At 66.3% G+C, this 230,686-nt stretch carries 180 protein-coding genes, 3 rRNA genes and 1 pseudogene (2 of these 184 running past the window's edge); 90 read left to right on the top strand and 94 right to left on the bottom strand.

Annotated elements, in window-relative coordinates; genetic code table 11:
- Positions 1-92, top strand: the end of a protein-coding gene (locus tag ACOYYX_RS22795; protein WP_422923996.1) for a YdeI/OmpD-associated family protein. It extends 523 nt beyond the left edge of the window; 92 of the gene's 615 nt are visible here — the last part of the coding sequence; its start codon lies off the left edge, out of view; its stop codon occupies positions 90-92.
- A gap of 156 nt (positions 93-248) precedes the next feature.
- Here the strand turns inward: ACOYYX_RS22795 and ACOYYX_RS22800 are convergent, their stop codons facing one another.
- Entirely contained in the window at positions 249-557 is a 309-nt protein-coding gene (locus ACOYYX_RS22800; RefSeq protein WP_422923998.1) for a hypothetical protein, read from the bottom strand.
- Between the two features lie 503 nt (positions 558-1,060).
- Between ACOYYX_RS22800 and ACOYYX_RS22805 the strand changes: the two genes are divergently transcribed.
- From ACOYYX_RS22805 to ACOYYX_RS22815, 3 genes are all read left to right on the top strand, one after another.
- Positions 1,061-1,468: a cytochrome c gene (locus ACOYYX_RS22805; RefSeq protein ID WP_422924000.1), complete on the top strand. Its 408-nt coding sequence runs from the start codon at positions 1,061-1,063 to the stop codon at positions 1,466-1,468.
- Positions 1,469-1,582: 114 nt separating this feature from the next.
- Complete coding sequence (locus tag ACOYYX_RS22810) at positions 1,583-2,116, top strand: carboxymuconolactone decarboxylase family protein (RefSeq protein ID WP_422924002.1); 534 nt, start codon at positions 1,583-1,585, stop codon at positions 2,114-2,116.
- The gene (locus tag ACOYYX_RS22815) at positions 2,109-2,948 is read left to right on the top strand and encodes a mycofactocin-coupled SDR family oxidoreductase (protein ID WP_422924004.1); all 840 of its coding nucleotides are present in this window, start codon (positions 2,109-2,111) and stop codon (positions 2,946-2,948) included. The genes ACOYYX_RS22810 and ACOYYX_RS22815 overlap by 8 nt, the downstream gene beginning before the upstream one ends.
- A 9-nt stretch (positions 2,949-2,957) precedes the next feature.
- Here ACOYYX_RS22815 and ACOYYX_RS22820 read toward each other — a convergent pair whose 3' ends face one another.
- The 4 genes and pseudogenes from ACOYYX_RS22820 to ACOYYX_RS22835 form a co-directional block, all read right to left on the bottom strand.
- Complete coding sequence (locus tag ACOYYX_RS22820) at positions 2,958-5,816, bottom strand: sigma-70 family RNA polymerase sigma factor (protein ID WP_422924006.1); 2,859 nt, start codon at positions 5,814-5,816, stop codon at positions 2,958-2,960.
- Between the two features lie 307 nt (positions 5,817-6,123).
- Positions 6,124-6,306: a hypothetical protein gene (locus ACOYYX_RS22825; RefSeq protein ID WP_422924008.1), complete on the bottom strand. Its 183-nt coding sequence runs from the start codon at positions 6,304-6,306 to the stop codon at positions 6,124-6,126.
- Between the two features lie 159 nt (positions 6,307-6,465).
- Positions 6,466-7,035 (bottom strand): Gfo/Idh/MocA family oxidoreductase, encoded by a 570-nt coding sequence (locus ACOYYX_RS22830; RefSeq protein WP_422931656.1) that lies wholly within the window; start codon positions 7,033-7,035, stop codon positions 6,466-6,468.
- Positions 7,031-7,729: pseudogene (locus tag ACOYYX_RS22835) on the bottom strand (Gfo/Idh/MocA family protein); the annotation flags it as partial. The pseudogene ACOYYX_RS22835 and the gene ACOYYX_RS22830, both read right to left, overlap by 5 nt.
- Before the next feature lie 185 nt (positions 7,730-7,914).
- Here ACOYYX_RS22835 and ACOYYX_RS22840 point away from each other — a divergent pair.
- The 5 genes from ACOYYX_RS22840 (at position 7,915) to ACOYYX_RS22860 (ending at position 12,869) form a co-directional block, all read left to right on the top strand.
- Positions 7,915-8,154, top strand: a complete 240-nt coding sequence (locus tag ACOYYX_RS22840; RefSeq protein ID WP_422924010.1) for a DUF2945 domain-containing protein — start codon at positions 7,915-7,917, stop codon at positions 8,152-8,154.
- A complete protein-coding gene (locus ACOYYX_RS22845) occupies positions 8,151-8,522 on the top strand; it encodes a DUF3140 domain-containing protein (RefSeq protein WP_422924012.1) in 372 nt (123 codons plus the stop codon). Before ACOYYX_RS22840 ends, ACOYYX_RS22845 begins: the two co-directional genes overlap by 4 nt.
- A gap of 185 nt (positions 8,523-8,707) precedes the next feature.
- Entirely contained in the window at positions 8,708-10,243 is a 1,536-nt protein-coding gene (locus ACOYYX_RS22850; protein ID WP_422924014.1) for a N,N-dimethylformamidase beta subunit family domain-containing protein, read from the top strand.
- 183 nt (positions 10,244-10,426) lie between these two features.
- Positions 10,427-10,783, top strand: a complete 357-nt coding sequence (locus tag ACOYYX_RS22855) for a hypothetical protein (RefSeq protein WP_422924015.1) — start codon at positions 10,427-10,429, stop codon at positions 10,781-10,783.
- A gap of 280 nt (positions 10,784-11,063) precedes the next feature.
- Entirely contained in the window at positions 11,064-12,869 is a 1,806-nt protein-coding gene (locus tag ACOYYX_RS22860) for a hypothetical protein (RefSeq protein WP_422924017.1), read from the top strand.
- Between the two features lie 87 nt (positions 12,870-12,956).
- Here ACOYYX_RS22860 and ACOYYX_RS22865 read toward each other — a convergent pair whose 3' ends face one another.
- Together ACOYYX_RS22865 and ACOYYX_RS22870 are read right to left on the bottom strand one after the other, a co-directional pair.
- The gene (locus tag ACOYYX_RS22865) at positions 12,957-15,548 is read right to left on the bottom strand and encodes a PQQ-dependent sugar dehydrogenase (RefSeq protein WP_422924019.1); all 2,592 of its coding nucleotides are present in this window, start codon (positions 15,546-15,548) and stop codon (positions 12,957-12,959) included.
- Between the two features lie 162 nt (positions 15,549-15,710).
- Positions 15,711-16,676: an aldo/keto reductase gene (locus ACOYYX_RS22870; protein ID WP_422924021.1), complete on the bottom strand. Its 966-nt coding sequence runs from the start codon at positions 16,674-16,676 to the stop codon at positions 15,711-15,713.
- A gap of 333 nt (positions 16,677-17,009) precedes the next feature.
- On the opposite strand from ACOYYX_RS22870, the gene ACOYYX_RS22875 reads away from it, so the two are divergent.
- The 3 genes from ACOYYX_RS22875 (at position 17,010) to ACOYYX_RS22885 (ending at position 20,496) form a co-directional block, all read left to right on the top strand.
- Entirely contained in the window at positions 17,010-17,858 is an 849-nt protein-coding gene (locus tag ACOYYX_RS22875) for a helix-turn-helix transcriptional regulator (protein WP_422924023.1), read from the top strand.
- A gap of 809 nt (positions 17,859-18,667) precedes the next feature.
- Complete coding sequence (locus tag ACOYYX_RS22880) at positions 18,668-19,312, top strand: RNA polymerase sigma factor (RefSeq protein ID WP_422924025.1); 645 nt, start codon at positions 18,668-18,670, stop codon at positions 19,310-19,312.
- Positions 19,313-19,449: 137 nt separating this feature from the next.
- The gene (locus ACOYYX_RS22885; RefSeq protein WP_422924027.1) at positions 19,450-20,496 is read left to right on the top strand and encodes a hypothetical protein; all 1,047 of its coding nucleotides are present in this window, start codon (positions 19,450-19,452) and stop codon (positions 20,494-20,496) included.
- Between the two features lie 37 nt (positions 20,497-20,533).
- On the opposite strand, the gene ACOYYX_RS22890 is transcribed toward ACOYYX_RS22885, so the two are convergent.
- From ACOYYX_RS22890 to ACOYYX_RS22915, 6 genes are all read right to left on the bottom strand, one after another.
- On the bottom strand, positions 20,534-22,027 hold the full coding sequence (locus tag ACOYYX_RS22890; RefSeq protein ID WP_422924029.1) for an FAD/NAD(P)-binding protein: 1,494 nt from the start codon (positions 22,025-22,027) through the stop codon (positions 20,534-20,536).
- Positions 22,024-22,749, bottom strand: coding sequence for a cysteine dioxygenase (locus tag ACOYYX_RS22895; protein ID WP_422924031.1), 726 nt, complete (start codon positions 22,747-22,749; stop codon positions 22,024-22,026). Before ACOYYX_RS22895 ends, ACOYYX_RS22890 begins: the two co-directional genes overlap by 4 nt.
- 364 nt (positions 22,750-23,113) lie before the next feature.
- Positions 23,114-23,284: a hypothetical protein gene (locus ACOYYX_RS22900; protein ID WP_422924033.1), complete on the bottom strand. Its 171-nt coding sequence runs from the start codon at positions 23,282-23,284 to the stop codon at positions 23,114-23,116.
- An 8-nt stretch (positions 23,285-23,292) separates the two neighbouring features.
- Positions 23,293-26,475: a sigma-70 family RNA polymerase sigma factor gene (locus ACOYYX_RS22905; RefSeq protein ID WP_422924035.1), complete on the bottom strand. Its 3,183-nt coding sequence runs from the start codon at positions 26,473-26,475 to the stop codon at positions 23,293-23,295.
- A 286-nt stretch (positions 26,476-26,761) separates the two neighbouring features.
- The gene (galE, locus tag ACOYYX_RS22910; protein WP_422924037.1) at positions 26,762-27,751 is read right to left on the bottom strand and encodes a UDP-glucose 4-epimerase GalE; all 990 of its coding nucleotides are present in this window, start codon (positions 27,749-27,751) and stop codon (positions 26,762-26,764) included.
- Entirely contained in the window at positions 27,748-28,452 is a 705-nt protein-coding gene (locus tag ACOYYX_RS22915) for a D-glycero-alpha-D-manno-heptose-1,7-bisphosphate 7-phosphatase (protein ID WP_422924039.1), read from the bottom strand. The genes galE and ACOYYX_RS22915 overlap by 4 nt, the downstream gene beginning before the upstream one ends.
- A 595-nt stretch (positions 28,453-29,047) precedes the next feature.
- Here ACOYYX_RS22915 and rfaE1 point away from each other — a divergent pair.
- The gene (rfaE1, locus tag ACOYYX_RS22920) at positions 29,048-30,544 is read left to right on the top strand and encodes a D-glycero-beta-D-manno-heptose-7-phosphate kinase (protein WP_422924041.1); all 1,497 of its coding nucleotides are present in this window, start codon (positions 29,048-29,050) and stop codon (positions 30,542-30,544) included.
- Between the two features lie 35 nt (positions 30,545-30,579).
- Entirely contained in the window at positions 30,580-31,455 is an 876-nt protein-coding gene (locus ACOYYX_RS22925) for an alpha/beta fold hydrolase (protein ID WP_422924043.1), read from the top strand.
- Positions 31,456-31,483: 28 nt separating this feature from the next.
- Here ACOYYX_RS22925 and rfaD read toward each other — a convergent pair whose 3' ends face one another.
- From rfaD to ACOYYX_RS22965, 8 genes are all read right to left on the bottom strand, one after another.
- Complete coding sequence (rfaD, locus tag ACOYYX_RS22930) at positions 31,484-32,461, bottom strand: ADP-glyceromanno-heptose 6-epimerase (RefSeq protein WP_422924045.1); 978 nt, start codon at positions 32,459-32,461, stop codon at positions 31,484-31,486.
- Between the two features lie 46 nt (positions 32,462-32,507).
- The gene (locus ACOYYX_RS22935; protein ID WP_422924047.1) at positions 32,508-33,107 is read right to left on the bottom strand and encodes an SIS domain-containing protein; all 600 of its coding nucleotides are present in this window, start codon (positions 33,105-33,107) and stop codon (positions 32,508-32,510) included.
- Positions 33,108-33,263: 156 nt separating this feature from the next.
- Entirely contained in the window at positions 33,264-34,226 is a 963-nt protein-coding gene (locus ACOYYX_RS22940; protein WP_422924048.1) for an NAD-dependent epimerase/dehydratase family protein, read from the bottom strand.
- A 234-nt stretch (positions 34,227-34,460) separates the two neighbouring features.
- Entirely contained in the window at positions 34,461-35,390 is a 930-nt protein-coding gene (locus tag ACOYYX_RS22945; RefSeq protein ID WP_422924050.1) for an NAD-dependent epimerase/dehydratase family protein, read from the bottom strand.
- Between the two features lie 184 nt (positions 35,391-35,574).
- The gene (locus ACOYYX_RS22950) at positions 35,575-35,856 is read right to left on the bottom strand and encodes a hypothetical protein (RefSeq protein ID WP_422924052.1); all 282 of its coding nucleotides are present in this window, start codon (positions 35,854-35,856) and stop codon (positions 35,575-35,577) included.
- 519 nt (positions 35,857-36,375) lie between these two features.
- Positions 36,376-36,978 carry a sugar transferase gene (locus ACOYYX_RS22955; RefSeq protein WP_422924054.1) on the bottom strand — a complete coding sequence of 201 codons (603 nt, stop codon included), beginning with the start codon at positions 36,976-36,978 and terminating at the stop codon, positions 36,376-36,378.
- Between the two features lie 1,617 nt (positions 36,979-38,595).
- Entirely contained in the window at positions 38,596-40,179 is a 1,584-nt protein-coding gene (locus tag ACOYYX_RS22960; protein ID WP_422924056.1) for a glycosyltransferase family 39 protein, read from the bottom strand.
- 156 nt (positions 40,180-40,335) lie between these two features.
- Entirely contained in the window at positions 40,336-40,473 is a 138-nt protein-coding gene (locus ACOYYX_RS22965; protein WP_422924058.1) for a hypothetical protein, read from the bottom strand.
- Positions 40,474-40,510: 37 nt separating this feature from the next.
- Here ACOYYX_RS22965 and ACOYYX_RS22970 point away from each other — a divergent pair, with 37 nt between their 5' ends.
- Positions 40,511-41,320, top strand: a complete 810-nt coding sequence (locus ACOYYX_RS22970; protein WP_422924060.1) for a S1/P1 nuclease — start codon at positions 40,511-40,513, stop codon at positions 41,318-41,320.
- A 71-nt stretch (positions 41,321-41,391) separates the two neighbouring features.
- Here the strand turns inward: ACOYYX_RS22970 and ACOYYX_RS22975 are convergent, their stop codons facing one another.
- Entirely contained in the window at positions 41,392-42,234 is an 843-nt protein-coding gene (locus tag ACOYYX_RS22975; RefSeq protein WP_422924062.1) for a DUF5131 family protein, read from the bottom strand.
- Between the two features lie 182 nt (positions 42,235-42,416).
- Between ACOYYX_RS22975 and ACOYYX_RS22980 the strand changes: the two genes are divergently transcribed.
- A complete protein-coding gene (locus tag ACOYYX_RS22980) occupies positions 42,417-44,129 on the top strand; it encodes a glycerone kinase (protein ID WP_422924064.1) in 1,713 nt (570 codons plus the stop codon).
- 61 nt (positions 44,130-44,190) lie between these two features.
- On the opposite strand, the gene ACOYYX_RS22985 is transcribed toward ACOYYX_RS22980, so the two are convergent.
- From ACOYYX_RS22985 to ACOYYX_RS23000, 4 genes are all read right to left on the bottom strand, one after another.
- Positions 44,191-44,595 carry a response regulator gene (locus ACOYYX_RS22985; RefSeq protein WP_422924066.1) on the bottom strand — a complete coding sequence of 135 codons (405 nt, stop codon included), beginning with the start codon at positions 44,593-44,595 and terminating at the stop codon, positions 44,191-44,193.
- Between the two features lie 82 nt (positions 44,596-44,677).
- Entirely contained in the window at positions 44,678-45,358 is a 681-nt protein-coding gene (locus tag ACOYYX_RS22990; RefSeq protein ID WP_422924068.1) for an HAD family hydrolase, read from the bottom strand.
- Between the two features lie 61 nt (positions 45,359-45,419).
- Entirely contained in the window at positions 45,420-45,767 is a 348-nt protein-coding gene (locus ACOYYX_RS22995) for a P-II family nitrogen regulator (RefSeq protein WP_015247204.1), read from the bottom strand.
- A gap of 327 nt (positions 45,768-46,094) precedes the next feature.
- The gene (locus ACOYYX_RS23000) at positions 46,095-46,454 is read right to left on the bottom strand and encodes a hypothetical protein (protein WP_422924070.1); all 360 of its coding nucleotides are present in this window, start codon (positions 46,452-46,454) and stop codon (positions 46,095-46,097) included.
- Positions 46,455-48,250: 1,796 nt separating this feature from the next.
- On the opposite strand from ACOYYX_RS23000, the gene ACOYYX_RS23005 reads away from it, so the two are divergent.
- Positions 48,251-49,126, top strand: a complete 876-nt coding sequence (locus ACOYYX_RS23005; protein ID WP_422924072.1) for a sigma-70 family RNA polymerase sigma factor — start codon at positions 48,251-48,253, stop codon at positions 49,124-49,126.
- 211 nt (positions 49,127-49,337) lie between these two features.
- On the opposite strand, the gene ACOYYX_RS23010 is transcribed toward ACOYYX_RS23005, so the two are convergent.
- Positions 49,338-50,087 (bottom strand): SDR family oxidoreductase, encoded by a 750-nt coding sequence (locus tag ACOYYX_RS23010; protein ID WP_422924074.1) that lies wholly within the window; start codon positions 50,085-50,087, stop codon positions 49,338-49,340.
- 199 nt (positions 50,088-50,286) lie between these two features.
- Between ACOYYX_RS23010 and ACOYYX_RS23015 the strand changes: the two genes are divergently transcribed.
- The 9 genes from ACOYYX_RS23015 (at position 50,287) to ACOYYX_RS23055 (ending at position 59,763) form a co-directional block, all read left to right on the top strand.
- Complete coding sequence (locus ACOYYX_RS23015; protein ID WP_422924076.1) at positions 50,287-51,195, top strand: AraC family transcriptional regulator N-terminal domain-containing protein; 909 nt, start codon at positions 50,287-50,289, stop codon at positions 51,193-51,195.
- 67 nt (positions 51,196-51,262) lie between these two features.
- On the top strand, positions 51,263-51,772 hold the full coding sequence (gene crcB / locus ACOYYX_RS23020; protein ID WP_422924078.1) for a fluoride efflux transporter CrcB: 510 nt from the start codon (positions 51,263-51,265) through the stop codon (positions 51,770-51,772).
- A gap of 344 nt (positions 51,773-52,116) precedes the next feature.
- Positions 52,117-52,935 carry a hypothetical protein gene (locus ACOYYX_RS23025; protein WP_422924080.1) on the top strand — a complete coding sequence of 273 codons (819 nt, stop codon included), beginning with the start codon at positions 52,117-52,119 and terminating at the stop codon, positions 52,933-52,935.
- Positions 52,936-53,387: 452 nt separating this feature from the next.
- On the top strand, positions 53,388-54,869 hold the full coding sequence (locus ACOYYX_RS23030; protein ID WP_422924082.1) for an FHA domain-containing protein: 1,482 nt from the start codon (positions 53,388-53,390) through the stop codon (positions 54,867-54,869).
- Positions 54,870-55,062: 193 nt separating this feature from the next.
- Complete coding sequence (locus tag ACOYYX_RS23035) at positions 55,063-56,952, top strand: serine/threonine-protein kinase (protein ID WP_422924084.1); 1,890 nt, start codon at positions 55,063-55,065, stop codon at positions 56,950-56,952.
- Between the two features lie 133 nt (positions 56,953-57,085).
- Positions 57,086-57,868, top strand: coding sequence for a hypothetical protein (locus tag ACOYYX_RS23040; protein WP_422924085.1), 783 nt, complete (start codon positions 57,086-57,088; stop codon positions 57,866-57,868).
- Positions 57,869-58,107: 239 nt separating this feature from the next.
- Positions 58,108-58,572: a hypothetical protein gene (locus tag ACOYYX_RS23045; RefSeq protein ID WP_422924087.1), complete on the top strand. Its 465-nt coding sequence runs from the start codon at positions 58,108-58,110 to the stop codon at positions 58,570-58,572.
- Between the two features lie 116 nt (positions 58,573-58,688).
- Positions 58,689-59,318, top strand: coding sequence for an RNA polymerase sigma factor (locus tag ACOYYX_RS23050; RefSeq protein WP_422924089.1), 630 nt, complete (start codon positions 58,689-58,691; stop codon positions 59,316-59,318).
- A 7-nt stretch (positions 59,319-59,325) separates the two neighbouring features.
- Positions 59,326-59,763 carry a hypothetical protein gene (locus ACOYYX_RS23055; protein WP_422924091.1) on the top strand — a complete coding sequence of 146 codons (438 nt, stop codon included), beginning with the start codon at positions 59,326-59,328 and terminating at the stop codon, positions 59,761-59,763.
- Positions 59,764-59,880: 117 nt separating this feature from the next.
- Here the strand turns inward: ACOYYX_RS23055 and ACOYYX_RS23060 are convergent, their stop codons facing one another.
- From ACOYYX_RS23060 to ACOYYX_RS23085, 6 genes are all read right to left on the bottom strand, one after another.
- Positions 59,881-60,144 carry a hypothetical protein gene (locus ACOYYX_RS23060; protein ID WP_422924093.1) on the bottom strand — a complete coding sequence of 88 codons (264 nt, stop codon included), beginning with the start codon at positions 60,142-60,144 and terminating at the stop codon, positions 59,881-59,883.
- A 236-nt stretch (positions 60,145-60,380) separates the two neighbouring features.
- On the bottom strand, positions 60,381-61,670 hold the full coding sequence (locus tag ACOYYX_RS23065) for a tetratricopeptide repeat protein (RefSeq protein ID WP_422924095.1): 1,290 nt from the start codon (positions 61,668-61,670) through the stop codon (positions 60,381-60,383).
- Positions 61,667-62,743 (bottom strand): tetratricopeptide repeat protein, encoded by a 1,077-nt coding sequence (locus tag ACOYYX_RS23070; RefSeq protein WP_422924096.1) that lies wholly within the window; start codon positions 62,741-62,743, stop codon positions 61,667-61,669. The genes ACOYYX_RS23065 and ACOYYX_RS23070 overlap by 4 nt, the downstream gene beginning before the upstream one ends.
- Positions 62,744-62,901: 158 nt before the next feature.
- The gene (locus tag ACOYYX_RS23075; RefSeq protein ID WP_422924098.1) at positions 62,902-64,044 is read right to left on the bottom strand and encodes a DUF1559 domain-containing protein; all 1,143 of its coding nucleotides are present in this window, start codon (positions 64,042-64,044) and stop codon (positions 62,902-62,904) included.
- A gap of 188 nt (positions 64,045-64,232) precedes the next feature.
- Positions 64,233-64,493 (bottom strand): hypothetical protein, encoded by a 261-nt coding sequence (locus ACOYYX_RS23080; RefSeq protein ID WP_422924100.1) that lies wholly within the window; start codon positions 64,491-64,493, stop codon positions 64,233-64,235.
- Between the two features lie 57 nt (positions 64,494-64,550).
- Positions 64,551-65,126 carry a hypothetical protein gene (locus ACOYYX_RS23085; protein WP_422924101.1) on the bottom strand — a complete coding sequence of 192 codons (576 nt, stop codon included), beginning with the start codon at positions 65,124-65,126 and terminating at the stop codon, positions 64,551-64,553.
- A 1,089-nt stretch (positions 65,127-66,215) separates the two neighbouring features.
- On the opposite strand from ACOYYX_RS23085, the gene ACOYYX_RS23090 reads away from it, so the two are divergent.
- From ACOYYX_RS23090 to ACOYYX_RS23110, 5 genes are all read left to right on the top strand, one after another.
- Complete coding sequence (locus ACOYYX_RS23090; protein WP_422924103.1) at positions 66,216-68,033, top strand: tetratricopeptide repeat protein; 1,818 nt, start codon at positions 66,216-66,218, stop codon at positions 68,031-68,033.
- A 163-nt stretch (positions 68,034-68,196) separates the two neighbouring features.
- The gene (locus ACOYYX_RS23095; RefSeq protein ID WP_422924105.1) at positions 68,197-68,595 is read left to right on the top strand and encodes a BlaI/MecI/CopY family transcriptional regulator; all 399 of its coding nucleotides are present in this window, start codon (positions 68,197-68,199) and stop codon (positions 68,593-68,595) included.
- 6 nt (positions 68,596-68,601) lie between these two features.
- The gene (locus ACOYYX_RS23100) at positions 68,602-71,373 is read left to right on the top strand and encodes a M56 family metallopeptidase (RefSeq protein ID WP_422924106.1); all 2,772 of its coding nucleotides are present in this window, start codon (positions 68,602-68,604) and stop codon (positions 71,371-71,373) included.
- Between the two features lie 327 nt (positions 71,374-71,700).
- On the top strand, positions 71,701-74,496 hold the full coding sequence (locus ACOYYX_RS23105; protein ID WP_422924108.1) for a redoxin domain-containing protein: 2,796 nt from the start codon (positions 71,701-71,703) through the stop codon (positions 74,494-74,496).
- Between the two features lie 104 nt (positions 74,497-74,600).
- Positions 74,601-74,852 (top strand): hypothetical protein, encoded by a 252-nt coding sequence (locus ACOYYX_RS23110; RefSeq protein ID WP_422924110.1) that lies wholly within the window; start codon positions 74,601-74,603, stop codon positions 74,850-74,852.
- A gap of 16 nt (positions 74,853-74,868) precedes the next feature.
- Here the strand turns inward: ACOYYX_RS23110 and ACOYYX_RS23115 are convergent, their stop codons facing one another.
- Together ACOYYX_RS23115 and ACOYYX_RS23120 are read right to left on the bottom strand one after the other, a co-directional pair.
- Positions 74,869-76,275 carry a sigma-54-dependent transcriptional regulator gene (locus tag ACOYYX_RS23115; protein ID WP_422924111.1) on the bottom strand — a complete coding sequence of 469 codons (1,407 nt, stop codon included), beginning with the start codon at positions 76,273-76,275 and terminating at the stop codon, positions 74,869-74,871.
- Complete coding sequence (locus ACOYYX_RS23120; RefSeq protein WP_422924113.1) at positions 76,272-77,672, bottom strand: two-component system sensor histidine kinase NtrB; 1,401 nt, start codon at positions 77,670-77,672, stop codon at positions 76,272-76,274. Before ACOYYX_RS23120 ends, ACOYYX_RS23115 begins: the two co-directional genes overlap by 4 nt.
- A 317-nt stretch (positions 77,673-77,989) precedes the next feature.
- Here ACOYYX_RS23120 and ACOYYX_RS23125 point away from each other — a divergent pair, with 317 nt between their 5' ends.
- The 5 genes from ACOYYX_RS23125 (at position 77,990) to ACOYYX_RS23145 (ending at position 85,283) form a co-directional block, all read left to right on the top strand.
- On the top strand, positions 77,990-78,763 hold the full coding sequence (locus tag ACOYYX_RS23125; RefSeq protein WP_422924115.1) for a hypothetical protein: 774 nt from the start codon (positions 77,990-77,992) through the stop codon (positions 78,761-78,763).
- Between the two features lie 137 nt (positions 78,764-78,900).
- Positions 78,901-81,483 (top strand): SLC13 family permease, encoded by a 2,583-nt coding sequence (locus tag ACOYYX_RS23130; protein ID WP_422924117.1) that lies wholly within the window; start codon positions 78,901-78,903, stop codon positions 81,481-81,483.
- Between the two features lie 32 nt (positions 81,484-81,515).
- A complete protein-coding gene (locus ACOYYX_RS23135) occupies positions 81,516-82,814 on the top strand; it encodes an MFS transporter (protein WP_422931657.1) in 1,299 nt (432 codons plus the stop codon).
- A 12-nt stretch (positions 82,815-82,826) separates the two neighbouring features.
- Complete coding sequence (locus ACOYYX_RS23140) at positions 82,827-83,894, top strand: metallophosphoesterase family protein (protein ID WP_422924119.1); 1,068 nt, start codon at positions 82,827-82,829, stop codon at positions 83,892-83,894.
- A gap of 186 nt (positions 83,895-84,080) precedes the next feature.
- Positions 84,081-85,283 (top strand): alpha/beta hydrolase family protein, encoded by a 1,203-nt coding sequence (locus tag ACOYYX_RS23145; protein WP_422924120.1) that lies wholly within the window; start codon positions 84,081-84,083, stop codon positions 85,281-85,283.
- A gap of 5 nt (positions 85,284-85,288) precedes the next feature.
- On the opposite strand, the gene xseB is transcribed toward ACOYYX_RS23145, so the two are convergent.
- Positions 85,289-85,654 carry an exodeoxyribonuclease VII small subunit gene (gene xseB, locus ACOYYX_RS23150; protein WP_422924122.1) on the bottom strand — a complete coding sequence of 122 codons (366 nt, stop codon included), beginning with the start codon at positions 85,652-85,654 and terminating at the stop codon, positions 85,289-85,291.
- Entirely contained in the window at positions 85,647-87,464 is a 1,818-nt protein-coding gene (gene xseA, locus ACOYYX_RS23155; protein ID WP_422924124.1) for an exodeoxyribonuclease VII large subunit, read from the bottom strand. Before xseA ends, xseB begins: the two co-directional genes overlap by 8 nt.
- A gap of 220 nt (positions 87,465-87,684) precedes the next feature.
- Between xseA and ACOYYX_RS23160 the strand changes: the two genes are divergently transcribed.
- The 3 genes from ACOYYX_RS23160 to ACOYYX_RS23170 all read left to right on the top strand — a co-directional run bounded on the left by ACOYYX_RS23160 (position 87,685) and on the right by ACOYYX_RS23170 (position 90,441).
- Complete coding sequence (locus ACOYYX_RS23160; RefSeq protein WP_422924126.1) at positions 87,685-87,918, top strand: hypothetical protein; 234 nt, start codon at positions 87,685-87,687, stop codon at positions 87,916-87,918.
- A 52-nt stretch (positions 87,919-87,970) separates the two neighbouring features.
- Positions 87,971-88,735, top strand: a complete 765-nt coding sequence (locus ACOYYX_RS23165) for a methyltransferase domain-containing protein (RefSeq protein ID WP_422924128.1) — start codon at positions 87,971-87,973, stop codon at positions 88,733-88,735.
- A gap of 527 nt (positions 88,736-89,262) precedes the next feature.
- Positions 89,263-90,441: a hypothetical protein gene (locus ACOYYX_RS23170; protein WP_422924130.1), complete on the top strand. Its 1,179-nt coding sequence runs from the start codon at positions 89,263-89,265 to the stop codon at positions 90,439-90,441.
- A gap of 103 nt (positions 90,442-90,544) precedes the next feature.
- Here ACOYYX_RS23170 and ACOYYX_RS23175 read toward each other — a convergent pair whose 3' ends face one another.
- From ACOYYX_RS23175 to ACOYYX_RS23195, 5 genes are all read right to left on the bottom strand, one after another.
- Positions 90,545-92,194 (bottom strand): sialate O-acetylesterase, encoded by a 1,650-nt coding sequence (locus ACOYYX_RS23175; protein WP_422924132.1) that lies wholly within the window; start codon positions 92,192-92,194, stop codon positions 90,545-90,547.
- Between the two features lie 203 nt (positions 92,195-92,397).
- On the bottom strand, positions 92,398-93,426 hold the full coding sequence (locus ACOYYX_RS23180; RefSeq protein ID WP_422924134.1) for a succinylglutamate desuccinylase: 1,029 nt from the start codon (positions 93,424-93,426) through the stop codon (positions 92,398-92,400).
- A 395-nt stretch (positions 93,427-93,821) separates the two neighbouring features.
- Complete coding sequence (locus ACOYYX_RS23185) at positions 93,822-94,343, bottom strand: carboxypeptidase regulatory-like domain-containing protein (RefSeq protein ID WP_422924135.1); 522 nt, start codon at positions 94,341-94,343, stop codon at positions 93,822-93,824.
- Between the two features lie 94 nt (positions 94,344-94,437).
- On the bottom strand, positions 94,438-95,454 hold the full coding sequence (locus ACOYYX_RS23190; RefSeq protein ID WP_422924137.1) for a DUF1559 domain-containing protein: 1,017 nt from the start codon (positions 95,452-95,454) through the stop codon (positions 94,438-94,440).
- Positions 95,455-96,782: 1,328 nt separating this feature from the next.
- Positions 96,783-100,688 (bottom strand): protein kinase domain-containing protein, encoded by a 3,906-nt coding sequence (locus ACOYYX_RS23195; RefSeq protein WP_422924139.1) that lies wholly within the window; start codon positions 100,686-100,688, stop codon positions 96,783-96,785.
- 406 nt (positions 100,689-101,094) lie between these two features.
- On the opposite strand from ACOYYX_RS23195, the gene ACOYYX_RS23200 reads away from it, so the two are divergent.
- Positions 101,095-101,718, top strand: coding sequence for a hypothetical protein (locus ACOYYX_RS23200; protein WP_422924141.1), 624 nt, complete (start codon positions 101,095-101,097; stop codon positions 101,716-101,718).
- Here ACOYYX_RS23200 and ACOYYX_RS23205 read toward each other — a convergent pair.
- From ACOYYX_RS23205 to ACOYYX_RS23235, 7 genes are all read right to left on the bottom strand, one after another.
- Positions 101,702-103,045: a sensor histidine kinase gene (locus ACOYYX_RS23205; protein WP_422924143.1), complete on the bottom strand. Its 1,344-nt coding sequence runs from the start codon at positions 103,043-103,045 to the stop codon at positions 101,702-101,704. The genes ACOYYX_RS23200 and ACOYYX_RS23205 overlap by 17 nt on opposite strands.
- Position 103,046: 1 nt before the next feature.
- Entirely contained in the window at positions 103,047-103,802 is a 756-nt protein-coding gene (locus tag ACOYYX_RS23210; protein WP_422924145.1) for a response regulator transcription factor, read from the bottom strand.
- A 125-nt stretch (positions 103,803-103,927) separates the two neighbouring features.
- Positions 103,928-105,475 carry an acyltransferase family protein gene (locus ACOYYX_RS23215; RefSeq protein ID WP_422924147.1) on the bottom strand — a complete coding sequence of 516 codons (1,548 nt, stop codon included), beginning with the start codon at positions 105,473-105,475 and terminating at the stop codon, positions 103,928-103,930.
- On the bottom strand, positions 105,453-106,502 hold the full coding sequence (locus ACOYYX_RS23220) for a glycosyltransferase family 2 protein (RefSeq protein WP_422924149.1): 1,050 nt from the start codon (positions 106,500-106,502) through the stop codon (positions 105,453-105,455). Before ACOYYX_RS23220 ends, ACOYYX_RS23215 begins: the two co-directional genes overlap by 23 nt.
- A gap of 56 nt (positions 106,503-106,558) precedes the next feature.
- Complete coding sequence (locus ACOYYX_RS23225) at positions 106,559-108,976, bottom strand: ArnT family glycosyltransferase (RefSeq protein WP_422924151.1); 2,418 nt, start codon at positions 108,974-108,976, stop codon at positions 106,559-106,561.
- 365 nt (positions 108,977-109,341) lie between these two features.
- The gene (locus ACOYYX_RS23230) at positions 109,342-110,079 is read right to left on the bottom strand and encodes a hypothetical protein (protein ID WP_422924153.1); all 738 of its coding nucleotides are present in this window, start codon (positions 110,077-110,079) and stop codon (positions 109,342-109,344) included.
- A gap of 213 nt (positions 110,080-110,292) precedes the next feature.
- Positions 110,293-112,200 carry a hypothetical protein gene (locus ACOYYX_RS23235; protein ID WP_422924155.1) on the bottom strand — a complete coding sequence of 636 codons (1,908 nt, stop codon included), beginning with the start codon at positions 112,198-112,200 and terminating at the stop codon, positions 110,293-110,295.
- Between the two features lie 562 nt (positions 112,201-112,762).
- Here ACOYYX_RS23235 and ACOYYX_RS23240 point away from each other — a divergent pair.
- The 6 genes from ACOYYX_RS23240 (at position 112,763) to ACOYYX_RS23265 (ending at position 120,457) form a co-directional block, all read left to right on the top strand.
- Complete coding sequence (locus tag ACOYYX_RS23240; RefSeq protein WP_422924157.1) at positions 112,763-113,221, top strand: BlaI/MecI/CopY family transcriptional regulator; 459 nt, start codon at positions 112,763-112,765, stop codon at positions 113,219-113,221.
- On the top strand, positions 113,218-115,701 hold the full coding sequence (locus ACOYYX_RS23245; protein WP_422924158.1) for a M56 family metallopeptidase: 2,484 nt from the start codon (positions 113,218-113,220) through the stop codon (positions 115,699-115,701). The genes ACOYYX_RS23240 and ACOYYX_RS23245 overlap by 4 nt, the downstream gene beginning before the upstream one ends.
- 64 nt (positions 115,702-115,765) lie before the next feature.
- A complete protein-coding gene (locus ACOYYX_RS23250) occupies positions 115,766-116,503 on the top strand; it encodes an endonuclease III domain-containing protein (protein WP_422924160.1) in 738 nt (245 codons plus the stop codon).
- Between the two features lie 306 nt (positions 116,504-116,809).
- Positions 116,810-117,475, top strand: coding sequence for a hypothetical protein (locus ACOYYX_RS23255; RefSeq protein WP_422924162.1), 666 nt, complete (start codon positions 116,810-116,812; stop codon positions 117,473-117,475).
- A 458-nt stretch (positions 117,476-117,933) separates the two neighbouring features.
- The gene (locus ACOYYX_RS23260; protein ID WP_422924164.1) at positions 117,934-119,814 is read left to right on the top strand and encodes a sigma-70 family RNA polymerase sigma factor; all 1,881 of its coding nucleotides are present in this window, start codon (positions 117,934-117,936) and stop codon (positions 119,812-119,814) included.
- 205 nt (positions 119,815-120,019) lie between these two features.
- Positions 120,020-120,457 (top strand): hypothetical protein, encoded by a 438-nt coding sequence (locus ACOYYX_RS23265; protein WP_422924166.1) that lies wholly within the window; start codon positions 120,020-120,022, stop codon positions 120,455-120,457.
- Here the strand turns inward: ACOYYX_RS23265 and hemC are convergent.
- The 7 genes from hemC to ACOYYX_RS23300 form a co-directional block, all read right to left on the bottom strand.
- The gene (gene hemC, locus ACOYYX_RS23270; RefSeq protein ID WP_422924168.1) at positions 120,415-121,383 is read right to left on the bottom strand and encodes a hydroxymethylbilane synthase; all 969 of its coding nucleotides are present in this window, start codon (positions 121,381-121,383) and stop codon (positions 120,415-120,417) included. The two genes, ACOYYX_RS23265 and hemC, sit on opposite strands and share 43 nt — an antisense overlap.
- 1 nt (position 121,384) lies before the next feature.
- Positions 121,385-122,140, bottom strand: a complete 756-nt coding sequence (locus ACOYYX_RS23275) for a ComF family protein (protein WP_422924169.1) — start codon at positions 122,138-122,140, stop codon at positions 121,385-121,387.
- Between the two features lie 6 nt (positions 122,141-122,146).
- Positions 122,147-122,758 (bottom strand): sigma-70 family RNA polymerase sigma factor, encoded by a 612-nt coding sequence (locus tag ACOYYX_RS23280; RefSeq protein ID WP_422924171.1) that lies wholly within the window; start codon positions 122,756-122,758, stop codon positions 122,147-122,149.
- An 85-nt stretch (positions 122,759-122,843) separates the two neighbouring features.
- Positions 122,844-123,851: a 23S rRNA (adenine(2503)-C(2))-methyltransferase RlmN gene (gene rlmN / locus ACOYYX_RS23285; RefSeq protein ID WP_422931658.1), complete on the bottom strand. Its 1,008-nt coding sequence runs from the start codon at positions 123,849-123,851 to the stop codon at positions 122,844-122,846.
- Positions 123,852-124,201: 350 nt separating this feature from the next.
- Positions 124,202-124,310 (bottom strand): 5S ribosomal RNA (gene rrf / locus ACOYYX_RS23290).
- Positions 124,311-124,529: 219 nt separating this feature from the next.
- Positions 124,530-127,329 (bottom strand): 23S ribosomal RNA (locus tag ACOYYX_RS23295).
- Between the two features lie 569 nt (positions 127,330-127,898).
- A 16S ribosomal RNA gene (locus tag ACOYYX_RS23300) occupies positions 127,899-129,408 on the bottom strand.
- Together the 16S, 23S and 5S rRNA genes form the textbook arrangement of a ribosomal RNA operon.
- 999 nt (positions 129,409-130,407) lie before the next feature.
- Here ACOYYX_RS23300 and ACOYYX_RS23305 point away from each other — a divergent pair.
- Together ACOYYX_RS23305 and ACOYYX_RS23310 are read left to right on the top strand one after the other, a co-directional pair.
- Complete coding sequence (locus ACOYYX_RS23305) at positions 130,408-130,737, top strand: hypothetical protein (protein WP_422924173.1); 330 nt, start codon at positions 130,408-130,410, stop codon at positions 130,735-130,737.
- A gap of 70 nt (positions 130,738-130,807) precedes the next feature.
- Positions 130,808-131,836, top strand: a complete 1,029-nt coding sequence (locus ACOYYX_RS23310; protein ID WP_422924175.1) for a helix-turn-helix domain-containing protein — start codon at positions 130,808-130,810, stop codon at positions 131,834-131,836.
- Between the two features lie 9 nt (positions 131,837-131,845).
- On the opposite strand, the gene ACOYYX_RS23315 is transcribed toward ACOYYX_RS23310, so the two are convergent.
- The gene (locus ACOYYX_RS23315) at positions 131,846-133,108 is read right to left on the bottom strand and encodes a DNA methyltransferase (protein ID WP_422924177.1); all 1,263 of its coding nucleotides are present in this window, start codon (positions 133,106-133,108) and stop codon (positions 131,846-131,848) included.
- Positions 133,109-133,544: 436 nt separating this feature from the next.
- On the opposite strand from ACOYYX_RS23315, the gene ACOYYX_RS23320 reads away from it, so the two are divergent.
- Positions 133,545-134,369 carry a glycosyltransferase family 2 protein gene (locus tag ACOYYX_RS23320; protein WP_422924179.1) on the top strand — a complete coding sequence of 275 codons (825 nt, stop codon included), beginning with the start codon at positions 133,545-133,547 and terminating at the stop codon, positions 134,367-134,369.
- A gap of 3 nt (positions 134,370-134,372) precedes the next feature.
- On the top strand, positions 134,373-134,789 hold the full coding sequence (locus tag ACOYYX_RS23325; RefSeq protein WP_422924180.1) for a lipid-A-disaccharide synthase N-terminal domain-containing protein: 417 nt from the start codon (positions 134,373-134,375) through the stop codon (positions 134,787-134,789).
- Between the two features lie 69 nt (positions 134,790-134,858).
- On the opposite strand, the gene ACOYYX_RS23330 is transcribed toward ACOYYX_RS23325, so the two are convergent.
- The 3 genes from ACOYYX_RS23330 to ACOYYX_RS23340 are packed head-to-tail and all read right to left on the bottom strand — an operon-like array spanning position 134,859 to position 138,672.
- Positions 134,859-137,090 carry a redoxin domain-containing protein gene (locus ACOYYX_RS23330; RefSeq protein WP_422924182.1) on the bottom strand — a complete coding sequence of 744 codons (2,232 nt, stop codon included), beginning with the start codon at positions 137,088-137,090 and terminating at the stop codon, positions 134,859-134,861.
- Between the two features lies 1 nt (position 137,091).
- On the bottom strand, positions 137,092-138,060 hold the full coding sequence (locus ACOYYX_RS23335; RefSeq protein WP_422924184.1) for a hypothetical protein: 969 nt from the start codon (positions 138,058-138,060) through the stop codon (positions 137,092-137,094).
- A gap of 3 nt (positions 138,061-138,063) precedes the next feature.
- Positions 138,064-138,672, bottom strand: coding sequence for an RNA polymerase sigma factor (locus ACOYYX_RS23340; RefSeq protein ID WP_422924186.1), 609 nt, complete (start codon positions 138,670-138,672; stop codon positions 138,064-138,066).
- A gap of 464 nt (positions 138,673-139,136) precedes the next feature.
- On the opposite strand from ACOYYX_RS23340, the gene ACOYYX_RS23345 reads away from it, so the two are divergent.
- Positions 139,137-139,397, top strand: coding sequence for a hypothetical protein (locus ACOYYX_RS23345; protein ID WP_422924188.1), 261 nt, complete (start codon positions 139,137-139,139; stop codon positions 139,395-139,397).
- A gap of 32 nt (positions 139,398-139,429) precedes the next feature.
- On the opposite strand, the gene ACOYYX_RS23350 is transcribed toward ACOYYX_RS23345, so the two are convergent.
- The gene (locus ACOYYX_RS23350; RefSeq protein ID WP_422924189.1) at positions 139,430-140,134 is read right to left on the bottom strand and encodes a DUF1990 family protein; all 705 of its coding nucleotides are present in this window, start codon (positions 140,132-140,134) and stop codon (positions 139,430-139,432) included.
- Between the two features lies 1 nt (position 140,135).
- Entirely contained in the window at positions 140,136-140,771 is a 636-nt protein-coding gene (locus ACOYYX_RS23355; protein WP_422924191.1) for a DUF1990 family protein, read from the bottom strand.
- Positions 140,772-141,030: 259 nt separating this feature from the next.
- On the opposite strand from ACOYYX_RS23355, the gene ACOYYX_RS23360 reads away from it, so the two are divergent.
- On the top strand, positions 141,031-141,549 hold the full coding sequence (locus tag ACOYYX_RS23360) for a hypothetical protein (protein WP_422924193.1): 519 nt from the start codon (positions 141,031-141,033) through the stop codon (positions 141,547-141,549).
- 62 nt (positions 141,550-141,611) lie between these two features.
- Here the strand turns inward: ACOYYX_RS23360 and ACOYYX_RS23365 are convergent, their stop codons facing one another.
- Positions 141,612-143,345: a DUF885 domain-containing protein gene (locus tag ACOYYX_RS23365; RefSeq protein ID WP_422924195.1), complete on the bottom strand. Its 1,734-nt coding sequence runs from the start codon at positions 143,343-143,345 to the stop codon at positions 141,612-141,614.
- A 439-nt stretch (positions 143,346-143,784) separates the two neighbouring features.
- Here ACOYYX_RS23365 and ACOYYX_RS23370 point away from each other — a divergent pair, with 439 nt between their 5' ends.
- From ACOYYX_RS23370 to ACOYYX_RS23380, 3 genes are all read left to right on the top strand, one after another.
- Positions 143,785-144,165, top strand: coding sequence for a hypothetical protein (locus ACOYYX_RS23370; RefSeq protein ID WP_422924197.1), 381 nt, complete (start codon positions 143,785-143,787; stop codon positions 144,163-144,165).
- A gap of 676 nt (positions 144,166-144,841) precedes the next feature.
- Complete coding sequence (locus tag ACOYYX_RS23375; RefSeq protein ID WP_422924199.1) at positions 144,842-147,163, top strand: beta strand repeat-containing protein; 2,322 nt, start codon at positions 144,842-144,844, stop codon at positions 147,161-147,163.
- Positions 147,164-147,385: 222 nt separating this feature from the next.
- Positions 147,386-148,246 carry a DUF4261 domain-containing protein gene (locus tag ACOYYX_RS23380; RefSeq protein WP_422924201.1) on the top strand — a complete coding sequence of 287 codons (861 nt, stop codon included), beginning with the start codon at positions 147,386-147,388 and terminating at the stop codon, positions 148,244-148,246.
- A 19-nt stretch (positions 148,247-148,265) separates the two neighbouring features.
- Here ACOYYX_RS23380 and ACOYYX_RS23385 read toward each other — a convergent pair whose 3' ends face one another.
- Positions 148,266-149,567 (bottom strand): multidrug effflux MFS transporter, encoded by a 1,302-nt coding sequence (locus ACOYYX_RS23385; RefSeq protein WP_422924203.1) that lies wholly within the window; start codon positions 149,565-149,567, stop codon positions 148,266-148,268.
- A gap of 579 nt (positions 149,568-150,146) precedes the next feature.
- On the opposite strand from ACOYYX_RS23385, the gene ACOYYX_RS23390 reads away from it, so the two are divergent.
- Positions 150,147-151,388, top strand: a complete 1,242-nt coding sequence (locus ACOYYX_RS23390; RefSeq protein ID WP_422924205.1) for an aldo/keto reductase — start codon at positions 150,147-150,149, stop codon at positions 151,386-151,388.
- Between the two features lie 93 nt (positions 151,389-151,481).
- Here the strand turns inward: ACOYYX_RS23390 and ACOYYX_RS23395 are convergent, their stop codons facing one another.
- Both ACOYYX_RS23395 and ACOYYX_RS23400 read right to left on the bottom strand, forming a co-directional pair.
- Positions 151,482-154,253 (bottom strand): molybdopterin-dependent oxidoreductase, encoded by a 2,772-nt coding sequence (locus ACOYYX_RS23395; protein ID WP_422924207.1) that lies wholly within the window; start codon positions 154,251-154,253, stop codon positions 151,482-151,484.
- A gap of 29 nt (positions 154,254-154,282) precedes the next feature.
- On the bottom strand, positions 154,283-155,116 hold the full coding sequence (locus tag ACOYYX_RS23400; protein ID WP_422924209.1) for an FAD binding domain-containing protein: 834 nt from the start codon (positions 155,114-155,116) through the stop codon (positions 154,283-154,285).
- Positions 155,117-155,621: 505 nt separating this feature from the next.
- On the opposite strand from ACOYYX_RS23400, the gene ACOYYX_RS23405 reads away from it, so the two are divergent.
- From ACOYYX_RS23405 to ACOYYX_RS23430, 6 genes are all read left to right on the top strand, one after another.
- A complete protein-coding gene (locus tag ACOYYX_RS23405) occupies positions 155,622-156,158 on the top strand; it encodes a hypothetical protein (protein WP_422924211.1) in 537 nt (178 codons plus the stop codon).
- Between the two features lie 52 nt (positions 156,159-156,210).
- On the top strand, positions 156,211-157,197 hold the full coding sequence (locus tag ACOYYX_RS23410; protein ID WP_422924213.1) for an aldo/keto reductase: 987 nt from the start codon (positions 156,211-156,213) through the stop codon (positions 157,195-157,197).
- A gap of 187 nt (positions 157,198-157,384) precedes the next feature.
- Positions 157,385-158,713 carry a Gfo/Idh/MocA family oxidoreductase gene (locus tag ACOYYX_RS23415; protein ID WP_422924214.1) on the top strand — a complete coding sequence of 443 codons (1,329 nt, stop codon included), beginning with the start codon at positions 157,385-157,387 and terminating at the stop codon, positions 158,711-158,713.
- Positions 158,714-158,918: 205 nt separating this feature from the next.
- Entirely contained in the window at positions 158,919-159,830 is a 912-nt protein-coding gene (locus tag ACOYYX_RS23420; RefSeq protein ID WP_422924216.1) for a PP2C family protein-serine/threonine phosphatase, read from the top strand.
- 71 nt (positions 159,831-159,901) lie between these two features.
- A complete protein-coding gene (locus ACOYYX_RS23425) occupies positions 159,902-160,327 on the top strand; it encodes a hypothetical protein (protein ID WP_422924218.1) in 426 nt (141 codons plus the stop codon).
- Positions 160,328-160,460: 133 nt separating this feature from the next.
- Entirely contained in the window at positions 160,461-161,258 is a 798-nt protein-coding gene (locus ACOYYX_RS23430; protein ID WP_422924220.1) for a methyltransferase domain-containing protein, read from the top strand.
- A 21-nt stretch (positions 161,259-161,279) separates the two neighbouring features.
- Here the strand turns inward: ACOYYX_RS23430 and ACOYYX_RS23435 are convergent, their stop codons facing one another.
- Positions 161,280-162,275, bottom strand: a complete 996-nt coding sequence (locus tag ACOYYX_RS23435; RefSeq protein ID WP_422924222.1) for an aldo/keto reductase — start codon at positions 162,273-162,275, stop codon at positions 161,280-161,282.
- Positions 162,276-162,494: 219 nt separating this feature from the next.
- Here ACOYYX_RS23435 and ACOYYX_RS23440 point away from each other — a divergent pair, with 219 nt between their 5' ends.
- Positions 162,495-163,232: a hypothetical protein gene (locus tag ACOYYX_RS23440; RefSeq protein ID WP_422924223.1), complete on the top strand. Its 738-nt coding sequence runs from the start codon at positions 162,495-162,497 to the stop codon at positions 163,230-163,232.
- 133 nt (positions 163,233-163,365) lie between these two features.
- On the top strand, positions 163,366-163,923 hold the full coding sequence (locus ACOYYX_RS23445; protein WP_422924225.1) for a 2OG-Fe(II) oxygenase: 558 nt from the start codon (positions 163,366-163,368) through the stop codon (positions 163,921-163,923).
- An 8-nt stretch (positions 163,924-163,931) separates the two neighbouring features.
- On the opposite strand, the gene ACOYYX_RS23450 is transcribed toward ACOYYX_RS23445, so the two are convergent.
- The gene (locus ACOYYX_RS23450; protein WP_422924227.1) at positions 163,932-164,921 is read right to left on the bottom strand and encodes a hypothetical protein; all 990 of its coding nucleotides are present in this window, start codon (positions 164,919-164,921) and stop codon (positions 163,932-163,934) included.
- Positions 164,922-165,182: 261 nt separating this feature from the next.
- Here ACOYYX_RS23450 and ACOYYX_RS23455 point away from each other — a divergent pair, with 261 nt between their 5' ends.
- Both ACOYYX_RS23455 and ACOYYX_RS23460 read left to right on the top strand, forming a co-directional pair.
- Positions 165,183-166,991 carry an RNA polymerase sigma factor gene (locus ACOYYX_RS23455; RefSeq protein WP_422924229.1) on the top strand — a complete coding sequence of 603 codons (1,809 nt, stop codon included), beginning with the start codon at positions 165,183-165,185 and terminating at the stop codon, positions 166,989-166,991.
- A 136-nt stretch (positions 166,992-167,127) separates the two neighbouring features.
- The gene (locus tag ACOYYX_RS23460) at positions 167,128-167,661 is read left to right on the top strand and encodes a hypothetical protein (RefSeq protein ID WP_422924230.1); all 534 of its coding nucleotides are present in this window, start codon (positions 167,128-167,130) and stop codon (positions 167,659-167,661) included.
- A 72-nt stretch (positions 167,662-167,733) separates the two neighbouring features.
- Here ACOYYX_RS23460 and trpC read toward each other — a convergent pair whose 3' ends face one another.
- From trpC to ACOYYX_RS23490, 6 genes are all read right to left on the bottom strand, one after another.
- Positions 167,734-168,576 (bottom strand): indole-3-glycerol phosphate synthase TrpC, encoded by an 843-nt coding sequence (trpC, locus tag ACOYYX_RS23465; protein WP_422924232.1) that lies wholly within the window; start codon positions 168,574-168,576, stop codon positions 167,734-167,736.
- Between the two features lie 135 nt (positions 168,577-168,711).
- Positions 168,712-170,181, bottom strand: coding sequence for a glycosyltransferase family 39 protein (locus tag ACOYYX_RS23470; protein WP_422924233.1), 1,470 nt, complete (start codon positions 170,179-170,181; stop codon positions 168,712-168,714).
- A 161-nt stretch (positions 170,182-170,342) separates the two neighbouring features.
- Positions 170,343-170,555: a hypothetical protein gene (locus ACOYYX_RS23475; protein WP_422924235.1), complete on the bottom strand. Its 213-nt coding sequence runs from the start codon at positions 170,553-170,555 to the stop codon at positions 170,343-170,345.
- A 134-nt stretch (positions 170,556-170,689) separates the two neighbouring features.
- Positions 170,690-170,902 (bottom strand): hypothetical protein, encoded by a 213-nt coding sequence (locus ACOYYX_RS23480; RefSeq protein ID WP_422924237.1) that lies wholly within the window; start codon positions 170,900-170,902, stop codon positions 170,690-170,692.
- Between the two features lie 617 nt (positions 170,903-171,519).
- Entirely contained in the window at positions 171,520-172,533 is a 1,014-nt protein-coding gene (locus tag ACOYYX_RS23485) for a zinc-binding alcohol dehydrogenase family protein (RefSeq protein WP_422924239.1), read from the bottom strand.
- A 96-nt stretch (positions 172,534-172,629) separates the two neighbouring features.
- Positions 172,630-173,619, bottom strand: coding sequence for a zinc-dependent alcohol dehydrogenase family protein (locus ACOYYX_RS23490; RefSeq protein WP_422924241.1), 990 nt, complete (start codon positions 173,617-173,619; stop codon positions 172,630-172,632).
- Positions 173,620-173,815: 196 nt separating this feature from the next.
- Between ACOYYX_RS23490 and ACOYYX_RS23495 the strand changes: the two genes are divergently transcribed.
- Positions 173,816-174,205 (top strand): winged helix-turn-helix transcriptional regulator, encoded by a 390-nt coding sequence (locus ACOYYX_RS23495; protein ID WP_422924243.1) that lies wholly within the window; start codon positions 173,816-173,818, stop codon positions 174,203-174,205.
- Between the two features lie 77 nt (positions 174,206-174,282).
- On the opposite strand, the gene ACOYYX_RS23500 is transcribed toward ACOYYX_RS23495, so the two are convergent.
- Together ACOYYX_RS23500 and ACOYYX_RS23505 are read right to left on the bottom strand one after the other, a co-directional pair.
- Positions 174,283-175,335 (bottom strand): alpha/beta fold hydrolase, encoded by a 1,053-nt coding sequence (locus ACOYYX_RS23500; RefSeq protein ID WP_422924245.1) that lies wholly within the window; start codon positions 175,333-175,335, stop codon positions 174,283-174,285.
- Positions 175,336-175,461: 126 nt separating this feature from the next.
- On the bottom strand, positions 175,462-176,679 hold the full coding sequence (locus tag ACOYYX_RS23505; protein WP_422924247.1) for a serpin family protein: 1,218 nt from the start codon (positions 176,677-176,679) through the stop codon (positions 175,462-175,464).
- Between the two features lie 850 nt (positions 176,680-177,529).
- Here ACOYYX_RS23505 and ACOYYX_RS23510 point away from each other — a divergent pair.
- On the top strand, positions 177,530-179,581 hold the full coding sequence (locus ACOYYX_RS23510; RefSeq protein WP_422924249.1) for a PQQ-dependent sugar dehydrogenase: 2,052 nt from the start codon (positions 177,530-177,532) through the stop codon (positions 179,579-179,581).
- Positions 179,582-179,590: 9 nt separating this feature from the next.
- Here the strand turns inward: ACOYYX_RS23510 and ACOYYX_RS23515 are convergent, their stop codons facing one another.
- The 6 genes from ACOYYX_RS23515 to ACOYYX_RS23540 all read right to left on the bottom strand — a co-directional run bounded on the left by ACOYYX_RS23515 (position 179,591) and on the right by ACOYYX_RS23540 (position 185,807).
- Positions 179,591-180,682, bottom strand: coding sequence for a type III polyketide synthase (locus ACOYYX_RS23515; RefSeq protein ID WP_422924250.1), 1,092 nt, complete (start codon positions 180,680-180,682; stop codon positions 179,591-179,593).
- 14 nt (positions 180,683-180,696) lie between these two features.
- Positions 180,697-181,875: an NAD(P)/FAD-dependent oxidoreductase gene (locus ACOYYX_RS23520; protein WP_422924252.1), complete on the bottom strand. Its 1,179-nt coding sequence runs from the start codon at positions 181,873-181,875 to the stop codon at positions 180,697-180,699.
- Positions 181,872-182,552, bottom strand: a complete 681-nt coding sequence (locus ACOYYX_RS23525; RefSeq protein ID WP_422924254.1) for a methyltransferase domain-containing protein — start codon at positions 182,550-182,552, stop codon at positions 181,872-181,874. The genes ACOYYX_RS23520 and ACOYYX_RS23525 overlap by 4 nt, the downstream gene beginning before the upstream one ends.
- Before the next feature lie 294 nt (positions 182,553-182,846).
- Positions 182,847-184,091: an acyltransferase family protein gene (locus ACOYYX_RS23530; RefSeq protein WP_422924256.1), complete on the bottom strand. Its 1,245-nt coding sequence runs from the start codon at positions 184,089-184,091 to the stop codon at positions 182,847-182,849.
- Between the two features lie 155 nt (positions 184,092-184,246).
- Positions 184,247-184,657: a hypothetical protein gene (locus tag ACOYYX_RS23535; protein ID WP_422924258.1), complete on the bottom strand. Its 411-nt coding sequence runs from the start codon at positions 184,655-184,657 to the stop codon at positions 184,247-184,249.
- 52 nt (positions 184,658-184,709) lie between these two features.
- Positions 184,710-185,807 (bottom strand): DUF1559 domain-containing protein, encoded by a 1,098-nt coding sequence (locus tag ACOYYX_RS23540; protein WP_422924260.1) that lies wholly within the window; start codon positions 185,805-185,807, stop codon positions 184,710-184,712.
- A 337-nt stretch (positions 185,808-186,144) separates the two neighbouring features.
- On the opposite strand from ACOYYX_RS23540, the gene ACOYYX_RS23545 reads away from it, so the two are divergent.
- From ACOYYX_RS23545 to ACOYYX_RS23565, 5 genes are all read left to right on the top strand, one after another.
- Positions 186,145-187,473 (top strand): DUF1501 domain-containing protein, encoded by a 1,329-nt coding sequence (locus tag ACOYYX_RS23545; RefSeq protein WP_422924262.1) that lies wholly within the window; start codon positions 186,145-186,147, stop codon positions 187,471-187,473.
- 294 nt (positions 187,474-187,767) lie between these two features.
- Positions 187,768-189,018, top strand: coding sequence for an RNA polymerase sigma factor (locus ACOYYX_RS23550; protein ID WP_422924264.1), 1,251 nt, complete (start codon positions 187,768-187,770; stop codon positions 189,016-189,018).
- Positions 189,019-189,300: 282 nt separating this feature from the next.
- Positions 189,301-189,780 (top strand): DUF1579 domain-containing protein, encoded by a 480-nt coding sequence (locus tag ACOYYX_RS23555; protein ID WP_422924265.1) that lies wholly within the window; start codon positions 189,301-189,303, stop codon positions 189,778-189,780.
- A gap of 39 nt (positions 189,781-189,819) precedes the next feature.
- A complete protein-coding gene (locus ACOYYX_RS23560) occupies positions 189,820-190,173 on the top strand; it encodes a YciI family protein (RefSeq protein ID WP_422924267.1) in 354 nt (117 codons plus the stop codon).
- A 63-nt stretch (positions 190,174-190,236) separates the two neighbouring features.
- Entirely contained in the window at positions 190,237-190,689 is a 453-nt protein-coding gene (locus tag ACOYYX_RS23565) for a DoxX family protein (protein ID WP_422924269.1), read from the top strand.
- A 95-nt stretch (positions 190,690-190,784) separates the two neighbouring features.
- Here ACOYYX_RS23565 and ACOYYX_RS23570 read toward each other — a convergent pair whose 3' ends face one another.
- The 3 genes from ACOYYX_RS23570 to ACOYYX_RS23580 form a co-directional block, all read right to left on the bottom strand.
- Positions 190,785-192,131 (bottom strand): HD domain-containing protein, encoded by a 1,347-nt coding sequence (locus ACOYYX_RS23570; RefSeq protein WP_422924271.1) that lies wholly within the window; start codon positions 192,129-192,131, stop codon positions 190,785-190,787.
- Positions 192,132-192,175: 44 nt separating this feature from the next.
- On the bottom strand, positions 192,176-192,694 hold the full coding sequence (locus ACOYYX_RS23575; protein WP_422924273.1) for a hypothetical protein: 519 nt from the start codon (positions 192,692-192,694) through the stop codon (positions 192,176-192,178).
- A gap of 341 nt (positions 192,695-193,035) precedes the next feature.
- Entirely contained in the window at positions 193,036-194,919 is a 1,884-nt protein-coding gene (locus ACOYYX_RS23580; RefSeq protein ID WP_422924275.1) for a HEAT repeat domain-containing protein, read from the bottom strand.
- Positions 194,920-195,729: 810 nt separating this feature from the next.
- Between ACOYYX_RS23580 and ACOYYX_RS23585 the strand changes: the two genes are divergently transcribed.
- Genes ACOYYX_RS23585 through ACOYYX_RS23595 form a run of 3 tightly spaced genes read left to right on the top strand, consistent with a single transcriptional unit; the run spans position 195,730 to position 204,625 of the window.
- Complete coding sequence (locus ACOYYX_RS23585) at positions 195,730-197,154, top strand: efflux RND transporter periplasmic adaptor subunit (protein WP_422924277.1); 1,425 nt, start codon at positions 195,730-195,732, stop codon at positions 197,152-197,154.
- Positions 197,151-201,107 (top strand): efflux RND transporter permease subunit, encoded by a 3,957-nt coding sequence (locus tag ACOYYX_RS23590; protein WP_422924279.1) that lies wholly within the window; start codon positions 197,151-197,153, stop codon positions 201,105-201,107. The genes ACOYYX_RS23585 and ACOYYX_RS23590 overlap by 4 nt, the downstream gene beginning before the upstream one ends.
- Positions 201,104-204,625: an efflux RND transporter permease subunit gene (locus ACOYYX_RS23595; protein WP_422924281.1), complete on the top strand. Its 3,522-nt coding sequence runs from the start codon at positions 201,104-201,106 to the stop codon at positions 204,623-204,625. Before ACOYYX_RS23590 ends, ACOYYX_RS23595 begins: the two co-directional genes overlap by 4 nt.
- 238 nt (positions 204,626-204,863) lie before the next feature.
- On the opposite strand, the gene ACOYYX_RS23600 is transcribed toward ACOYYX_RS23595, so the two are convergent.
- From ACOYYX_RS23600 to ACOYYX_RS23620, 5 genes are all read right to left on the bottom strand, one after another.
- Positions 204,864-205,577 (bottom strand): PEP-CTERM sorting domain-containing protein, encoded by a 714-nt coding sequence (locus ACOYYX_RS23600; protein ID WP_422924283.1) that lies wholly within the window; start codon positions 205,575-205,577, stop codon positions 204,864-204,866.
- Positions 205,578-206,036: 459 nt separating this feature from the next.
- A complete protein-coding gene (locus tag ACOYYX_RS23605) occupies positions 206,037-206,906 on the bottom strand; it encodes a hypothetical protein (RefSeq protein ID WP_422924285.1) in 870 nt (289 codons plus the stop codon).
- Between the two features lie 346 nt (positions 206,907-207,252).
- Positions 207,253-209,850: a heavy metal translocating P-type ATPase gene (locus ACOYYX_RS23610; RefSeq protein WP_422924287.1), complete on the bottom strand. Its 2,598-nt coding sequence runs from the start codon at positions 209,848-209,850 to the stop codon at positions 207,253-207,255.
- A gap of 29 nt (positions 209,851-209,879) precedes the next feature.
- Positions 209,880-210,173 carry a metal-sensitive transcriptional regulator gene (locus ACOYYX_RS23615; protein ID WP_422924289.1) on the bottom strand — a complete coding sequence of 98 codons (294 nt, stop codon included), beginning with the start codon at positions 210,171-210,173 and terminating at the stop codon, positions 209,880-209,882.
- 93 nt (positions 210,174-210,266) lie between these two features.
- The gene (locus ACOYYX_RS23620; protein ID WP_422924290.1) at positions 210,267-212,003 is read right to left on the bottom strand and encodes an ABC transporter permease; all 1,737 of its coding nucleotides are present in this window, start codon (positions 212,001-212,003) and stop codon (positions 210,267-210,269) included.
- A gap of 357 nt (positions 212,004-212,360) precedes the next feature.
- On the opposite strand from ACOYYX_RS23620, the gene ACOYYX_RS23625 reads away from it, so the two are divergent.
- Positions 212,361-213,710 (top strand): TIGR03067 domain-containing protein, encoded by a 1,350-nt coding sequence (locus tag ACOYYX_RS23625; protein WP_422924292.1) that lies wholly within the window; start codon positions 212,361-212,363, stop codon positions 213,708-213,710.
- A gap of 161 nt (positions 213,711-213,871) precedes the next feature.
- Here the strand turns inward: ACOYYX_RS23625 and ACOYYX_RS23630 are convergent, their stop codons facing one another.
- A complete protein-coding gene (locus tag ACOYYX_RS23630; RefSeq protein WP_422924294.1) occupies positions 213,872-215,257 on the bottom strand; it encodes an MATE family efflux transporter in 1,386 nt (461 codons plus the stop codon).
- Between the two features lie 252 nt (positions 215,258-215,509).
- Here ACOYYX_RS23630 and ACOYYX_RS23635 point away from each other — a divergent pair, with 252 nt between their 5' ends.
- The 13 genes from ACOYYX_RS23635 to lepB all read left to right on the top strand — a co-directional run bounded on the left by ACOYYX_RS23635 (position 215,510) and on the right by lepB (position 228,906).
- Positions 215,510-216,166 carry a cytochrome c3 family protein gene (locus tag ACOYYX_RS23635; protein WP_422924296.1) on the top strand — a complete coding sequence of 219 codons (657 nt, stop codon included), beginning with the start codon at positions 215,510-215,512 and terminating at the stop codon, positions 216,164-216,166.
- A gap of 2 nt (positions 216,167-216,168) precedes the next feature.
- On the top strand, positions 216,169-219,348 hold the full coding sequence (locus tag ACOYYX_RS23640) for a TAT-variant-translocated molybdopterin oxidoreductase (RefSeq protein ID WP_422924298.1): 3,180 nt from the start codon (positions 216,169-216,171) through the stop codon (positions 219,346-219,348).
- Complete coding sequence (gene nrfD / locus ACOYYX_RS23645) at positions 219,338-220,771, top strand: NrfD/PsrC family molybdoenzyme membrane anchor subunit (RefSeq protein WP_422924300.1); 1,434 nt, start codon at positions 219,338-219,340, stop codon at positions 220,769-220,771. Before ACOYYX_RS23640 ends, nrfD begins: the two co-directional genes overlap by 11 nt.
- 18 nt (positions 220,772-220,789) lie before the next feature.
- A complete protein-coding gene (locus ACOYYX_RS23650; protein WP_422924302.1) occupies positions 220,790-221,344 on the top strand; it encodes a DUF3341 domain-containing protein in 555 nt (184 codons plus the stop codon).
- 112 nt (positions 221,345-221,456) lie between these two features.
- Positions 221,457-222,062, top strand: coding sequence for a c-type cytochrome (locus tag ACOYYX_RS23655; RefSeq protein ID WP_422924304.1), 606 nt, complete (start codon positions 221,457-221,459; stop codon positions 222,060-222,062).
- A complete protein-coding gene (locus ACOYYX_RS23660; RefSeq protein WP_422924306.1) occupies positions 222,059-223,303 on the top strand; it encodes a hypothetical protein in 1,245 nt (414 codons plus the stop codon). Before ACOYYX_RS23655 ends, ACOYYX_RS23660 begins: the two co-directional genes overlap by 4 nt.
- Before the next feature lie 3 nt (positions 223,304-223,306).
- Entirely contained in the window at positions 223,307-223,705 is a 399-nt protein-coding gene (locus ACOYYX_RS23665; protein ID WP_422924308.1) for a hypothetical protein, read from the top strand.
- Positions 223,702-224,535 carry an SCO family protein gene (locus ACOYYX_RS23670; RefSeq protein ID WP_422924310.1) on the top strand — a complete coding sequence of 278 codons (834 nt, stop codon included), beginning with the start codon at positions 223,702-223,704 and terminating at the stop codon, positions 224,533-224,535. Before ACOYYX_RS23665 ends, ACOYYX_RS23670 begins: the two co-directional genes overlap by 4 nt.
- 42 nt (positions 224,536-224,577) lie before the next feature.
- Positions 224,578-225,522: a cytochrome c oxidase subunit II gene (gene coxB, locus ACOYYX_RS23675; RefSeq protein ID WP_422924312.1), complete on the top strand. Its 945-nt coding sequence runs from the start codon at positions 224,578-224,580 to the stop codon at positions 225,520-225,522.
- Positions 225,519-227,150 (top strand): cytochrome c oxidase subunit I, encoded by a 1,632-nt coding sequence (gene ctaD / locus ACOYYX_RS23680; RefSeq protein WP_422924314.1) that lies wholly within the window; start codon positions 225,519-225,521, stop codon positions 227,148-227,150. Before coxB ends, ctaD begins: the two co-directional genes overlap by 4 nt.
- A complete protein-coding gene (locus ACOYYX_RS23685) occupies positions 227,137-227,841 on the top strand; it encodes a cytochrome c oxidase subunit 3 family protein (protein WP_422924316.1) in 705 nt (234 codons plus the stop codon). The genes ctaD and ACOYYX_RS23685 overlap by 14 nt, the downstream gene beginning before the upstream one ends.
- Positions 227,838-228,164, top strand: coding sequence for a cytochrome C oxidase subunit IV family protein (locus tag ACOYYX_RS23690; RefSeq protein ID WP_422924317.1), 327 nt, complete (start codon positions 227,838-227,840; stop codon positions 228,162-228,164). The genes ACOYYX_RS23685 and ACOYYX_RS23690 overlap by 4 nt, the downstream gene beginning before the upstream one ends.
- Positions 228,165-228,321: 157 nt before the next feature.
- Complete coding sequence (gene lepB, locus ACOYYX_RS23695) at positions 228,322-228,906, top strand: signal peptidase I (RefSeq protein WP_422924319.1); 585 nt, start codon at positions 228,322-228,324, stop codon at positions 228,904-228,906.
- Between the two features lie 28 nt (positions 228,907-228,934).
- On the opposite strand, the gene ACOYYX_RS23700 is transcribed toward lepB, so the two are convergent.
- From ACOYYX_RS23700 to ACOYYX_RS23710, 3 genes are all read right to left on the bottom strand, one after another.
- The gene (locus tag ACOYYX_RS23700; RefSeq protein WP_422924321.1) at positions 228,935-229,345 is read right to left on the bottom strand and encodes a DUF427 domain-containing protein; all 411 of its coding nucleotides are present in this window, start codon (positions 229,343-229,345) and stop codon (positions 228,935-228,937) included.
- Positions 229,293-230,324, bottom strand: a complete 1,032-nt coding sequence (locus tag ACOYYX_RS23705) for an IS630 family transposase (RefSeq protein WP_422924323.1) — start codon at positions 230,322-230,324, stop codon at positions 229,293-229,295. Before ACOYYX_RS23705 ends, ACOYYX_RS23700 begins: the two co-directional genes overlap by 53 nt.
- Positions 230,325-230,462: 138 nt before the next feature.
- Positions 230,463-230,686, bottom strand: partial view of a DUF3179 domain-containing (seleno)protein gene (locus ACOYYX_RS23710; RefSeq protein ID WP_422924325.1) — the end only. The gene runs 496 nt beyond the window's last position; only the last 224 of its 720 coding nucleotides appear in the window; the start codon falls outside the window, past its right edge; the stop codon is at positions 230,463-230,465.

Below are 230,686 nucleotides of genomic sequence, written 5' to 3' on the forward strand. Positions count from 1 at the left end.
AGACCGAAGGGACCCGCTCGAAACGCCTGAATACGACGCTCGAGTGGCTGGCCGAGGGGAAGTCGAGGAACTGGAAATACTCGAACTGCTGAGAGATGAGACAGGGATGGGAGAGGCAGCGGCTTCGGCTCGATCCTGTCGTCGGATCAGGCCGAGGGGACCTCGGGCGATCGGAACACCGTCTTCGACCACCCGCCTTCGATTCCGTCAGCCATCCGCGATGACGCGAGCTCACGCCCCGGCCTCGATCAATGTTCGAGGTTGCTGTAGAGGGGCTTGTTGAGGCTCACGAGCGACCCGTGCAAGGCCGGCGTGGTGCGCGGGGCCGACGGGGCCAACTGCGTGCGGGCGACCTCGAGGTCGGCGACGAGCCGGCGGCGCTGACGGGTGGCGTAGAACGAGCCGACGATCAGGAAGGTTTCGACCAGGCCGACCGCGGGCAGGACCTTCATCAAGGCTGTCGCGGTGCCCAGGGACGGGGTGGCCAGCGCACTCGCCAAGAGCGGGAATGCGAAGATCAGCCCCAGGAAAACCCGTGCGACCCATCGATTCTGCATGGTGGTGCCTACTCTTTTTCGCTGGATGGACCTCCTGTCCTAACACTATAGAGCAACTCGGCGATTTGGCTCTGAGGAACAAGCCTACGTCACATAGGTAGACAAAGGAAGAAAAAAAGGAAAATCCGACAAATTTTATTTAAAAAGAATCAAGGCGCACAGTTAGGCTAACTTGCCATGAAGTTAGGATGCGTTCCCTTCCTCGATCGTCCCCGGCCGCTCGGGCGGGTCGAGTCTTATAAGAGCCATTCGACGCCTATCCGCCCCATCCACCTCCGAGCTCGTCATCGACAAACGCTTTCATGGGCCGGCCTGGATTGATCCCCGGCCTCGGGCCAGAGGGCCGGCCTGGTCAACGTAAGTCATCGTGAAATCCGGCGGATCGGACGGCCGACCTCCTTTGGAAATCCCGGAATTATGCACTATCATGTGGTCCCCCCCACCTCGGACGTTGGGACGTTCGATATGCGGCGACGCATGCACTCTTTGTTGGAGACGTGTGGATGTTGACGAAGAAGATGGCGCTGTTGGCAGGACCGGTCCTCCTCCTCTCAGCGGCGTTCGCGTCCGGCGCCGGCGATGAGCCCGCGTCGATCAAGGACGTGATGAAGCTCGTCAAAGGGCCCAAGGCGCCGATCGCGCAGGTGAAGACCAAGCTGGCCGAGGCTTCGCCCGACTGGGCGGGACTCGAGAAGCTCTCCAAGGAATTCGTGGACCTCACGGCCGACCTCGGCAAGAACGAGCCCCCCAAGGGGAGCGCCGAGTCCTGGAAGAAGCTGACCGACGCTTACTACGGCTACGCCAAGGACCTCGACAAGGCGGCCAAGGCGAAGGACAAGGCGGCGGCCGAGGCGGCCCACAAGAAGCTCTCCACCTCTTGCAAGTCCTGCCACTCCGTCCACAAGGGTTGATCCCTCCCTCCCGCTGACGATAGCGTGTGAAGTCGATCCGAAGCCGGCGAAGCACCCCGGGCTCATCGCCAAGGAGCCGCTTCGCCGGCCCGCTCGTTCACGGAGGCTCCGCCGATGGCACGCATCAGGCCTTTGGAGAAGGACGACGGACCCGAGCCTCGCGCCGAGATCGAGGCGCTCGAGGCCAGCTACGGCCGGGCGACGAACATGAAGCGGACCCTCGCGAGGTCCCCCGTCGCCTTGCGGGCCCTGATGCAGTGGTATGACCTGAAGGCCGAGGCCCAGCGCTTCCTGGGCGAGCGCCCCACGCTCGTCTTCGTCCACGCCATCTCGGCCGAGACCGACTGCCTGATCTGCTCGACCTTCTTTCGACGGATCCTAATCGACGCCGGGGAGGATCCGGATTCCCTCGCCCTCGACCCTCGCGAGGAGATCCTCGTCGCCTTCGGTCGGCAGCTCGTGAAGGCCCCGAACGAGGTCTCCGACGCCCTCTACGAGTCGCTCGCGAGCTTCCTCGACCCCGAGCAGATCGTCACGCTCACGACCTTCGGCGCCCTGATGATCGCGACGAACGTCTTCAACAACGCCCTCCGCGTCGACCTCGACGACTACCTCTTCACCTACCGCAAGGGGGCCGAGCATGCCTGACCCCGCACAGGGCTCGACGCCCCCCAGCACGACGGGACTCCGGGGTAAGGTCGCTCTGATCACGGGCGCGGCGCACGGCCAGGGGCGGGCCTCGGCGCTGGCCCTGGCTCGCGAAGGCGTGCATGTCGCGGCCATCGACGTCGCCAAGCCGCTCGACTACCCCGGCTACGGCATGGGGACGTCCCGCGACCTGGAGACGCTCGCCGAGGCCGTCCGCGCCCTCGGGGTCGAGTGCCTCACGTTCGCCGCCGACGTCCGCGACGACGCGGCGATCACCGCGGCCGTGGCGACCACGATCGAACGCCTCGGCAAGGTCGACATCCTCTTCAACAACGCCGGCATCTGCGGCTACGGCCTGGCCCACGAGCTGACGGAAGAGGCCTGGGACGCGATGATCGACATCAACCTGAAGGGCCCCTGGATCGTCGGCCGCCGCGTCATCCCGCACATGATCGCGCAGAAATCCGGCGTGATCCTGAACAACTCGTCGATCGCGGGCCTGCGCGGGATGGGACGGCTCGGGCATTATGCGGCGTCGAAGTGGGGGCTGACCGGCCTCTCGAAGTCGTGGGCGATCGAGCTGGCCCCGCACGGCATCCGCGTCGTCTCCTTGCACCCGACGGGGGTCAACACGCCGATGAACGACGGCCTGGCCGAGCTCGAAGGGGCGACCCCTCGCGAGATCGCCGAGCGATCGGCCGGGAACCTCCTGCCCGTCCCCTGGATCGAGCCCGAGGATGTCGCCAACGCCGTCGTCTTCCTCGCCTCCGACCAGGCCCGGTTCATCACCGGGTCGGAGTTCGTCATCGACGCGGGCCTTCTCACCCGTTGATCCGAGGCCTCAAGGCTCCCTGTACTTCGAGACCCGCAGGTCTCCCAGGTCGTGCTCCGGGCCTGATTTCAAGGTGCGGGCGTCGATCGTTACCTCGGTGTCCCTGTCCGCGATCAGGCGGAATTCGCAGCCGGGGAGCAAGGCATCAAGGCGGAAATGGCCGTCTTCGTCCGTCTTCTGATTGCGGACGGGGTAGTATTCCTTCCAGGACATCGACGACTCGCGGCGGTACTCGCCCTCCAGCGAGACGCCGGCCTGCGGCTTGCCTGCGGCATCGACCAGCCTCCCCTTGACCTTGACGACTGCCTGCATATGAACAGTTACGGAGCGGCGAGGTTCCTCCGGCACCGGAACCTCGCCGATCAAGCCTTTCTCCCGATGCTGGACCAGCAGCGCCCGAGGCCGCCTGGGGTTGAAGGCCAGCACGAGGAACTCGCCGTTCTGCAACGGTTCGCCATATCCAGCGCCGGGCGTGGTGTTGATGACTCCGAAGCCTTGCGCACCGAGGAGCGGGTTGCCGTCGGGCCCAACGACCTTGCCCGAGAAGCTCCAGCCCGGGTCGAGAGTCAGGTCCTTCTTGCCCGTTTCGGCATCTTTGGGGATGTCGATCGGGGCGATTGCGTCATGGTTGCCGGGGAACGAGATGACGTAAGGCGCGGTGTTGTAGTAGTTCGGTTCCCTGGCGCCGAACTCGTCGTCCCGCTCCGGGGCTGACAGGTAGCCGTCCTTCCGGGAAATCACGACGAGCCCCGGGCCCGGCAGGCCGACGACGCGATAGGAACCATCTTCGCAGGACTGAGGCCAGCCTCCTAGCATGAACGTGCCCTCATAGCCGGGATGGTCTCGCAAGCTCGGGTTGTTTCTCCTCGAGAAGTATTCGACATAGGCCCGCACCGGCCCGCCCGTCGCCTTATCGGTGATCTTCCCTTCGATCCAGATCCCTCGCTTCAACTCGAGGTCGAACGTGACCGGGTCGAGGCCGACGGTATCCGGCACCTGCCTCCAGACGGACAGATAAGGTTGGTCGCCACTCGCGATGATCACGATCTTGTTGTCGACGCCCTTGGGCAGGCCGGTGAGCCGGTAACGCCCCTGGGCATCGGTCGTCGTCTGGGTAATGTCGAGGCCGTGAATGGGGTCATTCGCGAGCTTGTAGCTCTGGATCGTGAACCCGACCAGGGGGGCCTTCGTGTCCCGGTCGCGGACCACGCCGACGACCGGCTTGGTCGGGCTGGCCGAGTGCCGGAAATCGGCCCCGTAGTAACGCATCGCGGGCCCCTCGCGGGCGGGGAGTTCGAGCGTCTGCCCGGCTCGCGTCATGACATGCAGATACTGGCTGGCGATCGTCGGGCCGTCGAGCAGCACCGTGGCGAGGCGATCGTTGCCGATGCCGTCGAGGCGGAAGCGCCCTTCGGCATTGGTGACGGTCCGCCGCACGGGCGCGATCGTGATCCGCGAGAGGTACTCCTGCTCGAGTCGATATCGGTCTCCCTGCTTCGCCCGGGTCGCCTCGATCCAGGGGCCTAGGTTTTCCTCGGGAGACGCATTGATCTGCATGAGCCGGAGCGACGCGCCGGCGACCGGACGCCCTTCGAGGTCGACGACCTGCCCGGTGATCGGCACGTCATCCTTCACGAGCGGGATCATGAGGTCATCTCGCCGATCTTTGAGGAGCACTCTCACCCAGCCGGCCCCGAAGCCGGGCGCCTCGGCCGCGACGACGAGGCCCCAGCCCTGATACTTCGAATCGTTGAGGTCGAACGCGAACGCCCCGTCCTTCCCCGTCGTCGCCATGACGGACGACGGATACGGCTGTTTGAGGTAGCCCGACGCCGGCGTGACGTAGAGCGACGCCCCCGCCATGGGTTGACGGTCGGGCCCGACGACCTTACCCCGGAAGCTGAGTTTCCAGGGAGTTTCCGCCTTCGCGGCCTTGGGCTCATCCTGAAGAGCAGCCAACGCCAATCGAGGCCGCGGTTGGCTCTCGGGTCGTCGTGATGAGCCGCCACCCTGAACCGCCGCCGATGCCCCCCACGCCAGCAACCCGGCCCCGAGCAAGACAGCTGAGGCCAGCTTGAGCTTCGGGATCAGAAGGCCCCTGAGAACCTCCCGGATCCAGGTTCGAGCCGACGCCGAGACACCTGCGGCCACAAGCGGGTTCCCGGCGACCGCAAGCCGGACGACGGCCTCGCCCCAGGCTGGGAGCACGACCGCCTCCGGGACGCGGAGGAGGGCCGCGGCGAGCATCCCTTCCTCACAGACCAGCCCCCGGCGGGTCAATCGGGCCTTGAGCCGGGTCCGGGCCTCCCTCAGCCGGCGCTGGAGGGTCCGCTCGCTCACGCGCAGTTCCCCGGCGGCCAGGGCCTGCGAGACGTGCTCGAGATCGCAGAGGATCAAGGGGCGCTGGAACTTCTCGGGCAGCCGGGCGATCTCCTCGTGAAGCGCCCGCATCGATTCGTCCGTGGCCGGATCGACCGCAGGCGACGCCACCGGGAGAGAGCCGGCCAGCAGCCCCGCCTTGCGCTCGCAATCGCGCCGACGGGCCGCGCTGGCATTGGCTCGCAAGGCCACGCGGAAGGCCACCTGATGGAGCCAGGGGCCGAGCGCGACCGGGCCTCGCAATGAGCCCGACTTCTTGACGAGGATCAGGAAGGCCGCCTGGAACGCGTCCTCGGCGTCGTTAGGGTCCTTGAGGACCCCTCGGCAGGCGCTCAGGACCATCGGCCCGTGCCGGGCGACCAGGGCCTCGAACGCCGAGGCGTCGTGGCTCGCGACGAAGCGCTCGAGCAGTTGGGCGTCGGAGTAACCCGCGACGGCCCCATCCGACCAGAGGCGGCCGATCTGCCGCAGTGCGATTCCAAGCGTCACGATGGCCCGCCTCCCGTTCGACTCCGATCGTTTCGTTTCGTCGCCACACCCTTTGAAAGACATGGTCGACGCCCCTCCCGCCATATATTTTCGGGAGACCGACCGGATCGCCGGGCGTGATTGTAAGCCCGGACTTCCGCGAGCCCCAGGCGCAAACGAACGGCGGCGCCCCGAGAGCCTGCAGAGCAAGTCTCGACGCGCCGCCGTTCGGGGACACGGACACACGGGATGAGGCCGATTCGATACTGCGGGGCCGGAGCCCCTCTCGGATGGATGAATTGCGTCCCGATGACGAAGACAATCGCGATCAGTCGGAAGAGGCGACCGCTTCACCCTGGAACCACGTATTGAGGAACCTGGCGATGAACCCGACCGACGCCACGGTCATCACCAGGTCATAGCTCAAGTAACCCCAGCTCATGCCGAGCTTGACGAGGATGACGAGGAACGCGAGCCAGGCCACGACGACGACCGCGAGTAAGTCCTTCATGGGATTCGCTCCTGCTTGCTGCTGGATAAGACCGGGCCGTCGTGAATGTCGCGGCCTCTCGTCAGACTTATCCGCAAACGGGAGCGATACGGACTCACAAGCTCCTCAGAATCTTTCGAGGCTCCGTGAAACGGCTCACGTGCCGATCCGAGCCTGGCCTCAGGCGGGCGCGTGGCCTCGCGTCGTGTCCTTCCCCGCGACGGCCGGCAGGTCGATGGTCCGACCTTCCCTCGCGGCGCGATAGATGGCCTCGATGATCCGCAGATCCTGGAGCCCCTCCTGGCCGGGGGTGTGGGGACGCTCTCCCTTGGCGACGCGCTCGGCCATGTGGTCCATCTCGAGCGCGAAGTGATTTTTCTCGGCGAGCCGGATCTCGGCGGTCTGCTCGGTCTCCCCCCTGGCCAGCGAGGTCTTCAGCCTCAGCCCGTGGTAGGCGAAGGCCGGGTCGAGGTCGATCCAGCCCCGCTCGGCCAGCACCCGGCAACGCCTCGACTCGTGGGCCGAATAAAAACTCTGGCAGATGGCCAGCACGCCGGACGGGAACCAGAGCTGGAAGCTGATGCGATCCTCCACCTCCTTGAACCGCGGGTCGTTGGGGTCGGTGAGGATCTGGGCGGAGACCTGGATCGGCTCCTCCCCCGTGATGTAGCGCGAGGCGTTCAGGCAGGTAGATGCCGACGTCGGGCAACGAGCCGCCCCCGGCCAGTGCCTTCTTGTGCCGCCACTGATCGACCCGCCCCTGGTTTTGCCCGTTCGAGGCCTCGATCATGCGGAGCGGCCCGAACTCGCCCGAGCGGGCCAGGCGGATCAACTCGCGGTTGAACGGCTCGTACTGGCAGCGATAGGCGATCATCAGGAGCCGCTCGGCCTTCTCGCAGGCCGAGATCATCTCCTCGCACTCGGCCGACGTGTTCGCCATCGGCTTCTCGCAGAGCACATGCTTGCCGGCCTTCGCCGCCCTGGCTGTGTACTCCATGTGCATGCTATTCGGCAGGATGATGTAGACGACATCCACGGCCGGGTCGTCGGCCAACCGATCGAAGGTCTTGTAGTCGTAGATATGGTCGCGCGAGATCCCGTACTGCGTCGCGACTTTCTCGGCCTTGGCCCTGTCGCCGCTCACGAGAGCCGTCGGGCGGGCGAACTTGCACTGGCCGAACGCCGGCAGGACCTCACCCAGCGCCAATTCTCCCAGGCCGACGATCGCGAAGCCGAGCCGCTTGTCGGGCGGGAGCGGCGCCGGCAGCGGGCCGGCCTGCATCTCGGTCTTCGCCTTCATCGAGGGGATCTCGACCGGCGCCTCCAAGCCCTTCGCAATTCCCTGCGCCGCTACCACCGTGACGGCCCCCGCCGCCAGGAACTCGCGCCGCGTGGCCCCTCGCCTCGGGTCGAGGCCTTCGGGCGATGTCTCCGTCGTTGGCATTCTCAGACCTCCTGAATCCAGCCACCCTCAACATCAGGATATTTCAGAAGATTGATCCATACGCAAACTCAATGCCGCCTCAGCTTGGCATCGGAATCGCAAGTGTCGGCTTTTCCATGAAATCACACAGGCCGGGCGATCCGATCGACTCCCTGGCCCCCGCTCGACCCGAGTAGGACATAGTCATGGCCAAATCTCTCAAGGCCGGGGATCGCGTCGAGTGGACCTCTTCACAGGGGGAGGTCACGGGGCGCGTCAAGAAGAAGCTCGTCAAGCCGACCGACATCAAGGGCCATCACGTCGCCGCCTCGACCGAGAATCCGGAATACATCGTCGAGAGCGAGAAGACAGGAGCGGAGGCAGCTCACAAGCCCGAGGCCCTGAAGCGGGCCACTCGCAGGCGCAAAAAAGGAGGCGACTCGTGAGCGACGACACCAAGAAGGTCATCGCCGACTTCAAGGAGGCGGTCAACATGACCGCCCGGCAGTTGCAGGCCTGGCTCGAGACGGACGAGTCGCGCGAGGTCGGCTATAAGGGGGACAAGGGCGGCGAGTCTGTCGGCCACCACTCTGGCCGTCGCATCATCGATATCCTCGGCAAAAAGACGTCCGAATACAGCGAGGATGATCTCCGTCACATGGCCAAGGTCGTCGGCTACATCCATCGCCACCTGGCCCAGCGGCCCGAGGGGGACATTGAGGAAACCCCTTGGCGATATTCGCTCATGAACTGGGGTCATGACCCCGCCAAGAAGAAGACCGCGACTCGCAAGGCCAAGGCCTCGAGCCGATAGCCCGGTTCCCGCTACATCAGAGCCTGACACCCGCAATTTCCCGCCTGTTGAGAAGGAGGGAAGCGTCCGCGAACCGTTCGAGTTACAATGATCCAACTCGTGCGTTCGGCGGCTCGCAGCCCTCTTGAACGAAGAACGTTCGGCGAGCGCGAACGGCGCGGGGAGAGATGGGAAGGAGTCAGGCGATGCCGCAGGATTCAAACGCGAACGACCGCTCGCTCTCGCGCCGGGAGTTGATCGGCGCCACGGCGGCCGTGGGGCTGGGCTCCCTCCTGAATCCTCGGATGGGGGCATTCGCGGCGACCCCCGCCCGTCGCGACCTGATCCGGGACGAGAACGCCAGGCCGGGGACGTCGGACTGGCGTCTGACCGACGTCTGGATCGACCCCAGGACGAAATACCGGAGCCCCCGGATCGAGGGATACGCCTCGCGCACCAGCCTTCGCGCGGGCGAATCATTGCGGATCATGGTCAGCACGAATCCCGCCTCCTCCTTCGTGATCGACGTCTTCCGGCTCGGCTATTACGGCGGCCTCGGCGGACGATTTCTCCAGCGTTTCGGCCCCTTCCCCGGCAAAACACAGCCCGATCCCGAGGTCGGCGAAGAACGCCTCCGCGAATGCCGCTGGGAGCCGGCCGTCGAGTTCGCGATCCCCTCGGATTGGCCGAGCGGCGTCTACGTGGGCAAGCTCACCGCCGAGCGAGGCGGATTCCAGAGCTACGTCATCTTCATCGTCCGCGACGACCGGGCCTGCGACTTCCTCTTCCAGTGCGCCGACACCACTTGGTCGGCCTACAACCGCTGGCCCGACCAGTGGGCCCTCTACGACGACGGCAAGAATGAGTGGTATCTCGGCCCCAGGGTCCGGGTGAGTTGGGATCGGCCTTACGGCAAATACTGCCAGGTCGCCGACAACCCGCTCGCCACGGGGACCGGCAGCTTCATGCTCTGGGAGTTCCCCCTCTCCTACTGGCTGGAGAAGGAAGGGTATGACGTCTCTTATATTAGCACCGTAGACACACATACAGACGCTCCCGGCTTGATGCGGGCCAGGGGGTTCCTGTCGGTCGGGCACGACGAATACTGGTCGCGGGAGATGTACGAGAACATCAAAGGGGCGATCGCCTCGGGCCTGAGCGTGGCCTTCCTGAGCAGCGACACCTGCTGGGGACTGATCCCCTTCCTCCCGAGCGGCGCGGGGGCTCCTCACCGCGTCATCAGCCGGCTCGGGCAATTCGGCCCGCTCGAGGCCGATGCGGTCAAGGCATACCCGGAGTTGAGCTTGTTCGAGCACCTCGCGCCGACGGAGGCCGACATCATCGGCGCCAGGAATGTTTATCCCTATAGCGGCGGGGCCGATTGGATCTGCTCGGCGGAGAAGCACTGGCTGTTCGCCGGCACCGGGATGAAGGACGGAGACGGCATCCCCGGCCTCGTCGGGTTCGAGTGGATGGGAGCCCCCGCCGACATCCCCGGCCTCGACGTCGTCGCCCGGGGCCGCGTGAGCCTGGGGGGCGTCGAGCGAGAATACACGGCGACCCTCTACCCCGGCCCCAAGGACAACGTCGTCTTCAACGCCTCGACCATCTGGTGGGCCGACGGCCTCAGCGCCCCGCCCGGCTACGTGACCCCCTCCGCCCACGGGGCCACCCCCAAGGGCCCCGACCCTCGCGTCCAGAGGATCACGGCGAATCTCCTCCGACGGATGCGAGGAGTTTAGCCCCTCGCATACGATAAATTCATTTTTGCGAATGACTCATCTTCCTTTCATAACTAGCCTCATCTCCGAATTCGCTCTTATTTACATCTCATCGATCCGTCCGAGTTTTGGTTTGACGAAAGGATGACCTTGCGGTAAATTCTCCTTAGTTGTGGCATGCTCCACACTTCGCGGATCCTCGCCATGCTCGCGGCCCGAAGCCGAATCCACTTCCGAGCCATCCTCGCGCTGATCGTCGTCATCGCGAATGTCGGGGCTCCGTTTCGGACCATGACGAGCGGGCGGGCCCTGCTGCACGACAGGTCGCAGCATCAGTCGCCGCATGAGCCCATCGTCCGGGTCCGGGCGATCTCCACCATCGCCTCCGCGATCGGGCACCGGGCGGTCGTCGGCCTCCAGAAGGGAGGCCCCGAATCCAGCCGCCTCGCCGAGCATCCCTGGGCCTCCCTGGCCCTGCTCGGCCGTTCCAGGCCGAAGTTGGCCTACTCGCAGAAGGTGGAGCCTCGCCCCGTTCGGCCCACCCCTCCCCTCCGCTGTTGAGCCTCCCACGGCCATCGACGCAATCCGGTTCGGCGTGATCTCCCTCGGCGCAGGCTCTCCGCCATCGTCGTCGCGTTGCGCGCCCTCGCCCTGAGGTTTCGACCCCGAAACCTCGGCCCGGGACCGCACGTGCCTGCTCCACAACGCCTCGGGTGATCATCTCGCAGGTCTCCCTGGATCTCCTTGCGAGATCAAGGGCCGACTCGCCACGCCCTCGTTGCGCCTTCAATACGTCATTTTTTCATCATTTCACATCAACCAAAAAAGGTCACTATTTCCCATGAGTCTTTCGAACGTCCACGGGCGGAATTCGACGATCCGCATGCTGCTCCTCGGGCTGAGCGGCCTCTTCGTCGCGACGATGGCGGACACGGTCCTCGCGACACAACCGAGATCCAAGAGCCTCCGGGCTTCCTCGCAACGACGGTCACTGGGGACGGTCGCCTCGAAGGATAAGCAGACGCCCGCCCCATCCGCATCGACATCGACGGCCGCTCCCGTCGACTCCGAGGAGAATCTCAAAGTCATCGACGTCCTGACCGGGATGAAGACCGGCCAACTCTCCGCCACCGCCGAAGGCATCGGCGACGGCCGGATGACCCTCTCGCTCACGAACCGCACCAAGACCAAGCTCCGCGTCGTCCTCCCGCCCGGCCTCATCGCCTCCGGTGTCAGCGGCCAGTTCGGCGGCGGCATGGGCGGCATGGGAGGAATGGGAGGAATGGGCGGCGGCATGGGTGGTGGTATGGGCGGTGGTATGGGGGGCATGGGCGGCGGCATGGGAGGCATGGGCGGTGGTATGGGGGGCCGCGGCGGTATGGGCGGTGGCATGATGGGAGGAGGTGGAACCATGCCCTCGTCGATGGGCATGATGATGCTCGGCCGCTTGATCATGAATCTCGTGGGCGATCGCGACAGTTGGGATCAACGTTCACTCATGCAAGGCATGATGGGGATGGGCGGCGGCATGGGGGGCATGGGGGGCATGGGAGGCGGTATGGGGGGCATGGGAGGCGGTATGGGGGGCATGGGCGGCGGCATGGGAGGCATGGGCGGCGGATTCCGCTCGGTGCCCCCCACCGGCCTCCTGGAAACGACCCTGGAACCCCGGCAGTCCCGTCAGCTCCCGACCCCCGTGGTGAGTCTGAACGGGCCCGATCCCGACACGAAGCCGGTGCTGCCGGCGAAGGGGGAGGCCTTGCAGATCAGCGGCATCGAGCAATGGACCGACGATAGCCGGACGAAGACCGCCATCAAGCGATTAGTTGAGCTCAAGGCTCCCCAGACGGTCTCGCAGATGGTCCTCTGGTACGTCACGGCGGGGGCGACCTGGGACGACATCGGCCGGGTCTCGCAAGGTTGGGGCAATGCCCAGGAACTCGCGCTGGCGCGTCACTTCGTCGAGGGGCTCGAGAAGAAGGATGAGGCCTCGGCGCCCGCCGAAGCCGGGCAGCTCTTCTGGGAGATGAAGGCGGGGAGCGACGCGGCCCGCGATCGGACGGCCAGGCTCCGCCGGCTCTGGGAGAAGTCCTCGGTCCTCGGGCTCTCGGCCCAGGAGGGGATCCCCGAAGCCCCCGGCAAACCCGCGCTCGCCTGCCGGATGGAGGCCACGGACGAGTCGTTGCGCGCGACCGTGTTCACGAGCCATCCGTCGGGGCACGACTGGATCCGCCTAGATGAGTTCCGGATCAAGATGGCGGACCTGACTCCTGCCGCGGATGAATCGCAGCCCGAAGGCCAGGCGACCTCGGACGACCAGAAGAAGGATCTTGTGCCGATCCGCTTGGGGAACCTCGTGGCCGAGGGAATCCTCAGGAACCTCGTCCGCGTGCAACTCGCGCGCGGGCCGAAGGTGAAAGGCAAGGACACGTACCGGATCAAGATCGTCAACGAATCGCCGATGATCCTCAACGGCCTGGCCCTGGGCTCGGCCGAGGATCGAGACAAGTCCGACGTCTCGGTCTTCTCGGGCTTCTGCCTCCCCCCCGCGAAGACGCTGACCGTCCCGGCCTCGTCGGAGATGGTCACTCGCCTTCACATGAATGACGGTGTGCGCATCTTCGCGGCGGATCTCAGCGGGCTCTGAAATGACGAGAGGGGCGATCCCGAAGAGCCATGCTCCGGGATCGCCCCTCGTCTCAAGTCCAACAATCCAACCGTCGTGTACCGCCAATCAGCGGCCCGCGGCGAGTTGATGGATCTTGCCGTCGAAGCCGAGGATATAGAGCTCGCCGGCCTGGTCCTCGCCGAAGGAGGCGATGTGCAGGGGATTTTGCGGGAGGTCGATGATCTCGCCGCTGACCAGGGCCTTGCCGTCCTTCTCGCGGAGGCCCCAGATCCGGCCCGAGGCGTAGTCGCCGTAGACGTAGACGCCGGCCAGTTTGGGTAGGGCCTTGCCTCGATAAACATATCCGCCGGTGATGCTCTTGCCGCTGTCGAGGCGGCCGGAGCCGGCGAGGTTGGGGGCGTGGGGGTACTCGACCAAAGGCGGAGAGATCGGCGAGGCCGGGTCCTTCTTCTGGCGGGGGCGGAACGGGTGGAAGCCTTCCTTCAGGCTCCAGCCGTAGTTGCCGCCGTTCTTGATGATGTGGACCATCTCCCAGAGGTTCTGCCCGACCTCGCCCGCCCAGAGCGTGCCGTTGGCCCGGTCGAAGCTGAACTTCCAGACGTTGCGCAGGCCGATGCAGTAGACCTCGGGCGCCCAGCGGCTAAAGTGGTTCGGGTCGCGGAGGCGGGGGTTGTCCTTGGGGATCCCGTAGGCCTTGCCGTCGGCCGGGTGGTCGACGTCGATGCGGAGGATCGAGCCGAAGAAGTCGGTCGGATCCTGGCCGGTGGTCAGGGGGTCGTCGGCCGCGCCGCTGTCTCCGAGCGTGATGTAGAGGTAGCCGTCGGGGCCGAAGGCGATCATCCCGCCGTTGTGGTTGCCGTAGGGGTCTGGGGGGCCGAGCCAGATCCGCTGCTCGCTCGCGGGATCGGCCTTGCGCGGGTCGTCGCTTGCCGCCTTGAACCGCGAGACCACAGAGCGCCGGCCGGTCGGCCCTTCGTGCGACGAGTAGTAGACGAAGAACTCTCCGTTGCGCTTGAAGTCGGGATGGAAGGCGAACCCGAGCAGGCCCTCCTCGTTGTGCCCGCCGCTGGCCGGGGAGTAGACCTTGCTGCGGATATCCAGGAACTCTTTCTTGTCGGAGGTATTCGGGTCGTTGGGGAACGACACGATCACCCCGCGCTGCTCGTTCACGTAAAGCAGGTTGCCGCCGTTCTCGGGATAGGCCATGCCCACCGGGCGGTCGAACGTGAGGTTCGGGAAGGCGACCCTGGTCACGAGCTTCGGCAGGGCCAGGGCCTTATCCGTCGCCGCCGCAGGCTGTCCCGGGGTCTTGGTGGCCTCCGCGGTTCCTGCGACCGGCTGCCCGGCTCCTGGCGTATTGCCGACGAGGAAGGCGAGGAGGTCGCGCACCTTGGCCTCGCCCAGTGCCCCGGCCAGGCCGACGGGCATGACGGAGGTGGCGCTGGGGTGGATCTCCTCGATCTCGGCCTTGGCGAAGCGGGTCGCCTGGCCGTTGATGTCGAACACCTTGATCGCGTCGGCGCCGTCGGCCCGGACCACGCCCACGGCGACTCGGCCATCCTTCAGCGAGATCGTATAAGGGACATACTGCGGGTTGATCACCGCGCTCGGATCGTTGATGTCGCGATAGACCTCGGCCGGGTCATGCCCCGCCACGATGTCGAGCGAGGGGCCGACGTCCCCCCCCTGCCCCTTCGCCTTGTGGCAGACCGAGCACTTGGCCTCCTCGCTGACGAAGACCGCCTGCCCCCGCGCGGCGTCTCCGCCCGAGAGCGAGAAGGGCGGCTGCGGCACCGGCGCCGAGGTCGGCGTGGCCGATGGGGCCCAGGGGAGGGTCTGCAGCGCCGCCGGGATCGGACGATCGGCCGCATCCCCCTCGGGCTTGAACGTCACCTTGAGGCCCGGGGCCTTGCCGTTCGCGCCCGTCGTGATCGTCGCCGCCAGTTCCACCGCGTCGCCGGTCGATTCCAGGGTCCACTCCGCGCGATGCCGGCCGCCGTCGTCGTTGGTCGACGTGGGGGCCTCGAAGGCGAGCGTCGCCTCGACCGGGGCATCCGACTCGAGCCGGACGACCTGCTTCCCCTTCGGCAGCGCGACGATCGTGCGCAGGGCGAGCTTGCCCGACTGCGAGAGCTGAGCGAAGCCGTGCTCGTGCTCGATCGAGCCGCGGGTGGCCTTGCTGGAGGCGGCAGGATCCAGCTCCGGCCACCAGAGCGACCAGGCCGGCTTGCCGTCGTCAGCCCCGTCCTTCGTCCAGGAGGCCTCGGCGCCGTTGAGGGTGTACGCCCACTGCCGGCGCGTCCTGACCTTGATCTGCCCGGGCTCGCGGAGGTCGGGGAGGGTCAGGAGGTAGGTCGCCTCGCGAGGATGCGGGTCGGTCGCCAGGACGAGCGTCCTGCCGCCGTCCTCGATCCGGACGGCCGCGACCCGGATCACCCCCAGCGTCTTCGCCAGGTGGAGGTCGAGGCCCTTGGGATCGGCCGGGGCGAGCACGCCGAAGGGAATCGGCTCACCCTCGAGCGCCTGGGCGACCTCGGGCACGATCGGGTTGTCGAACGCCACGCGGACTTCCAGGGGCCCGGCCGGCCAGGCAACCACGGCCTTCGAGATGGGGGCCGGCTCCTGGGCGACCGCGGCCACCCCAAGGCCGAGCACCCCGGCGAACAGGCAGGTCGCGACCCGCAAACGATGCAGCATGTTCATGATACCACTTGGTGAATTGCACATAAAAATAAAGAAAACGGGCCCGCCGCGATGAGAATCGTACGGGGCGGGCTTCCGGGGTCAAGATCGTCGACCGGGCCGCCAGGGTCAAGACTCCGCAGCCCGACCGGCCGGGCTGCGGGTCGCAAAGGGGGATTAGACGGCGGCTTTGGCCCGGGCGGAGAAGGACTCGATCTCGACGGCTTCTTCATCGCTGAGGCGGAACTCGCCAGCGGCGATGATCCCTTCCACCTGCTGGGCATCGCGGCCGCCGACGATGGCCGCGGTGACGGCCGGGTGACGCAACGTCCAGGCGATCGCCACCTCGCCCGCCGAGCGCCCGTGCCGCTCGCCGATCCGGCCGAGCAGATCCGCCAGCTCGAGGTTGCGTGTCAGGCGAGGCTCCTGGTATTCCGGGTTCCGCCGCCGCCAGTCGTCCTGGGCGAAGTTGGCGACGCGATCGCGCGTCATGGCGCCGGTCAGCATGCCCGAAGCCATCGGCGAATAAACGATCACGCCGATGTTATTCTCGAGGCAGTACGGCAGGATCTCGGCCTCGATCCCCCGGTTCAGGAGCGAGTACGGCGGCTGGAGCGACGAGATGGGGGCGATCGCCTGCACCCGCCGCATCTGGGCGACGCTGAAGTTCGAGACGCCGATGTGGCGTACCTTGCCTTCCTCGCGGAGCCTGGCGAGGGCCTCCCAGCCCTCCTCGATCTCGGCCTCGGGGTTCGGCCAGTGGATCTGGTAGAGGTCGATGGCGTCGACGCCCAGGCGTTTGAGGCTGTCCTCGCACTCCTTCCGGACCGAGGCCCCCTTGAGGCTCCGATGGATCTGCCGCTTGTCATCCCAGAGCATCGAGCACTTCGTGAAGATGAGGGGCTTCTGCTCGAGCCCTTCGATCGCGCGGCCGACGAGTTCTTCCGAATGGCCCAGGCCGTAGATCGCGGCGGTGTCGACCCAGTTCATGCCAAGTTCGACCGCGCGTCGGATGGCCTCGATGGCCTGGCGGTCGTCCTGCTCGCCCCAGCCGAATTCCCAGTTGCCGCCGCCGATGGCCCAACTGCCGAAGCCGATCGGCGTGATCTTCATGCCGGTGTTGCCGAACTGTCGCGTCTGCATGCTCACTCCTGCGGGATTCCGGTCGAGAGTCGTCAATCATCGTCTTCGCGTACTCGATCGGCCTTTGCCGACGGCCTCGGCCCTCATCCCTTCTGGGCGACGGGACACGTCCCTTGTCATCGGGATCCGTCCGGCACGAGGTCGAGTGGACACCGCGTTAAGCCGACACGTCGGCAAACTCAGGCCGAGGAATTCGCGGGCCTCGGGGCATTCTCGCCGTCTCTTCGGCTTCGCCCCGGGCGTCGTCGTGGGTAGTATTGAGGGGTCGACATCCCGGAGCAAGACGACCGTTTATCCTGGTATAAAGACTCCCAGCCTGTTAGCCTGATGGTGATGAACGAGGATCAACGACTGGCGGAGCTGGCGCAGTTCCTGAGGACGCGTCGCGAGCGGCTGAGCCCCTCCGACGCGGGCCTGGCCGCGGGGCGTCGGAGGCGGACCCCCGGCCTCAGGCGCGAGGAGGTGGCGCACCTGGCCGGCCTCAGCGTGGCCTGGTACACCTGGCTCGAGCAGGGCCGCGCGATCCGGGCGTCGGAGGAGTTGCTCGAGCGCCTCGCCCGCGTGCTCCGGCTCGATGCCTCCGAGTATCGCCACCTGTTCGTCCTGGCCAGGGGGCATCCCCCCGCCGACTTCGACCCGGTCATCCCGCTGGTGATCGTCGGGGCGCCGCTCCGGAGCATGATCGACGCCCTGCCGCACCCCGCCTACGTCGTCACCGGCGAGTGGACGGTCGTGGCCTGGAACCGCGCGGCGCAGCTCGTGGTGGCCGACTTCGAGAACCTCTCGGGCCGCGATCGGAACATCGTCTGGCTGGTCTTCACCCACCCCGCGCAGAGGCGCCTGATGGTGAACTGGGAGGACCAGGCCAGGAGCCTGCTCGCCCTGTTTCGCTCCAGCACCGCCCACAACCTCGGCGAAGAGTGGCACGACCGCTTCGTCGCCGACCTCGCCGACCACAGCCCCGAGTTCCGGGCCTGGTGGCCGCGCCACGACGTCCGGGTCGCCCACGCCGGCCCCAAGATCTACGACCACCCCCTCGCCGGCCGCATGGTCTTCGAACCCCTGACGCTGCGTTACGAGGGCGATTCCCTCTTCCGGATCATGGTCAAGGTCCCCGTCGCCGACGAGTCCGACACCCCGGCCAAACTAGCCAGGCTGATCGCCGAGCATGGCAACGATTAGATTTAACGAGATCTGACACTCTCAAATTTTCTAATCAATAATATTTTCATTATTTAAATAGGAATGCTTGGCTGATTTTCGAAGCCTTGTCCGAATCCAAAAGTTCGCCTCGCGGCCAGTCATCGGCCCAGGCAAGCCCCAATCCTGCCACTGACGCCACACGATCATCCTCGCCTGGATGCCCGTTGGGCCTAACTCGCCGCCCACTGCGCTGTGTCTCTCCCCCGGCGCCTTGTCCCCCGTTCTGCGTAGCCGTGATTGGGACAATCGGGGTCGCAAAGCGACAAGAGGCAAAACGCACGAGGCCTGCGCCGTTACCGGAGGCCGTCTTCGTCTTCCCTGCCACGAAGTGATTTTTGGACCAGGCGAGAGGCCATCCGTAAGACTCGAGATGAGGAAGGTTTTCGGCCGGTCTCCGGTTTCTGGAGACGGCAAGACAACTGCGAAATCGCAAGACGGGCTTTCGCGTCGGCCGGGGCTTCTTGCTGCTTGCCTCTTGTCGCTTCGCGACCCCGATTGTCCCAATCGCGGCTACCCGCAAGACTTTCGAAAACGCGGGACGAGCGGCGGTTAGCAAGCCGTGGCTTTGCGACATCGGCTGCTCCGACGACCGATTGCCATTTGCGTCGCGGGAGATGAATAACCCCAAGTCAGTTGCAGCAGGGACAGGACGCCAAGCCTCACTCTTCCTCCAGCACATCATCCCTGAAATCCCGGCCCACCCCAATGTTACGACGAAGTTGGAAGCCTCGGCCGATTCGACGCATAGTAAGGGGTAGAGATCAACGTCAACGGCAGGAGCCGACCCCTTGGCAATCGCCAGCACGAGACTCGCGGACGGCGGCCTGGCCACGCTCTTCGGCGTGGGGGCCATCGGATCGTTGCCGGATGTCGAGTTGCTGAGCCTCTTTGCGTCGCCACCGGACCGGGCGTCGGCCGAGCTCGCCTTCGCCACGCTCGTGGAGCGCCACGGGCCGATGGTGCTCGGAGTCTGCCGGCGCATGCTGCGGGACTCGCACGCGGCCGACGACGCCTTCCAGGCCACCTTCCTGATCCTCGCGAGAAAAGCCGCGGGCGTCCGGGTCGACGGCTCGCTCGGCCCCTGGCTCTACGGCGTCGCCATCCTCGTCGCGCGACGGACCAGGGCCCTCGCGAAGGCGGAAAGGGAACGGCTCCAGACCCTCGACCCGCCCGCCACCCAAGATGAACCGCGACTGGGGCAGATCGACGAACTCCGCGCGGCGATCGACGGCGAGATCCTCCGCCTGCCCCATCGCTACCGATCCGTGGCCGTCCTCTGCTACCTCGAAGGCCTGAGCCAGGAGCAGGCCGCGCGACGCCTGCGATGCCCGATCGGGACCGTCCAGAGCCGCCTCCATCGGGCCCGAGAGCGCCTGCGGGCCGGCCTCGGGCGTCGGGGCTGGGCCCCGGCGCATGGACCCCGACGCTATTGATGCGAGCGGAAATCCCGCGAGCCTTAGCGGCGACGACGGTCGCCTCATCTTCCGCCGGCACCGCGCCGGGCGTGGCCGTCGATCTGGTCTCGGCGGCCGTCTCCGAGGTCGTACGCCAATCCCTGAGGAGCATGTTCATGGCTAGAGGATTGCGATTCGCGATGATGTTCATCCTCATCGCCCTGCCCGCGGCGGGCGCGATGTCCCTCGCGAGAGGCCAAGGCGGGGCGAACCCGGCCGGAGAGGCCCCGCCTGCCCCGGCTCCGCCCCAGGCGACTGCCCACGACATCGCAAACCAGCCGGCTCCTGCCGACGTGTACGCCAAGATCAAGGCCGAGTACGAGGACAAGGAATCGGCCATGCAGGACGCCATGTCGAAGGCCGTCCGCCAGCGGGAGCGGAACCAGGCCTACGAGAAGACGGCCCCCGACGAGGCCGCCTTCGCCCGCAGGATGATCGACCTGGCGGAGTCGACTCCGGGCAGCAAGGCGGCCCGGGATGCCCTGCTCTGGGTCCTCAACAAGCCCAACCTCTGGGATGATGGGCCCTACGGCGACCAGTTCGCGCGAGCCTCGGCGCTGCTCCTGCGCCACTACGGCGACGATCCCGAGGCCATCCGCATCGGCCTCCAGCTCGACAATATCCCCTCTCCACACCGCGATGCCCTGCTACTGGGCTTCCTCGCCTCGGCGAAGGGTCGCGAAAGCCAGGGGTTGGCGCGGCTGGGCCTCGCCCAGTACCTCGACCTCAAGGCGAGGCTCGTCCGGAACGATCGCCTGACCACCGGGAGGCAGAAGATCATCCTGCAAGGCGTGATCGACGACGACGGCAAGGCCATCGACATGCCGGTCGAGCCATCCGATGAGCGTTATGCGTACACCTTGCAGCAACGCCTCTACGACCCCGACGCCATCGCGGCCGAGTCCGAGAGGCTCCTGCGCGAGGTGATCGACAAGTACGCCGACATCCCGTTCGTCACCGTCTGGCAGCGCGAGATCGAGGCCATCCTCCAGATGCCGGCGCCGACCTGGAAGAATCGCCCCCTCTCCGACGAGCTGCGCAAGCAGTTCGAGAAATACCTGCTCCCCGGCAAGACGCTCGGCCAGGTCGCGAAGGCCCGCCTGGATGAGATCCGGAACCGCCCGGTCGGCGGGGAACGAAAGTCGAAGCGACCGCCCGGTTGACGGCCGCCTCGCTCATGCTTTCAGTTCAGCCCGAAGCTCAGGCGCTCCGGTCCAGCGACTTGAGGCTCAGGACCCCGGCACGTACCTCGTCCTCGCCGCGGACCCTCGATGATTCGATGGGTGCGGACTGCTTCGAGAGGTCGATCAGGTGGGTCGCCAATTCGGCCGCCTGGACGCGGAGCTCCCGGACGGCGGTGGTCTCCCAGAGCTGTCCCTTGAGGATCGGGCCCATCGCGAAGAGGGATTCGGAGGGTTCCCCGTCGGCGGCGATCATCGCTCCCGAGGGGGAGACCTCGAGGCCGATGCTCAGGGGGTCGGGGCGGCAATGGCCCCGGGAGATCAAGGCGTCGACGAGGGTGGACCGCCCCGCTCGGATGTCGCGCGAAGGCCCCGTGCAGTTGATGACCCGGCGCACGTCGAGGGTCTCGACCGCATCGTGGCCTCGACGCGTGTAGCCGAGCCGCACGCCGTCGCCACACTCTTCCATCGAGCGGATCCGGCCGGCGACGACTCGGAGCTGGCCCCCGTCACGGGCCTCGTCCAAGGCCTTGGCCACCTCGGGGGCGACCCGGTGGCGATGCACCTCCCAGAAGGCGCCGAGGTGGCGGATGAACCGACGCTTCTCGGCCGCGGCGAACGAGCGCCAGATCCCCTGGATCGCCGGGCGCAGGGCGTCGACGGCCGAACGCCAATCGCCCCCCTCTTGCTCGCAACGCTCGACCTCCCCGCGGACGTACGCCAGCACCGAGCGGGCCGAGGCCGGGCGGTCGCCATCCATCGGGGCGATCGGCCTGGCCGTCACCGGGCGATGCGGGAAGGGCAAGAGCCCGTGACGCGAGAGGACGGTGATCGGCCCGGCATGCCCGCGAGCCTGGGCCTCCAGCACCAAGTCGACGGCCGAGAGCCCCGTGCCGATCAGGACGATGGGGTCATTCGGATCCAGGCCGGCGAGAGCCCTTCGACTCCAGGAGTTACTCACATAACGACCCGACGCCTTCAACCCTTCGGGGCAGGCGAACGGATCCTGGGGCGTGGGATTCCCCAGCGCGAGGACGGCCCGATCGGCCCTGAGCCTCGAGCCCCCGGCGCCGATCACGACCACCCCCGCCGAGGGCCCCTCGTCGCGGAGGTCGACCACCTCGTCGCGGACGAGCTCGATCGTCATCCCGGCTCGGGCCGCGGACTCGGCGAGCAGGTCGCCGAGATACTCGCCGTAGAAGGCCCGGGGGGCGAACGTGCCGGCGTGGGCGAGCGGGTCGCGGACCTGGAGCCAGTGGAGGAAGTGCCCCGGCTCGTCCGGCAGGGCGCTCATCAGGCCGGCCGGGACGTTGAGCAGGTGCTTCTCGCAGGTCGTCCCGTAGGCGATCCCCCTCGCGAAGCGATCGCCGCGCTCGAAGATGACCACGTGGAGCCGCATCCCATCGGCCTCGGCCTTGCGGGCGAGGTTGACCGCGACGAGCGTGCCGCTGAATCCACTCCCCACGACCGCGACCACATGGGGATTCGACGCCGGAAATGCCTTGAGGCTCATGGCAACACCTGTCTCACCCGCGTCGGGTGGTTTCGGGAAAGGGCATGCGGTCCATCCACCCGGATCTCGGCGTGGATCGTCTGCGGCCGGGTCGCGGCCAGGACGTCGTGACCCCCGAGGGTCGTGTCGTCGATCGAGTACGTCCGCGAGGCCAGCAACGGGGGGGAATAAACATGGAGTGAGACGAGGTCGCGCCCCTCGGGCTGGAGGTTCGCCAGTTGGTGGATATCCGCATCGGCCGCGACGTAGATCGAGCCAGGCCCCGACGACCTCGAGCGCGCCGGCATCAGGCGGCCGCAAGGGCTCGGGACGTAGACGGTCTCCGTGGCCGTCCCCTCGACGACGTACACGGCGCAGGTCGAGCCGCCGTGGTCGTGGATCGGGCTGCGCTGGCCGCTGCGCCAGCAGAGGAAGAGGGCCTCGTACGCCGGCCCCCGATGGATCAGGATGCGCTGGTAGGCGACGTCGCTGAACGTCAGGCAGTCCGCCACGTCGCCGAAGGCCAGCGACAAGGCCCCCAGCCCCGAGCGGAGCTCGGCCAGCGAGAGGGGGGCCTCCGAGCGGTCCCAGCGGGAGAACAGGTCGAGGAGAGCCGATCGGCCGCCATCCATCGCTGTCGCCCCTTTCCCTTTGAGCGGGCCGTCGGCGATTCGCCAGGGCGCGAGGTCGCACCCCAGCGAGGCCAAAGCCGGCGGCGCCGAAAATTGGCGCGGCGATCGCATCGTTCGTTTCGAGCCATGCTCACAAAACGATTTTTAGCTGCGAGGGCCGTCGTCTCGGGGTCGACGAGGCCACTTCCTCACCCGGATCTCTGACGGGCGATGAACCGGAGAACTGGCGACATTCGAGGTGATTGACGGGAGGCTTTTGTCACCATTTCGATCGGGCTCATCAACATTTAGGCCGATCAAAACGACCGATCCTGATGATCTTGGATCGGCCTCCGGAGCGGTCGTAGTGAGGGTTTCTAATGGATTCCGGCGATTTCGTCGAGAGCGGTTCCGGCTCGAATGAGTGGGCGGGGGTGACATATCAGGCTCGACGCCGGGCCGATCCGGTGTGTCGGATCGGCCCGGGGTCCCGAGGTCATTTCGAGTCGGCGGGGAGCGACTCGGGCGGGGCCCCGGCGATCGTGCCGGCCTTGGCTTCCTCGAAGTCGGCGAGGAGCCCGTCCTCAATGCTCGACCGGGGCGGCGGACCGGGCTCGTAGAGGATGAACAGGTCGTCGACATCGCGGTCCAGGCGGCCGGAGATCATGTAAGTATTCAATGGGCTCCGGCATTTGATTTTCCCCGAGAGGTGGTATCCGGGCGGATCCAACGTTGAGCTGTTGGGGAACCAGAGGGTGACCGTGACGACGGTCTCGGGAAGCCCCGCGAACGCGAATCGCCCTTTTTCGTCGACCTTCGATTGCAGCAAGCCGAGCGCCAGATCGACACCGGCGCAGACCGTGGCGCCTCGCGGGATCGCCTTGCCGTCCGAGAAGGCGATCCCGCGAGTTTGCGGCCGGGCTTCACCTCGAGGTCGCCGAGATCGACGGTGCTCCCGTCCCCTTCGACCTTGAAGCGTCGGGGCACGACCGCCCCTTCATCGGCGAGGGCTCCCGTCTTCGGAGCCACGTCGAATTGCTGGTCGGTGAACACATGAGTGAAGAAAAAGCGTCCTTCGGCGTCCGTCTTCGTCTCCGGAAAGCCGAGGAAGGTATCCGAACCACGCTGGGTCTGGAGAAGGCCGACGACGACACCGGCTTGCGGCTTTCCGTCACGCACGACGCGCCCCGTCACCTCGGCCCCCACGCCGAGTCTCAGGGGAGGCCGCGGGTCATTCGAATCCTCGATCTGGAACACTTTGGACGCGAGGCCCTCCGCATAGACCCGCATCGGGAAATGGTCGATCAAGAGGGTCTCGGCCATGAAGTCGAAGGAGCCATCGGCCCCGGTCTTGATCTCCTTTTGCCGGACCACGATTTCCTGGGGGAGCAGCGTCGCTCCCGCGACCGGCCGGCCATCGGGGCCCACGACCTGCCCCCGGATCCGTACGTTGTGCCGACGATCGGGCGGTTCACTCCGCGAGGGCCCGGCCGGCATCTCCGGCTTCGAGCGAGGCAGGCCGAATTGATCTTCCAGGATCCCTTCGAGGGCCTCGACGGCGAACTTGCCCACGAGATGACCCCTCGGGTCGATGACGAACGTGGAAGGCCAGCTCATGATTTCATAAGTCGAGTTCGTCTGACCGGAGCCGATCTCCCCCGGCTTGTAGTCGTAGGAGCGTGCCCCCTTCTCCGCCTGGGGCCGGTCGATCAGAACTTTAAAGGGGAGATCGGCCCCGCCCCAGAACTGGTCCTTGATCGGCGCGATGGCCTTGCGGTACTCGTCGGCGGAACGGATCGAGCCGTCGTGGAGGGCCAGGATCACCAGGGGTTTCCCCTGGAATCGCTTCTGGAGTTCCACGAGCCTGGGCATCGCCCCGACGCAGGGGCCGCACCACTTGCCCCAGAAGTCGAGCACGACCACGTTGCCTCGGAGGTCGGAGAGCTTGACGGGATGCCCTTCCAGATCGTCGGCGTCGATCTCCATCGCGGGGCCGCCGGTCGCCCGGACGCTCGCCAGGCTCTCGAGCCGGAAGTCGACATCCATCGGCTCCGTCCCAGTCGGGACTTCGACGTCGACCACGCGTTGCATGGTCTCGGATCGGAACTCCAACTTATATTTGCCCGCGGGCAGACGCACCTCGAAATGGCGTTTGACGTGCGGCGGGTCGTTGGCGTTGGAGTTCGGCAGTATCCATCTCAGCCATTCCCTCCAGGGTTTGACGTCCTGCTCGACCGTGTAGATCCCAAAGTTCATCGAGGCCCTCGGATCGTCCCTGGGCTCCTCGACCACACGCCCCTTGACGATGCGGGTCGGGCGGAGCCTCACGTCGAGGAGTTTCTTGAGGTCGAAATCCTTCGAGAGGAATAAGGTTGCCTGGAGCGCAAAATCCGACGACGCGAAATGGAACTTGGCCGGGACACCCCCCTGCCGATTGGCAAACGTTAAGGAGAACCGCCCCTCCGCGTCGGTGCGAACGGCCTCGCGGGTGCCAGGCATGTTGGCCATCCGCCAGCCTCCCCTGGCGACGCGAACGATATAGGGGCTATGTGTCTTGGCGACCTCCTCCTTGGAATCCGCGTGCCCGTCCATGTTCAAGACGATCGGCTCATGGGGCCGGATGTCGTCGGGGCTGACCGGCCGCCAGGGTCCGTTCGGCTCGCGGACCTCAAAGTATTTGCCCGCCTCACCCGGGGGGATGACCTGCCCCCCGGCGTCGCGGAAGGGCTCCTTGCGCTCCCGGATGTTCTCGGGCCTGGGGTTATCCCAGGTATCTTGCGAGGGCAGGGGCTCGCTCCCGACCCAGACCTTGGCCAGCGGCTTGCCTTGATCGTCGCGGACGATCCCGGTGACGGTGATGTTGGCGTCAGCCTGGGCGATCGGCGGGGTGGCCTTCGGGTGGGGAGGCGGTTCCTCGCGGGGAGGCATGGCGCCCATCTTCGCGGGGGTGGCCCGCTTCGTCTCCGGGACCGGCTCGACGAATGCCGAGGCGACGGTCGCGGCGGTGGCGATCAGCATGATCGCGAGGGATGTCTTCAGGGGCGTAGTTCCCATGTCGCGCAAGACCTCCTGCGCCAGGCCGGCGGCGGCCGGCTCCGCGCCGGCCTTGACGGCCCAGCTACTCCGATGGGTGAACGCCCTGGCGGCCGCGAGGGTCGCCGAGATCCAGGAGGTCGGGGCGGCCTCGGCCGAGAGCCCCGTCATGTTCGCGATGGTGAGCGCCGCCGTCGGCGCGATGCCCCGGCGGATCAGCAGTGTCTTGAGCTTCGCGCGGCCCCTGGCCAGGCGGCTCTGGACCGTCCCGATCGGCCAGCCGAGCTGCGCGGCGGCCTGCTCCTGCGTGAGCCCTTCGAGGTAGCAGAGGACCAGCGGCGTCCGGAACGACTCGGGCAGCCGCCCGAGCTCCTCGTCGAGCCCCTCCCAGCGCCCAGGGTCCGCGCCCTGGCTCGACGCCCGGCGTTCCTCGGCAAGTGCCCCGCCCTGCCGTTCCCGGCGACGCCGGCGCAACCCGGCGACCTTCTCCTTGGCCGCGACGCGCACGGCAACCCCGTGCAGCCAGCCGCCGATCGACTCGAACCCGACTACCGACCGGGCCCGCCTGGCGAGGACGAGGAAGGTCGCCTGCGCGGCGTCCTGCGCCGCGTGCTCATCCTTCAGCACGCGCCGGCAGGAGCGCAGGACCATCGACCCATGCCGCTCGACGAGCGCCGCGAAGGCCGCCTCCGACGCATGCTCCGCCGACTCCCGCGCCACGAACCGTTCGAGCAACCGACGGTCGCTCATCCCGGCCATCGTCCCCGACCGGAAGAGCACCTCGACCTGCTGCTCGAGCACGGCCCGCGTTACCTCGCCCGCCATGACCTCAATCCTCGTCCCATCGCGTGTCTTTGCGAGTGAATGCCCGCCGAGCCGCGAACTATTCCCACTTTCCTCGAAAATGACTTCCCGATCCATTTCCCGGCGCGCGAGGGCACGCCCGCCGGGCCGGCGATCCAATGGGTTCTGGCGATGTCGATGGGGGTGAAGGCGGCGAAGGGCTCGCCAGGAGGTGGGATGGGAGGGACAACGAACGAGGTTGTCCCGCGGCCGGCTCGCCCGCCGATAGTTGGCGGGCGAGCCAACGCGAGGGCGGTGATCAGTTAGCTCAGTGCTTCGCGCCGTAGCCCTTGGGGTGGGTGCTGTGCCACTTCCAGGCGGTCTCGACGATCGAGTGGATGTCGGTGTATTTCGGGGCCCAGCCGAGTTCCTTGACGATCTTCTCGGGGGTGGCGATCAGGGTGGCGGGGTCGCCGGGGCGGCGGCCGACGATCTCGTGGGCGATCGGCCGGCCGACGACGGCCTCGCAGGCGTGCAGGACTTCCAGGACGCTCACGCCCGAGCCCGAGCCGAGGTTGTAGTAGCGCCCGACGCCCGGCCCGATGTTCTCGATGGCGAGCTGGTGCGCCTGGGCGAGATCCTCGGTGTGGACGTAGTCGCGCACGCAGGAGCCGTCGCGAGTGTCCCAGTCGCTGCCGAAGACCTTGAGCTGCGGGCGACGGCCGATGGCCACCTGGAAGGCCAGCGGGATCAGGTGCCCCTCGTGGTGGCGGTCCTCGCCGAAGTTCCCGTCGGGGTCGGCGCCCGAGGCGTTGAAGTAGCGCAGGATCGCGTAGCCGAGATTGTAGGCCCGGGCGTAATCCTTGATGAGCCACTCGGCCGCGAGCTTCGTCGTGCCGTAAGGGGTCTGCGGGAGCTGCGGCGAGTCCTCGCGCAGGGGCATCTCGGTGTCGAAGGCGTAGGTCGCCGCGGTGCTGCTGAAGACGATCTTGTCGACCCCCGCCTCGCGCATGGCGTCGAGCACGTTCTTGGTGCCGACGACATTGACGCGGTAGTAGCCGTCGGGGTCGGCGATCGACTCGGGGACCGAGGCGAGCGCGGCGAAGTGCATGACCGCCTCGACCTTGTGCTCGCGGAGCGCGGCGGTCAGGGCCGCCTTGTCGGAGAGGTCGCCGACGATCAGGCGTTCGGCGGGGATGGCCTCGCGGTTCCCCTCCGAGAGGTTGTCGAAGGCGATCGGGTCGTGCCCGTTGCGGAGCAACCATCGCAGGCAGGCGCTCCCGATGTAGCCGGCGCCGCCCGTCAGGAGAATCTTCATCGCAGCAGTCCTTCGAGTTCGTTCCCATCGGCGCCGGCGGGGTCCGGGCTCATCCCCGCCCCCGGCTCGGCCCCGAGGATCAAGTCCAGGGCCGCGAGCAAGTCGTCGGCCGTCTCATAGCTCACGTCGAGTCTGGCCAAATCCGCCGCCGAGATCGCCTTGCCCGAGCGGACCAGGACGCTCCCCCGGCAGCCCGCGTTGATCCCGGTGAGGACGTCGATAATCACGTCGCCGACCATCCACGAGGCACCGATGTCCAACCCGAGGTCGGCCGAGGCGCGCAGGAGCATGCCCGGGGCCGGCTTGCGGTCGGGGTGCTCGATGGCCGTCTTGTCGTCGCCCCTCGGCGCCTCGGTGCAGTAGTAGATCGCGTCGACCGATGCCCCGGCCTCGGCGAGCTGGCGGTTCATCTCCTCGTGGACGGCGTGCAGCCGCTCCTCCGGGAAGATCCCTCGCCCGACCCCCGACTGATTCGTGACGACGACCAGGGCATACCCCGCCTCCCGGAGTCGCCGCAGGGCCAGCGCGATCCCGGGTAGGATCCGGACCTGATCCGGGTCGGAGAGGAAGTGGATGTGCTCGATCAGGGTGCCGTCGCGGTCGAGGAAGACGGCCGGGCGGCTCGCCTTCTTATGCGTGCCGCCCCTCATCGAGGCCCCATCCCCCGCCAATCCCGGCTTCCCCGTCGCATCCGCTGTCATCTTTGGAAATCAGTCCTTCCCGGTCCACGGGTCTTCTCGAGTCATCCGCGATCGCCGAGTTTCCCCCTTGGATCTGCCCTACCCCATTTTCGCTCTTCTTACCAAGCAACCTAAACGATCGAGCCGAGCATTGTCGATGGTCGAAGAGGATGGCGTCGCATCCTCATTAATCCCAACGGAGGAGGCTCGGTGGTGGGCGGGTCGCACGATCCGGCGTGCGTGGCGATCGAGGGATAGCGTCGAGGCCGATCGCGGCGAACCCCGGCGCGGAGAGTCCGGCCGGTTTCGCGGTCCATCATAACGTCAACGGGGAGACTAATCATCCGCAAGGATGCGGTCGAGGCCAACGTTAGATGTGGGCATTTCGGGACGGGACGCGGGACGATCGCCGGCCCCCGGCATCCAACCGAAGCTGGCCTATCGCCTTTAGGCCATCGCGACTATAACCTGGCGCGAGGATACCATGAGGGGTGGAGCCGTCGCCGACCGGGACGACGCCGAGGTCGAGGCCGTCGGCCCGGAATCCTTTCTTTGCAGACATCCACCGCCATCTGATTTCATCCGTCAATCGTCTTCGTCCATGAGGGGAATATTGATGTTTCGAGCGCCCGAGGACGTCTCGCACGCGATCGAAAGTCAGTTCGGCGGGAAGCGGGTCCTGGTGGTGGGAGACCTCATGGTCGACGCCTACCTCTGGGGCGACGTCAGTCGAATCTCCCCCGAGGCGCCCGTCCCCGTGGTCCGCCTGAACCGCAAGACCGTAACCCTCGGCGGCGCGGGCAACGTGCTCCTGAACCTCGTGGGCCTGGGCCTGCCGGCGACGGCGGCCGGGTTCGTGGGGGACGACGACGGCGGCCGGCAGCTCGGCCAGATGCTCGAGCAGGCGGGGATCTCCTCGGCAGGCTGCGTCAGGCTCGCGGATCGGCCGACCACGACCAAGACCAGGGTCGTCAGCGGCCACCACCAGATGCTCAGGCTCGACGAGGAAGGGGTCGGCCCGGTCGCCGACGAGGGAGTGAAGCGCCTGATCGACGCGATCCTCGGGCAGCTCGACGACGCGTCGGCCCTGATCCTCTCCGACTATGCCAAGGGGGTCGTCACCGCCGAGGTCTGCCAGGCGATCATCCCCGAGGCCAGGCGGCGGGGGATCCCGGTCATCGTCGACCCCAAGGGCTTCAACTTCCAGAAGTACGCCGGGGCCACCACCATGACCCCGAACCTCCGCGAATTCGAGATCGCCACGGGGCTGGAGGCCGGCTACGACTCCGAGACCTTCCAGCGCGCCGGCAGCGACCTCCGCGAGCGGCTCGGGCTCGAGTACCTCGTCGTCACCTGCGGCGACAAGGGGATCCGGCTCTTCGACAAGGCCGGCTGGTCGCAGTTCCCAGCGCTCGCCCGCGAGGTCTACGACGTCTCGGGCGCCGGCGACACCGTGATCGCGAGCCTGACGGCCTCGATCGTGGCGGGGCTCGACCTCGACGACGCCATGCGCCTGGCAAACGTGGCGGCGGGCGTGGTCGTCGGCAAGATCGGCACCACCCCCATCCAGAGCCGAGACCTCCGCGACGCCGTCCGCGACACCCAGCTCCTGGAACAGCCCAGGAAGGTCTACGAGGCCGCGGAGCTGGCCGACCTGATCCAGAGCTGGAAGAGTCGGGGCGACCGCGTCGTCTTCACCAACGGCTGCTTCGACCTCCTGCACGTCGGCCACGTCACGCTGCTCGCCAAGGCCCGCGCCTGCGGCGATCGCCTCGTCGTCGGCCTGAACACCGATCGCTCGGTTCGCCAGCTCAAGGGGCCGACCCGACCCGTCGTCGTGCAGGGGGACCGCGCCCAGGTGCTCGCCGGCCTGGCCAGCGTCGACGCCGTCGTCCTCTTCGACGAGGAGACCCCGCTCGAGTTGATCGCGGGCCTCAAGCCCGACGTCCTCGTCAAGGGGGGGGACTACGAGGAGTCTCAGGTCGTCGGCGGCGAACTCGTGAAGTCCTGGGGCGGCCGGGTCGCGATCATCCCGCTGGTGGAAGGCCGCAGCACCACGAAGCTCCTCGAGAAGTCCCAGAAGGATCCGAACGGCAACCGGCGGGCCGGCTGAGCCTGTCGGTCCTGTACCCGAGCCGAGCCGCACCGATGGACGAGCACCTCGAACACACAACTCGCCAGGTCAACGGGGTCCGGCTCCATGTGGTCGAGTCGGGCCCGCAAGGCGGACCGCCGGTGGTCCTGCTGCATGGGTTCCCCGAGTTCTGGTACGGCTGGCGGCACCAGATCGGGCCGCTGGCCGAGGCCGGGTTCAGGGTCATCGCACCAGACCAGCGCGGCTATGCCACCAGCGAGAAGCCGGAGGGGATCTCGGCCTACAACCTGGATCTGCTCGCGGACGACGTCGCCGGCCTGATCGAGTCGAGCGGCCACGCGAGGGCGGCGGTCGTGGGCCACGACTGGGGCGGGGTCGTCGCATGGTGGGTGGCGATCCGCCATCCCAAGTTGGTGGAGCGGCTCGCGATCCTCAACGCACCGCATCCCGTCGCGTTCAGGCGCTGCTTGCGGTCGTCGCCGCGGCAACTCCTAAAAAGCTGGTACACGTTCTACTTCCAGATCCCCCGGCTCCCCGAGGCCATGTTTCGCCTGGCGAACTGGAAGCGGCTCGCGCAATCCCTCCGCAGCACGAGCCGCCCCGGGACCTTCACCGAGGCCGACCTCGATCGCTATCGCGCCGCCTGGTCGGAGCCGGGCGCGATGACCTCGATGATCCACTGGTATCGGGCCGCCATGCGGAGCCAGCCCGCCCTGCCGGCGGACGTCCGGATCCACGCCCCGACCCTCCTGATCTGGGGGGCGAAGGACCAGTTCCTCGGGCAGAACCTCATCGCCCCGAGCCTGAGCTACTGCGACCAGGGCCAGCTCGAACGCATCGAGGAGGCGAGCCACTGGGTCCAGCTCGAGGAGCCCGAGCGGGTTAACCGGCGGCTCATCGCGTTCCTGCGAGAGGGCGCCTCACGCTGAATCCACGCATCCCGACCGGATCACGTGTTCATTTCGGCGGATAATGCGTCTTGAGCCACGCGACGTAGTGGCCGACGCCTTCTTCCAGTGAAGTGGGTCGGCCAGGATATCCGGCCTCGCCGAGCTTCTTCATCGTCGCCTGGGTGAAGCTCTGATAGGCCCCGCGGAGATCCTGGGGCATCTCGATGTAGCGGATCTTCGGCTCGCGGCCGAGCGCGTGGAAGGTCGCCTCGGCGAGCTCCCGGAAGCTTCGGGCCTGGCCGGTGCCGCTGTTGAAGATGCCGCAGACGTCGGGGTGTTCCCAGAGCCAGATCATGTGGTCGACGCAGTCCCCCACGTAGACGAAATCCCTGCGCTGGCCGCCGTCGGGCATGTCGGGCTCGGTCGACTTGAAGAGGCCGACTTCCCCCTTCGCGGCGATCTGGTGATAGGAGTGCCAGACCATGCTGGCCATCCGCCCCTTGTGGCTCTCCTGCGGACCGTAGACGTTGAAGAACTTCAGGCCGGCCCACCCTTTGGGGGCGGCCCCCCCTGCCTCGACGTGGCGCAGGGCCCAGATGTCGAAGTCGTTCTTGCTCTTGCCGTAGAGGTTCAAGGGCTCGAGGCTCTCGGGCGGGACCTCGTCATCGAACCCACGCGAGCCGTCTCCATACGTCGCGGCGCTCGAGGCGTAGATGTACGGCACGGCCTGCGAGGCGCACCAGTCCCAGAGCCTCCGCGTGTACTCGACGTTGTTCGACGCGAGGTACGTCCAGTTCCGCTCGGTGGTGTCGGAGCAGGCCCCGAGGTGGAAGATCCCCCGCACGCCCTGGAGCTTCCCCCCTTCGAGCGCCTCGAGGAGCGCGGTGTGCTCGAGGAACCGGAACGACGGCAGCCCGGCGAAGTTGGCCGCGCCCGCGGCGGTCAGCGGGTGGTCGACCAGGAGCAGGTCGCGCTCCCCCCGCTCGGCGAGCTTGCGGGCGAGGTTCGAGGCGATGAATCCGGCCGCGCCTGTGACGATGAGCATGAGCGATCGCGTCCCAACAAGGCCTGAAAATCCAAAGATCGCCCGATCAGCGTGCCGGGGCGGCGTCGGGCCCGGAGATCCGGCGATAGATGTCGTCGATGACCCAGTGGAAGACGACCTGGTGCAGGGATTCGACGATCCCCATGTCGTCGATCCCGACGTGGAGGTTGTGGTGGGCAAGCGTCTTGAGCTTGCCGCCGCCGAACCCGGTGAGGCCCAGCGTCACGAGCCCGTTCTTGTTCGCCCACTCGACGGCCTTGATGATGTTGGGGCTGTTGCCCGAGCCCGAGATCGCCAGAAGCAGGTCCCCCGGCGAGGCCAGGTTCTTGAGCTGCTCGAGGAAGATCCGGTCGTACCCCTCGTCATTCGCCCAGGCCATGATCCCGGCCGTGTTGTCGGTCAGGCTGAGGACCTTGAGCCGCTTCTGATTCTCGAAGTCGCGGAGCGTGCACTTGTTGAGGTCCTCGCAGAGATGCGAGGCGTTCGCCCCCGAGCCGCCGTTGCCGATGATGAAGACGAACTTGCCGGCGTGATAGGCGTCCTCGATCACGTCGCTGAACTTTTCGACCTGCGCGAGGTCGAGCCGCTTGATCTCCTCGCAGACGCGCTCCAGGTACTCCCCGGCCCCCAGCGTGGCTCCCAACATCCTGATCACTCCCTTGGTTTGGGTGGGAAAGTCGTCGCGAGCCCGCCCAGGAAGCCGGGGCCGAGGCGTCAATACATCCGTATTTCAGCGAACGATCGGCCTTGGGTGGCGACGGCTCGATACCCTCGCCACCCAGGCGCTGTCAGCCCAATGGGCTCACCACTTGGTGTCGGCCTCGGCCTTGTTGGCGCGGTACCAGGCGACGGTCTTGGCCAGGCCCGCCTTGAGGTCGGTCGGGGGAACCCAGCCGTCGAGTTCCTTCTTCATGCGGGTCACGTCGAGGACCTTGAGCATGGCTCCGTCGGGCTTGTCCGTGTTCCAGACCATCTTGCCCTGGTAGCCCGAGACCTCGTTGACTGTCTCGGCGAGCTCCCGGATCGTGGTGCCGATGCCGGTGCCGATGTTCAGCGGGACCGCGGAGTCGTTGTACTTCTCGGCCGCGAGGATGATGGCGTCGGCGCAGTCCTCGACGTAGATGAACTCGCGGACGGGCTTGCCGGTGCCCCAGACCTCGACGCTCGGAGTCTTGGCCATCTCGGCCTCGACCCACTTCCGCACGAGCGCGGCGACGACGTGCGAGCGGTCGGGGTTGTACGAGTCGCCGGGGCCATAAAGATTGGTCAGGATCAGGTGGATCGAGTCGAGGCCGTACTGGCGCTTGTACGCCTGGGCCTGGACGGCCATCATCTTCTTGGTGAGGCCATAGTTGACCACGCTGGCGTGGCAGGGGCCGGCCCAGAGGTCTTCTTCCTTGAGATGGCCTTCGAGGTAGCCGGGGTAGCTGCAGGCCGTGCCGATGGCCACGAACTTCTTGAGGTTGACCAGGCGGGCGGCCTCCATCAGGTTCGCGCCCATGACCAGGTTGCTGTAATACAGCTTGGCCGGCTCGGTGACGTTGATGCCGATGCCGCCGTAGTAGGCCGCCGCGTGGAAGAGGATGTCGCAGGGGTGTTCGAGCAGGCACTTCAGGCAGGCGTCGAGCGTCGTCAGGTTGTACTCGCGCTGGCGGGGGACGTAGACCTCGGCCCCGAGCGACTTCAAGCGGTTGACGAGGTGCTGCCCCAGGAACCCGGCGCCGCCGGTGACGGTCACTCGCTTCTCAGCCCAGAATCCCTTCATGCTGTCCTCCTCCTAGTTGCATTCACAACGGTCGATCGATTCTTGTCGGAAACGCGATATTTGGGAAGGGAGGCCGGGCGAAGCGAAGCCCCTCAATGAGCGACGCCTCTCGGCCTGCGGCCCCTCGCCAGGGCCTGATTCGAACCTCCAAAGGGACCCGACGCCCTCACCGAGGCGAAGGCGTCCGTCCCGTCATTTCTTTGGATCCTCGGCGACCCGAGGCCTGGCTTGAACTTAGACGTTGGCGAACGGGTTGTGGAACTCGATCAGCTTGGCGGCGCGGACGAGCTCGGCGATGCCCGTGTCGAGGTCGACCGTCGTCTCGAACCCACGCTCGCGGATCTTCTCGTAAGAGACCTCATAGTTGCGCTGGTCGGCGTCGGTGCCGACCTCGGCGAAGTGGAGGTAGAAGTCGACGTGCTCGAGGATCTTCCTCGCCACGTCCTCCTTGGTGAAGTTCATGCTCTCGTGGCCGACGTTGTAGACGTCGTCCTTGACGTTGTCCCACTTCTCCAGGGCGAAGATGATCGAGCGGGCCATGTCGCGGACATGCACGAACGTCCGCTTGAAGCGGCCTTCGTACACGATCACGTTGCGGTTCTTCACGGCCTGGTAGGTGAAGTCATTCGGCATCAGGTCGAGCCGCATCCGGTTGCTCACGCCGAAGGCCGTGGCATAGCGGTAGGCGACGCTGTTGCCGGCGTCGAGGATCATCTGCTCGGCCGTCGCCTTGGTCTCGCCGTAGAGCGTGATCGGCGAGCGGGGCGTGTCCTCGTTGCAGATGTAGTCGGGGATCGAGCCGTAGATGCTGCCCGTCGAGGCGAAGATGACCTTCTGATCCTTCTTGCGGAGGTTCAAGAGGTTGCGGGTGCCGTCGACGTTCGTCGCGGTGGCGAGCTGCGACTCCTTCTTGCAGGCGGGGTATCCGACGATGGCCGCGAGGTGGACGATGGAGTCGACCCCTTCGAGGGCCTTACCCAGGGCCTTCTCGTCGGTGACGTCCCCCTTGATCAGCTCGAAGTTGGGGCTCTGGCAGCAGGGCAAGAGCCCGTGGCCGCCGAACTTGAGCATGTCGTAGACGCGGACGCGGTGCCCTTGCTCCAGGAGCATCGGGACGAGCGTGGATCCCACATAGCCGGCTCCGCCGGTCACGAGAATATTCATCAGTCAACTCCTTGATGAAATCACAAAGCTAGGGGAAACGAACAAAGATCGGTGGGAAACACTCCGCCAAGTGATGACCTGGCCCTCGCGTAACCGGATCTACGGCAGTCGCTTCTGGCGGAGGATCTGCAGCAAAAAGGGAGGAGGCGGCCAATCGAGGGCTCATCCTCGGGTCATGCGCCAATCAATAGACGAGCGGGCCCCGCAGGACCGCCGGGCAGGCGGATCCGAGGCGTGCCCCGTCGACGCCCGGGGCGTTCGCGGCGCGAGTCGACCCCGGTCCCCGCGCGCGGCCCTCGTCGCGAGCGTGACGCGTGTCGATAGGCGTGGGCCGATGGTCGGCCTCGTCGGGCCGTCGCGACCGATCGGCGAAATGCGCCAAATCCCTCGGCAAGACCCCGGCAATCCCGGCGACCTCCGTCGCCCAGACCCAGGCGCGCTCCCGTGCGCGAGATCCTTCCGTCATCGTCCCCAGTCTCCTCCGTGGTGCTGGCTCGCGTCTCAGTTCCGTCCGGGCGGCCGCGGGGGACTCTCCTCGAGCGTCGACCGGCCTTCGTGTTGAGGCCTCGAAACTCGGCATGCTGCCCGCGGGCTGTCAAGCATAACCATGACGACCCCCAACAGGCAACGCCTTCATGGCCGCGCAATCGTCAGGATCGCCACGATTGTCATTCGCAATGGGACCTCGGTTGGCGTCATCCCCGCTCGAAGTTTGCGCATAGGTTCGTCGCGAGCCGCGAGGATAGGCCCAAATCCACGCCGCTTCCAACCTGGCCAAACGCCAGATCGTTTGGTTCGATCAGGATGACCTGGGCAGTAGAAGAGATGGGATTTGGGGTGGGGAGCGACGACGCCGCCGGAGAGGCGACAAGCGTGCGATCGAGGAATCGTGCCGGGGAAATCGGCTCCGGCCAGCCCGAGGGGCTGGCCGGTAGGCGGGGCTAGCTAGAGGAGGCCCCGTCGGAGGGCTCTCGCATCGGATCGCTCAGGCGTTCTTGCGGCCGCCCATGGCGCCCTTGAACGTCCTGAGGAGGATGTCGAGGTCGAGCTTGAGCGACCAGTTGTCGACGTAGTGGTAGTCCATGTCGATCATCTGGCGGCTGCCGACGCCACCGCGGCTATCGACCTGCCAGAGGCCGGTGAGGCCGGGGGTCATCTCGTGGCGCCGCTCGACGGCGGCGTCGTCCACCTCGCGGAGCATGGAGCAGTCGCGGAGCGGCAGGGCGCGGGGCCCGACGAGGCTCATCTGGCCGAGCAGCACGTTGAAGAGCTGCGGCAGCTCGTCCAGGCCGGTCCGACGCAGGACCCGGCCCCAGCGCGTGATGCGGGGGTCGCGATCCACCGAGGCCGACGCGGGAGCCGTCGCCTCGTCGAGGTTCTGGGCCTCTTCGAGCCGGAGGTCGCCGTCCTGCACCATCGTGCGGAACATCCAGACCTCGAACGGCAGACCATCCCGACCCATCCGGGTCTGGCGGGAGAAGACCGGGCCCTTCGAATCCAGGCGGGTCATGACCGCGATGACCAGCATCAGCGGGCTAATGACGACCAGCCCGATCCCCGCACCGACGAAATCAATCCCGCGCTTCATGAGAATCTCGAATGTATGGACCCGGCGCCTCGCGACCCCTTTCACGGAGGAGTCGGCATGAGCAGAGCGAGCGTTAACGGGAGCGCGGTTCGACGCGATTATTTGTCGGCTGGCCGATGGGGTGGTACTCATCGAGCGAGACCTCCGAGGATTGTCAATGTGGTCATTCCTGAATCCTTACCAGACCACAAGTGCGTCGAATCCGTTCGATGACGATACGTGACCGCACGTGGAAGACGGCCAGGGCCCGACCCGGCGACACCGCCGGTCGAGACGTCGACACGCCCATTCGAGGGCCGACGTGGGATCGCATTCCCGCACCCTGAGACATTCATGAAACCCTGGCCCCCACAACTCTGTATCGCTTCAGACCTCAAAAAATCAAACATACGAACAGACTGTAAAGCTTCAGTGAAACTCGCGTACAAACTTGAAGCCATCGTTTCAACTCGAAGACAACTGGGAGTTCGCCGGGAACCGCCGAAGGTCGTCATCTTTGCCGAGATCCGGCTCCCGAAGGATCGGTCGCCTGATGATGTGCCGCGGATATTGACGCACCGAATTTTCGCGAAACTCGATGCCGATTCCGCCGGAGGCCCCGCCGCCCCGGCAGACAATGGGGAGGCGACGAGCGGAAGGATTTGATGGCCGGACCCTGTCCTCTATGGAGGCCGGGCGATCACCGAAGCGGATTTTCGGTGGACCCGAACATAGTCTCGGCTACGAACACCCAAAGATTTATGCGGGTTCTCTTCGGGGCAGGCGGCCTCGTCCTTAGCGAACAGGTCAGCCCACCTCGAACGATCGCGACAATAAAAACGACTACACCGCTCGAACGCTTTCGGGGAATTTGGCGGGCGGGATCAGGCTCTTTTGAAGGAGCTGGCCAACCCTCGGGCTGAAGGCCTACCGACGATCAAGGTCCGTCGGCAAGATTTGGGTGTGATGAGTGGAGGGCCACATCGAGGTCTCTCCGAAGTTATTAACGTAATGCCCATGCATCCCTACAAGACCAATACGCTTTCGGATCCATCCCAAGCGATTATTCCTCATCCGACCAGCAACCACATCTTCAAATCGGAAATATTCCACTTTCTTTCACAATCTACCGGATTCCTACATCTTCTCCACAACACCTGGACTCAAACTAACAACCGAAGATCACGCTTGCAAGCCTCCAGATTAGAAATCCCGATACTACCCGCCCCTTGTATCATGTCTGGCGATTCAACACAAGAATCCGCTTTATCAAGCAGAAGAGAAAGCCATACAAAACCATCATAGGCCATGAAACCGCTAAATCAAGCCAAACTTTCCGGAATCAGTTCCAATGCTCCGCTTCCGCAAAGCCTTGATGACCACATATCTTTGTCTCAAGGCTACCGTGAAACCTCATGAAGTCCGACCCCGAACGGAAATGGTCGTAAGAGGTCGCTGCGTGTGATTCCACGGTAATCCGAACAAAGGAGAACGGCAGTCGTCCTTCGTACGGGATCATCCCGGGAGCGGGACACTCGTTCCGACCGATTCCGACGATTTCTTCGTTGCAAGCGGAAAAGTGTCGATAAAAAGCGGCATGTCGGGGAGGAGCTGGCATGTTGCGAGGACGGCGGGATTTCAGTTTCCGCGGGGTGTGGTGACGGTATGGTTCCGGGTCAGGGCCATGTCCCCGTGGTGGAAGTCATAGAGGTAGGCGTAATAGCCGGGGGCGTTGACCGAGGCCAGGCGCTCGCCCCACTGGTCGAGGGTCAGCCTCAGGAGCTGGGCCTCGCGGCCGCTGCGGTCGGCGAGATGGGCCGAGATCAGCATCCAGACCCGGGCCTGCCCCTTGAGCCGAGGGAGCGCCGCGACGAGCGTGGCGGGGTCCGCAAGCCCTTCTGGGGTCGGGGTCGGCGTCACCCGGTCGAGGCCGGGGATCCGCCCATAAGTCTGATACCAGCGAAATGGGGGTTCCGAGCCGCCGTCGACCAGCAGCAGGTCCCCCGGCTGCCATTCGCGGGCGACCTCTTCCAGGACTGTCTTCGCCCCATAGGGCTTCGGACGATCGAGCAGGAACTGCCCGGCCTGCGCGGCCGGCAGCAGGAGGCAGCAGAGCGTCAGCACGCGTCCCAGGATTCGGCCCGTCCGGTCGTCCGACCGGATCAGGTACGACAGCCCGGCGATGCCCGCCAGCAGGACCGGCCCCACGGTGAAGAGCGCCAGCCGGAACCGGAGCGGGTACTTGTGCGCCACGGCCGCGAGCGCGGCGACGACCAGCGGCATCACCAGCAGCATGGCCAACCCGCGCTCCTTCCGGCGCAGCAGGATGCCGACGCCGCAGAGCCAGATGGCGGCCGTGATCACCGACATCCGCTCCGAGAGGTTCTCTTCGAGCTGGGTGTTGTGGAAGGGGGCCTCGAAGATCCCGAGCCCGATGACCATGTACTGCCGCAAATCCTTGATCGACCTCGGCGGCAAGGCGAGAAATCCCGCCTCCCAGAAGTCGTTGAGATACGAGTTCGTCTGGAGGTCCTTGAGCGAGAGCAGGTAGTGCCCCGCGAAGCTGACCAGCCAGACGGCCGCGGCCCCCGCCCCGAGCAAGGCCGGGCCGAAGCGGCGATGGAACCCCTCCTTGAGGATGAGGGTCGCCCCCGCGCCCGCCAGGATGAAGACGACCGGATGCGAGATCCAGACGCAGATCGCCCCGACGACCGCCAGCACGGCGGCCCGCCTGGCGTTGATCCCCTCTCGGAGCGAGTCGGCGATCAGGGTCATCACCAGGAGCCCGGCCGCCACGTCGACGGCGTATTGCTTGGCCTCGCCGGCATACGAGATCAGGCTGGGCATGACCGCGATGACGGCCACGCCGATCGCCGCCCCTTCCCGCTCGAAATGAGCCCGACAAAACCGATAGACGAGGGCGATGGTCGCCAGCGACGCCAGGAACGGGAAGAGGCGCAGGGCCAGTTCGTTCGGCCCGAGGGCGAGCACGGAGAGCTTCTCGACCCAGAGAAACCCGATGGGAGCCCCCTGGTCGTAGTCGAGCGGGCGCATGAGCCCGGCGAAGCTTCGCCCGCAGATATTCAGCGAGACCATGGCCTCGTCGAGCCAGAGCGACCGGTTGGCGAAGAGCGCCCGGCCCCTCAGCAAGACGCCGATCACCGCGGCGACAACGGCCACCCAGATCCAGGCGCGCTGCCCCGCGCGAGATTCTTCCGTCATCGTTCCGAGTCTCCTCCGTGGTGCCGGCTCGCGTCTCAGTTCCATCCGGGCGGCCGCGGCGTGTCACGCCTGCGCGTCGGGCGGCCTTCGCGATGAGGCCGCGACGCATGAACACTGCTGTCCGCGGACCGACAAGAATAACCTCGACTCCCCCCGTCAGGCAACGCCATCGCGGCCTCGCGCCCGCGAGGACCGGAACGACCCGGAACCCGTCGAGGCATCATCCCCGGCCGGGCGCCGCTTGCGGGCGAGGCCAAGGTCCGTCACGATCAGCGGGAGTGGAGTGCGATCCATCTCGCCACAAATCCATTTGATCGATAAGGAACCGACGATGAGACACTGGGCGTCGAGGGCGTTGGCGTCGCTGGCCGTGCTGGCGCTGGCCTTGCCACCTTCAACGGCGAGGGCCTGGGGGCCGCAGGGGCACCGCGTGGTCGCCAAGATCGCCACCGAGCGGCTCTCGCCCAAGGCCAGGGCGGCGGTCGCGCAACTGCTCCATAAAGGAGACACGCTGGCCGACATCGCGAACTGGGCCGACCACGAAGGGCACGACGTCGTCCCGGGGAGCAGCCCCTGGCATTATGTTAATGTCCCCATCACCGCCGACAGGTACGACCCGAGAGACTGCGTGAAGGGGGACTGCGTGGTCGAGAAGATCAAGCACTTCCGCCAGGTCCTCAAGGACGCCCGCGCCCCGCAGCAGGAGCGCCAGCGGGCCCTCCTCTTCCTCGTCCACTTCGTCGGGGATATCCACCAGCCCTTGCATGTCGGCGACAACCACGACCGGGGCGGTAACCGCACGCAGGTCCAGTTCCTCGGCAAGGGGACCAACCTGCATCGACTCTGGGATTCGGACCTCATCCACCACATCGGCGGCAACGACAACGCCTGGATCGCGCGTGTCGAGCGGGTCATCACGCCGGAGCTGGCCCAGGCCTGCTCGAAGGGGGACGTGGAAGGCTGGGCGAACGAGACCCTCCGGGCCGCCAAGATCGCCTATCGGGGCCCCAAAGGCGGTGTCCTGACCAGCGGAGCCTCCATCGGGGAGGACTACGCCAGGGCGGCCGAACCCATCCTCGAAGAGCAACTCGCCAGGGCCGGCATCCGCCTGGCCAATGAGCTGAACGCGATCTTCCATTAAGAACCGAAGTGATGGCCGACGGCGAAGAGGGGAGTCGAAGCCGACGCCCCTCGCGCCGAGGCCGCCTCACATCAGCACGTTTCCTCGGCCTCGACCGGCTTCATCGAGCGAACCTGGATGCCCTGAGACCGGGCCTCGACCGCGGCGATCATCCTCTTGCGCTCGGCGAGCGGAGGGATGGGGGCCGCCCCTTCGCGTCGGGGGACGTCGTCATGGGTCCTGCCGTCGAGCTGTCGCCCGGCGACCCCCTTGCGCACCCCTCCCCACTGCTTGAAGAAGAACGGGACCGACGCGCGCTGGCACTGGTCGCGGAGGGAAAGGACCCACTCCCGATGGAGCGGGCGTGCCCCGTGCCCGCTCTCGCCGCCGACGATGACCCAGCCGATCCCCCCGAGGTCGACCGGCCCGAGGTCCTCGAGCAAGGGCTCGACCGAGAGCATCCGCAGGCCGGCCGGGGCCTGGCGGAGGTGCTCGACCCGAGGCAGGCCATACTTGCGATCCTCGACGCTCACTCCCCACCAGATATGAGGCACCGATGCGGCGAACGCCAGGCGCGTGGAGAGGAGGTCGCGGAGCCGTTCCGAACGCTTCGTCAGGACCTGATACGTATGCCAGTGGGCCTCGACCATGACCCGGCAGACTTGCTCGATGTAGTCGTCGGGTACGTCGCGATGGAAGAGGTCGCTCATCGAGTTGACGAAGACCATCTTGGCGGACGTCCAGCGGAACGGCTCGGCGAGCTTCTCGGGCACGAGCCGGAGGTCGAACCCCTGCTCGTACGGATGCCCGGGCACGCCTCGGAACCGCTCGGCGAACGTCTCGGCATAACAATGCTGACAGCCGGGGCTGATCCGGGTGCAGCCTCGGATCGGGTTCCAGGTGTGGTCGGTCCACTCGATCTTCGTCGTGCCCATGCCTTCCATCTTAAGTCAGTTCGCCTCAGAATTGTGCGGACTCCCCCGCCGAATCTCCCCGGTTGATGCGACCGACTTGCGCGACCTCCCCATGAATCTGAGGAGGCGGGCATTCGGGCGGACGACGCATCGGGACGAATCGGGCCGGGGTTCCCGAACCACCCGACTGAGGGGCATCCGCGATGAAGAAGCTGATCAATCGGCCGGAGGCGGTCGTCGAGGAGATGGTCGAGGGCCTGGTCGCGATCGACCCCCGGATCGTCCGCGTCCCCGGGCAGACCGTCGTCGTCAGGGCGGATGCCGACTCGATCAAGGATAGGCAGGTCACCCTGATCTCGGGCGGCGGCAGCGGGCACGAGCCTGCGCATGCCGGCTACGTCGGGCGGGGGATGCTCTCGGCGGCGGTCGCCGGCGAGGTCTTCACGTCGCCAAGCGCCGACGCGGTGCTCGCCGCCATCCGGGCCGTCGGGGGCAAGGCGGGCGTGCTCCTGATCGTGAAGAACTACACGGGCGATCGACTCAACTTCGGCCTGGCCGCGGAGATGGCGAGGGCCGAGGGGATCGAGGTCGAGATGGTCATCGTCGCCGACGACGTGGCCCTGGCCGCGACGACCGAGAACGCCGGGCGCCGGGGGATCGCCGGCACCGTCCTCGTCCATAAAGTCGCGGGAGCCGCCGCCGAGGCCGGGGCGAGCCTCGCCGAGGTCCTCGCCGAGGCCCGAGCCACGGCCGAAGCCGTCGGGACCATGGGGGTCGGCCTCTCCCCCTGCACGGTCCCCGCCTCGGGCAAGCCGGGTTTCTCGCTGGCCGACGACGAGATCGAGCTGGGCCTCGGCATCCACGGAGAGCCCGGCGTGCGCAGAGGCCCCCTCGAACCGGCCGACCAGCTCGTCGACCAGATCCTCGCCGCCATCGCCGGTGACGCCGGCCTCATCCCCAACGAGCGGGTCGTCCTCCTCATCAACAACCTGGGCGCGACGCCCGCGATGGAACTCGCCATCGTCGCCCGCCGCGCCCTGGAAGTTCTTGAAGGCCAGGGGCTTGTGGTGGAGCGGGCCTACGTCGGCACGTTCCTCTCGGCGCTGGAGATGGCAGGCGTGTCGCTCTCCGTCCTCCGCGTCGACGACGCCAGGCTCGCCCGGCTCGACGCCACCGCCGACGCCCCCGCCTGGCAGCCCGCACCGGCCAGGAACCGCTTAGCCAGGCAAGCTGCCCCCACCAAGTCCGGGGCCAAGGCAGCCCCCCTGCCCTCGCAGCAACCACAAACTCCGCTGGGAGTTGCGCTCCGCAACGGGATCGTCGCCGCGGCCGAGGCCGTGATCGCCGAGGCACCCCGGCTCACCGAGCTCGATCAGGTGGTCGGCGACGGCGACCTCGGCATCAACCTCGAGCGAGGTGCCCGGGCCATCCTGGACGACCTCGATCGCCTCCCCTGCGACGCCCCCGCCGAAACCCTTCATCAGGTCGGCCTGACCCTCCAGCGCGTCCTGGGCGGGACCTCGGGAGCCCTCTACGGCGTCTTCTTCCTTCGCGCCTCGTCGAAGCTGAAGCAGGCCTCGATCGACGACCCGCGTGCCTGGGCCGACGCCCTCCAGGCCGGCACGAACGCCATCGCCGAACTCGGTGGAGCCCGACCCGGCGATCGCACCATGCTGGACGCCCTCGCCCCCGCCGCCGAAACCCTCTATACGCGACTTTACGCCAGGTCCACCCTTGAAGACGCAATCTCGTCCGCAGCTGACGCGGCGAAGGCCGCGGCCGAGGCAACGGCGACGCTCCAACCGCGCAAAGGACGCTCCAGCTATCTCGGCGAACGGACTCTGGGGCACCCCGACCCCGGTGCTATCGCCGTGGCCACCTGGCTCAGGGCGATCGCCGAGTCGCTCTCTCATTGATGGAGACGCGACAGGGCCGATCACGATCGAGATCGGCCCGCCTTCCGAAATATGTCGAAGCTTACCTGGCGGGCTCGGCGAAGTAGCGGCGGATCAGGTCGGGCAGCTCGGCGGAGAACTTGCTGCGGGGCATGACCGGATCGCAGCCGGCCGATTTGGCGCCTGCGAGGGCCTGGGTGTCGACGTGCGAGCCGAACGCGAGGAAGGTGGTCTCGGTTGGTGCGAGCTTGCGGTAGGCGATGATCGCGGGCAGGGAGACGAGGTCGCCTGCCGAGAGGTCAACGAAGACGACACGGGGCCTCGACTCCTCGATCACCGTCGAGGCGAGGTTGAGCGTCCCCACGACCTGCACGCGATAGCCGAGCTCGCGGGCGGTCCCCGTGATCTTGGACGTGAAGATCAGGTCGCGGCTCAGCAAGATCCCGACCGGCTCCGTCCCGACCGCCTCGGCCTTCGTCTCGCTCATGGCATCCTGTCCTTGCTGAAAACGTTGAGGCGAAATGCAACGCCTTGAATTGAGATGAGATGGATGGGTCGAGGGACTGGCCTCAGGCGAAGCGAGCCTCGACCCATTCGGGCGTCAGCGTCACGAGCCCGGGGACCACGACATCCGCCCCCGCCTCTTCCAGTTCCGCGACCGTGTAGGTGTGGGTCACCGCGACGGCCTGCATCCCGGCGGCCTTGGCGGAGACGACGCCGGCGAGGCTGTCCTCGATCACGAGGCACTCGCTCGGGTCCAGGTCGGCCAGGTTCGAGGTCGGATGGACGCGGAGCACCGCCAGGGTGAGGAGGTAACCCTCGGGGTCTGGCTTGCAACGCTGCGTGTCCTCGGCCGAGATGATCTCCAGCACCTGGGGACGCAGTTGCATCCTCGCGAGTGCGAATTCGATCTCGGGCCTCAGCGCCCCGGAGCAGATGGCCAGGGGCCAGCGTGTGGCGAGGGCCGAGAGGCTATCGGCCGCGGACGGAAAGAAGCGGAGCCCGGTCTCGGCCACGTCCACGTAGCGCGCGGCCTTGCGGGCGATCAGCGAGTCGACCCTGTCTCGCGACGCATCCTGGCCGGCCTCGCCGAGCGCGGTCTCGAAGCAGCCACGGTCGTCGAAGCCGAGGTAGCGCTCGTGGTATTGAGCCTCGGTGAGCTCGATGCCTTCTTCCGCCAGGACGTCGCGGAAGAGCATGAAGTGAACGTGCTCGTCGTCGACGAGCACGCCATTGAAGTCGAAAATCACAGCCCGGATCATTGTTCTATCGAAACCGTTCCCCGCGCCGGCGTACCGAAACGCGATAAACTCAGATCGCCTCGGGACCGCGCTCGCCGGTTCGAATCCGGATGCAATCGTCCATCGGCAGGATGAAGATCTTACCGTCGCCGATCTTGCCGTCGGGGCCGCTGCGGCCGGCCTGGATGATGGCGTTGACCGTCGGCTCGACGAAGTCTTCGTTCACGGCGATCTGAAGCTCGATCTTCCGCAGCAAGTTCACGGTGAACTCGTGGCCGCGATAAACCTCAGTATATCCTTTTTGGCGCCCGAAGCCCTGCACATCCATGACGGTGAGGCGGAAGACTTCCACGTGGGAGAGCGCTTCCTTGACCGCCTCGAGTTTGGTGGGCTGAATCAGCGCGATGATGAGTTTCATGCAGGCCCCGATCATACCACACACGCCCTCCACTCTTCGATCGATGGACCGAGAGGGGGTGATGTGGTTTCGTTGTGAATCCCTGGCTTGGATACGATTGTCTCGGAATCCTCACCCAGGTCAACAAAAAAATCGGCCCTCGCATCGATCTCCGGGCGACCTGAAGCATGCCGCTGGACGGCCTCGGAAGACGCCACGCGCGTCGGGGCCTCGTCACATCCCGATAGATCTAACTCGTTTCAGACCAAATAAATGCGGAGACCGGGCCTGGCCCGGTCTCCGCATTCGTCCAAACATGAGATGAGGGAAATCGATCGCCTCGCTCGATCAACCGGCCGTCGACCCGTCGGCGTTGGCGCTCGAGGGGATCGGGGGGGTGATCTCGGCAGGGGGATTGGCAGGGCTCACCTGGGCGGCGTCATGGCTCGGGGCCGACGCCGTCGTCGGGACGGGCATCGAGGGGGGCGGTGGCGCGACGAAAGCACCCGGTGGGGGGACCAGCGCGACGTCCGGGGACATGGGAACGCCCGCGATCGGCGGAGCGGTGAACGCGCCCGGATCCCCCTGGTAGCCGCAGTTAGGGCCGGTGCACGGCACCGGAAAGTCGTCGCATGTGTCGCACTGCGTGCAACCCACCATCGCGGCCGAAACCATGGCCGCCAGGAGTGCAAGTTTCGACCGCAACATTCCGGTATCCTTTCCGTAACGTGTTTGGCCGTAGACCATCACCAAAAACGCTATCGAGATTGGTTGAGATGGGCTGCACGGACGCAGCCCTTCCATTCAGCCGCCCCTCACGCACGTTCGCAAAGCTCAAGGGGGCGAGCCGTTGCGTGTTAGAGGAGCGTTCACCGCCCACCATCCTGGCGACGGTTCTGCTTGATGATCATGATCGGCCAAGCTCCGCCCCCTCGTTGAGCCGAATCCGGAAGGAAACTTCCTCATCTCCTCAAAACTCCCCCATTTGCCGCAGCTGTGATCGCCACGCCAGCCCCCTCTCTCGCATCTTCAAAGGCGGCGTCCATAAGTGGCAGATGAGCATGTCCGCCCCGCGCCCCGCCTCGAAAGATCGCGGCCCAACGGCCCGAAACCCCCGCGCCGACGCCGGATCGCCGGGCCGGACCGATCGCACTCCTTGTTTCAATACATGTGACATGCCAATGACATTCAAGACGCCAACTTGTGTCACAAAAAATGATGCCAAAGTAGGCACTAAAACTCGATCGGTTCAGGGTTTCACAAGTTGAGGTTTTTAGCTAAATTAGTTAATCTCGGCAAAACAATTGGATTGTCGGGATTACATCGAGTCTTCGGGATTTCGTACGTGACACAAGGCAGGAACCAGCGGCGTGGCGATAGGGCGAGGCCGCCCGGATCGCGTCCCGCTCACACAGGATCTCACATCTGTACGCCAGCAAGCGATCTCGCGTGGCGTGTTGAACTACGCTCATCCTCGCAACCCGTCTACGCGAGGATGGACGCCGCCCGTCGTGACCGGGCGCGCCGATCCGAGGACGCCGTGAGCCCGACATCGGGATGCCACCTCGCACGAATCCTTCAATCCTCGCATGGAGGTAATTCCGCACCGCTATTGCCTCAACATTACGCAAGCGTTCCGAACGCGACGATTGCGTAAAAAAAGAGTATTCGGCTTGTTTTCAAGCGAACAGACGAAGGCGATCTTTGACAATAAACAAGCTTTCAAGACGCCGAAAGCGCAGAGACCCAGAGTGATCCGTTCATTCATTTTGAGAATCATGCGTTTCTCATTTAAAGGCGGGAAGACCCCCAGAGCAACCGCTTACGCATGAATGACATGGCGAAACCGCCATTCCGTGCAACCTTTTCTTGATAAAACTGTGACAACCCTTGGACAACCGAGAATTCGCCCTTCCTTGGCACACCAGGGCACTTCTTTTGCATTAAAGCAATTGGATTTGCGAATTGAAGCTCGATGTATGCCGAGGGGTATTTCCCGAGACATTTGACACTCGAGCGGCTTCGGGCCTCGAACGTCGGGGGCCGAAGACGGAAACCATGATTTTACCATGATTTGATCACGACTTGTTTCCGGCAACGTGTTATCCCACGCTTTGTTTCCAGGCCCGGGGCGGCCGGCCCCCTCGCGATGCGAGGGGCGAGTTCGCCGCGAAGGGTAGGGGCAGCGGGGAGTCGCTCGGGCCCCACGACAACCGCGAGTGAAATGATTTGAGTCCATCGTCAGGGAGTTCAGGAAAGCCGATCAAATCCGGGCATGATGTCGAAAAGAGACGAGCCCCTGCGCACCGGGCGATTGATTGCTAATTAAGCGATTGACAACGTTCTGAGTGCGTTCTAGGCTCCTTTTGATCGGAACAACCGGCCCGCTGAGTTTCCCGACCGTCCCAAGGATGGGGTGGGCCACCCAAATTAAGGGATTCAATCGGTTCCGGTACTCCCTTCGCTAATTCTGATACGAATGACGCGCCTTGGAGCGATTTGCGATGAATTCGCGCGCCAACCGGAGGGATTTTCACTCGAATTCGCCTCTGCAAATCTACCTGCACGAGATCAACAACACCCCGTTGCTTTCGGCGGAGGAGGAGCGAGAGCTTGCCGACCAGGTGTCGCAGGGCGATCCGTACGCCCGCGATCACATGGTCAAGGCGAACTTGCGCCTCGTCGTCAACATCGCGAGGGGGTACCTCGGGAAGGGATTGAGCCTCGAGGATTTGATCGAGGAAGGAAACCTCGGCTTGATGCGGGCTGTGGAGGGATACGATGCATCCCGAGATACGCGGTTCAGCACGTATGCGAGCTACTGGATCAAGCAGTCGATCCGCCGCTCGGTGATGAACAACGGCAAGCCGATCCGGCTGCCGGCCTACATGGTGACGCTCCTCTCCAAGTGGAGGCGAGCCAATGTCGTCCTGACCGAGCGGCTGGGCCGGGCGCCCACGCCGGAGGAGATCGGCAAGGCCCTGAAGCTCTCCAAGAAGAAGATCGGCATCGTCACGCGGGCGATCCGGGTGCATAACCTGACGCCGCACAGCGACAACACCGACGAGAACGGGGTCCCGCTCGACGACATCCTGACCGACGAGCGCAGCAAGTCCCCCGACGACCTCCTGATCGAGAACGACGACATGGAACGCGTGTTCGCCGGGATCGATCGCCTCGAGGAGCGGGAGGCCGCGGTCATCCGCATGCGATTCGGGCTCGAGCCCTACACGGCCATGACCCTTCGCGAAGTGGGTGAGAACCTCGGGCTGACTCGCGAGCGAGTCCGCCAACTCGAAAGCCAGGCCATCCTCAAGTTGATGTCCAACATGAGCGGCTCCTCCCGCGGGGCGGATCTCCGGGCCGGGCATCGTCCCTGAGCCGGAGCAAGGGCTCGCACTCGAACTGAACTGCACCAAGCTGAACGTCACATCAATCGATCGAGCCGAAAGGGCCGCAATGGCGCGGTCCTCGGGCTAGCAACGCACAGCTTCATCTCGATTGACCGAAGGACGATCCTGGGCCGGGCATCCTTGACGAGCCCGGGGATCGACGGGACCGCTGCGCCTCCGGCGTCGGTCATGGTCATCGTCAGAAGGGGCTGGCCGTCGGACGCACGATGATCTCGCTGACATCCACGTCGTCGGGCTGCCCGACCGCGTAGGCGATCGCTCGCGCGATGGCCTCCGAGGGGATCGCGACCTTGCGGAACTCCCGCATGCCGCGCCTGGCGTCCTCGTCGGAGATGCTCTCGGCGAGTTCCGACTCGGTCACCCCAGGAGAGATAACGGTGACGCGGATATCGCCCCCGACTTCCTGACGGAGCCCCTCCGAGATCGCCCCCACGGCGAACTTGGTGGCGCAGTAGACGGCGGCGGTGGCGACGACCTTGTGCCCCCCGATCGACGAGATGTTGACGAACTGGCCGGATTTCTGGCGTTTCATGACGGGCAGCCCGGCGGCGATGCCGTGCAGCACCCCTCGGATGTTCACGTCGATCATCCTGTCCCACTCCTCGACCTTGAGCTGGTCGAGGTTCGAAAGGGGCATGACGCCCGCGTTGTTCACGATCACGTCGACCCGGCCGAAGGTGCGCTCCGCGAGCTGCACGATCGACTCCACCTGCTCGCGCCTGGTCACATCGAGGCTTTGAAACTCGGCCGTGCCTCCCTCCCCCTGGATCTCGGCGACGAGCGCCTCGAGCCGGTCGACCCGTCGCGCCCCGAGCACGACGCGAGCCCCCTGGCGGGCCAGGAGCCTCGCCGTGGCCTCGCCGATCCCGCTGCTCGCGCCGGTGATGATGACGACCTTCCCCGCGATCCCGTTCCCCCGAGCATTCATTGTCCGATTCTCCCAGCAAGACTTTGGTTCCGTTCGGGCAACCTCCTCACAACCGGGGGTATTCTAGCGGCGGCCGGGGCCATTCCGTTAACGCGATCCTGGGCGATCCTTGCACGATCCTGCACGACTCGTCAGAATATTTGACGAGTCGGGACTGGGCCGACACGGATCCAAACAGGTAGAGACAGGAAAGGCCGGCATGCTCGAGCAAGACCTGGGCGAAATGGCGGGGATCATCGAGCGGCACACGCGAGAGGACGGGATCCACGCGACGAGCATCGCCCCTTTGACGCTCTTCCGCCTCTCGAACCTCTCCGACCCCGTGCAGGTCGTCTATGAGCCGGCCCTCTGCATCGTGGCGCAAGGCAGCAAGCGGGTGCTCCTGGCCGACGAGGTCTATCGCTACGACCCCGCGCATTATCTGCTCGTGTCGGTCGACCTCCCCGTCGCCGGGCAGGTGATCGAGGCGACGCCGGAACTCCCCTATCTGAGCCTGAGGATCGACCTCGACCTGGGAATGATCGGCGAACTCCTCGGCGACGTCGAGCCGGTCGACGCCCCGGGCCGGGCGTCGAAGCGGGGGCTCGTGGTCAATCCCGTCGAGCCCGGCCTGCTCGACGCCGTCGTGCGGCTCCTCCGCCTGCTCGACGACCCTCGCGACGTCAAGGTGCTCGGCCCCCTGGTCCTCCGCGAGATCTCATACCGGCTGCTGATCGGCGAGCAAGGCTTGAGACTCCGGCAGATCGCCGCCGAGGACGGCCAGGCGATGCGGATTGCCCGGGCGATCCGCTGGATCAAGGGGAACTTCGACCGCCCCTTGCGCATCGAGGTCCTCGCCCGCGAGGTCCACATGAGCGCCTCCGCCCTGCACCACCACTTCAAGGCCGTGACGGCGATGAGCCCCCTGCAGTATCAGAAGCAGTTGCGGCTCCAGGAGGCCCGCCGGCTGATGCTGAGCGAGGACCTCGACGCCTCGGCGGCCGGATACCGAGTCGGGTACGAGAGCGCCTCGCAGTTCAGCCGCGAATACCGACGCCTCTTCGGCGTCCCCCCTCGGCGAGACCTCCTCTCGCTGCGGTCGTCCTCCCAGCTCATCTCGACCCCTTGAGCCGGCGAAGCTGTTAAGATGCAATGCCCTCGTGGGCCGGTCTTTGTAGGGATGTGGAGTCTCTAGCGTGGAAGCTTGGTATCGCGTCCTGGTGCTCTCGGTGGGGGGCGCTCTCGGGGTCAACGCCCGCTACTGGCTCGGCGTCGGCATGAGCCGTTGGGTCGGGCACTCGTTCCCCTGGGCCACGTTCACGATCAACGTCTCGGGCTCGTTCGCGATCGGGTTCCTGACGACGATCCTGGCGATACGGCTGCCCCACCACTATGCCCGGCTCTTCCTGCTGGTGGGCTTCCTGGGGGGCTATACGACCTTTTCCACATTCTCGCTCGAGTCCCTCACGCTCCTGGAGGAGGGGGAATGGAAGCGAGCCTCGTCGTACCTGTTCGGTAGCGTAGGGAGCGGGCTGGTCGCCGTCGCCGTCGGGACCTTGCTGGCCCGCGGCCTCGTCGATCGCCCGGAACTGGCGAAGACCTCGAGCCTGGCCCCCGCGAAATCCCAGCCCGTGGGCGCGGTCGAACATCACGGCGGCCTGGCCGAACCGCCCCCCTTCGACATCGGCGTCCCCGAGGAGGCCTGATCCCGAGGGGCCTGTCCTTACATCCGAATCATTTCGGCCAACGCAAATCGAGCCATTCGGGCCGATTACGGCTCCAGATACGTGCCTCCGCCCCCGGCCCGGTCGATCATCCGCAGATCGTCCCATGCCGGATCGAGGGGCGCCGAAGGCTTTCGGTTCGCGATGGTGGCGGGGTAGGTGGACCGGCGGTCAGGCATCGTGGCGGAATTTCCAAACGGATTCCGCCAATAATCCCGGGGGTGCCTCGAATTACCAGAGAGGAGAGACGACGGCCAATCGGGGCCGAATCGCCCATCGCCGCGAGTGCTGAGGACCTGGGTCCTCGGATCATCAGGAGAATCGAGATGGTTTGTTCCATGGTCAAGAAGGGACTGGTCGGTGCCACTCTGGGCGCGAGTGCGCTCTATCTGGTCTTCGGCACCTCGACCCCGGCCTACCTTCGGACGGCCTTCCACAAGGTCCGCCACAACGCCAAGGCGTCGGTGCCGGTCCAGTTCGAGATCGACAAGACGCGGGATGAGATTGCCAACCTCGAGCCCGTGATCAAGGACAATATCGAGACCTACGCCCGCAACGAGGTCGAGGTCGAGCACCTGGAGCGCGAGATCGCCGCGACCAGGACGAACCTGGACAACGAGAAGAAGACGATCGTGAGCCTGGGCGAGCGCGTCCGCAAGGGCGACTTCCAGCTCGCCGGCCAGGTCAGCTATACCCCCGAGGAGGTCTCGGCCGACCTCGCTCATCGCCTTGACCACTACAAGCACGTCAAGGGGATCCTCAAGGACCGCGAGTCGACCTTGAAGGCCAAGCAGAAGTCGCTGGCGGCCGCCCGCAAGCAGCTCGACAGCATGTCGGCCCAGAAGAAGGAGCTCTTGATCAAGCTCGAGGGGATCGAAGCCCAGCTCAAGGCGATCGAGGCGGTCCGGACGACGAATGAATTCGACTTCGACGGCAGCGCCCTGGCCCGCGCCAAGGCGAGCGTCTCCGACCTCGAATCGCGGCTCGAGGTGCTCTCCCGCAAGGCCGAGTACGAAGGCCGATACATCGACTCCGGCATCCCGATCGGCACCGAGCAGGGCCGTGACGTGATCAAGGAGATCGAAACCGAGTTCGGCGGCTCCTCCAAGGGCGCCGACACGAAGCCGACCGACAAGAGCCTGTAATCCAGGCCCGTCGGCAACCGCGATCTCTCTCCTCTCGGTGGGTCGGCCGTTCCCCCCAAAGGCCGACCCACCGCTTTCTATCGGCCTCTCGATCCTGCTCCCGACCATCGGGCCCCTTCAATAGCGATGACCGAGGCGACGAGGGATGGCCCTTCCGGTGGTCGGCTTCGTAGACGAGATGGGCCGGGTCGAAATGAAGCCGAATTGAGTCGAGTATGAGAAGAGGGCGGGGACCGAGGAAGGAATCCTCGACGAGGGGCGATCGGCCGCCACGCTCTCAGGAAGACCCTGGTGGTTCGGATCCGTCTCGCTCGTGTCGCGTGGCCGATCGTGATGGAGAGATGAAGATCGATTGAGTGGTGCTCGCACCTCAACGTAACATGGCGGAGTGTCATTCCCCCATGGTCAATCCGGGCGGCAAGTCAACCATGCTGGGACATTGGCGAATTGTCTTGCGACAGGCAGAGGAGGCCGCAAGGGCCGGGCGCTACGACGAGGCGCTCGCCCTGGCGAATCGGCCCGACGTGGTCGATCACCATCATGCGGTCCGCCTTCGCGCCAAGTTGGCGCTCGATTTGGTAGGGCGGGCGTCGCGACGGGGCGAAGCGGACGACCTGGCCGGAGCCATCGAAGACCTCGACCTGGCCGAACGGCTGGGGGCCGCCCCGGATACCCTGGCCGCCGCCCGCATGAGCCTGGCCGACCGAGTCGCGGGCGAGATCCGCGGCGACCTCGACGCGGGGGAACCCGCCCGCGTGGTCGAGCGGATCGAGCAGCTCGCCCGCCACAAGGTGGGGGGCCCTTCGCTCCGCAGGACCAGGGAGATCGCCGAGGCCTGGCAGGGCGCGATGGACGAGGCCCGTCGGGGCGAGTTCGGCCGCGCCCAGGATCAGCTCGACCGTGCCGACCGGCTCGCCGCCGGCACCGCCGAGAAGGCCCTGGCCGCCACCCGCAACGACATCGAGTCCAGGCGCAAGTCCGCGGCCCCCAAGGTCGAGGCCCTCTACACCGCCCTCGCCGCGGCCAAGTGGCCGGAGGTGCTGGCGGCGGCCGAGACGGTGCTGGAGCTCGTCCCCGAACACCCCGCGGCCCGGCAGGCCCGGACGCGGGCCTGGCAGCAGATCGCCGCGATCGGCCCGTCGGCCACGAGCTGGCCGAACCGGGGGTCTCGCGTGCCGCAGACCTCGGCGACCTCGGTCGCCACGGAGGTGGCAGCCCCGTCGGCCGCCGCCGAGCCGGCCCCGATCGTCTGGCTGAACTCGACGCCTCGACCCGCCGCGAATGCGGCCCCCCCCGCCTTCCCCCGCCCCCTGGCGAGGGCGGACGCGGGGCCCAAGGGCCGGTTCCTGCTCTGGCTCGACGCGGTCGGCGGATATCTCGTCTGCCTTGATGAGCAGATCGTGCTCGGCAGGGCGGGCCACGACAGCCATGCGGACGTCCCCCTGATGGGAGACCTCTCGCGGAACCATGCGACCCTGGTCCGGGACGGCGACGGATACGTCCTGCGGGCCCACCATCCAACCTTCGTCAACGGCCGGCAGGTCGAGACGGCGACGCTCAGCGACGGTGACGTGATCCGGCTCGGTTCGACGGTGGAGCTCGAGTTCCGCCAGCCGAGCCCGGTCAGCGCCACGGCGAGGCTCGCGATCATGAGCCGTCATCGGCTCCCCCTGGCCGTCGATGGCGTGCTGCTCATGGCCGAGACGTGCATCATCGGCGCCTCTCCCCAGGCGCACATCCCCGCCCCCGGCCTGGGCGACCCGGTCGTCCTCTACCGGCAAGGGAGCGCCCTCTGGTGCCGGGCGACGGGGGGATTCGAGGTGGACGGCCGCTCCTGTGCGGCGCGTGCACCGCTCACGCTGCAGTCGAGTGTCTTGGGCGACGGGTTCTCGTTCAGCCTGGAAGCCCTCGGTGCCAAATCGTCGCAGGTTTGACGCCGCCCTTCGACGCTTGTCGCGTCGAAGAGCGTCTAACACAGGAGAAGGCCCGGATCCCGAGGAGTCGGGGCCCGTCTTCTCAGCCTTGTTGGGCGTCCCGGCGCCGGAGACCACCCAGAGGCCGCGGCCTCGCTCCGGAAAACCCCTCAACGAGCACTCTCGACCGAACGTTCCCTGGAGTTGCCTTGCGATGAACGCGACGTCCCGAGACCTGCCTGGCGCGGACATGGCCGAGACGGTCGTTTACGAGCCCAACGAGCCATCGGGCCGCGAGTGGCCCCCGGAATCTCCCGACATGCCCAACCCCAATGCTCAAGGGAACCACCGCTACACCTTCAACTCGGGGGCCCGCCCTCTCGATGGCTACACCATCAAGCGGGCGATCGGCCGAGGGGGGTTCGGCGAGGTCTACTACGCCACGTCCGACTCGGGCAAAGAGGTCGCGCTCAAGCTGATCCTTCGCAACCTCGACGTCGAGCGCCGGGGGGTCGTGCAGTGCATGAACCTCAAGTGCCCGAACCTGCTCACGATCTACGACCTGAAGTCGACCGACGCCGGGGACGCGTTCGTGATCATGGAGTACGTCGCCGGGCCGAGCCTGGCCAACGTCCTCTCGAGGTATCCCAAGGGGATGCCGGTCGCCGAGGTCCGCGCCTGGCTCAAGGGCCTGATCGATGGCGTGGCCTACCTCCACGACCACGGCATCGTCCACCGCGACCTGAAGCCGGCCAACATGTTCATGGAGGAAGGGATCGTCAAGATCGGCGACTACGGCCTCGCCAAGCTGATCAACACGAGCCAGGGGTCGGAGCACTCCGAGAGCATCGGCACCTGTCATTACATGGCCCCCGAGATCGCCTCGGGCAAGTACAACAAGCCGATCGACGTCTACGCCATCGGCGTCATCCTGTTCGAGATGCTCACCGGCCGCGTCCCCTTCGAGGGGGAGTCGGTCGGCGAAGTCCTGATGAAACACCTGACGGCCCGCCCTGACCTTTCGTCGCTCGAAGAGCCGTACAAGACGATCGTCGGCCGGGCCCTCTCCAAGGATCCGAACCACCGCCCCGCGCAGCTCTTCGACCTCCTGCCGCCGGAAGACGCCCCCAAGGCGCCTCCCGTCCGGTTCATCGGCGACGGCAAGGTCTCCCCCCCCTTGCCCCCCGCCCCCGAGGTGGTCATCAAGGAGGAGGAAGAGGACGTGCTGCGAATCGGCCCCGAGGAGCCGATTTTTTACATCGGGCCCGATACCCGCCCCCCGAGGCGGCCCGGCCCGGCGATCTCCCAGCGCCTCCGGGCGAACTGGGCCTCGCTCCGGCGTCCCGTCGCCGCCAGGCCCGCGGTCCAGCACCGAGGGGCGCAGCAGCGAGGCCGGCGGGCTCCCGAACCGCCGCCTGCCCCGGCCCCTCCCCCCCCCTTGCCCAGCGGTCGGATCCGGGTCGCCGAATTAGCGACCGCCCTGCTCTGGGCGTCCATCCTCACCGGACTCTGTACCGTGGGGACGGTCGCGGCCTTCGGGGTCGACCTCATCCATTCGTCGGCCCCGCCGATGCAGGCCCTGATGCTCTTCGTCCTGGCGCTCGTGGGGTCGTGGGCGGTCCTGATCCAGGAGAAGGCCCTGGAAGGTCGCGGCTTCGAGCGGACGACCCGGCGGCTGGCGAACCTCGGCGTCGGAGCCATGCTGGGCGCGACGGGGATCGTCCTCGACGAGTGGCTCCGGCTGGGCCCGGCCCCCTGGGGCGTCTTCCCGAGGCCCTCGACCGAGTTCGTCAACTGGTTCCACCCCGTCAGCATGCAGACGAGTTCACTTTATTACCTGGGCTACTTCGCCTTGCTCTTCCTGTTCAGCGGCGGCTGGGCGAAGCTCGCGGCCAGGGACCGCAAGAAGCGATTCCGGGTCATGCCGGTGATCGGCTCGGCGGTGATCGCCGGCCTGCTGCTGCCGATCTGGCCCTATGCCGAGCCTTACGGGATCGCCGTCGCGGCCATCGTCCCGATCGTCACCCAGCTCGTCAGCCCCTGGAGCGAGGCGGCGGCCGCGTATGCCGCCGCCAACAAGAAGCGTCGCTCGGCGGTCGCCTGAGGCGGGCCATCGGCCTGCCTCGCCCCGCGAGCCTTGATAACGTCGATTCTCGAAAATAAACATCACGTCGGCCCGAACCAACTAGCGTCCTGAGCTCTTCTCACGTCGCGGTATCGGCAAGGATCGGACTGCTATGAAACGGTTCCTCCTGTTCCTCCTGGTGGGTTTCCTCCTCACGGCCTGGATCCGGTCGCAATCCGACTCACGGGCGACGGCCCCGCCCGTCCCCGTCTTCGTGATGGGCACGCCCGCGGTCCCCGAGCCGCCGGTCCCGCCGATGCCCCCGGTCCCCCCCATGTCGCCGGCGCCCGCCCTGGAGTCGGTCGATGACCTCCCGGTGCCGATCTATCCGGGCACCCGCGTAACCGAGGTCAGCTTCGATCCCCCCACGCCGGCCCACGAGACCGTGACGGGGGAGCCGGAGACGACCAGGCCGCAACCCGCGGCCGCGCGACCCTTCGGCGTCCAGAGCCTCGTCGGGCGGCTCTCGGCCGACCAGCAGCGGGCCCAGGCCGACGTCCGCAAGACGCTCGACCATAAGGTGACCGAGTGGCTGCTGCCCGAGGTCCCGACCTCCTGGAACCCCCCGACACATCTCGTCGATCAGGTGGTCAAGCAGGTCCGGATCCGACCAGTCGCCAAGCCATACGGGACGCTCTATGAGGCGACCCTAGACGCCGACTTCGCCCCCGACCGTCGGCTCCCATTCTTCGAGGCGTATCAACGGGATCTTGTCCAGCACAGGATGACCGTGCTGGGGGGCATCTTCGCCTTCGTCCTGATCTGCCTCGCCGCGCTGGCGGGCTACATCCGGGCCGACGAGGCGACGAAAGGCTACTACACCAATGGCCTCCGGATCGCGTCGGCCGCGGGCGTCGGGGCGGCGGGCGTCGTCCTCTACCAGTTCCTCACCTAGTCCGGACGAAACTCCCTCCCTCCGTCAAAGGAGGGACGGGCCTCTTAAGGCAGCCCTCGGCCCCTTCAGATCCCGGGGCCTTCCCTCTCGGGCTGCCTCCGTCAGAGGGTGCCGACACCCTCCTTATCATCTAAAAAAATCGAAATCTAGGTAACTTTGAGCGGGATGGAGTCGGTTCTCCATCCTCGGCGTGGAAGTAGCACCCACAACTTTCAACTTTAGAGGAAGAGAGGCCGACCATGTCCCCATTCGGAGCCCTGCTGACGGTCATCTTCGTGATCGGCGTCCCCGCCTTGATCCTTGGATTCGTACGCATGCTCAACCCGCCGCCGGCGCAGGGGGAGTGGCCGGGTCACTGGCAGATCTCCATCCGTGGCCGGCATCTCGTGGTGGGGATGGTCCTACTCCTCTTACTCGCCTGGCTGTCAGACCCCAGGGAGATGACGGTGGCACTCTTCCTCGCGGCCTTCCTGGTCGTGGGCTACTACATCTACTCCTGGCAGAAAGAGTTCCTCTTCCTGATGGGCCTGAGCGACGACCAGCTCCCCGGGCGCCACGACAAGCTCATCTGGGCATTCGCGTTGATCGCGCTTGGGCCGATCGGCCTCTGGGTCTTCCGCTCGTACCACCTGGCGAACTGGCCCGAGCACGCACGCCAGGCGGGCCGGATGCCCGGCAAGCCGGCGCCCGACCACTTCTCCTGAAGATCGAGAGCGCGTAGGCAAAGGCCCTCGGGCGCGTTTACAATTGGGGTGAGATCGACGCGCCCGGCGATTCTCCCCGTCCTCTTTCCCTCTGTTTTGAAGGCGAGCCGAATCGAATGGCCACCACCGACGCCGAGGCATTGCTGGTCCGGCAGGTGCGCGCGGGCGACGCCACGGCCTGGCAGCAGTTGATCGAGCGTTACGAAGGGCGGTTGCTCGCCTTCGTCGACAGCCGCTTGCGAGACCGGAGCGCGAGCGAGGACGTGGTGCAGGAGACCTTCGTCGGCTTCCTGACGAGCCTCCCCCACTACGATGAGAAGCGGGACATGGAGGCCTACCTCTTCTCGATCGCCGCCCACAAGCTGACCGACCACCTTCGCAAGCAGGGGCGACGGCCGATCGACCAGTTCGGCTCCGACGACCACGGCCGCCCGCTCGACGAGGTCCCCGGCGACGGCAGGCCCGCCTCGAGCATCGCCCGGAGCGACGAGCGGCGCAAGGCCGAGGAGCGGCTCCTGACCGAGGCGATCGGCCAGCTCGTCCGCGAGTGGCTCGCCCGGGGCGACTACGACCGGCTCCGCTGCCTGGAGCTCCTGATCGTCAAAGGCTGGGCGAACAAGGACGTCGCCAAGTTCCTGAACCTGACCGAGCAGGCCGTGGCCAGTTACAAGTTCCAGACGGTCGGCCGGCTCAAGGAGATGGCCCGACGCGCCGGTCTGAGTCTCGACGAGCTGGGCGGAGGTTAATCCGAGCATGGGCGGGTCGCACGAACCGACGACGACGATCAACGAAGAGACGCTCCGGGCCTACCTGGCCGACGCCCTCCCCCCCGAGGCCATGGCCCGGGTCGAGAAGGCCCTGCGCGACTCGTCCGAGCTGCGCTCCATGCTCGAGGACGTCCGGCAGAACCGCGCCGACGCCGGCCTCCACACACTGGGCGCCATCTGGCGCCGGCAACGCCTGACCTGCCCCTCCCGCGTCCAGCTCGGCAGCTACCTGCTCGACGCCCTCGACCCCGACCTCAGCGACTACCTGACCTTCCACCTCGAGGTCGTCGAGTGCCCCTTCTGCCAGGCGAACCTCGCCGACCTCAAGGCCAAGACCAGCCAGCCCTCCTCGGCGACCAAGAACCGGCACAACCGCATCCTCCGCTCGAGCCAGCACCTCCTCGGCGAGGACGGCCGGTCGTAAAGCCGGGCTAATCCGAGGTTCTACCGGCGACACAGCCCCCGCCGTTGGCGTCGCTCATGCATGTCGATACATCCCTGCCATGCCGGGGCGTCGTTAGGCTGCGTGCCTTCGGTTCCGCTATGGCCGCCGCTCGCTGTCCGCTCGCAGCTTGGCGAGGGCCAATGTGTTGCGCGACTTCTGGATGTCCACGCCGCCATAGTTCCGCTTCAGGCTGCCGACCTTCGAGGTCCGCTCATGCTGGGCGGTCATGACAAATTCTCCCCCATACTTCTGGATCTGCCGGGCATGCTCGGCGCAGAGCCGGGTCTCGGGCATGGCCTCGATGCGCTCGGGCTCGATCAGCGTCTTGCAGATTTCGCAGGGCCTGGTTTTCAGCGACATGATCACAAGTCCTTTCTTTCGTGATTGGGATGAAGCTTTGAACCAATGACGTTATCGCGGGCTCCTCGACTGACCCTCTCACCTCCCTTTCCTCGCTTGGCGCGGCGCGCAAGCGAAGACCCCTGCCTTGCGACTGCTCGCAGGGCCGGGGTCATGTCGTCTGAGGATCTCTTTCTCTGATCGTCAACACTATTTATGCAGACACTTCTCCAATGTCAAGTGTGAATTGGCGAAGGTCAGCGATGGGCGCCGAGGTATTCGGCGAGCGTGGGGGGCTTCGCGGCCTCGGGGAGCCGGCGGATGGCCTCGAGGCTGATGGCGTCCTCGGGCTCGGCCTTGAGCACGAGCCGATGCCAGGCGAGGGCCTCGTCCTCGCGGCCCATGCGCTCGCGGAGGTCGGCGAGGCGCTGGTAGATGGTCACTCGGGGGACCGATCCGAAGGCGGGGTCGGTGTTGACCGTCTCGAAGAGGGGGAAGGCCTCCTCGCGGGCGGCCTCCATCGCCTTGACCCTGGGGTCGAAGCGCTCGGCCTCCTCGACCCGCCCCGCCGCCCTCAGCATCCGGCTCAGCTTGTAGAGCACGGGCGCGTCGGACGGGTCTCGCTGCCAGGCGAGGAGGAAGGCGTCGGCGGCCGCAGGCCAGTCGCGCTTGTTCTGCGCGACGACGCCGCGATGCCGCTCGAAGCGAGGATCTTTCGACATCGCCTGCGGGAGCCGGCCCAGGGTCATCGTCAGCTCGTCGAACTGGAAGGCTTCGGCGAGGCCGGTCAGGAGCGCATCCCAGGCCTCGGGATAATTGCCGAAGCGATCGATCAACGGGCGGAGGACCTTGAGCCCCTGCTCGGGCCGGCTATGGCGGATCCAGGCGAGACCGAGAGCCGCGGTCGAGTGCAGATCCTCGGGGTGCTCGCGGACGACCGGCTCCAGAGTCGTGATCACCGAGTCGGCCGAGAGCGGCTGGGCGTCCTGGCGGAGCAGTTCCAAAAGGAGCTGCACGCGGTCGCGAGGGTCCGGCTCGGAGGCATGGAGCGCCAGGCCGAGCTTGTGGGCCTCTTCCCGTCGCCCCTGGACGTAATAAAGCCCGAGCACGGCCCAGCCGGCCTCGGGGACGAGCGGATCGAGCCGGAGGGCCTCGATCCAGGCGGCCTCGGCCTTGTCGTAGCGGGAGAGGGCGGAGAACGCCTTCCCCTCGTTGAGCCGGATGACCGCCGTCATCGCCGGGTTGAGGGGCCTGATCTTCGCCAGACTCTCCAGGGCCAGGTCCGGATCCTGGTCCTCGCGGTCGAGCGCGACCTGGGCCCGCAGCATGTTGCCCCGGATGTTGTTCGGATCCGACTTCAGGAACTCATGGAGCCGTCGCTCGACCGCGTCGAAGTTCCTCGCCTTGAGCAGGGGCTCGAGGCCGTCCAGGGTCGGGGCCGGGCGCCTCGTCCGGGCGAAGACGAACGCCAGGATCCAGGCGCCTAGCACGATCACGATCAGGGTCGTGATGATCGGCAGCCGGGGCTTCACCTTGAGGACCGTCATCGCGACGCCCCTTTCGCACGGGAACCCGGGGAGGCCGTGCGGACGTCGACGGCGGGCTCGACCGGCATTTCTCCCATGCCCCCCCTCGGCGGCTTCAACCGTCGCAGCTCCTCGGCGCGTTGCTGATAGCGAACGGCCTCGGCCGTCTTGCCGAGCTGGCGATAGGCCAGACTCAGGCTATACACCGGCTCGACCATCTCGGGGGAGCGCTCGGCGGCCGGCTCGAGCATCCGGATCGCCTCGTCCCACTTCCCCCGCTTCATGGCGAGGCGAGCGAGTTCGAGCCAGGCCTCGACGTTGCCGGGATCCCAGGCCACCGCCTGCCGCCAGCAGCGCTCCGCCTCGACGGGGTTCCCGTCCATGTGGTACGTCAGGCCGAGGACCTCCATCAGGCCGGCGTCGTCGGTGTTGGCGAGGACCTTCTGCAAATAGGCGCGGGCCTCGCCGGCTCGGCCCAGGCCGATGAGGTCGAGGGCGAAGTTGTTCCAGAAGAGCGGGCGCGGCAGGGGCATGTCGACGAGTTCGGGGTCGAGCTGCAGGACCCGCTCGAACGAGGCGACGGCCTGGGTGTAATGCTTCGACTCGTGGTGCCCGATCCCCGCCATCGTGTACCCGGCGACCGCCTCCGAGGGGATTCGGGAGAGACGGTCCGCCAGCTCGAGCACGAGCGGCCAGCGCTTCTCCGACATCCGGATGGCGGCGAGCCGCTTCAGGGCGAGGGCATCGGCGGGCCGGAGCTTGAGGATCTCTTCATAGACCTCGGCCGCGCGCCCCGGTTGGTCCGTGTTGACGAATCCATAGGCACGAGCCTGGAGGTCGTCGGGGTCGAGCGGCCCGGCGTGCTTGTAGTGTTCCTCGGCCGCGGGCGAGCGGCCCAGTCGGCTGAGGCTGCGAGCCGCCAGCAGCGAGGCCCGGCGGTCGGTCGGCCAGTTTTTGAGGTGCTCCCGCGCCGACTTCAGTGCGGCTCGATAGTCCTGACGGTCGTAGGCGGCCTGGGCCTGCCCCCAGGGATCGAACCGCGTGGCGAGCCAGGCCGCGGCGGAGAGGCCCCCAGCCATCGAAATGGCGAGCACCGGCCAGAGAACCGGGCGCCAGGAACGACGCGGCCGAGTCGCCGGCCGTCGCGGGCCAGGACTCGGCGCGGGGATCGTCGACGGGCCTCGGTCGCGGGAACTTCGGGGAACCCTCTCCACGTGAGGCCCTTTCTCGAGTCTGGTGGCGCGTCCTTCGATCAGAACGCGTCCGAGCTGACGACTTCTCCCCCCTTTGGAGTGGCGATCGCATACCAGGGGAGGAAGTTCACCGAGTTCTTCACGAACCGGACCGAGCCGTCCATGAAGAGCACGTTCACGCCGCCCGGGTGCAGCGAGCTGGCGGCGACCATCGTCTGCGTGGCGCCCGCGTAATCCTGGTCGCTCGAGACGCCGGGGAAACTGTTGACCCCCGTCCAGTAGCACGAGCGACGATTCGGCGTCTGGGTGTGCGAGTAGATGTTATGCCCGCCGGAGAGGGCGAATTCTCCCTTCCACCAGTAGTCGTGCGCAAGCCCGTTCTGCTGGCAGTCCTGGGCGGCGAGCCAGTCGGCCGGCATCGCCGGGGAGCCCTGACCAATATACTTGTTCCAGGCCGGGCCGGCGTAGATCATTCCCAGGCCGTCCTTCTCGATGCCCTCGGAGCTCTGGACCGACTCGCTCATGATGACCGTGTTGCTGGTCCCGTCGGTGAAGGTGGCGAGCGTGATGGTGCTGCCGGCGCAGGGGCCGTTGAGGCTGTTCTGGTCGAGCGCGCCCGGCGTATAGGTCGGGCCGTTGACCGTCCCGCCGTTGAGGAACCGCGACAGGCCGACGTTCCAGTAGTAGTCGGTCGTGGAGATCAGGCGGCGGTCGCCGTTGATGAAGAAGCGGTTGTTGCCGCCGTTGTTGGCGTCGGACGGGCAGAGGAAGGCCTTCACATAGGTGATGTTGGCGGTCGCGTTGCTGCGGCCCCAGTCGCCCGACCAGACTTCCTCGTCCATCGGCGCGGCGTTCCACGAGCCGCCGCCGTGCCAGACGCCCCGGACGCCGTAGTTGAAGTTGATCGAGTTGTAGACGGACGTCTGCTCGAGGAACGGCAGGATGCGGCAGAGCACCCCCTGGTCCTGGTAGTTCTGCGTCTGCGAGGCGATCGCGTTGGGCGGGATCGCGTCGTTGGTGCTCACGTAGTTGTGAACAGCCAGGCCGATCTGCTTCAGGTTGTTGACACACTGAGAACGCCGGGCGGCCTCGCGCGCCGACTGCACCGCGGGCAACAGCAGGGCGATCAAGACTGCGATGATGGCGATGACCACCAGCAGCTCGATCAGGGTGAAACCTCGAGAACTGCGCTCGACTTTCACGACGACGGACTCCCGAAGAAGGACAGGAGGAATGAGCAACGATAGATGCCGAAGGATCGATATTTCGGAAAAATCAGGATCAGCCCTCGTCCGGGGATGATTTAAGTAAGGACGAAGGCCGTCGCGTCGCAACTCACTGATTCGTACTTACCGAAGTCATTTCTTGGGCCTGGCGGGAAGCGTCGGCGTTATGACTTGGCCTTCTCTGCCTTCTCCGCCTTCGCCTTGGCTCGCTGCTCGATCTTGCGCTCGATCGACGAGCGGGACCTCAGCCGCTCCCTTCGCTCCGAGACCTTCTCATTGGGGATTTCGGAGGGGATGCCGGCCTTGGTCTGCTTGAGGAATTCGCGCTCGTTGTCCTCGGCGAAGCAACCAAACGCCGCGATGGACGATCCCGCCACCAGCAGCACGCGAACCAACGAGCCGAGCCGCGATTTCCGGGTCTTCATCGACGCACTCCAGATGTCAACCGATCTCGCAGAAACGAAGGATGGCGTGACGAATGATCAATTCGGGGTCGGCGCGGGCGTGGGGGCCTCGAAGAGGACCTTCCCCGCCTTATCCGTGAGCTTGAGGCTCGGGGTCGAGTCGGGCGCGACGCTCAGGGAGATCCCCCCCTTGCCCCCCTCCCCCATCAGGTTCAGGACCGCCGCACCATCCTCCATCATCCGGAAGGTCCCGCGCGTCCCCGAGTGGTCGTAAAAGACCATGCCCGGGGTCCCGTTCCCTTCCGGCCAGACCTTGATGCCCATCCGATAGTTCTTCTGGAGATCCATGAAGATGAGGTTGGGGTTGCCGAACTTGTCGTCGTCGGCCAGGACGAGCCGATCCCCCTTGCGGTTGACCAGGCCGATCTCCCGGGCCTTGATCGACTTCGCGACCGCATCCCCTCCCCCGGCGATCGTCACGATGCCCCCCTGGACCAGGGCGTAACCGCCACCGACCAGCCCGAGGACGAGGATCACCAGCAGGAACTGGAGCGCCTGGACCCGCTTCGAGAGTTGCTCCAGGCGCCTGGCCAGCCGCTCGGTCTCATCCCAGGTGGGGTCATCGGAAGGATTCTTGACTCCGGGCCTCTCCATCCTCGATCTCCCGACAAGCGGTTGAGTTCTTCACAATGTCAGTCGATCAGGCGGCGCTTCGCGGGGATTCGGCATCCCGGGGCGACGCCACCTCCATGCATCCGCGTCGCGACTTCGAATCGACCCGATGAGCCCCGACGTCGTGGTCGGGCCCGTGATCGGGTGCCGTCGAGTCGCCTCACGCGACCGACTCAGCCCCCGGTGCTCGGCCCTCCGGTTCTTCCCCGAGGCGCCTCGCCTACCCTCGGACCGACATTCACAGCAGGCCATCGCTATGAATCTTCCATCGAAGGAACCCCGTTCGGAGACTCCAGTTCTGATAACGATCTTTTTCGGATGATCAAATCGTTCAACAACGATATTCGTACGACCGCGACCGATCCCTGCCGACACCAACGGGCGCGAGGCGGACGACCTCGAGGCGCAACGACGGCCGGCGCAGTAGTCCCTTCGGACCTCGCAAGGCATCAAGCCTGATCGACGAATTTACAATCGTTAAGAACGGATCGAATGGCGAGCGAGAGAGCTGTGGGCCTGCGAGACTTGCGTGACTACCCTGCAGCACGATCGTCGGGTAGCAGAGGAGGAGCGTCCGTCGGCCGATTCGCTATTCCCGCTACCTTCTAAGAATGCGCCGAGTGTGACACGATTTTGATATTCGACATCATACCGAGGAGACACGTCCTACGAATCCACTCCCCATATTCGCCAACTTTCCTGAACGTACGCCGATCCCAAGGTTATGCTGATGGTCCGTTCCCATGCCATCAACCACGATGCGAATTGGCGGGGTGCCCCACTCAAACAAGCAAGACGCGTCCCCGAATTCATTAGATCGATAGTTTTAAGATTCGATGATTATTGCATCTTAAGAATTTCGGTTTACATACCTTGGTGTTATCTTATCCTTCATAGCCAAATGGTCGCGCAAACATTTGAGGTAAATCTCGAGAAGGATCGAGCTGCGGACATCCCCGGGAGGGTGCAAGCAGTGGAGCTTGACGGCGCAACGGTCGGGCTCCTAACATCGGCCGCGAGCCTTCGTCGTCGCAGGTTCATGAGCGAGGGGGTCGGGGCCGGAGGGACGGCATGGCGTTGAAACGGGGTCGACGGACCTGGGGGCTCGCCGTCGCGGGCATGCTCGTCGCCTTGGCGACGGCCTTGTGGGCAGCCCGGTCTGTCCGGAGACCGTCGCCGGCCGACCTCGGCCGCGAGGCTTATGATCGCGGCGATTGGGCGATGGCCGCCGACGAGGCGAGGTCCCGGCTCAAGTCGGGACCCGACGACACGGATGCTCTGCGCCTGCTCGCGCGGGCATCGGCCAGGCGAGGGCGGGAAACCACGGCCGAGGGCATCTATCGACGGCTCGGCACTTCGGCGATGGAACCGGAAGACCTCTTCCTCCTTGGTCGCAGCCTGCTCCGGCAGGGGAATGCAACGCCCGGCCTTGCGGCCCTGGGTGCCGCCCGGGATGCTGACCCGCGACACGCCGAGACCCTCGACGAGCTGGGCCGCTACTGGGGCGAGCATGGCTCGCAGGTCGAGGCCGAGCGAGCCGCGACGCAACTCGCAGCACTCCCCGGCTGGGAAGTCCGCGGCTCCGTCCGACTCGCCGGTCTCCTGGCCGAGACCTTCGACCCCGCCGGCGCCGCGTCGGTTCTCGGCAAGGCGCTCCAACGCGACCCCGCGCTGAGCCACGCCTCCTCGACGCCGGCCGAGGCCCATCGGCTCCTGGTCCGCACCTTGCTCGAAGCCGGCCGACCGGCCGAGGCCCGCTCGCACCTCTACCCATCGCCGAGCGATGCGGAAGGGTCCTGGCTCCTGAGTCGCCTGCTGCTGCAGGAGGGCAAGACTGCCGAGGCGGAGTCGGCCCTGCAATCGACCCGGGGGCTCCTTCCCGACGACCCGGTGAGGCACGAGCCGGGGCCGTTCGTCGGATCGAAGGCCTGTGCCGACTGCCATGCGACGCAGCACCAGGGCCACGAGCGGAGCGGGCATTCGCGGACCCTGGTGCGGACCTCGGAACTCCCGAGCCTCCCCTGGCCTTCGCATGAGATCATCGACGGCTCGAACCCGGAAGTCCGCCACGCCTTCCGGCTCGACAAGGAGAAAGTCGAGTCCATCACCACGACCCCGGGCGAGACCTACAGGGCTCTCGTCACCTATGCCCTGGGCTCCAATCATCAAGGGCAGACGTTCCTATCCGAGGATGCGAAGGGGCAATGCCGCGAGTTGCGGCTCTCGCGCTACCCGAACGACCCGACCTGGGACCGGACGATGGAGCATCCCGAGGCGCCCCCCGATCGCGAGGGCTATTCGGGTCGGCCCATCTCGGCCGAGGCCCTCCGGCGCTGCCTGCACTGCCATGCCACGAACTTCCGCGCCGTGCAAAGCCCCTCCGGGCACCCCGAGGCGAATGACAGTGGGATCGGTTGCGAGCGTTGCCACGGCCCCGGCGGCAACCACCTCCAATCCGTGGCGACGAAGTTCTCGGACCTGGCCATCGCCCGTCCCAAGCTGGCCCCGGCCGCGCGCGTGGTCGAGCTCTGCGCCGAGTGCCACAAGGCCCCGGGCTCGGCCAAGGCCAACGAGCCGGGTTTCATCCGCTACCAGGCCCCGACCTTCATCCAGAGCCGTTGCTACTCGGAAGGACGCACCGGCTTCAGCTGCGTGACCTGCCACGACCCGCACCGGCCGACATCGCGCGACCCCAAATCCTACGAGGCGACCTGCCTCTCCTGCCACGCCGCTGGCAAGGATCAGGCCCAGGCCAAGAACCAGGCCTCCCCCTGCCCCGTCAACGCCAAGCACGACTGCCTGCGCTGCCACATGCCCCGCGTGAACAACGCCGTCCCACGCGCGATCTTCACCGACCACCACATCCGTATACGCGAAACACGTCGTTGATCGTCCATCCAGGTTTTCAACTCTCGTCTCACTTAGAATTCTAGGTGAAAAGTCCTTGACGACATCGGCACCCCTCGCCTAGACTCCACCTAACTTAATAAGTAAGGTGAAGCGGCCGCCTCAGGGCGACCTGACTTATCCACATTCGGGACGGGGGTGAAGCTTGTCGGAAGTTGTCCCAAGCCAGAGGGAGCTCGACGTCCTCAAGTCGCTCTGGGAGCTGGGCTCGGGGAGCGTGCGCGAGGTCCATGAGCACATGTGCCCAGGGGGAGAGCTCGCGTTCAACACGGTGCAGACGCTGCTGCGAATCATGGAGGAGAAAGGGCTCGTGAGCCACCGTGCCGAGGGGCGGACGTTCATCTACGAGCCGTCGTACAGCCGGGATCGCGTCACGTCGAGGCTGCTCCACAAGGTCTTCGACGGCGCTTTGGATCAGGTCGTCAGCAGCCTGCTCCAGGCCAAGGACGCCACCGAGGAGGAGCTCAAGGGGCTCGAGCGGCTCATCGCCGAGGCCCGCAAGCGCAAAGGGGCGGGGGACAAATCCAACAAGAAGGGAGGGTGAGTGGAGATGGCATGGCACCTCTTCGCCTGGCGCTGGCTGATCCAGGCGTCGGCGACCGGCTTCCTCGTCTTACTGGTCGGGAGCCTGGCCGCCCTGCTCTGCCGCCAACCCGTGCAACGCATCCGCCTGATCGTCCTGTCCCTGCTCGGCGGCCTCGTCGCCCCCTGGCTCGGCACCCTGCCGATCGCCCCGAGATGGACCCCCGCCTTCGCCAAGGCGCAAGCTCCACACGAGCCGATGTCCGTGGTTCTCGGTGTTTCGCGCGATCCATCGATGGCATCGGCAAGTCTGGCCGCTTTCCCGCTCGAGGCCAACGGAGCACGCCCGCGTCTTACCGAAGCCCCAGCTGCGGCGAAGCCCACCACAACGCATTCTTACTCGAAGACGTTCTCGACATCAAAGTTCACTCACATTTTCCATGCGACCCTCTGGCGTACCACGATCCTCGCCGCATACGGCCTCGCTTCGCTCGGGCTGATGGCCTGGTGGGCGATCGGCCAATGCCGCCTGGCCTGGATCCGGCGCTCGGCCGGACACGTGCCGCAAGCGGTCCGCGAGCGTTTCCTCGAGATCAGCGGCCCGTCGGGCTCGAAGGCCGTGCTCCTGATGAGCGACCGCGTCGCCCTGCCGTCCACATACACATGGATGCGTCCCGTCATCATCCTACCTCGCGACCTCTGCATCGACGACGGCGACCGCGAAGACCTGCGCTATGCACTGGCGCACGAGTGGTCCCATGTCGAGCGCGGCGATGCCTGGGCCTGGAACCTCGCGAGCGTCGCGGGCTTCGTCCTCTTCCATCAGCCCCTCTTCTGGTGGTTGAGGCGGCAGCTCCGGCTCTGCCAGGACTACCTCGCCGATGACCAGGCCGCGGCCCGCGGCTCGACCGAAGATTACGCCGAGTACCTCGTCCGCCTCGCCCGGGAGCGAGGCACCCTGACCACGCTGCCGGCCCTCGGGATCGGAGACCGACGCTCGAACCTGTATCGGAGGATCGTCATGCTCGTCCGCGACCAAGAACCGCTCGAACGACGCTGCCGCCCCGCCTGGAACCTGACATCGGCCTCCGCCGCGATCGCGACCATCCTCGTCGCCGCCGGCCTCCGGCTCGACGCCGCCCCCGCCCAGGAGCCCAAGCCCGAAGTTCCTGCACCGGCCCCCGCCGCGCCGAAGGTTGAGATGGAAGCCTTACACTATACCGGGCATGTCCATGACAAGATGACGAAGAAGCCAATCGAAGGGGCCAGGGTGACCGTGCGTCGTTCGGTCCCCAGGGATCAAGGCAACCAGGTAACCTTGCAAGAGACCAAACACAAGACGGACGCAGTTGGGGCCTACTCGTTCACCATTCCTCCGGAACAGGTGGCGGAGAAGCGGCTCTATATCGAACTCGATGTGGAGCACCCCGACTACACGACGCTCTCCGGGCTCGGCTATGGGCTGGGGATGATCCTCAAGAATGAAAAGTTGGGCGAACGCCCCTTCTTCGAGAACGTGGAAATGCGCCCGGCCCAGCCTCTGACCGGCCTGATCAACTCACCCCAGGGAGCCCCCCTCGAAGGGATCGAGATCTTGGCCTTTTCGAAATCGGCCAAGGCGAAGGTCGGCGAGGAGTTCGAGTACGGCTCGTTCGCCCGGACCCAGACCGACAAAGATGGCCGATTCCGCCTGCCAATCACGACGCCAGGCCTCGGGGCCTTCTGGATCCTGCCGAAGAAGTTCGCCCCGGAGATGCACGAGATCAAGCCCGACAAGCGGAGCGATTACGGCACGTTCACCATCAAAGAGGGGATCACCGTGAGCGGCCGGGCCGTCGACCACGAAGAGAAGCCGATCGCTCGCATGTTCGTCCAGATCGCGCGTAAGACCGACGGCACAACCGATGGAAAACTCCTCGATCCTCTCGTCGTGGGCGACGCGATTTATCGCCGGACGGAGACCGACGACCAGGGACGATTCACATTCGAGCCGCTGCCGCCAGGGACGTTCACCGTCCAGCCGGTCGAATACAATCGAGACTACAGCGGGACCTTCACCCGCAGGCCTCTCCCCGAAGTCTTCACCCCGATCAAGATCACACTCAAGGAGGGGGCGCCCCCCAAGCCGATCGCGATCTCCCCGGCGCCACACTTGGTGATCGAGGGCCGCTGGCTCGGCAGTAACGGGAAGCCCAAGAGCGGCTGGGGCCTCGACGTCTCTGGCCGGATCGGCGGTGAGCCCTGGTATGCTCAGGAGATTACCTCGCCCGAGGGTACCTTCTCGATCAAGGTCCCGCACGGCCTCGATAACGCTACTATTTCATTCATTATTGATGAACATTCTTCAACTCAACATCGGATCGGTAAAGAGGGCAAGCTCTCGACGATGCGGTCCATCCGGTTCGAGAAGCTCGACCACGACGTCAAGGACCTGGAGATCATCCGCTACGTCGCGCCGATCGTGACGGCCAAGCTCGTCGGCAAGGACGGCCAGACGCTCACCGATACGAGCCTCACCGGCAAATATCTGGAGGAGGACGAGGAAAAGGAATCGAAGAGAATCCCGCCCGGAGAACATAGCTCCAACGTCGCATTCTTCACGATGAAGGACGGCCGATATCGGACGATCCAGGTCGTACCCGACCGCGAGATCCGGCTCACGGCCCATGCCAAGGGCTTCAAGTCCGAGAGCCGTAACTTCAAGCTCGGCGAGGGCAAGACCGAAGAGGTGACGTTCGTCCTCGAACCCGGCACCAATCCCCCGAGTGAGAAAGAACCGGAGCAGAAGCCCTCCAAATAATCCGGGTTTCAACGCATCTTCACTTCAAGCCAGAGATTTGGGCGACGCCGGCGATCCCCTTCGCCGACGTCGCCCAAACGGCATCCGAGCAAACCTCCTGGGGAAATGCTCGGCATCTCACCACGCGCCCAACGCACATGCAACCCATTATAACACTCATGCCTTGATTCAAACGAGGAGCCGAAATCTCGTCCCCATTGACATCCGTCATACACCATCCGACAATTGTCTTTCCTCAAGATCGATCTCGAGCGAGGGTGTGGATGTGGGCGGGTCGTCACGGCCCTTCCAGATTTCGAGTTGCGACGTGATTCGAGGAGGGAGGCGATGGTCATGGGCAAGTCGGGTCGGTGCATGGGGGCGCTCCTGCTGGCGCTAGCCGCTGGCGGGCTGACCGTCAGGGGCGAGACGATCAAGGGACGCGTCCTGACCGAGGACGGGTCGGCGGCGAAGGGGGCGCGCGTCTGGGTCGCGAAGCTCTGGATCCAGCACCTCGAGCGGGTCGAAACCCAGGCCGACGACCAGGGGCGGTTCTCCGTCGAGGTCGGCCCCGGCCAGTGGCTCATCGACGCGAGCAAAGGCGAGCAAGGGCTGGCGAACCAGGAGTTCGCCGAGGTGGCGAAGGGGAAGGAGCTGGCACCGGCCTCGCTCCGCCTCTCGGCCCAGGGGACGCTCCGCTGCCGTCTGATCGAGGCCGAGACCGGCAAGCCGATCGTCGGCGGGCGGCTCGTCGTCGACAATGGCCTCGACCCCGTCACGGACCAGGACGGCCGTTTCGAACTCCCCGCCCTGAGCCGGACGCGCTACCACGAGGCGTTCGTCGTCGCCCCGAGTCGGGAGCGCAAGCGGGTGTTGTTCGAGATGTCGGAGAAGCCGGTGACGGACCTGGACGTGTTCGTCAAGCGGGGCGGCAAGGCGGTCGGCCGCGTGCTCGACGCGGAAGGGGGGCCGATCGCGGGGGCCTTCGTCGGCAAGTCGACCTCCGGCTCCATCCTCTCGCTGACGGGGCTCTGGGTCAGGACCGATGATCAGGGCCGCTTCGAGTACGACGGCCTCGTGCTCGACCGCACCACCTGGCTCAACGCCAACGCGCCCGGCTTCATCGACAACCGGCGCGACGGCGTACGCGCCGACGAGGCGGGCCGGCCGCAGTCGATCGAATTCCGGCTCGCGCGCAATCCCGCCGCGTCGGCCCAGACGCCTGGCGAAGCCCCGAAGGCCGACGAGGCCCCCGCGAAGGCCGCCAATCGACGCAACATCACCGGGCTCGTCCTTGACCCTGACGGGAAGGCCGTGGCGAACGCGAAGGTGCGTTGGGGCCTGAACCAGTCGAGCGACGGGATCGAGGCGAAGACCGACGCGAGCGGCAAGTTCCGGCTCGCGCTCGTCCCCGACGCGCCCGAGTCCGTCTGCGTGATCCCGGCCGATGGCCGGCTCGCCCCCGGGTTCTCCGCGATCGAGAAGGCCGGCGACCAGGAGATCCGCGTGGAGTTGGCCAAAGGCCACGGCGCCAATGGGGTGGTCCGCGACGAAATCGGGACGCCCTTCTCCGGGGTCATGGTCCTGCCGGTCGTCTCGAAGCCAGGCCTTCGAGACCTGGCCCTCTGGGAGCGGCACACCAAGACCGACGCACAGGGCCGGTTCGAAGTGAGCGGGCTGCCCGAGTCGGGCACGACCTTCACGTTCCTCGGCTCCAACGTCAGCGACCTCCGCGACCATCGAATGGATCTCGACAAGGAGTCGGTCGTCACGATGTCGGCCGCGGGGGCGATCCGGGGCAAGGTGGTCGACCCCGAGGGCAAGCCGGTCCGCAACTTCCGCGTGCTGCTCAACGTCTCGCGAGAGCGCGACCCGACCGACAAGTTCGGCGGCTTCTTCGCCGGGTTCTGCGGAATCGGCCTGACCTATTCCTCCGACGACGGCTCGTTCTTGATCCGGAACCTCGGCTCCGGGACGATCCAGCGCGTGACGGTGTTGGCCCCCGGTTACGGCGAGCGCAGCCTCGATCGCGTGATGGCCGAGCCCCTCAATCACCTGGCCCCCGACAAGGCCATCACGTTCGAGGTCAAGCGGCCGAATGCGCTGAAGGTCCGCGTCACAGCCAAGGATACGGGGAAGCCGGTCCCCGACGCACGCGTCTCCCTGATCTACGACGACCCGAGCATCGACAAGAACTTCACCTGGGGCTATCACGACACCGCCTGGGGCGACTCCGTCCACGCCAGGACCGGGGCCGAGGGGATCGCCGACTTCTCGCCCCTCACGTTCGGCGAGGGGACGCTCCTGGTGCAATGCGAAGGGTACGCCCGGCTCCATCGCGGCTGGCGCGACGCCTCGCAAGAGGTCGCGGTCGAGCTCGAGCCTGGGGCGGGCATCGTGGGGGAGCTGACCGACGCCTCCGACGGCAAGCCGCTCGCGGGGGTCTACGCGAGGCTCCATTCCCCGACCGGCGATCAGATCAGCACCCTGGTCTCCGAAGCCGACAAGGGGAGCTTCAAGCTGGGCGAGTTGCCGGGGGGCTCGTATACGTTCTCGGTCACCACGCATTCGGGCGTAGCCCTGCACAACGAGCGGGTCGAGCTCAAGCCGGGCGAGACCGTCTCGCGCGTGCTCAAGCTCTCGGCCTCGGGCGAGGCCCTGGCGAAGGTCGTGCAGGAGCAGTCCGCCCAGGCGCTCAAGGCGCCCGAGAAGCGGTTCAAGATCGGCGACCGGGCGCCGGAGTTCGCCTCCAAGACCCTGGACGATAAGCTGGTCTCGCTGAAGGATTACCGGGGCAAGTACGTCCTGCTCGACTTTTGGGCGACCTGGTGCGGCCCCTGCATCGGGGAGGTCCCCCACCTGCGGGCCGCCTACGACGCCTTCGGCAAGGATCCGAAGTTCGCCATGATCAGCCTGAGCGTGGACGCGAACAAGAACGACGTCGCCGAGTTCCTCAAGGACAAGGATCAGCCCTGGACCCAGGTCTTCCTCGGCGACTGGTCGAGCGACCCCGTCACCAAGGAGTACGGCGTCCACGGGATCCCGGCGATCTTCCTCCTCGACCCCGATGGCAAGATCGTCGCGCAAGACCTCCGCGGCGAGGGCATCAAGAAGGCCGTGGCCAAAGTCCTGGAGCACGACTGAGGGTGGTTGGTTCGAATGATAATGGCTGAGTTGACGACGGTCGCGCCTTTTTCCATAGGAGGCGTGGCCGTTTTCTCAAGTCATTCTATTTGCAAACCCCGATTATGAACAACGCGAAGACCGATAGGCTGATCCAGCTCCTGAAAGCGGGCGACCCGGCCTTCTGCGGAGAAGCGCCCCTCTGGATTCGCGAGATCCTCCTCGAACGCCTCATCCCACCGACCGGACCGGATCGCGACGAGGAGGCCTTTCTCGAGGAATTCCGCGGGGGAGCGGTCCGATACATCACAGACTGCTGCGGCGTGGAATGCGAGACTCTCCTCGAAAACCTGCGAGCCTTGATCCTCGGCGCATGAGACATCGAAGCCTCGATTATGGTTGGAGATCATATTCGCGGATCTTATCGAAGAGCTGGCGGCGGCTGATGCCCAGGCGTTCGGCGGTCCTGGTGCGGTTGCCGTTGCAGAAGGCCAGGGCGCGCTCGATGGCACGGCGCTCGACCTCGGCGAGAAGGGCGCGGAGGGGGAGGGTCTCGGCCGATTCGAGTACGGGGGGGATGGCGGGGTCGGGACGCTCCTCGGCGTCGAGGTGCTCGGGGAGGATCGTGCGGCCCCTCGCGGCGATCGCGGCGCGGGCCAGGGCGTTTTCAAGCTGACGGACGTTGCCGGGCCAGGGGCGTTCCTTGATGGCGGCTAATGCCTCGGGGGAGAGCGAGAGCGTGCCCCAGCCGTGCCGACGCTCGACGCGACGCAGGATGTGCTCGGCCAGGATCGGGATGTCCTCGGGACGCTCGCGCAGCGGAGGAATGGCGATCCTGGCGACGTTGAGCCGGTAGAAGAGATCCTCGCGGAACCGGCCGGCGGCGACTTCTCGCGAGAGGTCGCGGTGCGTCGCCGAGATGACCCTCGCGTCGGTCTTGAGGATCTCGGTGCCGCCGACGCGTTCGAACTCTCGCTGCTGGAGGACCCGGAGGATCTTGGCCTGTGCCGAGAGCGGCAGCTCGCCGACCTCGTCGAGGAAGATCGTGCCGCCCGAGGCTCGCTCGAAACGGCCAGGCTTCAGGCGGTCGGCGCCGGTGAAGGCCCCGCGCTCGTGGCCGAACAGCTCGCTCTCGATGAGTGCCTCGGGCAGGGCGCCGCAGTTGACGCGGACGAAGGGGCCGGAGGCCCGATCCGAGTGGCGATGCAAGGCCGCGGCGACGAGCTCCTTGCCCGTGCCGCTCTCACCGGCGATCAGCACGGGGGCGTCTGTCGCAGCGGCGAGGCCGATCGCCTTGAAGACCTCGCGCATGCCCACGCTCGAGCCGACGAGCTCGGGCTCATCGTCGGCGGGGTCGTCGGGCTCCTTTTCCTCGGCGTTTGCCCGGGACCGCAGCGCCTGGACCTCGCGGGCCAGCGAGCGTTGCCGGAGCGCCCGCTTGAGGGTCAACTGCACCTCGTCGAGGTCGAACGGCTTGCTTAAATAATCATAAGCCCCCCGGCGCATCGCCTCGATCGCTGCGGCCGAGCCGCCATACGCCGTGATGACGATCACCGGCAGGTCGGCGAGCGCCGGGCCGAGCGAGGCCAGGACCGCGAGGCCGTCCTTGCCGGGCATCTTCAGGTCCAGGAGTACGGCGTCGGGTTGATCGCGCCCGATGCTCGCCAGGGCCTCCTCGCCGTCCCCGGCCTCGAGCACGCGATAGCCCTCGGCCTTCAGGGAGCAGGCCAGGCTGAACCGGATGGCCCGGTCGTCCTCGGCGACGAGGATCGTCGCGCCTTCGTTCTCGCCCGCATTCATCGTCGCGTCCCTCCGGCGGCGGCGACGGTGGTCGCCGGCAGTGTCAGGGTAAAGACGGCGCCGCCCCCCGGCCGGTTCTCGGCCAGGAGGTCGCCCCGGTGGGCCAGGGCGATCTCGCGTGCGATCGCCAGGCCCAGGCCGGTGCCTTCCGCCTTGGTGGTGAAAAAGGGCTCGAAGAGGTGCGAGAGGACCTCGGCCGAGAGCCCAGGCCCCTCGTCGGCCACGCTCGCCGAGACCGTGCTGCGGGCCTGGTCGAAGCGGGTCGACAGGCGGAGCACCCCGCCGGGCGCCATGACCTGGATGGCGTTGGTCGTCAGGTTGCGGAAGACCTGCACCAGTGCCGGCGCGGCCAACTCGACCGGCGGCAGGTTGAGATCCAGGTCGAGCTCGACGCGGATCCCCTGCTCCCGGGCCCGGTCCTCGGCGAGCCTGGCCGCCTCGGCCGCGACCGTGTTGAGGTCGCCAAGGGCGAGGTCCTGGGCGTCGGCCCTGGAGAACTGCAGAAGCCGCGAGACGATCCCTTCGAGCCGATCCACCTCGTCGATCAGGTGGTCGAAGCCCTCCTCGCCCATGCCGAGGCCTCGCCGCCAGAGCTGCGTGATCCCTCGGATGCCGGCCAGGGGGTTGCGGACCTCGTGTGCGACCCCCGCCAGGAGCTTCCCGAGCGCCGCGAGGCGCTCGCTCCGACGCAGTTCGGTCCGCAGCCGCTCGCGCTCCGACGCCTGGCGACGGACGATCCGGGCCAGCCGCACGGTGAGGATCAACGAGAGGGCGATCCCCCCCAGTGCGAGCCCCGCAAAAAGCTGGTAGCCCCGCGCCGACTGATCGATGTAGATGGGGTCGACGAGCAGGGCCATCGTCCAGGTGGCGGCGACCACCCGCCCATTGACCCAAACCGGGGCCGTCCGGATGGCGATGGTATAAGGGAGGACGTCCTCGACCACCGAGAGGACGTTCCGCTTGCGGTAGGCGGCGTCGACCTGCGTATCGACGTAGTCGTACAGGTTCCCCGTTGGGCCCCCGGCCTCGCCGGGCTCGTTCGTGAGCGCGGGGAAGAAGGGCTGCTCGCGATGCGAGGGGACGTAGTAGCCCCCCTCGACCCCGGGCCACGCCTTGCGGACGCGCCCGGCCTCGTCGGCGAGCTTGCGGTCGAGCTCCGACCAGTCGGCCGCCTCCATGAAGTCGGGGAACTGGCGGACGGCCGCGAGGGCGTCCTTGCCCCGGGCCTCGAGGCGGTCGCTCGCCTCCTTCAGGCGGTCGTTGGCCCTTGCCCTGCGATTCTCGCGCTCGACGACCCTGGAGCTGGTGTACCAGAGCGTCCCGAGCGCGGCCGCGAACAGGACGACCACCGCGCCAATCTGGATCGCCAGCGGCGTATCCCACTTCCGACGCCCCATCGACGGCCTCCGCCACGACCTCTCAAGCACGAGCAGCCTTGTACCCATCAATGGCAATCGGCAATCGCCGCGCCAAGGGCCCTTCGGCGGCCGGATCCGGCGATTGCCGGGGGAAATCGACTCGATCGCCGCCGAGGGAGCCCGAGTTGGGCGGAATCCCCCCGGTACCGGTGGGGGATTTGTTCCCAACTTCGGCCCGAAAACGGGCTCAGACCCCTGAAATCATGATGTTTTCCGGATTGGCATCGCGGCTGCATTGGTCGACGATCCCCGGGCAAAGGACCCAACCAAGACCCTTGATTCCAAGGAGAATGACGATGATGAAGCTCTTCGCGATCGGACTGACGAGCGTGCTGGGGATCGGCCTCACGACCCTCTTCCAGCCCCCTCCCCCGCCCGACGAGGACGGCCCGCCGCCGAAGGCCAAGAAGAAGGGGGAGCCGAAGGACGAGCTCCGCAAGGCGTACGACCTCCTCCGCCGCGTCCGCGCGGATTCCGGCAGCGGCCGGGCCGAGGAACGCACGAAGGACTGGACCGACCGCGCCACGAGCCTCTATCGCAAGGCCATCGAGGCGAAGGAGAAGGGCGACGGCCGACGCTCCCGCGAATTCGGTGTCGCCGCCCACGACCTGGCCAGGGCCATTGATCACGCCCACAACGCGGCACGCTTCGAGCGGGCGGACCCCGAACTGCCGCCGCCCCCCGATGACGCCGGCCCCGAAGACCTCAGCGAGCGGACCTACCGCGACCTCAACCGGGCCTACGACCGCATCCGCGAGGCGGCCGAGCCCGAGCCAGTCGCCGATGCCAAGTTCTACGTCGACGCGGCCAGGGACCTCTACAACGCCGCCAGGCGCGACGTCGAAGCAGGCCGTGTGGAACGTGGCGGCGAGTTGGCCCGCGCCGCCGAGGCCATCACCCACGTCCCCGAACACCTCGCCCACGCGGCCGACGACGGACCCGACGAGCCCCGCAAGCGTGACGACGAGCCGAAGAAGAAGGGGAGGCCCCGAGAAAAGGCCGAGCGCGGCCCCCACCCCAAGGGCGAGCGAGGCGACCGTGGCCGGCCCCTGCCCCCGGCCCTCCCCTGACCTGATCCCTGACTCCACCACACCACACCCAACCTGAACCGATCCGACCCCCACCCGCCCTACCTCGGTGTCCCCCCCCGCCGACGCCAGGCCTCCCCAGCGCGAGTCGAGATTCAACCGAGGAGCATGCGCGTCTCATGGATATCCGGAATCGAATCGGCCTCTATGGTTCTTACGGCCTGGGCATGGCCGGCATCGGTTTCACCCTGCCTTACCTGCCGCTCTACCTGGGCGAGAAAGGGCTCTCCGACCGGGCGATCGGGATCGTCTCCACGATCGCCGCGCTATCCGCCCTGGCCCAGTTCCCGATCGGCCTCTGGTCGGATCGGATCGGCTGGCGCAAGCCGTTCATCGTGGTTGCCCTGGCGGCGACGGCCCTCTCGACCATCCTGATCCGGGGGGCCGAGGGGGGCATCGCGCTGGGGATCCTCGTCGTCCTCTTCGCCGAGAACGGGATCGGCCGCGCCGTCGTCGAGAGCCTCTCCGGGGCCGAGGCGGCGGCGCCGGCGCCCAAGGGGGGCGTCGGGGCGGCCCTGGGGATCCTCCGGCTCTGGAAGCCGATCGCCATCGTCGTCGTGGCGCTGGTGGGGAGCTGGATGTCGGAGCGTTACAGCCTCGGCGCGGTCCTCGTGCCGCTGGCCGTCGTGCAATGCCTGGCGGTCGCCGCGGCCTTGCTCATCCACGAGCCGCCAACAAAGAAAGCCGCGTCTGATGAAGAGATCGCGGGAGAGTCGGACAAGCCGAAAGGGGAACCCGCGGGAGGATGGTTCCCCAGGGATGCGGGGCTCTGGTGCTTCGTGGCGGCGATGGTCCTCTATCACGCGGCGAATGCCCCGGGGGGCGTCTACCTCGGCCTCTTCCTCAAGCGCGACCTGCACGCGCCGGACCGGATGCTCGCTTATGCGTTCGTCGTCAGCATGGTGGCCTGGATGCTCGTCGTCTGGCCGGCCGGCTGGCTCGCGGACCGCTGGGGGCGGAAGCCCTTGCTGATCGCCGGTTGGGCGATCATGGCGATCCGGCTCGCCCTGGTCTCGATGATCCACAGCCCCTGGCTCGCCGTGGCGAACCAGGCGCTCGACGGCCTGGGCAACGGCCTCTTCGCCGTGCTCGCCGCCGCCTGGGTGACCGACCGTCTGGCCGACCCGAGGCGGCTCGGGCGAGGCCCAGGTGCTCGTCGGCTCCTGCCTCGTCTTCGGCTCGGCCCTGGGGCCTGCGGCGGCCGGCTGCCTCGTCGGGACGCTCGGCTATCGAGGCCTCTTCATGGCGCTCGCGGGCGTCGGGGCCCTGGCCACGGCCATCGTCGTCTTCCTCGTCCCCGAGACCCTCGCCAAACACAAAGAGATCAGCGACGACGGCTACGTCGACCCGATGGCGACGGCCACCGACCTCTCGACCGTCCCCTGAGCCCTCTTCGCACTCGAACGCAGCTTATACCCTCATTTTTTCATCCGAGGATTCAGAGGAAGACAACGCACGTGGTAACCCATTCGGCCTCAATCCCCCTGGTCTCGACGATCTTCGGCCTGACCTATCTCGCGCTGGCGGTCGGCAAGGTGCCCGGCCTGAAGATCGACCGCGCCGGGATCGCCCTCGTCGGCGCGGCGGCGATGCTCGCGACGGGCGTGCTCTCGATGCGAGACGCGGCCAGGGCCGTCGACTACGAGACGATCGTCCTGCTCTTCGGCATGATGATCGTCGTTTCCTACCTCCGCCTGGCCGGCTTCTTCGCCCTGGCGACGGAGCGGATCGCGGCCAAGTTCTCCGGTCCCTGGTCGCTCCTGGCGGTGACGATCCTGCTCTCGGGGATCCTCTCCGCGTTCCTCGTCAACGACGTCGTCTGCGTGGCCCTGACGCCGCTGGTCCTCCACCTCTGCGAGCGGCTCAAGCGGCCGCCGATCCCTTATCTGGTGGGCCTGGCGACGGCCTCGAACATCGGCTCCGTCGCGACGATCACCGGCAATCCCCAGAACATCATCATCGGTTCGCTGTCTCATATTTCTTATCTGCGGTTCGCCGCGAGGCTCGCCCCGGTGGCGGCCATCGGCCTGCTTTTGAACTTCGCGGTCGTGGCCCTGGTCTACCGCAAAACGCTGATGGAAACGGCGACGCAGCCCCCCCGCGAGGAGGAGACATCGCGGCCCCGCGTCCATCGAGGCCTGCTCATCAAGAGCGTGGCGGTGACGCTGGTGGCGGTCGCGCTCTTCTTCGCCGGCCAGCCGATCGCCCTGGTGGCGCTGGCGGCGGCGGGGATCCTGATGCTCGACCGGGTCCGCCCGGACAAGGTGTATGGCTCGGTCGACTGGCCCCTGCTCGTGATGTTCGCCGGCCTGTTCGTCGTCGTGCACGCGTTCGAGGTCAACGTGGTCCACGGCTGGGGGATGGAACGCTGGCACGCCCTGCTCGAGTCGCCGGTGGTGCTCGTCAGCGGGCTGTCCGTCTTGCTGTCGAACCTCGTCTCGAATGTCCCGGCGGTCCTGCTGTTCAAGCCCCTGATGGAGGTCATGCCGCAGAAGGAGCTCGCCTGGCTCGCGCTGGCGATGTCGAGCACCCTGGCGGGCAACCTCACGGTCCTCGGCTCGGTGGCGAACCTGATCGTGGTCGAGAACGCCCGCAAGGCCGGGACCGAGCTGACCTTCCTCGAATACCTCAAGGTCGGCGTGCCGCTCACGGTGCTGACGACCCTCGTGGGCGTCGCCTGGCTCGCCCTGACTCATTATTGATTCATCTTCATCATTCCTGAGACATGATCATGATGGACTTCGACGTTCCGCCTCTAGGCAAATCACCCCGCAAGCCCAGCCCCACCAGCGTCCGCGCGCTCGACGGCCTGAACTTCTTCCTCGCCGACGTGCGGGACGGCATGGGCCCGTTCCTCGGGACCTTCCTGCGCGAGAGCCATCGCTGGGACGCGGGGCGCGTCGGGATCGCCCTGGCCGCGCTCCAAATCGGCACGGTGCTGGCGCAGACCCCTGCGGGAGGGATCATCGACCGGATCCGCTGGAAGCGCTGGGCGGTCGCGATCGCCGCGGTGGCGGTCGCCGCCGGCTGCCTGGCGCTCTACCTCGCGCCGGTGCTGCCGGTCGTCATGGTCGCCCAGGCGGTCATCGGCGCCGCGGCGGCGGTCTTCCCCCCTGCGGTTGCGGCGATCACCCTGGGATTAGTCGGCCGCGCGGCGATGGCCACGCAGACGGGGCGTAACGAGGCCTTCAACCACGCCGGGAACGTCGTCGCGGCGGCGCTCGCCGGGGCCTCGGCTTACTTCTTCGGCTACGGCGCGATGTTCTGCCTCGTCGCCGCGATGGCGGCGGCGAGCGCGGCCACCGTCCTCATGATCCGCGAGAAGGACATCGACCACGTCCTGGCGCGCGGGGCGGACGACGGCGACGATTCGAGCCACGAGGCCGTCGGGATCGGCACGCTCCTGAGCGACCGCCGGATCGCGATCTTCATCGCCTCGGCGGTCCTCTTCCACTTCGCCAACGCCGCCATGCTGCCGCTGGTCGGCCAGAAATCCGGGGATGGGCTCAAGAGCGGGGCGCCCGTCCTGATGTCGGCCTGCATCATCGTGGCCCAGGTCGTGATGGTGCCGGTCGCGCTCCTGGCCAGTCGGTTCGCGACGTCCTGGGGGAGGAAGCCGGTCTTCCTGATCGGCTTCGCGATCCTGCCGATCCGGGGCGTGCTCTATTGCTTGAGCGTGAATCCGGCCTACCTGATCGCGGTGCAGCTCCTCGACGGCATCGGAGCGGGGATCTTCGGCGTGGTCTCGGTCCTGGTCGTCGCCGACATCACCAGGGGGACCGGCCGGTTCAACCTGACGCAGGGGGTGCTGGCGACCGCCACCGGGATCGGGGCCGGCCTGAGCAACCTCTTGGCCGGGTTCGTCGTCAACGCGGCCGGCTTCGACGCGGGGTTCCTGATGCTGGCGGCGATCGCCGCGGCGGGGGCGATCTTCTTCGCCGTGGCGATGCCCGAGACCGCCGAGACCGGCCAGGGTCAGCCCTTCGACCCCAACGGCGCCGCCCCGGTTTCCCTCGCCACCGCCACATCCTGAGGAGGGGATGCCATGAAAGCTGACGACCCCATCGGCGTTACGTTCGTCGTCCCCGGCGACCTCCACCTCACGGAGCCCGGCCTGGAGAACCATCGCGCGGCCCTCCGGATGGTGGGCGAGGTGAACGAACTGATCCGCCCGGACTTCGTCCAGTTCATCGGCGACAACGTGCAGGACGCCACCATCGAGCAGTTCCGCCTCTTCGAGGATCTGCGAGGCCGGCTCACCGTGCCGCATCAGATCCTCGTCGGCGACCATGACGTCATGCCCGACAACGAGGCGAAGGGGGACCACGCCTACCTCGGCCGGACGTACGGCTCGACCTCCCTCCGGGGCTTCCGCTTCATCAGGCTCGACACCCAGGAGGCAAAGCCCGTCGGCCTGTCCCCCGAACAGATCGACTGGTTCCGGGATGAGGTCGACGAGGCGCTTGCCCACGACGAACGCATCGTGATCTTCCAGCATAATTACCCGTATCAGATCTGGGAGGACTTCGCGGGCCCCGGCATCGACGACTGGCGAGGCATCGTCCAGTCTCGCAGGATCGCAGCGATCTTCTGCGGCCACACGCATTACCTCCAGGTCGCCAACGACGGGCGGAACGTGCTGGTCGCGACGCGGTCGATCGGGGATCCCGAGGGGGGACCTCCCGGCTACCTCATCGGGTACGTTTGCGGCAATGACGTGGCAGCGACCTATCGCTCGGTGCAGGATGAGGGCCCGGTCGTGCTGGTGACGCATCCGAGCGAATCCCTCTTCGCCAGAGGGCCGAAGCAGGTGGTCTCGGGGCCTGACGAGTTCCGGGTCCGCGTCTGGGCGGCCCTGCGGATCGTCGAGGTTCGCGGGTGTCTCGACGGCGCGGGCTGGATCGCGCTCGAGCCGTCCACCACCCCTGGCGAATGGACGGCCCCCCTCCCCGGCGATCGACTGGCGAAGGGGGAGCATGCCTTCGAGGTCGAGGCCACCGACGCCGACGGCAGGCGGGGGATCCAGCGGATAACCTTCATGGTCGACCCGACGGGACGCTACACGCCGGTCCCTCGCACCCACCCGTCCGTCGCGGAGACGGCCTTCTGCTGAACGACCGCGACTCCCCAAAACCCCGGCAGCCGTCCTCCGGAAAGTCCCGGGGGACGGCTGCTGCTTTTTGCGCGGGGATGGCATACCCTATCAACCGGCCATCTCGTATTCGACGCCCGATGGCCCCTGCCCGAATTCTCGCCCCAAGACTTGAACACCCAAGAACCTTTACAGCCGAGGACGCCCATGCCCTCTCCCAAGCGCATCCTCCTCTCGATCGGACTGGCCCTGAGCCTGGTGCGGCTCGCGCACGCCGAAGGCCCCGGGCCGATGACCCTGCCGCCGGAGACGCTGAAGGTGCCCAAGACCTGGGAGGCTCCAGGGTTCAAGGCCGAGGGGATGGAGGCCCTCTTCTACGAGGGGATGCCCTACAAGGGCAAGCCGACGCGCGTCTTCGCCTGGATCGGCATCCCCGAAGTCAAGCCGGGGACGAAGATGCCCGGGATCGTGCTCGTGCATGGCGGGGGCGGGACCGCGTTCGAGGACTGGGTCAAGCTCTGGGTCGGCCGCGGCTATGCGGCGATCGCGATGGATACGTGCGGCACCGTCCCCAAGGGCACGTACGGCAAGTGGGAACCCCACGAGCACTCGGGCCCTCGCGGCAACTCCTTCGACGGCTCGAACGAGGCGAAGGAGGACCAGTGGCCCTATCATGCCGTCTCCGACGTCATCCTGGCGCATTCGCTGCTGCGGAGCCGCCCCGAGGTCGACGCCGACCGGATCGGCCTGACGGGCATCTCCTGGGGAGGCTACCTGACTTGCATCAGCTCGGGCCTGGATGAGCGGTTCAAGTTCGCCGTGCCGGTGTACGGCTGCGGGTTTCTCGGCGACAACTCGGCGTGGAAGGCGGAGCTGGACAAGCTCGGCGAGCGTGGCCAGCGTTGGCTGGCGATGTGGGATCCGTCGCACTACCTGCCCGCCGGGAAGATGCCCAAGCTCTGGGTCAACGGCACCAACGACTTCGCCTACCCGATGGACTCGCACCTCAAGTCGGTCCGCGTCGCGGGGGGCGAGTCGACCCTCTGCATCCGGATCCGGATGCCCCACGGGCACGGGGGCGCGGGCGAGAACCCCGACGAGATCCGCGTCTTCGCCGACTCCATCGTGAAGGGTGGCCACCCGCTCGCCCGCGTCACGGAGACGGGCACCGAAGGCTCCTCGACCTGGGCGAAGTTCAAGGCCGTCGACCCCATCGTCAAGGCCGAGTTGATCCTCACCAAGGACCGAAAGCCCTGGGTCGATCGCGACTGGTCGAGTCTCCCGGCGAAGGTCGAGGCCGACGGCTCGACCGCCAGGGCCGAGATCCCGGCCGGAACGACCGCCTACTACCTCAACCTGCTCGACGCCGAGGGGCACGTCGTTAGCACCGAGTTCAAGGCGATTGACTGACGGGATCAGAAGGGAACGCCGTCCTCGCCGCCGTCGTGATCCGAGGCATGCTTGCCGTTGCCATTCCCATTCCCGTTGCCATTCCCATTGCTGGAGGCTCGGCGGCGGCGGGTCGTCTGGGCCACGCCGTTGCCGGGCTCTTCGGGGCGGCGGGCCTCGGCGGCCTCCTCGTCCTGGTCGAAGTACTGGGCCAGGGTCGTCTGCACGGCGTCGAGCCGGTCCTTACAGATCTTGTACGCCTTCATCGCCTTCTCGACCTTGGGGACGAGCTGGTCGATGTCCGGCTCCTTCTGGCCCGAGAGCCAGTCGGCGGTCTCCCTGAGGATCCGGTAGTTCTTGTTGAAGCTGCTGCTATCGAGTTCGTCAAGCATCGCGGTCCCCTCCCTGGTCTTCGCGATTCGATACGGGCAGGCGCCCGTCCTGGAATTCCACCTCGAATGTCGGCAACCTCGCGGCGGCCTTGCGCGTCGCCAGCGGCCGGCCCTTGCCATCTCGCGCGATGGCGAAGCCGCGACGGAGCGTCGCCTGGGGGCCGAGCCCGACGACCATCCTGGTCCCCGCCTCGACCTCCTGGCGTGCCTGCTCGAGGACGTTGCCGGCCTCTTCGAGCAAGGCACCTCTCTCGCAGTTCAGGTCATCCTGCGCCTTCGTGATCGCCCGGGTCGCGTCGACCTCGGACTGGCTCCGGAGCCGGTCCAGGGCGTCGGCGAACGTCTTCATGCTCCCCTGGGCCTTGAGGGTCACGGCTTGGGCGACCCGCCTGAGCCATGACTCCTGCACCCCGATCTGGAGTTGGGCCCGGCTCGCGACCGCCTCCGACATCCTCGCGAGCCCGAGTTCCGTCTCGCCGAGCATGCTCTCGGATTTGCCAAGGACCTTCTCTCGGTCGTTCTCGATCGCCTGCGAAGCCTCCCTGACCCTGTACCCGGCCGCGGCGCGGATCGCGGCGGCCTGGTTCGCCTGCTCGCTCGAGGCACGCTCCAGGCTCGAACTCAGGCCAACCTTGACGCGGTCGGCCTGCGCCTGCACCGAGGTCCGCTCCCTCGCAAGGATCCCCTCCACCTGGGCCTGGATCCGGCCAAGGTCCGCAAGCGCGGCGAACGCGTTGTCCTTGATCGTCGCGGCGATGTGCAGGGCGACCTTGGATGGGGTGTCGAACCGGCGATGGGCGATCTCGTCGAGGATCGTGCTGTCGCGCTCGTGCCCGATCCCCGTCAGCACCGGGATCGGCGCCTGGCAGAGCAAGAGGGCCAGTTCCAGGTCGTTGAGCCAGGCCAGGTCGGTGACGGAGCCGCCGCCGCGGATGACCACCAGGGCGTCGAACGGCCGGCGACGATGCGAAGCAAGAGCCTCGTTGATGGCCGTCCGGATCGACGAGGGGGCGTCGAGCCCCTGGAAGGTCGCCGGGTAGAATCGGAAGTCGCAGAGGCGGGCGAGCTGGAGCCGGTCCGTCTCGCGCCGGAAGTCCCCCAGGCCCGCCGACGACGACGGGCTCACCACGGCGATCCTCACGAACTCGAGCGGGGCGGCCAGTCCCCGGTTCCGCTCGTAGAGGGCGTCGCGATGGAGCTTCTCGCGGATCCGGGCCAGCTTCGCCGCGAGGTCGCCGAGCGTGTACGACGGGTCCACGTCCTCGATGATGAGCGAGAACCCGTAGAGCACGTCGAACCGGACCCGGACGAGGCAGAGGATCTTGATGTTGTCCCGGAGCCCTTCCCCGGTCGCCGCCTCGAACTTGGCCACGATATCCGCGGCGCGGCTCTTCCAGATCACCGCCTGGGCCTGGGCGAGCACGTCCCCCCGGTCGTTGCGCTCGGCCAGCTCGAGGTAATAATGCCCGTTCTTGCCCCGGAGTTCGCTGATCTCGGCGCGGACCCAGACGAGCTCCGCCATCTGGCGCTCGACGACCCCTCGCACCCGGGCGAGCAGGTCCATGAGGGCCATCCCTGACTCGGCGGTGGCCTCGGCGTCGGAGTCGGGAACCGCGACGGTCGCGATGCCGCCGGTGCCGGACATGGTCGGCGTAAAGCCCTGGGGTAGCCAGCGGTTGAAGGAGGTCAGGTCCATGCCCGGGGGCGCGAACCAGACCTTGCGGTTCTGGTCCCAGCGGGCCCCGAGGGCCTTGGCGTCCTCCTTCTCGACGTAGGGGACGTTGAGGTCGACGCGGTCGTTGACGGTCATCGGCCTCGCTCTTCCTTGAACTCGCTCGCTCGCGACGTGCTCCGCCATCCTGGCTCGGCCGACATCCAAGCACAGCCCCGGCGATGCGTCAACGTTGATTGGTCGACGAGCGTGCACAACCCGCACCGTCAAGGTTGAACCGATTGACGACGAAGCCCCCTTGCGGCACAACAGTTTCAGGCCCCCCTCGAGACCGAACCGGAGATCGCGAGACGCCGTCATGTTGACGAGAACACACAAACTGGCGTTCATCTGGCTGCTACTGGTCTTCTGCGAGGCCCTCCCACCCTTCGCCGAGGCCCAGGAGCCTGCGGAGGAGAAGCCGGCAGGCAAGGCGTCGGAGCTGCGTCGGTTCAAAGCTCATGCCGACTGGGTCAGCCTCCCCGACAGGTTGCTCGGCGAGTCCGACGCCCCGGCCCCTCCCGCCGCGAAGGCCAAGCGAAAGCGGCGCTGAGGCGAACCTTGCACGCACCCGGACGCTCAAAGCAGGAATGGGAGAGCCTGACATGCCGGAGAATCCGAACTACACCCCGGGCTATTCGCGGAACGCCGTGCAGTTCATGGCCAGGCGCACGGTCGACACGCACGCCCGGTTCTTCACCCACCTGCTCCGCCCCGGGATGAGCGTGCTCGACTGCGGCTGCGGGCCCGGCAGCATCACGAGGGGCCTGGCGGAGGTCGTCGCGCCCGGCGAGGTCGTCGGCCTGGATGCCGGGCCAAGCCAGGTGGAGACGGCCAGGCGCGACAACCAGGGGGTCGCCAACCTCCGATTCGAGGTGGTCGAGGGGCAGAAGATCCCCTTCCCCGACGCCAGCTTCGACGCCGTCTTCGCCCATGCCCTCCTAGAGCACGTCCCAGACGCCGGCGCGACGGTCCGGGAGTTCTCCCGCGTCCTCAGACCGGGCGGCGTGATCGGGCTCCGCAGCCCCGACTGGGGCGGCTTCGTCCTCGGCCCGCCCGACCCCGCCGTCGAGAAGGCTCTGACCTTCTACGAGCAACTTCAGAAGGCCAACGGCGGGGATACACAGGTCGGCCGCAAGCTCGGGCTTCTGCTTGAGCTCGCCGGCCTCCAGGGCATCGAGATGGATGCCGAGTACGAGTGCTACGCCGACCGTTCCCTGATCGTCGACTACCTCGCCCTCCGGCTCGAGGAGGCCGGGCTCGACGACGGGACGATCGACGCGTTCCGACGCTGGTCGCGAGTGCCGGGGGGCCTCTTCGCCCAGACCTGGGTCAGCGCGACGGCCCGAAAGGGCTCGACGGCCCACTGACGACACCACTTTATCGCTGAGAAAACAAGCCGGCCGGCTTAGGCATCCCCCGATGGATCACGTCCTCGGAGTTGCCGACGATGGCCGGTGCGTGATCGCTGGCGAAGGCGCCTCGGGCCAGACAATCGCGAGAATCAACGTTTCCCAGGCCTCTCGTTCAACTGTTGCGAGCCGAAAACACGATATATCCGTCAAGAACACAACAAACGCGAATACGTCGGTATCACGATTTCGGAGCGGCTCGTCGATGTCGAAGCTCGGTCTTCCCCCGCTAATCCTCCTCATCGCGATCGCATCCGCCGAATACACATCGTCTCAGGAGCCGGACCCTTCGCCCCCGCGGCCGGCAAATCCGGCCGGCGCGGCCGCCGGCTCGTCGGAGCCGCCGCGCCTCGGAGCCACCCATTCCAACAGCCCCGGCGGCGAGGCAGCCAGGCGGACCGTCGGCCCCATCTCCGGCGGCCCCTTCAACGAGCCCGCCCGGCGAATCCGAGGAGAGCGGGGCTCGTCGAGGGCTCGGGGGCCTCGTGCCGCTGCCCATCCCCTCGGGCCGTTCGGCCCCTCCCGGTTCGCCCTCGAGGTTGGGCCGCCCTCGCCCCGGTGGCATGTTCGATCCGGGGGCGACCGGCCCGGGGATCAGCCAGCGGGAGCAGAACTTCCTGGACGGGGCGCTCGACCCCGACACCGGCTGGCCCTTCGTCTTCCTCGACCACTTCACCCCGAGGCCGGAACGGGTCGAGCGATTCTGGGTCGTGGACACCCGCGAATGCCCCCAGGAGATGGGGACCGACCCCTGGCCCCGGCTACGGGTCCGACACTTCGACGCCCAGGGTGACCTGGTCGAAACCGACCCGGCGATCATGTTCTCCCAGGCCGCGGGATCGCCGGTCCTGATCCAGGTGCAGGGGAGCCTGACGACGCCCGATATCGCGCTCGGGGGCCTGCTCTGGACCCACAGTTGGCTCGAACGCCACCGGGCGATCCTCCCCGGCACCGTGGTCATCGCGTTCGATTGGCCGAGCCAGCGGGTCTATCCCAATGACATGCGCGACATCAACGAGAAAGGCCGACGGGCGTATATCGCCGGCTATCACCTCGCGCGTTTCGTCCAGGCGTTCCCGCCCCAGAGCCGGATCTGCCTGCTGGGCCAGAGCTATGGCGGGCGTGTCGTCCCCTCGGCGGTCCACTTACTGGGAGGCGGCCGGTTGAACAGCCAGGACCACGACCCGGAGGTCGGCCTCCCGACGCTGCGCCCGGACCTCTTCATCCATGCGGTGGTCCTGGCCGGCGCCAGCGACCACACCTGGCTCAACCCCTGCGCCAGGCTCGATCGAGCGTTGCTCGGCTGCCAGGCGTTCCTGAACCTGTACAACCGACGGGACGAGGCCCTCCGCTTCTATCCTTTGCTCAGGCGGAGCGACCACCACCACGCCCTGGGAAAGGTCGGGCTCACCAACCACGACCTGGGGAAACTCGGCCCGATGGCCGCCCGCTACTCCGAGCACGACCTCCACGAACTGCTCGGCAGCGAACACAGCCTCCTGGATGCCGTGGCCAACCCGCAAGTCGCCAGGTGGATCGCCCCCTATGTCTGGGCGCCCGACCCCGGCCCTTCCGAACCCTGGGACAACACGGAGCGTCGGCTCGACTCGCGAGGGAATCGCCTCCTCCGAGGGGCCTTCCGCTGGCGAGGCTCGAGCAACTGAGCGAATCGCCGGCGAGCGAGAAGGCCGCGACGGGCCCGGCAATCCCGGTCCCGCGCGGCCCTCATGAAGATCAACAATTCAAAATAAACTGTTCACACTCGAATCACTTGATCTCATCGAGCGGGATCGGGCCGAAGACGGGGACGGCCATGTCGAGGGCGTCGGTCAGGTTGCAGTAGGGGTTCAGCCCGTGGCCGTACCAGAGGAACGCCTTCTCGGGGAGGTCGCCGACCAGCTTGAGCTCGACGGTGTCGTTGGACTTGCCGACGCCGGCGTCGAAGATGATCGGGATCTCGGTCCCGTCCTCCTTGCGGATCGAGAAGCCGGCGATATGCCTCGCGGGCTGGAGCCCCTTCAGGCCGCCGTTGGACGCGGGCAAACCAGCCCCCGGATTCGCCACGTTACCCCGAATCCTCCCGCCCTGCGGGTTCAGCCCCGCGGGGGTGCCCGGGGCGCGGTTGACCCCCTTGAACTTGAGGACGAGGGTGTGGTCGGCCCGCTTGCTCACGCGGTCGAGCGTGGGGGTGGTGGCGCCCACGTCGTTGAAGAGCTCGCGCTGGGCGATGAGGGAGAGCCTCTGGCCGAGGCGCTTCAGGCCGGGGGTCCCGACGTGGATCAGGTCGTCGAGTTCGAGATCGATCGCCGCGACGACGGCCGTGTTCGGCACGCGGTCGGGCAGCAGGCGCTGGGCATCCTGCACGGCGTTCCAGCCCTTCGGATCCGACGTGTGGACGAAGCGGCCGATCTGCACGAAGTAGAAGGGCAGTTCGGGCTGGCCGAGATCCTTGCGAAGGGCGGCGATGAAGTCGGCGAAGACCTTGGGGTAGATCTTATACGCGTCCCCCATGGCGTCCGACTCCCCCTGATACCAGAGGACGCCGCGGACCTTGCCGCCGGCGAGTTCGAGCTGACGGAACATCGAGCCGTAGAGGCTGTTCCCCCCCTCACCTTTCTTGGCCGGATCCCACTGAGCCATGCTCGTGCCGCCGTGGGCGGTGATCACCAGGCCGATGGGGATGCCCGTCTTGGCCGCCAGGCTCGCGGCGAAAGGCAGGCCCAGGCCGGCCCCCTTGACGCGGGTCTTGTGCTGGGCCTCGGAGCGGGCCGCGCGGTCCTTCGGGTCGCCGGAGTGCACTGGGTCGGGGGAGTCGACCAGCCAGTGGAGCGGCTCCTCGGCCTTGACCCACTTGCCGTCCATCCCCAGGGCGAAGACCCGATCGGACGGGGGCGTCACGTCGGTCAGGTTCCCGACCCCTTCCATGTTCGACTGTCCCGCCAGGACCCAGAGGTCGCCGACGTAGACCGACGGGATCTGGATGACTCCCCCAGTGATCCCCGGATGAGGGGCATTCGGGTCCGCTACGACGACGGTGATCGTATACGGGCCACCGGCCGGGACCTTGAGCAACTTGCCGTCGCGATAGGCCACGTTTATCTGAGTGTTTTGCCCACTCAGGGTAACGCTACGCACCGTTTCAGAAGTCCCCTCCGCATCCACCACGATGGGGATGTCGGCGAAACCATCCTCATTGCGCTGAAAGACCTGCATCGCCACGGGTGATTTGACGGTGACCGGCTTGGGCTTCGCCTCCTCTTTCTTCTCCTCGTGCGCCCCCTCAGCCTTGGTCGGCGCCAATCCCTCAGTCGCCTTGGCCGGCTCCTGGGCCTGCACCGCAAGGGCCGGGGCCAGCATCAGGCCGAGGGCCATCAGGAGACGGGACGCCAGCATGCCTCGCATCAACGAAATGAGCATTGCGGATTGATCCTCGAGTGTTCCAACGATCCGCCGATCTTTTGCGGCGAGTGGGAGCGGATCCTGCACGACCAGGGATCCCCACCTTACCTTGGCGGTCGCTCGGTTCGAACGAGGTCCCGGCCCCGATCCTCGCGATCGCCGGGACGACCCGGCGGGGCGAGACGGGACCACGGCCCGAGCCGAGGGCTTGCGCACGGACCTCAGGCGATTTCGCGGCCGACGACCACGATGTGCTGGCCTCGGGGGACGGGGGCCACCCAGGCCTGCGCCAGGACCACCCCGTCGACGCCCGCGGCGGCCGGCCAGGGCTCCATGTCGATGTGGTCGAAGTCGTGGAGGTAGCCGACGACATCCCCTTTGCGCACCCGGGTGCCGCACTCGACGATCGGCTCGTAATGGCCGTCGAAGGGGGCGACGACGAAGCAGGCGCGATCGACCATCTCAAGCTTGCGCTGAGTGCCGTCGCGATGGTGGTCGATCGGCTCGATCGTCCCGCGCAGCAGGTCATTGTGGATCGCGGCAGCGAGCACCCCCTGCCGCCCATAGCGGACGCCGTCGACGTTCACGGCCTTGCCCCAGCCGAGCTCCGTCCCCACGGTGATCTTGCCCAGGCGCTCGGCCTCGCTCGGAAGGAGGCCCGGGGTCACATTCTGGTAGACCATCAGGCAAGGTGTCCCGAACCAGCGGGCCGTCTCCTCGATCTTGCGGGCGAGTTCGGGCTCGTCGACGTGGTGGTAGTTCGCGCAGATCGCGAAGCGGGCGACCTCGCCTCCGGAGTGGAGGTCGAGCACAATGTGCACCCTCGGCCAGATCAACTGGCGCACGAAGGCGGCGACCCGGTGCGTGATCCCCGCCAGCGACGGCGTGACCCCGGCCCCGTCGACGAACGCGCGGTTCAGGTTGACCCCGTCGTCGAGGCGGCTCTCGCGCGTCCCCGAGCGGAAGGCCGACGGGTTCAAGACCGGGATGAAGATGATCCGGCCCCGGACGTCCTCCAGCTTGATCTCGCGGAGGAGCTTCTTCAGGGCCACGGGGCCTTCGTATTCGTTCCCGTGGTTGGAGCCGAACGCCACGAGCCCCTTGTCGGGCGCGGCCTCGGGCCCCACCCAGACCGTCAGCGGGAGGAGATGATCGCCCCAGATGCTGTCGTGCTCGAGCGCCACCCAGTAGTCGCGACGGCCGGGGGAATCGAGGTCGAGATCCTGGGGACGGGCCACAACTCGGTTCATATCAGCACATCTCTCGCCTGATCGGCAAGGCCGCGTCGACCAGGGCGTCGATCCGCCCGAACGCGCGGGCAGAGCCGATCCCGGTCGCACCCGGTGGGGGAAACGTGCCACCCGGTCGTCGCGAAGCCCCACCTTGTGAATTTTCGCGGATTGTAGGGGATCGGCGAGGTGTTGTCCACAACCCGCCGTCCGCCTAGCGGTTTCGCTCGCAGGGCCGGCAGCGAGACGACTTTGACATCCAGGGGTCGTCGTCATCCATCAGTAAGTCGAATCATGCTTCGGCGTGATGTCGCGAGGGGCTCGGCCCGATAATGATCGCCGAGGTGGGGAGGTCAGGCAAGGAGGCGGCCCCTCCGGGGATCCGGAGGAGCCTCGGGAAGGTGGGCGTCTGAGGTTTACTTGAGGGCGGTCTTGAGGTCGAACTGGAGGCCGGTATCCCCCTTCGCGGAGACCTCGTGGTTCAGGGGAGTCGACGTGGCGTCGCCGTAGGGCCACGCCTTCTCGGCCTTCTTGCCCCCCGGGCCGCCACGCGCCGCGTCCAGGGCCATGCCCGCCATGTAGGGGCTCTTGGTGATGTCGTCCGGCAGCGCGCCGGCCTTGCTGCTCCCGCCGCCCGACCTGGGCTGGCCGACGACGACCTTGTAGCTCCCCGGCGCGAGGCCCGGGCGATTGCGGTACTTGGCGGAGAACGAGCCCCCCGAGCCGCTGACGTCGCCCCCGTCGGTCGCCGGCTTGTTCGAGATCGACGGGATGAATGTCACCGTCGCCCCCTCCAGCGGCTTGCCGTCGAGCATGACCGTCCCCGAGACGGGCACCAGCACGAACGAATCTTCCTCGTTGCCACCGCAACCCGCGACCAACAGCAGGCAGGAGAAGGCCGCGATCCAACGGCTATTCATGTTCGAAAGCTCTCGCATGTTGGCTGTCGATCCTTTTGGGAAGGTATCGCGAGCCCCACACCGCCCGCGACGGGGCCGACGCGAGGGCTCGCGGCCGGGAGACGCGACGCACTCAGTAGGAGTCGGAGCTCAGGATCTCGCCCCCCTTGATGGTCGCGAGCGCCCACCAGGTGGTCGTGCTGATCGAATTCTTGATGAAGCGGACACTCCCGTCGGCCATCGCCACGTTGATCCCGCCGGGGTGGTAGCTGGAGAAGACCCAGGCGTAAGGGAGCCCCTTCGGGTTGCAGGCCATGATGTTGCCCGGGCAGTCGCGGTCGCCCCACGAGGCGTTGGGCAGGTAGTAGCGGGCGTCCGTGCTGCTCGGGTAGATCACGCGCCCGTGTGTCGACGTGTGCGTGCCCGAACCCCAGTAGGGGCCGAAGACGTCATAGATGTTGATCTGGCGAGACTCGCCGATCAGCAGCGTGTTGCTCGTGCCGTCGCGGAAGTCGCTGATCGAGGTCGAGATGTCGTTGAAGAAGGCCCCCTGGTAGGCCGAGTCCGGCGTGTAGCCGCAATCATAATCCGTATACACCGACGTGGATAGAAGATAATTGCTGCGCCTGGCGTTGTTGCGCGAGTAGGCCGAGCTGGGCGTCGTGGGGTCGGCCGTCACGGTGACCGGAGCCTGGTCCGACGGGCAGGCAAAGGTGGCGACGAGCGTGCCGACGACTGTGGAGTTCGACATCGCGTCGCCGACGACCTTGATGTTCATGCCGCCGCCGCCGCCCCAGGCCGAATCGCTCGAGGCCTGGCTGAAGTTGTAGGCGTTGTACAGGGCGGTCTGCTCCAGGAAGCCCAGGATCATCGTGAAGCCGGTGGTGTTCAAGACGAACCCCTTGCCGCCGTTGGAGGTACCGGAGCAACTGCCCGAGAAGATCTTCGCGGGGGGGAAGGCGCCATTGGTGCCGACGTAGTTGTGCATCGCCAGCCCCATCTGCTTGAGGTTGTTCGTGCACTGGGACCGTCGCGCGGCCTCGCGGGCGGCCTGCACCGCGGGGAGCAAGAGCGCAATCAATACGGCGATGATGGCGATGACGACGAGGAGCTCGATCAGGGTGAAACCCCGTGGCGATCGATTTCGCATCCAGATGACTCCGTCAGTACAGAACGAGGAAGATTGGGAGAATCGCGAGGCGCAGCGTGACACGAGCGGTCACACCGTCGCGATGACCGGGATAGAGCTTCCGGCGAGGAGATCAGGGAGGATCGCCTTGCGGCGACTGTGGCCCTTCTGGTCACGAGACCCGGGGAGGGGTCGGGGAGAGGTTGAAGACCAGTGGAGCCAGCATCTTTTCAGGATAAATATCTTTCGGGACGCACCAGGGTCTCTGCGACCAGGCCGCCCGAATCGATCCAGAAACATCCTCTCAACCACGAGAAGTCGGATGACCTCGAGATGCGATTGAGCGAATCAAAACCTTCGTATTATCGGTTGACGATCGATCCGGCTCTCGTCCGGGCGTGAATACCCCTACAACCGGGATCGACGGCCAAGTTGATTTGCCTCCTCTCGAAGATGAAGCCGAGGACTCGTATCTTCGACGATTTGCCCGATGTAACTGCGTTCGAAGCACCTCGAAGGCGAATCCGATTCTATACAGAGTTCGGAGTGATTTCTATGAGATTTTCATAGACTCTATCAAATCCCCATGGCGTGAAAATGATCGCACCGCAAGAAGTTTGCACGGCACCACTTCTGCCAATCCCGAGAAGCAAGCTGTGATCATTTTCTGAGTACACGGGACTCAAAAAATGAGATCAGATGCCTCCAAGGGGTGGGAATTCCGCTCATGGATGCGGCCTTCTCGCATGTCGAATCGAGGCAGGGATTGCGATCCGATCGTCGGGTGGTCGGGAGTAACGAATCATCGCCATCCCTCTCACCCTCCCAGGCTTTCCCGTCTTCCATCCACATTTCGAGGAAGCGTCGGACTCCGCGATCTTTAGGCCGGCGTGAATTGCTCGGGGTGGGAATTGGTACCCTCAGGTAGGTTAAGCGACAAACGCTCGAAGCCTGGTCCTTCCCGGCAGGTTGATTTTAAGAATCATGCCCCCGTTGCTCACAGCCGGGATGACTTTACCATCAAGAGATTTTGCTGTTTTCTTCATTCATATCGTCCCGCGACGACTCAATCGTTGGCCCACACTTTTATAATTTCACTCAGATATTCACTTGAGGAAATTCATGTGATCTGGAACCGGGCGTGGGTTCGAGGCAATGCCAACCTCCGACGCGATCCGCATTCGCCACGTCACCGGATCACTTTGCGCAGACGCTCCCGCATGCCCAAGGGGCCACGCAAACGCGGCCCCGGACATCATCAACAAACAATGATTTGATTCAATTTGCTTGAGAAATCGAGGATGGAGTCGGATCGTGGCCCGCCCGGCTCTCTCCTCCGCGGAGAGGCGTCAGTGGCTCGCGGCCCCGACGAGCTTGGCGTCGGCGCCGGCGGAATGGGCGCCTTGATCGACGACCGAGAAGTCGGCCGGCTGGGGGGTGTCGGGGAGGCTGGAGGGGTCGGTCATGAACTTCAAGGGGGGAGGAGCGGGATCGTCCTCGGCGCCGAGGCTCGACCAGGAGGCGAGGTCGATCGGGCCGTCGGGGAGTTCCTTGCCGGGCTCGGTCCTCGAGGTCACCACCCAGGACTTGCCCCGGACGTCGTACTGGTTGCCCTTGCCCGTCCAGAGCAGGGCCTTGTTGTCGAGCAGCGTGCCGGGGGCCGAAGGCTCCCAGGCCAGGAGGCAGGTCTCGGCAAGGACCGCCGAGTTCTTGATGCCGACCTTGAGGGGAGACTGCGCCGAGAACCCGACGAGGTCGAGGAACCCCTTGCCCTGGAAGGTGCAATGATCCAGGGTCAGGCTCCTCGGGTTCTTGCCCGAGCCCGACATCATCCGCACGCGGACACCCCAGCCGCTCGGAGTGCCGCCGGGCTTGCCGTGGATGAACATGCTCTGTGCGATCGACGCGGGCGAACCGCCGATCGAGGCGACGTCGAGCGCCGTGTCGAAGCCCTGGAAGAGGCAGCCGTTCACGACGACCCTCCCCCCCTCGACGACGACGGCGCGACTGCCGGCGACGGCGCCCGTCGCCCGAAAGACGCAGCGATCGAGCCGGACATGCCCCGGGGCCTCGATGATCGGCGCGGGGGCCTTGGCCTCGCTGCCGTAGTGGGCGACGATCGTCACCCCTTCGATCGTGATCGGCGTCTCCGCACCGGGGGTGATGAAGGCATCCGACCCCTTGAGGTCGAGCTCCAGGACCGGATTCGCCCCCTTGGCGGCGCGGATGTAGAGCGGCCCGCCCGAGATCCGGAGCGCCGCGGCCGGACCCGAGAGTCGGATCGGCTCTTTGTTGTTGAGCAGGACGTGCCCCTTGCTGCCGATCGCGCGCTGCATGGCGCTCTTGAAGTCGGGCTCGACGGCCACGGTGCCGTCGGGGGCCTTGACGGCGATGGGCTCTCCCTTGGGGACCTCGGGGGCCGCCTTGGTCGGGGTCGCCGGCGGGGTGACGATCGCCACCTTCTTCTCTGGGGTCTCGGACGCCCCTTCTTTCGACTCGGGAGGGGCCACCTTGGCCACGACCGGCTCGGCCTTCGTCTTGGGCGTGGTCTTGCCGCCCTGTCCCCCGCCGAGGATGCCCGAAGCGTAAAGGCCTCCCGCCACGGCGATCAGCAGGACGGCCGCGGCCACCCCGAGGATCGGGCGCAGGTCGGCTTTGGAGCCTGATTTCTTCTTCGGTGTCGCGGCGGGGACAGTCTCGGCGGGGGCGGCAGACGGGGTCGGAACTGCGACGGCCGCCGGGCCCTTGGGAGCGGGCTTCGGCTTGCTGGAACCTCCCGACAACGCCGGCGCGGGCCCGAGGTCGAGCCCGAGGTTGAAGCCCGCGGAATCGGCTGCGGGCGCATCGGCCCCGCCGATCTTCGAGAAATCCGGCAGGGGCTCGGCCGGCGGCTTCGGGGCCTTCGGCTTCGCGGGCGCCGGGGGAGTCGGCGTGGGAGTCGCGGCGGCAGGGGTCGGCTCGGGGGCGGCTTTCGGCTTCGGCGGCTCCGCGAGCTTCCTGGGCGGAGCCGGCTCCGCGGCGAAGTTGAGGCCGAGATCCAGGCCGAGCGGCTCGTCGGCAGGCACATCGGCCCCGCCGATCCTGGAGAAGTCGGGCAAGGGTTCGGCCGGAGGCTTCGGGGCTTTGGGCTTCGCGGGCGGCGGGGTCGCCGCGGCGGCATGCGTCGGTTCGGCCCTGGGCTTCGGCGGCTCCGAGTGCTTCTTGACGGGCGGCGGCTGGGGCGGAGTCGGCTCGGGGCCGAAGTTCAGGCCGAGGTCGAAGCCGGCAGGCTCGTCGGCGGGGGTGGCCTCGCCGATCTTCGAGAAGTCGGGCAAGGGCTCCGAGGCCGGCTTCGGGGCGGGGCTCGGCGGCTTGGGCTTCGCCGCCGGAGTCGACGCGGCCGGCGCGGGGGCGGCGGCCGGTGGGGGCAGCGGTTCGGGCGAGGGTCGAGCCTTCGCGGGCTCCGGAGCCCTGGGCGGCCGGGCGGGGGCGGCGGGAGCCGTGGGCTCGGGGCCGAAGTTCAGGCCGAGGTCGATCCCCTCGGGTTCGGCGGCCTCGCCGATCCTGGCGAAGTCGGGCAAGGGGTCCGAGGCCGGTGGCTTCGGGGCCCTGGGCTTCGTCTCAGGGACCGGGGCAGGTTCGGGTTCGGGGGCCTTCGCCTTCGCGGGCTCTGGGGCCTTCGCCCTCGGCCGTGGCGTTTCCTCGGTCGGCGCGGGTTTGGACTTCGAGGTCGGGGACTCGCCGAGGTCGATCGACAGGCCGAGGCCGGAGAAGTCCTCGGCCTGGGGCTTCGGCTCCTCGCCGATCTTCGAGAAGTCGGGGAAGTCGCCGAGGGGCGACGGGGCCTGCCGGCTCGCGGGGGCCGGGGACGACTCTCGCGGGCGCTTGGCCTGCGGCGGAGTCTCGAACTTCGGCGACGGCTCCGGGGTCGACCTGACGGCCCCGGCCCCGGGGGGCGTTTGCGGCGGGGCGGGCGGCGTCGAGGGGGGCTCCGGGTTCAGGTTCAGGTTGAGGAACGCGAAAACCCCGGAGGGGGGCGTCTTATCCGTCTCGGCGATCATCGCCAGTTCCGGGGGCAGGCCGGAAGCTGGCGGAGTTGGCGGCTCGTCGGCCGAGGCCACGGGCATGATCGACGGGTTGGGGACGTATGCGGGCTGGGCGGGGGCGATCTGCGTCCTCGACGAGAGGACGGGGGTCTCGCGCGTGTCCTGGCCGGGGTTGGCGACGGGCGTCCCCTCCTGGAACGACGATGGTTGCTCGCCCGTGAACGGCTCGAGCTCCTGCGCCACGTCCAGCGGGGTCCCGTAGCGGTCCTCGGGCTGCTTGGCCATCATCTTGCGGACGATGTCGCCGAGCGCCTTGGGGACGGCCGGCGCGATCGATTCGACCGCCTCGGGCTCGACCGCCTGGTGGCCGAAGAGCTTCTCGGGCAGGCTCGGGCTCGGGAAGGGGACCTGGCCGGCGAGGATGTGGTAGAAGGTGCAGCCCAGCGAATAGATGTCGCTGCGCGTGTCGACCGAGCGCGAATGCCTCGCCTGCTCTGGCGAGACGTAGTCGAACGTCCCCACGGTGGCGCCGTCGCGGGTGACCTGCTCTTCCTCGGCCAGGTCGATGGCGAGGCCGAGGTCCGTCAGCTTGGCCGTCCCGTCGCGCGTGACCAGGATGTTGAACGGGTTGACGTCGCGGTGGATCAGCCCCTTCTGCTGGGCGTGCTCGAGCCCGAGCGCCACCTGGCGGACCAGCCTCGCGGCGGTGCTCGGTGGCATCGGGCCGTCCTCGGCGACGATCGTCCCGAGGTTCTTGCCCTCGATGAACTCCATCACGAGGTAGCACTTGCCGTTCGATTCCCCCTCGTCGTAGATCCGGACGAGGTTCTCGTGCTGGAGCTGGGCGCCGACCCTCGCCTCGCGCTGGAAGCGCGCGATGGCCCGCGGGTTATTGACGCGCTCGGGCGAGAGGATCTTGATGGCGACCCGCCGGTTCAGCCTCGAATCCTTGGCGAGGTAGACCCGGCCCATCCCCCCCTGCCCGATCATCTCGAGCAGGACGTAGCGGTCGATCTTGAAGCCGGACGACCTCCCCGCCAGGAGCTGCTGCGCCTGCCAGAGCGTGAGCAGCTTCGCCTGGACGGCTTGCCTGGCCAGCCGGCGGTCGAGCTGATCGGCCACGCGCTTCTCGGGAGGAAGCGCCTCGAAGCAGGCCGTCAGCCCCTCGAGGCTGATCAGGCCGCTCTGGAGCGACGCTTGCCAGAACCGTGACGCCTGCGGATCCACCATAAGCGAGCTTCCTCGAGGCCCGGCGCCAAGCGTCCGGTCGGATGCGTTGCGATCAAGGCGAAGTCGATGTCAATGGACCGATCGAGAAACGGAAGGGCAAGGTCATCGCCCACTCTAACACGCGCGTCGAGCGCCCAACAACCCCCTCAACTCATTGAGGGCAAACCATGTTAGGAAGACGGCAGCCGAGCCCCTGGCGGCCTCGCCGGGGACGACGACCTTCTTAGGAGTCGATTCCAAAAACGTCGATACGTCGACCTACCCCTAGTGAGGATTCTAGCTCCGGTTTCGACAGCCCGGTCGGGCCGATGCCGATGACTTGCGTTGCCCGGCAGAGGGTTTTGGGCGACAATTCCCCCTCAGGATGAGGGTCGATCATCGAGGCCAAGCAGGGAGGAGCCGAGGCGTGCCTTACTTCGTCGTCGCCAAGATCCTGGAACCGATCGAGCCCGCCGAGCGTTGCGACCGCTATGAAGACCCGCTCGAGGCCGTCCTCGAGGGCAAGGGGCTCGGATCCGTCAGCGGCGGCGGGACCCAGTACTCCCTCGAGTACGAGATCGAGCACGTGGATCTCGACGTGGAGCTGACCGTCGAGGCCGAGGGGCTCGACGAGGCCCTGCACGTGATCAAGACCGTCCTGGAGATGGGCGGGGCCCCCGTCGGCTCGGAGCTCCGCTACGAGAAGGACGGCCGGGAGGCCGTGATCCCCTTCGGCACGAACGAAGGGCTCGCCATCTACCTCGACGGCCTGGACCTGCCCCCGGAGGTCTACGAGAACTCGGGCATCAACGCCCTCGCGGACGAGATCAATGCGGCCCTCGAGCCCGACCTCGGCTCGATCCGAGGCTCTTGGGCCGGCCCCACCGAGACGGCCGTCTACGTCTACGGGACGGATGCCAAGGCTATTTACGCGAAGCTCGACGCCCTACTCCATTGGTATCCGCTCTGCCAGAACGCCCGGGTCGTCTTCCCCTACCAGCATCCGACCAAGGAGCCTCGGGCCGTGCGGATCCCTAGATTCGAGCCATGAGCCCTTCGCGGGGCTCGGGCATCGCGGACGAGATCGGCAGGTCGATGACGACGCGAAGGCCGGGCGAGGCGTTCTGGGCGGAGACCCGCCCCTGATGCAGCTCGATCGCCCGCCTGGCGATGGAGAGGCCCAGGCCGACCCCGCCGCTCGAACGGCTCCGATCCGTCCCCACGCGGAAGAAGGGGTCGAAGATCGACTCCAGGGCGGCCTCGGGGACGCCGGGGCCGTAGTCGCGGATCGAGACCCGGGCGACCCCGCCTTCGTGGGTGAGGTCGAGCTCGATGAGGGTCTCGTCGGGCGCGTGCCGGATGGCGTTGCGGAGGACGTTCTCGAGGGCCCGATGCAAGAGCTCGCGGTCGCCGACGAGCGCGGCGGCGTCGTTCATGCGGAGGGCGATCCGGCAGCCCTTGGCCTCGGCCTCGACCGAGGCGTCGTCCACGAGCGATCGCAGCATCTCGTCGAGCCGGACCTCCTCGTGATGCCTCGAGGACGGATCCCCTTCGGCGCAGGTCAGCTCGAGCAGCTCGTTGACGAGCCGGGAGAGGCGCTCGAAATCCTTCTTCACGCGGTCGAGCGCGAGGTCGCGGTCGTCCCCCATCCTCGCCAGCTCGAGGTTGAAGCCGACCCTAGCCAGCGGCGACCGAAGCTCGTGCGAGACGTCCTGGAGGAGCCTGCGCTCGGCGTTGAGGAGGGTCTGGATCTGGCCGGCCATCTCGTCGAAGGCCCTGGAGAGCTCGCCGAACTCGTCCTGCCGGGTCGAACCGGTGCGGACGTCCAGATCCCCCTTCCCGAACCGGGCCACGACCAGGCGCAGGCTCCGCAAGGGGGCCGCGAAGTGCACGGCCAGCATGTAGCCGAGCAGGGCGATCACCAGCACCACCGCCGCGTAGTATGGCAGGATGCCGCGAGGATCGAACCGGCCATGCGTGATCCGGATCAAAAGATAGTAGCGCCCCTTGCGCAGGGGATGGCCAATGAGTACCCGGCCGCGATCGGGCCGGGGGGGCTTCGGGTGGATGTCGGCCTGCTTCAGGAGATCCGACCGGTCGTGGCCGTCGACCAGGTCGCGCCCCTCGGCGTCGACCAGGTAGTGTTCGGCGTTGTAGTAGAGGTTGAGGCGCACGAGGAACGGGCCGAGGCGCTCCTTACCCCCTTCCTCGTAGGCGCGGAGGACCTCGTCGTCCATCCAGGCGATCGTGCGGTGGAAGAAGTCGCCGGGCCCGGGGCGCCGCCCGTCCATGTAGAACGAGACCGCGCCGAAGGCGACCAGCGAGAAGGCGATCGTGACGACCGACCAGAGCAGGATTTTGACGTAGATCGACCTCATGCTAGGAATCCCCGCCCCCGCCCCCGCCCTCGTCCGGGTCGATGCGGAAGAGGTAGCCCGCCCCCCTCACCGTGGCGATGAGGCCGCCACTCTGGCCGAGCTTCTTGCGCAGGTTGCAGACGTGCATGTCGATCGCCCGATCGGTGGGGGAAGCCCGGCGGTGATAGAGCGCGGCCGTCAGCTCGTCCCGGGTCACGATCCGGCCGGCGGATCGGATCAGGAGCTCGAGGATGTCGAACTCGATCGAGGTGACGGTGGCGGGCATGCCGTCGCAGCGAACCTCGCGGGCCGAGGGGACGAGCCTGATCCCGTTGACGTCGAAGACCTCGACCGTCTTGGGGACCTGCGACGTCCTCCGCAGCACGGCACGGATCCTGGCGAGGAGCTCCTCGGGGCCGAACGGCTTGGGCAGGTAGTCGTCGGCGCCGGCGTCGAGCCCGGCGACCCGGTCGACCTGTCGGGTCCTCGCCGTCAGCATGATGATCGGGACCTGGCTCTGCCGGCGCGCCAGCCTGAGCAGCTCGAACCCGTCCAGGCCGGGCATCATGACGTCGAGCAGCACGAGGTCGTGCTCGCCGCTCAGGGTCCTCGCCAGGCCCCGGCGGCCGTCGTCCACGGTCTCGAGCTTGATCTGCCGCCGCGCGAAGTATTCGCGCATCGCCGTGCAGAGCTCGGTGTCGTCATCGACCAGCAGGATCGAGAGCGAGGGGGCGGCCGTCGAGGTCGCCGACTCGCCCGAGTTCATGACGTTTTCCATTGGTCGCACGCCCAAGGGGAAGACATGGATACGGATGAGGGCACCCCGACTCTTCCTCGTCTGCCGATCTCTTCGAGCTTAACGGGCCCCGGGCCGGGTGCCAACCGGATCGGCGCCCCTTGAGGTCAGACCTCCACGGCGACCCCCGCCGGCTCCTGCTTCTTCTTGCGGGCGATCGTCGGCCCGAAGAGCCAGACCAGCGGAGTATGCCGCACGAGGGCCTCGTAGAGCAGGAGCGCGGCCCCCGCGCTCAGGGTTGTGACGAGCAACGGCTGCATCCACCAGTTGAGCTTGAGCGGACGCACCAGGGCCAGGCCGATGAGGACCAGGGGCTGGTGGATCAGGTAGACCCACAGAGCCGTGTCGGCCAGGTAGCGCCAGGTCCGGCTCGGCCAGTCGAGGTAGCGGAGGAAGACGCCCAGGAAGGCGAAGGCGGTCAGGGACGAGCCCAGGCAGTAGATGGCATAGGCCCCGACCCGGATGAGCCCGTAGTTGGGGGCGGCCGGGGTCCTCGCGTACCTGGTGCTGAGGACGGTGGCCACCGCGAACGCGACCAGGCCGAGCAGCAGGTCGAGCAGCCAGGTCTGCGCGAGGCTCGGCAGGACCTCACGCTCCCGATGCAGGAGCCACCCCGCCAGGAAATAGACGAAGTAGAAGGCCATGTCCCAGTCGAAGTGCAGCAGGAAGTCGGGGAACCCCCGGAAGATGGCAGGCGCCAGGCCGAGGTACCACCCGAACGGGCTCGAGGTCATCAGGAGCGCGGGCGTCCCCAGCAAGGCCAGGGCGAACGGGGCCAGGCCCCATCGCGTGAGCGTCCGGATCCGGGCGTCGGCTGAGCCCCTCGAGAAGACGAGCGAGAATCCGTTCGCGACCCAGGGGCCGACGGTGGCGAAGACCAGGAGGTACCAGAGGAACCAGAGGTGGTGGAGCTCGAAGTAACGCGCCGAGGAGCCGAAGACCTTGCCGGCCAGGGCGTTCTCGCCCCCGCCGAATGGCCCGGGCGGGCCCCCGGGCCGGAACCCGCCCGGCCCCGGTCGGGGTCCGCGCCCGGGGGGGCCGCCCAGTTCCCTGGTGGCTTCCTCCCACTCCTGATCGCTGAGCTCGCCGTCGTGGTTCTTGTCGAACGGCTCGAGCGGGGGGGGCACGATCCCCTGGGGCGGACGCGTCATCGCCTGCATGCCGGGGGGCATCCCGGGAGGAGGGCCCCCGGGACCCGGCGCCCGCATCGAGCCGGGGCCGGGCCCGGGGCCTCCCCCACGCGAGGTCAGATCTCGCGTGAGGATGTAGAGCGGGCAGAACGTGAACATCCCCACGAGCAAGGGGACGCCGATCCGAGCCCACCTGCGCCGGAAGTAGTTGCGCATGCCGTACTTGTCGAGCATCATCCGGCAAAAGAAGCCGGAGATCAGGAAGAAGAGGGGCATCCGGAAGCTGTGCAGCCAGTCGCCGACCAGCCGCGAAGGGTCGGGGCCGCCCCCGCCTCCGGGACCGCCGGGGCCGCCCCCGGGAGGGCCCCCGCCGGCGAAGCCCGCGAAGAGGATCGAGTGGTAGAAGACCCCCAGGAGCATCGCCGTGGCGCGTGCGCTGTCGAGGGCGTGGAACCGATTCGAGGCGACGGGCACGGCATCGAAGGCCGAGGCACTTGGGACTTCAGCAGATCGGTTCGCCGACAAGTTGGGCCTCCTTCCGCTCGCTGACGGGAATCGACTCGAGCTGACCCTGAGCCTGGGGACGTGCCGCGATCACCACACTCCGCGTCGGGGGCGTGACGACGGGGGCCATGTTCAGGAGATCGGCCAGGACGTAGAGCGGGCGGCCCTTCGACTCCTCGTAGATCCTCGCCACGTAGTCGCCCACGAGCCCGACCGCCGTCAGGGTCGCGCCCGAGAAGAGGATCTGGAGGCAGACGATCGAGCTCCAGCCCCGCACCGTCGTCCGCAGCACGAAGGTCTCGTACAGGACGTAGATCGAGTAGGCGACCCCGACCATCGTCATCAGGAAGCCCGCGAAGAGGCTCAGCTTCAGCGGGAGCGCCGAGAAGGACGAGATGGCCGTCCAGGCGAACTTCATCATCTTCCAGGCGGGGTACTTGGTCGTGCCGGCGATGCGAGCCGGGCGCCGGAAGGGGACGATCGCCTCCTTCAGGCCGAGCCAGGCGACCAGGCCCCGGAGGAACCGATGCTGCTCGCGGAAGCCCCGGAGCGCGGCCACGGCCCCCCTGCTGAAGAGGCGGAAGTCGCCGACCTGGGCCTGGAGCCGCTCGTCGACCGCGCGCTTCATCAGGCCGTAGAAGAGGGCGGCGGTGCCTCGCTTGAACAGCCCTTCCCCCTCGCGCCCCACGCGCTGGGCGGAGACGACGTCATAGCCTTGCTCGTAGAGCGAGACCATCTGCGGGAGGAGTTCGGGCGGATCCTGGAGGTCGGCGTCCATGACGACCACGGCGTCTCCCGAGGCGAAGTCGAGCCCCGCGGTGATCGCCGCCTGGTGGCCGAAGTTGCGGCTGAAGCCGAGCACCTTGACCCGAGGGTCGGACGCGGCGAGGTCGGACAGGATCCGGGCGGAGCCGTCGCGGCTGCCGTCGTTCACGAAGACGATCTCGTGGTCGCACCCCATCGCGTCCAGGACCGATCGGAGTGCCTTGAGGAGGCTCGGGAGGGCCTCCTCCTCGTTGTAGATCGGGATCACCAGGGAGAGCAGCATCGCACCGACTCCTCGAAGGCCATGTCCAGTTCCGGGACCTTTGTCGACACGCGACATCAAGGGGCCGACTGGGAGGCGATCCCCAGCTCCGGCCGGCAGTCGTAGAGCTGCGTCATCCCTCTCATCCTGCGGAAGAATCCACGCGCCGAGGCCCCGGCGTCATCCTTCTTGGCCTCATCCGTTACTTTTGTCTTGGTGTCCTTGTCGGCGTCGTCCTTGCGAGGCTCCTCGGGTTCCTCGAGCCTCCAGAGCTTGGCATCGACGGCCTTGCCATTCTTGCGCACCCATTCGATGATCTCGCCATTGCCCATGCCTCGACCCGGCCCGCCGGGGCCTCCGATGCCGGGGCCACCAGGGCCACCGCCGGGGCCGCCGGGTCCTCCGGGACCACCTGGGCCTCCGCCGCCGGGGCCGGGGCCGCCGAGCATGAAGAACCGGAGCCGGCCGTCCTTCACTCTGGCGACGAACTCATCCTTCGTGAGCGCCGGGTCCATACCCATGAATCCGCCGATGGAGACGGCCGTCTCGCCTTCGGCGATGATCCCGGAGACTTCCATGCTCCCAGGCGCGGCCACCAGGATCTCCTCGCCGTGCCGGTTCGCCACGAGGAAGTCCACGAGCTTCTTGGTCGCCTTCGGGTTCGAGCCGAACGGCCCTCCCGGACCGCCGGGGCCACCTGGACCGCCCGGAGGACCGCCGGGGCCACCCGGGCCACCCGGGAACGGGAATGGGTTCGGCTGCGGGTCGCTCCGGCTCCCCACGAGGGAGGGGCCGGCCGTGGGCATGACGGGGTTCCCCTTGGCGAGGACGGTGGTGATCGACCAGGCGGTCGGGCTGATCAGGATCGTGGCGAGCCCGACCCCCGCGGCCAGCTCCGCCCAGGCGAGCGAGCGCCGCCAGGAGGCCAGCCGACGCGAGCCGAGGAGCCCCACGACGCTCAGGGCGATGCCCGTCGCCAGGATCGGCAGGAGCCAACGCTTCCAGTCCGGATAGTGCCGGATGATCGCCGCCTGCACGAGCGCCGTGGCGATCAGGGTGGCGGGGAGCAGGAGGGAACGCCAGCCCCCGAGGCGAGACTCCTTCCACAAGGCGACGGTCCCGATGCCGACCATCGCGGCGATCGCGGGGCCCATCACCGTGGTGTAATACTCATGAAAGATCCCTTGCGCGAAGCTGAAGACGACCCAGTGGGTGGCGAACCAGCCGGCCCAGATCCAGATCGCCAGGCCTTCCGCCCCGATCGGGATCGCCCGCCTCTGGCGGAGTGCGGCGGCCAGGGTGCCGATGATCGCCAGCGGGATGAGCCAGATGATCAGCCCCGACATCTCCCGCGTCGTGAACCGCAGGAACCCGGGAGGACCGCCGAAGCCGGGAGGGCCTCCGCGTCGCCCGCCAAACCCCCTGCCCCCGGGACCATCGGGAGGACCGCCGGGACTATCGGGACCGCCGGTAGGCGGCGTAGCGGCCCCAACCCCAGGGGGTTCGGGATCGTCCGCCTTGGCGAGGGCGGTCGGCTCGGTCTTGCTCGGGTCGTCCTTGGCCTTCGCCTTCGCGTCGCCCGCGCCGTCGGGCCCGGGGAAACCGCCGGGGCCACCAGGACCGCCGGGGCCGGGGAAGCCACCGCCCATGCCGAGGACGCGGGCGAGGCCGTTGTAGCCGAGGGCGAGGCCGAGCGCCGAGTTATTCGTAGACCCGCCGATGTAGGGGCGTTTGGATTTCGGGGTCAGCTCGACGGCGATCGGCCAGGAGAGGGAAACGGCCACGAGGACGGCCGTCGCCGAGGCGAGATGGATGAACTTGGTACGCCAGGTCGTGGGGGACGCGAGCAGATAGCCCGCATAGAAGGTGGGCAGGACCACGAACGCGGCGAGCATCTTGATGTTGAAGCCGATCCCGACGAGCGCGGCGGCCAGCAGGAGCCGCCCCAAGCGGCCGGTCTCCGCCGCAGAGCTCAACGCCCAGGTCGCCAGGAGCAGGACCAGCACGAGCGCCGTGTCGGGCAGGTTGTCGCGGTCGATCGCCACGCAGATCGGCGTGACGGCCAGCACCAGCGCGGCCAGCAAGCCGGCCCCCGCGCCGAAGACGCGGCGGACCAGGTGGTAGATCAGGGCGACCGAGGCCACGCCCATCAGGGCCTGCGGCATCAAGAGGCTCAGCGAGTTGTAGCCGAAGATCCTGGCGCTCAGGGCCTGGATCCAGAGGGCCACCGGCGGCTTGTCGACGGTCACGATGCCGAGCGGGTCGAGCGAGCCGAAGAAGAAGTTGCTCCAGCTCGCGAGCATGCTCCGGACGGTCGCCGCATAGTACAGGTTGCCGAGCCCGTTCTGGTCGAGCCGCCAGAGGCGGAGCCAGGCGGCGAGGGCGAGCACCGCTCCCAGCACGAGCTTCTCCCGTCGCCACTCCGCCGCCGGACTCACCCCCGGCTCGATCGCGACCGACGTGTCGGCCGCCTCCGCTGAAACGACGTCGAGCATCAGCCCCTAGCCTCCCGCCCAAAAAGTCACTTGCCCCGGAGACGCCTCAGGGGGTCGCGACGCCCGTGCCGACGCAGCATCGAGCCAGCACGGACGTCGCGTGGACCACCCCAACCGACTCCCGGATTGTAAACGGGGCGGTTCGATGTCAGCGCAAAGGACTGTCAATGGGCGAGGTGGAGGGGCCGTCAAGTGTGGCGGGACAGCGGGGGGAGGGGAAACTAAGGATAATCCGAAAATTTATAGATCCAAGGACATGAAAAAATCAAACCTATGATGAAACAACAATTCCGTACTTCAACTCACCCCTGGCAGATCCGCAGGCGGCTCACGGTTGATACGCGAGCCACCCACGAAGAGCGCCGTTACTTGCGGATATCCCAGACTTCATGCAGGGTCTCGAAGCCGACGGGGTCGTGCTTCTTCAGCTCGGCGCGGACGAACGGGTAGAAGTCGTTCGTGCCGAAATAGGCCTCGGAGGCCTCGGCGAAGTACTCTTGCTCATTCGAGAGCGCGTAGGCGCGATCCATCCTGCCGTTGCATCGGAGCACCGACTCATAACCCTTCGAGGCGACGGCCTTGTGGAAGGCATCCTGGACGCCGCGATGGTGGAACCCGAGCACCTGGTCGTGGTAGGCATGGCTCAGTTCGTGGAGGATCATGGACGGCTGGTCGTGCGACCATTGCACGAAGTTCTCGGCGTTGCCGATCTCGACCCCCTTGGCCTTGTCCGGGTTGTACCCGTTCTCGATCAGCCACTCGCGATTCGGATGATACTCCGCGCAGGGGGCATGGCCGTCGTCGACGCCGAGCCAGATCGGGACCTTCACCAGCGACGCCAGCGCGGCGGGCGGGACGCTGCGGCGGATCTCGAACAGCTTGTTCTCCAGGAGTCGGAGCGCCCTGTCTCCCAGCTCCTTCCGGCCCCCCAGCAAATCCTTGTTAACGTAAACAACCCAGCCCTCCACCGACTTCTTGACGTAGTGATCCGTCGGCACGAATGGCTTCCTGGCCTCCGGCTTCTTCTCCGGATTCTCCTGGCCCAAGGCGTGGCACTCCGCGGCGAAGGCCATCGCGAGCAGCATGATCAGCGCGTGTTTCATCGTCCTGGGGAATCCAACCGGGGTGTCGAGTCCAAGGCCGCCCGAGGGCACGCCTACGCGGGCCGATTCATTCTACGGCTCCTGACGCCGCAGGGAATGAGGACCCGGGCCGAATCGACGGGTCATCAATCGAGTGGTTGGCGATGGAATTGGGAAGGCGAAGGGAGGAGAGAGGGATTCAGGAGGCGGGAAGGGAGAGAGGGGCAGGCGGGATCATCGCGGGGAGGTTCGACCAGAGGGGCGAGGCCAACGCCGGAGGCGGGCCGCCGCCCCTCGAGTCGATGGGGCAGAGCCCGATCGTGGAGGCGAGCGGGGAGGGAGTGCGCGACAAACTTGCCTGGCTCGCCCCATGCTACGCTTCGAGTGTCGACGATAGCCCGGGGCAACCCGGACTTGCTGTCGACCGGGACGGTTGAACCGTCCCATCGAGGCGCCGCTCGGAGCACGGACCGCCGCGACCAGGTCGTGCGACCAGCCTCCTCGCCAGGATGACGAAGACGCGCCGGATGAAGGGAGGGACGGCATTGGATCGGGCAGGACGTCCGGCTGTTGCCGGTCCTCCTCAAGCCCACCGGCGAAGGCATTGGAGTCGGCCTCGGCCTCGATGTCGGACTCGGCTGCGTAGGCTTCGGATGCGTTATCCTTATCCCACGCAACCTCATCGTACTCATCGAGGTCTCGGGACTCCGCCTCCGCCTCGTAAGGCGTGGGGAAGTTGTCCGCCGGATCGGCCGCGCCGCCAGCATCCTCGAGCGTCTCGACTCCAGGGTCGTAGGCCGACCACGTCCCGTGGGCGGCGTCAGCAGCACTGCGATCATCGTGGTGCGACTCAAAGGTGAGGGACGGATCGACGTACGCCGTCTCTTCGACGTCGTCGGCAAACTCGGCCTCTCCGCCTTCCTCGTACTGGTACGTGGCCGAAGCCTCGTCCCAGGCCGTCGCGGGCGGGTCGTACGAAACGGGCTCCTCGAACTCCGCTCCTTCCGGGTTGTCGAAGGCCGGCTCGGCGTTCGCCTCGATGAGCTCGTCCACGCTCGAAGGGGAGACCTCCTTGAGATCGTCCGCATCGTCGTGGGCGGGTTCATTGAGCTCGTCCACCCTCGACGCAGAGACCTCGGAGAGATCTCCGGCGTCGTCATAGACTGGCTCGTCGAGTTCGTCCACGCTCGGCGAGGAGACCTCGGAAAGGTCTCCTGCCTCGTCGTAGACGGACTCGTTGAACTCGCCCACGCTCGACGAGGAGAACTCATGATTGAGATCACCTTCGGGAGCGTTGACCAGCTCGTTGAGGTCCTCGACGGGCCCTTCGGGGGCAACGGCCGTGAATTCCAAGGGGTCGGCGATCGCTTCAACGCCTTCGCAATTGACGCTGAGGCTCTCGACCGGCTCGATGGACTCCTCGACGATTGTTGCTCCCGGGGGCGCGTCGATCGCCTCGTTGAGGCTCTCGACCGACTCGGCGACTTCGACGGGGAGGTCGAAGGTCGGGGTCGACTCGATTCGGACGTCATCGGCCGACGAGGTCGGCACGATGGGCAAGGTTGCCGGCTCGGTCTCGGAACCGGCTTCCGTCGTCGCGAGGGACGACTCGGCGGCCGTCGGGCCATCGGCCCTGACGAACTTCCCGGGTCCCACCCGGATCCAGGTGGCTCCTTCGGGCGGTTCGATGACCGCGGCCGCCTTGGCCTTCCGCCCTCGCCCCTTCCCTCGCTTGGCGGTCTTCACCGCGGCGGGTTCGGGGGCCTTCTCCGTCTGAACGGCCTCGGGATCCGTGTCCATCGCCGGGACCGGCAAGTCCGCCCCGGGAGGAGATCGTAGGTCGATCTCGGCCGGGGTCGGCTCGGGTCGCTCGAGCGTGGCTGATCCCTCGGCGGACGCCTCACCCTCGGAACACGCCGGCGCGGTTTCGCGCGGGCTGCGCCCGGGGTAGAGGAGCCACACCATCATCAGGAAATAGGGCGGAACCAACCATTGCGAGACCGAGGCCACCGCAAGGCTGGTCGAGACCATCAGGATCACGAGGGCCAGCATCCAACCCCACGCGAGCGTGGCGGAGGATGCCCGCACGTCGGGATCCGACGATGGGCAGGAGGTTGTGTCGGTCGGGTTATCGTGCCGCACGCGGAACCGCTCCGGTCGGGCGGGGCTACCCACAAAGGAAGGACGGCGTGGCCGCCAAGTCGCCCCAGGTGTCTTATCGGAGTCGCCTCGCGGCCGTCTGAGGTTTTCGGAGCCATACCCGGGCATCCCCCGCGGGGAGAAACGACACCGTCGGACTAACCGCCATGACACGACGCATCACCAATATATGAGCGTACACCAATCGAACCAAATCCGGGGGAACCCTCATCTCCTCGCCGCGTCCGGGCCGATACAAAGGCCCCTCCCGAGGGCGGGCCAGGCCGCAAGGTCGGGCCATTTCCCGTCAATCGCAACCTTTCGCCGATCGGCACACCTTCGCGCGGAAGGCCCCTTCTCAAGCCCGAGCACTTTAGGGGAATCGGCCGCGATCCGGCGAAATGACGAAGATCATCGCATCCACATCTTTTCAATTTCACATAGATTCATTCGTAGTCCAACCTCCCCTCTAACGCGAATATTTGAATCCGGCCATTGACACGCACCTCAACCTACGCAACAATCCGTACGTGATCTTGTGTAGGACAGACCGAGGAGGGCGCGAATGGCCGGACGCAAGGTACTGGCGATCACGGAGAGGCAATTTGCCGTGCTGCGCGTGCTCTGGGAGCAGGGCCCGCAGACGGTCCGGGGGCTGATGGAGCACCTCCCTCGCGGCGAGGAGCAGCCGTACACGACGACCCTGGGCCTGGTCCAGAGCATGGAGAAGGCCGGGCTCCTGGCCCACGAGAAGGAAGGCCTGAGCCACAGGTATCGCGCGACCGTCTCGCAGCGCGAGGCGACGGGGAGCCTGCTCTCCGACTTCCTCGCGCGCTTCTTCCACGGCTCGGCCGAGCAGTTGATCCTCGGCCTGGTCGACGCGGAGAAGCTCGCGCCCGACGAGCTTCGCGCGATCGAGGACCGCCTCTCGACCCTGGAAAACACGCCGAATCGGAGCGAAGAACCGGACGAATCCACATCTCTGCCCAAACCGACGCCCAAGCGCGGGAGGAAGAAGCCATGACGACGGATCTGGCGGAACGCCTGTCGGTGCCCTGGTTGATGTTCCTGGCCGAATGGTCCCTCCGCTGGGGGATCCTGATCGCCCTCCTGGCCGCCGGATTCCGGCTCTGGCCACCCCGTAGCGCCGCGACTCGCCACCGACTCTGCCTCCTCGTCCTGGCCACGGGCCTCTTCCTCCCGCTCGCCCCGCGCTGGGGCAACCTGCCGATCCCCTGGTTCGGCCCTCCCAGCAAATCCGCAGCTTCCGTCATCGAGCCGACGACGAACCCCCTGCCCCGGATCAAGGCTGAGCCCACGACCCAGGCGCGAGTCCCGCAAGATGCTCCTGCTCTCGCGCATCAAGTCGTCCCGGCGAAAGTCGCGCCGATCCCGAAGAAGGAGGCCGCGGCGGCCTCGACGGCCCTCGGCTTCCGGGGATGGGCGGCGGTAGCGGCCTCGGCCCTCTGGGGATCGGTGGTCCTCGTCCTGCTGGTGCGATGGATCGGCGGCCTCCTCTTCGTGGCCGGATTGAGGCGGGGCGCGATGGAAGTCGACGGTTCCGCGCGACGGCTCCTGAACGACTGCCGGACGGCGCTGAACGTCCGCCGGCGCGTCTCACTGGCAACGCATTCCAAGGTCAGCTCGCCGGTCACGCTGGGGGGTCGGCATCCGTTCATCCTCGTGCCCGAAGGCTGGGGCGAGTGGCCCGCGGCCAGCCGACGCGCCAGCCTCCTGCACGAGCTCGCCCACGTCGCCAATCTCGACGACTGGTCCAAGCTCGTCCAGGAACTCGCCCGGATCCCGCTCTTCTTCCACCCGCTGGTCGCCTGGCTGCTCGGGCGGCTCGACCTCGAGCGTGAGCTGCTCTGCGACGAGGCGGCGGTCGCCCTCGGTTCCGACCCGGTCCCCTATGCCCGGCTGCTCGTCGACCTCGCGCGACGCCCCGGCCGGCTCTCGCCCACGGGCCCCTCGCTCCGCCCCGGCTGGCTCCCCTTCCTCGATCGCAGGACGCTCGCCTCCAGGATCGAGCGGCTCCTCGAGGACGACGCCGCGAGCACCATGGCCGTCCCCCGGCGCAGGCCCTCGATCGCCCTGGGGGCCGTCGCCATCGCGCTGGGCCTCGGTCTCGGCGGCCTCGGGATCCGGGCGGTGGCCCTCGAGCCTGCTCTGCCCGCGACCAAGGAGAGCCCGAAATCCGAGCCGGCAGCAGCCCAGGCCCTTCCCGCTCCTGCGCGAATCCTCCAAGGCCAGCTCCTGAATTTGAACAACGAGCCGATCGCCGATGCCGACGTGGTCGCGGGCATCAACTACACGGGATTCCCCAACCATCAGGCCTTCCGCACGGATCGCGAGGGGCGTTTCGCGTACCCCGTTCCCCAGGGGGACCAATCCCTCTATGTCATCGCGCACAAGGCTGGCCTGTCGCCGACGATCTGGTCGGACTGGGTCCCCGCCGAGGCCCCGAAGGAAGTCGTGTTGAAGCTCGGCCCGGCATCGTCGTTCTCGGGCAAGCTCATGGACGCCGACGGGAATCCCCTGCAGGGCGCGAAGATTCAGATGGAGATGAGGGCGATCTGCAGGGCCTATCCCAGGAACAAAGACAACCCCGCAGCCGGCAATACCGTCGAGACTTTTTACGAAGACCTACCTGCAGATATCCTCACGGATAGCCCCTTGCAGGGCATCATCGAGTCACAGACCGATGCGAATGGAGACTTCACCTTCCCCGAAGTCCCTGGCAAACGTTGGTTCCAGCTCAGGGTCACGGATCCGACCCGGGGCGAGATGCGGGTCCGGGAGGAGACCTCGAGCGAGGAAGTGGTCGCAGCCAGCATGACGGAAGTGGGATTCGTCGAAGGCAACCCGAAGGGGCGTGCCCGGCTGGTCGCCATCCCCGCCGCCAGGGTCGTGGGCCGGGTCATGACCAGGGTGCCGGGCGCCAATGTGTCGGGCCTCGAAATCCAGTATCAGGGAAGCAACCCGACGAAGTCGCATGTCCCGAATAAGAACTTCAAAGGCCGACCCGTGAGGACCGACGCCGAAGGCCGGTTCGTCATCGACGGCCTTTACGACGGCACCATCAACATCTTCGTGAAGGGTCCTGGCCTGGGAGAAGCCTGGACATACCGCGCCGCCAGGGATGTGACCCTGACTTCCGGAGTCACCTCCGAGGTCACGATCGACCTGATCCCGCCGGTCGCCGTCGAGGGCAAGGTCGTCAACAAAGATACGGGCGAGCCGGTGGCGGGAGTGGTCATCGGGATCCACGGCCCGGCCCGACCCAGGAGTAGCACGTCCATCTCCTCGACCGCGACCGATAAGCAAGGCCTGTTCCACATCAAGCTGCCGCCGGGCGAGACCATCTTCCATGCCCGGGGGTCCGGGCATGCAGAGGAGGAGGCCCTCAAAGAAGGCTCGGCCCAGATCGTGACCATCCCCGAGGACGCCCGGGAGTTCAAAGACATCACCCTGAAGGTCCCGAAGCTGGCCACGCAGGAGTGACGCGCCTCGGCCTCGCGTTTGCATCCTGGTTTATCCCAAGGAACTGCTAACGTGAGGTGTCAACATGGCCGCTCGAAAACGAACAATCGAATCGGTCGAAGCCACGCCCGAGGGGGTCGTCCTCGAAGAACGGCCCTCTTCGGAGTCACAGTTCGACGTCGCGGAGGCCATCCGCCGGATCCGCAAGGCGGTGGAGCCATTCCCCAAGGCGGCCCTCTTCGAGCTGGCCGCCGAGGGGTTCGACTCCACATTCGAGCAGCTCATCGCCTGCATCATCTCGATCCGGACGTTCGACGAGGTCACCCTACCCACAGCGCGTCGGCTCTTCGCCGAGGCGAAGACCCCCGAGGCCGTCGCGAACCTATCGGCCGACGAGATCGACCGGCTGATCGGAACCTGCACGTTCCACGAAGCCAAGGCCGGCCAGATCCGGGAGATCGCCAGCCGGGTCGTCGCCGAGCACGACGGCCAGCTCCCCTGCGACGAGGAACTCCTGCTCTCGTTCCGGGGCGTGGGCCCGAAGTGCGCCAACCTCGCGCTCGGCATCGCCTGCGGCCGGCCGGGCATCTCGGTCGACATCCACGTCCACCGCGTCGTCAACCGCTGGGGCTTCGTGCAGGCCTCGACCCCCGAGAAGACGATGCTGGCGCTCCAGGAAAACCTCCCCAAGCGCTACTGGATCGAACTGAACCGCCTGCTCGTCCCGTTCGGCAAACACATCTGCACGGGTCGACTCCCCAAGTGCTCCACCTGCCCCGTCGCCGAAATGTGTCGGCGCGTCGACGTCACGACCCATCGCTAAGCCGGTCTCGAATCCTGCAGGCCACCACCTCCCCATCTTCCACCGTCCCCGCAAACCGGCTCTCCGAAGCGCGAAACGGAGGCGGAACGCCCTCGCACGTCGCGAGCAATTGTGTCGGGGCCCCGCGTCGTGCAGACTCGCGCACGCGGGCATAGGACGAAGCTAGGCGGGCGAACCAGCCCGCTCGATCCCAGGCCGACGAGAGAAAGCATCAATGGCCACGATAAACGCGGATACACCCCATCCGTTGCCCCGGGCGTTGGCTGGTGCGTTCGTCGGCAGCGGGGCCTGGGGCTCGCTGAAGGGATGGTCAGGGTCAACGACGAAGGCTGGCTCACGCGATTGGGGCCCCCCTGGAGTTGCTTCGGCCTGTTCGTGGCGATCGGGGCCATCACGGGGGGCGTGATCGGCCTGCTCTCGCGAAGGCGCGGGCGAATCTACCGCCGGGACGTGGAGGAGGAAGGCCGAACGCGAGGCTTCATCTTCCAGGCCAGGGCCGACGACTTCCTCGCCGCATACCCGGGCACCTCGGCCATGCCCGTCCTTGCGCTCGGCGGCAGCGTCCTCGGCGGTTTGGTCGGAGCCATCCTGGGGGGTCGGCTCCTCCCCATCGCTGTCGCCTCCCCGGCTGCCTCACCCCGGCCGTCATCCCCCTCCGGCGTCTGGCCGACGTTCGGTCTGTTCGCGGGGTTCCTGCTCGGAGCGTGCCTCGGTATGGTCGGGGTATCGTTGATCCCCTTCAATACCAACCGACCCTGGCTCGTCCCCCTCCTCTTCCTCAAGCGTCTGCGGGGCCGGGGCCGGCCTCGGGTTCATCCTCGGTGGACTCTTCGCCACTCGGCGTCGACATCGAGGGCGCCCCGACTCATCACCACCGACCTGATGCGTCCGACGCCAGCCCCGAGATGTTCGCGAGCGAATCAGCGACGCCCGAGGCCTTCTCTCGCCCAACGTTGCCCTAAAGCCTCGTAAAGACGGTCGATATACCGGAAACTAATGCCCTCGGAAAACTTCGGGTACCGCCTCCCGGCAAATGACGCACAAGTGGAGAACGAGGCCGGTCATCCGATGGCCGAATCGAAGGTCGAAACACACCGGTAGCAGCCTGCCTTACCCAACCCTTGACTAACCAAGGGCGTATGAGCACGCCAGTGCTCCGAAGAATTTAGGTAAACCGAGGGTTTTCATCTCCAACTCCGCGTGTCGTACGTCCGTCGTACTGCTACCGAATATGGGAGGAACGGCGGGCCCGGCTCGATGACGAAGACCTTTTCGTGACTTGGGTTTCCGACGAAGCGACGGGGCTCGAATCTTGGAAACTACGGAGTTCCGGAATAAAATCCCCTCCCTCGGGGGAAAATCGTGGAAGGAATCGAGGGCCCCAGGGCAGTAGTGATACGAATACGCGACGAGGTGGACGAGGGTTGCTGATGTCGATCCGATTTCCCAAAGCTGCGATGGATGGCATTAACACCCTCTTCCAGTTCGGGGCGATGAGTGGATGGAGTGACGATCAGCTCGTGGCGCAGTTCCTCTCGGGACACGATGGGAGCGAGGCCGCCTTCCGGACCGTCCTCCAGCGACACGGGCCCATGGTCCTCGGCGTCTGCCGCCGCGTCCTGGGAGATGCGCACGCGGCAGAAGATGCCTTCCAGGCGACGTTCCTCGTCTTCGTGAAGAAGGCGGCCACGCTCCGCGACCGCGACCTTCTGACGAACTGGCTCTACGGCGTCGCCCTCCGCGTCGCCGGCAAGGCCAAGGCCAATGCGGCCCGTCGCCAGGTGGTCGAGAGCCGCGCGACCGCCACGACCTCGAAACGCAAGGAACACGACCCCGAACATGCCGAACTCCGCTCGGTGATCGACGAGGAGATCCGCAAGTTGCCGGAGCGGTTCCGGGTCCCCCTGGTGCTCAGCTACATGGAGGGTCTCCATCATCAGGAGATCGCCCAAAGGCTCGGCTGCCCGATCGGGACCGTCGAGAGCCGCCTGTCCCGGGCCCGGGATCAGTTGCGATCGCGCCTGGCCCGACGAGGGCTCTCGCCGGCAGGTGCGGTGGTGATCGCCCTGCTGGCCCCGCAGGACGTCTCCGCGGCCTCCCCCACGCTCATCGACGCGACGATCCAGACCGCCAGCGGCTTCTGGACCGGCAACGCGATCGAGATGGCGGGCTCGGTGGCCACGCTCGTGAAGCAGGTGGCCAAGCCGGCGGTTTTCTCGCTCGGCGGGATCTCGCTCACGACGGCCGCCGCGTGCGGAGGCCTGGTCGTCGCCGGGCTGGGGTACTACCTCCACACCGAAGGGAACCTCGTCCCCGCCCTGGCGGCCGCGAAGCCTCCCCAGGCGGAGGCCAACGCCGAGCCGAAGGCCCAGCCTCCGCCGACGCCGGCCACGAAGCCCGAGACGAACACGCCCGACGGCCAGGCCAAGGCGGACCCGAACAACCTGCTCGCCTCCCGGAACGTCGAGGCGCCCCTGACCAAGACACTGAATGGCGGGAAGATCGTGCCTTTGGTCATGCCGGAGTTGCCGGCACTCGACCCGAAGCAGGCCGCGAAGAATCCCCCGCGCGACCTCCCCAGGGCGGTGGCCGCCCCCTTGAGCGGGATCGTCATCGACGGCGACCTCAAGGACTGGCCCGAGCTGCCCCAGAACTCGATCCAGACGCTCCTGACGAGCAACAACGCCTACGACGCGAATCCCAAGAATGCGCCCCGGGACCCGGCCGCGACATTCATGGTCGGCTACGACCCCAAAACCCAGTTGATCTATCTCGGCGTGACCGTGCCCGACAGTGACGTCGTCGCGACAAAGGGAGACGCCTGGCACACCGACGCGCTCGAGGTCTACGTCGACGGCAACCCCGACGCCCACCGGCTCCCCTGGTTCCAGGGCTGGGACCTGAGCGCGGAGAAGATGCCCGTGCTCCAGTACGTCGCCATCCCGAGCAAGGAGGCGGCCTACCTCGACCCCCGGGGCCAGAATCCCTCGCTGGTTTACGGCAATATCCAGAGGACCGCGACGAAGATACAATATAAGCGTGCCGACGGTTTCATTACTTACGAATGTGCGATTCAAGCATTTGATCACTACCCCGACAGGCCGACGCGTCTCGGGCCGGGCAAGCACCTGGGGCTGGACGTGGCCATAGTCGACCGTGATCGCAACAGGACCCGCCCCGCCTGGATGAGCTGGGGGCCAGCCCCCTCGTTCTTCAAGGGCGTCGAACCGGAGAACCTCGGCGAAATCATCCTCGGCGACGGTGCGACGTCCCGGGGGTCCTTCCAAGGTCGTGACGGCGAGTCGAGGTAAGCCCCCCGGGTCAGCCCTCGTCCGCAGTCCGTGCTGCCAGTAGCCAGGCCCCTTGGCCTGTTGTCTGTCCTTCGTTCACGCAGGCGGCTCCCCCGCGGGGCCCGCCCACGGACATCGTGCCTCCAGATTTGGACGCCCACCTCGACGGTGGGGCGCTGATTCCCTGTTTCGATCTTTTCCACGACGAGAAAGTGGGGATGTTAGGATGTTGAATCGAGGAGCATCGCTCGCGATCGTCGGTCGAGTCGGGGCCCTGCTGCTCGGGGGCGCGTTCCTCTGGCAGGTCGCCGAGCGCGTCGGGCCGACCCGTTGCGAGGCCGTCGTCCACGTCCCCGAATCCAACGTGGATGTGATGATCGACAGCTCGGCCTACCGGATCGGCGAGGTGCGCGACGAGCCGATCGTCTGCGAGCTCACCCCCGGCGAGCACCACCTGGCGATGTACCGCTCGGGCCAGTTGCTCTTCGAGCAGGGGTTCTCGGTCAAGCCGGGCGAGGACGTGGTCCTGACCGCCTGGGATCAGAACCGGGCGATGGACCTCGCCCCGGAGGACACCCGGATCGCGTCGACCATGCCGGAGGTCGACGCCTTCCAGGCGGGTCACTCGGAGCGTTGGCTCCGCAGCAGGCGCTCGGCCCCCTGACTCCGGAGTTCCTCGGCGACCCGGCGACCGAGCTCGCCGGGGTCCACCCTCGGCCCGACGAGCGACGCGACGACGCGTTCGCGGCCATCCGGATCGTAGACCATCGCCTCGAGGCTGAGGAGCCCCTCGGCCGTGTCATGGGCCCAGGCGGCCATCGGGATCATGCATCCCCCCTCCAGCTCCGCCAGGGCCTCGCGTTCGGCGACCACCGCCCGGTGCGTCGCCGCGTCGTCGAGCGGGGCCAGTAGCGCCAGGGTCGCCTCGTCGTCGATCCGGCACTCGATGCCGAGCGCCCCCTGCCCGACCGCGGGCAGGAACGACGGCGGGCCGAGCCGCTCGGTGACGTGCGAGTCGAGCCCGAGCCGACGCAGGCCGGCCTCGGCGAGCAGGACGGCGTCGACCTTCCCCTCCGTCGCCTGACGGAGCCTGGTCTCGACGTTCCCCCGGATCTGGACGATCTGGAGGTTCGGGCGGATGTGCAGCAGTTGCGCCCTTCGCCTGAGCGAGCCCGTGCCGACCGTCGCATTTGCAGGCAGCTCGGCGAGCGTCTTGTAATTCGGGGCGATCAGGGCGTCGGCCACATCCTCGCGCGAGGGGACGGCCCCGAGGGTCAGTTCGGAAGGCCCCCGGGTCGGTAGGTCCTTGAGGCTATGCACGGCGACGTCGACGGTGCAGTCGAGCAAGGCACGCTGGATCTCCTTGGTGAACAGGCCGAGGCCGCCGATCGCCGCGAGGGGCGAGTTGCGGTCCCGGTCCCCCTGCGTCTTGATCTCGATGAGCTCGACGACGAGGCCGGGGTGGAGCGCCCGGAGCGAGTCGGCCACCCACTCCGCCTGCCAGCGCGCGAGCTGGCTGCCTCGGGTGCCGATGCGCAAGGTGCCCGGCATGCCCTGGGGGACCGATTCCTTAGCCTCGTTCGTCGTCACGTCAGACCTTCCCTTCCGCCCGAGCGATCACCACGACCACCACGCGTTTGGCCCCGGCCCGCTTCAAGGCGCGGGCGGCGGCGCCACACGTCGCGCCCGTCGTAAGGATATCATCCACGAGGAGCACCGTGCGTCCTTTGAGCGCCAGGGCCGCCCTCGACTTGATCCGGAAGGCGTTGCGCATGAGCTTCGCCCGCTCGGCCCGGCCGGACTTCTTCAGCGGCGGCGTGGCCAGGCTCCGCTTCAGCGGGTGGACCCTGCGGAGCGAGAGGCTTTTGGCAAGGCTCTCCGCGAGCGCATCGGCCTGGTTGTATCCCCGCTTCCAGCGCCTCCGCCAGTGCAGCGGGATCGAGACGACCCACGCATCCTTCGGTATTTCCTGCAACTCGCGACGGGCGTCGACCAGGGCATCGACCAGCCAGGGGGCGAGCCAGGCGTCTCGCTCCTGCTTGAGCCGACGGCAGAGCTTCCCCGCCGGCCCGTCGTAGAGCCCGAGCGCGATCGCCGCGTCGTACCCGAGCGATCGCCCCCGGCATTCCCAGCAGCCCTTCTCCTGGCTCCCGAACGGCCCCAGGGGCATCGCGCAGCGCCAGCAGGACGTGCCCGGCTCCGAGGCAAGCTCCCCTTTGCACACGTCGCAGAAGGGTGAATCGGCCGCGTCACCGCCGCAGAGGGCGCATTCCCAGGGGAAGACCAGGGCATCGATCGCCCGGCAGCCCTCGACCAGCCAACGCCCCAGCCGGCTGCCTTCGCGCACGGTTCGTCAGGCCCCTCGCTGCCCCGTCTTGAGGTACGGCTCGAGTTGCTCGCGCAGGTGATTGCGGGCCCTGGCCAGCAGCGACTTGATCGCCGCCTCCGAGCGCCCCATCACATCGGCGATCTCGGAATAGCTCATGTCTTCAAACTTATTCAGGAGCACGGCCATCTTCTGGTCCTCGCCGAGGATGTCGAGCGCGTCGCGCACGACCTCGGAGAGCTCCACCTGGCGCATCTGCGCCGAGGGGGTCCCTTCGCGGGCCAGGGCGCGCTCCTGCGAGCTCGAGCCGTCGCCGCCGGGGGTCGTGGATGGGTTCCGCCCCTTGCCCCGGAGGTGATTGAGGGCCAGATTGTTGGCGATCGTGAATAGCCAGGTCGAGAACTTCGCGCGGGGGCGATATCCCTTGCGGGCGCGATAGATCCGCAGGAAGACTTCCTGGGTCAGGTCCTCGGCCTCTTCCTTGCGCCCGACGAGGTGCCCGAGAATCCCGACGAGCCGGTGCTGATAGCGCTCGACGAGGACTTCGAACGCCCCCTGCACGTCGTCGCGGACCTGGATCATGAGCCGGACGTCAGGGTCGCGGGCCTCCAACTGCTGTTCCAGAAGCTCGCTGCTCACGACTCGATCCCTCCCCGACGGCTGCGGACATAGGAGCCGGCTTGATCTTCCGCCTCGAGCGAGGGCCGTCGTCGCAGACGGCTCGCTACGAGCGGCTTGGCGCGGGGACGCGGTCTTCGAGGCGACGACGGAGCTGGCCGCAGGCCGCGTCGATCTCCCGCCCCTTCGTCTTCCGGACGCTGACGCTGACCCCGCCACTCTTGACGATCTCGACGAAACGCCGGATCGCCTCGGGCGTCGGCCGCTCGAACGGCAAACCTTCCACCGGGTTATAGGGGATCAGGTTCACGTGCGCCTTACGCGCATCGAGCAGGTCGGCCAGGGCCCTCGCGTCCTCGGTCCGGTCGTTGATTCCACGCAGCAGGACGTACTCAAAAGTAACCTGACGCCCGGTCTTTTGGAAATAGGCGTCGGCCGCCTCGACCACGGCGGCCAGGCCGACCTTCTCATTGATCGGCACCAGCTCGTTCCGCAGCGCCTCCGTCGGCGCATGCAGCGAGACGGCCAGGTGATATTGCCTGTCCCTGGCCGCCAATGCCAGCATTTTCTCGGGAAGTCCCACCGTCGAGATCGTCACCCGGCGCTGGCCGAAGTTCAGGCCCTCCGTCGAGCAGACGCGATCGAGCGCCGCGAGGAGGTTCTCGAGGTTTGCGAGGCTCTCCCCCATCCCCATCACCACAAGGTTCGTGATCGTCTCATCGAGCGGCAGGAGGTTGCGGAGCCGCAGGATCTGCTCGACGATCTCGCCGCGCGTGAGGTTCCGCTCGACCCCCTTCAAACCGCTGGCGCAGAAGACGCAGCCCATCCCACACCCGACCTGCGTGCTGATGCAGATCGTGCGGCGGTCGTCTTCCGCCATCAAAACACATTCAATCTTCCGACCGTCGTGACAGCCGAGCAGGAGCTTATCGGTCCCGTCGGGCGAGAGGTGGTGATGGGAGATCTCGGTGCTGAAGACGGACCATTCCTCCTCCAGTTGAAGTCGCAAGGACTTCGGGAGGTCCGACATCGACTCGAACCGCTCGGCGCGCTGGCGGAAGATCCAGCGCAGCACCTGGCGTGCGTGGAACTTGGGATGACCTCGCTCCACCATCCAGGCGGCAAGCTCATCGGTGGTGACTTCCAGGATCGGTCGCTTCGGCACGGTCCACTCGTCCTCAAAAGACGTGATCGCGTCTCTATCCAAAATTCTAGCAAGCCACGCCGCGAAAATCGAACATGGATCGCGTTATGAAGGGTCGTGAATATTTCTAAACCCATCACGGGCCCTAGAGGATCGGGCTCGGAGGATGCTCGGAAGACCCCAAAAGATCACTTTTACGAGCACGAACGTTCATCAAATTTCAAAATAAACTTGTATAGAGAGACTCTCAAATCGGCAGATTGTAAATAAAAAAAGCCGCCCCGGGTCACCTTTGGGGGTGACCGGGGCGGCTTGTGGGATTCCGGCGATGACCGACTTTCGCGCCAAGGGCACTATCATGGGCCTGACGGGCTTAACGGCCGTGTTCGGGATGGGAACGGGTGGGACCCCGTCAGTATGGTCGCCGGAAATTCGTCCGCCGGGCGTTGAGGCCCGGCGGACGCGACTTCGGTGGATCGGGTCACGCGTCGAATGGACCGCGGCTGGCGGGCACACCCGAGGACCTCGACGACGGCGGATCCCGTGGGATCGGATCGTCACATGGCCCGGGTGATGTGTGAACCACACCTCGGATCTCATCCTTCGCCATCGGCTTCATGCGAAGCCGGGGGAGGCGGACGGATCGGGGTGGTCAAGCGATTGGCTGTTAGGACCGGTCGGCTGCGGCGATCGCTCGCCGTGCACTCCCGGCCTATCGACCTGGTCGTCTTCCAGGAGCCTTCGCACTTTCGTGCCGGAAACCTCGTCTTGGAGGGGGCTTCGCGCTTAGATGCCTTCAGCGCTTATCCGGTCCCGACCTGGCTACCCGGCGATGCCCCGAGCGGGACAGCCGGCACACCAGAGGTCGGTCCTCCCCAATCCTCTCGTACTAGGGGAGACGCTCCGCAAGTTTCCTACGCCCACGGCAGATAGGGACCGACCTGTCTCACGACGGTCTGAACCCAGCTCGCGTACCGCTTTCATTGGCGAACAGCCAAACCCTTGGGACCTTCTCCAGCCCCAGGATGCGATGAGCCGACATCGAGGTGCCAAACCTCCCCGCCGCTAGGGACGCTCGGGGGAGATCAGCCTGTTATCCCCGGAGTACCTTTTATCTGTTGAGCGACGGCCTTTCCATCCAGCACCGCCGGATCACTAACGCCGACTTTCGTCCCTGCTCGACTGATGGGTCTCGCAGTCAGGCACCCTTCTACGTTTGCGCTCGCGTTGCCCGATTGCCGACCGGGCCGAGGGTACCATTGCACTCCTCCGTTACTCTTTGGGAGGAGACCGCCCCAGTCAAACTGCCCGATGAGCATGGTCCCGGCCCGGGCTACGGACCGGTGAGGATCAGGGTCATTTCAGGGTGGTATTTCACCGATGGCTCACCGACGGCTGGCGCCGCCGTGTCGCAGCCTCCCACCTATGCTACACAGAAAGGACACTGACCCAATGCCAACCTGCAGTAAAGGTTCACGGGGTCTTTCCGTCTGACCGCGGGTACGTGGCATCTTCACCACGGCTACAGTTTCACCGGGTCCCTCGTGGAGACAGTGCTCCAGTCGTTACGCCATTCATGCAGGTCGGAACTTACCCGACAAGGAACTTCGCTACCTTAGGACCGTCATAGTTACGGCCGCCGTTTATCGGGGCTTCGGTCGGCAGCTTCGCTCGCGCTGACCGCCTTCCTCAACCTACCGACACCGAGCAGGCGTCAGACTCTATACGTCCTCTTGCGAGTTGGCAGAGTCCTGTGTTTTTGATAAACAGTCGCTAGAGCCGATTCTCTGCGGCTCACCTTGCGGTGAGCACCCCTTATACCGAAGGTACGGGGTCATTTTGCCGAGTTCCTTCACGAGGGTTCTCCCGAACGCCTTCGGATGCTCGCCTAGCACACCTGTGTCGGATTGCGGTACGGGCCGGTCATGTCGTCCCCGCGGGGCTTTTCGTGGCCGGGAATTCAAAGAGCTTCCAGATCGAATGCTGTCGGCCTTGCGGCACGGGGGTATCTAGCGCCCCGACTCTCCTCGTCCCGGCGTCCTCCGCGGCTCAACCTTCATGACGGGTGGCGGAATATTAACCGCCTGTCCATCGGCTACGCCCTTGGGCCTCGCCTTAGGTCCCGACTGACCCTGGGCGGATTGACCTTCCCCAGGAAACCTTGTGCTTTCGGCGGATGGGCTTCCCACCCATCTTATCGTTACTCGTTCCGGCATTCGCACTTGCCCGCGCTCCACCGGTCGTTTCCATCCGGCTTCGCGGCGGCGGGCAACGCTCTCCTACCATCGTTTCCGATCCGCGACTGCGGCGCGACGCTTAGTCCCCGTCATTTTCGGCGCGGGATGGCTCGACCGGTAAGCTGTTACGCACTTTTGAAATGGTGGCTGCTTCTAAGCCAACATCCCGGCTGTCACCGCGATCCCACTTCCTTTGCCACTGAGCGTCGACTTGGGGGCCTTGGTCGGCGGTCTGGGTTGTTTCCCTCTCGAACGTGAAGCTTATCCCCCACGTTCTGACTCCCGGGGTCCGCCCTGCGGTATTCGGAGTTGGGTTTCGGCGGGTAGGCGGGAAGCCCCCCGACCGAATTCCGTCGCTCTACCCCCGCAGGGTATGTCCCGAGGCTGGCCCTAAAGCCATTTCGGAGAGAACGAGCTATCTCCAGGTTTGATAAGACTTTGACTCCTCCCCACGGGTCCTCCCCCAGTTTTTCAACACTGGTGGGTTCGGTCCTCCACGGCCGGTTAGGGCCGCTTCAACCTGCCCATGGGTAGTTCACCTGGTTTCGCGTCTACTGCACTCGACTATGGCGCCCGATGAAGACTCGCTTTCGCTGCGGCTCCTCCCCTGAAGGGATTAACCTGGGGCCGAATACAGTAACTCGCCGGATCATTATGCAAAAGGCACGCGGTCAGGCTGGCCTAAGCCAATGCCCTCCCACCGCTCGTAGGCACGGGGTTTCAGGTTCAGTCTCCTCCCCTCATCGGGGTTCTTCCCACCGTTCGGTCGCCCTACTGGGTTCGCTATCGGTCGTCATCGAGTGCTTAGCCTTGCGGGATGGTCCCCGCCGATTCAGGCCGGGTTTCACGTGCCCGACCCTACTCGGGTACCGGATAGGGGAACTCGCATCGTCGCCTACGGGACTCTCACCCGCTACGGTGTCCAGTTCCAAGGAACTTCGGCTGACGCTCATTCATCCCACGACTCCGGCCCCACGACCCCGGGTGGTGTCCCACCCGGTTTAGGCTGGTCCCCGTTCGCTCGCCGCTACTGAGGGAGTCTCGGTTGATTTCCTTTCCTCCGGGTACTGAGATGTTTCAGTTCCCCGGGTCTCCTCGGGCATTCCGGGATCGACGCTCGTTCGGCAGCTCCCCCGGACATTTCGCAGCCTTCCACGCCCGAATCTCTGATGACGCCTAGGCATCCCCCCCGTGCCCTTAGGAGCTTGACCACGCCGATCCGGCCGCCGCACGGGTGCGACAGTCGATCCGGCATGGGTCACGTTCCCGCTTGGTGAGTCGGCGTCTCGCGACGCGGCTTCACCACCGTGTAACGATACTTGCGAGACCTGTCCGCCTCTCGGCGTGTCAGTCTCGCGATCCGTAAGGGTTCCACTGTTGTGGAGATACTTGGTATGCCACTACCATTGCTACGGTATTCTTGCGTGACCAAATCACCGAATTGTCAAGGAGCGATCGGCGCCCGGCAACCCGGGGCCTACCTGGCCGCTGGCCAGGGGGCGAAGCTGTCTGATGACAGCACCGCCCCGCACCCAGCGGGACTTCGAATAAGCGATAGAGCAGAGGTGGGATGATCGCTCATCCCACCGTCACCCCATCAGATTTTCATCTGAGACGGTCGATCGTTCGTGGTGTTGCGTTACGGACCCGCGTGGGAAGCCGGCGTCAAGCGTCGAGAACTAGGGACGGTGCCGATGCGGCCTTTCCGACCGGACGACGCGAGATAACTCGCACCGCTTTGGCCCGGTCTCGGGCCGAGATTTTCCAAGGAAATCCTTAGAAAGGAGGTGATCCAACCGCAGGTTCCCCTACGGTTACCTTGTTACGACTTAGTCCCCATCACGGGTTTCATCTTCGGCGCCTGCCTTGCGGCTCCGGCGACTTCGGATGCCCCCCGCTTTGGTGGCTTGACGGGCGGTGTGTACAAGGCTCAGGAACACATTCACCGCGGCATGCTGATCCGCGATTACTAGCGATTCCAGCTTCATGCGGGCGGGTTGCAGCCCGCAATCCGAACTGAGGGGCGGTTTTTGCGATTAGCTTGTCCTTGCGAACTTGCGACGCTCTGTCCGCCCCATTGTAGTACGTGTGCAGCCCCAAGCATAAGGGCCATGAGGACTTGACGTCATCCCCGCCTTCCTCCGGCTTAACGCCGGCGGTCTGTCTAGAGTTCCCGCCATGACGCGCTGGCAACTAGACACAGGGGTTTCGCTCGTTAGGGGACTTAACCCAACACCTCACGGCACGAGCTGACGACAGCCATGCAGCACCTGTGCACGTTGTACCTTGCGGCCTCACCGGCGTTTCCGCCGGCTAATCCGTGCATGTCAAGCCTGGGATAAGGTTTTGCGCGTAGCCTCGAATTAAGCCACATACTCCACCGCTTGTGTGAGCCCCCGTCAATTCCTTTGAGTTTCAGCCTTGCGACCATACTCCCCAGGCGGGGCACTTCACGGTTTCCCTACGGCAGGGAGCCCATCGGCGAGCCCCCTACCCAGTGCCCATCGTTTACGGCCAGGACTACCGGGGTATCTAATCCCGTTCGCTCCCCTGGCTTTCGCGTCTCAGCGTCAGTAAACGTCCAGGACCTCGCTTTCGCCACGGGCGTTCCTTCCGATCTCAACGCATTTCACCGCTCCACCGGAAGTTCCAGGTCCCCCTACGTTCCTCCAGAAGAGTCGTATCCGCGCCCGTTCCACGGTTGAGCCGTGGGATTTCAGCGACGGACGTGCCCTCCCGCCTACACGCGGCTTTAAGCCCAGTGATTCCGAATAACGTTCGCACGGTTCGTCTTACCGCGGCTGCTGGCACGAACTTAGCCCGTGCTTCCTCCAGGGTTCAGTCAACCTTTCGGCTTCTTCCCCCTCGACAGGAGTTTACAACCCGAAGGCCTTCGTCCTCCACGCGGCGTCGCTCGGTCAGGCTTGCGCCCATTGCCGAAGATTCTCGACTGCAGCCTCCCGTAGGAGTCTGGGCAGTGTCTCAGTCCCAGTGTGCCGGGCCACGCTCGCACGCCCGGTAGGCATCGCAGGCTTGGTGGGCCGTTACCCCGCCAACTACCTAATACCACGACGGCCCGTCCCGGAACGCCGGAGCTTTGGCGAGGCCTCGATGCCGAGTCCTCGCGTCGCTGGGGATTACCCGCAGTTTCCCGCGGCTATACCCATTTCCGGGGTTGGTTACCGTCGCCTTACTCACCCTTGCGCCACTGGCCTTGCGGCCCGTACGACTTGCATGCCTAATCCACGCCGCCAACGTTCATTCTGAGCCAGGATCAAACCCTTCAAAATTGGTCCGACTCACCATCCGAAGATGACTCGCCGATCCTCTCCCTCTGGGTCGAGGAAATAACTGACTGGTCGCAGACGATTTTCATTGGGATTTGCATCCCGGAATCGTATGCCGGTTGGTGCTGCCGTCCCTGCCGCCATCCTCCCCAACCGGGAGGGGACGACCCCGACGGCTTCACGCCGGCTTCCCTCGAGGGTCCACAACGATCCACCACGATCGACCGAATTGTCAAAGAGAGCCCCCGACGATGTCAGCGGCCGGAGCGACCTGCCTCTTGGGGCGAGTCATTCCGGCCGAACACCAACGCAGGGATACGCGACCCACAGTTCAGTATCGGTTGTCCGTTATCGTCCTGTCGGCCGGTCGTCGTCACCCGTGTTGTCACAGGCGACAGGGGTAATAATATCCGGAAATCGCCCGACGTCAACAAGCTGGTCCCGGATTCTTCGTTTTTTCTTCTCGGGGCCCTCCCCTGCTCTCCGCAAAAGCTCTCGGGCTGGAGATCATGGAACTCCGCATTCCCTGCCACTTCTACTACAGGGATCAGCTCCGCAGTTGGTGCGGGTCGGGGGCTCTCTACCTACTCTCTATAGAGGGAGGCGTTGCTCCTCCTCTATGACATGAAGAGCGGGTGAGGGAAAGGCAAGGGTTCCGGCCTTGATCGTCTGGAGTCCGGATCGACCGGCCGACGATATGTAGAGACGGGCGAGGATCAGTAGAGCCTCGACTCGCGGCCTGTCCGCTGGTGGCGGTGATGGTTTACCGGCCAGCCCAGGTCATGCCCCCTGCCCTTCCGGCTCCTGCCGAGGGTCATCAAGGGAAGGCACGCGTCGAGGCCCTCCGCGAAAGCACCCGTTGGCCGACGTTTTGGCGTCAAGCGAACGAGGCTTCGTGGGCAGGTCCGCCCCCAAGGATGATCCGGTATGCTCACAACTCGACGAAGTGCTCAGCGAGCGGTCGTTCGCGAACGGGGGATTTCCCATCCCAGAGGAGCCGTCGTGTCCGTCGCCATGCCCATTCAAGCCGACTGGGTCAAGAGCGTGCTCTTCGACCGGGGATACCTCGCCAGGATCAAGGGCGAGTCGATCAAAGTCTATCTGACCATGCTCGAGATGTGCGGGGGAATCCCCGACAAGAGCGTGACCGTCAGCCTCAACCAACTCATGAAACGGACCCAACTCTCGTGCCCGACGGTGATCGAGAGCCTCCTCAAACTTGAGGATCTCGGGCTCGTCGTCTCGACGACGCATGAGCGGGGCAAGGTCAAAACGTACTACATCTCCGACCCTCCGGCGGCCGTCTCGAGGTCAGAGGACCTCTCGGACTAAGCGTCCCCCGGTTCGTAATTCGACCTCTCCCGCTACTGCATGACGGCATCAAGGAGGATGACCGCAGGTCATGGTCCCCTACTTCTTCCGCGTCGAGCACGACCTCCTCCGGTCCGAGTCATTCAAGCTGCTCGGCGGTTCGGCGATCAAAGTGTACCTCGTGATCGGGCTCTATTCCGACTTCGGTTCGGACTGGGCCTATCCGAGCATCCGCACGATCGCCCAGCAGGCCGGCTTGAGCCGACAGACGGTGCTCGCCGCCATCGCCGAACTCACGAAGAACGGCCTGCTCGCCACGAGCAAGTCGAAGGGGCGGTCCACTGCCTACAAGATCATGCGCCAGGCCCCGCCGGTCCGCCCCCCGGGCAAAGGGGTCAAGGCGGTCCAGAAAGCGCTCGAAACCGGTCCAGAATTTTTAGAAGGCCCCCTCCCGACTGTCCCAAAATCTTTCAGGGTACCCCAGGAAACTGGTCTAAATCCTTTCGAGGATCTGGCCCAATTCATCGGCCCCGCAGGCCCCGCCGGTGGGCCCAATCAAGAGACAAGAACGAGAGAAGACACTACAAGCATCCCGATTCCGGGAACACCCTTCCGACTTTCCGCCGACGGGAGGCTCCTTGTTGCTGTTGATCTTCAGGAACTGTTGACGAATCAGGGGATTCCCAAACAGCTCGCGGCGCGCATCGCCGCCCAGAAAGCACCCGAAGACGTGGCGAAGGTGCTTTTGAATGCGTTCTACCTGCAAAGCCAGGGTAAGCTCCAGAACGGACCCGGCTACATCCGCGCAGGTCTTGAAGACAATTACGAGCTCTTGCCCCAGGTCGCCACTCGACTGGAAAGCCGACGCCGGGAACTCGAAGATCGGCTTCGCACGGTGGAAGCCAAGCGCGAGCAGGAGCGCAAGCAGAGTGCGCAAGAGGCCGAGGAAGCCGCAATCAACCTCGTGATCGAAAGCCTTGATTCGCAAGAGCTTCAGGAAATGATCGACCGGGCCATCGACTCCCTGCCCGAGCCGCTCGTGCGCCGCAACCCCACCCTCTCCAACCCCTTCGTCCGGAGCCGGGTCTACGAGCTGGCCTGCGGCGAACCCCTCTCCTAATCCTCTTCCTCAGCTCGGTTTGCGGCCGACGAGCAGGTCTCGGACCTGCCCGAGCATGCGCCCTTCGGTCCGGGCCCGTCGCACATGCTGGGGGAGATAGGCTCCATCCATGGGGCAGGTGATCCGGCGCTCGGGGAGGAACCCCGCCGCGGTCATGGCGGCATAGCCATAGAAGGCGTGGTCGAGATAGCCGTACCCAGCCGGGAGATCCTTCTCGGTCTGGTTTGCGAGCAGGAGTGCGAGGTAGCCGCCAGGCTTCAAGGTGGCGAAAGATCCCTTCGCGAACGCTTCCAGGAACGCAATCCACTCCGAGAGCGGTGCCGTATCCACACCATCGCGGATATAACGTCTGGCGAGCATCGTGTGATAGGGCGGATCGCAGAAGACAAGGTTGCATCCCGCCGTTTCGCTTGGAAATCCCTGATTTACGTCGTTCTGCAGGATCTCTGGACGTACAGGCGAGAGATCATACGCGAGACAGCGGCGTCCCATGGAATTGCAGACGTCCAGGGTTGTGCCGCCGCCGGCCATCGGGTCGACGACGAGGTCTCCCGGGCTGGTGAAGTAGTGGAGCGTGTGGGCGACGATCGCCGGGGGGATCGAGCCGGGGTGGGGGATGCCGAAGGCCCGGTCGTGCTTGAACGACCAGACATCGTAGGGGGTCGGGCGGAATCCGGCCGAGAAGCGGTCGCGACGCCTCAGGTCTTTATAAGCGGCATGGACAGTCTTGGTTCCGGCGTCGAGCTGTTCGATTCCGTTGCGCGCCCGGGCGTCGCCCGATTGCGCCGTCTTCCAGATGGCGCGGGCCTGGCGGTAGAGATCCTTGCCGCCGATTCCAAGAGTCTTGGCGATCTTGATGTCGCTGCGACCGCCCCGATCGTCGGAATTCCGACGATCGGCAGATTCGTCCTGAAACTGGCGTAGGTTGGCGTTTCGACGCCCCTTGGCCTCCTGCTCTTCCCACTCTTCGAGCGAGTCGGCCTCGCGCATCAATTGACTGAAGGTTTTGACACGCTGGCGGTTATATTCGAGAACGGCCATCCGGCGTTCATCGGCCGACCGTAATTTTCTGACCTCGCAGGGGACCTCGACCAGTTCCAGGACGCGGGCGCAGGCGAGGCGGCGGTGGCCGGAGATGACCTCCCACGAGCCGGAGCTTGGGGTTACGACGAGGGGGACGAGGATCCCGTGTTCCCTGACGCTCTCGAGGAGGCCCCCGGTCTCGAGGCTCGGGTCGCCATAAATCGAGATGCTAAATGAATTTGCCTTCAAGTTTTCGGTGGGAATCGGACGAACGGATGGGAGTGCGGGCAGTGTGGAAGGCATGGCCGGGGCGTCCTTGTCCTCAGCGGGTCGTCATCAAGGTTGTGGCTTGGTCCGCCGCCCACGGAGTCTCGCGCGGGGCTGCTTGCGTCGATCTCCGGTCTTTGGAGGCGGAGGCTAGCAGAGGTCCGGATGTCTGTCCAGGACGGTTTCGCCGGTCTTGACGACTGCGGGCGACCATAAGGGTGATACCGACCTTTGGGATGGACGGCGATTTCGAGAGTGATGACAATGCGACCTCGTCAGTCGGGCCCATCGAGCGGTTCAATCCCTCGGAGGTCCTCGACGCTGAGGGCTGGTGCAGGGAGGCATCCAACCTATGTCATCGATGAGACAAGATCGGTCCCATCGGCTGGGGCCGGCGGTCCGGTCGCGAGCCCAGCGTGTGGGGGAGTTTGCGCCGGCGGACCTGGATGAGGCGCGACGCCTCTCGGTCGTGGTCCCGGCCAAGAACGAGTCGGCGAGCCTGCCGCAACTCGTGCAGGAGATTGCCCAGGCCCTGCGGCCCTTGTGTTCTCAGGGGCGCATGGCGGGCTTCGAGATCGTCGTGGTGGATGACGGCTCGACCGACGAGACGCCCGCCGTCCTGCGTCGGCTCATGGTCGACTACCCCGAGCTGAAGCCGCTGACCTTGGCGAGCAACGTGGGGCAATCGGGGGCCACCGCCGCCGGCTTCCGCGCGGTGACCGGCGAATGGGTCGCCACGCTGGATGCCGACCTCCAGAACAACCCGGCCGACCTCGTCCTGCTCTGGGACGCCCTGCCCGGTCACGAGGTGGCCCTCGGCTGGCGGACGAAGCGCGAGGACGTCTGGTCGAAGCGGGTGATCAGCCGCTGGGCGAACCGGGTCCGCAACGCCGCGCTCGGGCAGTCGATCAGGGATACGGGGTGCTCGGTCCGGATCTTCCCCCGGGAGATGGCGCTCCGGCTGCCGATGTTCCACGGTGCACACCGGTTCCTCGGGCCGCTCCTGATCCGCGAGGGGTGCCGGATCGTGCAGGTGCCGGTGACGCATCGTCCCCGCCCGCATGGGACCTCGCACTACAACATCTGGAACCGGTCGATCCGGGTCGTCGTCGACCTGTTGGGCGTCTGCTGGCTCCTGCGACGGCCGGTCCGATACCAGGTAGCCATGCCGGGAGATGCGGAGCAGCTCCCCTACCCTTCGCCTTCGAGCCCCGTCTCGAAGGGCGTCAGCCAGGAGGCCTGATCGATGTCGGACTTCGGAGTACTGATGTCGGACGTTTGGCACATGCTTTCGCATATGTCGATCTGGGTCAAGATCGGCTTCCTGGGCCAGGCGGTCTTCACCGCCAGGTTCGTCGTGCAGTGGGTGGCCTCGGAGAAGAAGCGCGACTCGGTCATGCCCGTCGCCTTCTGGTGGCTCAGCCTCTCCGGCGGCCTGATCCTGCTCTCGTATGCGATCCACCGCAAGGACCCGGTGATCATCCTCGGGCAAGCGATGGGATTGGTCGTCTACGTCAGGAACCTGATGCTCGTCGCGAAGGCCCAACGGCGGGGCACCAGGCGCACGAAGAAGGCCCCGGCGACGACCACAGCCGCAGTCGCCGCGACCCCCAAGCCCCACCGCTTCGACACGCCGGCCGCGAAGGAAGTCCCCTGGGCCTGAGCCCAGAAGCTTCCCCGCGGCCAATCTCCCGCAATCGATTTCAAGGACCGAGCTGCCGTTGAAGACCCCTCAGCGACGGAGGTCGGCGATCGGGCAGCCGATCGCGGCGACCTTCGGGTTGGGGATGGTTCGACCCGCGAGCAAGGCGTCGATGGCGTCGCGGAGGTCGTTCTGGCTCGGGGCGGGACGCTGCCGGCCGAGCTTGCCGAAGCGGTCGTCGATCCGTCCGCAGTAGACGACCTCAGCTTCGGGGGAGATTATAGCGGCTTCCGGGGTCACCTTCGCGCCGGTCTTGGCGACGAGGTCGTGCTTGGGGTCGAGGAGGATCGGCAGGTCGAGGCCGTATTCCTTGGCGTGCTCCCTGGCGGAGTCGGCCGAGGTTTCCGGGTCGACGTGGACGACCAGGAACGAGATCCCCTTGCCGGCGTAGTCGCGGGCGATCCGGCCGATCTCCTGGGTGTACTGGTTGGCGACTGGACAGTCTCGGGTCACGAAGACGAGGACGTTGGCCTTGGTTCCCGCCTCGGGTTGCAGGGGAGTCCAGGTTCTGCCCTGGACGTCGGTCATACGAGGGCCTCGGTCAACCTTCGGGTCGGAAGGCTCCATGCGAGACTGGACGCCTTTGGCCAACCGCTGGAGGAGCCTGGTCCGCCGAGGCGTGGCGTCAGACATCGGCTTCGCTCCGGGGGTCTTCTCCTCATCTGATGCCGGGCGGAGGGCTTCGATCTCAGGGCGATCGAGTGCGCCGTCGCCGTTGCTGTCGATCCGTCCCATGAACGGCTGGAGCCGGTCGGGGATTTCTTCACCTTCGAGCTTCCCGTTCTTGTCGGCGTCGAGCACGTCGAAGATGGCCAGGAGTCGCTCCGGGCCGGCGTTCTGGAGCATGCCGTTCCTGAGCAGAGCCCCTCGACCACCGGCTCCGAGCCGGCCACCCGTGTCGCCGCCGCTGAACGTGGCGGGGCCTCGGTACGAGGCGATATCCGACTCGTTCACGGCGACGAAGGCCAGGCCGACGGCTCCCATCTCGTCCGTCGAGCCCTCGCCCCAGCGTACGTGGACCGGCGGATTCGACGGGTTGCGGGGGTTGTCGGCCGAGTTGTCGTAGACGAGGGTCGTGCGGACGATTGCCCCCTTCGGCAGGCGGACGGGCTCGGCGTAGTTGTATCGCCCTTGCCAGTTGAAGTCCCAATCATCGATGGCGAAGAGCTTGAGCTCCTTGCCGTCGGGCAGCTCGGCGATGGCCTTCATCTTCGTGCAGATGTAGTGGGCATGGCCGCCGGCCGAGACGACGTCGATGTCGAAGGGGACCTTCCATTCGCCTCGGATCGTGAAGTCCTTCTCGCCCGGCTTGATGCCTTTAGTCCGAAGCTCGGTCCCGATGCCGAAGAGTTGAGGGGCCTGCATCCCCAGGAGCTTCTTCTTCGGGGCCTTCTTCGCGAAGTAGAGGCCGAAGGAGGTCTGCTCGCGCTCGGCTTTGCCGGAGGGGTGGAAGTGTATCTGCACGACGAGGTCGGACTGCTTGGGGAGTGGATAGGCGAGGTCCATCGGCAGGTGCCTCGGGGTCGCCCCGACGGCCCAGCCGCCGAGCGAGCCGGTGCGGGGGAACCCCATCCGGCTGAAGCCTTGGCCGGGGTCGGCCTCGTCGAGCTTGCGGGACGCCCCGGTGCTGTCGAGGAAGTAGATCGCGTGGTGGACCACCGACCGCGCGGTGGGCCGGATCTCGACGGCCGTCACCCACTTGTCCTCATCGAGGTTGAGCGGCAGGACGAACATCCGGTAGATGTCGCGGCCGTCGGCCGGGATCTCGAAAGGCTCGGGGAGCGTCACGACCATATCGGGCTTGCCGAGGCTCCAGCCGCCGGGGGCGAAGGTGGGCAGCGGCGGCAGCTTGTCGGCCGGGCCTTCGGGCATGCCGGCCTCGACCCAGCGGTCGATCAGGGCGATCTCGTCCTTCGAGAGCCGACGCTCGTCCTGGAAGTGGCCCCATCCCTCGGCGGGGGGCCAGGGGGGCATATAGCCATCGCCGATCACGTCGCGGATGAGATGCCCACGTTTCTTCACGTCGGAATACGAGGTGAGCGTGAAGGGTGTCCCCTCCCCCGGGCGGTGGCACGAGGTGCAGTTCTTGAAGACGACCGCAGCGACATTCTCGGTGAAAGTGACCGGGGCATCGTCCGCGGCGACGGCCCGGCCGACCGTGGGCCAGATCAAAGCCAGGATGGCGAGTACCAGGCTCGCGGGTCGAATGGGTCGGCTTCGGCCGATGTCGGCGGAAGTATCTGCGTCGAGACGTCCACGCATGTCATTCTCCCAACAGGAGTGAACCGAAAAAACGGATGAGCTCACGGCGCCTCCGGAGGGGTTGGTCCGGGCCGTAGGTGAGGTGTTCGGGATCCAGGTGCCCCGAGAGACGATAGGCCTGCTCGGGCTGGGAGGCGGTTTGGTCGAAGGTGAAGGAGACCTGGGCGATCGCCCGGCCGAGGTGCATCCTGGCCAGGACGACGCGCCGGACTCGCTTGGTTTCGTTGTCGATCTCGACCTCGACGCTCCGGAACCGGCGCGGGGGGCGGCTCGGCTTGAGTGTGCCGCGGATCCGCGTGATGCCGGCCGACGCATCCGTGTCGTCGTCGACGATGTTCGAATCGAAATCGGTCAGGAGCAGGTCGAGGACGGTCTCGAGGTCGAGGCTGCAGAGTTCGAGGGCGAGGGCGAGGGGCATCGGCGCCTCCTCGGTGACGAAGAAGAGGCCCGTCTCTCGGTTCGGGGCGATCCAGGGCTGTCCCCTCTCGTCACGCCCGCAGGCCCAGGTCCAGTCGGCGCGCCTGGCCTCGATCCAGAAACGGTCGGCGCGGGTCCAGAGCCGGCAGTCGAGGGGCGCGAGGGCCGCGAGGAACGGGAACCGCTCGGCCACCCCATGGGATAAGTTGATCTGGATCCGATACATGTAGTCGGATCTTGGTTCGAGGGCTGCCTTGGCGACGCGGACGAGGTTGATGGCGTCGGCCCGGACCGAGGCCCGGTGCTGGTTCCAGGCGAAGATCATCACCAGGCAGGCGGCGGCGACCCCCATGCTCCACCGTGCAGAGGCGGTCGGGATGCGGGGTGGACGGCGAGTCTTCGGGGCCTCAGGGGTGGTCGCGTTCTTCGCGCGGACTCCGGCGAGGATCCGTTCTGCGTCGACGGTTCGTTCTTGCTCTTGCAGGAAGGCGCGAACCAGGGAATCCACGCGTTGTTCGGGAACGGGGCTCGTGCGGCGGGCCTGATGGTCCATGGTTCAGGGCCTTCCTAAGTAGGGGGCCAGGTTCGTCTCCATCGCCGAGCGGGCTCGGTGGACGAGCACGCCGGCGTTGCTGGGGCTGACCTCGAGGATCTCGGCGATCTCCTGCAGGGTGTGCCCCTGGCTCTTCAACTCGAGTGCGGCCCTCTGGGGGACGGGCAGCCGCGCGAGGCCTTGGTCGATGGCCGAGGCCAGTTCCTGGTCGAGGAGCCTCCGGCTCGGGTCGGGGGCAGAACGATCCGCGATCCAGGAGGCTTGGTCCCGCTCACCTGCCCGGCTCCCGAAGAGCGAGATCGTGGGCCGTCGACGGGTCTTGAAGTTGATGCAGGCGTTGCTGACGGACCTGAGCAGCAACTTCAGCCCGTCCCGGGCCAGGTCGTAGTCATGCACTTTGGCCAGGAGGCGGCAGTAGCATTCCTGGACGACATCCTCGGCCCGCTCGCGGTCGCGGAGCAGGGAGGTCGCATAGGCTACCGCACTGGGGGCCGTGGCCAGGATCCAGGCGGACTGATCGTCCAGATCCACCGGCGCAACGAGCGTGCCGACGATCGTGGGGGCCTCACTCGGCTTCAGATCTTGCCCGCGTTCGTGCGATGGGTCGGTCATCGGAGAATGAACCGGAGGACTCAAGGTCGTTCGCCCGATGATACCGCGGGCCCCTACTCACTACGCGGATTCCGCTTACGACGCAATTCTCCCCGTCCCCTTCGCGAAAGTCCGGGGCCATCGGCGTCCTGGCCAGAGTGCGGCTCGGGCCGGCTCTAAAGCTAGAAAACACGCAGGGACCTGGTTTCTTACAAGAGTTCCACGCGTTTCCGGGGATTTCCCTTAAAGGCCTCTCTTCATCGAGAGGATGCAGGCATACACGCCGCTTGCGAAGGTCGGTCACGGTTGCGTGAGCCATCGCAGCATCTCAGGGCCTTCGCCTTACATAACCAAGATACATATGACGTCGAGCGAGAGTCGATACCCCTCCAGGCGTGTCGATCCAGATTGAGCAAATCGGGTCTCTGATTTGCAGGGATATGAGCCCGACAAGATGAGCCTGTTCATCCTACGAGGAGATCATCATGACTCAGGCGGAATTCGTGGACTACGGCGTCGAGCCCCGGCAACATGAAGAAGGATATTTGACGAAGCGGATCGAGCACTTCACGAGCCAGATCCCGTCGGGGACGTATCTGACGGTGGCCATCGGGGCGGTGGGTGTCTCGGCCGGCCTGTATCTCGCGGGGCGCAAGTCGGCGGCGACGTTCGTGGGGCACTGGGCCCCGACGATCCTGCTGCTGGGGTTGTACAACAAGGTGGTGAAGCTGCAAGGCTCGAACTGAATGATGCGTTCGAGCCCGCGATTTGCTTCACATCAACTCGCCGTGGCGGCATCCGTACGACGCGGGGTGGTGTCGCCGCGGTGGGCGAGTTCTCCGGGCTCGGCGACGGGCTTGGTCGGGGGGAGGTGGGCCAGGCGTCGCAGGCGTTCGGGGGCCCGGTGACGCCAGATGCGGCGATATCGGTCGCCCAGGATGAGGAAGCCCACCCTGCTCCACCAGTTCGGGAAGTCGCCGAGGCGCCAGTTGGCCTGGATCCGGAAATCGACACTGCCGGTCGTGTGATCCTTCGTCAGCAGGAACCACTCGAAGCCCTGCTCGATGTGCCCCTGGAGGGTGTCGTAGCGGAAGCCGAAGAGGGTGGTGTCATGCTCGACCTCCTCGCGGACGTCCATCACCCGGACGCCCCCGAGGAAGCGGAAGCCGAGGACCTTCAACTCCAGGAGCATCACCCGGCCTTTCAGGGGCCTGTCCGGGTCATAATGCCCCATGACGATGGACGGGTCGGAGAAGTCGTAGTTCATGATCGCCTGGCGGGCCCGTGCGAATGGGCCGTCGTTCAGGGGGGGCCCCGCGGGCTCGGTGGCGAGGTTGGCGTCGTCCCCGTCGATGGTCCAGCCGTGGTCTGCGGTCATCTCCTGGATCGGGACGTCGAAATTGACCGGCCGATCCTCCAGGAGGTTGAGGTAGTCCTTGAGCTGGGCCTCGGTCCAACCGCGTCCGAACCGCCACTTCGCCATATCAGGAATCCTTGCAGATGATGGTGGGGGACTCGAGGACGCCTCGATCGGCCTCGGTCTCTTCCACGGTGGTCGTGCAGACCCGGATCCGGCCCTCGATGGTCCCGCCGCAGGCCTTGGCGGTCCTGTCGATGAAGCGGATCCAGCACCTCGACTGCATCTGCTTGCCGATCAGGAAGAAGCCGAGGTAACTCGCGACCCCGCTGGCTCGCGTGCGGCTGACGATGCGGAAGACGAGCCGGCCTTCGGGATCCTTGGATGCGCCGAAGGTGATGCGGCCGGCCTCGGGGTGCCCCTTCACCGTGCCCAGCGTGATGCTGCGGTCGTCCACATGGATCACGCGCACCTTGGCCATGCCGAAGAGCGCGATGCGGATCTCCAGTACGTCGCCGACTTCCAGGCCTTCGTGATCGCCTCGGTTGTTGGCGAGCCGGAATGCAGCCGTTTCCTGGGGCGCGAGGGAGATGAACTTCTCCCGCACCAGCTTCATGAGGTCTTCGGGACTGCACGAGCCGTCGGTGATGACGGCCGAATAATTCCTCTCGAAGAGGGAACCTATGCCTTGCGAGGCGCTAACGACGCAGACGTCTTCCGCCTCGGCTTTGGCCTCGGCGGGTTTCAGTTGGGCTTGAGCCATGGAAGCGCGACTCCGGTTGAAGCTCCTCGGGTGGATACGCATGGTCTTACCGGACTAGGTATGCAATCCCGGAGCCATTTCCCGGCAATCTCCGATCCATTCGCCCGACATCGTCCCGGCGTGTCCCCGAGCGAGGTCGCGACTCCCCCGAGGGCTGTCGGCACTTTCAATAAGGATCTTGACGGATTTTTCGGAAAGAAATAGTGTTCGCGAGCCCAAGGGATGGGGTGACGCCAGGTACCAACGGAGGGTCTCGGCGATGAAGCGATCCGCGCTTGCGGCCTGCCTGGCGATCGGGTTCCTCGGCTCGACCGCGATGCTCACGGCGAAGGAGCCGGCTCCCGGCATCAACGCCAAAGGGGCATTCGCCAGGCTGAAGACCCTGGCGGGCGACTGGCGCATGGACTTGGGCGGCGGCCCTGCCATGAAGGCCGGCTCCCGCATCACGTCCGGCGGCAGCGTCGTGATGGAGACCCTCTTCGCCGGCACCGATCACGAGATGATCTCGATGTGTCATCTCGACGGCGACGACCTGCTGATGACCCACCACTGCGCGGCCGGGAACCAGCCCCGGCTCAAGCTCGACCGCGAGGCGTCGAAGCCCGACCGGCTCTCGTGTGCTTTCGTCAACGGCACGAACTTCGATCCGTCCAGAGATACGTATATGCACTCGGGACGGATGGCCTTCCTCGGAGGAGGGCGCATCGAGTCGGAGTGGGCCGCATACAAAGACGGCAAGAAAGCGGGCGAGCACAAGTTCGCGATGAGCCGGCCATGAGCCTCGCCGACGCGACGCCTTTCGACGCCGCGCCGGCGGACTTCAATGCGAACGAGCCTCGCTCAGGGCGCGAGGAGGATCTGGCGCAGGAGGCGGATGGGGACGCCCCCCTGGGCGAGGAAGGCGTCGTGGAACTGGCGGACGGTCGAGCCCGGCTTCTTCGCCAGGTACTCGGCGCGGAGGTCGAGGATCTGGAGTTTGCCGAGCGTGTAGTAGAGATATGTGGGGTTGTAGGCGCCTCGGCGAGCCTCTTCGAAGGCGTTGGCGGGCTCCTGGAAGCCCTTCTCGACGAAGAGCTTGGCCCCTTGCTCGACGGTCCAGCCTTCGGTGTGGAGCTTGATGCCCGAGACGTAGCGGCAGTCGCGCAGGAGGGCCTCTTGGAGCTGGGCGAGCCGGATCTTGGGGTCGCCCCCGCCGAAGCCCTCGTCGACCATCATCTGCTCGCAGTAATGGGCCCAGCCCTCGACGTTGGTGCCGCAGAAGACCAGCTTACGCGTCTTGGTGGGGAACTTCGGGGCATAGAGGAACTGGATGTAATGGCCGGGGAAGGCCTCGTGAACGTTGATCATCGCGACGACCGGCGGGTTGTACAGCCGGAGGTGTTCCTCGGCGTGCTCCGGGGTCCAGTCCTTCTCGACGGGGGTGACGTAGTAGAAGGCCTCGGTCGCCTTCGTCTCGTAGGGGCCGGGCGTGTCCATCGACGCGAAGCTGCCCGAGCGGGCGTAGGGCGGGGTCTCCTCGATCCTCGGGCGGACCTCGGAGGGGATCGTCACGATCCCCTTCTCCACCAGATAGACGCGCGAGGCCTCGACCGATCGGCGCACGGAGGGGATCAGGTCATCGGCCGTGGGGTGGTCCTTCGAGAGCGAGGTCATGACCTCGGCCGGGGTCTTCGCGGGGTCGATCAACTTGGCCGTGGCGACGAACGCCGCGTAGTCCTTGGCGAGCTGCGCCTCCCCCTTGGCGAGGAGCTCGGGGAGCGGCAGGTCGACGAGTTCCTCATACTTCATCTTGGCCAGGAAGTGCTCGGCGCCGATGGCGTAGCGCCCGTCCGATCGCGGCTTGAGGTCCGACTCGAGCCAGGCGGCGAAGTCCTTGATCGACGCGATGACCTTGCCGTTGGCCTCCTCGAACTCCTTGAACAGCCCGGCGTCCCCGGCGGCGGCCGTCTTCGCCCAGGTCGCCACCGATCCCTGGAAGAAGCCGACCGAGCCCTTGGTCATGCGGATTGCCAGGTCGGTGAACTCCTTCGGTGGGTTCTTCAGGTTGGCGCGGGCGGCCGCGTGGATCGCTGGGACGGCTCGCTCGCGGGCGATCACCGAACGCAGGCGGTCGGCGGCCGGGGCGAAGTCGCGCTTGATCAGGGAGTCGATGGCCCCGCCGGGCAGGCCGGCGTAGGACATCGGGTTGACCTCCCAGAGTCGCAGGGTTTCCAGGTCCAGCAACTCGGCTCGGATCTGGCCGTCGAGGATGCCGGCGTCGATGGCGTCATCACGGTTGAGCATCGCGCGGTCGATCGCCTCGAGCCGGGCGAGTTGCTTGTGCAGCGTGACGATCCTGGCCTCGATCTTGGCCTTCGAGAGATCCTCGAGAGCCTTGTCGTACTGGTGCAGGCCGACGCCCGTCCCCTCGCTCGGGCGCTCGTCGAACCTCGAGGTGAAGTAGTCGTCGGCGAAGCTGGCAAACTCGGCGGAGGCGGGGGCGGCCTGGGCGTTGGCCTCGACGGCGGCCGAGGACAGGGAGATAGAGGCGAGCGCGACGGCCGTCGCGATCCTCGAGCGATGTGGCGCGAGCAAAGGATGGATCTCCGGACAGGACGAAGATCGGGACCGTTGCGGGGCGAGCCGGCCTCCGCCTGCATACCCGATCGTTGGATCCCAAAATATGCGACAACACGCCCGGGTCAAACCCTTGACGGCGAGATCGGGCGCGAGTCATCGAAGGACGTCATCTCAGGAGTTCGACAATTTTTCGAGGAGGCATGTGTCGCGGGGTTGGGCGGAATTACGACTGCCCAGCGAGTGTTCGCCGCATGATGCCATGATGCCCGCCGGTTCTCCCCAATCATCGGGGGCCGGACGTGGGACCGAACCCTATCTTCGGGCTTCCCTTCGCATTGCTGGCGCGGTTCTCCCCTACGGTCCTCCTCCCCGGGTCATGACGACCCGAGGCGAGCCCGACTCCGCGCAGATGCCCCCTCGATGGATGCGTTGAGTTGAAGAGTTGAGGACACCCATGAAGCGCAAGTCGTCCCAGCGGAAATCGCCCAAGGCGCCCGTCGCGCCGCCGAAAGAGCCGATGCTCGCCACGATCGGATATCGCTTCCACGAGATCCGCACGGCGAAGCGGTACGCCCAGACCAGCCTGGCCAGGGGCTGGGAGCCTCGCGTGATATTGGCGCGTGCGCTCCAGCTCTGCCGGAGCACCTACGCCAAGCTCCCCGAGTCGGAGCAGACGCTGATGACCGACGTCGTGATGTCGGCCATCTCCTGCGTCATCGCCGACTGGAAATCCTCGCCCGACCCCTCGCTCTCGCGGATCAACGACTGGATCGACCGGACGGTCGCCAGCAACCGGAATTTCATCACCGTGGGCGTCACCGGCGGCCGTCGCTGAGGCGTGGGAAGTTGGGAATGTGTTCGCTTTACAAAAATTGACATTTGATTGAGAGTTCTTTGCGCCGTTGCGGTGGAACACGAAGGTCGCCCTCGCGACGAGAGGGTGGCCTTCGTTCGTTGTCCCTCCGAGCCCTCGCGGTTCCTCATCACGATCGTCGGCTTCGTTGACGCCCCGCAAACCCGCCCGGTCGCCACTTCCCTTCCCGATGCCATGAAATAGGCATAGTCAAGGCTTTCGTCGCATTCGTGAGCCCAGCTCACGAATGCGACCGGGGGCTTGCTATTGTCAATGCATTCATAGATCATTTCAGCCGTGCCGAGGCAGAGGTAACCACCTCATTAGCACAGCATATACCGGGATCCTGTGCGGATCGGATGGCGTCCGCCGGACCCGCCTGGGATTGTCAATCATTGAGGCCGAGGGTCGTCTCGGTGCCTGCACCGGGCTGCGTGAACGACAGCGCGAGCATAAGTTTCGATGCCGGTCAGGTTTCGAATCGAGCGGTCGCAACGTAAACGCAACAGCATGTCAGTAAAACTAAGATTCGCGTCCATGACGCCGGGTCCGGGCGGCCGGGAGGTCGTGCGCGCCGAAGCAACGCATCCTCGCAATTCCCCCCCTTCGTTCCGTGAGCGAGTGTCGAGTCGAGGTCAGCAACACGAGAGGACATCGCATGTCGACCATCACAGGTTGGAAGGTGCTGCGCAGGGGTATTTTCGGATCGAGTCGCCGAGGCCGTCGTCGGCCTGGGTCGTTCTCGCCCGGGCTGAGCGTTTTGGAAGGGCGCATCGTGCTGAGCACGCTCGTCGTCACCGATGCGAACGATAGCGGGCCTGGGTCGTTCCGTCAGGCCATCATCGATGCCCACGGCGGCGACACAATCACGTTCGCGAACAGCCTTCGCGGCCAGACCATCACCCTGACGAGCGGCGAGCTGGCGATCAACAAGGACCTTGATATCGAAGGCCCTGGCGCGGGCTTCCTGACCGTCAGCGGCAACGACGCCAGTCGGGTCTTCAACGTCTCGGCCGGCGTGAATGCGACGATCGCGGGCTTGACGATCACCGACGGCAGGTCGGGCGACGGCGGCGGCATCATCAACCGCGGCAACCTGTCGCTCCAGAAGAGTACCGTCACGGCGAACGAGGCGGACGGCACCCTCGACATCAGTGGCTGGGCCCAGGGCGGCGGCATCACGAACAAGGCCGGCGGAACCTTGACGATTTCCCAGAGCACGATCTCCGGGAACAAGTCCATCGGGGAGGACGATAGCTTCATCGCCGGGTTGGGCTTCGGCGGCGGGGTTATGAATGAGAGCCTGCTGACGATCATCAGTACGACGATCAGCGGCAACCAGGCCATCGGAGGGGCGAGCAGCCATGTTTCAGGCGCCGGCATCGGGGGCGGCATCGGCAGCATTACGGTAACCGTCAACAACTATCAGTATCCCCAGTCTCTGCAGATCGTGAACAGTACCCTGATCAATAACCAAGCGATCGGCACGGACGTCCCCAGCGACTTCAGCTCGGTTGCCGGAAATGCGTCGGGTGGCGCGATCGCGCTCGGAGCCGGGCCGACGACCATCACGGGCACGTCCTTCATCGGCAATCGGGCGATCGGAGGAGATGGAGGCGCAGGGTTCGCGAGCGGAGGCGCCATCACGGGCGGGGGAGGTGTCGTGTCGATCTCCAACAGCTCGTTCACGGGCAATGAGGCCATCGCCGGGGATGGCGACGATGCGACCGGCGCCCTATTCGATGAGGGAGCGAGCGCCGATGGCGGTGCCATCTCGATTGGGACGAACCAGATGACGATCATCGGCTCGACGTTCACGGCCAACAAGGCCATCGGAGGTGATGCCGGGACGCCCAGCCTATTCAGCGCCGGCGGGGGCGCCAGCGGCGGGGCCATCAGCTTCTCGCAATCCGGCGGCACGTCGACCGTGACCATCGGCGGCGATAGCTCCGCCACCCCGCCACCGACCAGCACTTCCTCGCCCGGCGCCACCATCATCGGATCCGAGTTCACGGACAATCAGGTCATCGGAGGCCGAGGCAACGGCGGGCAGGGAGGCCAGGCGACCGGCGCCGCCATCGCCATGTCCGGCAGTTATGCCGCCTCCCCCGATTTCACGAGCGTCACGGTCTCTCCCTCGAAGATGACGATCATCGGGACCACGATCACGGGGAATGTCGCCCAGGCTGGCCCCGGCGCCACTGGCGGGGCAGCTACCGGCGGCGGGATCTGCACGACGATCGGCAGTCTCGCGATCACCGGCTCGAATCTGAGCGGCAACCTGGCGCTCGGCGGAGCCGGCCTGCAAGGAGGTGCCGGAGGAACTGCCCAGGGTGGCGGGCTCCTGACGACGGATAGCACCGTCACGCTAACCGGGACGCTGGTCACCAATAATCAGGCCATCGGCGGCGCCGGCGGCGACGGAACTTCGGGGGACGCCGGCGGCGCTGGCGGCAATGCCCAGGGAGGCGGCCTCGCCACGGCGGTCGGCGGCCTCGACTACCTCGGTATCATCCTCGGCGTATTCCCGGCCCCCTCGACCCTGACGGTCAACGGCGGTGCCTTGACCGGGAACCTGGCCGAAGGCGGTGTCGGCGGTCAAGGCGACGGCTCGGGCGCTGGCGGTGTCGGAGGCTCGGCGAGCGGCGGTGCGGCGATCAACTCCGCGAATACCGTCCTGACGTTCAAGAGCAGCCTGCTCTCGGGCAACGTGGCCCTCGGCGGCATCGGAGCCCAGGGGGCGGCCAGGGGCAATGCCCTCGGCGGTGCCGTATTCGACGCCGGGCCGATGCCGTACCTGCTCCTCCCCGCGGGGGTCCTCAACATGACGGATACCCTGGTAGTCGGGAACCTCGCCGACGGGGCCCAGGGCTTTGGCGGGGGGATTTACTTCGACGCTGGCAGCGTCTCGAACCTGACCCGGACGCTCGTCCTCGGCAACCGGGCCGCGACGGCGGGCAACAACACGTACAACGCCTGATCACAGGGCTTGTACGACAAAATAAGGGCCCCGCGCCCGTCCCTTGGGGGCGTGGCGTCGGGGCCCTTCGTACATCGCCGGGAGGTCATGCCCTGATGGCCGCATGACAGACCTCCACTTTCCCCGGGGCGAGCAGATTGTCACAATGAGCCCCTGCCGGATGAGCAAGAAGACGGCCGGGCCGGTCCGGGCCGTCGCGGAACGAGAGCGAGGGGATGTGCCATGTCGGAGATCACGGAGGGGGAAGTGGCCGCGTATGGGGTCGAGCTGCTTTTCGAAGAAGCCCCCGAGCTGGACAAGGCCAAACTCTTCCAGGCGATCAAGGCGCATTGCCCCAACGTGGAGCTGATGGAACCGAGCCCCGATGAGCTGACCCTGGCGCTCGTCCACACCGATCACATGATCGAACTCGAGGACGGGGCCCTGCCCGCCCAGTCTCTGGTGATGGCGGGGGACCGGCCGCACGAGCCGAGTGAGGACCTGACGGAGGCACTCGAGCAGTCGTGGACGTTCGAGGGGGTGAAGGAGGTTGTCGCCCGCTGCAAGGGCTCGATGCTCATCACCGACCTGATGGCCGCCGGGCTGCCCTATCCGGAACGCATCGCCCTCTTCCAGCGCGTCCTGGCGGGCGTGCTCGACGTGGTCTCGCCGCTGGCGATCCACTGGGTGCCCTCGGGGCAGGTCATCTCGCCTGATCGGTTTCGCGAGGCGTACAAGGAAGGGGGCTCGAGCCTCCTCTTCGCCGGCACGATCAACGTCCGCTTCTTCAACGTCGATGGGTCATCCACCGACATGATCATGGATACGCTGGGGCTCTCGGCCCTCGGGCTGCCGGACCTCCAGTGCCACTTCCACACGATGGATCCCAACGAGGTCGCCGCCCTGCTCTACAACACGGGCAACTACCTCTTCGGCCACGGGGACATCATCGAGGACGGGCACTCGCTCGCCGGCATCAGCGACGAGAGCCGCTGGCGTTGCGAACACAAGCCCGCGCTCGCCCCGCCCGCCCGGACCGTGCTCGACCTCGATCCTGGTCCCCTCTTCTCGGCCGGCGAGCGGGATTACGGCACCCCCTCATAACGAGGGTGAACCCTTCGAGTCATTTGCCCGCGATCGGAGCCGCCGCGGTCCTCGCGTAGAGGGTCGCCGAGAGGCCCAGCCCCGAGAGCGCGCACGCGGCGAGCACGGCCGCGAACGGGATCGAGGTCTCGTTGAAGAAGTAGCTGACCATCATGCTCGAGACCGCCCCGCAGGCATATTGCAGCGAGCCCATCAGCGCGGAGGCTGCGCCCGCCTTCTTGGGATGGGGCTCGAGCGAGAGCATCGACGTGATCGGGCCGATCAACCCCTGGCAGCTCACGCAGAAGAAGAGGCAGACGGCGATCGTCGTCACGGCGTCGAAGTGGAGGATCGTGCTCGCCAGCAAGGTCAGGGCCGCCAGGGATTGCGCCGTCGTGGCGAGCAGGATCAGGCGGATCGCGCCGAAACGTCGGATCATGAAAACATTGGTCTGGGCCGAGCCGATCAGGCCGATCGCGTTGAGGGCGAAGAGCAGGCTGTAGATCTTGTTCGAGACGTGGTGCAGCGTCAGGTAGACGAACGGTGAGCCCGCGAGGTAGGCGAAGACCACGGCCTGAGAGAACCCTCCCACGAGTGCCGTCACGACGAAGCGGCGGTCGACCAGGAGCGAGCCGTAGTTGCGGAAGGCCAGGCCCACCCCGCCGTCCGAACGCCGCTCGGGCGGGTTCGTCTCCTCGAGCAGGAAGACGATCAGGACCAGGCAACTGACCCCGAAGGCGGTCAGGAACCAGAAGGTCGCCTGCCAGGGCAAGCCCCAGTCGAGCAGCAGGCTGCCGAGCAAGGGGGCGAGGATCGGCGAGACCCCAAGCACCAGCAGCATCAGGGCGAAGAGCCTTGCGGCGTCCTCGCCGCTGCGGAGGTCGCGCACGATGGCACGCGGTATCACCATCCCCGCGCAGGCCCCGATCCCCTGCAAGAACCGCATCGCGATCAGGACGTCGATGCTCGGGGCGAGCGCGCAGCCGGCCGAGGCGAGGATGAAGAGCGTGAAGCCGAAGAGCAGCGGCAGGCGTCGGCCGATGTGGTCGGAGGCCGGCCCGTAGAACATCTGCCCCAGCGCCAGGGCCACGAAGTAACTGACCAGGCTGAACTGGACCTTCCCCTCGTCGACGCCGAAGCTCTCGGCGATTGCCGGGAAGGCCGGCAGGTACATGTCGATGCCGAGGGCACCGAGCGCGATGAGGGTGCCGAGTACCATCGCGTGTCGGAACGTCGAGCCGCGAGGGACCGGCCGGTGCGGCGAGCCTTCGTCGATCTCCTTCAGCTCAAAGGGGGCGATCGACGTCTCATCCAGCGCCGCATCGAGGCGTTCGTGGCTCATTCCCTGGTTTTCCCGGTGGCCTGTCGTCTCGGTCCGCAAGATCCGTGAAGACATTATAGTGAATTCATTTTGAAACGCATGGCGGCTCGGCCCGCGAATTCGGGGGCGGTCGGGAGATATCGGAGCAAGTTCGCATCACATGCAGAAAAGATGATCGTTCCGGTCGGGAGGTTCGCATCCGGTCGGGGCTTCGGGGGAGGTCGGCGGGGGCATCCGACCCGGGTTCTGCCGAAGTGCCGAGATTCCCGGTAACGTTCCGCGAGGGATTCCGGAATAGGGAGTGGGGCGATCCGCGCCTTTCGAGAAATCGGCGGGAATTGCGCCGGGGTGCGGACTTTGCCACACTCCTCTGGCATTATAGCGCCGGAGCCTATCCCTCGAAGGACGCACGCAACCGTCTGTTGAGAACGACGCACTCCCGAGTGGCACCAAACGGTTCGGTTGACGAACGTTTCGCCGCAATGACGATCAAGAGCGGATGACGACGCGCCCATCCCGGATGTCAGATCCACGGCTTCACCCCCGCGGTTGGAGCCGCCTCGATGCCGAAGGCCTTCACAAAACGAGGAGATGCGAGTCATGTCTCACGACCCGAATGCAATGACGGATCGCCGTAGCTTCCTCCAGGCCGGGGCCCTGTCCACGGCCGCCGCTCTCAGCCTTGCCCCAGGCGCCAGGGCCGCCGATGCGCCCGCCGCAGCCGCCCCGAAGGTCGAAGCCGTCCCCAGGCGCAAGCTCGGGAAGACGGGCGTCGACGTCACGATCCTGAACCAGGGGACCTGGCGGGCCTCGGGCGTCGACCGCCTCATCAGGCTCTCCTACGCCAACGGCGTCCGCACGTTCGACACGGCTGCATCCTATGGATCGGAGCCGAACTTCAAGCGCTGGTTCGCCGAGAGGCCGGAGGTCCGCGACACGATCTTCCTCGTGAGCAAGACCGGCGCCAGGAGCGTCGATCAGTTCGTTGCGGACATCGACAAGCGGCTGGAGGCGTGCGGGACTGACCGCCTCGACCTCTACTTCTGGCACGCGATGGGCGATCACGGCGAGGCCGTCGACTTCCCCAAGAGCCGCGAGTTCGGCCAGGCCATCGAGAAGATCAAGAAGTCGGGCAAGGCCAAGTACGTAGGCTTCTCGACCCACCACCGCACCCGCGCGGAGCTCATCCAGTCGGCCGCCGATGGCGGGTTCGTCGACGCGATCATGCTCCAGTACAGCCCGTTCCTCATCAAGGATACGCCGCTGAACAAGTCGCTCGACGCCGCCTACAAGGCGGGCATTGGCCTGATCTCGATGAAGCAGACGGCCGGCCAGTTCGGCGGCGGGGCCAAGCGATCGGCGATGGACGAGACGGCCCACCGCCTCGCCCCGATGCTCAAGGACAAGAAGCTGAACCCGTTCCAGGGCCTGCTGCAGGCAATCTGGACCGACGAGCGCATGGCGACCATCTGCGTCACCATGAACAACACCGACCAGATCCGCGAGAATGTCGACGCGGCCAAGCGGTTCGAGCCGTTCAACGCGAATGAGCTGCAGCAGCTCCAGGCCGCCGCCCTGTCGTCCAACCCCACCTTCTGCGCCGACTGCGAAGGCAAGTGCGCGGAGGCCGGTGGCACGCAGGCCCGCCTCGGCGACCTCGTCCGCTACCTGACCTACCACGAGCACCACGGCTATCGCAGCGAGGCTCGTCGTTACTACCAGGAGCTCACCGAGGTCGAACGCAACTGGGCCGGGGTCGACCTCGAGGCCGCCCGCGAAGCCTGCCCGAGCAAGCTCAACTTCGCCAAGCTACTCCCCGAAGTCGACAAGCTCCTCTCCTGAGCCCGAGCCGACTTCAGACCGTCAACGACGCGGGCCGGGGTTCCCAAGGAACCCCGGCCCGTTTTGATTTCTTTCAGGCTTCGATGGGGCGTCTCAAGACGCGCCAACGGCGGCTTCCATCTCGGGAGAAGGAGCCGGCTTCGCCGTCGCGGGGCGCGAGGTGGCGAGCCTGGCGAAGATCTGGTCGGCGCTGAAGGGTAGGCTGAAGTAGCGGACCCCCGTGGCGTCGGCGATCGCGTTGCCCATCGCCGGGGCGATGGGGACGATCGGGGCCTCTCCCACCGGCTTCGCGCCCAGGGGCCCGTAGCGGTCGCGGGTCTCGGGGAAGAAGACCTCGGATCTGGGGATGTCGGCGAACGCGGGGATCCGGTAGTTCCGGAAGGTCGAGTTCACGAGGGTGCCCGAGGCGTCGAAGACCATGCGCTCGAACATGGTCGTCCCGATCCCCTGCGCGATCCCCCCCTCGACCTGCCCCTTCGCCTGCATGGGGTTGATGATCGTGCCGGCGTCGAAGGCCTGGACGCTCTGGAGGATCCGGATCTCGCCCGTGACCCGGTGTACGGCGATCCGGAAGCCGTGCGCCATGAACGCCGTCGAGCGCGGCGACCCGTAGGCCTTGCGCGAGGCGTGGAGCTTGCCGGGCTGAGGCGCGGTCTCGAAGAGCTCCTTCAGCGGGAGCGTGCGGTCGCCGCAGCGGACGTGCCCGTCGCCGAGGACGCAATCCCCGACGGGCGCGCCGGTGAGCTTGCTGGCGACTTCCAGGAGGTTCTCCCGCAGGGCCTCGGCCGCCTTCTGCACGCCCAGGGTGGCGATGCTGATGCCCGTGCTGGCGAACGTCCCCGTGTCATAGGGGGTCTTGTCCGTGTCGGCGAAGTCCATGGCGACGGAACCGGCCTTCGCGTTCAGCACCGAGGCCGCGACCTGCCTCTGCGCATTGCGGATGCCGTTGCCGAATTCGGCCGATCCGACCCCGAGGTGGAACGTGCCGTCGGGGAGCAAGGACAGGTGAGACTCCGAGCGGTGCTCCGTCGGCGGGGCGCAGTCCTGCGCGTGGATGGCGGCGCCTCGGCCTTCGAGCCAGTCGTCCCCCTCGGGCTTCGGCTCGCCCCGGCCGCTGGCCAGGGCCTCCTCGACGAAGTCAAGGCACTGGTCCAGGGCGTAGCTGCCGATCACGCTGTCGTGCGGCGACGGCCATATGCTGTGGATCGGGTCGTCTTCCCGGATCATGTTCTCGCGGCGGAACGTGAAGGGATCGATCTCGAGCTTCCTGGCGAGCTCGTCGATGGCGGACTCGATGGCGAAGGCCGGCTGCGAGGCCCCGTAGCCGCGGAAGGCGCCCGCGGGGACGATGTTGGTGTAGACCGCGAAGCCGGTCCCCTTCTTGTTCGGGCAGCGGTAGGTGGCCATCGCCGACCCGAGCGACGAGGCGAGCACCTCGCCGGCGTGGTTGCCATACGCCCCGGTGTTGGAGACGGTATGGATCTGCATGGCGGTGAGCGTGCCGTCGCGCTTCCCGCCGAGCTTGATCGTGATCTTCATCGGGTGGCGGGAGACCGTCGCGGTGAACTCCTCGGTGCGGGTGAACTCCCACTTCACAGGGCGGCCGAGGTCCAGGGCGGCATGCACGCAGAGGTCCTCGGTCAGCATCTCCTGCTTGCCGCCGAAGCCGCCGCCGACGTGCTCGGAGAAGACGCGGATCTGCTCCGGGCTCTTCACGAACAGGTGCGCGAGCTTGAGCTTGATGAGGTGGGGCGTCTGGGTGCTGGTGCGGACGTGGATGCGGTCGTCGGCCGTGACCCAGGCGATCGTGCCGTGCGTCTCCATGTGCGCGTGCTGGATCTTCGGCATCGAGAACGTGCCTTCGTAGATGGCATCGGCCTCGGCGAAGCCGCTGGCCGTGTCGCCGGCCTCGGCCTCGATCTTCTTGAAGATATTGTGCTCGGCGTCCTCGATCCGGGACTCGACCCCCTTGCCGCCGTGGATCTTCGGGGCGCCCGGGAGCATGGCCTCCTCGGGGTCGAAGACGGCGGGGAGGACCTCGTAGTCGATCTCCACGAGCCGGCAGGCGGCCTCGGCGGCGGCCTCCGTCTCGGCGACGACCGCCGCGACCCGCTGCCCGATGAACCGGGCGACGTTGTCGAGCAGGTACGTGTCGTCGGGGTCGACGTGGAAGTCGTCGTGCGCGGCGGTCGTGAAGGCACGCCTCGGCACGTCCTCGAAGCAGTAGACGGCGTGGACCCCCGGCATGGCCAGCGCCTTGTCCTTGCGGACGGCCCGGATCCGGGCGTGGGCGTGGGGAGAGCGGACGACCTTGAGGTGGAGCATCCCCTCCATCTCGACGTCCATCGTGTAGCAGGCGTTGCCCGTGACGATCCGCTCGGCCAGCGGGTTGGGGAGGCTCGACCCGCAGGCGTGCCCCGCCCTGTCCTCGTCGACCGACGCGACGCCGCGCACGGCGTCCTCGATCGCGCGATAGCCGGTGCAGCGGCAGAGGTTGCCCTTGAGGTGGAACGGGAGGTCCTGCTTCTGCTCCTCGGAGAGGCTCGCGGAGGTCATCACCATGCCCGCCGCGCAGAAGCCGCACTGGAAGGCCTGGGCGTTGAGGAAGGCCTTCTGCATCGGGTGGAGCTCACCGTTGCAGGCCAGCCCCTGGAGCGTCGTGACCTCGCGCCCCTCGGCCCGGAACGCGGGGACGAGGCAACTGTGGACCGGCTTGCCGTCGAGCCAGACCGTGCAGGCGCCGCAGTCTCCGGCGTCGCAGCCCTTCTTCACGCCGAACCACCCGAGGCTCCGCAGGAAGGTGCGCAGGCACTGGCCGGGACGAGGCTCCGCCGCGAAGGCCTTGCCGTTGATCTGAAAGTTCATGGCAGTTCCCCGGGTCGAGGTGGTCCCGATCAGGCGAGACGGGAGGAGAGTTCCGAGCGGATCTGTTCGGCGAAGTAATACGTCAGGTGCTTGCGGTGGGCGGGCGAGCCGTGGACGTCGTCGAGGTACAGGTCGAAGGGCACCGCGTCGTCGATCGCACGCTTAAGCTCGGCCGCCGTGGGGAGGCTCTCGAAGCGGAGCTGGATCGGCATGAGTGTGGCGGCGGTGATCGTGAGCAGGAGATCCCCATGCTCGGTCGACTGCGTGCCGACGAGCAGTACCTCGGATCGTCCGAGGTGGGTGAGCGTGAACCGGCGGAAGACGTACCGCTTGCGGAGCGCGAAGGCGGGGAGGTAGATCGACCGCAGGAGTTCGCCGGGGGCGAGGACGTTCTGGTGGTTGCCCGTGACGAACTCGGCGACCGGGACGTAACGGGGCTTGCCCCCCCTCGGCCAGAGGGTGCAGACCCCCTCGAGCGCGGCGGTCAGGGAGATCATCGGCCCCGCCGGCAGCGACATGCAGACGTTGCCCCCGACCGTTGCCTCGTTCCAGATCTTGAACGAGGAGAGGAACGACCGGCAGCAGTCGCGGAGCAAGGGCGCCGCCGTCCAGTCGGCCGGGGCCCGCTCCGCGAATTGGTCGAGCTCCACGACCTTGCACGTCGACGCGACCTCGAGCCCGGCCTCAGAGGCCTCGAGCGAGGCCCAGCCGAGCGACTCGAGGTCGATCAGCGTGTGCGTGTTGACCTGGGGCTCCGAGAAGAGCCAGGTCCCCCCGGCGAGCCAGGCGTATCCGGCCTCCCACGAGGCGATCTCCTCCGCCCGCGCGGGGCGGCGGACTCGATTGATGGTGTGCAGATCCATGGGATAGCCGCCGGAAGAGGGGAGGAGACTCGTGACACTGAGGGGGCAACCCCTGCACGACCTGCCCTACTATACTCCCCCGGCATGGGGCAAGGGAAGTGCCCGAATACGTCGGAATCGGACACGAACAGATCTAGGCCGAAAAAACCGGAGAATATCGAGCACACGATGCTGGCTCTACATGCTCAAAACGAAAGGCACAAGCGATCGTCGACGACATTTTTGGCTTTCCCATCCCTGGAGATCGCCGGATGCTTGAACCCGCCGCGCGGTTGCACTATCACAAGGTCTGTTCTTGATGCGTCCATGTGTCCGACGTGAGCCTGGCGGCTCGGGGTCGAGCCGGCCCCCCGCGTTCGCGCCGGCCTCGGCAATGCCTTCGTAAGTCCGAAAGGCATCGTTGCGACTCGCGGATAGGTAACGAAGGGAGGGCGGTGACCTGAGCGACTCAACGAATCTCGAGACGAGGCCGAAGGTCCGGCGCGGGCTCACGATCGGCGATGTGATGATCCTGACCGCCGCCACGGCCGCGGGGCTGGCCCTGGCGCGTTCGAAGGGCATCGACCTGACGATGCTCCCGGCGACCGGGAAGTTGAAGATCATCAACGACGTGCTGTTGGGGAACCTGACGGCCGTGCCCGTCCTCCTCTGCTGGACGGCGGCCCTCTTCCTCCTGCGCACGCTGTCGTCGGGGGTTCGCCCGCGGAGGCACTGGCAGCAGCCGGGGGCGGTCGCCTGTGCCTCGGGGACCCTGGTGATCGTGCTGCAGTTGATCCCGCTCGTCATCCTGGCGACGACCGTCGGCCTCGAGGACGCGTCGTCGAGGGGTTTCGCCGCCCGGATCAATGCGTTGATCCCGACCATCGCGCAGAATGTCCCCTGGGCCGTCGAGGGGACCTGGATCGCGCTCTTCCTGGGAGCCGGCTGGAGGCGCAGCGGCGACTGGCTCGATCGGCTCGGCGTGATCGTGGGGATCGGCTGGATCCTCAGCCAGCTCGTCGAGCAGACCTGCATCCTCGTCGTCGCCCTGCGGTGGATCTGATCGGGGCGGGGTTCGACGAGAAACATCGGCAGACTTGGAAGCGGGGTGACTCATGAATTATGTACGACTCGGCAGGACCGGCCTGCGGATCTCCCAACTGACCCTCGGCTGCATGAGCTACGGGGTGCCCGAGCGGGGGGCACACCTCTGGTCCCTCACCGAGGAGCAGAGCCGCCCGTTCATCCGGCGGGCGCTCGACCTGGGGATCAATTTCTTCGACACGGCCAACTCCTACTCCGACGGCACGAGCGAGGAAATTGTCGGCCGCGCCCTCCGCGACATGGCCAAACGCGACGAGGTCGTGATCGCGACGAAGGTCTACCACGCGATGCGGAAGGATCCGAACGGCCGGGGCCTCTCGCGAAAGGCGATCCTGTCGGAGGTCGACAATAGCCTGCGGCGACTGGGCACCGATTACATCGACCTCTATCAGATCCACCGCTGGGACAGGGAGAGCCCGATCGAGGAGACGCTCGAGGCGCTCCACGACGTGGTGAAGGCGGGCAAGGTCCGCTACATCGGGGCCTCGTCCATGCACGCCTGGCAGTTCTGCAAGGCGCTCTACCTGGCCGACCTCCACGGCTGGACGCGGTTCGTCTCGATGCAGAACCATTACAACCTGCTCTATCGCGAAGAAGAGCGGGAGATGATGGGCCTCTGCCAGGCCGAGGGGATCGGCGTCATCCCCTGGAGCCCCCTGGCCCGAGGCCGATTGGCTCGCGCCTGGGAGGAACGCTCGAGCACCGAGCGAGCCGGCACCGACGAGTTCGGCAAGACCCTCTACGCCAGGACCGAGGAGACCGATCACGCGGTCATCGACCGGGTGGGAGAAGTCGCCGCGGCGCGGGGGATCCCGCGCTCGCAGGTCGCGCTGGCCTGGCTGATCGGCAAGCCCGGCGTGACCTCGCCGATCATCGGCGCGACCAAGCCCCACCACCTTGAGGACGCCATCGCCGCGCTCGGGGTCAGGCTCACACCCGAGGAAGTGGCCCGCCTCGAAGAGCCGTACGCGCCGCATCCGGTCCTCGGGTTCGCCTGAGGTTGTATGGGTATTTGAGTGTATGTCGTTTCTGTTGTCTCGTTGGGTTCGCTCTTGGCGCGGTCGGGCCCACCTTTCGTCGGCCCGACCGCGGTGGCACAATGACCGGCTGCTTCGTCTCGCGGGGATCCCTCTTGCCCCACTGCGGAAGCCGGTCGTCACGCAGAACCAGCGGAGAAGGATACACATGGCTGATCAACTGACTCGACGTGGATTCATGGGAACGACGGGCGTCGCCGCCGCGTCGTACTCGCTCGGTTTGGCGGCGGTCGGGGCCAGGTCGGCTCGGGCCGAAGACCCGCCGCAATCGGCGGCCAAGGCCCCCGTCATCGGCCTCATCGGCGCGGGGGGCATGGGCCGGCACAACATGGGCGTCTTCATGGATCAGAAGATCCCGGTCGCCGCCGTCTGCGACGTGGACGAGTCGCACGCCCGCGAGGCCGCCGATCAGGTCGAGAAGAAGCAGGGCAAGCGGCCCGAGATCTTCAAGGACTTCCGCAAGCTCCTCGAGCGGAAGGACATCGACGCCGTCATCATCGGCACCCCCGACCACTGGCACGCCCTCGCCTCGATCCACGCGAGCGATGCCGGCAAGGACGCCTACTGCGAGAAGCCGATCAGCCACAACATCACCGAAGGCCGCGCGATGGTCGACGCGGCCACGAGGCACAAGCGGGTCGTCCAGGTCGGCACCTGGCAGCGCAGCACCCGCGAGTTCGCAGACGCCGTGGCGTACATCCGCAGCGGCAAGCTCGGCAAGATCACCACCTGCCGCGCCTGGAAGTCGGACAACAACCAGCTCGGCCACAACGCCGCCACGAACCCGCCCCAGGGGCTCGACTACGACTTCTGGGTCGGCCCTGCGGAGATGGTGCCGTACACCGAGAAGAACTGCCATTACAACTGGCGCTGGTTCTTCAACACGGCGGCGGGCATGACCGGCGACTGGGGCGTTCATATGATGGACATCGCCCTGCTCGGCATGAGCCCCGACACCGACCTTGTGATGCCGGAGGAGGTGACCTCTTACGGCGGGAGCCTCGCGTATCCGGGGGATGACCGCACGACGCCCGACACGCAGCTCGCCCTGATGAAGTTCCCCGGCTTCGTCCTGCACTGGGAGACCGGCCGGAAGAGCCTCGACGGCGGCCCCGACCACGGCACCGAGTTCATCGCCGCCGACGGCAGCTCGCTGATGGTCTGGCGAGGCGGCTGGACGATCAAGGGGCCGGACGGCAAGGAGCGCGAGAAGCCCAAGATCGAGGGGGAGTACAACGGCCTGACCAGCCACGTGCAGGACTTCCTCAGGTGCATCGAGACCCGCGACCGCCCCAGATCGAACCTCCCCTCGATGTACCAGACGACTGCCGTTTGCCACCTCGCCAACGTCTCGCTCCTGGCCGGCAAGACGGTGCGCTGGGATAAGCAGAAGAATGACCTCGTCGGCGAGGCCGGGCGCGACACGCTCGCCTATCGCCGGGAGTACCGCAAGCCCTGGACCTTGCCGTACGCCTGAGGTCGTCCACGCCTCGGCGGGAGGGAGCCGAGCCGGCCATCGGGCCGCGCGGCCCCTCCCCGTCTGCATGCCCGGTCGACCTGGTCCCGGAAAACGGGATGACTGGCACGCGAATTGTCGTGGCAAGTCTCCCGGCGTTCGGCTCCAATGAATCTCCCGTGCGATGGCATTCGGGCCGAGGGTGAGTCCTTCAGGGAACCCCCCCATGAAATCCAAGGCGGAACAGGACACCGGCGAGTTCATCGCGTTCGACCAGCAAGTCTCTCAGTTCTATGAGAGCGAGCCGAAGATCCGGGTGAAGGTCGACGTCTGCGGGAAGTCGCACCCGGGGAACAAGCGTCCCAACAACGAGGACCAGTTCCTCGTGGTCAAACGCTATCGAGGCCGCGAGGTCCTCGCCTCGAGCCTGCCGCAGGAGATCCTCGAGTCCAACGAGGACTACGCCTATACCTTGACGGTCGCCGACGGACTGGGGGGGCAGAACTTCGGCGAGCTCGCCAGCCTGCTCGCCCTGCGGACCGGCTGGGAGCTCGGCGGCGACGAGATCAAGTGGACCGTCAGGGTGAACGAGCAGGAGACGGAAGACCTTCGGCACAAGGCCGAGGTCCTCTTCCGCCTGATTGATCAGACCTTGCACGCCGAGGCCCGCGAGAACCCCAGGCTGACGGGCATGGCGACGACGATGACGGTCTGCTACTCGACCGGGCCGAAGCTCTTCGTCATGCACGTGGGCGACTCCCGGGCTTATATCTACAGCGGCGGGACCCTGCGGCGCCTGACGAAGGACCACAACCTCGGGCAGGTCCTGATCGACTCGGGGGTCGTCCCCCCCGACTCGCCCAAGGCCAAGAAGCTCCAGCACGTCCTGACCAACGTTCTGGGGGGTAATGACAAGTCGGTGGAGGTCGACGTGGATTCGTGCGTCCTCTCCGACGGAGACCGCGTGCTCCTCTGCAGCGACGGCCTCTACAGCGAGCTCAGCGACGAGGAGATCAGTCAGGTCCTGGAGCAGCACCCCGAGCCGGACGACGCCTGTCAGGCGCTGATCGATATGACCCTCAGCCGCCCGGCCAGGGACAACGTCACCGTCGTCGTCGCCCGCTATCAGTTCCTTTGATTCGAACGCGGTCGGAGTCTTGCGGACCCCGGCAAACTCGCCGGGGGATCGGCCCGGTCTGGGCGTTCAACGTGAAGACGACGGACTCGGCTGTGATCCGCCGGGGCTTCGGCGTCGCTCGAGGCTCGCGCGTCCTGGAGCTGGGATTCTTCCATCGCCGCGATGAGGTCAAGTACGAGCTCACCGCCGCCCGGTATGACAAGGAGGCCCGCTCCGCTCCCTCGAAGACGCTCTGGATGCCGAAGGAGGAGGTCGAAGCCCTGCGTCCCCGGGCCATCGCCGAGCTGAACCGACGATCGGGCGAGGCCCGCGACGGCGCGAGGCTCGCGAGCCTGCTCGACAATGGCCTGACGCAGGAGACGCGGGCGAACTGGCAGAACGCCGTGGTCCTCCTCGCCTGGCTCTCGATCTTCGCCACGGCCTGGGCGGGCTTCGGGCTGGGTCGGCCAGGTAAGGCCGAGAAATCGACAGAGGTGATGCACCAAGACGTCGCGTGAAAGATCACGCGGCATGCTCGACGCAAATGTGCCTTGCGAAAGCCCCGGGCATCGGCCATGATCCGACCTGGCGGGACGCTCCGCCCTGATGCTGGGGTCAGCCTTGTCGGATCCTTTGGGCGAGGCATGCGGCATGAGCACGTACGTGATTCGAGGCGGGCGCGACGGCGATGCGCGTCTGAAGACCCTCGCGAGGGTCATGCGGCCCGGCACCGGGCGCCTGCTCGACGAGGTCGGCGTAAAGTCCGGCTGGCGCTGCCTCGACGTCGGCTGCGGCGGGGGGCAGGTCACGCTGGAACTGAGCCGCCGCGTGGGGCCGAGCGGCGAGGTCGTCGGGCTCGACTCCGACGGCACGATCCTGGGCCTCGTGCATGCCTACGCCGAGGCCGCGGGGGCCGCCAACGTGCGCTGCGTGCAGGGGGACGCGCTGACCCTGTGGCCCGAGGAGAGCTTCGACCTCACCTACGCCCGGTTCCTGCTCAGCCACGTCGCCAACCCCAAAGCCGTGCTCGACGGGATGGCCCTGGCGACGCGTCAAGGAGGCGTGGTCGTCGCGGAGGATGTCGAGTTCGCCGGGCACCTCTGCTATCCCCGTTCCGCCCCCTTCGACCGCTATGTCGAACTCTACCGCGAGGTCGTCCGCCGTCGCGGGGGCGATGCCGAGATCGGGCCGAGGCTCGCCTCGCTCTTCCACGAGGTGGGGATCGAGGATGTCCGGGTCCACCTCATCCAACCCGCAGCTCTGTCGGGCGACGTGAAGGAGATGGCCCCGATCACCATGAAGCTGATCGGCGACAGCGTGGTCGCCGAGGGCCTGGCCTCGGAGGATGAGGTGGCCTCGCTCGTCGCCGACCTGACGGAGCAGGCCTACGACCCGGCGGCGCTGACGACCCTCCCTCGCGTCTTCCAGGTCTGGGGCGTCAAGACGTGACGCCCATCCCCCTGCTCTGATTCAATTCCAGGCCAGCTTCGCCCGCGTCTCCCAGTATTCGTTTGCAGGCTCGGCGAATCCGGCGAACTGCTGGCGCAGGCTCGCATCCCAGGTTACGCCCAAAGCCTTGAGGTTGGCCCGGAGTTGGTTGACGGTGGCGGCCCCGCTCAGGACGACGTCGACCCAGCCTTGATCCAGCACGGCGGAGAGCGCGAGGGCGTCGATGGTCACGCCAAGCTCGGCCGATGCTTTCTCGAGCCGGCTCCGCTTGTCCGCGAAGGCCGGCTTGGCGTTGCGATCGGTGAGCCGGCCGTTGGCCAGACCTTCCTTGATGATGACCCCCACCCCTGCCTTGCGGGCTTCCGCAAGGGCCTCGCTGGCCGAGGTTTCCAGCAGGTTCCAGGTGGCCTGGACGCAGTCGAAGACCCGGCCTCGCGCGGCGTTCACCTCGATCGCCCGGCGGATCACCTCGGCTTGGCGAGGCCCTGAGACGGACAGCCCCACCTTGAGGCCCCCTTCGCGGAGGCGGGCCAGCTCGTCGAGGACTTCGCCGTTCTCGAGCACGCCGCTCTCGAGCGTGGCCGAGTGGATCTGGTAGAGGTCGAGATAAGACCCGAGCAGTTCGCGGCTCTCGACGACCTGGCGCCTCAAGGTCGCAAGCGAGTGGTCCTTGACCTCATGCTTCTCGGCCTCGACCTTCCATCCCGCCGTGTAGGTATAACCCCACTTCGATCCGACGGTGACCGACCCCGGCTCAATGCCTCGGCTTTCGAGCCATCGGCCGAGGAAGGCCTCGGCCCTGCCGTACGAGCGGGCGGCGTCGAGGTAGCGGACCCCGGCCTCGCGGGCGGCGTCGAGGACCTCGAAGGCACCTGCCTCCATCGTCTCGACCTCGAGGTCTCCGTGGAGGTCGGCCGCGTGCCCGAGGTTGATGTACCCGGGGCGTCCCAGCGCCGCCAGGCCGATCCCCATCCGCGAGACGGCGAGCCCGGTCTCTCCGAGCGTTGTCAGTTGCATCGAGCGTCACTCCAGGATACGTCGAGAGTCTTGGATCGGTCGGACGTCCCGTCGCCCCGATCCTTTCGGCCAGGGAGCAAGGATATCCGAAGTGAGGCCCGCGCCCCGAGCCCTTCTCGCCGCGAGCGTGCCCGCCGCGTGCTAGAATTGCCCGACGGAATGGGGAGGCGACCACCGAGGGTCAATCGCGACACCCTGGTCAGGCGCCACCGAACCGTCATGATTTCCCTTGCCACACTCCTCGCGGCCTCGATCCTGGGTCAGGCGGGACCTGACCTCAGCGCCAAGATCGTCGTGAAGGGGGGCGACCATGCCCCCGGGATCCTCGTCAATTACACGGCCGGCGCCCGCCCGTTCGATCCGATCAACCCGAGCCTCCCCACGGTGGCCGTGACCCACGGCCTCAACCCCTATCACCCGGTCCTGCACTTCGCCATGGCCGAGCGCTACGCCGAGTCCATCGGCCGGAAGTATGGCGCGGGGGTCAACGTCGTGGGCTGGGACTGGAACGCGGCGACGATGCCGAGCGTCCGGCCTTCCGTCATCCGGCAGAACGCCATCGCCCAGGGCCATGCGTTCGGGAATGCCCTGCTGAACGCGGGCGTCGACCCGGCGAGCGTCCACCTCGTCGGCCAGAGCTCGGGCTGCCTCACGATCGCCGCCGCCGCCCGGTTCTTGCTCCAGCACACGGGGCGTCGCGTCGGCCGGATCTCCGTCCTCGACCCGTCCATCGCCGAGCATCCCTTGCTCTTCGACGAACTCGACGTCGTCTCGACAACGAACTACCTCGAGCACATCTGGGTCCCGGGTGCCAGCGGGTTCAGTTGCCAGGTCGACCGCCCGGGGGTCAACAACCTCTGCGTCCCCGGCCCTAGGGGAGTCCGCGGCCTCTTCAACCCGCTCCACCTCGACCACCTCTACGCCATCGGCTGGCACGCCCGCGAACTCGGGCGCTGAGCGCCGCCGTTTCGCGACCGCGAAGAGAACTCGTGCTTTGAGCCGAATCGCCTATAATCGGCCCACGCCCAGGATCGCAAGGTCGCGGTCGAGGCGCGTTGCGCAGCAGGTCGGAACTACGGAGGGCCGAGACATGGCGATCGTCGTCCGGGAGAACTTCCTGTCCCCCCAGGAATGCGCGGACATCATCCAGTGCGCCAAGACCCTGACCACCTGGGATACCCGGGCCCAGGGCTACTGGAATTCGCGGATCGCCCACGCCACCGAGTTCCTCAACCCGGCCGCCAGGGATCAGCTCGTCGAGATCCGCAAGCGCGTGGGCCGGGAGATCCGCCAGTCGTACGGCCTGACCCAGCCGATCACCGCCGACACCTTGCAGATCGTCCGCTGGCCCGAAGGGTTCGACCAGGCCCCCCACGCCGACGCCGAGAACCCCAACGGCGCCCCGCACCCCTACGCCTGGCGAGCCTTCGCGTCATTGATCTACGTGAACAATGATTACGAAGGGGGGCAGATCTTCTTCCCCAACCAGCGCCTGGCCCCCAAGATCACGCCCGGCATGCTCGTCTTCTTCCCCGGCACGCTCGAGTACCTGCACGGCGTCACCAAGGTCACGCAAGGCGTCCGCTACACGGTCGCCTCGTTCTGGACCTTCGACCTCAGCAAGGGGGACGGCCTGCCGGTGGAGTGACACTACCGCTACTTCGTTGCGGTGATGGTCGTGGGCGGAACGCCAAGCAGAAAATTGGAGCCCTTCGGTGCGTGGTCGATGAGCCGGGAGGGAGATTGAAACAGGATGACGTTACCGGCGGCCGTCTTCCCCAACGTCAAATCCGCCCCTTTGGGGAACGGACGGGTGCTGAGGGTCAGCATGTTTCGCGACCCAAAGACCGTCGCGCCGGTCGCCGTCTCGATCTTCTGGCAGTCCATGAACGCGGAGATTCGGTTGTCGGCGGGCGCGGCATCCTCGGCGGCTCCGATCTGGATGTGGTCGTTGCAAAGATGGATGTTGACCTCTTCAATCGTGTTCCGCGAGACTCCGCCGGTGAGTTTCAGGCCGGAGCCGCATCCGACGGTCTCCACCACCGTGATCTTGTTGGCATCGATCGAGCCGTTGGAGCCATCTAGCCAGAGGCCGGTCCCGACCCAGCGTCTCGAGCGGTCGAGTTCCGAGTTGTGTGCTTCCCCACCAGGCCAGGCGCCTCCGCCCCCGACCAGGGCGTTGAAGACGAACTCGCAGGCGGTCACGACGCGGAAGCCGTCGGGCCCCTTGCTCTTCGGGGCGATCCGGACGACGGCCCCATCCGCATTCGAGACGATCAGGCCGAAGCGATAATAGCCGCTCATCTGGCTATCGAAGACGACGGCATCGCCGGTCTTCGGGGTGTAATTCAGGACCGCATGCCCGCTGTCGACCCGGGCGTTCTGCATCCAGGGGATATGCAGCGTTTCTTGCAAGTTATAGACGACGGCGGAGGTCTTCCCTTCGGTCCAGTTTCCACCGGAGATTTCCAGGTCCATTCCGCGCAGCTTGGCGGCATCGAACGCTTCTTGCAGTCCCGAGGTTTTCGTACCGGGCGTGCGCGGTCCAAAGTCGCCACCATCGAGCGGACCATTGGGAGAAACGATCAGCCGGTTCGATGGCCGCGGCCTGGGCACGTCCTCGCCGAGCGCACAGCTTGCAGCCATCCCGATCAATCCTGCGAGCAACGCTTTCACGCGAGTGGACAGGCCGAGCGTCATGGCGGGGACTCCAGAGGTTCGAGGGCGGGGTAGTTCGGCGGGTAAGGTGGGAACGAGAAACTATCTGACGCGATAACCGCAAGCAAGGGCCGCGTCGAACACTGCCCCGGCCAGAAAAATCGGAAAAACCTGTATCTCTCGACCCCTCTCCGGACAATAGACCGTGGAACGGAGACGATTCCACGATCTCAAAGGAGAGGCCGACTCATGTCGAGCAGCATGCGTTCCGGCGCAGTTTGGAAGCAGATCCGGCAGGTCTTCGGCCTGGGGACCCTCTCGGGCTTGAGCGAGCGTGAGCTGCTCCGCCGGTTCCGGGAGCGTCGCGACGAGGCAGCCTTCGCCGCGCTCGTGGCCCTGCACGGCTCGATGGTCGTCGGTGTCTGCCGCAGGCTCCTTGACGATCCCGAGGACGTGGAAGACGCCTTCCAGGCCGCGTTCCTGGTCCTGGCCCGGCGGGCCCACATCTTGCGGCCCCGGGCGGCGATCGGCCCCTGGCTGCATGGGGTCGCCTATCGCGTCGCCCTGAAGGCCAGGACTCAGGCCTTGCGCCGTCGCAATCGGGAACGGGTCGTCGCCTGGTCGGAAGACTCCGCGCCCGCGGCGGCCGAGGAATTCGTCGCCTCCGCTCACCGGGACGACCTCGCCAGGGTGCTCGACGAGGAGATCGGCCGGCTCCCCGGCTCGTACCGTGCGGTGATGGTCCTCTGCTATCTGGAGGGGCGAACGCACGAGCAGGCGGCCGAGCGGCTCCGCTGGCCTCTCGGGACGGTCAAAGGGCGGCTCTCTCGAGCCAGGGAGATGCTCAAGGGGCGGATCGCTCGCCGCGGGTTGGCCCCCGCGCTCGTGGCCTTCGAGGCAATCGCGACGCAGGATGCCTCGGCGATGGTCCCCGAATCCTGGATCGCCACGGCCGCCGAGGCGGCGATGGAAGCCTCGATCGCAACCGGCGGAATGACCACAGCCCTGGTCTCGGCCAATGCGGCGATTCTCGCGGAGGAGACCCTGGCCCTGCTCTTCCGGGATCAGGCGAAGGCCGCGATCCTCGTCCTGGTCGCCGTAGCCGCGTCGGCCGCAGGTGCCGGGACGTTGCTGAGGGGTGATCGAGACGCCAAACCAGCACTCGGCCAGGCGGCTCCCGAACCTGCCCCTGCCCTTCCCGTGGGCCCTGCACCGGCCGCCGCCCCCGCGCCGAAGACCCGCGAGGCCGAGGCGGCGATGGCCCTGCGCGTCGAGGCCAAACCTCAGCTTGAGAAGGCGGAGATGAGCCCCTTCCGCGACGCGGTGAAGGCCGATAATCCCGTCTTCGCCCGCGGGTATCAGCTCGCCTTCAAGGCCTTCCGCGAGGGGAACGCCGATATTGAGGCGGTCCACCTCTGGTCGCGCCGCCTGGCCGAAGGGGACCTCGTCTCGGGCAACGCCGATCGCAAGGCCAGGGCCCTGGAGAAGCATCGGGAGCGGATGGATCAGGTCCAACTCGTGGCCAAGGATCGGAACCAGCGCCGGCCGAGCGACCTCGGCCTCCTGGAACATCTCTCGGCCCAGTTATACCGCGACGAGGCCGAGACCCTCGCGAACGCCCCGATCGTCGCCGCGATCGCCGCTCCCCGGGCTCCGGCGGATCCCACCCCTCGGGCCGCGGCGAGCCAGGGGAAGTCGCTGGCGATCCTCAAGACCCTGGATCAGCAGGTCGCCATGAACTTCGCCGAGGCGACGCCGCTGGACGCGGTCCTGAAGCACGTCAAGGCGTCGACCCGGTCGCCCGAGTTCCCCAGGGGGATCGACATCTACGTCGACCCGATCGGTCTCAAGGAGGTGGCGCAATCCCTGGACGCCCGGGTCACGATCGACCTCGCCGGCGTGCCGCTCCGCCGGACCCTCACGCTGATCCTGGGCCAACTCGGCCTTCGCTATCAGGTCCGGGAGGACATGATCCTGATCACCAACGCCGCCAGGCCCAATTTCGACTTGTTGGAGCCGGATCCCGAGGGGGAGTCGCGGCTCGTCCGGACGGATTGATTTTCTCCGGGAGCCGCCGCCTCGAAAAAATTATTCGAGGGTCGTGTCCGGCCGTCGTCCGCTTCCTGATAACCCTTGCGAGAAGGCCGTGGGACGGCCTCGAAAGGGACACACGAGCGAAACGGGACACACGACGATGAACACGATCATGGCGAAGTTGGCGGTGGCGGGCCTGGCGGTGGTGGCGATGACCTCGGTGGCGAAGGCCGACACGCGATCCTGGGGCTACCCGCAGAGCCAGGGCCAGGGTCGTCCCGGGTCGTCCTCTTACAACCCCGGCAACGGCTACCCGATGCCTCCCCAGAACGGCGGATACTGCCCCCCGCCCTGCAACATGCCCAGCAACAACGGCCCCGTCTGGGGTCAGTCCGGTGGCGGCTATCCCCGGCCGACCGGCGGCTGCTGGACCCCCCGCCCGACCGGCGGTTGCTATCCGCAGCAGGGTAATCATGGCCCGGTCTGGGCCCAGTCGGGCGGCTACCCGAACAACGGCGGCCACGGCTACCCCTCGAACGGCGGCGGCTACCCCTCAAATAACAACGGCCCGGTCTGGGGTCAGCAAGGTGGCGGCCGCCCGAGCACGGGTGGATACGGTGGGAATGGCGGCGGGTACGGCGGGAACGGCGGCGGGTACGGCGGGAACGGTGGTTACAGCCTGATGCGGCGTTGAAAGACTTCCGTACACCGCTATACGCCCCGGGAAACGTCCCGGGGCGTTTGCATTTCGAAGCACGCGACGGGATCAGGCCTTCGCGGTCGTTTCGCTCGCGGTCGCCTCAACGGCGGGTTCCTCGGGCGAGAGGCCCAGGAGGCGCTCGACGGCCAGGCCGATATCGGGGGCCCGCATCAGGGTCTCGCCGACGAGGATGGCCGAGACTCCCGCCGCTTCGAGCCGCTCGACGTCGGCCCGCGTGCGGATCCCGCTCTCGCTGACGAGGAGGACCTCGGGGGGGACCTTGTCGCGGAGCCGGAGGGTCAAATCAAGGTCGGTGACGAACCGGCGGAGGTCCCGGTTGTTGATCCCGACGAGGTCGGCACCGCAGGCGAGCACGCGGGGAAGGTTCGCTTCCTCGTGGAACTCGACGAGCGCCGCCATCCCGAGGCTGCGGGCGCGGGCGAGGAGGCGGGCCATCGTCGCGTCGTCGAGGATCTCGGCGATCAGCAGGATGGCGTCGGCGCCGGCGAGCCGGGCCTCGACCACCTGGTATTCGTCGATGATGAAGTCCTTGCGCAGGAGCGGGATCGCGACCGAGGCCCGGATGCGGGCCAGGTACGAGAGGTGTCCCTGGAAGTAGGGGGCGTCGGTCAGGACGCTGAGGCAGGCCGCGCCGTGGGCCTGGTAGGTCCTGGCGATGGAGATCGGCTCGAAGTCGGCCCGGATGACCTTGGCCGAGGGGCTGGCCTTCTTCACCTCGGCGATGAGCTGGATCGGCCCGGGGCCGGCGAGGGCCGCGCGGAAGTCGCGGACGGGCGGGGCCGACGCCGACATGGCCTGGTCTTCCATCTCTTCCAGCGGCATCCGGTGCCGCGCGGCGGCCACCTCCCGCTGCTTCGATGCCACGATTTCGTCGAGGATCGTCGCCATGCCTCTGTCCCTGCCTCTCGCCCAACCCTTGTCGATCGCCGTTTCGCCCCCGCAAGTCGGGCCCTCGCATCTTAACCGACCGCCCCGGCCTTTGAAAAATGGACTTCGGCTGATATCAGAGATGGGCCCTCGGCGTCAGCGTGGGCCTGGCGTCGGTTGTTCCCAGATCAGGCGCAGGCCGGGGAAATCGACGGTCGTCTGCCGATCCCTGCTCTCGACGAGGAACCTGGGCAATGCCGTCAGCGGGCGCTCCGCCTGACGCTCGTGCGCATACCAGACCCGGCTCGCCCCGATCTCGGGCCGGACGTCGATCTTCTCCGGGGGCGGCAGGACTGTCCGCTCGGCGCCGAGATAATACCGGGCGGCGTCGACCCTGGCGTTGAGCACGACGACGGCCGCGGTCGGGTCGTGTTGCTTCAAGTACGCCGCGGCGCTTCTCCAGTCGGCCTTGATCCCCGGCGCATAGGCCATCGACTGGAGCAGGCTGATGGCGACGGCCAGGAGTCCTCCGGCCACGACGATGCGAGCCTGCCACGGGAGCCGACCCACGCCACGCGCCAGCAGCAGGAGGTACGCCGGCCCGACGAACAGCGTGTAGCGCGCCGGGCCGAAGATCGGATGCGTGCTCCAGGAATAGCCGTAGAGTAAGAGTGGCGAGACGGCGAACCAGATCAGCAGCGACCGCGTGATCGCCGCCTGCGGACCAGGCTCCCCCTCACTTTCCCCCTCGACCCGGCTCCTGTGGTCCTTCCAGAGGCCGAACCCAATCACCGCCGAGCAGGCCGCCAGCACCCGGAAATCCCCCCCCACGAACCCGATCGGCAGCCCGAACAGGAACCGGATGGGAAGCCTCCCCACGATGTACGACGGCGGGTGATCCAGGTATTTTGGGATCCAACCCAGCACGAGCAACCCGGCGGCCCCATGCAGGAGCAGCCACCCCTTGAGCGTGAGCCCGTACGCCCTGCGATCGATGAGCGACGCCAGCCCCAGCGCCGCCACCATCAGGAGCCCGAGCGGGTGCGAGAGGATCAGGGCCACCAGGCCCAGCACATAGGCCACTCGCGGCCAGATGCCCCCCTTCGGGCCCCGAAGCGCGTCCGAGAATGTGAAGAGGAGCCACCAGCAGGCCGAGGTCAGGAAGACCATCCAGGCGTACATCCTCGCCTCGCGCGAGTACATCACCAGGAGCGGGCTCCAGGCGCAGAACCAGGCGGCCCAGAGCCCTGTCCCGGCGTCGAACGCCTTCCGGCCGATGGCAAAGGCGAGCAAAACCGTCCCCACCCCGCAAACTACGCTGAACGCCCGCCCGGAGGCATCCGAAGGTCCGAAGGCGGAGATCCACCCCTGGAGCAGGAGCGGATGCAGCGGGGCCCGTGTCGCGTCGATCTGATCCAGGAGCGAGATCAGCGCCTTCGGCCCGTCCGCGCGGGCCAGCCGCATGGTGACGACCTCATCGAACCAGAGGCTCTCCCGCCCCAACTGGACGAATCGAAGGACCGTGGCCCCGGCCAGGATCGCGAGAAGGAAGACGGCCTGATTGCGGGTAAACGCCCTCGCCGGCCTGATGTGGTGATCCGGAGTCGAAGTGATGTCGGTTGCCATGTTTCGCGCGTTCGGCCCGTCATTGAATACCCGAGGCTTAGGCCCGTCCCGGGAACGTTTCTATCAGAGAGGCGGGGCCGGCCGCAAATGACGAGAGGCCCGGGGGATGCCCCGGGCCTCGATCGATCGATGACGCGAACTTGCCGACGGAGGGTGAACCTCTAGGTCTTGAGGTTGCCGTGCAGCGAGAGCTCGGAGGAGGCGACCACCTCGACGAGGCTCACCACGGTCATCTCGGGCTCGACCGTGTCGGTTTCCTCCCCATGTTTGGTGCGGTCATAGAGGCGTTTCAGGATGTCGTAACCTTCGGGGGTGCTCGCCAGGGCCCGTAGCTCGGCCTTTCTTCTGCGCTGCGTGTTCGAAGTGGGGTGCATAAAGGCCTCCTTCCATCCGCAGTCTCCTGCGGTTGTCGAGAATCATGCAGAAACCGCCATGACATTCCGGACCGATATCGAGGATTGAATGAACGTCGTATGTGGTGATGAAAGAGACGAGGGACGGAGACACGCTACCCTGTGCGATGGGGCTGATAGATCTGCTCCTCGATCTGCAAATGCTCCGTCATCTCGGCTCGCGCGATGAGCTCGATCGCGGCGGGCAAGGAGATCTGGTCGAAGGTGATGCAGAACTGGAGGCTCTCGAAGATCAGGCAAATCGCCTCCTCGCCATCGAGCGAACGTGCAATTTCCCACAGGTCGCGTTTCCGTTTCAGTAGATCCATGCACGCGTCTCCAGGCGTTTCGACGTCCTCGGCTCGGTCGATCGGAGAGATGTTGCAAATGCGAAGCCGATGTCCAACCTCCCACCGAATCCTCATCGACCCGCCGACCGAAATCCCAGGTGACAAATCCAGGGGCGGATGTGAGCCTTGGTACCTGCCTTAGATCGAGCTGGCTTGGCTTTTTATGGCTGAACGCCTGACTCTCTCGACCCTGCCAGACATGAAGTGCGTCATCATCTTGTCGTCATATCGAGGGGAATTATAGTCCTGTTGCCAGGCCTTGCGTCGGATGTTCCCAATAGGAAACACGTTCCGCGAACCGGACGCAAATGGGCATTCGGATTGAGGAGGTGTTTTCCGTCACGAGACCCGGGAAATCTCCATCAAAAGCATTATCGCGTGCTTGGATGGAGTGGTTTTGTGAGGGGGCTGTGATCAGAGGATTTGAGAAGGGTCTCTCGCCCTTTTTTAAGGATCAGGCGAGTCACTCTTCAGGCGTGATGCGGACAGGCTGCGATCGGTCGATGAGCCGGTCTGCCAGGGGATGGATGGGGGGCGTCAGGAATTCGACCCTCCGCCGCCTGCGGAGTGCCAGGCGGCGGAGGATCCAGGGCAGATCAGAACGACTCGAGCACGACCTTGCCCTTGGCCTTGCCGCTTTCGAGCAGGGCGTGGGCCCGCTTCAGGTTCTCGGCGTTGATCTTGCCGAAGTGGTCGCTGATCGTGGTGCGGATGATGCCCGTGTCGACGAGGTCGGCGACCTCGTTGAGGAGCTGGTGCTGCGCGATGATGTCCGGTGTATCGAAGAGCGATCGTGTGAACATCAATTCCCAGTGAACCGAGAGGCTCTTCCGCTTGAAGGCGGTGATGTCGATCCCCTGCGGGTCGTCGATGAGCCCGAGCTTACCTTGCGGCGCGAGCGACTCGATGATCTGGGCCAGGTGTGTATCCGTCTGCGTCAGGCTGGCGACGTGCGTGACGTGCGGCAGGCCGATCCGCTTGAGCTCCTCCGAAAGGGGCTTCGTGTGGTCGATGACGTGATCGGCGCCGAGCGACCGGACCCACTCCGAGGTCTCGGGCCGCGAGGCCGTGCCGATGACGGTCAGGCTCGTGAGCCGTTTGGCGATCTGCGTGAGGATCGAGCCGACCCCTCCCCCCGCCCCGATGATCAACAGGGACTGATCGGTGGGCCGCTTGCCGGGGGCGACCTCCAGGCGGTCGAAGAGGAGTTCCCAGGCGGTGATCGCCGTGAGCGGCAGGGCCGCGGCGTGGGCGAAGTCGAGCGAGCGCGGCTTCTTGCCGACGATCCGCTCGTCGACGAGGTGCAGCTCCGAGTTCGTCCCCTGACGGGCGATCGAGCCGGCGTACCAGACCTCGTCCCCGGTCTTGAACAGAGTCGCCTCGGGGCCCGTGGCGACCACGACGCCGGCGGCGTCGTAGCCGAGGACCTTCACGCCCCCCGGCTCCGGCTCGGCACGCTTGCGCACCTTGCTGTCGACGGGGTTCACCGAGATGGCCCGGACCCGGACCAGGAGGTCGCGGCCGGAAGGCGTCGGATCGGGCAGCTCCACGTCGAGGAGCGATTCGGGTTCGGTGATCGGCAGCGACTTGCGGTATCCGACGGCCTTCATGGTTCCTCCCGAGGGGCCGGGCAACAGCTCGTGCCCGGCCCCTTTTTATCTGAAAAGTATTGCTATTTGGAAATCAAAAGGATAATCGCAGCTTGCTCAGACCGTGACGACGACCTTGCCGATCTGCTCGTTCGACTCGAGGTAGCGGTGGGCCTCGACGATCTGCTCGAGCGGGAAGGTCTTCGCGATCAGGGGCTTGAGCTTGCCGCTGGCGAGCCCTTCCACGACGAACGCCTTGGTCCGCTCCAGTGTGACGGGGTTCGTGGTGAACTCCATCACGATGTAGCCCCGGATCGTGAGCCACTTGGCGAGGACCTGGAAGAGCGGCAGAGGGGTCGGCTCGGTGCTGAGGACCCCGTACAGGAAGAGGATACCCGACCGGCACATCGCCTCGCAGAGCTTATCCACGGTCGGGCCGCCGACGGGGTCGAAGACGACCCTCGCCCCCTTGCCGCCGGTGAGCTTGAGCGTCTCGGCGACGAGGTCCTGCTCTTCGGTGGCGATGATGTGGGTGGCCCCGGCCTTCTCGAGCTGTGCCCGCTTGGCGCTCGTGCGGGTCAGGGCGACGGGCGTGGCCCCGACCATGTGGGCGATCTGGATGGCGGCGATCCCCACGCTGCTCGAGGCCGCCGGGATCAGGACCGTGTCCCCCGCCTTCAGGTCGGCGATCTCGATGAGGGCGCCATAGGCCGTGGCGTACTGCATCCACGTGGCCGCGGCCTCTTCCCACGAGATCGACGCGGGGTGCTTCGCCAGGGCCGTCACCGGCACGATGGCGGCGTCGCCATAGACGCCATATTTCAGCAACGAGAAGTTCGGGACCACGCTGACGGCGTCGCCGACCTCGTACCCCGCCACCCCCGGCCCGACTGATTCGATGATGCCGGAGGCCTCGTAACCGAGCTTGGCGGGGAAGACGGGATCCTCGAGGTACTGGCCCCGGCGATACATCGACTCGGCCCGGTTGAGCCCGATCGCCTTGATGCCGAGCTTGACCTCGCCGGGGCCGGGCGGAGGCAGCTCGATCTCCTCGATCTTGAGGACCTCGGGGTCTCCCGTCTCATGAAATCGCACGACACGCGCCATGGCGAACACCTTCCCCTCGAGCAGGTTGTGTCTCGATCGCACCGATGTCGGACGGCCATTGCCGTCGCCCCGACCTCGACGGCCGGTGCCGGCCCGTCCCGCGACGTGCGTATTCTGGGTCTTGGTCCCCCCGAAGACAAGAACGTACAATCTTGTGGCCTAGTATCAAAAATGTTCCTGTCGAGGACGTGCCGTGATGAAGTCAAGGAAGTACACGCTCGACCCGGCGGGCTGCCCCGTGGAGGCGACCCTCGATGCAATCGGCGGGAAGTACAAGGGGATGATCCTGTATCATCTTCTTGATGGTACCAAGCGGTTTGGCGAGCTGCGCTGCATGATGCCCTTCGTGACGCAGCGGGTGATGACCCTCCAGCTCCGCGAGCTCGAAGCGGTCGGCCTTGTCCATCGCGAGGTCTACGCGGTCGTCCCGCCCAAGGTGGAATACTCGCTGACGGAGCTCGGCCTCACCCTGGGCCCGATCCTGCGGATGATGCAGGAGTGGGGCGTCTGCCACATGGGGCACGTCGAGCAGGCCATCCGCGACGACCGCGAGGCGAAGGCCCAGCCTTCCAACCGGCAGGAATGACATGGAAAAGGCCGACCCCTCGTCGCGACGGAGGGCCGGCCTTGGCTTGAGTTCGAGCGGTCGAGCCTTCTCGGCCGTCACTTCGCTTTGGCTCGATTCGCGGCCGAGGCGATGGCCTCGGCGAGCGTTCTGGAGAGGGCGACGGGGAGGTCGTGCCCCATGCCTGGGATGATGATGAGCTCCGCGCCCGGGATGTTGGCGGCGGTGTCCTTGCCCCCGTCGACCGAGATCAAGGGGTCCTCGGCGCCGTGGACGACGACGGTCGGCACCTTGATCGTCTTGAGCTTCGCGCGTCGATCCTCGAAGAAGCCGATGGCCACCGCGGCGTTCTGGCGGGCGAGGCTGGCGCGGTCGTCGATTCCTCGCTTCATGGAACGGCGGATGACCTCGCGGAGTCGGGTCTCGTCGGGGGGATAGCCCGAGCCGCCGAGGACCTTGGAGAGGGTCATCGCGTATTCGAGGGCCACCTCGGGGTTCGTGTCCTCGTCGCGAGGGGGCTTGGGGATCTTCGAGAAGACTTCGGGCTTCGCCGGCAGCTTGATGTTCGGGGTCCCGGAGGTCGACATGATCGAGGTGAGCGAGAGCGTGCGGTCGGGATAGTCGGTCGCGAGGATCTGGGCGATGATCCCCCCCATCGAGACCCCCACGACGTGGGCCTTCTTGATGCCGAGGGCGTCGAGGAGCCCCAACGAATCCTTGGCCATGTCCTCGAGGGTGTACGGCAGCTTCACGGGCCGGCCCGTGAGCCTGGCGAGCATGAGCGCGTTCACGTCGGGCTTTCCCCCCGCCTTCAGCTTGGTGGAGAGGCCGATGTCGCGGTTGTCGAAGATGATGACGCGGTAGCCCCGCTTCGCCAGGTCGTCGCAGAGCTCGACCGGCCAGGCCGTGAGCTGGCTGGCGAAGCCCATGATGAGGAGCATCGGCTCGCCATCTTGCGGGCCATACGTCTCGTAGGCGATCTCGATGCCGTTGGCCTGGGCCTTCCCCTGGCTCGTCGGCTTCGGGCCGGGATCCGGCGGCTCGTCCCCCCCGGCGATCGAGCCCGACGCGGCGAGGACCGAGCCGAGCACGGCCAGGGCCGCGAGCAAGGAGGTGGGGATCCGAAGCGATGCCGGGCGGGTCGAGGCCATCGTGCTTGATCTCTCTCGGGCGTTTCGTGGCTCGGGTCGAGGCCCTCTCGGGCCATCCGGATCTTACGCCACACCGCCCGTTGGATCGAGCGAGCGAGCGGTGCGGCGTCGGGCCGGGCCTTCAACTCAACCCTGGGGATTCATAAGCCGGCCGAGGAACAGGATGCTCCCCGTCGCGTTGTCCCGGATCAGGTAGATGAAGGGGTGGTCGGCGCGGAAGGGGATCGGCGGTGCGGTGATGGCGGCGGCCCGGGCCCCGACGGCGATCGCCGTGGCGGCCGCGGCCTCCGTCCCTTCCTCTGTGACGTCCACGAACGCCTGGTGGATCGCGTCGCTGATGAAGAGGTCATGCTTGCCGTTGATTCCCGAGAAGTCGGCCTTATCCGGTTCGAAGGCGTCGGATATCCCCAGGGCCTTCGCGGGGGCGATCAGGTCCACATGGCTCGTCGACTTGAATCGGGGGAACGCGAGCGCGACGCGCCTGGGCTGCAGGCCCGAGATCCAGCGATTGAGGTTCTCGGAGGTCAGCCTGGCCTCGAGCGCGGTCAGGCCATCGACCTCGTCGGGCAGGAGCACGATCATCGACATCGCCCCCGACTTGTAGCCGATCTCGAGCGCCTTGATGCCGTCGCCGGAGCCGACTTTGTACGTCCCAGTCCGGTGCATCAGCTTCGCATCGACGTCTTCGCCGCCGCCGAGGTGGAACTTATCGTCGCGGGTCGACGAGGCGTTGAACGGGTCGGCCCAGGCCGCCTTGAAGTAGACGGCATCGGTGAGGACGAGCCTGGTGTTGGTGCTGAGGGGGCTCGGGATCAGGTTCTTGATCTTGCCCTCGGTCTGATCGGCCACCCAGGCGTTGATCGTGCGCTGGGAGCCTTCCGGATCCTTCTCGAACTCGAGCTGGGCGAGCTCGGCGTCGTACTCGTCGCGGGTCAGGGCGAGGAAGTCCGGCAGGAACTCGTAGCCGCGCTGGCCCCAGAGGCGGTCGGCGATGCCGAGGCGATATCCGGCGTCCTTGCCCCGCGACTTGAGGTCCTTGAGGAGGGATCCGAAGGCACGATGCAACTCCCCTCGGGGAAGGTCGAGGTGGAGGGCCTTGAGCATCTGGGCCTCGGTCGTCCCCTTCGCCCCGGCGACGGTCATCGCCAGCGCCGAGGAGATGCTCTGGGGGGAGAAGAAGAGGTTCCCCTTCGAGCCCCCTCGCAGCTTCGCATAGAGGTCGATCGCGAACGCCGTGTTACCGCTGACGACTGGGTTCATGGGTTTATCCTGCCGAGCCTCGGCGGCGAGTGCCGTACTGCCGACCACGACCAGCATGAAGCACGAGTATAACCGTCGGATCATCGTTCCGTCTCCGGGGGGGGAATTGAAGTGGGCCCGGTAGATCCACGACCAGGGGATGAATTTATTAGAGCCGAACAGAGCCCCCCTGCCCATCGGCTTCCGGATTCGGGCGCAACCCTCATCCATGTTTCGCCTTTCGAAGAACGATTTATTTGCGAACGCGGATTGTCCCCGATCGATCGGCGGCAACACCGAAACATGGATCCGAGTGATGGTCCGGAGAATGGGCTCGGCGAGGATCATCGGTGGAACGATCATTGGTCCAGCTTATGCCAATCACGACCCTTAAGGGTTCTCCCAGGAGTTCGATGCCGATGGGCCGGGTGAGATCGTCCAGCCTACCAATGGAAAAGATTCAAAATAAGATCAAAAAATACGATTGAGAGTTTGAAGAAGGCTCGATGAAAGCGATCTGGGCGAGGAGCGACACTGCAATGAGCGATCATTGTGGTCGAGCGGTGTCGGTGCAATCGCCATCCACGGCCCGGGTTACTGCATGTCCTGGCCTCTTCCCGAGGGCGTGCCCTTCATGGCAATGAGCCGGGCCGAGACGGGGCATCGCACGCCTGACGAAGCCCAGTTTCCCGGCATGTGGATTGCGGGACGTTGGTCCGCCGATTTCCATTCATCCTTCAACATCAGACACGAAGACGAATTTCTCCCGTATGTTAAGGGGCGATCAGCCCCGATGCGGACTTCGACGAGCATGATGCTCCCCTCACCCTCTCCATGCCGAGACAACGCCATGACGAACAGGGAGCCTCTCCTTCTTGCGCGCGGGCTGGTCACCAGGGTTTTCGGGAACGGGCGAGATCGTGGATTCCGGGCGTCAGGCCGCGGGGATCTGCGGTTGCGGCTCGAGCCGTTGGAGTCTCGCCTGACGCCGACGACCTTGCCTTCGGGGTTCGGCGAGGCCGTCGCCGCGACGGGGCTGACCGAGCCGACGTCGATGGAGTTCTCGCCCGACGGGCGCCTCTTCGTGCTCGAGCAGACGGGCAACGTCGAGCTCGTCCGCGACGACGGCACGACCTGGACTGCGCTTCACCTCAACGTCGACTCGCAGGGAGAGCGCGGGCTGCTCGGGATCGCGTTCGACCCCAACTACGCCTCGAACCACTACGTCTATCTCTATTACACCAACCCGAATGCCGGCGCGGCCTCCTGGTCGACGGGGGAGCACAACCAGCTCAGCCGGTTCACCGTGAACGACTCGAACCCGCAGCAGCCCGTCTTCACCAACGAGGCCCCGATCCTCGACTGGAACTCGCTGAGCTCGGCGACGAACCATAACGGGGGGGCGATCCTCTTCGGGGCCGACGGCATGCTCTACGCCGGGGCCGGGGATAACCTGCAGACGTTCACCCAGGGCGGAAACACCTATCGGGCCTCGCAGACCCTGGGCAATCTGCTGGGCAAGCAGCTTCGCATCGATGTGTCGGCATTCAACTCCGGTGAGGCCACGCGCGACGACACGACGGTTGGGCATCTGATCCCGAGCGACAACCCGTTCGTGGGTTCGGCGACGGGCATCAACCAACTCATTTACGCGATCGGGCTCCGCAACCCGTACACATTCGCGGTCCAGCCTGGCACGGGAAAGATCTTCATCAACGATGTGGGCGAGGTGACCTGGGAGGAGATCAATCTGAGCGTCGCCGGGGCCAACTACGGCTGGAGCGGCGGCAACACCGACGGCTTCGGCCAGTCCCCTCCGGGCCCCGGGGTCTATCACAACCCCCTGCTCGCCTACAACCATTCCGGCGGCCCGGCGAACGGCGGGAGCGCGATCACCGGGGGGACCTTCTACAACCCGAGCACGGCCCAGTTCCCCGGCAGCTACGTCGGCAAGTACTTCTATGGGGACATCGGGGGCAACTGGATCCGGGTCTTCGACCCGGCGCACCCCGGGACGGCCTCGAACCCCGACACCTCGGCCTCCTTCGCGACCGGCATCACGGGCGGGGTCGTCGACGTCGCCGTCGATTCGAGCGGCCACCTCTTCTACCTGACGTACGACGGCAAGGTCACCGAGGTCTCGTACAACGCCCCTAAGATCCTGACGCAGCCGACCTCATTGACGGTCAATCAGGGAGACGCCGCGACCTTCCAAATCTCTGCCTCGGGTGCCTCGCTGACGTACCAGTGGCAGCATCTCGTCGGGGCCAACTGGGTCGACGTCGGCACGAACTCGCCCCGGCTCACGATCGTCGACGCGACCTCGGCGAACGCCGGCGCCTATCGCGCCATCGCCGCCAACGCCTTCGGCGCGGCCATCAGCGCCAACGCGACGCTGACGGTCCAGGTCCCCACCACCCCGACCTTGCTGCAAGGGTTGAAGGGAGAATACTTCGACTTCACCACGAGGCTCCGGAGCCTGCCCGACCTGACCGGCCGCACGCCCGACCTGACGCGGGTCGAGTCGTCCCTCAACTTCTTCCCGAGCCGGCTCGCCTGGGCGGGGCTCGACGCCCGCTTCAACACCAACTTCGCCGCGAGGTTCACCGGGTTCCTGAAGGTCGACACCCCCGGGCGCTACACGCTGGCCCTGAATTCCAACGACGGCTCGAGGGTCTGGATCGACGGCAACCTCGTCATCAACAACAACGGCATCCACGGGATGGTCAGGCGCACCAGGGCAATCACGCTGGACGCCGGCCTGCACTCGATCCAGGTCGACTACTTCCAGAACCGAGGCCCCGCCGGCCTGATCCTGTCGTGGTCGGGCCCTGGGGTCGCCCGCCAGGCCATCCCGGCGAGCCAGCTCTTCCACGCCTCCGACTCGACCCAGGCCCGGTCCGTCATCACCGCACAGTCGACCTCGACCGAGGACCGACCGCAGGTCGTTGGCTCCCCGTGGGCGGAGCTGGCACAGCGTCGGCGGTTCGCGAAGTGGAACGGCTGACCGGTCGCTTCATTCCAGGAAGGCCGCCTCCACCATCAGCCCGGGGCCGAAGGCCAACGCCACGCAAGGCCGAGGCGCCCGGGCCCGGTAGAGGCGGTCGAGGATGAACAGGATCGTGGGGGACGACATATTGCCGCACTCGGCCAGGACGCGCTGAGAGACCTCGAGCGCGGAGCGGTCGAGCCCCGTCGCCTCATGGACCGCCGAGAGGATACGAGGCCCTCCCGGGTGAATTGCCCAGGAACCGATCGTGGCGAGGCTCTGGCCGTACTTCGCGAGCCAGGGCTCGAGCCACGGAAGCAGATGCCGGCCGATCAACTCGGGCACGCGAGGGGAGAGCGTCATCTCGAACCCGTGATTGCCGATGCGCCAGGACATCGCGTCTTCCGAGTCTTCGATGAGCGTCGAGCCGGTCCCGACCACGCGGTAAGGGGCCGGCGACCGCTCGTTCAGGCCTGATGGCGAAGCGACCGCGACGAGCGCCGCGGAGCCGTCGGCGAAGAGGGAGTTGGCCACGATCTTGTCGGGGTTCCAGCCGTATTGATGGTGCAGGCTGCAGAGCTCGACCGCCGAGACGAGCACGCAGGCCGAGGGATCGGCGTCCAGGAACGACTTCGCCACCCTGAGCGCGTTGAGCAGTCCGTGACATCCCATGAACCCGACCTGGGTGCGGGCGACCTCCGGGCTGAGTGGCAGTTGCTTGATCAGGCTGATGTCGAATCCGGGGGAATAGAACCCGGTGCAGGTCACGGTGATCAGGTGGGTGACCCGGCCGGGGTCGATCCCCGCGTCGTCGAGCGCGACCTTCGCGGCGGAGACGGCGAGGTGCCCTGCCTCGGCCTCGTACTTGCGCATCCGGTCGAAGGTGGTCGGGTCCTGCCCTTGGTTGAAGAACGACTGGCGGCCCGCCAGGTCCCCCTCCGAGGCGTCGAGCACCACGCAATGCCGGCCCTCGACCCCCGCCTTGCGATACATCGCCTGGAAGAGACGCTCCTGGGCGGGGGTCTCGCAGGAGAACTGCTGGGCGATCTCGGCGGCGTCCGCCTGAGCGATCCGATGCTGCGGCAGGGCGGTGCCGATGCCGGCGATCCAGGTGGGCATAGTCGTCAACTCGCTTACAGTGAGACCGGTGGTGAATTGACCCTTTGGATCAGGCCCCGGGTCATGACCGGGGCCCTCGTGGCCGTCTCGAACACGAGGCGAGACAACCAGGGGCGTCGCAAGACCGCAGCAAACCCCCGGCAGATGGCCTGGCGGCGCCCGACCAGCCGGCCATGGAGCCGAGACCACTCCCCGATGAGCCCGGGCTCCCACTCCCCGATCGCTCGCAGCGCGAGCGGGGCGATCGCCCGCCCGGAGGCCATGGCCCAGGCCATCCCTTCCCCGGTGAAGGGCTCGACATAGCCCGTGGCGTCTCCGAGGAGGAAGAGACGACTGGCGGCGATCGGCCGGGTCTGTCGCGTCAAGGGCGGGGTCCCCTGCCACTGGCTCGACTCGAGCGCGGGGACGGGCATGGCTCCCGCCTCGTATAAAATAGCGGCGGCCGCCTCGCCGGGGCTCCCCGCGCGTCTGAGCATCTCCTTGGCGACGGCGGCGGCCACGTTGAGCCGCCCGTCCTCATCCCGGACGATACCGACGTAGCCATCGCGAGCGACGGCCATGCTGATCCTCGGCTCGCGATAGGCCGGAGGGCACTCGTCGACGACCGTCCCGAGGCCCACTCGCGATGCAACGGCGACCCGCGTCCTCAACGGCTCCGCATGATGGTCGAGGCATGTGTTGCCGATCCCCGCGGCGACGATCACCAGCCTCGCCTCGGCGAGCGCCGAGCGATCCGGACGAGTCAGCCTGACGCGGCGCACGTCCCCTTCCGCTCGTTCGACGACCGCCGAGGTCTCCTGGATGAAGTCGGCTCCTGCTGCGATCGCCGCCTCGACCAGCGCGGCATCGAGCCGGGCCCGTGAGAGGACGCGGCCCTCGGGCAGCGGGAACCGGGCCGAGCGGTGACGGAACGTCACCTGGAGCTGTTCGGGTTCGACCGCCCCTAACCGATCGATCAGGGATTCGAGCCCGATCGATCGCAGGACGGCGAGCGCCTGGCCATTCAGGCAGGCGCCGCAGACCTTGGTGCGGGGGAAGGCCTTCTTGTCGACGAGCAGGACGCGTGCGCCGGCCCACGCGATCTGGCGGGCGGCCAGGGTCCCGGCCGGCCCCGCGCCGATCACCACGGCGTCCCAACGGCGAGTCGTGGCGGCCTCGAGGCTCAGGGTATCGACCATCGAGCCGGAGGTCATCCGCCGCGCCTCCAGCTCAGGAGGAATCGCTGGGGCCAGTGCCTTGTAATCGTGGTTCCGCTCAAACCCGCACGCTCGGCGAGGCCTCGGGCTTCCTCGACCGTGAACGCCCCGGCCACCGACGCAGGCCCGTCGTAATGGACGACCGGCGAGCGGGACAGCAGGCGGCACCCGAACTTGGCGAGCCAGTAGCCGAAGCGGCCCCGGACGAGGTCGTTGACGAGCACGAGCTGCCCGGCGGCCTCAGCCATGCGCCGGAGCAACTCGATGGCCGCAGCTTCATCGAGGTGATGGAGGAAGAGCGAGCAGGCGATGACGTCGTAATCATCGCGGGGGGGCGTGTCGGCCAGGGCGTCGCTTTCGAAGAATCGCACGTCGATGCCTCGATGTCTGGCTCGATCTCGGGCGAACTCGACGGCCTGGGAGCTGATGTCGCACCCCTCGACGTCCAGTTCCAGCCCTTCACCCTTGGCCCTTCGGGCCAGGGCAATGGCCACGTCCCCGCCGCCGCTCGCCAGGTCGAGCACGCGCAAAGGGGGATCGCCCGGCCCGCGTCCTCGGGCCAGGGCCGCGATCGACGGCCAGAGGATCGCCGCGCTCCGGCTGAAGGAGTTGATCCTCCCGAGTCCTCGGAGGGCCGAGGCATGCATTTCGGGCGTCAGGCCCGGTTGATCCATGATCTCGGGCACCCGATGCCTCTGTCGCAGATCGGGGCTCGCTTTATTTGGCATGTTTACCGCGTTGATGAATCTCTGAGGCAAATCAGCAGGCCTCATGGCGATTCATTATGCAGCGAAACGCGCGCCGAGATACAACCGGCCCGCCCCGATTTGCTCCGGCAGCCGGAGAGTCGCCCGATCAAATGATGCAAATCCAATTGATGACGATTTGTGCTTTTCTGAACGCTCAAAGGGTGGTGCGAGTGGCCGGGTGATATCCGGGTCGGTTCGGGCGGTGCGGGGTGGGTAAGTTCAGGCTTCGATCGCGGTCCTCGTCCTGACCAGGACGCGGTCTTTCTCGACCGGGTCGAGGCGCTCGCGAGCCGCCGCGGGCGAGCCTACAACTTGTGGGCTCTCGAAGAGGCGGCGAAAGAGTTCGGCGAGGAGGAGGCAGGAGGGCGAGACGATCAGGATCAGGGCGGCCAGCCTCGCGTCACTCCCCCAGCCCTGGGCCCTCAGCGCGAGGTTCGCGAGGGCGAGGATCGGGTAATGCGTGAGGTAGAGGCTATACGAGAGCCTGCCGGACGCGACCATGAATCGGCCTTCGAAGCAGCGGAGCACGCGCGGGCGATTTGCCCAGGGTTGGGCGTCGGCCTTCATCGAGAGGTACGACCAGCGGACCGCCAGTGCCGTGATCGCCAGGCCGCACGCGAGGTCGCCGACCATCATCCGCGTCTCGTCCGCCGGGCCGATCGTCCACCAGGCCAGCCCCGTGCTCAGGAACACGAGTGCGACGAGAGCCCGGTCGAGCCCGGTATGAGCCCGCAGGGCCTGGAAGATCCGGGCCTGTCGCGTCAGGACGGCCCCGGCCATCCCCATCGCCAGGAGCCCCAGATACCAGGGGCAGAGCACCCGGAGCGCGGGCCGTTGCAGCGGGACGGAGAGCGCGGCGATGGCCTCTCCGGCGATCACGGCCGAGGCGACGGCCGCCGTGATTCCCCAGCGTCGTCGGGCCGCGAGCAAGGCCGGGAAGAGGAGGAACGCCTGCCATTCCGTGGCCAGGCTCCAGAACGGGGGCGCGACCCGGAAGATCCACTGCCCGTCCAGGTTATGGATCAGGAGCAGGTGCGCGACGATGGACCCGGTCGAAAACGCCGGCAAGGCCCGGTCCCAGGGCGTCAGGCCCGGCTCCCCCAGCGCTGGGATCAGGGCGATCAGCAGCCAGGTGAGCCCAAGGGCCGCGTAATAGGGGGGTAAGATCCGCCTGGCTCGACGCAGCACGTACGCGAGCGTGCCCCCTGGCAATCGATCGCCGCCGTCGACCAGTACGCGCTGCATCAGGCCGAAGCCGGAGAGGACCACGAACAGGGAGACGGCGTAGTGCCCGTGTCGGAGCAGGTATCGGACAACCTGGGCCGTCCCCGACAGGCCAGCAGGCGCGACCATGAGCGCAGCATGGTGCAGGACCACGTAGATGGCCGCCAGCCCTCGCAATCCGTCGAGAAAGCCGATCCGAGGTCTGGCCCCGGCCCGGTCCGCTCGCGCAACAAGGCCCATCGATCCACCTCCATGTGGACCCCGGCCTCGACGTTGAGCCTGCCGCCACCCAACGCCGAATCCATACCTGCTTCGTTCGAGAGACGGAATCGGGCGAGACTATACCCGGAGTGCCCCCGGGTGTCGTCCCCAACTCTGGGGACGCCCATCCCTCATCACATGAGTTCGTCGATCGCCCGCGGCTTGGGCTTCCCCACAGCCCTGCGAAACCTCGGCAGGGTCGCGAGCAGAGGCGACATCATGTAGGCCAGGCCCAGGGCATACAGCCACGCGCCGCGCACGATCAGGGACACGAGGGGCAAGACGCAGCAGACGGCCACGACCCCGATGATGAACCGTCGAGGAATCGCTCGTCCCATCCAGAGTCGGTTCCCGAGCCAGGTCGCCACCCAGACGATGGGCAATCCCATCCCCGCCACCAGCAGTATCGGCCACTTCCCGGAGATCAGGGCCCCCAGCGTTCCGAGGGCCGTCGGGATCCCGATGGCCGCGGCCAGCACGAACAGGATGACGGCGAGCACCCTCGGCAAGGTCTCGGGGCGGTCGGCGAGTTCGTCAGTCATCATCGACGCTTCCTCCGCCTGCAGATATTACGGGAATTCAGGCATGGGGACACCCTCAGAATTCGTCGGCCGAGAGGATCTCGCCCTGGTCTCTCGATCCGAGCTTCCAGACCGTTTGCGGGCTCATGCTCGACCTGAGGAATCGGACGGAGCCATCGCACATGGCGACGTTGGCCCCGCCGCTGTGATAGCTGCTCATCCCATACATACCGGGGGCGTCAAAATCGGCCTGCCCGGAGGTGCTGATCTCGCAGTTCGGATACGCCGGGTTCGGCGGCAGGAGCGTGTTCCCCAGGCTCTCCCCGAAGTAGCCGAAGCTCCACGACTCCCCGACCCAAGAGCGGTTGTTGGTCGCGCCGGCCTTGGCGGCACAGGCGTCGAGCCAGGCCGAGAAGCCCGAGGCCCCAGCCGGCATGTTCATCCTCGCGTCGTCCGCCTCCGTGGCGCCGCCCGGGAAGACCCCCGAAACCACGACTACGTCCTGCGGGATCGAGACCCTCGAACCGTCGAAATCCCCCGTCCGCCACTCGCCGAAGGCGATCGTGTGGCTCGTCCCATCCCGCACGTCCTGGAGCCTGACCACCTTCCCCCACATGAACGCACCGCCGGGAGACGCATGATCGAGGTGGCCGTCGAGGTTGAGGCTCGGCCCGACGGACGCGAAGTAATTGTTACCCGAGGCCGGGATGTCCCACCCGTTGACGGTCGCCTCGGGTTTTGAGTCCGAAGGGCATAGGAAGGGATCGATCCGCATCATGACGGCGGTCGAGTTGATCCGCTGCGTGATAGGGTCGCTAATGTTGCAGACATGAAAATTGATGGTGTTGTAGATCGGAACCTGTTCCAGGTACGGCAGGACTCGCGATTGCTCGCTCCAGCTCCCCAACCCACCGCAATTGAAGGGCATGGCCACCCGCCGAGAGGATGCGAGGCCTCCCGGCGGCAGGCATTCGTTCGTGCCCTGGTAATTCTGGATCGCGAGCCCGAGCTGTTTCAGATTATTCACGCATCGAGCCCGCCGGGCCATTTCTCGGGCCGACTGCACGGCCGGCAGCAAGAGCGCACAGAGCAGCGCAATGATAAGGATCACCACCAGCAATTCGATCAGGGTGAACCCTCGACCGAAACGTCCCCGCGATCGCGCCGGCAGCATGAGATTGCCCCACGAGAGTGCGAGAATGGGTATCTCCGACAAATGTAATTTTTTGTAAGCTGGTCTTCAAGTCCTTTGAGACAGGCCTGGCCGACTTCTCGAGGAGCCGGCGTGATTCTCTCGTGCCGGGCGTCAGTTCAAGACCTCGGCGTGTCGATCATGTTTGGCGTGGTTGGATTGATTCTTTGTGTCAGCGTGGATTCGTGGATTGAGACGATGAGGGGCTTGCGCGGGCGTGCTTGGGGTAACGAACTTGCTAGCGACGGAATTGTTGACATAATGTTTGAGGATGGTCGAACTCCGTGGGATGCGTGGCATTAACGTCGAGGGCTGAGGCATGCTGACACTTTCGGGTCCCTCGAGGAAGTATTGCGACGGGGTTTCGCGGCGGTCGTTCCTCAAGCTCGGCGGGCTGGTGATGGGGGGGCTCGGGCTTCCCGAACTGCTGCGGGCCGAGGCCCAGGCGGGGCGAGGGAAGTCGCACAAGTCGGTCATCATGGTCTACCTCACCGGGGGCCTGCCGCACCAGGACACGTTCGACCTCAAGCCGAATGCACCCGACGGGATCCGCGGCGAGTTCAAGCCGATCGCGACGAAGATCCCGGGGATCGAGGTCGGCGAGCTGCTCCCCAGGACGGCGGCGACCCTCGACAAGATGGCCGTGATCCGCTCGCTGGTCGGGCTCCGGGATGAGCACTCGAGCTTCCAGAACATCACCGGCTACCCGATGGGCGTCAGCCAGCGCGAGGGGAAGCCGCATTTCGGCTCGGTGATCTCGAGGGTCCAGGGACCGCATGACCCGGTCGTCCCGCCGTTCATCGACCTCTTCCCGACGATGCAGCACCGGCCCTATAACACGCCGGGGCCCGGGCTCCTGGGGATGACGCATCGCCCCGCGCGGATGGATGGCGACGACCTCGCGTTGCTGAAGGGCGGGAGCGTCCCCCCCGACCGCTTCGAAGGCCGAAAGCATCTCCTCAGCCAGTTCGACCAGTTCCGCCGTCAGGTCGACTCGACCGAGGTCGGCGGTATGGACGGGATGTACCGCCGGGCGTTCGAGGTGCTTGCCTCCGACAAGGTCGCGAAGGCCCTCGACGTCACGCGGGAAGACCCTCGGGTGCGCGAGAAGTACGGCATCGGCTCGTCGACCCACCTCGGCGACGGCGGCCCGATGTGGAACGACCAGTTCCTGATCGCCCGCCGCCTGGTCGAGGCCGGCGCCCGCTGCGTGACCGTGGCCTATGGCTTCTGGGACACGCACAGCAACAACTTCCCCTGGCTCAAGGAACGCCTCCCCCTGTTCGATCAGGGGGTCTCGGCCCTCGTCGACGACATCTACGCCCGAGGCCTCGACCAGGACGTGACGGTCGTTGTCTGGGGCGAGTTCGGCCGATCCCCCCGGATCAACAAGGACGGCGGTCGCGACCACTGGGCGCCCGTCAATAGCGCCATCCTGGCCGGCGGAGGCATGCGCGTGGGCCAGGTCATCGGCTCGACCGACCGCCTCGGCGGCTCCGCCGCGAGCCATCCGATCCACTACCTCGATGTGCTGGCGACCGTCTACCACAACCTCGGCATCGACCCGCATTCGTTCGTCAACGACATCGCCGGCCGCCCCGTCCCCATCCTGCCGAGCACCTCGCGCCCCATCGAAGAGCTCATCTGACGAGTTGGTTCGGGCGGCGTCATTCAGGGTAAACCATCTATAGAAAGCCCGGCTCGCTTGAGCCGGGCTTTCGTCCGTCTCTACCCCGAGAATCCCGTGGTCCCGCCGCCTCTTTTGCGATTGAGGCTATGGGCCCCTCGCGCATTGGCCTTGTGCGAACCGGGGAATTTCGTGAATTTTCGGCGATTTGCCAAATTTATGCTGGCATTCCTGCCGAGATTTGCTAAGTACGGTTACTGTACGTTTGAATATTGATCGGGAGGCGTGGTAACCGAGTTCTTGGGAATCCGAATCATGGACGTGCAAACGGTCGGGGATGTGAGTCGGGTGGTGGATGCCGTCTATCGCTCGGAGTCGCGGCGGGTCTTCGCGACATTGATCCGCCTGCTCGGCGACTTCGACCTGGCCGAGGAGGCCTTGCACGAGGCGTTCACGGCGGCGCTCGAGCAGTGGGCCCGCGACGGCGTGCCGACGAACCCGAGGGCCTGGCTGGTCTCGGCGGGGCGCTTCAAGGCGCTCGATGTCGTCAGGCGCCGGATCCGCTTCGACTCCTCGCTCGCCGAACTGGCCTCGCGGCTCGACCAGAATGCCTCGGCGTTCGAGGCGAAGGAAGATGGCGAGGTCGAGGACGACCGCCTCCGCCTGATCTTCACCTGCTGCCACCCCGCGCTGCCGGCGAGCACCCAGATCGCCCTGACCTTGCGTGAGGTCTGCGACCTGAAGACCGAGGAGATCGCCAGCGCCTTCCTGACCTCCCCCTCGACGATCGCCCAGCGCATCGTGCGAGGGAAGGCGAAGATCCGCGACGCGGCGATCCCCTATCAGGTCCCCTCGCGTGCCGACATCCCGGCGCGGCTCGATTCGGTCCTCTCGGTCATCTACCTCGTCTTCACCGAGGGCTACTCGGCCTCGTCGGGCGAGACGGTCACGCGCCCCGACGTCTCGGGCGAGGCGATTCGCCTGGGCCGCTTGCTCCAGGAGCTCTTGCCCGACCCGGAGGTCACAGGCCTGCTCGCCCTCATGCTCCTCCAGGAGTCGAGGCGCACCGCACGCTCGGCCCCTAATGGTGACGTGATCCTGCTCGAAGACCAGGATCGGTCCCTCTGGGATGCCCAGCAGATCGCGGAAGGCAAGACGCTCGTCGGCCGGGCCCTCTCGTCGCGGTCGTTCGGGGCCTACACGATTCAGGCGGCGATCGCGGCGGTCCACGCCGACGCTCCCAGCACCGCGTCGACCGACTGGGCCCAGATCGTGGCCCTCTACGACATCCTCGCCAGGGCCGAGCCCTCCCCCATCATCGAGCTGAACCGGGCCGTGGCGGTCGCGATGCGCGACGACCCCTCGGCCGGCCTGCAACTCATCGACGCCATCCTGGATCGGGGCGAACTCGGCGACTACCACCTGGCGCACGCCGCCCGTGCCGACCTCTGCCGGCGATCAGGACGATTTGACGAGGCACGAGAATCGTACCGGCGTGCCCTCGAACTCGCGCGCCAGGAGCCCGAGCGTCGATTCCTCGAAGGCCGCCTGCGCGAGCTGAGCTGAGCTGATTGAACCGGCCCCGGCCGCCGTTGATATGGGCTCGGGGCCCGTGATGCGGTATATCTTGCCGGGCCGGCAGGATTCCCAGGTGGTTGCCGACCGGTCATGAGCGGGCGTCAGCTTGGAAACATTTTTCGGGCGGATGTCGAATCTGGGTTCCCCGGGTCGACTACTCGGCGACGGAACCCATCGTGCTCCGTGCCCTGTCCCGAACGGACGTGTGCGGGCCTTCGCGGGCACGCGGGCTCGTTTCCATAGCCTCCTACCCCCCCGGGGAGAGACGCCATGCACGCCGAACCGCAAAAAGAACACAAGTGGCTCGAGAAGATCGTCGGCGAGTGGACCTGCGTGATCGAGAGCCAGATGGGCCCCGATCAGCCCAAGGAGACGGTCGAGGGCGTGGAGGAATCCCGCTCGCTCGGCGGCCTCTGGGTCATCTCCGAAGGTCGAATGAATTTGCCGGGAGGCACTCCGGGCATTTCGATCATGTCGCTCGGCTATGACCCGGAGTCGGGCAAGTTCCGCGGGACGTTCATCGCCTCGATGATGACCTACCTCTGGACCTACGAAGGCTCGCTCGACGCCGACGAGAAGATCCTGACCCTGGACGCCGAGGGCCCGGACTTCACCAGCCAGAAGCTTGTCAAGTATCAAGATATCACCGAATTCATCGGCGACGACCACAGGACCCTCTCGTCGCAGATCCTGGACGACGACGGGAATTGGAATCGATTCATGACGGCCCATTATCAACGTAAGAAGTGATCTGGCGTTGGTGTGATCCGTCGCAACGGGGGCATTCCGATGAAGTACATGCTGCTGATCTATGGCGATGAGAACGCGTGGACCGAATCCGAGCGAGTGGAATGCTACGAGGAGTCGGTCCGCCTGACCCAGCAGCTGCACGCCAAGGGGCAATACCTGGGCGCCTCGCCGTTGCACCCCGTGGCGACGGCCACCAGCGTCCGCGTGCGGGACGGCAAGCGGATCACCACCGACGGCCCCTTCGCGGAAACGCGTGAACAACTCGGCGGCTACTTTCTGGTCGAGGCCAAGGATTTGAACGAGGCCATCGACATTGCCGGCCAGATCCCGGGCGCCCGCCTGGGCACCGTCGAGGTCCGCCCGATCGTGGAGCTCGGCGGCCTCCCGAACTGATCGTGGCCTCCTTCGACCCAAGTGGCGGGCCCTTGACCCCCAGACAAGACGGGACTTCCTCGCATGAGTATCGACCTGCAATCCCTCGCCCCATCGAAGCCGGCCCTCTGGGTCGGCCGGATCCTGGCGGCCCTCTCCGTGCTGTTCCTGCTCTTCGACGCGGGGGCCAAGATTGCGCAAGTGGACGAGGTCATGAAGGTTTGCGCGGAGATGGGAATTCCTGCGCGGATCGTCCCCGGCCTCGGGATCACCCTGCTCGTCTCGACCATCATCTTCGTGATCCCGGCGACCGCGCCCCTCGGCGCGATCCTGATCACCGGCTATCTCGGTGGCGCCGTCTGGACCCACGTCCAGAGGGGCGACCCGATCTTCCCCATCGTCTTCCCGGTGATCTTCGGCGCCATGGTCTGGGGCAGCCTCTACTTCCGAGACCCCCGCGTGCGGCAACTCCTCCCGTTCCGCCGCCCTGCCCTGGCGCCTCGTGCGGTCGAGGAACCCGCCCAGGCCGTCGCCTGACCACGAAGGTTCATCTCCACCATCGACCGAGGACCTGATCGCAGCGATGTCGATCAGGTCTCCTGCATTTCTTGATTCTCGAGACGCGATTGGCTTTAGCGCTCCCACTCTCTTCGCAGGCGAGTGGCCTCGGCCTTGAGGTCTCTGGGGATGTAGTAGTGGATGCGGTCCGTGGAGAGTTCGGTCAGGGGTTTGAGGCGGGTGCGGAGCTCGGAGACCTCGACGGGCTTGGGTTCGCCCTCGACGCGGATTCGGATCGCGTTGCGGACGCTCTGCTCGTCGCTCTCCTTCTCGGGGAAATAGGGCTGGTTGTACTTGGCCTTCACCGTGTCGCGCAGGCAGTACATCTCGGCCGGCCGGTATTCGACGCGGCTCCGCACGAGGTCGGTCAGGGCCTCTTCCCAGTCTTCGAGGTCAGGGGCGAGCGGGTTCGCGAAGTTCGGGGCCTCGATCATGGTCAGGCGGTCTCGCTCGAGGAAGCGCCGGGCCAGGTCGGCCAGGGCGCGGTCGGGGTGGCCCGTCCAGGCCTGGATCTGCGAGAGGACGGTGTATTCCTCGATGGCGAGGTACTGCCTCACCGAGGGGCCGTCGGCGGTGCGCAGGGCATCCCAGAAATCCCGGATGGCCGGGACGAGCGAGGCGTCTCGGCCGTCGTCGTGGAGCGACCTCGCGTGCTTCCACATCGTCTCCAGCAGACGCTCGAAGCCCCGGGTCGTCTTGTGGAGATAGACGTTCTGATACATGTGGTAGCGAGAGTAGATATATTCCTCGATGGCGAGGAGCGACTTCTCGGCCCAGACGATGTCCCGGTTCGCGTCCTCGTCCTCGTAGATCTCGAACGTGTTCAGGATCCGGAACCAGTCGAACTCGCCGTAGCTGGCGCCGGTGAAGAGGCTGTCCCTGCGGAGGTAGTCGACCCGGTCCATGTCGAGCTGGCTCGAGAGGAGATACTTCTGCCAGGCCGGCTGGTCGTGGTTGTTCGGGTCGATCAGGTCGGCGACCTTGCGGGGGAAGGGGTCGCCGAAGTGACTTTTGAGGACGTGGTGGACCTTCGTCTCGTCGCTCAGAATGATCGCCCGCGACCAGTCCTCGTGCTTGACGCCGAGGCAGGGTTCGAAGACGTGCGAGAAAGGGCCGTGGCCGACGTCGTGGATCATCGCCGAGGCCATCACGGGGGGCCGCCCCTGGCTCGTCTGGGGGTCGTCGTCGGAGATACGGGCGAGGTGCTGGAGCGCCTGATTCGTGAGGTGGACGACGCCGAGGCTGTGGGCGAGGCGGTTGTGATCGGCCCCGGGATAGGTCAGATAGCTGACCCCGAGCTGATGGATGCGCCGGAGGCGCTGGATCTCCGGAGTGTCGAGGAGCTCGAGCAGCCAGCGGTCGTGCTTGCGATCGATGCTGATGTAGTTATAGAGCGGATCTCGGATGATCTTCGACGACATATCCGTGCCTCGCCCTCATCCTTCATCCTCGGCCCCGGTCTCGATCAGCCGGCGACCTGCCTGGCCAGGACCTCGGCGCGTTCGGCGACGCCGCTCCCCGCCGTCAGGCGCTTGAACCGGCACATCTTCTCGACGGCCTCGAGCCAGTCGTGGCCACGCTCGCGGAAGAAGACGATCGTCGAGGCATACTCCAAATCTTTCAAGTCGACCAGGAAGAGCCGGCGAGCCTGCTCCTCGAAGGGCGCCAGCACCGAGCAGGTGGTCGCGCCCCTGGGGGACGACTCGAAGTCGGCGAGCTTCACGCGGGCGACCTCGTCGAGCTGATAGGAGAACTGTTGCCCGACCGGGTTGGCCCCGGCCCTCTCCACGAGGATCTTGGCCTGCACCATCGCGTCGGTGAGCAGGGCGACTTCCTGCGAGTAGGGCCCGTAGTGGTGGAGCGCATACTCGGCCTCGAGCGGGCACCCGGCGACCTGGAGGAGGTAGACGACCTTCTGCATCCGCTTGCGCGTATCCAGCGTCCCCGCCCAGTCCACGATCTTCGCCAGTTGATAACGGGTCATCCCCAGTCTCCCCCAACGTCACCGGCGAGGAGGACGCCCCTCCGCACTTCCGTTCGAGCCGGAATGTTGCGAGGACGCCAGACTCATGGCCCTGATCATCTTAGGGTGAGAGGTCGCTATACCCTTGGTGTTGTCTCGCGGCGGCGATGCGCCTGCATAACCCTGAATCAATGTCTGGAAGGTTACCCGATGAAAGGCCCCTGTCAAGGAAACCGCCGGGGATCATGATCGCGTTCATCCGAATAGAAGTCTTGAACGCTTCGATCGTTTTTAATCGCCGATTCATCTGGCCGGACGGAACCTGCATCAGGTCGAACGTCGTTGTTGTGAGCCGTTTCATATCATTGCTTGATTTTGGATTGATGTGACTGGATTCTCGAGATTGCCTCCCTGACCGCGAACCGCACGGTCTCGTAGGGTTCGCTCCTTGCGACTCGTTCCAGGTCGGGCAAGACGCACGAGGCGGCCTGCGCCGATTCTCCCAGGGCCTCCGCCGCCTTCAGGCGGACGAGGAGGGCGTCGTCCTCCAGGGCCGCGGTCAACTTCTCGCAGACCGTGGCCGTCGACAATGGGCGGATCTTGCCGAGGGCCTCGCACGCGGCGGCGCGGATCCGCTGGCGGGGATCTCTCAAACCCTGGATCAGCACCGCCTCGACGTTCTCGTCGCCGCGGCCGACTTGACCCAGCGCCGTGATTGCCAGGACTCGAAGCGTCGGATCAGCCTTCCGGGCAAGCTCGATCAGGACCGGGCTCGCATCGCTTGCCTTCGCTCCCAGGCCGGCGACGACGCGCAAGGCGGCCTCCTGCAAGTCGCTGTCACCGTCCTTGAGGGTCTTCATCAAGACGGGTAAGGCGGGGTCTCCGATCCGGATCAATGCCTGGACGGCCGTATCTGATTCGACTCTCGTCGCCTCCAGGAGTTCGGGGACGGCCGGATTCGCCGCCGGCCCGATACTCCCGAGCGTCTGGATCAACTCGCGATGCAGAGACGGGGCGGCCCCTGAATGTTGCAGGGCCTCGATCAGGTACGGGACAGCATCCGAGGCGCCAGGGCCGATTTTGCCCAGGGCCGCGATCGCATTGATGCAAGCGATTGTGCCAGCCTTGTCGTCCGCGAGGATGCCGATCAGGTTCGGGACGACGTCTCTTCCGATCTGCCCCAGCACGCCCGCGACGTCTTCAGATGCAGACAATTCGGCACGCAGCAGATCCAACAGGATGGACGCGGCCTCGATGGCACTCTTTCGATCCAGGCCGATTTTCCGAAGCGCACGGACGATCGCGGTCGTGTCGTCATGATCCAGGCCTTCGACGTTCAACGCCTCGATCAACGGGGGTACGGCCGCCTGAGCCGGTGGTCCGATGTCGCCCAGCATGCCGATCGCCAGTTGGCGCACGAGCGGGTCGGTGTCTCTGATCGCAGTCATGAGGAGAGGCACGCTACGCGAGTCGAAAAGTCGGAGCGCCCTGATGGCGTCGAACCGCTCTCGCCATTCCTCGTGACTCAGCCTGGATTCAAGTGTTTTGAGGGCCTCGCCAACGACCTCATGCGAAGGGCTGATTTTCGCCAGCGCCGCGGCGGCATGATAGGACTCTTCCTGTTTTGCCGCGGTCGCCAGCGCCGGGATCGCACCGCCGGCAAGAGGGGCCAGGCGGCCGAGCGCATCGGCCGATTCGTCACGTAGGCGAGGCTGACTCAATCCTCCGACGAGCACCTGAATCAGGGCGTCGGGCACGTCGGCTCCGATTCGCGTCAGGACGATGGCGGCTCGAATGCGTATCGACTGCGAGAGGTCCTGGTCTTTCACGGCGTCGACGAGCATGGGGGCGGCGCGTGGACCGAGCTTGACCATGAGATCCGCGATGTCGCCGCCGATCGTCCTCGAGTCGGCCGGCCCGCGCATGAATTCCGTCCCGTCATCGAGGGCCTTGATCAACCCAGGAACTGCGCTCGCCAGTTCCGGCCCCAACCGTCCAAGCGCATCGACGGCGCCGATCCGGAGATTGGCCTCGGGAGTCCCGAGGGCCTGAACCAGCGACGGAATCGCCTTCGGCCCAATCGCGACGAGGGCCTCGATGTACGACTGATGATGCTTGGTCGACTCTTCCACCCTCATGGCTTCAATGAGCCCGGGTATGGCGTCGGCCGCGTCCTTGCCGATCGAGGCGAGGGCTCCTGCAGCGGCTTCACGGACCGCCGGGCCGGCTTCATAGTAGCGATGCATGTAAATGGATTGGTGAGATCTGTTGCCATGTGGACGCGGAATCTCGCCCCGGTCGGAAAGGGCGGCGGTTAACCGAGGCACGGCGTCACTTGCCTCGGGACCGATCGCAGCGAGAGCCTTGCAAGCCGCGATACGCACGGTGATCATGGTGTCGGCGAGGGAGGCGACGAGCGCCTTCACGGCCATCCGAGCCTCGGGTCCGAGTTTCGCGATATCCTCCGCCGCCCGAATCTTCTCGGCTGCATCTAGGCCCGGCCTGAGGAGCGACTCGGACGAGTTCCGCACGGCCCTGGCAGCTTCCGATTCCGCGGGTCTGGCGTTATCCCCTCGTGGCCTGGCGATCCCGTGCCTTTCGCCGTCACCTGGCTGGCACGATGATGCAATGGCGACGAGCAAGCCGGTTGCGCCGACGAGGAGAGGAGGCATGGCCCACCGCATCGTGATACGCTTCCTTACGCTTATGGATATTTAAGTGAGCTTGGAATATTATTGTGTAGATTCGCTGCGAGAGAGTTGGCGGGGAACCGCGACGCTCATCTCCCCGTCTGATCGCTTCTCTCTCGAAGTAGACGACCACTCCCCGCGGATATTCGGTTTGCAGTTTATCCGGCATCAGTCTTGCTTGGGTGGAAGGGGGTGCTTTCAGGGGCGACGGCCTGGTTGGGCCCTGGAAAGCAAGACGTTCGCTCGCCCCTGCGGTCGGCCACTTTCCGACGGGGGCTTTCCGATCGTCCACCGCTCCAGCATGATGGCTTCCCCCCCCTTCCCGGAATAAATCTCCACTGCGGCCCGAGCGGGATGGTTGTTTTCATGGCAACTTCTCAGGCGTTCCCCGCAGGCAAGCCGAACGGTCGGCGCCTGCTCCCCTGCCTCGGATCCGGACGAGACTCCGGCTTGTGCCATATTCGGCGAGGTGGCATCAGCCGGGGTGTACTCGTCGTGGCCGGCGCCTGTTTGCTGGTGTTGGCAGCCGGGGGTTGCCATCGCAAGCCGCCCATGGCGGCCCCGGCCGAGCTGCCGGTGAGCCCGGTGAGCCAGCCCGTCCGGCGTGAGGTGACGGATCACGTCGACTTCACGGGGCGGACCGAGGCGATCCAGTCGGTCGATATCCGGCCCCGGGTCACCGGGTATCTCGTGAAGATCCCGTTCAAGGAGGGGGCGTCGGTCAAGGCGGGGGACCTGCTTTTCGAGATCGACCCCCGGCCCTATCAGGCCCAGCTCGACTCGGCGCAGGGGCAGGTCAGCCTTTACGAGGCCCAGCTCAAGCTCGCGAAGATCACGCTCGCCCGTGACCTCGCGCTGAATAGCAGGGTGCCGAACTCGGTGAGCCAGCAGGAGCTCGATCAGGTCCGCGCGACGGTCGAGGAGGCCGAGTCCCGCGTGAAGGCCTCTCAGAAAAACATGGAGGTGTATCAGCTCAATCATGAGTTCACGAAAGTTACCTCCCCCATCGACGGCCAGGTCAGCCGCTATTATTTGACCCTGGGCAACCTCGTCAACCAGGACCAGACCCTGCTGACGACGGTCGTCTCGCTCGACCCCCTCTACGTCTACTTCGAGATTGACGAGCCGACCCTGCTGAGGATCCGCAAGGCGGTCAACGAGGGGAGGGTCAAGCGGCATCCGCAAGGGACCGAGATCCCCGTCATGATGGGGCTGCAGGGGGAGGAAGGGTATCCCCATCAGGGAACAATTAATTTCGTGAACAACCAGGTGGATCCCACGACGGGGAGCATCCTGGCCCGCGGTGTCTTCGCGAACCCCGAGCCCCCGGGCGGGATCCGGGTCCTCTCGCCGGGGATGTTCGTGCGGATCCGGCTGCCGATCGGATTACCGCACTCCTCGCTCCTGGTGATCGACCGCGCGATCGGGTCGGACCAGGGGTTGAAGTATGTTTATGTGCTCGATGACAAGGACAAGGTCCAGTATCGGCGGGTGAAGACCAGGGCCTTGCAGCCCGACGGCCTCCGCGTGGTGGAAGACGGGCTGAAGCCCGACGACTGGGTCATCGTCGGCGGCCTGCCCCAGCTCCATCCCCGGATGCAGGTCCGGCCCGAGAAGATCCCCATGCCGGTCCTCGGCCAGCCCGAGGGGGATGAGGCTTCCGACTCCGAGACCCCGCAGGAGAAGGGGGCCGACACCAAGGCCCAGCCGAAGGGAGCCGACGCGAGGGACCAGGCCAAGGCCTCCGAGACGAAGGCCCAAGCGAAGGACGCCGAAGGGCGTCGCCCATGATCGCGCCGTTCTTCATTAACCGCCCGATCTTCGCGGCGGTCCTCTCAATCGTGATCACGCTGATCGGCGGGATTGCGCTCTACTCGCTGCCGATCGCGCAGTACCCGCGTATCACGCCCCCCGGCGTGCAGGTGTCGATCGCCTACCCGGGGGCCAGCGCGCCCGTGGTGGCCGACACGGTGGCGGCCCCGATCGAGCAGCAGGTCAACGGCGTCGAGGGCATGCTCTACATGTCCTCGCAGATGGGCAACGACGGCTCGTACACCCTGACCGTCACCTTCGACCTCGACACCGACCTGAACACGGCGCTCGTGATGGTGCAGAACCGCGTGGCGTTGGCCATGCCCCAACTGCCGACCGCCGTGCAGAATCAGGGGATCACGATCCGGAAGAAGACCCCCGACATCCTCATGATCGTCAACTTCTTCTCGCCCGACGATCGCTACGACGACATCTACCTGAGCAACTTCGCCACCATCAACATCCGCGACGAACTCTTGCGCGTGCAGGGGGTCTCCGACGTCAACTATCTCGGCCAGCGCGACTACAGCATCCGCGCCTGGCTCGACCCCCAGGAACTCGCCTCGCGCGACATGACGGCCATGGACGTGGCCAACGCCATCCGGACCCAGAACCTCGACGCCCCCGCGGGCCAGCTCGGCCAGGCGCCCATCTCGCAAGATCAGGCGTTCCAGCTTCCGATCGACACCCTCGGGCGGCTCACCGACCCCGAGCAGTTCGGCGAGATCGTCGTCAAGGTCGGCAAGGCCCACGGCTCGACCCGCAACGAGGGGCTGCTCGGGTTCTCGTCCTCGGGGGGCTCGAGCTCGAAGGACTCGAGCACCAACGCCCCGCTCCAGGGGAGCCAATCCACGAGCGCCGACCCGACCACCCCCGCGGGCGCGACGACCGGCACGTCGACGACGAGCGGCGGTGCCGGCGGGTCTTCGGGCAGCACCAGCACCGCTTCGAGCTTTCCCGGCGGGATGAGCAGCGACCCGTCGAGCAGCCAGACGCCCGTCTCGAACAGCCTGATGACGACGTCGAACAGCGTGATCTCCGGGTTCGAGCGGCTCCCGGGCTCCACGTTCGGCAAGGGGGTGACGGGCGGGATCGTCGGCGGGGGCAGCTCGACCGGGGGCGGCAGCACCTCCGGCGGCGGGAGTTCCGCGGGCGGAGGCGCATCGAGTGGCGGCGGGAACGCAACCGGGGGCCTGATGAGCGGCCTCATGATCAATCAGAGCCAGGGCAGCAAGTCGTCGAGCGCGAACCAGGGGGTCGGTAGCGAGTCATTGGCGCTCCCCCCGACCCCGCCGGCTCCCAGCATCGTCCGCCTCCGCCACGTCGCCCGCGTGGAACTCGGGGCGCAGAACTACAACCAGGCCTGCACCTTCGACGGCCATCCGTCCGTTGGCCTGTCCGTCTACCAACTCCCGGGGACGAACGCCCTCGACGTCGCGGATCGCGTGCGGGCGAAGATGCAGGAGCTGAAGTCGCGGTTCCCGGACGGTATCGAATATGACATCGCTTATGATACGACCCCGTTCATCCGCGAGTCGGTGAGCGACGTCGTGCGGACCTTGCTCGAGGCCGTGGTGCTCGTCGGCATCGTCGTCCTGGTCTTTCTCCAGAACTGGCGGGCCGCGCTCATCCCGCTCGTGGCCGTGCCGGTCGCGATCGTGGGGACGTTCGCCGTCATGGCGCTCCTCGGGTTCAGCCTCAACAACATCTCGCTGTTCGGCCTGGTGCTGGCGATCGGGATCGTGGTAGACGACGCCATCGTCGTGGTCGAGAACGTGGAACGCTTCCTCGAGCATGGCCTCGACCCGCACGAGGCCACGCGCAAGGCCATGGAGGAGGTGACGGGCCCGATCATCGCGGTGGCGTTGGTGCTCTGCGCGGTGTTCGTGCCTTGCGCGTTCATCAGCGGGATCACCGGGCAGTTCTTCCGGCAGTTCGCCGTGACCATCGCCGTCTCGACGGTCTTCTCCGCCTTCAACTCCTTGACGCTCAGCCCGGCCCTGGCCGCGATCCTGCTGAAGCGCCGTGGGGGAAAGCGTGACCCTCTGACCTGGCTGTTGGACATGGTGCTCGGCATCGTCTTCCGGCTCTTCAACAAGGGCTTCGAGGCCGGCACGGCCGCTTATGCCTGGATGATCGGGAGGCTTTTGCGCCTGAGCTTCCTCGTCCTGATCGGCTACGGCGGCCTGCTCGTGCTGACGTACTTCGTCTTCACCAAGGCCCCCATCGGCTTCGTGCCGCAGCAGGATCAGGGGCGCCTGATCGTCAACGTGCAGGTGCCAGACTCGTCGTCGCTCCAGCGCACTCAAGCCGCACTCGCGGCGGTGGACAAGATCGCCCGCAAGACTCCCGGGGTGGCCCACACGGTCGTCATCGCGGGGCTCTCGTTCCTGCAGTCGGCGACGAGCTCCAACTTCGGATCCATGTTCATCGTCCTGGAGCCGTTCGAGAAGCGGCGCGGGGCCGACCGGAGCGCCGACGCGATCATGGCGAAGCTCCGCAAGGCGTATACGAAGGAGGTTCGCGACGCCCAGGTCACGGTCTTCGGCGCGCCTCCGATCCCCGGCCTGAGCGTCGCCGGCGGATTCAAGCTCATGGTCGAGGACCGCGGCGGTCTCGGGCTCACGAACCTCCAGCGCCAGGCGGACGCCCTGACGCGGAGCCTCCAGCGCCAGCAAGGGTTCTCGGGCGTCTCGATGCAGTTCCGCTCGAACACGCCGCAGCTCTTCTTCGACATCGACCGGTCCAAGGCCGAGAGCCTGGGGGTCTCGTTCACCGACGTGAACCAGACGCTCTCGATGTACCTGGGCTCGCTTTACGTCAACAGTTTCAACGAGTTCGGCCGGCACTGGCAGGTGACCGTGCAGGCCGAGGGGCGGTTCCGCAACGAGGTCGAGGATATCAACCTGCTCCAGATCCGCAACAAGTGGGGCCGGATGGTCCCGCTGGGGACGCTGGTAACGCCCAAGGAGATCGGCGGGCCCGTCTTCGTCACGCGCTACAACCTCGCCGCGACGGCCGCCATCAACGGGAACCTCGGGTCGGGGGTCAGCACGGGGCAGGCCATCGAGACGATCGACCGCCTCTCCGCCAAGACCCTGCCCCTCTCGATGAAGACCGAGTGGACCGAGTTGATGTTCATGCAGATCCGCGCGGGCAACACGGCGATGTACGTGTTCGGCCTGGCCGTCGTCTGCGTATTCCTCGCCCTCTCGGCGCTCTACGAGAGCTGGTCGTTGCCGATGGCGGTCATCCTGGTGGTGCCGCTCTGCCTGCTCTGCTCGGTGGCCGGCGTCTTGTATACGGATCGAGACGTGAATATTTTCGTGCAGATCGGGCTGGTGGTGCTGGTCGGGCTCGCCTGCAAGAACTCGATCCTGATCGTCGAGTTCGCCAGGCAGTTGCACGAGGAGGGGAAGCCGGTCTTCGAAGCGACGCAGGAGGCCTGCCGGCTCCGGCTGCGGCCGATCCTGATGACCTCGTTCGCGTTCATCTTCGGGGTCTTCCCGCTGGTCGTGGCCGTCGGTGCGGGGGCCGAGATGCGGCGGTCGCTGGGGGTCGCGGTGTTCAGCGGGATGCTCGGCGTCACGCTCTTCGGGATCTTCCTCACGCCGGTCTTCTTCTTCGTGATCCAGGGGGTCGGCGAGACGAAGCTCTTCTCGGCCGCGAGGACGCGATGGCTGGGCTCGATCCTGCTGGGGACCTCCCTCGGGCTCGTGGTCGGCTACCTGTTCGGGAGGCTCGGGGTGGTGAGGCCGGCCTGGGGCCTCGGCATCGGCGCCTGCGTGGGCCTGCTGGTCGGGCTGGCCTTGCAGGGGCTCCACGGCAAGATCTGGCCCAGGTCGCCGGCGAAGCATGAGCGCCAAGGAGTGGAGACGAGCCCCCCTGCCCAACCGATTGCCGGACCATCCGGCGGAGATCCGCACCCGTGATTTCACGATTCTTCATCGATCGTCCGATCTTCGCCGTGGTCCTCTCCATCGTCTTCGTGCTGGCGGGGGGGGTCGCCGTCTTCACCCTGCCGGTGGCGCAGTACCCCGACGTCACGCCGCCGACCGTGCAGGTCACCGCGCTCTATCCGGGGGCCAATGCGCTCACCGTCAGGGACACGGTCGCGGCCCCGATCGAGGAGCAGGTCAGCGGCGTCGAGGGCATGACGTACATGTCCTCGCAATGCACGAACGACGGGGCCTACACGCTCACCGTGACCTTCCGGCTCGGCATGGACACGGACATGGCCCAGGTCCTGGTGCAGAACCGCGTCTCGCTGGCGCTCCCGGTCATCCCCCCGCTCGTCCAGAACGAGGGGATCAGCGTCAAGAAGATGACCCCGAACACGCTGATGATCGTCAACCTCATCTCCCCCGACGAGCGTTACGACAGCACCTTCTTGAGTAATTACGCGACGATCTACCTCAAGGACGAGCTGGGGCGGCTCGACGGCATCGCCAACATCACGTACCTCGGCCAGCGCGACTACAGCCTGCGGGCCTGGCTCGACCCCGACAAGCTCGCGGCCCTGAACCTGAGCGCGACGGACGTCGTCAACGCCATCACCCAGCAGAACATCCAGGTCGCCGCCGGGCAGATCGGCCAGCAGCCGGTCCCCAGTGGGCAGCAGTTCCAGCTCACCATCAACACCCTCGGGCGGCTCACCGACCCCGAGCAGTTCGGCGAGATCATCCTCAAGGCGGGCCAACGCTCGACGCAGACGTCTCAATCGTCGCAGGGCAGTTCCTCGGGAGGGCAGTCGGGCTCGACCCAGCCGGCGCAAGGGGGTTCGTCCAACGACCAGTACACCACGATCCCGGACGTGCCCGGCATCGTCCGCCTGCGTGACGTGGCTCGCGTTGAGCTGGGCTCCCGGCAGTACGAGCAGTCTTGCACCTTGAACGGCAAGCCTTCGGTGGCAATGTCCATCTTCCAGCTCCCCGGCTCGAACGCGCTCAGCACGGCGAGCGGGGTCTACGCCAAGATGGAGGAGCTCAAGTCACGCTTCCCGGAAGGGCTCGACTACAAGATCGTCTACGACACCACGCCCTTCATCAACGAGTCGGTCAATGAGGTCTTCAAGACCTTACGCGATGCGGTGATCCTCGTCGGCATCGTCGTGCTCCTGTTCCTCCAGGACTGGAAGGCGATGATCCTGCCGATGATCGACGTGCCGGTCTCGCTGATCGGCACCTTCGCGGTCATGGCGGCGCTCGGGTTCAGCCTGAATAACCTGACGCTGTTCGGCCTGGTGCTGGCGATCGGGATCGTGGTCGATGACGCCATCGTCGTCCTAGAGAACATCGAACGTCTGATCGCGACGGGCCTGGATGCGAGGACCGCGACGATCAAGGCGATGGAGGAGATCACCGGGCCCGTCCTGGCGATCACGCTGGTGCTCAGCTCGGTCTTCATCCCCTGCTGCTTCCTGGGGGGGATCTCGGGGCAGTTCTTCCGGCAGTTCGCCGTGACGATCGCCGCGTCGACGATCATCTCGGCCGTCAATGCGTTGACGATGACCCCTTCCCGCGCGGTGATGATCTTCAAGACCGAGCAAGGGGGCGAGGGGCACGTCCACAAGCGCGAGGCCCTGCCCTGGTGGTTCTTCGGCCTGCTGGGGGGCATCCTCACCGCCTGGCTGGGGCAGGACCTGCTCATCGGCCACGGCAAGACGTCAGTGGGCCTGGGGCGGGTGGTTGCGGGCTGGCCTCCGTGGGCGGTGACGGCCGCCCTGACGGTGCCAGGAATCCTGATCGGCGGGCTCGTCGGCTGGTTCATCATCGGGCCGGTGAACGCTGGGCTCGGCTGGCTCTTCCAGGGGTTCAACCGCCTCTTCGATCGCGTGACAGCCTTCTACGGCGCGACGATGGCCAGGGTCCTGCGCCTGAGCGTGATCGTGCTGATCGCCTACGGCGGGTTGCTCGGCCTGACGTACTACGTCTTCGACAGCGCCCCGACGGGCTTCGTGCCGCAGCAGGACAAGGGGTACTTGCTGCTCAACGTCCAGCTCCCCGACTCCGCGTCGGTCGAGCGGACCCAGAAGGCGATGGCCCATATCGAGGAGCTGGCCCACAAGATCCCCGGGGTCGAGCACACGGTCGGCGTCTCGGGGCAGTCGCTCATCCTGAACGCCAACGCGCCGAACCTCGGCTCGATGTACGTCCTGCTCCAGGAGTTCTCGCAGCGTCGAGGTAAGACGCTCTCCGCCGACGCCATCGCCGCGGAGTTGCAGGCGCGCTGTCAGAAGGAGGTCCGCGGGGCCATCGTCTCGGCCTTCGGCGCACCGCCGATCGACGGCCTGGGGACGACGGGCGGCTTCAAGCTCATCATCGAGGATCGCGGGAACCTCGGCCTGGGAGACCTCCAGCGCCTCAGCGACCAGATCGTCGCCCGGGGCAACAAGTCGTCGGGGCTCCAGGGGCTCTTCAACAGCTCGCGAGCCAACACCCCCTGGCTCTACCTCGACATCGACCGCACGAAGGCCAACGCCCTCGGGGTCTCGGTCAGCGAGCTCTTCAACACGCTCCAGGTTTACCTGGGGTCGTACTATGTGAATAACTTCAATGAATTCGGGCGCACCTGGCAGGTGAACGTCCAGGCCGATCCCAAGTTCCGGGGCCAGGTCCCGAACATCCGGCAGCTCCAGGTCCGCAACGACCAGGGGCGGATGATGCGGCTCGCGACCCTGATGGACATACGCGGGGCGAGCGGGCCGGTGATGGTCTTGCGCTATAATATGTACACGGCCGCCGCCATCACGGGCAACGCGGCGCCGGGGACGAGCTCCGGCCAGGCGATGTCCCTCATGCAGGAGATCGCCAGGGAGCAGTTGCCGAACTCGATGGCGTACGACTGGACCGAGCTCGCCTACATGCAACTCCAGGCGGGGAGCACGGCGATCGGGGTCTTCGGGCTGGCGGTCGTGTTCGTCTTCCTGGTCCTGGCCGCGCAGTATGAGAGCTGGAAGCTGCCGATGGCCGTCATCCTGGTCGTGCCGATGTGCCTGCTCTGCTCGGTCGTCGGCGTCGAGCTGGCCGGCATGGACGTGACGCTGTTCACGCAGATCGGCTTCGTGGTGCTGGTCGGCCTGGCGAGCAAGAACGCCATCCTGATCGTCGAGTTCGCCAAGCAGCAGCAGGAGGCCGGCGCCTCGCCGCGCGAGGCCGTCCTCGAGGCCGCGCGTCTCCGGCTGCGGCCGATCCTGATGACCTCGTTCGCGTTCATCTTCGGCGTCCTCCCCCTGGTCATCGCCGAGGGGGCCGGCTCCGAGATGCGTCAGTCGCTGGGGACGGCCGTCTTCAGCGGGATGCTGGGCGTCACCCTCTTCGGCATCATCCTGACCCCGGTCTTCTACGACGTGATCCAGGGCTTTGGCTACAAGAAGGCCAAGGAGTCGAAACCCGCTGAGCCCGAGGCCCAACCCGCGGAACCGGACGCGAAGAGCCCGCCGGCGCACTAGCAAGGCGTGCTGATCTTGCCGGTCTCGGCATCGCGAGCCCATCGAAAAGAAAGACTCCTGGCGAACCGTCCGCAATCGCGGTCAGAGTTCGGCAGGAGTCTTGATCGTCGCAGGGGATGGCGTGGGCCTGGCGAAGGATCGTCCGTGACGATCTCAAGGCGAGAGGGCGTTCATCCTGCAGGCAGCTCGGGGACGAATGCGTGAGACGAGGGCCTGACCCCGGACGACACCCAATGGATCACAACGCCGGAGAATTGCCGGAGCGACGACGCCTGAGCCCCAGCAGGGCACCCGTCAGGCCAATCCCGAGCAGGGCGAACGAGGTCGGCTCGGGAACGAGGGCCGCGGCGGCGGGGACCTTGTTGCTCTGGCCGTTCGCCAGGCCCCTGAAACGGACCAGGAAGCCGGGGTCGGACGAGGTGCCGATGAGGGCGGTCTTGAACATGTCTTCGGTCAGGCCCGTACCGGAGAAGTCGTAGGTGAACGTCGCGGAGTTGGTCCCCGCGGCCGACCACGCGATGCCATCATTGGGGCTGCCGCCCCCGGTCCAACTTCCACCCAGGGCGGCACCCAGATCCTGGCTCGGGAAGGGCTGGGTCGAGACCGGCGCCGTGAGGAGCGAGAAGTCGCTGTTCGTCGTCTGGTAAGAACCCGACACATACGTCGCGCCGGTCGGGGTGCTGAACGCGAAGCCCGTGATGTATCCGCCGACCGCGCTCGAGGTCGTGGTGTTGACCAGTTTGATCGTCAACTCATAGTTCCCATTGGTCAACGAACTGAGCGAGACGTCCGCCGAAAAGGTCGTGTTGTTAGGTTCCGTCGCTCCCGACAGATCGCTGACGAGCCTGATGTCTGCATTCGCCTGGCCCGCCAGGACGCACGCGAGGGCCATGGAATAGGCGAAGGATTTAATTAGGAAGCGTGGGGATAGGTGCGTGGCCCGTGACTTCATCGCTCAAACCTCTTGGAATTGATGGTGTCGGTGCGCGCACAACGACTTGACGTCACCCATCACCGGGGACGCTCTCGAATCGTGTGTCGGAACATCCCGACGAATGAGGCGGGCTGGTTGAAAACTCGGCGCCCGGCTCATCGCGCTATCCAAGAGACTCCGGACGATTCATATGACAGAATTCATCCGAGGCACATCTTGAGTCCATGGGCTGTGACTTCACCTCAATTACAGTGCATCGTCAACGTTGTGTCTAAGTTTGTTTCAAAAAAACAACGACTCTCGGGCCATGCCTCGCACTTCTGCGATGCCTCCCTCCTCAACCCCGGCCATCTTCATTGACCTCCGTCCAACGAAAGCCCTGGGCGTAACGCCAGGAACCCAGGACTCGCATGGGTGAGTCCTGGGTTCCTGGTTTGAATCGACCTGTTCGCGACGACCTCGGGGAGTCGCGTTCGCTCACTTGCCCTTATAAGACTCGTCGTTGTAGTGCTTGAGCCAGGGCTTGGCGACCGGGTTGTTATAGCCGGTGCTGGGGTCTCGGTAGGCTCCGGCGGTCTTCTCGGTGTCGGCTTCTTCCTTGTCCCGGAAGTCGAGGAACGAGAAGAGTCGCTTGATCCGCGAGGGCTTGCGGGGCGGCGTGGGCGGGCTGGACGACGTCCAGTACTGGCTGCCGGGCCCGCTCGGAGGCGTCGGCATCGCGCCGGCGCCGACCCCGGGGTGCTGGTTGTGGACAGGGGCATAGCCGGGGTCATTGCTCGGCGCACCCATGCCGACGTTGGCCACCGCGGGGGGCGCCACGGCCGGGATGGCCGGCATGTTCAGGCTGGCTCGGCTTGCACCCGTCATGGCCTGGCTGGGGGCCGCGGTCGCATAAGAAGCCGTGGCACCGTTGGGGCCGGCCTGGCCGGCGAACGAGGCCGGATACGTGCCCGAGGGGGCGTAAGTCGGCGTACCGTTCGCCGCAGACGGAGTATACGCGGCCGGCCTTGCGGCGGGGCTGGCCGTGTTCGGGTAGGCGTAATTGGTCCGGGGGATCGCCGTGGCCCCATTCGTCGTGGGGGCGAAGTCCCGGCGCGAGGCCAGAGGAGGGGCCGAGGATGTCGCCGGCAGCTCCGGCAGGTCGTCCATGCTGAGGGCCGTCGCGTCGGCGCCCCGGGCGGGGGCAGCCGCGGCCGAGGCCGGGCTCGACGTGGGGGCGAACAACTCGGGGGCCGATGCGGCCGGGCCCGCGCCGATCTGCGCGAAGGCCGACGGCGATCCCATCCCGAGCATCCCGCCCAGCGCCAGGGCACCCGCCATCGCGGCCGCCTTCGAGGTCGTATGCATCGGTCATCCTCCTTTGATTGCGGCAGAGCCGCCGTGTACACAGCGGCTCGCACCTCGCGGGCCGCGGTCGAGTCCCTGGCTGGGGACGTTCTATCCAAGTCGTGACCCGGCCCTTCCGAAATTGATCGGTTCGGAGCCAGTGTCGACCCGGGTCCGACCTCGCCCTCGTGACAAGGGCGATCGAACCGAAAGGTTCCTATTGGAAGTTTTGTCGGCGATGCGCCGGTTAGTTCTTAAGGGAGGATTGTGCGGATTGCGTGGTTTTGTCGAATTGTGTCGACTTGTGTGAGCCCGGGTCGCCGAAGTGGCGACCCGGGTCATGTCGGGTTTCGGGCGGGATGGGGCCTCAGTCGATCGCGACGGTCCGCAGCCGCAAAGCGTTGAGGATGACCGAGATCGAACTCATCGTCATGGCCGCACTCGCGATCATCGGGCTGAGGAGCAGGCCGAGGACGGGATACAGCAGGCCGGCGGCGATCGGGATGCCCAGGGTGTTGTAGAGGAAGGCGAAGAGCAGGTTCTGGCGGATGTTCCGCATCGTCGCCCGGCTCAGGCCTCGGGCTCGCACGAGGCCCCCCAGGTCCCCTTTCACCAGGGTGATCCCCGCGCTCTCGAGGGCTACGTCCGTCCCGGTCCCCATCGCGATCCCCACCTGGGCCTGCGCCAGGGCGGGGGCGTCGTTGATGCCGTCGCCGGCCATCGCCACGACCCGCCCCTCGGCTTGCAATGCCTTGATCGCGTCCCCCTTCTGTTCGGGGAGGACCTCCGCGCGGATGTCGTCGATCCCGAGGCTGCGGGCGACCGCCCGGGCCGTGCTCAGGCTATCGCCCGTGAGCATGACGACGCGAAGGCCCTCGCCCTTGAGCTTCCGGACCGCGTCGGCGGCCGATGCCTTGATCGGGTCGGCGATGCCGAGCAGGCCCGCCACGCGCTTCCCCTCGGCGATGAAGACGACCGTCTGCCCCTCCCGGCGCAACCCCTCAGCCCGGTCGACGAGGATGCCGGCGTCGATGCCCAATTCGTCGAGCAGGGCGAGGTTGCCGATGGCGACTTCACGTCCCCCGACGCTCCCGCGGATCCCCTTGCCGATCGTCGCGTGGAAGCCCTCGGCCTGATCAGGCTTGATCTCTCTCGCCCTGGCTTCGGCCAGGATCGCGGAGGCCAGCGGATGCTCGCTCCCCTGCTCCAGGCTCGCGGCCAGGTGGAGGAGCGTCGCCTCGTCATACCCCGGGGCGGCCACGACGGCGACGAGCCTGGGCTTCCCTTCGGTGAGCGTGCCGGTCTTGTCGACGACCAGGGTATCGACGCGTTCGAAGGTCTCGAGGGCCTCGGCGTTCTTGATCAGGATGCCCGACGAGGCGCCCCGGCCCGTGCCGACGACGATCGACATCGGCGTGGCCAGCCCGAGGGCGCACGGGCAGGCGATGATCAGGACGGAGATGGCATTCATCAGGGCGGACGCCAGCCTCGGCTCGGGGCCGAAGGCCATCCAGCCCGCGAAGGTGAGGACGGCGACGACCAGCACCGCCGGCACGAAATAGCCGGAGACCCTGTCGGCCAGGCGCTGGATGGGGGCCCTGGTGCGCTGGGCCTCGCCGACCATGCGAACGATCTGGGCGAGCAAGGTCTCGGAGCCGACGCGCTCGGCCCGCATCACGACGCTCCCCCGGCCGTTGACCGTCCCGCCGACGAGCCGGCTCCCCTTCTCTTTTTCCACAGGAATCGGCTCGCCGGTGACCATCGACTCATCCACGGCCGTCGTTCCGTCGAGGACCACACCGTCGACCGGGACCTTCTCGCCCGGCCGGATCCGCAGGCGGTCGCCGACCTGGACCTGATCCAGGGCGACGTCCCCCTCGCTCCCATCGTCCTCGATCCGCCTCGCTGTCTTGGGGGCCAGGCCCAGCAGGGCCTTGATCGCCCCGCTGGTCTGTCCACGGGCCCGGAGTTCGAGGACCTGTCCGAGCAGCACCAACGTCGTGATGACCGCCGAGGCCTCGAAGTAGACCGGCACGTCGCCGTGGTGGCGGAACGACTCCGGGAAGATCCCCGGCATCGCGACCGCGACCAGGCTCTCGAGGAAGGCCGTCCCCGTGCCGATGGCGATCAGCGTGAACATGTTCAGATGCCCGCTGACGACCGACTGCCAGCCTCGGGCGAAGAACGGGAATCCTCCCCAGAGCACGACGGGGGCCGCCAGGGCCAGCTCGATCAGGAGCCGAGTTCGAACGGGGATCAGGCCCGCGAATGGCTTGCCGGGGATCATCTCCAGCATGGCCAGGAGGAAGAGGGGCACGGTCAGGATCGCGGAGACCCAGAACCGCCTTTGCATGTCGATCAATTCGGGGTTCACCGCGTCGTCGGCCGAGGCGACCATCGGCTCGAGCGCCATGCCGCAGATCGGGCAGGTGCCCGGGCCGTCGCGGACGATCTCCGGGTCCATCGGGCAGGTGTACTGGGTCGCCCCGGGGACCTCGTGCAGGGCCATCGACATGGGCTCGCGCGGGTCGCGGTTCAGGAACGAGGCCGGGTCGGCGTCGAATCTTCGCTTGCAGGAGGGGGAGCAGAAGTAATGGGTGTGGCCCTCGTGCTCGCTCCGCCCCGCCGCCCTGGCGGGGTCGACCGTCATGCCGCAGACCGGGTCGATCGGCAAGGGGTTCGAGGCAGTCGTTGCCGTCATCAAATTCGGCGAGAGCACGACCAGGCCGGGGAGCTTCGACGAGGGGCGAGGAGCCTCCTCGGGAACCCCCTCGGGGTATCCGGCGTCCGCCAGGGCCGCGGTGAGGTCCTGGCGCATGGCCGGCTCGTCATGCTCGACGACGACGGTCTTGGATGGGATGTCGACCTGGACGTCGCGGACCCCTTCGACCGAACTCAGGGCCTTCTTGATCGTCTCGGCGCAGCCGCCGCAGACGATGTTGGGAGCCTGGATCTTGGATTTCATGGCGGATCTCCCGTCTCGATCCTTATCTGCTATTTCAGGAATCGCGAGAGCACGGTCTGGATCTCGGCCAGCAACTCCTCCTGCGACATCGGGGCGGCCCGCTCGTGCTCCGAGCCGGAACCGTGGCCGACGACGCACGACTCGATGTGCCTCGATAGGACCTCGACCCCCAGCGCATCGAGCGCCGAACGCACCGCGGCGATCTGGTTGAGGATGTCGACGCAGTAGCGATCGCCCTCGACCATGCGCTGAATCCCGGCGACCTGCCCGACGATCCGATTGACCCTCGCACGGATCTTCTTGTTCGACGCCTCGTCCTTCATGGCAATAGCCTCGACTCGCGATCATACCCCGCCAGGGTATTGGGATCACGAGGGTATTATACCCAAGGGGGGTATGAGGTCAACCTGCTGCGATCAGGCTTGAGGGGCTTCGGCGGCGGGGTGAACCGTCGGGGCCGGCTCCTGAGGACGCACGGGGCGGCCGACCCATTCGTCGAAGCGGTCGAGCGTCCGCCGGGTGTAGGAGTAGGCGGCGAGGCCGGTCAGGATCATGACGGCGGAGCCGGAGATCAGCACGCCCGCGACCGCGTAATGGCCGAGGCTCGCGACCCGGGCGATCCAGCCTGGCGAGGCGAGCAAGGCCGCGAGGAGGGTCGCGTGCAGCAGGATGAAGAGCATCGTGGTCAGCGAGGCCCGAGACGCGGCGGCTCCGGGGGATCCGGGGCGGATTCCCAGGAAGAGCCCCAGTGCGACGGACCCCCAGGAGACGATCAGCAGGTCGAGCCCCGCGAAGATCGCGCCGATCGGCGAGATGACGCCGCAGGCGATCCCCAGGACCCAGAGGATCGGGACCGGCCAGGCCGCCTGCCAGATGCCGCTCGCCGCGACCCTCGCCTTGGACTCGAGGATGTCCCTCCCTTCCAGCGGCGTCGTCAGGAAGATGTCCCACGTCTTCTTGCTGCGCTCGAGGGCGATGCGGTCGACGATGGTGGAGATCAGGCCGGCCGTGGGGAAGAGGGCGAGCATGGCCGTCGCCCCCAGGATCATGTAATGGAATTGGTCACGCGCCGAGTTCGGGCCGTTGCCGCCGTAGCCGAACTGCCAGAGCTCCCGGAAGGCTGCCCCCCCGTAATAGATCGTCGCGACCACGAGCCCGATGGGGATGGCCAGCGTGAGCAAGTTCGCGAGCAACATGAGGAGGTTCATCAAAAGCGCACGGATGAGGATCACGAGGTAGCGCAGGCGAATCACGAGCAGGGAGGCACCCCCCTTTCGCATCGGGAGCTCGTACTCGCGCCAGTAGATCGGATCATCGCCGCAGGCGGGGCGATGGCCCCGCGTGGGATCGGTCCAGTTCGGGTTCCGCTCCCTCGTCTTCAGGTAGGTCGAGGCATAGACCAGCAAGACCAGGCCGCCCACGGCTTGCAGCCCGATCATCAAGGCCATCCTCGCTTCCAGGGGCATCGTCGGGCTCCCGGAGCGCCAGCCGTGGTCGAACGCGATCGTGAGCGGGCTCGAGGGGGATACGAGCTTGCAGAGCTCCTTCAGTTCGAGCAGGAGGTCGCCCCAGAAGGACCCGGAACTCGCGGGCAAGTAGGGGAGCACGGGAATGAACAGCCATCCGAAGATCCAGGCCGTCGCCTGCGCCTTTGCAGTCCCCTCCCGCTCGCGCTGCGCCGAGGCCGTGATGGAGAGCACGGCCATGAACGCCGAGGTCGAGAGGAGTCCCAGCAGGGCCGGGATCGCCAGGCGTTCAAGCCCCGCGATCGCCGCCGTCACCGCCAGGATCGGCAGCGCGGGGAGGATCATGTGCGTCACGGGGAGCCAGCACGCCAACGCCTTGGTCAGCACGATCTCGATCGGCGTCAGTCGCGTGAGGAGGAGCTGGGAGAGCGTGTCCTGCTCCCGCTCCCTGGCGATGGCGTCGCCCACGAGGTTCGGGGTGAAGAACGCGAGCAGGATGACCTGGCTCCCGTACGTCACGGCGAGCGCGACGAGGCCGAAGAGGCGGAGGCGGTACGCGTCGACCGGCTCTCCCGCGATCCAGCGGCCCCTGGTGAAGACGGCCAGGCCCGTCAGCACCGCGACCGCGCCGAAGGTCAACGCGAGCGACGTGCGGAACACGAAGGGCTTCCGCCTTCGAGTCGCCATCCGCCACTCCCAACGAAACATCGGACCGGAGAACATGAGCGGGCCTCGGCGTCGTCGCGGAAGGAAGTGGGATGACCAGCAAGGGCAGGACCCGTGCGACTCGCAGAGTCTCGCCGATTCGAAAGCACGCCGCCAGGACGAGGACGCATTCGGGAGGCCATGACATCCGAGTTCATCAGAAAGTCTGCCAACCCATCATGTGGTCCGGCGAGAAATGCCATCCTGAATACCGATGATCGGTGGTCCCCGGCATTCTCCGGCAAGGTGGCCTTGCGGAATTCGGTTACCTCTGATACGACCCTCGCCTCGCCTTTGCAGGATGCTGTGATGTTGCACACGAGAACGGAGTGAGTGCGCATGCTTAATCTAGCTTTGCCTCTTTTGATAGGCGCGATGGCCTTCGGCGACGGCGGGTCTACGTCGTCAGACGCGGAGATCGAGCGGGATCACGAGCTCTTCGCGGGCTCCTGGAAGATCCAGTCGGTGATCGACAACGGCGAGGACCTCGGGACGAGGCTCGTCGCGCTCAAGCTGGCGAAAGGCGGGCAGCTCGACGTCAAGGGGCGGTCGATGTCGATCATCAGCCCCGAGACGGGCGAGACGCGGTCGGCGACGTTCCTCGTCGACCCGGGCAAGACCCCCCGGCAGATCGACGTGATCACGAAGAATGACCACATCATCCGCGGCATCTATCTCTTTCATGACGACGGCCTGACCCTCTGCCTCCAGACCCACAAGGACAAGGAGCGCCCGGCCGAATTCGCGGCCCCCGAGGGCTCGGGCCAGATGCTGGTCAAGCTCAAGCTGGCCGCCCAGCCGATCACGGTCGCCGCCGCCAAGGTGGCGAAGAAGGATCAGGACATCCTGCCGCTGGGCGATGAGCCGGTCCTCGAGAAGCCGGTGGTCCGCGATAACGGGCCGACGGAGGCCGAACTGCGTCGCGCCCACGAGATGCTGGCGGGCTCCTGGGACATCCTCGGCATCGTCGACGATGGCGAGTCTCTCGGCGCCGACCTCGTCCGGGCCAAGTTCGCCGAGAATGGTCGGATCCGCATCGGCACCCACACGATGAGCCTGATCTCGCCCAAGACCGACGAGAGGCGCGTCTCCGGGTTCCACATCGACCCCTCGAAGTCCCCCAGCGAGATCGACATCACCACCCACTTCGACGAGGTCCTGAAGGGGATCTACCGGTTCTCCGACGACCAGCTTTGGCTTTGTTTGGCGAAGCGGGGTGATGAGGACCGCCCCACCGACTTCGAGTCCAACAGCGGCTCCGGCCGCGTGCTCATGCGGCTCAAGATGGTGAAGCCGGCCGTCCCCGAGACGGTCCAGCCGGTCGAGCACAAGCCGAGCTTCGCCGAGCGCGTCCGCGAGCGCGACGAGCAGATCCGCAGCAAGCTCGTCGGCTCCTGGGTCTATTACGACACCAAGGGGCGGCTCACGATCGTCCTCCAGGCCGACGGCAACTTCGTCGCGACCCGGACGTGGTCCAAGGGGCTCAAGCGGCTCTTCGAAGGGGACACGACGACCTCGATGGGCCACTGGTCCTATCAGAACGGGATCCTCGACGCCCGCGTCTCGTCCACGCAAGACCCGAGGCTCCTGAACAGGCTCTACTCGATGTGGCTCCAGTCGGTCGGCGACGACACCCTCGTCATCAAGAACATCTTCGGCCAGCTCAAGACGGCCCAGCGACTCCGCTGAGCGGGTTGACTGCCGACCCGACGCACCGACGACCCGCCGGCCCCCGAAATCAGAGGGGGCCGGCGGGTCGCGTCATTGCCAGGTCGAAGATATCTCGAAGATATGTTCGATTGCGATTTTTACATGGATGTTGTCGTGCGGGTTGCACGCCTAATAATGGCCTAGAGATGGGCCGTCTCGAAGGCCGTCGGATCCGGGTCGAGCCGGATCGAGGCCGAGCGGGCGCGCCAGGCGAATATCAGGCGGATCCCGGCGACGACGAGCCCCAGAGAGAGGCCGATCCAGAGCCCGATGATCCCTACTCCGGCGTAGAAGGCGAGGACGTAGCCGAGCGGCAGGCCCATCAGCCAGTGGGCGACGAAGTTGGTGTACATCGCGGTGTGCGTGTCTCCCAGGCCCCGGAGCGCCCCGGTGATGACCCCCTGGAGACCGTCGAAGAGCTGGAAGCCGGCCGCGATCCGGAGGAGCATCACCCCGCGGTCGACGACGGCCGAATCCGGCGTGAAGGCGCCGAGGATCGTGCGGGGGATCAGCAGGAAGACGACCCCCGAGGCCGTCATGAAGATCGCGCCCAGCATGATCGCCGAGTCGCCGGCCCTGGCGGCCCGGTCGGGATGGCGGCGGCCGAGCGCCTGTCCCACCTGGACCGCGGCCGCCGACGAGAGCCCGAGCGGGATCATGAACGTCAGGCTCGCCATCTGGAGCGCGATCTGGTGCGCCGCGAGCGAGGCCGGGTCGAACCGCCCGGCCAGGGCCGTCGCCGTCGCGAAGACCCCCACCTCCAGCGACAGGTGTCCGGCCGCCGGCAGCCCCAGCACCACGAGACGCCTCAGGATCGCCGGGTCCGGCCTCGGGATCGTCCAGGATCTTTTTGGCAATTGTTGAACATCCTCTCGGAGGACGGCCACGACGAGCACGCCGGCCATGTAGATCCTGGCCAGGGTGGTGGCCCATCCCGAGCCGGGCACTCCCAAAGCTGGGAGTCCCCCATAACCGAAAATGAGAATCCAGTTGGCGAGGGCGTTGATGAGGTTGGCGCTGAGGAGGGCGAAGACGATGGGTCTAGTCCGGTTCACCGCCTGCAAATAGCGCCGGAATGCGGCATAAATCAGGAGCGGCCCCAGGCTCCAGGCGGTGGCCTCGATGTAGGGGACGGCGAGGCGGACGACCGCCGGCTGGACCCCGAAGGCGTGGAGGATCGGGCGGCTCGCGAACACGACCGCGGTCAGGGGGGGCGTCAGGGCGAGTGCGAGGTACACTCCCTGCCAGAGAGCCCGCCGGCAGTCCTCCCCCCGCCCCGCCCCAAATGCTTGCGAAACCAGGGTATCGAGCCCCAGGAGCATCCCCATCCCGAACACGGTTACGGCGAAGAAGAGGACACCGCCGATGGCCACGGCGCCGATGGCCTCGGCCCCGAGCCGGCCCACGATCATCGTATCGACGATTCCCATTCCCATCCATCCGACCTCGGCCAGCACGACCGGCCCGGCCAGGGCCAGGATCGGGCCGAGTTCGCGCCGCCAACGACCCCGCTCTACGACTCTCAAAACAGCTCCCCCTTGATTTTCGGGCCGGGGCAGGTCAACATCCCCACATGGCCTCGACGAGCCCCTCCTGTCGACGGCATCGATTTTGCTGCTTCTACGCAGGTCCGACAATCAGAACATCAGACTGACACCTTTTGATCTATTGACTTGACAGGCCGTCGGGGCCCCATCCGGGAGGCTCGGGTGGGCCCTTGTTGGCATGTGGGCCGAGCGGTTCCGGCCCGGCCAGGATCGCTGGAAGGGACATTCACGGTGCAGGTTTTTCCTTCGAGCACGAACACGTTAGCCCGTGTCAGCATCTTCGGGGCGATCTTCTTCGCCGCCGGGGTGCTCGGCGTGGTGTTTCTGATCTTCAGGTCGCCTTACGTGACCTCGGTCGATGTGGTGCGAGATCAGCCGATCCCGTTTAGCCACGAACACCACGTGACCGCGCTTGGGATCGATTGCCGCTACTGTCATACCTCGGTGGAGACCTCATCCTTCGCGGGGATTCCCGCGACCGAGACATGCATGTCGTGTCATTCCCAAATCTGGTTAGACAGTCCGATGCTCGAGCCGGTTCGGGTGAGCATGCGGAACAACGAGCCGATCCGCTGGACTCGGGTGCACGAGCTGCCCGACTACGCCTATTTCAACCACTCGATCCACGTCAACAAGGGCGTGGGCTGCGTGAGCTGTCACGGGCGGGTCGACGAGATGCCCCTGATGAAGAAGGCCGAGCCGATGACCATGGAGTGGTGCCTCTCCTGCCACCGTGCGCCCGAGAAACACCTCAGGCCGCGTGACCAAGTCTTCAACATGAGCTGGAAAGCGCCGGAGGGAGATCAGCTGGCGCTGGGACGGGAACTGGTCAAGAAGAACCATATCCCGGTCGATCGGCTCACTAACTGCTACGTGTGCCACCGATGACGATGACCACCATTCATAGCCGCAAGACCGACGGACTCGACCTGTCTGCGCTCCGGGATCGCCTGGCCGGCCAGAACGGCACGCGCTACTGGCGGAGCCTGGAAGACCTGGCCGACACGGACGAGTTCCGCGCCTTCGTCGCCCGCGAGTTCCCCACGGGAGCCGATGAGTGGCACGACCTGGCGAGCCGCCGGACGTTTTTGAAGCTGATGGGTGCGTCGATCGCCCTGGCAGGCGTCAGCGGTTGTACGCATCGCCCGGCCGAGAAGATCGTCCCCTACGTCAAGCTCCCCGAGCAGCTCGTCCCGGGCAAGCCCCTCTACTACGCCACCGCCATCACCCGCGGTAGCGAGGCCGTCGGCGTCCTGGCCGAGAGCCACACCGGCCGGCCCACGATGGTCGAGGGGAACGAGAAGCACCCGGACAGCCTCGGAGGTATCGACACCTTCACCCAGGCGTCGATGCTCACCCTCTACGATCCCGACCGCTCTCAGGTCGTCCTCAAGCGGGACGGCATGATCAGCACCTGGGACAAGTTCCTCACCGAGGCCATCTCGACCCTCGACGCCCGCCGGGCCACCAAGGGCAAGGGCGTGAGGATCCTCACCGAGACGGTGAACTCGCCGAGCCTCAGCCGGCAGCTCCAGGCCTTCCTCGAGGACTTCCCCGAGGCGAAGTGGCATCAGTACGAGCCGGCGAACCGCGACGGTGTCCGCGCCGGGGCCAAGCTCGCCTTCGGCCAGGACGTCTCCACCCGCTACCACGTCGAGAAGGCCGACGTCATCCTCTCGATCGACGCCGACTTCTGCTCGACCGGCCCGGGGCACCTGCGGTACGCCCGCGAGTTCGGCAACCGTCGCGAGACGCTCGAGGCGATGAACCGCCTCTACGTCGTCGAGCCGACGCCGAGCGTCACCGGCACCGCCGCCGACCACCGGCTGCCGCTGGCCGACCACTCGCTCCCCGCCTTCGCCGCCCTGGTGGCCAAGGAAGTGGGCGTGAAGCTCTCGGGCGCCTCGGAGGAGACCCTCCCCGGCCCCGCCGCCGAATGGGCGAAGGTCGTCGCTCGCGACCTCGGCAAGAACCGGGGCAAGAGCCTCGTCATCGCCGGCGAGCACCAGCCGGCCACAGTCCACGCCCTGGTCCACGCGATCAACAAGGCGCTGGGCAACGTCGGCACGACCGTCACCTACAGCGACTCCGTCGAGTCCAGGCCCGTCGATCAGCTCGCGTCCCTCCGCGAGTTGGTCCACGACATGGAAGTCGGCGCGGTCGACGTGCTCTTCATCGTGGGCGGCAACCCCGCCTACAACACGCCGGTCGACCTCGCCTTCGGCGAGAAGCTGGCCAAGGTCGCCTTCAGCGTCCACCTCGGCCTCTACCACGACGAGACCGCCGCGCTCTGCCTCTGGCACCTGCCGGGCACGCACGAGCTCGAGGCCTGGGGCGACGTCCTGGCGTCCGACGGCTCGGCGACGATCCAGCAGCCCTTGATCGCCCCGCTCTACGACGGGCACTCGGCGATCGAGTTGGTCGCGGGCGTCCTCCGCAACACGACTCGCTCGGGCTACGAGATCGTCCGCGAGACCTGGACCCCCAAGGCCGGCGGCAAGGATTTCGAGACCTTCTGGCGGACCGCCGTCCACGACGGCGTCGTCGCCGGCTCGGCCCTGCCCGCCAAGGAAGTGACGCTCAAGGATGACCTCGCCGTCCCCCCGGCCCCCAAGGTGCCGCAAGGGGAAGAGCTCGAGATCATCTTCCGCCCCGACCTCACGATCGGCGATGGGCGCGTCTCCAACAACGGCTGGCTCCAGGAGCTGCCCAAGCCGCTCACCAAGCTGACCTGGGACAACGTCGCCCTGATCAGCCCGAAGATGGCCGAACGGCTCAAGGTGGCGACCGCCGACCTGATCGTCCTCGACTACCGAGGCCGCAAGGTCGAGGCCCCTGCCTGGATCATGCCCGGCCAGGCCGAAGGCACGATCACGGTCTTCCTCGGCTACGGCCGGACCCGAGCGGGGCGCGTCGGCACCGGCGTCGGCTACAACGCCTACAAGCTCCGCACGTCGGAGGCCCCCTGGTCCGACACCGGGCTCACGCTCAAGAAGGTGGGGCGCGTCTACGAGCTGGCGACGACCGAGTCGCACCGCTACGTCGAGACCCGCGCCCTGGCCAACGTCGAGCCGAGCAAGGCGGCGGAAGAGCGCGAGCTGATCCGCGTCGCCACCATCGCCGAGTATCGCAAGAACCCGAATTTCGCGACCGAGCATAAAGAAGAAGAGAATCCGAAGCCGAGCAACTCGCTCTTCACCGAGATCCAGGGCTCGACCAACCGGATCGATCGCGAGCGCGAGAACAAGGCTGAAGAGGATCACGACCACCCTCATCCCCATCCGCATGTGGAGAGCACTGCCCCGAAGCAGGCCTCCAAGGATGAGACGGGCGACCCCGGCTACGCCTGGGGTATGGCCATCAACCTGAATGTCTGCCTCGGGTGTAGCGCCTGCGTGGTCGCCTGCCAGGCCGAGAACAACATCCCGATCGTGGGCAAGGAGCAGGTCAGCGTCGGCCGCGAAATGCAGTGGATCGACATCGACCGCTACTACTACGGCGGGCTCGATAATCCGCAGACCTACCACCAGCCTCGTACGTGCATGCACTGCGAGAATGCCCCCTGCGAGGTCGTCTGCCCGGTCGCCGCGACCGTGCACGACGCGGAGGGGATCAACAACATGGTCTACAACCGCTGCGTCGGCACCCGGTACTGCGGCAACAATTGCCCGTACAAGGTCCGGCACTTCAACTTCTTCAACTACACGAAGGGGACGGCTCCGAGCCTGGAGATCCTCAACAACCCCGACGTGACCGTCCGTGCCCGCGGCGTCATGGAGAAGTGCACCTACTGCATCCAGCGCATCAACGCCGCGCGATACCCGGCCGAGATCGAGGGGCGCAAGATCCGGGACGGCGAGATCGTCACGGCCTGCCAGGCCGCCTGCCCGACTCGGGCGATCTCCTTCGGTGACATCAACGACCCGAACAGCAAGGTCTCTCGGGCCAAGGCCGACCCGAGGAGCTATGGGCTCCTCACCGAGTTGAACACCCACCCGCGAACGACCTACCTGGCCCGGCTGCGGAACCCGAACCCCGAGCTCGAGACGGAGCGGAAAGATGGCGTCTGAGTCCGCGAGGCAACTGAATTCGACCGGGGATCACGGCGAGCGCCTGCTCGGGCCGGGGCACAGCTATGCGTCGGTGACCGACAAGATCGGCTCGATCGTGCTGAACCACCCCAGGCCCCTCGGCTGGGCGGCCGGCTTCGCCATCTCCTTCGGCCTGATGATGCTCCTCCTGGCGTCGATCGCCTGGGTCTTGACCCAGGGCGTCGGCGTCTGGGGTATCCGACGCCCCAACATGTGGGGCTTCGACATCGTCAACTTCGTCTGGTGGGTCGGCATCGGCCACGCCGGCACCCTGATCTCGGCCGTCTTGCTCCTGCTCAAGCAGGAGTGGCGGACCTCGATCAACCGGTTCGCCGAGGCGATGACCCTCTTCGCCGTGGCTTGCGCCGGCCTCTTCCCGCTCTTACACATGGGCCGGCCCTGGTACTTCTACTGGCTGATGCCGTACCCGAATACGATGGCCCTCTGGCCCCAGTGGCGTAGCCCCTTGGTCTGGGACGTCTTCGCCGTCTCGACATACGCCACGGTCTCCCTCCTGTTCTGGTACGTCGGCCTGATCCCCGACCTCGCGACGCTCCGCGACCGCTCGAAGAACAAGCTCGCGAGGATCGCCTACGGCGTGCTGGCCCTCGGCTGGCGCGGCTCGGCGATCCACTGGCACCGGTACAAGACGGCCTACCTGCTCCTGGCCGGCCTGGCAACCCCGCTGGTCGTCTCGGTGCACTCGGTCGTGTCCCTCGACTTCTCGGGCGGCGTCATCCCCGGGTGGCACGCCACGATCTTCCCCCCCTACTTCGTCGCGGGTGCCATCTTCTCGGGCTTCGCGATGGTGATGACCCTGGCCATCCCCCTGAGGTACTTCTACGGCCTGGGCGACTTCATCACCAACAAGCACCTCGACAACATGTCCAAGGTGTTGCTCGCCACCGGCCTGATCGTGACGTACGGCTACGCCATGGAAGCCTTCATGGCCTGGTACAGCGCGAACAAGTATGAGTCGTTCCTGATGCACAACCGGGTCTTCGGCCCGTACGGCCACACGTACTGGCTCTTGATCCTCTGCAACTGCACCTCGATCCAGATCCTCTGGTTCAAGCCGGTGCGGACGAACGTCTGGATCTTGTTCCTGCTCTCGATCGTCGTGAACATCGGCATGTGGCTGGAACGCTACGTGATCGTCGTCTCCAGCCTCCACCGCGACTTCATCCCGGGGGCCTGGGGCATCTATCACGGGACGAAGTGGGACTACGCGACCTACTACGGGACGATTGGCCTCTTCATGACGTTGCTCTTCATCTTCATCCGCGTCTTGCCGGCGATCTCCATCGCCGAAATGCGGGAGATGGTGGCTGAGTCGCACGAACCGGCCGAGGACGGGGCTTCGCACGGGCCTTCGCACGACCTCGCGGCCTCCTCCGGATGATGATGGGGTGATCGAGCTATGGAAACCACGAAGACTACCGCACCGATCTTCGGCCTGATGGCCGAATACCGAGACCCGGACCTCCTCGTCGCCGCGGCCGAACGGGCCTACGAGGAAGGATACCGCAAGATGGACGCCTACGCCCCCTACCCCGTGGAAGGGCTGGCCGAGGCGATCGGATTCAAGCGCAACGCGCTCCCGCTGCTCGTCCTCACCGGCGGCATCACGGGGTGCCTGACCGGCCTGGCGATGATGGGCTACACGGCGGTCGTCGACTACCCGCTGAACGTGGGCGGTCGTCCCCTGTTCAGTTGGCCGTCGTTCATCCCGATCATGTTCGAGATGACGATCCTCTTCGCCTCGCTGACCGCGGTCTTCGGCATGCTCCTGCTGAACGGGTTGCCCATGCCGCATCACCCGGTCTTCAACGTCCGCAACTTCGCCCTGGCGTCGCGGAATCGTTTCTTCCTGTGCATCCAAGCGGACGACCCCAAGTTCGACCGCGAATCGACGAAACAGTTCCTCGAAGGCCTGGGGCCGAAGTTGGTCTCGGAAATCGAGGACGACCGTTGAGTCCAATCCGGAGGGTGGGGCTTACCCACCCGACCCCGGCCCTTGCAAGGGTCGGCGGGGGTGTCCACCTTTTGGAAGTCTCATGAGAGTATCGAGGATGCGAGTCCGGCCCGTGCTAAAGATCCCCAAAAACTCCCCGACCCGACCTCGTGCGTGGTGGCTGGTCGCCGGGCTCGTCCTGCTCGCCGGCTGCGCCGAGAATGAGATGGACAAGCAGCCGAAGATCCAGCGCCCCTACCAGGTGAGCAGCTTCTTCTCCGACGGGCGCTCGGCCCGCCCCCTGGTGGCCGGCACGGTGGCTCGCGGCCAGCTCCGGACCGACACGGCGTACTACGCCGGGAAGTCGGGCGAGCAGTTCATCGACGAGATCCCGCGCAAGGTCGACGCGAGCGTGCTCGCCTTCGGCCGCGAGCGATTCAACATCTACTGCGCCCCCTGCCATAGCCGGACCGGCGACGGCCAGGGCATGATCGTCAAACGAGGCTTTTCGCCTCCCCCCTCGCTCCACCTGGAGCGGCTTCGCGACGCCCCCGCGGGCCATTTTTATAACGTGATCACCAACGGCTACGGCGCCATGTACTCCTACGCCTCCCGCATCCCCGTGGACGACCGGTGGGCGATCGTCGCCTACATTCGCGCGCTGCAACTCAGCCAGAACGCTCGCATCGACGACGTCCCGGCCGAGAAACGTACGGAACTGGAGGCCGCCGCGCGATGAACGCCCACGCCACCGAGCATGCCCCCGCCGCGGTCGGACTGCCGCCGGGGTTCGAACACGCCAGGCACCTCGCCTGGAGGGTCGCCATCATCGGCGGCCTCGTCAGCCTGCTGCCGCTCGTCTTCAGCACCACGCGATTCGCCCAGTCGTACCTCGTGGCGTTCCTCTTCTGGTTCGGGATCTCGGCGGCCAGCCTGGGTGCCGTGCTGTTGAGCCACCTGGTCGGCGGCCTCTGGGGCTTCCTCATCCGCCGGCCCGCCGAGGCGGCCGCGAGGAACTTCCCGCTGCTGGTCCTCCTGTTCATCCCGATCGCCTTGACCCTTGGGTACCTCTACCCCTGGGCCAACTCGGATTACATGGAGCACCATCACCATGTCCAGCAGAAGGCGGCCTACCTCAACAAGACCTTCTGGCTGGGCCGGATGGCCTTCTACTTCCTGCTCTGGTCGGGCCTGACCGCCTTCCTCGTCCGCTTGGCGGACGCGCAGGACCGGACGACCGACCCGAAGCCGACCCGCACGCGGCAGTTCTTCAGCGGACCGGGCCTCGGTCTGTTCTTCCTGACGTTCACGTTCGCGGCGATGGACCTCGGCATGTCGCTCGAGCCCGACTGGTACTCGACGATCTACGGCGTGATGGTCCTGGTCGGCTCCGTGCTGGCGACCCTCTCGTTCATGGTGATCCTGACGTCGAAGTTGGCCGATCGCGAGCCCTTGAAGGAAGTCGCGACCAAGACCGGCTTCCACGACCTCGGCAACATGATGCTGGGGTTCACGATGCTCTGGGCGTACATGTCGTTCTCCCAGTACCTGATCACCTATAGCGGCAACCTCACCGAAGAAATCATCTGGTACCTGCACCGATCGGTCGGGATCTGGCGGGTCATCGCCGTCTGCCTCATCGTCTTCCACTTCTTCGTGCCGTTCTTCCTGCTCCTGTCGCGCGACCGCAAGCGCAACGCCCAGGCCCTCGCCAAGGTGGGCCTGGCGATCCTCGTGATGCGGTTCGTCGACCTGACCTGGCTGGTCGTGCCGTCGCAGGCGGTCACATCGACCGTCGAGTGGATCATGCTGCTGATCGCGCTCCCCGCCACGATGGCCGCCGTGGGCGGCGTCTGGCTGGGCTCGTTCCTCGGCAAGCTCGAGGCCAGGCCGCTATTGCCGAGCCGGAACGACCCGCTCTTGCTGGCCACGCTCGAGCACCACGAGCACAAGAACAAGCACACGGGGGGAGGACACTAACCGATGGGCCACTCCGATCACGCGACGCCGGCCGACGTCAACCTCGGACCCGGCTACGAAACTCGAGACGCCAACTCTCGCGCGATCTTTTACTTCGGGATCATGCTGGTCCTCTTCCTGGTCGCCGTGATCCTCGCCATGCTCGGTGTCTTCGACCAGATGGCCAAGGACACGGCCCCGAAGGAGAAGCACGCGATCTTCGAGGACGACATGTACAAGCAGCTCCGGCTCCTCCGCGAGTCGGAAGACAAGCGTCTCGAAAGCTACGACTGGGTCGACCGCAAATCCGGCGTCGTCCGCATCCCGATCGAACGTGCCTTCGAGCTGGCTCTCCAGCGCGGCCTCCCCAAGGGGAAAGGCCCGCAGACCGAGGTCCAGATCAATAGTCGCGAGACGAAATGAAATCCCTCTTGCCGCTGACAACCCTGATTCTGGCCCTCGGCGTGGCGGGCGATCTCCGCGCGCAAGAGGACTCGACGACCGGGATGATGAAGCGTGTCGGGTTCGACCAGAATCTGAACGCCCAGGTCCCGCTTGACCTCCCCTTGCGCAACGAGAAGGGCGACCTTATCAAGCTGGGGGACGTGCTCGGCAAGAAGCCGGCGATCCTGAACCTCGTCTACTACGAGTGCCCCATGCTCTGCAACGAGGTGCTGAACTCCCTCTTGCGGAGTCTGAATGCCCTCAGCTTCGACGTGGGCAAGGAATTTGACGTCATCACGGTGAGCATCGACCCCAAGGAGACCCACACGGCCGCCTCGCGCAAGAAGGCCCTGTACCTCTCGCGATACGGCCGGGAGGGGGCCGCCAAGGGGTGGCACTTCCTCACCGGCGAGGGGGACTCGGTCGCCCGGCTGGCCAAGATCGTGGGCTTCCGCTACGAGTACGACGCCAAGAGCGGCCAGTATGCCCACCCGGCCGGCGTGATGATCCTCACGCCGCAGGGCAAGCTCTCTCGCTACATCTACGGGATCAGCTACCCCGCGCGTGACCTCCGGCTCGGCCTGATGGACGCCGCGATGCAGAAGATCGGCTCGCCGATCGACCAGCTCCTCCTGCTCTGCTACCACTACGATCCCCGGACGGGGAAGTATAACCTGGCCGCCATGAACGTGATCCGCCTGCTGGGGGCGGCCACGGTCGGCAGCCTGGGAGCGTTCATGGGCCTGATGCTCCTGAGGGAACGTCGGAAGCCGGCCCTGGACGTCGTGTCCGACCTTCCGCCCCATTGATTCGATCCTTGTTGCAGGGGTCTCCGAGGAACCTGTCGAGATATGTGGGACTTTCCTCTATTTCCTGAAACAGCGACTGAGCTCGCCGGAAAAGTAGACGCGGTCTATTTCGGCGAGCTCGCCGTCTGCGTCGCGTTTACCGCTCTGATTTGCATCTTGATCCTCTTCTATGCGATCAAGTACCGCAAAGGATCGACCGCGAACCGCGAGAACGCGGTGACCCACCATCTCGTGCTCGAGATCGTGTGGATCGTGATCCCGCTGTTTATTTCGATGGGGATCTTCGCGGCGGCCACGATGGTCTACCTCGAGATGTTCCGCGCGCCTTCGAATGCCTCGGAGGTCTACATCCTCGGCCGCCAGTGGATGTGGCAGATCCAGCATCCGAACGGCAAGCGCGAGATCAACGAGTTGCACATCCCGATCGGCCAGCCGGTCAAGCTGATGATGACCTCGCAAGACGTGATCCACTCGTTCTACATCCCGGCCTTCCGCGCCAAGCAAGACGTGCTGCCGGGTCGGTATACGTCGATGTGGTTCCAGCCGAACAAGGCGGGCAAGTACCACCTGTTCTGCGCCGAGTATTGCGGGACCAGCCACTCGCAGATGATCGGTTCCATCTACGTGATGGAGCCGGCCGATTACGAACGCTGGCTCTCCAGCGGAACCCAGACGCAGACTTTGGCGACGTCGGGCTCGCAGCTCTTCAAGTCGTACGGCTGCTCGGGGTGCCACGGTCTGAATGCGACGGTGCGGGCACCGTTGCTCGAAGGTGTGTACGGCCATCCGGTCCCGCTCGAAGGGGGCTCCGTCGTCACCGCCGACGAGAAATACATCCGAGATTCGATCCTCCTGCCGATGTCGCAGGTCGTGGCCGGGTACAAGCCGGTCATGCCCACCTATCAGGGACGTATCAGCGAGGACGAGTTGCTCAAGATCATCGCCTACATCAAGGCGCTGGGCAGGAATGAGAGGTCCGGGCAATGAACGCGTATGGGGCGACCCCAGGCGAGGACCAGCCGAGTTATCTGACGGCCGGCCAGACCATCAAGTCTTGGTTATTGACGGTCGACCACAAGCGGATCGGCCTGCTGTATATGGTGTCGATCACCCTCTTCTTCTTCATCGGCGGCGCCGCGGCCACGATCCTGCGGCTCGAGCTGATGACCCCGAAGGGAGACGTGGTCCAGATCGACAGCTATAACAAAATGTTCACCGCGCACGGCGTGGTGATGGTCTTCTTCTTCCTGATCCCCTCGATCCCGGCCGTGCTGGGGAACTTCCTCGTCCCGCTCATGATCGGTGCGCGTGACCTGGCGTTCCCCAAGCTCAACCTGGCGAGCTGGTACATCTACATGCTCGGCGGGGCCTTCACCCTCTGGGCCCTGCTGAACGGCGGCGTGGACACGGGCTGGACCTTCTACACGCCGTATAGCAGCATGTTCTCGAACACGCAGGTGATGGCCGCCGCCGTCGGCGTCTTCATCGTCGGGTTCTCGTCGATCTTCACCGGCCTGAATTTTATCGTCACCATCCACAAGATGCGTGCCCCGGGGATGACCTGGCGCAAGCTCCCCTTGTTCGTCTGGGCGATGTACGCCACCAGCGTCATTCAGATCCTGGGGACGCCGGTGCTCGCCGTGACGATCGGCCTGGTCGGGCTCGAGCGGATCTGCGGCGTCGGCATCTTCGACCCCAAGCTGGGCGGCGACCCGATCCTCTTCCAGCACCTCTTCTGGTTCTACTCGCACCCGGCCGTCTACATCATGCTGCTGCCCTCGTTCGGGGTGATCAACGAGATCGTCCCGTGCTTCTCGAGGCGGCCGGTCTTCGGCTACAACGCCATGGCCACCGCCATGATGGGCATCGCCGTCCTCGGCTTCGTCGTCTGGGGGCACCACATGCTCGTCAGCGGCCAGTCGATGTACGCCGGCATGGTGTTCTCGGTGCTCAGCTACCTCGTGGCCATCCCCTCGGGCGTGAAGGTCTTCAACTGGACCGCCACGCTGTACAAGGGGTCCGTCTCGGGCGATACGCCGATGCTCTACGCCCTCGGCTTCATCGGCCTGTTCACGATCGGCGGCCTGACGGGCCTCGTTCTCGCCTCGCTGGCGGTCGACGTCCACGTCCACGACACCTACTTCGTCGTCGCCCACTTCCACTACATCATGGTCGGTGGCGCGGTGATGGCGTATCTCGGCGGCATCCACTTCTGGTGGCCGAAGATCACGGGCCGCATGTATCCCGAGATCTGGGGCAAGCTCGCCGCCCTGACGATCTTCATCGGGTTCAACCTGACGTTCTTCCCGCAGTTCGTGCTCGGGTACCTCGGCATGCCGAGGCGCTACTACGAGTACCCGCCGGAGTTCCAGGTCCTGAACGTGATGTCGACCGCCGGCGCATCGATCCTCGCCGTGGGCTACCTGCTCCCGTTGGGATATCTGCTTCTGTCCCTCTATACCGGTCCGGTCGCCAGTCGCAACCCCTGGAACGCGGCCGGCCTGGAATGGCAGCTCCCCTCGCCGCCGACCACGCATAACTTCGACGAGATTCCAGTGGCGGTGGAGCGACCCTACGATTACCCGCTTCGGGAGCACGAACGTGTCGATAGCTGAGCCGCACGTAGACCAGCACCATTCCCCGCACCTGGCTCACCACTTTGAAGACCTGGGCCAGCAGCACGATAGCGCGAACCTCGGGATGTGGACGTTCCTGGCCACCGAAGTCATGTTCTTCGGTGGTCTCATCGGGGCCTTCTGCGTCTACCGGTTCACCGACTCGGCGGCATTCGCGGCGGGGGCTCACCACCTCAGCGTCCTCTGGGGGACGATCAACACGGTCGTCCTGCTGACCAGCAGCCTCACGATGGCCCTCGCCATCCACGCTGGCCAGACGGGCGAGCCGAAGAAGCAGGTGCGCTTCCTCCTCCTCACGATGCTCATGGCCACCATGTTCCTCGGGATCAAGGCCAGCGAGTATTACGAGGATTACAAGGAACACCTCATCCCCGGCCCGTCGTTCAGCACGAGCCTTGAGCACCTGGGGCTGCCGGAGGGTACGTCCGAGCTCACGGTGAAGCACACGCAGATGTTCTTCGTCTTCTACTTCTTCATGACGGGCTTGCACGCCTTCCACATGGTCATCGGCCTGGGGGTCATGGCGTGGATGGTCTGGTTGGCCAGGAAGGGCAAGTTCACCAAGGAGTACTACACCCCGCTGGAGTGTACCGGACTCTACTGGCACTTCGTCGACCTGGTGTGGGTCTTCCTCTTCCCGCTCCTTTACCTCATCGACCTCCACAAATGAGCAAGAATACCGACCATACCGCGTTACATGACCATGTCTTGCCGTTGTCGACCTACTTCAAGGTCTACATCTGGCTGATGGTCTTCCTGCTCGTCACGGTGGGCGCGGCCTACGTCGACCTCGGCCCGCTCAATTTCTCGGTCTGCATGATCATCGCCACCATCAAAGGGGTGATGATCATGCTGATCTTCATGCACGTGAAGTACAGCAACAAGCTGGTCTGGGTCTTCGCCGGCGCGTCGTTCCTCTGGCTGATCCTCCTGATCGTCTTCAGCCTGAACGACTACTTCACTCGCGACATGCTCCACATCCCGGGCAAGTGACGCACGAAACCTCGTGCCGCCCGCGGGAGTAACGTAGGGTGGGTACGGCCCACCGATCTCCGTGGCCCTTCGGGGTCACTCCGGATCGGTCGGCGGTATCCACCCTGCGTCCGTTTTCGGGCCGGTCGATCGATCGGCGAACCGCGGAGTGGCGACGATGTCGAAGCTTTCGTTCCTGTCGACCAAACGCTCGAAGCGCTTGGGACTGCTCGCCCTCGTGGTCCTCGGATCTGCCCTCTGGATGCTGCGCGGGACCCTGGCGCACGCCACGGCCTTGCGTGTCTTCCAGATCCCGTCCGGCTCGATGGCCCCGACCTTGAAGGCCGGCGACCGCATCTTCGTCGACACGCTCCGCGACGCTACGCCCGCTCGCGGTGAACTCTGGCTCTTCACGGCGCCGGCCAGCTCCATCTTCGTCAAGCGGGTCATCGGTCTGCCCGGCGAAACGGTCGAGGTCGTTCGGGGCCAGGTCATGATCGACGGCAAGCCCCTGTCCGAGCCTTATCTCGCCAGTCCCGTGGCGTACGACATGCCCCCGCTCACGCTCAAGGCGGAGGAATACTTCATGCTGGGCGACTCCCGGGCCGCCAGCAACGACAGCCACATCTGGGGTCCTGTTCCCCTCAAGGAGTTCGTCGGCAGGGCCACCTACCGGTGTTGGCCTCCCGCCCGTGTCGGGGGCCTCCCCCTACCCACCGCCCTTTCAAAGCTCGTCCCGCTCCAACCGCCGCAAGGACGTTGAAGGCCAAGGCTTTCGCGTACCCGATCGATCAAAGCTCCTGGATCGAGTCGACCCGACTGGGATAGAAGGCGAGATAATCCTTGATCGCCGAGACGGCGTCATAGGGATGCTCATAGGTCCACACCGCATTTGTCGCGTTTGGCCCACCGCTGGGGATGCTGTAGTAGGCGCACTCTCCCTTGTAGGGGCAATACGTGGCATGGGCCGTGCGTTCCAGCAAGGCCATGTCGACATCCTTGCGCGGGATGTACTGCACCGGCGGGTAGGCCGCCTCGGCGAGCGTCAGCGCCTCGCGCGTGTCGGCGACCACTCGGCCACCGATCGAGACCACGACGCGGGACGGGTTCGGTCGGATCGCTATGGGATGGTCCGGTCCGGGAATTCTCCTAAGCAGCTGGACGTAGTTCTTTTTGATTTCTCGATCGGAGCCTCCGGCCATAGTTGTTGAAGCCGGCTTCGACGGCCTCCCTCAAACCGATCCGCGTCGTATAGCTCCGCTGAGGGATCTCCTGATGCTTGACCTGGCGGAAGACCGGCTCGATCCGGTTCAGCTCCGGCGAGTACGGCGGCAGGTAGTAAAGATAGATCCCGCGGTCGGCCAGGCCCTTGCGCGCCGCCCGCACCACCTTGCTGGTGTGGAAGCTGGCGTTGTCCAGGACCACCACGCGCGGGGCCCTCGACCACGGCAGGGCCTTGAGGAATCCCAGCAGGTCGTACGAGTCCCAAGTCCTCTCGGCGGTGAAGACGTCCAGGCGGGGGCACCGGCCGATGGGGCGATAGGCGGCCAGGGCGTTGACCCTGCGGCCTTGCGGGGCCTCATAACGGACGAACTTCCGCAGGCCCTCCAGGGCCCAGCTGTATCCCACCGGCAGCGTCGGCGAGAAGCCGCACTCGTCGAGGTAGTACAGCACGATCGAGCCGGACGCCGCCTTCGCCTTGAGGTTGGCCAGGACCTCGCGGGCTCGTCGGGCCTCGGCCGGGTCCTGCTTATGCCCGAGCGTGGTGGCGGTGCGGCGGTATCGGGCCTTCATCCGCTTCAGATGCCTGCGCACCTGACGCGGCCCGATCCCGATGCCGCGGGCGGCGAGGGCCTCGGCGAGCTGGCGGCTGGTCCAGGTCCGGTCCTCGGCCAGGAGGCCCTTCAACGCCGCGGCCACGCGCTCGCGCCGGGCTGCGTCGGGCGGCGGGCCGGTGCGGCGGGGGTAGAGCGCGTCGGTCCCCCGATCGAGGAAGTCCTTGAGCAGGTCGCGGACGGCCTGGCCGCAGCGGCCGAGGTGGGCGGCGATCCTTGGCGCCGACCACCCGGCGTCGGCGAGGGTGAGCATCTCGATGCGGTCGCGGACCTTGGGTGGCAACGCCTTGCGTCGCAGCGCCCGGAGCTCGTCGCGGGTGCGGTCTTCGAGGTGTATGCGGATCATAACGGAATTATAGGGAAACCGAGTCCACGTGCTTAGGTTTCTCGCTCATCGCGCCATGCTCCTATCCTCGGCGGGCCGTTCACGCTCATAGTCCAGGCTACGATCATACCGCGATCGCCAGGGGGATGCCGCCCCCGATTACTTCGCGGCTTTGGTTAGCTCGGGCTGGGATCTCGCCTCCTTGGGCTTGGGTTCGGCCTCGGGAGCTCCGGCGAAGAGGTCCGTGTCGGGATGCGCCTGTTTCCATTTCGCCCAGGTGGTTCGCTCATATTTATAGGTTGAGTATGGGATTTTCGCGGGGCGGGAGTCCTCCTTGACGGCATCGCCGGTGGACTGGACGTACTCGACGCCGTCGATGTCGA

This window comes from Singulisphaera chitinilytica, from assembly GCF_049331405.1.
Classification (GTDB): Bacteria; Planctomycetota; Planctomycetia; order Isosphaerales; family Isosphaeraceae; genus PoT.

What these genes read in the sequence shown, in the direction of transcription:
- ACOYYX_RS22975 (WP_422924062.1), bottom strand. Translation starts at nt 42,234, where the DNA reads ATGGGCACGACGAAGATCGAGTGGACCGACCACACCTGGAACCCGATC.
- galE (WP_422924037.1), bottom strand. Translation starts at nt 27,751, where the DNA reads ATGAAGATTCTCCTGACGGGCGGCGCCGGCTACATCGGGAGCGCCTGC.
- ACOYYX_RS22810 (WP_422924002.1), top strand. Translation starts at nt 1,583, where the DNA reads ATGGCACGCATCAGGCCTTTGGAGAAGGACGACGGACCCGAGCCTCGC.
- ACOYYX_RS23665 (WP_422924308.1), top strand. Translation starts at nt 223,307, where the DNA reads ATGGGCCACTCCGATCACGCGACGCCGGCCGACGTCAACCTCGGACCC.
- ACOYYX_RS22970 (WP_422924060.1), top strand. Translation starts at nt 40,511, where the DNA reads ATGAGACACTGGGCGTCGAGGGCGTTGGCGTCGCTGGCCGTGCTGGCG.
- ACOYYX_RS23325 (WP_422924180.1), top strand. Translation starts at nt 134,373, where the DNA reads ATGTCGGACTTCGGAGTACTGATGTCGGACGTTTGGCACATGCTTTCG.
- ACOYYX_RS23640 (WP_422924298.1), top strand. Translation starts at nt 216,169, where the DNA reads ATGACCACCATTCATAGCCGCAAGACCGACGGACTCGACCTGTCTGCG.
- ACOYYX_RS22840 (WP_422924010.1), top strand. Translation starts at nt 7,915, where the DNA reads ATGGCCAAATCTCTCAAGGCCGGGGATCGCGTCGAGTGGACCTCTTCA.
- ACOYYX_RS23390 (WP_422924205.1), top strand. Translation starts at nt 150,147, where the DNA reads ATGTCTCACGACCCGAATGCAATGACGGATCGCCGTAGCTTCCTCCAG.
- ACOYYX_RS23160 (WP_422924126.1), top strand. Translation starts at nt 87,685, where the DNA reads ATGTTGACGAGAACACACAAACTGGCGTTCATCTGGCTGCTACTGGTC.
- ACOYYX_RS22815 (WP_422924004.1), top strand. Translation starts at nt 2,109, where the DNA reads ATGCCTGACCCCGCACAGGGCTCGACGCCCCCCAGCACGACGGGACTC.
- ACOYYX_RS22995 (WP_015247204.1), bottom strand. Translation starts at nt 45,767, where the DNA reads ATGAAACTCATCATCGCGCTGATTCAGCCCACCAAACTCGAGGCGGTC.
- ACOYYX_RS23585 (WP_422924277.1), top strand. Translation starts at nt 195,730, where the DNA reads ATGGCAACTTCTCAGGCGTTCCCCGCAGGCAAGCCGAACGGTCGGCGC.
- ACOYYX_RS23025 (WP_422924080.1), top strand. Translation starts at nt 52,117, where the DNA reads ATGGTTTGTTCCATGGTCAAGAAGGGACTGGTCGGTGCCACTCTGGGC.
- ACOYYX_RS23120 (WP_422924113.1), bottom strand. Translation starts at nt 77,672, where the DNA reads ATGGGGCGTCGGAAGTGGGATACGCCGCTGGCGATCCAGATTGGCGCG.
- ACOYYX_RS22890 (WP_422924029.1), bottom strand. Translation starts at nt 22,027, where the DNA reads ATGAGCCTCAAGGCATTTCCGGCGTCGAATCCCCATGTGGTCGCGGTC.
- ACOYYX_RS23560 (WP_422924267.1), top strand. Translation starts at nt 189,820, where the DNA reads ATGAAGTACATGCTGCTGATCTATGGCGATGAGAACGCGTGGACCGAA.
- ACOYYX_RS23210 (WP_422924145.1), bottom strand. Translation starts at nt 103,802, where the DNA reads ATGGAAAACGTCATGAACTCGGGCGAGTCGGCGACCTCGACGGCCGCC.
- ACOYYX_RS23100 (WP_422924106.1), top strand. Translation starts at nt 68,602, where the DNA reads ATGGCATGGCACCTCTTCGCCTGGCGCTGGCTGATCCAGGCGTCGGCG.
- ACOYYX_RS23555 (WP_422924265.1), top strand. Translation starts at nt 189,301, where the DNA reads ATGCACGCCGAACCGCAAAAAGAACACAAGTGGCTCGAGAAGATCGTC.
- ACOYYX_RS23575 (WP_422924273.1), bottom strand. Translation starts at nt 192,694, where the DNA reads ATGACCCGTTATCAACTGGCGAAGATCGTGGACTGGGCGGGGACGCTG.
- ACOYYX_RS23520 (WP_422924252.1), bottom strand. Translation starts at nt 181,875, where the DNA reads ATGACCTCCGGCTCGATGGTCGATACCCTGAGCCTCGAGGCCGCCACG.
- ACOYYX_RS22855 (WP_422924015.1), top strand. Translation starts at nt 10,427, where the DNA reads ATGCTCGCGGCCCGAAGCCGAATCCACTTCCGAGCCATCCTCGCGCTG.
- ACOYYX_RS23535 (WP_422924258.1), bottom strand. Translation starts at nt 184,657, where the DNA reads ATGATGACTGACGAACTCGCCGACCGCCCCGAGACCTTGCCGAGGGTG.
- ACOYYX_RS23505 (WP_422924247.1), bottom strand. Translation starts at nt 176,679, where the DNA reads ATGATCCGACGGTTATACTCGTGCTTCATGCTGGTCGTGGTCGGCAGT.
- xseB (WP_422924122.1), bottom strand. Translation starts at nt 85,654, where the DNA reads ATGCTTGACGAACTCGATAGCAGCAGCTTCAACAAGAACTACCGGATC.
- ACOYYX_RS22905 (WP_422924035.1), bottom strand. Translation starts at nt 26,475, where the DNA reads ATGGCGGGCGAGGTAACGCGGGCCGTGCTCGAGCAGCAGGTCGAGGTG.
- ACOYYX_RS22935 (WP_422924047.1), bottom strand. Translation starts at nt 33,107, where the DNA reads ATGTTGGGAGCCACGCTGGGGGCCGGGGAGTACCTGGAGCGCGTCTGC.
- ACOYYX_RS23605 (WP_422924285.1), bottom strand. Translation starts at nt 206,906, where the DNA reads ATGCATACGACCTCGAAGGCGGCCGCGATGGCGGGTGCCCTGGCGCTG.
- ACOYYX_RS23140 (WP_422924119.1), top strand. Translation starts at nt 82,827, where the DNA reads ATGAAAGCTGACGACCCCATCGGCGTTACGTTCGTCGTCCCCGGCGAC.
- nrfD (WP_422924300.1), top strand. Translation starts at nt 219,338, where the DNA reads ATGGCGTCTGAGTCCGCGAGGCAACTGAATTCGACCGGGGATCACGGC.
- ACOYYX_RS22955 (WP_422924054.1), bottom strand. Translation starts at nt 36,978, where the DNA reads ATGAAGCGCGGGATTGATTTCGTCGGTGCGGGGATCGGGCTGGTCGTC.
- ACOYYX_RS23005 (WP_422924072.1), top strand. Translation starts at nt 48,251, where the DNA reads ATGAATTCGCGCGCCAACCGGAGGGATTTTCACTCGAATTCGCCTCTG.
- ACOYYX_RS23440 (WP_422924223.1), top strand. Translation starts at nt 162,495, where the DNA reads ATGATTTCCCTTGCCACACTCCTCGCGGCCTCGATCCTGGGTCAGGCG.
- ACOYYX_RS22860 (WP_422924017.1), top strand. Translation starts at nt 11,064, where the DNA reads ATGAGTCTTTCGAACGTCCACGGGCGGAATTCGACGATCCGCATGCTG.
- ACOYYX_RS22825 (WP_422924008.1), bottom strand. Translation starts at nt 6,306, where the DNA reads ATGAAGGACTTACTCGCGGTCGTCGTCGTGGCCTGGCTCGCGTTCCTC.
- ACOYYX_RS23330 (WP_422924182.1), bottom strand. Translation starts at nt 137,090, where the DNA reads ATGCGTGGACGTCTCGACGCAGATACTTCCGCCGACATCGGCCGAAGC.
- ACOYYX_RS22925 (WP_422924043.1), top strand. Translation starts at nt 30,580, where the DNA reads ATGGACGAGCACCTCGAACACACAACTCGCCAGGTCAACGGGGTCCGG.
- ACOYYX_RS23250 (WP_422924160.1), top strand. Translation starts at nt 115,766, where the DNA reads ATGGCCGCTCGAAAACGAACAATCGAATCGGTCGAAGCCACGCCCGAG.
- ACOYYX_RS23255 (WP_422924162.1), top strand. Translation starts at nt 116,810, where the DNA reads ATGGTCAGGGTCAACGACGAAGGCTGGCTCACGCGATTGGGGCCCCCC.
- ACOYYX_RS23060 (WP_422924093.1), bottom strand. Translation starts at nt 60,144, where the DNA reads ATGTCGCTGAAAACCAGGCCCTGCGAAATCTGCAAGACGCTGATCGAG.
- ACOYYX_RS22870 (WP_422924021.1), bottom strand. Translation starts at nt 16,676, where the DNA reads ATGCAGACGCGACAGTTCGGCAACACCGGCATGAAGATCACGCCGATC.
- ACOYYX_RS23455 (WP_422924229.1), top strand. Translation starts at nt 165,183, where the DNA reads ATGTCGAGCAGCATGCGTTCCGGCGCAGTTTGGAAGCAGATCCGGCAG.
- ACOYYX_RS23010 (WP_422924074.1), bottom strand. Translation starts at nt 50,087, where the DNA reads ATGAATGCTCGGGGGAACGGGATCGCGGGGAAGGTCGTCATCATCACC.
- ACOYYX_RS23230 (WP_422924153.1), bottom strand. Translation starts at nt 110,079, where the DNA reads ATGAAACACGCGCTGATCATGCTGCTCGCGATGGCCTTCGCCGCGGAG.
- ACOYYX_RS22885 (WP_422924027.1), top strand. Translation starts at nt 19,450, where the DNA reads ATGGCTAGAGGATTGCGATTCGCGATGATGTTCATCCTCATCGCCCTG.
- ACOYYX_RS23050 (WP_422924089.1), top strand. Translation starts at nt 58,689, where the DNA reads ATGGCCACCACCGACGCCGAGGCATTGCTGGTCCGGCAGGTGCGCGCG.
- ACOYYX_RS23435 (WP_422924222.1), bottom strand. Translation starts at nt 162,275, where the DNA reads ATGCAACTGACAACGCTCGGAGAGACCGGGCTCGCCGTCTCGCGGATG.
- ACOYYX_RS23355 (WP_422924191.1), bottom strand. Translation starts at nt 140,771, where the DNA reads ATGGCTCAAGCCCAACTGAAACCCGCCGAGGCCAAAGCCGAGGCGGAA.
- ACOYYX_RS23125 (WP_422924115.1), top strand. Translation starts at nt 77,990, where the DNA reads ATGATGAAGCTCTTCGCGATCGGACTGACGAGCGTGCTGGGGATCGGC.
- ACOYYX_RS23600 (WP_422924283.1), bottom strand. Translation starts at nt 205,577, where the DNA reads ATGAAGTCACGGGCCACGCACCTATCCCCACGCTTCCTAATTAAATCC.
- ACOYYX_RS23375 (WP_422924199.1), top strand. Translation starts at nt 144,842, where the DNA reads ATGTCGACCATCACAGGTTGGAAGGTGCTGCGCAGGGGTATTTTCGGA.
- ACOYYX_RS23245 (WP_422924158.1), top strand. Translation starts at nt 113,218, where the DNA reads ATGACGACGGATCTGGCGGAACGCCTGTCGGTGCCCTGGTTGATGTTC.
- ACOYYX_RS23525 (WP_422924254.1), bottom strand. Translation starts at nt 182,552, where the DNA reads ATGGATCAACCGGGCCTGACGCCCGAAATGCATGCCTCGGCCCTCCGA.
- ACOYYX_RS23615 (WP_422924289.1), bottom strand. Translation starts at nt 210,173, where the DNA reads ATGAAGGACGAGGCGTCGAACAAGAAGATCCGTGCGAGGGTCAATCGG.
- ACOYYX_RS23035 (WP_422924084.1), top strand. Translation starts at nt 55,063, where the DNA reads ATGAACGCGACGTCCCGAGACCTGCCTGGCGCGGACATGGCCGAGACG.
- rlmN (WP_422931658.1), bottom strand. Translation starts at nt 123,851, where the DNA reads ATGGTGGAGCGAGGTCATCCCAAGTTCCACGCACGCCAGGTGCTGCGC.
- ACOYYX_RS23175 (WP_422924132.1), bottom strand. Translation starts at nt 92,194, where the DNA reads ATGCTCATTTCGTTGATGCGAGGCATGCTGGCGTCCCGTCTCCTGATG.
- ACOYYX_RS23625 (WP_422924292.1), top strand. Translation starts at nt 212,361, where the DNA reads ATGCTTAATCTAGCTTTGCCTCTTTTGATAGGCGCGATGGCCTTCGGC.
- ACOYYX_RS23450 (WP_422924227.1), bottom strand. Translation starts at nt 164,921, where the DNA reads ATGGCTGCAAGCTGTGCGCTCGGCGAGGACGTGCCCAGGCCGCGGCCA.
- ACOYYX_RS23650 (WP_422924302.1), top strand. Translation starts at nt 220,790, where the DNA reads ATGGAAACCACGAAGACTACCGCACCGATCTTCGGCCTGATGGCCGAA.
- ACOYYX_RS23445 (WP_422924225.1), top strand. Translation starts at nt 163,366, where the DNA reads ATGGCGATCGTCGTCCGGGAGAACTTCCTGTCCCCCCAGGAATGCGCG.
- ACOYYX_RS23565 (WP_422924269.1), top strand. Translation starts at nt 190,237, where the DNA reads ATGAGTATCGACCTGCAATCCCTCGCCCCATCGAAGCCGGCCCTCTGG.
- ACOYYX_RS23690 (WP_422924317.1), top strand. Translation starts at nt 227,838, where the DNA reads ATGAGCAAGAATACCGACCATACCGCGTTACATGACCATGTCTTGCCG.
- ACOYYX_RS23590 (WP_422924279.1), top strand. Translation starts at nt 197,151, where the DNA reads ATGATCGCGCCGTTCTTCATTAACCGCCCGATCTTCGCGGCGGTCCTC.
- ACOYYX_RS23335 (WP_422924184.1), bottom strand. Translation starts at nt 138,060, where the DNA reads ATGGACCATCAGGCCCGCCGCACGAGCCCCGTTCCCGAACAACGCGTG.
- ACOYYX_RS23620 (WP_422924290.1), bottom strand. Translation starts at nt 212,003, where the DNA reads ATGGCGACTCGAAGGCGGAAGCCCTTCGTGTTCCGCACGTCGCTCGCG.
- ACOYYX_RS23540 (WP_422924260.1), bottom strand. Translation starts at nt 185,807, where the DNA reads ATGCTGCCGGCGCGATCGCGGGGACGTTTCGGTCGAGGGTTCACCCTG.
- ACOYYX_RS23405 (WP_422924211.1), top strand. Translation starts at nt 155,622, where the DNA reads ATGATCCTGACCGCCGCCACGGCCGCGGGGCTGGCCCTGGCGCGTTCG.
- ACOYYX_RS22800 (WP_422923998.1), bottom strand. Translation starts at nt 557, where the DNA reads ATGCAGAATCGATGGGTCGCACGGGTTTTCCTGGGGCTGATCTTCGCA.
- ctaD (WP_422924314.1), top strand. Translation starts at nt 225,519, where the DNA reads ATGAACGCGTATGGGGCGACCCCAGGCGAGGACCAGCCGAGTTATCTG.
- ACOYYX_RS23400 (WP_422924209.1), bottom strand. Translation starts at nt 155,116, where the DNA reads ATGGATCTGCACACCATCAATCGAGTCCGCCGCCCCGCGCGGGCGGAG.
- ACOYYX_RS23395 (WP_422924207.1), bottom strand. Translation starts at nt 154,253, where the DNA reads ATGAACTTTCAGATCAACGGCAAGGCCTTCGCGGCGGAGCCTCGTCCC.
- ACOYYX_RS23165 (WP_422924128.1), top strand. Translation starts at nt 87,971, where the DNA reads ATGCCGGAGAATCCGAACTACACCCCGGGCTATTCGCGGAACGCCGTG.
- rfaE1 (WP_422924041.1), top strand. Translation starts at nt 29,048, where the DNA reads ATGTTTCGAGCGCCCGAGGACGTCTCGCACGCGATCGAAAGTCAGTTC.
- ACOYYX_RS23420 (WP_422924216.1), top strand. Translation starts at nt 158,919, where the DNA reads ATGAAATCCAAGGCGGAACAGGACACCGGCGAGTTCATCGCGTTCGAC.
- ACOYYX_RS23360 (WP_422924193.1), top strand. Translation starts at nt 141,031, where the DNA reads ATGAAGCGATCCGCGCTTGCGGCCTGCCTGGCGATCGGGTTCCTCGGC.
- ACOYYX_RS23480 (WP_422924237.1), bottom strand. Translation starts at nt 170,902, where the DNA reads ATGGATCTACTGAAACGGAAACGCGACCTGTGGGAAATTGCACGTTCG.
- ACOYYX_RS23470 (WP_422924233.1), bottom strand. Translation starts at nt 170,181, where the DNA reads ATGGCAACCGACATCACTTCGACTCCGGATCACCACATCAGGCCGGCG.
- ACOYYX_RS22850 (WP_422924014.1), top strand. Translation starts at nt 8,708, where the DNA reads ATGCCGCAGGATTCAAACGCGAACGACCGCTCGCTCTCGCGCCGGGAG.
- ACOYYX_RS22865 (WP_422924019.1), bottom strand. Translation starts at nt 15,548, where the DNA reads ATGCTGCATCGTTTGCGGGTCGCGACCTGCCTGTTCGCCGGGGTGCTC.
- ACOYYX_RS23545 (WP_422924262.1), top strand. Translation starts at nt 186,145, where the DNA reads ATGCTGACACTTTCGGGTCCCTCGAGGAAGTATTGCGACGGGGTTTCG.
- ACOYYX_RS22900 (WP_422924033.1), bottom strand. Translation starts at nt 23,284, where the DNA reads ATGATCTCCGGCCGCCTGGACCGCGATGTCGACGACCTGTTCATCCTC.
- ACOYYX_RS23580 (WP_422924275.1), bottom strand. Translation starts at nt 194,919, where the DNA reads ATGCATCGCTACTATGAAGCCGGCCCGGCGGTCCGTGAAGCCGCTGCA.
- ACOYYX_RS23705 (WP_422924323.1), bottom strand. Translation starts at nt 230,324, where the DNA reads ATGATCCGCATACACCTCGAAGACCGCACCCGCGACGAGCTCCGGGCG.
- ACOYYX_RS23460 (WP_422924230.1), top strand. Translation starts at nt 167,128, where the DNA reads ATGAACACGATCATGGCGAAGTTGGCGGTGGCGGGCCTGGCGGTGGTG.
- ACOYYX_RS23265 (WP_422924166.1), top strand. Translation starts at nt 120,020, where the DNA reads ATGTTGAATCGAGGAGCATCGCTCGCGATCGTCGGTCGAGTCGGGGCC.
- ACOYYX_RS23500 (WP_422924245.1), bottom strand. Translation starts at nt 175,335, where the DNA reads ATGGCCTCGACCCGCCCGGCATCGCTTCGGATCCCCACCTCCTTGCTC.
- ACOYYX_RS23205 (WP_422924143.1), bottom strand. Translation starts at nt 103,045, where the DNA reads ATGAGGTCGATCTACGTCAAAATCCTGCTCTGGTCGGTCGTCACGATC.
- ACOYYX_RS23085 (WP_422924101.1), bottom strand. Translation starts at nt 65,126, where the DNA reads ATGGAGAGGCCCGGAGTCAAGAATCCTTCCGATGACCCCACCTGGGAT.
- ACOYYX_RS23485 (WP_422924239.1), bottom strand. Translation starts at nt 172,533, where the DNA reads ATGAAGGCCGTCGGATACCGCAAGTCGCTGCCGATCACCGAACCCGAA.
- rfaD (WP_422924045.1), bottom strand. Translation starts at nt 32,461, where the DNA reads ATGCTCATCGTCACAGGCGCGGCCGGATTCATCGCCTCGAACCTCGCC.
- ACOYYX_RS23260 (WP_422924164.1), top strand. Translation starts at nt 117,934, where the DNA reads ATGTCGATCCGATTTCCCAAAGCTGCGATGGATGGCATTAACACCCTC.
- ACOYYX_RS23240 (WP_422924157.1), top strand. Translation starts at nt 112,763, where the DNA reads ATGGCCGGACGCAAGGTACTGGCGATCACGGAGAGGCAATTTGCCGTG.
- ACOYYX_RS23190 (WP_422924137.1), bottom strand. Translation starts at nt 95,454, where the DNA reads ATGCGAAATCGATCGCCACGGGGTTTCACCCTGATCGAGCTCCTCGTC.
- ACOYYX_RS23130 (WP_422924117.1), top strand. Translation starts at nt 78,901, where the DNA reads ATGGATATCCGGAATCGAATCGGCCTCTATGGTTCTTACGGCCTGGGC.
- ACOYYX_RS23660 (WP_422924306.1), top strand. Translation starts at nt 222,059, where the DNA reads ATGAACGCCCACGCCACCGAGCATGCCCCCGCCGCGGTCGGACTGCCG.
- ACOYYX_RS23530 (WP_422924256.1), bottom strand. Translation starts at nt 184,091, where the DNA reads ATGGGCCTTGTTGCGCGAGCGGACCGGGCCGGGGCCAGACCTCGGATC.
- trpC (WP_422924232.1), bottom strand. Translation starts at nt 168,576, where the DNA reads ATGGCGACGATCCTCGACGAAATCGTGGCATCGAAGCAGCGGGAGGTG.
- ACOYYX_RS22980 (WP_422924064.1), top strand. Translation starts at nt 42,417, where the DNA reads ATGAAGAAGCTGATCAATCGGCCGGAGGCGGTCGTCGAGGAGATGGTC.
- ACOYYX_RS22950 (WP_422924052.1), bottom strand. Translation starts at nt 35,856, where the DNA reads ATGACGGAAGGATCTCGCGCACGGGAGCGCGCCTGGGTCTGGGCGACG.
- ACOYYX_RS22985 (WP_422924066.1), bottom strand. Translation starts at nt 44,595, where the DNA reads ATGAGCGAGACGAAGGCCGAGGCGGTCGGGACGGAGCCGGTCGGGATC.
- ACOYYX_RS23380 (WP_422924201.1), top strand. Translation starts at nt 147,386, where the DNA reads ATGTCGGAGATCACGGAGGGGGAAGTGGCCGCGTATGGGGTCGAGCTG.
- ACOYYX_RS23475 (WP_422924235.1), bottom strand. Translation starts at nt 170,555, where the DNA reads ATGCACCCCACTTCGAACACGCAGCGCAGAAGAAAGGCCGAGCTACGG.
- ACOYYX_RS23185 (WP_422924135.1), bottom strand. Translation starts at nt 94,343, where the DNA reads ATGCGAGAGCTTTCGAACATGAATAGCCGTTGGATCGCGGCCTTCTCC.
- ACOYYX_RS23570 (WP_422924271.1), bottom strand. Translation starts at nt 192,131, where the DNA reads ATGTCGTCGAAGATCATCCGAGATCCGCTCTATAACTACATCAGCATC.
- ACOYYX_RS23430 (WP_422924220.1), top strand. Translation starts at nt 160,461, where the DNA reads ATGAGCACGTACGTGATTCGAGGCGGGCGCGACGGCGATGCGCGTCTG.
- xseA (WP_422924124.1), bottom strand. Translation starts at nt 87,464, where the DNA reads ATGACCGTCAACGACCGCGTCGACCTCAACGTCCCCTACGTCGAGAAG.
- ACOYYX_RS22915 (WP_422924039.1), bottom strand. Translation starts at nt 28,452, where the DNA reads ATGACAGCGGATGCGACGGGGAAGCCGGGATTGGCGGGGGATGGGGCC.
- ACOYYX_RS22965 (WP_422924058.1), bottom strand. Translation starts at nt 40,473, where the DNA reads ATGGATCGCACTCCACTCCCGCTGATCGTGACGGACCTTGGCCTCGCC.
- ACOYYX_RS23610 (WP_422924287.1), bottom strand. Translation starts at nt 209,850, where the DNA reads ATGAAATCCAAGATCCAGGCTCCCAACATCGTCTGCGGCGGCTGCGCC.
- ACOYYX_RS23310 (WP_422924175.1), top strand. Translation starts at nt 130,808, where the DNA reads ATGGTCCCCTACTTCTTCCGCGTCGAGCACGACCTCCTCCGGTCCGAG.
- ACOYYX_RS23415 (WP_422924214.1), top strand. Translation starts at nt 157,385, where the DNA reads ATGGCTGATCAACTGACTCGACGTGGATTCATGGGAACGACGGGCGTC.
- ACOYYX_RS23080 (WP_422924100.1), bottom strand. Translation starts at nt 64,493, where the DNA reads ATGAAGACCCGGAAATCGCGGCTCGGCTCGTTGGTTCGCGTGCTGCTG.
- ACOYYX_RS22895 (WP_422924031.1), bottom strand. Translation starts at nt 22,749, where the DNA reads ATGCGATCGCCGCGCCAATTTTCGGCGCCGCCGGCTTTGGCCTCGCTG.
- ACOYYX_RS23220 (WP_422924149.1), bottom strand. Translation starts at nt 106,502, where the DNA reads ATGCTGCTCTCCCTGGTGATCCCGATCTACAACGAGGAGGAGGCCCTC.
- ACOYYX_RS23550 (WP_422924264.1), top strand. Translation starts at nt 187,768, where the DNA reads ATGGACGTGCAAACGGTCGGGGATGTGAGTCGGGTGGTGGATGCCGTC.
- ACOYYX_RS23410 (WP_422924213.1), top strand. Translation starts at nt 156,211, where the DNA reads ATGAATTATGTACGACTCGGCAGGACCGGCCTGCGGATCTCCCAACTG.
- ACOYYX_RS23385 (WP_422924203.1), bottom strand. Translation starts at nt 149,567, where the DNA reads ATGAGCCACGAACGCCTCGATGCGGCGCTGGATGAGACGTCGATCGCC.
- ACOYYX_RS22805 (WP_422924000.1), top strand. Translation starts at nt 1,061, where the DNA reads ATGTTGACGAAGAAGATGGCGCTGTTGGCAGGACCGGTCCTCCTCCTC.
- ACOYYX_RS23670 (WP_422924310.1), top strand. Translation starts at nt 223,702, where the DNA reads ATGAAATCCCTCTTGCCGCTGACAACCCTGATTCTGGCCCTCGGCGTG.
- ACOYYX_RS23090 (WP_422924103.1), top strand. Translation starts at nt 66,216, where the DNA reads ATGGCGTTGAAACGGGGTCGACGGACCTGGGGGCTCGCCGTCGCGGGC.
- ACOYYX_RS23055 (WP_422924091.1), top strand. Translation starts at nt 59,326, where the DNA reads ATGGGCGGGTCGCACGAACCGACGACGACGATCAACGAAGAGACGCTC.
- ACOYYX_RS23495 (WP_422924243.1), top strand. Translation starts at nt 173,816, where the DNA reads ATGAAGTCAAGGAAGTACACGCTCGACCCGGCGGGCTGCCCCGTGGAG.
- ACOYYX_RS23180 (WP_422924134.1), bottom strand. Translation starts at nt 93,426, where the DNA reads ATGAACCGAGTTGTGGCCCGTCCCCAGGATCTCGACCTCGATTCCCCC.
- ACOYYX_RS23000 (WP_422924070.1), bottom strand. Translation starts at nt 46,454, where the DNA reads ATGTTGCGGTCGAAACTTGCACTCCTGGCGGCCATGGTTTCGGCCGCG.
- coxB (WP_422924312.1), top strand. Translation starts at nt 224,578, where the DNA reads ATGTGGGACTTTCCTCTATTTCCTGAAACAGCGACTGAGCTCGCCGGA.
- ACOYYX_RS23065 (WP_422924095.1), bottom strand. Translation starts at nt 61,670, where the DNA reads ATGACGGTCCTCAAGGTGAAGCCCCGGCTGCCGATCATCACGACCCTG.
- ACOYYX_RS23110 (WP_422924110.1), top strand. Translation starts at nt 74,601, where the DNA reads ATGAACAACGCGAAGACCGATAGGCTGATCCAGCTCCTGAAAGCGGGC.
- ACOYYX_RS23195 (WP_422924139.1), bottom strand. Translation starts at nt 100,688, where the DNA reads ATGGTGGATCCGCAGGCGTCACGGTTCTGGCAAGCGTCGCTCCAGAGC.
- ACOYYX_RS23515 (WP_422924250.1), bottom strand. Translation starts at nt 180,682, where the DNA reads ATGCCCACCTGGATCGCCGGCATCGGCACCGCCCTGCCGCAGCATCGG.
- lepB (WP_422924319.1), top strand. Translation starts at nt 228,322, where the DNA reads ATGTCGAAGCTTTCGTTCCTGTCGACCAAACGCTCGAAGCGCTTGGGA.
- ACOYYX_RS23225 (WP_422924151.1), bottom strand. Translation starts at nt 108,976, where the DNA reads ATGCTCGACGTCGTTTCAGCGGAGGCGGCCGACACGTCGGTCGCGATC.
- ACOYYX_RS23135 (WP_422931657.1), top strand. Translation starts at nt 81,516, where the DNA reads ATGGACTTCGACGTTCCGCCTCTAGGCAAATCACCCCGCAAGCCCAGC.
- ACOYYX_RS23145 (WP_422924120.1), top strand. Translation starts at nt 84,081, where the DNA reads ATGCCCTCTCCCAAGCGCATCCTCCTCTCGATCGGACTGGCCCTGAGC.
- ACOYYX_RS23340 (WP_422924186.1), bottom strand. Translation starts at nt 138,672, where the DNA reads ATGACCGACCCATCGCACGAACGCGGGCAAGATCTGAAGCCGAGTGAG.
- ACOYYX_RS23490 (WP_422924241.1), bottom strand. Translation starts at nt 173,619, where the DNA reads ATGGCGCGTGTCGTGCGATTTCATGAGACGGGAGACCCCGAGGTCCTC.
- ACOYYX_RS23370 (WP_422924197.1), top strand. Translation starts at nt 143,785, where the DNA reads ATGAAGCGCAAGTCGTCCCAGCGGAAATCGCCCAAGGCGCCCGTCGCG.
- ACOYYX_RS22940 (WP_422924048.1), bottom strand. Translation starts at nt 34,226, where the DNA reads ATGAAGGGATTCTGGGCTGAGAAGCGAGTGACCGTCACCGGCGGCGCC.
- ACOYYX_RS22960 (WP_422924056.1), bottom strand. Translation starts at nt 40,179, where the DNA reads ATGACGGAAGAATCTCGCGCGGGGCAGCGCGCCTGGATCTGGGTGGCC.
- ACOYYX_RS23700 (WP_422924321.1), bottom strand. Translation starts at nt 229,345, where the DNA reads ATGGCCGGAGGCTCCGATCGAGAAATCAAAAAGAACTACGTCCAGCTG.
- ACOYYX_RS23040 (WP_422924085.1), top strand. Translation starts at nt 57,086, where the DNA reads ATGAAACGGTTCCTCCTGTTCCTCCTGGTGGGTTTCCTCCTCACGGCC.
- ACOYYX_RS23350 (WP_422924189.1), bottom strand. Translation starts at nt 140,134, where the DNA reads ATGGCGAAGTGGCGGTTCGGACGCGGTTGGACCGAGGCCCAGCTCAAG.
- ACOYYX_RS23105 (WP_422924108.1), top strand. Translation starts at nt 71,701, where the DNA reads ATGGTCATGGGCAAGTCGGGTCGGTGCATGGGGGCGCTCCTGCTGGCG.
- ACOYYX_RS22875 (WP_422924023.1), top strand. Translation starts at nt 17,010, where the DNA reads ATGAACGAGGATCAACGACTGGCGGAGCTGGCGCAGTTCCTGAGGACG.
- ACOYYX_RS23045 (WP_422924087.1), top strand. Translation starts at nt 58,108, where the DNA reads ATGTCCCCATTCGGAGCCCTGCTGACGGTCATCTTCGTGATCGGCGTC.
- ACOYYX_RS23015 (WP_422924076.1), top strand. Translation starts at nt 50,287, where the DNA reads ATGCTCGAGCAAGACCTGGGCGAAATGGCGGGGATCATCGAGCGGCAC.
- ACOYYX_RS22945 (WP_422924050.1), bottom strand. Translation starts at nt 35,390, where the DNA reads ATGAATATTCTCGTGACCGGCGGAGCCGGCTATGTGGGATCCACGCTC.
- ACOYYX_RS23345 (WP_422924188.1), top strand. Translation starts at nt 139,137, where the DNA reads ATGACTCAGGCGGAATTCGTGGACTACGGCGTCGAGCCCCGGCAACAT.
- ACOYYX_RS23115 (WP_422924111.1), bottom strand. Translation starts at nt 76,275, where the DNA reads ATGAATGCGGGCGAGAACGAAGGCGCGACGATCCTCGTCGCCGAGGAC.